The 230,686-nt window shown below is 48.4% G+C and carries 173 protein-coding genes (1 of these 173 only partly in view); 64 read left to right on the top strand and 109 right to left on the bottom strand.

Annotated features, from left to right (window positions below; genetic code table 11):
• The 12 genes from KTO58_RS27800 to KTO58_RS27745 all read right to left on the bottom strand — a co-directional run.
• Nucleotides 1-441, bottom strand: the 5' portion of a protein-coding gene (locus KTO58_RS27800) for a fasciclin domain-containing protein (protein ID WP_198315084.1). Its footprint begins 555 nt before the window's first position; only the first 441 of its 996 coding nucleotides appear in the window; it begins with the start codon at nucleotides 439-441; the stop codon falls past the left edge of the window.
• A 1-nt stretch (nucleotide 442) separates the two neighbouring features.
• Entirely contained in the window at nucleotides 443-1,747 is a 1,305-nt protein-coding gene (locus KTO58_RS27795) for a fasciclin domain-containing protein (RefSeq protein WP_095836279.1), read from the bottom strand.
• 29 nt (nucleotides 1,748-1,776) lie between these two features.
• Nucleotides 1,777-2,871: a fasciclin domain-containing protein gene (locus KTO58_RS27790; protein ID WP_095836280.1), complete on the bottom strand. Its 1,095-nt coding sequence runs from the start codon at nucleotides 2,869-2,871 to the stop codon at nucleotides 1,777-1,779.
• A gap of 39 nt (nucleotides 2,872-2,910) precedes the next feature.
• On the bottom strand, nucleotides 2,911-4,113 hold the full coding sequence (locus tag KTO58_RS27785; RefSeq protein ID WP_198315085.1) for a hypothetical protein: 1,203 nt from the start codon (nucleotides 4,111-4,113) through the stop codon (nucleotides 2,911-2,913).
• On the bottom strand, nucleotides 4,110-5,807 hold the full coding sequence (locus KTO58_RS27780; protein ID WP_095836281.1) for a DUF4397 domain-containing protein: 1,698 nt from the start codon (nucleotides 5,805-5,807) through the stop codon (nucleotides 4,110-4,112). The genes KTO58_RS27785 and KTO58_RS27780 overlap by 4 nt, the downstream gene beginning before the upstream one ends.
• Before the next feature lie 27 nt (nucleotides 5,808-5,834).
• Nucleotides 5,835-9,296, bottom strand: a complete 3,462-nt coding sequence (locus KTO58_RS27775; protein ID WP_225859949.1) for a TonB-dependent receptor — start codon at nucleotides 9,294-9,296, stop codon at nucleotides 5,835-5,837.
• Nucleotides 9,297-9,507: 211 nt separating this feature from the next.
• Nucleotides 9,508-10,587, bottom strand: coding sequence for a FecR family protein (locus tag KTO58_RS27770; RefSeq protein WP_157752702.1), 1,080 nt, complete (start codon nucleotides 10,585-10,587; stop codon nucleotides 9,508-9,510).
• Nucleotides 10,588-10,688: 101 nt separating this feature from the next.
• Complete coding sequence (locus tag KTO58_RS27765) at nucleotides 10,689-11,255, bottom strand: RNA polymerase sigma factor (RefSeq protein WP_095836283.1); 567 nt, start codon at nucleotides 11,253-11,255, stop codon at nucleotides 10,689-10,691.
• Nucleotides 11,256-11,337: 82 nt separating this feature from the next.
• Nucleotides 11,338-11,511, bottom strand: a complete 174-nt coding sequence (locus KTO58_RS27760; protein WP_157752703.1) for a hypothetical protein — start codon at nucleotides 11,509-11,511, stop codon at nucleotides 11,338-11,340.
• A gap of 170 nt (nucleotides 11,512-11,681) precedes the next feature.
• Nucleotides 11,682-12,071 carry a RidA family protein gene (locus KTO58_RS27755; RefSeq protein WP_095836284.1) on the bottom strand — a complete coding sequence of 130 codons (390 nt, stop codon included), beginning with the start codon at nucleotides 12,069-12,071 and terminating at the stop codon, nucleotides 11,682-11,684.
• A gap of 3 nt (nucleotides 12,072-12,074) precedes the next feature.
• Nucleotides 12,075-12,773, bottom strand: coding sequence for a Crp/Fnr family transcriptional regulator (locus KTO58_RS27750; RefSeq protein ID WP_198315088.1), 699 nt, complete (start codon nucleotides 12,771-12,773; stop codon nucleotides 12,075-12,077).
• A gap of 45 nt (nucleotides 12,774-12,818) precedes the next feature.
• On the bottom strand, nucleotides 12,819-14,234 hold the full coding sequence (locus KTO58_RS27745) for an aldehyde dehydrogenase family protein (protein WP_095836285.1): 1,416 nt from the start codon (nucleotides 14,232-14,234) through the stop codon (nucleotides 12,819-12,821).
• 468 nt (nucleotides 14,235-14,702) lie between these two features.
• Here KTO58_RS27745 and KTO58_RS27740 point away from each other — a divergent pair, with 468 nt between their 5' ends.
• The 3 genes from KTO58_RS27740 (at nucleotide 14,703) to KTO58_RS27730 (ending at nucleotide 17,492) form a co-directional block, all read left to right on the top strand.
• Nucleotides 14,703-16,394: a hypothetical protein gene (locus KTO58_RS27740; protein WP_157752704.1), complete on the top strand. Its 1,692-nt coding sequence runs from the start codon at nucleotides 14,703-14,705 to the stop codon at nucleotides 16,392-16,394.
• 319 nt (nucleotides 16,395-16,713) lie between these two features.
• Nucleotides 16,714-16,869, top strand: a complete 156-nt coding sequence (locus KTO58_RS27735; protein ID WP_157752705.1) for a hypothetical protein — start codon at nucleotides 16,714-16,716, stop codon at nucleotides 16,867-16,869.
• A 170-nt stretch (nucleotides 16,870-17,039) separates the two neighbouring features.
• Nucleotides 17,040-17,492, top strand: a complete 453-nt coding sequence (locus KTO58_RS27730) for a DinB family protein (protein WP_095836287.1) — start codon at nucleotides 17,040-17,042, stop codon at nucleotides 17,490-17,492.
• A gap of 52 nt (nucleotides 17,493-17,544) precedes the next feature.
• On the opposite strand, the gene KTO58_RS27725 is transcribed toward KTO58_RS27730, so the two are convergent.
• Together KTO58_RS27725 and KTO58_RS27720 are read right to left on the bottom strand one after the other, a co-directional pair.
• The gene (locus KTO58_RS27725; protein ID WP_095836288.1) at nucleotides 17,545-17,742 is read right to left on the bottom strand and encodes a Rossmann-fold NAD(P)-binding domain-containing protein; all 198 of its coding nucleotides are present in this window, start codon (nucleotides 17,740-17,742) and stop codon (nucleotides 17,545-17,547) included.
• 50 nt (nucleotides 17,743-17,792) lie between these two features.
• Nucleotides 17,793-21,101 (bottom strand): RHS repeat domain-containing protein, encoded by a 3,309-nt coding sequence (locus tag KTO58_RS27720; RefSeq protein WP_157752706.1) that lies wholly within the window; start codon nucleotides 21,099-21,101, stop codon nucleotides 17,793-17,795.
• 347 nt (nucleotides 21,102-21,448) lie between these two features.
• Between KTO58_RS27720 and KTO58_RS27715 the strand changes: the two genes are divergently transcribed.
• Nucleotides 21,449-22,462 (top strand): oxidoreductase, encoded by a 1,014-nt coding sequence (locus tag KTO58_RS27715; RefSeq protein ID WP_095841368.1) that lies wholly within the window; start codon nucleotides 21,449-21,451, stop codon nucleotides 22,460-22,462.
• Nucleotides 22,463-22,647: 185 nt separating this feature from the next.
• Entirely contained in the window at nucleotides 22,648-23,424 is a 777-nt protein-coding gene (locus tag KTO58_RS27710) for a helix-turn-helix domain-containing protein (protein ID WP_225859948.1), read from the top strand.
• A gap of 220 nt (nucleotides 23,425-23,644) precedes the next feature.
• On the opposite strand, the gene KTO58_RS27705 is transcribed toward KTO58_RS27710, so the two are convergent.
• The 3 genes from KTO58_RS27705 to KTO58_RS27695 all read right to left on the bottom strand — a co-directional run bounded on the left by KTO58_RS27705 (nucleotide 23,645) and on the right by KTO58_RS27695 (nucleotide 25,600).
• On the bottom strand, nucleotides 23,645-24,133 hold the full coding sequence (locus KTO58_RS27705) for a hypothetical protein (protein ID WP_095836291.1): 489 nt from the start codon (nucleotides 24,131-24,133) through the stop codon (nucleotides 23,645-23,647).
• A 21-nt stretch (nucleotides 24,134-24,154) separates the two neighbouring features.
• Nucleotides 24,155-24,619, bottom strand: coding sequence for a hypothetical protein (locus KTO58_RS27700; protein WP_095836292.1), 465 nt, complete (start codon nucleotides 24,617-24,619; stop codon nucleotides 24,155-24,157).
• Between the two features lie 183 nt (nucleotides 24,620-24,802).
• Nucleotides 24,803-25,600, bottom strand: coding sequence for a hypothetical protein (locus KTO58_RS27695; protein ID WP_095836293.1), 798 nt, complete (start codon nucleotides 25,598-25,600; stop codon nucleotides 24,803-24,805).
• A 569-nt stretch (nucleotides 25,601-26,169) separates the two neighbouring features.
• Between KTO58_RS27695 and KTO58_RS27690 the strand changes: the two genes are divergently transcribed.
• Entirely contained in the window at nucleotides 26,170-26,352 is a 183-nt protein-coding gene (locus KTO58_RS27690) for a hypothetical protein (protein WP_157752707.1), read from the top strand.
• A gap of 71 nt (nucleotides 26,353-26,423) precedes the next feature.
• On the opposite strand, the gene KTO58_RS27685 is transcribed toward KTO58_RS27690, so the two are convergent.
• The 5 genes from KTO58_RS27685 to KTO58_RS27665 all read right to left on the bottom strand — a co-directional run bounded on the left by KTO58_RS27685 (nucleotide 26,424) and on the right by KTO58_RS27665 (nucleotide 29,956).
• Complete coding sequence (locus KTO58_RS27685; protein ID WP_095836295.1) at nucleotides 26,424-26,816, bottom strand: ACT domain-containing protein; 393 nt, start codon at nucleotides 26,814-26,816, stop codon at nucleotides 26,424-26,426.
• A 166-nt stretch (nucleotides 26,817-26,982) separates the two neighbouring features.
• Entirely contained in the window at nucleotides 26,983-27,753 is a 771-nt protein-coding gene (locus KTO58_RS27680; RefSeq protein WP_157752708.1) for an SOS response-associated peptidase, read from the bottom strand.
• Nucleotides 27,754-27,757: 4 nt separating this feature from the next.
• Entirely contained in the window at nucleotides 27,758-28,249 is a 492-nt protein-coding gene (locus KTO58_RS27675) for a hypothetical protein (RefSeq protein WP_095836297.1), read from the bottom strand.
• Between the two features lie 92 nt (nucleotides 28,250-28,341).
• Nucleotides 28,342-29,217 (bottom strand): DUF72 domain-containing protein, encoded by an 876-nt coding sequence (locus tag KTO58_RS27670; protein ID WP_095836298.1) that lies wholly within the window; start codon nucleotides 29,215-29,217, stop codon nucleotides 28,342-28,344.
• Between the two features lie 565 nt (nucleotides 29,218-29,782).
• Nucleotides 29,783-29,956 carry a hypothetical protein gene (locus KTO58_RS27665; RefSeq protein WP_157752709.1) on the bottom strand — a complete coding sequence of 58 codons (174 nt, stop codon included), beginning with the start codon at nucleotides 29,954-29,956 and terminating at the stop codon, nucleotides 29,783-29,785.
• 128 nt (nucleotides 29,957-30,084) lie between these two features.
• Between KTO58_RS27665 and KTO58_RS27660 the strand changes: the two genes are divergently transcribed.
• Nucleotides 30,085-30,666 carry an acyltransferase gene (locus KTO58_RS27660; RefSeq protein WP_095836299.1) on the top strand — a complete coding sequence of 194 codons (582 nt, stop codon included), beginning with the start codon at nucleotides 30,085-30,087 and terminating at the stop codon, nucleotides 30,664-30,666.
• Nucleotides 30,667-30,835: 169 nt separating this feature from the next.
• On the opposite strand, the gene KTO58_RS27655 is transcribed toward KTO58_RS27660, so the two are convergent.
• Nucleotides 30,836-31,378 carry an SRPBCC family protein gene (locus tag KTO58_RS27655; protein ID WP_095836300.1) on the bottom strand — a complete coding sequence of 181 codons (543 nt, stop codon included), beginning with the start codon at nucleotides 31,376-31,378 and terminating at the stop codon, nucleotides 30,836-30,838.
• Nucleotides 31,379-31,594: 216 nt separating this feature from the next.
• Here KTO58_RS27655 and KTO58_RS27650 point away from each other — a divergent pair, with 216 nt between their 5' ends.
• Nucleotides 31,595-31,963 carry a winged helix-turn-helix transcriptional regulator gene (locus tag KTO58_RS27650; RefSeq protein WP_095836301.1) on the top strand — a complete coding sequence of 123 codons (369 nt, stop codon included), beginning with the start codon at nucleotides 31,595-31,597 and terminating at the stop codon, nucleotides 31,961-31,963.
• Between the two features lie 53 nt (nucleotides 31,964-32,016).
• Here KTO58_RS27650 and KTO58_RS27645 read toward each other — a convergent pair whose 3' ends face one another.
• Nucleotides 32,017-33,012, bottom strand: a complete 996-nt coding sequence (locus KTO58_RS27645) for a hypothetical protein (protein WP_095836302.1) — start codon at nucleotides 33,010-33,012, stop codon at nucleotides 32,017-32,019.
• Between the two features lie 120 nt (nucleotides 33,013-33,132).
• Between KTO58_RS27645 and KTO58_RS27640 the strand changes: the two genes are divergently transcribed.
• The 3 genes from KTO58_RS27640 to KTO58_RS27630 all read left to right on the top strand — a co-directional run bounded on the left by KTO58_RS27640 (nucleotide 33,133) and on the right by KTO58_RS27630 (nucleotide 35,425).
• Nucleotides 33,133-33,525 (top strand): hypothetical protein, encoded by a 393-nt coding sequence (locus KTO58_RS27640; protein ID WP_095836303.1) that lies wholly within the window; start codon nucleotides 33,133-33,135, stop codon nucleotides 33,523-33,525.
• Between the two features lie 159 nt (nucleotides 33,526-33,684).
• Complete coding sequence (locus KTO58_RS27635; protein WP_157752710.1) at nucleotides 33,685-34,731, top strand: sensor histidine kinase; 1,047 nt, start codon at nucleotides 33,685-33,687, stop codon at nucleotides 34,729-34,731.
• Nucleotides 34,718-35,425, top strand: coding sequence for a LytR/AlgR family response regulator transcription factor (locus KTO58_RS27630; RefSeq protein ID WP_095836305.1), 708 nt, complete (start codon nucleotides 34,718-34,720; stop codon nucleotides 35,423-35,425). The genes KTO58_RS27635 and KTO58_RS27630 overlap by 14 nt, the downstream gene beginning before the upstream one ends.
• A 196-nt stretch (nucleotides 35,426-35,621) precedes the next feature.
• On the opposite strand, the gene KTO58_RS27625 is transcribed toward KTO58_RS27630, so the two are convergent.
• From KTO58_RS27625 to KTO58_RS27605, 5 genes are all read right to left on the bottom strand, one after another.
• Complete coding sequence (locus tag KTO58_RS27625; RefSeq protein ID WP_095836306.1) at nucleotides 35,622-35,984, bottom strand: sugar 3,4-ketoisomerase; 363 nt, start codon at nucleotides 35,982-35,984, stop codon at nucleotides 35,622-35,624.
• Between the two features lie 497 nt (nucleotides 35,985-36,481).
• Entirely contained in the window at nucleotides 36,482-37,624 is a 1,143-nt protein-coding gene (locus tag KTO58_RS27620) for a PepSY-associated TM helix domain-containing protein (protein ID WP_095836307.1), read from the bottom strand.
• A gap of 21 nt (nucleotides 37,625-37,645) precedes the next feature.
• Nucleotides 37,646-40,105, bottom strand: a complete 2,460-nt coding sequence (locus tag KTO58_RS27615; RefSeq protein WP_095836308.1) for a TonB-dependent receptor — start codon at nucleotides 40,103-40,105, stop codon at nucleotides 37,646-37,648.
• A 172-nt stretch (nucleotides 40,106-40,277) separates the two neighbouring features.
• On the bottom strand, nucleotides 40,278-41,840 hold the full coding sequence (locus tag KTO58_RS27610; RefSeq protein ID WP_095836309.1) for a glycoside hydrolase family 28 protein: 1,563 nt from the start codon (nucleotides 41,838-41,840) through the stop codon (nucleotides 40,278-40,280).
• Between the two features lie 23 nt (nucleotides 41,841-41,863).
• Nucleotides 41,864-43,372, bottom strand: a complete 1,509-nt coding sequence (locus KTO58_RS27605; protein ID WP_095836310.1) for a glycoside hydrolase family 28 protein — start codon at nucleotides 43,370-43,372, stop codon at nucleotides 41,864-41,866.
• A gap of 156 nt (nucleotides 43,373-43,528) precedes the next feature.
• Between KTO58_RS27605 and KTO58_RS27600 the strand changes: the two genes are divergently transcribed.
• A complete protein-coding gene (locus KTO58_RS27600) occupies nucleotides 43,529-44,299 on the top strand; it encodes an isocitrate lyase/PEP mutase family protein (RefSeq protein ID WP_095836311.1) in 771 nt (256 codons plus the stop codon).
• Between the two features lie 6 nt (nucleotides 44,300-44,305).
• Here KTO58_RS27600 and KTO58_RS27595 read toward each other — a convergent pair whose 3' ends face one another.
• The 5 genes from KTO58_RS27595 to KTO58_RS27575 all read right to left on the bottom strand — a co-directional run bounded on the left by KTO58_RS27595 (nucleotide 44,306) and on the right by KTO58_RS27575 (nucleotide 49,088).
• Nucleotides 44,306-44,842, bottom strand: coding sequence for a DUF1349 domain-containing protein (locus tag KTO58_RS27595; RefSeq protein ID WP_095836312.1), 537 nt, complete (start codon nucleotides 44,840-44,842; stop codon nucleotides 44,306-44,308).
• A 13-nt stretch (nucleotides 44,843-44,855) separates the two neighbouring features.
• On the bottom strand, nucleotides 44,856-46,004 hold the full coding sequence (locus KTO58_RS27590; protein WP_095836313.1) for an MFS transporter: 1,149 nt from the start codon (nucleotides 46,002-46,004) through the stop codon (nucleotides 44,856-44,858).
• A gap of 110 nt (nucleotides 46,005-46,114) precedes the next feature.
• Nucleotides 46,115-46,795: an HAD family hydrolase gene (locus KTO58_RS27585; protein WP_095836314.1), complete on the bottom strand. Its 681-nt coding sequence runs from the start codon at nucleotides 46,793-46,795 to the stop codon at nucleotides 46,115-46,117.
• 17 nt (nucleotides 46,796-46,812) lie between these two features.
• Nucleotides 46,813-47,838: a zinc-dependent alcohol dehydrogenase gene (locus tag KTO58_RS27580; RefSeq protein ID WP_095836315.1), complete on the bottom strand. Its 1,026-nt coding sequence runs from the start codon at nucleotides 47,836-47,838 to the stop codon at nucleotides 46,813-46,815.
• A gap of 14 nt (nucleotides 47,839-47,852) precedes the next feature.
• Complete coding sequence (locus KTO58_RS27575) at nucleotides 47,853-49,088, bottom strand: aspartate aminotransferase family protein (RefSeq protein ID WP_095836316.1); 1,236 nt, start codon at nucleotides 49,086-49,088, stop codon at nucleotides 47,853-47,855.
• 498 nt (nucleotides 49,089-49,586) lie between these two features.
• Here KTO58_RS27575 and KTO58_RS27570 point away from each other — a divergent pair, with 498 nt between their 5' ends.
• Nucleotides 49,587-50,192: a pseudouridine synthase gene (locus tag KTO58_RS27570; RefSeq protein ID WP_095836317.1), complete on the top strand. Its 606-nt coding sequence runs from the start codon at nucleotides 49,587-49,589 to the stop codon at nucleotides 50,190-50,192.
• Between the two features lie 57 nt (nucleotides 50,193-50,249).
• Here KTO58_RS27570 and KTO58_RS27565 read toward each other — a convergent pair whose 3' ends face one another.
• A complete protein-coding gene (locus KTO58_RS27565) occupies nucleotides 50,250-50,798 on the bottom strand; it encodes a hypothetical protein (RefSeq protein ID WP_095836318.1) in 549 nt (182 codons plus the stop codon).
• A 232-nt stretch (nucleotides 50,799-51,030) separates the two neighbouring features.
• Here KTO58_RS27565 and susR point away from each other — a divergent pair, with 232 nt between their 5' ends.
• The 5 genes from susR to KTO58_RS27540 all read left to right on the top strand — a co-directional run bounded on the left by susR (nucleotide 51,031) and on the right by KTO58_RS27540 (nucleotide 64,797).
• Nucleotides 51,031-52,713, top strand: coding sequence for a SusR family glycan utilization regulator (gene susR, locus KTO58_RS27560; RefSeq protein WP_198315089.1), 1,683 nt, complete (start codon nucleotides 51,031-51,033; stop codon nucleotides 52,711-52,713).
• A 468-nt stretch (nucleotides 52,714-53,181) separates the two neighbouring features.
• The gene (locus KTO58_RS27555) at nucleotides 53,182-56,217 is read left to right on the top strand and encodes a SusC/RagA family TonB-linked outer membrane protein (RefSeq protein ID WP_095836319.1); all 3,036 of its coding nucleotides are present in this window, start codon (nucleotides 53,182-53,184) and stop codon (nucleotides 56,215-56,217) included.
• Between the two features lie 27 nt (nucleotides 56,218-56,244).
• Entirely contained in the window at nucleotides 56,245-58,050 is a 1,806-nt protein-coding gene (locus KTO58_RS27550; protein WP_225859947.1) for a RagB/SusD family nutrient uptake outer membrane protein, read from the top strand.
• Nucleotides 58,051-58,077: 27 nt separating this feature from the next.
• Entirely contained in the window at nucleotides 58,078-60,201 is a 2,124-nt protein-coding gene (locus tag KTO58_RS27545) for a glycoside hydrolase family 97 protein (RefSeq protein ID WP_225859946.1), read from the top strand.
• A gap of 282 nt (nucleotides 60,202-60,483) precedes the next feature.
• Nucleotides 60,484-64,797, top strand: coding sequence for a sugar-binding protein (locus KTO58_RS27540; protein ID WP_095836322.1), 4,314 nt, complete (start codon nucleotides 60,484-60,486; stop codon nucleotides 64,795-64,797).
• Between the two features lie 90 nt (nucleotides 64,798-64,887).
• Here the strand turns inward: KTO58_RS27540 and KTO58_RS27535 are convergent, their stop codons facing one another.
• The 7 genes from KTO58_RS27535 to KTO58_RS27505 all read right to left on the bottom strand — a co-directional run bounded on the left by KTO58_RS27535 (nucleotide 64,888) and on the right by KTO58_RS27505 (nucleotide 73,740).
• Nucleotides 64,888-66,027 (bottom strand): peptide-N-glycosidase F-related protein, encoded by a 1,140-nt coding sequence (locus KTO58_RS27535; protein WP_095836323.1) that lies wholly within the window; start codon nucleotides 66,025-66,027, stop codon nucleotides 64,888-64,890.
• A gap of 174 nt (nucleotides 66,028-66,201) precedes the next feature.
• Nucleotides 66,202-67,539: a class I adenylate-forming enzyme family protein gene (locus KTO58_RS27530; RefSeq protein WP_095836324.1), complete on the bottom strand. Its 1,338-nt coding sequence runs from the start codon at nucleotides 67,537-67,539 to the stop codon at nucleotides 66,202-66,204.
• Nucleotides 67,523-68,695, bottom strand: a complete 1,173-nt coding sequence (locus tag KTO58_RS27525; RefSeq protein WP_095836325.1) for a radical SAM/SPASM domain-containing protein — start codon at nucleotides 68,693-68,695, stop codon at nucleotides 67,523-67,525. The genes KTO58_RS27530 and KTO58_RS27525 overlap by 17 nt, the downstream gene beginning before the upstream one ends.
• 20 nt (nucleotides 68,696-68,715) lie before the next feature.
• The gene (locus KTO58_RS27520; RefSeq protein ID WP_095836326.1) at nucleotides 68,716-69,792 is read right to left on the bottom strand and encodes a hypothetical protein; all 1,077 of its coding nucleotides are present in this window, start codon (nucleotides 69,790-69,792) and stop codon (nucleotides 68,716-68,718) included.
• Nucleotides 69,785-70,033, bottom strand: a complete 249-nt coding sequence (locus KTO58_RS27515) for an acyl carrier protein (protein ID WP_095836327.1) — start codon at nucleotides 70,031-70,033, stop codon at nucleotides 69,785-69,787. Before KTO58_RS27515 ends, KTO58_RS27520 begins: the two co-directional genes overlap by 8 nt.
• 36 nt (nucleotides 70,034-70,069) lie before the next feature.
• Nucleotides 70,070-72,520, bottom strand: a complete 2,451-nt coding sequence (locus tag KTO58_RS27510) for an outer membrane beta-barrel family protein (protein ID WP_095836328.1) — start codon at nucleotides 72,518-72,520, stop codon at nucleotides 70,070-70,072.
• Complete coding sequence (locus KTO58_RS27505; RefSeq protein ID WP_095836329.1) at nucleotides 72,517-73,740, bottom strand: glycosyltransferase family 2 protein; 1,224 nt, start codon at nucleotides 73,738-73,740, stop codon at nucleotides 72,517-72,519. The genes KTO58_RS27510 and KTO58_RS27505 overlap by 4 nt, the downstream gene beginning before the upstream one ends.
• Before the next feature lie 599 nt (nucleotides 73,741-74,339).
• On the opposite strand from KTO58_RS27505, the gene KTO58_RS27500 reads away from it, so the two are divergent.
• Nucleotides 74,340-75,680, top strand: a complete 1,341-nt coding sequence (locus tag KTO58_RS27500) for a condensation domain-containing protein (RefSeq protein ID WP_095836330.1) — start codon at nucleotides 74,340-74,342, stop codon at nucleotides 75,678-75,680.
• Nucleotides 75,681-75,801: 121 nt separating this feature from the next.
• Here KTO58_RS27500 and KTO58_RS27495 read toward each other — a convergent pair whose 3' ends face one another.
• The 4 genes from KTO58_RS27495 to pepE are packed head-to-tail and all read right to left on the bottom strand — an operon-like array spanning nucleotide 75,802 to nucleotide 78,090.
• The gene (locus KTO58_RS27495) at nucleotides 75,802-76,584 is read right to left on the bottom strand and encodes a hypothetical protein (RefSeq protein WP_225859945.1); all 783 of its coding nucleotides are present in this window, start codon (nucleotides 76,582-76,584) and stop codon (nucleotides 75,802-75,804) included.
• A 38-nt stretch (nucleotides 76,585-76,622) separates the two neighbouring features.
• Nucleotides 76,623-76,817, bottom strand: a complete 195-nt coding sequence (locus KTO58_RS27490) for a hypothetical protein (RefSeq protein WP_225859944.1) — start codon at nucleotides 76,815-76,817, stop codon at nucleotides 76,623-76,625.
• A gap of 24 nt (nucleotides 76,818-76,841) precedes the next feature.
• Nucleotides 76,842-77,369: a class I SAM-dependent methyltransferase gene (locus KTO58_RS27485; protein ID WP_198315090.1), complete on the bottom strand. Its 528-nt coding sequence runs from the start codon at nucleotides 77,367-77,369 to the stop codon at nucleotides 76,842-76,844.
• A gap of 13 nt (nucleotides 77,370-77,382) precedes the next feature.
• Nucleotides 77,383-78,090, bottom strand: coding sequence for a dipeptidase PepE (pepE, locus tag KTO58_RS27480; RefSeq protein WP_095836332.1), 708 nt, complete (start codon nucleotides 78,088-78,090; stop codon nucleotides 77,383-77,385).
• A gap of 184 nt (nucleotides 78,091-78,274) precedes the next feature.
• Here pepE and KTO58_RS27475 point away from each other — a divergent pair, with 184 nt between their 5' ends.
• The 9 genes from KTO58_RS27475 (at nucleotide 78,275) to KTO58_RS27435 (ending at nucleotide 90,485) form a co-directional block, all read left to right on the top strand.
• Complete coding sequence (locus tag KTO58_RS27475) at nucleotides 78,275-78,892, top strand: RNA polymerase sigma factor (RefSeq protein ID WP_095836333.1); 618 nt, start codon at nucleotides 78,275-78,277, stop codon at nucleotides 78,890-78,892.
• 284 nt (nucleotides 78,893-79,176) lie between these two features.
• Complete coding sequence (locus tag KTO58_RS27470; protein WP_157752711.1) at nucleotides 79,177-80,109, top strand: Omp28-related outer membrane protein; 933 nt, start codon at nucleotides 79,177-79,179, stop codon at nucleotides 80,107-80,109.
• Nucleotides 80,110-80,242: 133 nt separating this feature from the next.
• Nucleotides 80,243-80,767, top strand: coding sequence for a TlpA family protein disulfide reductase (locus KTO58_RS27465; protein ID WP_095836335.1), 525 nt, complete (start codon nucleotides 80,243-80,245; stop codon nucleotides 80,765-80,767).
• 94 nt (nucleotides 80,768-80,861) lie between these two features.
• Nucleotides 80,862-82,457, top strand: a complete 1,596-nt coding sequence (locus tag KTO58_RS27460) for a DUF6029 family protein (RefSeq protein WP_095836336.1) — start codon at nucleotides 80,862-80,864, stop codon at nucleotides 82,455-82,457.
• 231 nt (nucleotides 82,458-82,688) lie between these two features.
• A complete protein-coding gene (locus KTO58_RS27455; protein ID WP_198315091.1) occupies nucleotides 82,689-83,726 on the top strand; it encodes a FecR family protein in 1,038 nt (345 codons plus the stop codon).
• Between the two features lie 92 nt (nucleotides 83,727-83,818).
• Nucleotides 83,819-84,004, top strand: a complete 186-nt coding sequence (locus KTO58_RS27450; RefSeq protein ID WP_095836338.1) for a hypothetical protein — start codon at nucleotides 83,819-83,821, stop codon at nucleotides 84,002-84,004.
• 410 nt (nucleotides 84,005-84,414) lie between these two features.
• Nucleotides 84,415-88,062, top strand: a complete 3,648-nt coding sequence (locus KTO58_RS27445; protein WP_095836339.1) for a SusC/RagA family TonB-linked outer membrane protein — start codon at nucleotides 84,415-84,417, stop codon at nucleotides 88,060-88,062.
• 40 nt (nucleotides 88,063-88,102) lie between these two features.
• Nucleotides 88,103-89,575 (top strand): RagB/SusD family nutrient uptake outer membrane protein, encoded by a 1,473-nt coding sequence (locus tag KTO58_RS27440; RefSeq protein ID WP_095836340.1) that lies wholly within the window; start codon nucleotides 88,103-88,105, stop codon nucleotides 89,573-89,575.
• Nucleotides 89,576-89,597: 22 nt separating this feature from the next.
• The gene (locus KTO58_RS27435; RefSeq protein WP_095836341.1) at nucleotides 89,598-90,485 is read left to right on the top strand and encodes a hypothetical protein; all 888 of its coding nucleotides are present in this window, start codon (nucleotides 89,598-89,600) and stop codon (nucleotides 90,483-90,485) included.
• A gap of 25 nt (nucleotides 90,486-90,510) precedes the next feature.
• Here the strand turns inward: KTO58_RS27435 and KTO58_RS27430 are convergent, their stop codons facing one another.
• The 3 genes from KTO58_RS27430 to KTO58_RS27415 form a co-directional block, all read right to left on the bottom strand.
• Nucleotides 90,511-91,776, bottom strand: coding sequence for an aminopeptidase P family protein (locus KTO58_RS27430; RefSeq protein WP_095836342.1), 1,266 nt, complete (start codon nucleotides 91,774-91,776; stop codon nucleotides 90,511-90,513).
• Between the two features lie 69 nt (nucleotides 91,777-91,845).
• A complete protein-coding gene (locus KTO58_RS27425; RefSeq protein WP_095836343.1) occupies nucleotides 91,846-92,691 on the bottom strand; it encodes a DUF6597 domain-containing transcriptional factor in 846 nt (281 codons plus the stop codon).
• A 36-nt stretch (nucleotides 92,692-92,727) separates the two neighbouring features.
• A complete protein-coding gene (locus KTO58_RS27415; RefSeq protein WP_095841371.1) occupies nucleotides 92,728-93,273 on the bottom strand; it encodes an NAD(P)H-dependent oxidoreductase in 546 nt (181 codons plus the stop codon).
• Nucleotides 93,274-93,437: 164 nt separating this feature from the next.
• Here KTO58_RS27415 and KTO58_RS27410 point away from each other — a divergent pair, with 164 nt between their 5' ends.
• The gene (locus tag KTO58_RS27410) at nucleotides 93,438-93,893 is read left to right on the top strand and encodes an Lrp/AsnC family transcriptional regulator (RefSeq protein WP_095836344.1); all 456 of its coding nucleotides are present in this window, start codon (nucleotides 93,438-93,440) and stop codon (nucleotides 93,891-93,893) included.
• Nucleotides 93,894-93,956: 63 nt separating this feature from the next.
• Here KTO58_RS27410 and KTO58_RS27405 read toward each other — a convergent pair whose 3' ends face one another.
• Nucleotides 93,957-95,291, bottom strand: coding sequence for a DEAD/DEAH box helicase (locus KTO58_RS27405; RefSeq protein WP_095836345.1), 1,335 nt, complete (start codon nucleotides 95,289-95,291; stop codon nucleotides 93,957-93,959).
• 459 nt (nucleotides 95,292-95,750) lie between these two features.
• On the opposite strand from KTO58_RS27405, the gene KTO58_RS27400 reads away from it, so the two are divergent.
• From KTO58_RS27400 to KTO58_RS27390, 3 genes are all read left to right on the top strand, one after another.
• Nucleotides 95,751-97,127 (top strand): alpha-L-fucosidase, encoded by a 1,377-nt coding sequence (locus tag KTO58_RS27400; RefSeq protein WP_095836346.1) that lies wholly within the window; start codon nucleotides 95,751-95,753, stop codon nucleotides 97,125-97,127.
• 326 nt (nucleotides 97,128-97,453) lie between these two features.
• Complete coding sequence (locus KTO58_RS27395) at nucleotides 97,454-100,588, top strand: SusC/RagA family TonB-linked outer membrane protein (RefSeq protein ID WP_198315092.1); 3,135 nt, start codon at nucleotides 97,454-97,456, stop codon at nucleotides 100,586-100,588.
• 19 nt (nucleotides 100,589-100,607) lie between these two features.
• On the top strand, nucleotides 100,608-102,317 hold the full coding sequence (locus KTO58_RS27390) for a RagB/SusD family nutrient uptake outer membrane protein (protein ID WP_095836347.1): 1,710 nt from the start codon (nucleotides 100,608-100,610) through the stop codon (nucleotides 102,315-102,317).
• Between the two features lie 53 nt (nucleotides 102,318-102,370).
• On the opposite strand, the gene KTO58_RS27385 is transcribed toward KTO58_RS27390, so the two are convergent.
• Entirely contained in the window at nucleotides 102,371-103,699 is a 1,329-nt protein-coding gene (locus KTO58_RS27385) for a GntP family permease (protein ID WP_095836348.1), read from the bottom strand.
• Between the two features lie 275 nt (nucleotides 103,700-103,974).
• Entirely contained in the window at nucleotides 103,975-105,264 is a 1,290-nt protein-coding gene (locus tag KTO58_RS27380; RefSeq protein WP_095836349.1) for a hemolysin family protein, read from the bottom strand.
• Between the two features lie 223 nt (nucleotides 105,265-105,487).
• On the opposite strand from KTO58_RS27380, the gene KTO58_RS27375 reads away from it, so the two are divergent.
• The gene (locus tag KTO58_RS27375; protein ID WP_095836350.1) at nucleotides 105,488-105,700 is read left to right on the top strand and encodes a hypothetical protein; all 213 of its coding nucleotides are present in this window, start codon (nucleotides 105,488-105,490) and stop codon (nucleotides 105,698-105,700) included.
• 59 nt (nucleotides 105,701-105,759) lie between these two features.
• Here KTO58_RS27375 and KTO58_RS27370 read toward each other — a convergent pair whose 3' ends face one another.
• The 6 genes from KTO58_RS27370 to KTO58_RS27345 all read right to left on the bottom strand — a co-directional run bounded on the left by KTO58_RS27370 (nucleotide 105,760) and on the right by KTO58_RS27345 (nucleotide 114,683).
• Nucleotides 105,760-107,181, bottom strand: a complete 1,422-nt coding sequence (locus tag KTO58_RS27370) for a DHA2 family efflux MFS transporter permease subunit (RefSeq protein WP_095836351.1) — start codon at nucleotides 107,179-107,181, stop codon at nucleotides 105,760-105,762.
• A 37-nt stretch (nucleotides 107,182-107,218) separates the two neighbouring features.
• Nucleotides 107,219-108,139 carry a DnaJ C-terminal domain-containing protein gene (locus KTO58_RS27365; RefSeq protein WP_095836352.1) on the bottom strand — a complete coding sequence of 307 codons (921 nt, stop codon included), beginning with the start codon at nucleotides 108,137-108,139 and terminating at the stop codon, nucleotides 107,219-107,221.
• Nucleotides 108,140-108,576: 437 nt separating this feature from the next.
• Complete coding sequence (locus KTO58_RS27360; RefSeq protein ID WP_095836353.1) at nucleotides 108,577-109,638, bottom strand: HmuY family protein; 1,062 nt, start codon at nucleotides 109,636-109,638, stop codon at nucleotides 108,577-108,579.
• A gap of 59 nt (nucleotides 109,639-109,697) precedes the next feature.
• A complete protein-coding gene (locus tag KTO58_RS27355; RefSeq protein WP_157752712.1) occupies nucleotides 109,698-111,995 on the bottom strand; it encodes a TonB-dependent receptor in 2,298 nt (765 codons plus the stop codon).
• 699 nt (nucleotides 111,996-112,694) lie between these two features.
• Nucleotides 112,695-113,060, bottom strand: coding sequence for a DUF779 domain-containing protein (locus KTO58_RS27350; RefSeq protein ID WP_095836356.1), 366 nt, complete (start codon nucleotides 113,058-113,060; stop codon nucleotides 112,695-112,697).
• 90 nt (nucleotides 113,061-113,150) lie between these two features.
• Nucleotides 113,151-114,683, bottom strand: a complete 1,533-nt coding sequence (locus tag KTO58_RS27345; protein WP_095836357.1) for an aldehyde dehydrogenase family protein — start codon at nucleotides 114,681-114,683, stop codon at nucleotides 113,151-113,153.
• Between the two features lie 154 nt (nucleotides 114,684-114,837).
• Between KTO58_RS27345 and KTO58_RS27340 the strand changes: the two genes are divergently transcribed.
• Nucleotides 114,838-115,773, top strand: coding sequence for an AraC family transcriptional regulator (locus tag KTO58_RS27340; protein ID WP_225859943.1), 936 nt, complete (start codon nucleotides 114,838-114,840; stop codon nucleotides 115,771-115,773).
• A 64-nt stretch (nucleotides 115,774-115,837) separates the two neighbouring features.
• On the opposite strand, the gene KTO58_RS27335 is transcribed toward KTO58_RS27340, so the two are convergent.
• The 5 genes from KTO58_RS27335 to KTO58_RS27315 all read right to left on the bottom strand — a co-directional run bounded on the left by KTO58_RS27335 (nucleotide 115,838) and on the right by KTO58_RS27315 (nucleotide 120,178).
• Nucleotides 115,838-116,143 (bottom strand): hypothetical protein, encoded by a 306-nt coding sequence (locus KTO58_RS27335; RefSeq protein WP_157752713.1) that lies wholly within the window; start codon nucleotides 116,141-116,143, stop codon nucleotides 115,838-115,840.
• Nucleotides 116,144-116,400: 257 nt separating this feature from the next.
• The gene (locus KTO58_RS27330) at nucleotides 116,401-117,432 is read right to left on the bottom strand and encodes a hemin-degrading factor (protein WP_095836360.1); all 1,032 of its coding nucleotides are present in this window, start codon (nucleotides 117,430-117,432) and stop codon (nucleotides 116,401-116,403) included.
• Nucleotides 117,433-117,436: 4 nt separating this feature from the next.
• Nucleotides 117,437-118,282, bottom strand: a complete 846-nt coding sequence (locus tag KTO58_RS27325) for a heme ABC transporter ATP-binding protein (RefSeq protein ID WP_095836361.1) — start codon at nucleotides 118,280-118,282, stop codon at nucleotides 117,437-117,439.
• Between the two features lies 1 nt (nucleotide 118,283).
• Complete coding sequence (locus tag KTO58_RS27320) at nucleotides 118,284-119,339, bottom strand: FecCD family ABC transporter permease (protein ID WP_095836362.1); 1,056 nt, start codon at nucleotides 119,337-119,339, stop codon at nucleotides 118,284-118,286.
• Nucleotides 119,339-120,178, bottom strand: coding sequence for a heme/hemin ABC transporter substrate-binding protein (locus KTO58_RS27315; RefSeq protein WP_095836363.1), 840 nt, complete (start codon nucleotides 120,176-120,178; stop codon nucleotides 119,339-119,341). The genes KTO58_RS27320 and KTO58_RS27315 overlap by 1 nt, the downstream gene beginning before the upstream one ends.
• 595 nt (nucleotides 120,179-120,773) lie before the next feature.
• On the opposite strand from KTO58_RS27315, the gene KTO58_RS27310 reads away from it, so the two are divergent.
• Entirely contained in the window at nucleotides 120,774-121,022 is a 249-nt protein-coding gene (locus tag KTO58_RS27310; RefSeq protein WP_095836364.1) for a hypothetical protein, read from the top strand.
• A gap of 47 nt (nucleotides 121,023-121,069) precedes the next feature.
• Here the strand turns inward: KTO58_RS27310 and KTO58_RS27305 are convergent, their stop codons facing one another.
• Both KTO58_RS27305 and KTO58_RS27300 read right to left on the bottom strand, forming a co-directional pair.
• Entirely contained in the window at nucleotides 121,070-121,939 is an 870-nt protein-coding gene (locus tag KTO58_RS27305) for a DUF4249 domain-containing protein (RefSeq protein ID WP_157752714.1), read from the bottom strand.
• A gap of 10 nt (nucleotides 121,940-121,949) precedes the next feature.
• Nucleotides 121,950-124,589: a TonB-dependent receptor gene (locus KTO58_RS27300; RefSeq protein ID WP_095836366.1), complete on the bottom strand. Its 2,640-nt coding sequence runs from the start codon at nucleotides 124,587-124,589 to the stop codon at nucleotides 121,950-121,952.
• 597 nt (nucleotides 124,590-125,186) lie between these two features.
• Here KTO58_RS27300 and KTO58_RS27295 point away from each other — a divergent pair.
• Entirely contained in the window at nucleotides 125,187-126,218 is a 1,032-nt protein-coding gene (locus tag KTO58_RS27295; RefSeq protein WP_095836367.1) for a quinone-dependent dihydroorotate dehydrogenase, read from the top strand.
• 100 nt (nucleotides 126,219-126,318) lie between these two features.
• On the top strand, nucleotides 126,319-127,104 hold the full coding sequence (locus tag KTO58_RS27290; protein WP_095836368.1) for a TerC family protein: 786 nt from the start codon (nucleotides 126,319-126,321) through the stop codon (nucleotides 127,102-127,104).
• Nucleotides 127,105-127,346: 242 nt separating this feature from the next.
• Here KTO58_RS27290 and KTO58_RS27285 read toward each other — a convergent pair whose 3' ends face one another.
• From KTO58_RS27285 to dnaB, 3 genes are all read right to left on the bottom strand, one after another.
• On the bottom strand, nucleotides 127,347-128,045 hold the full coding sequence (locus tag KTO58_RS27285) for an RsmE family RNA methyltransferase (RefSeq protein WP_095836369.1): 699 nt from the start codon (nucleotides 128,043-128,045) through the stop codon (nucleotides 127,347-127,349).
• A gap of 57 nt (nucleotides 128,046-128,102) precedes the next feature.
• A complete protein-coding gene (locus KTO58_RS27280) occupies nucleotides 128,103-129,455 on the bottom strand; it encodes an MATE family efflux transporter (RefSeq protein ID WP_095836370.1) in 1,353 nt (450 codons plus the stop codon).
• Nucleotides 129,456-129,570: 115 nt separating this feature from the next.
• Entirely contained in the window at nucleotides 129,571-131,151 is a 1,581-nt protein-coding gene (gene dnaB, locus KTO58_RS27275; protein WP_095836371.1) for a replicative DNA helicase, read from the bottom strand.
• 596 nt (nucleotides 131,152-131,747) lie between these two features.
• Between dnaB and pheT the strand changes: the two genes are divergently transcribed.
• The 3 genes from pheT to KTO58_RS27260 are packed head-to-tail and all read left to right on the top strand — an operon-like array spanning nucleotide 131,748 to nucleotide 134,856.
• Nucleotides 131,748-134,174, top strand: a complete 2,427-nt coding sequence (gene pheT / locus KTO58_RS27270; RefSeq protein ID WP_095836372.1) for a phenylalanine--tRNA ligase subunit beta — start codon at nucleotides 131,748-131,750, stop codon at nucleotides 134,172-134,174.
• A gap of 46 nt (nucleotides 134,175-134,220) precedes the next feature.
• The gene (locus tag KTO58_RS27265) at nucleotides 134,221-134,529 is read left to right on the top strand and encodes a hypothetical protein (protein ID WP_095836373.1); all 309 of its coding nucleotides are present in this window, start codon (nucleotides 134,221-134,223) and stop codon (nucleotides 134,527-134,529) included.
• A gap of 33 nt (nucleotides 134,530-134,562) precedes the next feature.
• Nucleotides 134,563-134,856, top strand: coding sequence for a cell division protein ZapA (locus KTO58_RS27260; RefSeq protein WP_095836374.1), 294 nt, complete (start codon nucleotides 134,563-134,565; stop codon nucleotides 134,854-134,856).
• A gap of 65 nt (nucleotides 134,857-134,921) precedes the next feature.
• Here the strand turns inward: KTO58_RS27260 and KTO58_RS27255 are convergent, their stop codons facing one another.
• From KTO58_RS27255 to KTO58_RS27240, 4 genes are all read right to left on the bottom strand, one after another.
• Nucleotides 134,922-135,590: a hypothetical protein gene (locus KTO58_RS27255; protein WP_157752715.1), complete on the bottom strand. Its 669-nt coding sequence runs from the start codon at nucleotides 135,588-135,590 to the stop codon at nucleotides 134,922-134,924.
• Nucleotides 135,591-135,610: 20 nt separating this feature from the next.
• Nucleotides 135,611-138,409, bottom strand: coding sequence for a TonB-dependent receptor (locus tag KTO58_RS27250; RefSeq protein WP_095836376.1), 2,799 nt, complete (start codon nucleotides 138,407-138,409; stop codon nucleotides 135,611-135,613).
• A 99-nt stretch (nucleotides 138,410-138,508) separates the two neighbouring features.
• Complete coding sequence (locus KTO58_RS27245) at nucleotides 138,509-139,201, bottom strand: response regulator transcription factor (protein ID WP_095836377.1); 693 nt, start codon at nucleotides 139,199-139,201, stop codon at nucleotides 138,509-138,511.
• The gene (locus KTO58_RS27240; protein ID WP_198315093.1) at nucleotides 139,198-140,748 is read right to left on the bottom strand and encodes a sensor histidine kinase; all 1,551 of its coding nucleotides are present in this window, start codon (nucleotides 140,746-140,748) and stop codon (nucleotides 139,198-139,200) included. The genes KTO58_RS27245 and KTO58_RS27240 overlap by 4 nt, the downstream gene beginning before the upstream one ends.
• Nucleotides 140,749-141,029: 281 nt before the next feature.
• On the opposite strand from KTO58_RS27240, the gene rny reads away from it, so the two are divergent.
• Nucleotides 141,030-142,592: a ribonuclease Y gene (rny, locus tag KTO58_RS27235; protein WP_095836379.1), complete on the top strand. Its 1,563-nt coding sequence runs from the start codon at nucleotides 141,030-141,032 to the stop codon at nucleotides 142,590-142,592.
• Nucleotides 142,593-142,677: 85 nt separating this feature from the next.
• Here the strand turns inward: rny and KTO58_RS27230 are convergent, their stop codons facing one another.
• Nucleotides 142,678-144,024, bottom strand: coding sequence for a M60 family metallopeptidase (locus tag KTO58_RS27230; protein ID WP_095836380.1), 1,347 nt, complete (start codon nucleotides 144,022-144,024; stop codon nucleotides 142,678-142,680).
• Nucleotides 144,025-144,363: 339 nt separating this feature from the next.
• On the opposite strand from KTO58_RS27230, the gene KTO58_RS27225 reads away from it, so the two are divergent.
• Both KTO58_RS27225 and KTO58_RS27220 read left to right on the top strand, forming a co-directional pair.
• Nucleotides 144,364-144,987, top strand: a complete 624-nt coding sequence (locus KTO58_RS27225; RefSeq protein WP_095836381.1) for a 3-keto-disaccharide hydrolase — start codon at nucleotides 144,364-144,366, stop codon at nucleotides 144,985-144,987.
• Between the two features lie 73 nt (nucleotides 144,988-145,060).
• A complete protein-coding gene (locus KTO58_RS27220) occupies nucleotides 145,061-145,885 on the top strand; it encodes a purine-nucleoside phosphorylase (RefSeq protein ID WP_095836382.1) in 825 nt (274 codons plus the stop codon).
• A 46-nt stretch (nucleotides 145,886-145,931) separates the two neighbouring features.
• On the opposite strand, the gene scpB is transcribed toward KTO58_RS27220, so the two are convergent.
• The 4 genes from scpB to KTO58_RS27200 form a co-directional block, all read right to left on the bottom strand.
• A complete protein-coding gene (gene scpB / locus KTO58_RS27215) occupies nucleotides 145,932-147,620 on the bottom strand; it encodes an SMC-Scp complex subunit ScpB (RefSeq protein ID WP_225859942.1) in 1,689 nt (562 codons plus the stop codon).
• Between the two features lie 134 nt (nucleotides 147,621-147,754).
• Nucleotides 147,755-148,648 (bottom strand): ATP synthase F1 subunit gamma, encoded by an 894-nt coding sequence (gene atpG, locus KTO58_RS27210; protein WP_095836383.1) that lies wholly within the window; start codon nucleotides 148,646-148,648, stop codon nucleotides 147,755-147,757.
• Between the two features lie 169 nt (nucleotides 148,649-148,817).
• Nucleotides 148,818-149,561 (bottom strand): LytR/AlgR family response regulator transcription factor, encoded by a 744-nt coding sequence (locus tag KTO58_RS27205; RefSeq protein ID WP_095836384.1) that lies wholly within the window; start codon nucleotides 149,559-149,561, stop codon nucleotides 148,818-148,820.
• A 7-nt stretch (nucleotides 149,562-149,568) separates the two neighbouring features.
• The gene (locus KTO58_RS27200) at nucleotides 149,569-150,573 is read right to left on the bottom strand and encodes a sensor histidine kinase (RefSeq protein ID WP_095836385.1); all 1,005 of its coding nucleotides are present in this window, start codon (nucleotides 150,571-150,573) and stop codon (nucleotides 149,569-149,571) included.
• 202 nt (nucleotides 150,574-150,775) lie between these two features.
• Here KTO58_RS27200 and KTO58_RS27195 point away from each other — a divergent pair, with 202 nt between their 5' ends.
• Nucleotides 150,776-151,687 carry an ABC transporter ATP-binding protein gene (locus KTO58_RS27195; RefSeq protein WP_095836387.1) on the top strand — a complete coding sequence of 304 codons (912 nt, stop codon included), beginning with the start codon at nucleotides 150,776-150,778 and terminating at the stop codon, nucleotides 151,685-151,687.
• Between the two features lie 2 nt (nucleotides 151,688-151,689).
• The gene (locus KTO58_RS27190) at nucleotides 151,690-152,463 is read left to right on the top strand and encodes an ABC transporter permease (protein WP_095836388.1); all 774 of its coding nucleotides are present in this window, start codon (nucleotides 151,690-151,692) and stop codon (nucleotides 152,461-152,463) included.
• A 64-nt stretch (nucleotides 152,464-152,527) separates the two neighbouring features.
• Here the strand turns inward: KTO58_RS27190 and KTO58_RS27185 are convergent, their stop codons facing one another.
• The 5 genes from KTO58_RS27185 to KTO58_RS27165 all read right to left on the bottom strand — a co-directional run bounded on the left by KTO58_RS27185 (nucleotide 152,528) and on the right by KTO58_RS27165 (nucleotide 162,779).
• On the bottom strand, nucleotides 152,528-153,103 hold the full coding sequence (locus tag KTO58_RS27185; RefSeq protein ID WP_095836389.1) for a DJ-1/PfpI family protein: 576 nt from the start codon (nucleotides 153,101-153,103) through the stop codon (nucleotides 152,528-152,530).
• A 159-nt stretch (nucleotides 153,104-153,262) separates the two neighbouring features.
• Nucleotides 153,263-154,879 carry a RagB/SusD family nutrient uptake outer membrane protein gene (locus KTO58_RS27180; RefSeq protein WP_095836390.1) on the bottom strand — a complete coding sequence of 539 codons (1,617 nt, stop codon included), beginning with the start codon at nucleotides 154,877-154,879 and terminating at the stop codon, nucleotides 153,263-153,265.
• Between the two features lie 33 nt (nucleotides 154,880-154,912).
• On the bottom strand, nucleotides 154,913-157,897 hold the full coding sequence (locus KTO58_RS27175; protein WP_095836391.1) for a SusC/RagA family TonB-linked outer membrane protein: 2,985 nt from the start codon (nucleotides 157,895-157,897) through the stop codon (nucleotides 154,913-154,915).
• A 351-nt stretch (nucleotides 157,898-158,248) separates the two neighbouring features.
• Entirely contained in the window at nucleotides 158,249-159,709 is a 1,461-nt protein-coding gene (locus KTO58_RS27170) for a RagB/SusD family nutrient uptake outer membrane protein (RefSeq protein WP_095836392.1), read from the bottom strand.
• A gap of 19 nt (nucleotides 159,710-159,728) precedes the next feature.
• Nucleotides 159,729-162,779 carry a SusC/RagA family TonB-linked outer membrane protein gene (locus KTO58_RS27165; protein WP_225859941.1) on the bottom strand — a complete coding sequence of 1,017 codons (3,051 nt, stop codon included), beginning with the start codon at nucleotides 162,777-162,779 and terminating at the stop codon, nucleotides 159,729-159,731.
• A gap of 446 nt (nucleotides 162,780-163,225) precedes the next feature.
• Here KTO58_RS27165 and KTO58_RS27160 point away from each other — a divergent pair, with 446 nt between their 5' ends.
• From KTO58_RS27160 to KTO58_RS27150, 3 genes are all read left to right on the top strand, one after another.
• Nucleotides 163,226-164,602 (top strand): 3-keto-disaccharide hydrolase, encoded by a 1,377-nt coding sequence (locus KTO58_RS27160; RefSeq protein ID WP_095836394.1) that lies wholly within the window; start codon nucleotides 163,226-163,228, stop codon nucleotides 164,600-164,602.
• A 207-nt stretch (nucleotides 164,603-164,809) separates the two neighbouring features.
• Nucleotides 164,810-166,579 carry a DUF885 domain-containing protein gene (locus KTO58_RS27155; RefSeq protein ID WP_095836395.1) on the top strand — a complete coding sequence of 590 codons (1,770 nt, stop codon included), beginning with the start codon at nucleotides 164,810-164,812 and terminating at the stop codon, nucleotides 166,577-166,579.
• 367 nt (nucleotides 166,580-166,946) lie between these two features.
• Nucleotides 166,947-167,297, top strand: coding sequence for an MmcQ/YjbR family DNA-binding protein (locus tag KTO58_RS27150; RefSeq protein ID WP_095836396.1), 351 nt, complete (start codon nucleotides 166,947-166,949; stop codon nucleotides 167,295-167,297).
• A 69-nt stretch (nucleotides 167,298-167,366) separates the two neighbouring features.
• Here KTO58_RS27150 and KTO58_RS27145 read toward each other — a convergent pair whose 3' ends face one another.
• The 11 genes from KTO58_RS27145 to KTO58_RS27095 all read right to left on the bottom strand — a co-directional run bounded on the left by KTO58_RS27145 (nucleotide 167,367) and on the right by KTO58_RS27095 (nucleotide 182,750).
• A complete protein-coding gene (locus KTO58_RS27145; protein ID WP_095836397.1) occupies nucleotides 167,367-168,152 on the bottom strand; it encodes a sulfite exporter TauE/SafE family protein in 786 nt (261 codons plus the stop codon).
• Between the two features lie 128 nt (nucleotides 168,153-168,280).
• Nucleotides 168,281-169,648 carry an alkaline phosphatase family protein gene (locus KTO58_RS27140; RefSeq protein ID WP_095836398.1) on the bottom strand — a complete coding sequence of 456 codons (1,368 nt, stop codon included), beginning with the start codon at nucleotides 169,646-169,648 and terminating at the stop codon, nucleotides 168,281-168,283.
• A gap of 46 nt (nucleotides 169,649-169,694) precedes the next feature.
• A complete protein-coding gene (gene eboE, locus KTO58_RS27135; protein WP_095836399.1) occupies nucleotides 169,695-170,900 on the bottom strand; it encodes a metabolite traffic protein EboE in 1,206 nt (401 codons plus the stop codon).
• A 13-nt stretch (nucleotides 170,901-170,913) separates the two neighbouring features.
• Nucleotides 170,914-172,086 carry a 3-dehydroquinate synthase gene (locus tag KTO58_RS27130; RefSeq protein WP_095836400.1) on the bottom strand — a complete coding sequence of 391 codons (1,173 nt, stop codon included), beginning with the start codon at nucleotides 172,084-172,086 and terminating at the stop codon, nucleotides 170,914-170,916.
• A gap of 122 nt (nucleotides 172,087-172,208) precedes the next feature.
• Entirely contained in the window at nucleotides 172,209-173,072 is an 864-nt protein-coding gene (eboC, locus tag KTO58_RS27125; RefSeq protein ID WP_095836401.1) for a UbiA-like protein EboC, read from the bottom strand.
• Nucleotides 173,073-173,170: 98 nt separating this feature from the next.
• Nucleotides 173,171-174,139 (bottom strand): TatD family hydrolase, encoded by a 969-nt coding sequence (locus KTO58_RS27120; protein WP_225859940.1) that lies wholly within the window; start codon nucleotides 174,137-174,139, stop codon nucleotides 173,171-173,173.
• A 77-nt stretch (nucleotides 174,140-174,216) separates the two neighbouring features.
• Nucleotides 174,217-175,107 (bottom strand): EboA domain-containing protein, encoded by an 891-nt coding sequence (locus tag KTO58_RS27115; RefSeq protein WP_095836403.1) that lies wholly within the window; start codon nucleotides 175,105-175,107, stop codon nucleotides 174,217-174,219.
• Between the two features lie 406 nt (nucleotides 175,108-175,513).
• On the bottom strand, nucleotides 175,514-177,052 hold the full coding sequence (locus KTO58_RS27110; RefSeq protein ID WP_157752716.1) for an FG-GAP repeat domain-containing protein: 1,539 nt from the start codon (nucleotides 177,050-177,052) through the stop codon (nucleotides 175,514-175,516).
• Between the two features lie 35 nt (nucleotides 177,053-177,087).
• Complete coding sequence (locus KTO58_RS27105; RefSeq protein WP_095836405.1) at nucleotides 177,088-177,498, bottom strand: hypothetical protein; 411 nt, start codon at nucleotides 177,496-177,498, stop codon at nucleotides 177,088-177,090.
• A 121-nt stretch (nucleotides 177,499-177,619) separates the two neighbouring features.
• On the bottom strand, nucleotides 177,620-179,419 hold the full coding sequence (locus KTO58_RS27100; RefSeq protein ID WP_095836406.1) for a RagB/SusD family nutrient uptake outer membrane protein: 1,800 nt from the start codon (nucleotides 179,417-179,419) through the stop codon (nucleotides 177,620-177,622).
• Between the two features lie 88 nt (nucleotides 179,420-179,507).
• The gene (locus tag KTO58_RS27095) at nucleotides 179,508-182,750 is read right to left on the bottom strand and encodes a SusC/RagA family TonB-linked outer membrane protein (protein ID WP_095836407.1); all 3,243 of its coding nucleotides are present in this window, start codon (nucleotides 182,748-182,750) and stop codon (nucleotides 179,508-179,510) included.
• Nucleotides 182,751-183,359: 609 nt separating this feature from the next.
• Here KTO58_RS27095 and KTO58_RS27090 point away from each other — a divergent pair.
• Entirely contained in the window at nucleotides 183,360-183,740 is a 381-nt protein-coding gene (locus tag KTO58_RS27090; protein ID WP_095836408.1) for a transmembrane 220 family protein, read from the top strand.
• Nucleotides 183,741-183,824: 84 nt separating this feature from the next.
• Here the strand turns inward: KTO58_RS27090 and KTO58_RS27085 are convergent, their stop codons facing one another.
• From KTO58_RS27085 to KTO58_RS27055, 7 genes are all read right to left on the bottom strand, one after another.
• Nucleotides 183,825-187,232, bottom strand: a complete 3,408-nt coding sequence (locus KTO58_RS27085; RefSeq protein WP_095841373.1) for a ThuA domain-containing protein — start codon at nucleotides 187,230-187,232, stop codon at nucleotides 183,825-183,827.
• A 518-nt stretch (nucleotides 187,233-187,750) separates the two neighbouring features.
• Nucleotides 187,751-191,158, bottom strand: a complete 3,408-nt coding sequence (locus tag KTO58_RS27080; RefSeq protein ID WP_198315096.1) for a ThuA domain-containing protein — start codon at nucleotides 191,156-191,158, stop codon at nucleotides 187,751-187,753.
• 75 nt (nucleotides 191,159-191,233) lie between these two features.
• The gene (locus tag KTO58_RS27075; RefSeq protein ID WP_095836410.1) at nucleotides 191,234-192,037 is read right to left on the bottom strand and encodes a ThuA domain-containing protein; all 804 of its coding nucleotides are present in this window, start codon (nucleotides 192,035-192,037) and stop codon (nucleotides 191,234-191,236) included.
• 73 nt (nucleotides 192,038-192,110) lie between these two features.
• Nucleotides 192,111-192,836: a 3-keto-disaccharide hydrolase gene (locus tag KTO58_RS27070; RefSeq protein WP_225859939.1), complete on the bottom strand. Its 726-nt coding sequence runs from the start codon at nucleotides 192,834-192,836 to the stop codon at nucleotides 192,111-192,113.
• A 68-nt stretch (nucleotides 192,837-192,904) separates the two neighbouring features.
• On the bottom strand, nucleotides 192,905-193,312 hold the full coding sequence (locus KTO58_RS27065; RefSeq protein ID WP_095836411.1) for a c-type cytochrome: 408 nt from the start codon (nucleotides 193,310-193,312) through the stop codon (nucleotides 192,905-192,907).
• A gap of 113 nt (nucleotides 193,313-193,425) precedes the next feature.
• The gene (locus tag KTO58_RS27060) at nucleotides 193,426-194,478 is read right to left on the bottom strand and encodes a sugar phosphate isomerase/epimerase family protein (protein WP_095836412.1); all 1,053 of its coding nucleotides are present in this window, start codon (nucleotides 194,476-194,478) and stop codon (nucleotides 193,426-193,428) included.
• Between the two features lie 70 nt (nucleotides 194,479-194,548).
• The gene (locus KTO58_RS27055) at nucleotides 194,549-195,715 is read right to left on the bottom strand and encodes a Gfo/Idh/MocA family protein (RefSeq protein WP_095836413.1); all 1,167 of its coding nucleotides are present in this window, start codon (nucleotides 195,713-195,715) and stop codon (nucleotides 194,549-194,551) included.
• An 800-nt stretch (nucleotides 195,716-196,515) separates the two neighbouring features.
• On the opposite strand from KTO58_RS27055, the gene secA reads away from it, so the two are divergent.
• On the top strand, nucleotides 196,516-199,863 hold the full coding sequence (gene secA, locus KTO58_RS27050) for a preprotein translocase subunit SecA (protein WP_095836414.1): 3,348 nt from the start codon (nucleotides 196,516-196,518) through the stop codon (nucleotides 199,861-199,863).
• 72 nt (nucleotides 199,864-199,935) lie between these two features.
• On the opposite strand, the gene fabF is transcribed toward secA, so the two are convergent.
• Both fabF and KTO58_RS27040 read right to left on the bottom strand, forming a co-directional pair.
• On the bottom strand, nucleotides 199,936-201,177 hold the full coding sequence (gene fabF, locus KTO58_RS27045) for a beta-ketoacyl-ACP synthase II (RefSeq protein WP_095836415.1): 1,242 nt from the start codon (nucleotides 201,175-201,177) through the stop codon (nucleotides 199,936-199,938).
• Nucleotides 201,178-201,215: 38 nt separating this feature from the next.
• Nucleotides 201,216-201,770, bottom strand: coding sequence for a TetR/AcrR family transcriptional regulator (locus KTO58_RS27040; protein WP_157752717.1), 555 nt, complete (start codon nucleotides 201,768-201,770; stop codon nucleotides 201,216-201,218).
• Between the two features lie 98 nt (nucleotides 201,771-201,868).
• Between KTO58_RS27040 and deoC the strand changes: the two genes are divergently transcribed.
• Genes deoC through KTO58_RS27025 form a run of 3 tightly spaced genes read left to right on the top strand, consistent with a single transcriptional unit; the run spans nucleotide 201,869 to nucleotide 204,178 of the window.
• Nucleotides 201,869-202,567, top strand: coding sequence for a deoxyribose-phosphate aldolase (gene deoC, locus KTO58_RS27035; RefSeq protein WP_095836417.1), 699 nt, complete (start codon nucleotides 201,869-201,871; stop codon nucleotides 202,565-202,567).
• An 8-nt stretch (nucleotides 202,568-202,575) separates the two neighbouring features.
• Nucleotides 202,576-203,019, top strand: coding sequence for an SPOR domain-containing protein (locus KTO58_RS27030; protein ID WP_095836418.1), 444 nt, complete (start codon nucleotides 202,576-202,578; stop codon nucleotides 203,017-203,019).
• A complete protein-coding gene (locus KTO58_RS27025; RefSeq protein WP_095836419.1) occupies nucleotides 203,003-204,178 on the top strand; it encodes a M20 metallopeptidase family protein in 1,176 nt (391 codons plus the stop codon). The genes KTO58_RS27030 and KTO58_RS27025 overlap by 17 nt, the downstream gene beginning before the upstream one ends.
• A gap of 86 nt (nucleotides 204,179-204,264) precedes the next feature.
• Here KTO58_RS27025 and glyA read toward each other — a convergent pair whose 3' ends face one another.
• Nucleotides 204,265-205,548, bottom strand: a complete 1,284-nt coding sequence (gene glyA / locus KTO58_RS27020; protein WP_095836420.1) for a serine hydroxymethyltransferase — start codon at nucleotides 205,546-205,548, stop codon at nucleotides 204,265-204,267.
• Nucleotides 205,549-205,828: 280 nt separating this feature from the next.
• On the opposite strand from glyA, the gene KTO58_RS27015 reads away from it, so the two are divergent.
• On the top strand, nucleotides 205,829-206,821 hold the full coding sequence (locus tag KTO58_RS27015; RefSeq protein ID WP_095836421.1) for a sugar phosphate nucleotidyltransferase: 993 nt from the start codon (nucleotides 205,829-205,831) through the stop codon (nucleotides 206,819-206,821).
• A gap of 102 nt (nucleotides 206,822-206,923) precedes the next feature.
• Here the strand turns inward: KTO58_RS27015 and KTO58_RS27010 are convergent, their stop codons facing one another.
• The 4 genes from KTO58_RS27010 to KTO58_RS26995 form a co-directional block, all read right to left on the bottom strand.
• Nucleotides 206,924-208,240 carry an ABC transporter permease gene (locus KTO58_RS27010; RefSeq protein WP_095836422.1) on the bottom strand — a complete coding sequence of 439 codons (1,317 nt, stop codon included), beginning with the start codon at nucleotides 208,238-208,240 and terminating at the stop codon, nucleotides 206,924-206,926.
• A 49-nt stretch (nucleotides 208,241-208,289) separates the two neighbouring features.
• Nucleotides 208,290-209,222, bottom strand: coding sequence for an ABC transporter ATP-binding protein (locus tag KTO58_RS27005; RefSeq protein WP_095836423.1), 933 nt, complete (start codon nucleotides 209,220-209,222; stop codon nucleotides 208,290-208,292).
• 85 nt (nucleotides 209,223-209,307) lie between these two features.
• The gene (locus tag KTO58_RS27000) at nucleotides 209,308-210,861 is read right to left on the bottom strand and encodes an NAD(P)/FAD-dependent oxidoreductase (protein ID WP_095836424.1); all 1,554 of its coding nucleotides are present in this window, start codon (nucleotides 210,859-210,861) and stop codon (nucleotides 209,308-209,310) included.
• A gap of 134 nt (nucleotides 210,862-210,995) precedes the next feature.
• Nucleotides 210,996-211,385, bottom strand: coding sequence for a DUF3127 domain-containing protein (locus KTO58_RS26995; protein ID WP_095836425.1), 390 nt, complete (start codon nucleotides 211,383-211,385; stop codon nucleotides 210,996-210,998).
• Nucleotides 211,386-211,935: 550 nt separating this feature from the next.
• Here KTO58_RS26995 and dnaA point away from each other — a divergent pair.
• The 10 genes from dnaA (at nucleotide 211,936) to KTO58_RS26945 (ending at nucleotide 227,031) form a co-directional block, all read left to right on the top strand.
• On the top strand, nucleotides 211,936-213,369 hold the full coding sequence (gene dnaA / locus KTO58_RS26990) for a chromosomal replication initiator protein DnaA (RefSeq protein WP_095836426.1): 1,434 nt from the start codon (nucleotides 211,936-211,938) through the stop codon (nucleotides 213,367-213,369).
• A gap of 291 nt (nucleotides 213,370-213,660) precedes the next feature.
• Nucleotides 213,661-215,298 (top strand): S41 family peptidase, encoded by a 1,638-nt coding sequence (locus tag KTO58_RS26985; protein WP_095836427.1) that lies wholly within the window; start codon nucleotides 213,661-213,663, stop codon nucleotides 215,296-215,298.
• 298 nt (nucleotides 215,299-215,596) lie between these two features.
• Complete coding sequence (locus tag KTO58_RS26980) at nucleotides 215,597-216,712, top strand: thiol-activated cytolysin family protein (protein ID WP_095836428.1); 1,116 nt, start codon at nucleotides 215,597-215,599, stop codon at nucleotides 216,710-216,712.
• A gap of 146 nt (nucleotides 216,713-216,858) precedes the next feature.
• Complete coding sequence (locus KTO58_RS26975; protein WP_157752719.1) at nucleotides 216,859-218,514, top strand: thiol-activated cytolysin family protein; 1,656 nt, start codon at nucleotides 216,859-216,861, stop codon at nucleotides 218,512-218,514.
• A gap of 19 nt (nucleotides 218,515-218,533) precedes the next feature.
• Nucleotides 218,534-220,069, top strand: a complete 1,536-nt coding sequence (locus tag KTO58_RS26970) for a thiol-activated cytolysin family protein (RefSeq protein WP_095836430.1) — start codon at nucleotides 218,534-218,536, stop codon at nucleotides 220,067-220,069.
• Nucleotides 220,070-220,097: 28 nt separating this feature from the next.
• On the top strand, nucleotides 220,098-221,702 hold the full coding sequence (locus KTO58_RS26965) for a thiol-activated cytolysin family protein (RefSeq protein ID WP_095836431.1): 1,605 nt from the start codon (nucleotides 220,098-220,100) through the stop codon (nucleotides 221,700-221,702).
• Nucleotides 221,703-221,736: 34 nt separating this feature from the next.
• Nucleotides 221,737-223,332, top strand: coding sequence for a thiol-activated cytolysin family protein (locus KTO58_RS26960; RefSeq protein WP_095836432.1), 1,596 nt, complete (start codon nucleotides 221,737-221,739; stop codon nucleotides 223,330-223,332).
• 41 nt (nucleotides 223,333-223,373) lie between these two features.
• Nucleotides 223,374-224,501 (top strand): thiol-activated cytolysin family protein, encoded by a 1,128-nt coding sequence (locus KTO58_RS26955; RefSeq protein WP_095836433.1) that lies wholly within the window; start codon nucleotides 223,374-223,376, stop codon nucleotides 224,499-224,501.
• A 90-nt stretch (nucleotides 224,502-224,591) separates the two neighbouring features.
• Entirely contained in the window at nucleotides 224,592-226,427 is a 1,836-nt protein-coding gene (locus KTO58_RS26950; protein WP_095836434.1) for an alkaline phosphatase, read from the top strand.
• Between the two features lie 169 nt (nucleotides 226,428-226,596).
• Entirely contained in the window at nucleotides 226,597-227,031 is a 435-nt protein-coding gene (locus KTO58_RS26945) for a hypothetical protein (protein WP_095836435.1), read from the top strand.
• A gap of 14 nt (nucleotides 227,032-227,045) precedes the next feature.
• On the opposite strand, the gene KTO58_RS26940 is transcribed toward KTO58_RS26945, so the two are convergent.
• The gene (locus tag KTO58_RS26940; RefSeq protein ID WP_095836436.1) at nucleotides 227,046-228,098 is read right to left on the bottom strand and encodes a formylglycine-generating enzyme family protein; all 1,053 of its coding nucleotides are present in this window, start codon (nucleotides 228,096-228,098) and stop codon (nucleotides 227,046-227,048) included.
• Between the two features lie 174 nt (nucleotides 228,099-228,272).
• On the bottom strand, nucleotides 228,273-230,645 hold the full coding sequence (locus tag KTO58_RS26935) for a mechanosensitive ion channel family protein (RefSeq protein WP_095836437.1): 2,373 nt from the start codon (nucleotides 230,643-230,645) through the stop codon (nucleotides 228,273-228,275).
• Nucleotides 230,646-230,686 lie beyond the last annotated feature (41 nt).

Below are 230,686 nucleotides of genomic sequence, written 5' to 3'. Positions count from 1 at the left end.
GATCGTTAGTATGGTATCGGTGCCTTTGATCCAGTGGGTCGCGAACATTTTGCCCCCCCGGGAACGGAGTTCCTGGTTGAACAGGTAGGGTAGCTTATTGAGTTCGTACCGGCCATCGAGTGTATGATAATTAGCTATGCGGACAATAGTAGTGGCATCGGCACTCAGTACTGCCAGCCGGCTATTATAGCCGGCCCTAACCAATGCTTGATCAGAGGGTGCCAACAGTGTATAAGGACCGATCCCCTGTTGCAGTACTTTGTCAAGGGTGCTACGACGCAGTACTGCATTGAATATTGAGAGGTTAAAATTATCTGCGACCACCAGATTGATACGGTTATTGTCGAATTCGGACATTTGTAAGTCATCCTCCTTTACACAAGCGCTTAAACCCAACAAGCTCAATAGGAAAAGAGCTGGTAATGTTTTCTTCATCTTCATGTCATTTCATTTTATAGTTGTTGGGAATGAGTAACCGGTCTACTACGTGAATAGGCCCCATGATGGTATTGATTGTTTCGATTACGGTGGCAGGTGCTGCATTGGATCCTTTTATCTTTACCGTTGGTTTACCATCGGGTGTGCGGCCAAAGGAGAAGGGCATGATATACGAGGTCGCTTGCGGATCACTGTTCACTGTGTAATTGGCCAGATAATCATCCCGGAGATCATTGGCGTAGAATACGGTAGGTCTGGCACCATAATTTTTACCATACAGGTAGGATGCTGGTACATTATCACGGCCAAAATCCCAATGATAAGCCAGTACAGTATCAGCAGGGAATCCGAAAGGCAGGATATCGTACAGGTCATAGTCGAATATAGTAGGTGTAGCATATTTTTCGTTCCAGGCCATCACGTCCTCTACCGTATTGAACCCTGCGCGGTGAAAGGCTTCATTGGTGGGTGCAAACATGGTAGTGATCTCCAGGTGTCTGTCTCCTCCAAAAACAGGTTCCATAATGAAACGAGGTTTGTAATTGGTTCTTTTCGAATCAAGCCAGCCGAATTCGCCCGGATCAAAGTCTATCGCTTCTATTAATTTATCCCGGTATCGTTTATTGAACATTTTGTCTGTTTCCTGCTGTACCTGTATAAACATGCTGAAGCGTGGATCTTCTTCTAATGCATCCCAGAAGGATTTTTCCAGGGGTCTGGGTAATAGCTTATCCAGGGGATAGATATATCCGTTCGCTGCGGGCAGGGCATTTTTCAATGCACCTACCGGCACTGCGTTGATCAAGAGACTGTCTTCTGAGGCGATGAGATAATGTCTATAGTAGACGCGATCCAGGCCATATAAGCGAACGGGCCATACTTTAAAGCTGGGATCGGGATTAGCCAGCAGGGAAATACATTCCCGGTTCGCGATTGACATCTTTAGCTGTTCTTTTGAGAGGCTTCCACGAAGTGTATAAAATGCGACCAGTGTGTCCGCATTCTCTCTTGTCATAGCTGCAATTTTGGCAGCTGTATAACCGGCAGCTTGCATAGTGGCATCAGTTGGCACGAGCAAGGTATACAGCGATTTCACTTTTAACACTGAGTCCATATTACTTCGCTGGTATACTTTCAGGAACAGTTGGTAAGGTGAAGCTTTTAACACTTCTTCCAGGGTCTTATAATTAGGATCCACATAAGGGATCTTTGCTCCTTCGGGAGGGAGTGTAAATTCCACTTTTTTGCAACCGATGATGCCACTCAGTAACAACCATGTCATCAGTCCATATTGTAAATAATATTTCATTCGTCTGATACTTTAGTGATAATGCGTTTTTATTTCAATACATCGGCAGGTGTTGCCAATGCGCCATGTAACTGGTGTACGATCCCGTTTTCACAGCGGTGATCATACCAGACTGGTGGTTTAACATCATCTGATCGCTGTATTACCTCGCCTATCCTATCAGGGTTAGCGGGATTTTTGCCAGGATTAAACAAACCTAATATGGGGAGAGATACGGTGAAATTATCTGCAGGGTCAGCTTTCATATCGACAGTGGCCAACCTTAATATCCAGTTGTCATTTCTCAGTGAAGTATTATAAATGTTTTCTCCTGTAATAGCGCCGAAAATAGCCATGTCAGATATAAAAAAATGTTTGCCATACAGGATGTAAGCGCCGAAAAGGCGGTTGCCATAATAAGCGGCTGTTGTGAGGGTATCGATCGTTTCCATGGTGATACCCTTACTGGTGAGCGCCTCGTTGTTGGGCGCAAAGATGGTAAAGGGTCCTTTATTCGCCAGTTCATCCAGCAGACCGAACTTTTTCAGTCCGGCTACGTAGATGCTGTACTCCGGTAACCTGCTGAGGTAATTTTTTATTGTCTCGCCTTTATGATACTGTAGCGGTTTACTTACGACATGCAATATTCCATTGGATAACGGAATGTTTTTGCGGACGATGGTTACACCGTCGATATAAACTTCATCTGCGCGTGACAGGATGGATGTATAGACACTGTCTCCACTGAGTGTCTCATATCGTATGTCTATCCCATTAGTAGGTACATCACTGCTTAGTAGCCGTCTATTTTTGAGTACATGGTATCGAAGGGCACGCTGCAGGCTGTCTTTATTCAGGCGACGTACCTGGTCTTCTGTGAGCACTCCCAATAGTTTAAATGCCTTATCGGGTATTGCCAGTATGGTGAACGGACCTTTTCCATTTAGTTCGTTGACGAGTCCTGTATAGTCCAGGGCGGCATAAAATAGCCGGAAATCATAATTGTTCCTGATGAAGTCTGCGGCCGGGCGTATGTTCTCATTTGGTTTTGGGACCAGGAGATTGTCGTGCTTACAAGCTATTGTGATAATAGTCAGTAGAGCTACTACCCACCAATAACGCTGTGCTTTAAAATCTTTGTACATAGAAAGGATTATAGTTCCTATTTAGTAATCATGTTAGGATCAGTATATCGGTTTTGGATATTTCCGTTGTATGGTCATCAGGTAAACTCCGCCATTTATTACCTCCACGGTATTGATGGTTGCAAACGAGCGAGGATTATCTTTACCAGCATGGATATTGACGAGCATATTGGGCAGGGTTGCGCCGCGAGACAGCCATGGTCTTTGAATACCGTTATTAACGCAGTCCAGGGTTGCCCAGTTACCCAGTGTATTTTCATCCAAATAGGTATTATTAACCGGATTCATTCCCGGGACAAAGAACTCGAAGGTTTGCCAGCTATAAGTAACGACGCCATTATCTGCCCGGTTGGCAAACAAGGGAAAATTGAAGTAAGGGGCTACTGCGTCGCTGCTGTTATTCCGCTCTACGGAGGCCAGGTATCTGCCGTTATATCCGGGTAGTGGATTACTTCTGTAGTCTGAGCTTTGCGTTATCGCACGCTGGTCGGGATACAGGAAGAGGAAGATGTCCATCTTGTCCCTGACACCATTGTTAAAACTGGCCATCCTGGCAATTTTTGGTTTAATATTATCGGGTGATTCCAGGAAACCTTTAGCGCTGTAGTTGTAAAAATTAACGTACACCAGCGAGTCTGAGAAAGACTGTTTATGAAAAGTTTCCTGGCGTAGCAGTACGCCATTTTCTTTGGTGACATAGTCTTTCTGCAGCAGGTGCATGGTATATACCTCGTGACTGGTCAATGTGACGGTCGTATCCAGCATTACCTCTCCCTGCAGCGCTTTTTCCAGCTGGAAGTAAGGCACGCTGTTTTTGGGTCTGTACAGAAAAAGGAAACGGTGTGTACCCGACGGTATCTGTGCCCAGCTGCTCAGGTCGTAGCCATTTAGAATAGGGCCTACGAGTACATCTTCTTTACCCGGATATTCCGGATTATTCACCGAAGTACTGGTACCGATGTGAGAAGGATAGGGTGGTGCGTAATAATCCCGTATATCCAAGAAATCACCCACGATTTTTCCGCCGGTTGGTTTTCCATCCTTATCGAATACGGGATCTATCAACATACAGAGGAAGGGTAACTTTTTATCCTTTTCATCCAGGCTAAATCCATAATTAAAGTCATTGAATACACGGAGATAGGCGGGATCATCGACCGTGGTGTAGTCTACTTTAGTACAACCGGTCATTAATACCAGCAGTAGTGCGAACCAGTAAATAGTATTTATCCGTTGCATCATTTATTATGTTTTAGGATCATGATTGTAGCCTTGGGAGTAGCGTTGCCGGTACGGCCTATGAGTGCTACGGTGTATATACCCGGCTCATGAGTGGGTAATGGTCTGTTGATATTTGTATATAAGGTCTTATTGGCGATGAAATCTTCTGAGCCACGTACCGGGATATCATCTGCCCATATGCCCGGCACTACATCTGGTAAAGAGCGGTAAGCCATCATATTGAACCTGGGCATATCGTAGCCCATTGTTATATAGGGTTTTTGTTCCAGCGGTATTCCCGGCTGCAGGTTAATGGATGCATTCAGGCTCAAGGCTATACCATTGTCTTTTGTAAACGAGACATAAGGATTGTCGGGTGACAGGTTGAGGAATCGCTGGTTGAAGATATAATCGTACTGGAAGCGATCGTAAGTAGCATCTTCTGAGCTACCATTGTATGACATACCGCTGAGATCATTAGCGACGATAAGTAGTTTTGCGTCACCCTCCTTCGTTGGATATAACCAGGCAGTATAGTTCTGTGCTGGTCGTAGTAGTTGTTCTGTTGTTGCGATCACTTTTCCGTTCGCATCTATTGCTTCTATCTTGTGATGGCCGTTTACCAGGTTAGCGTATGCTCCTGCTTTGCCAAATGTGAGGCCGGTGGCGATCTCTCTTCCATTGGTCCTGATAGTGACAGGCTGATCCTTCCATGCATTTACGGTCTGTAACCTGCAGTAAGTAGTGTTTGGAGTAAGGCTGTTGTCGTTGATTATCTGGAAGCCATTCTGATAGGTGGTAGCATCCTGGTCTCTCTCGTTGGTGTAGTACCTGAAGTTTTGCGGTGTCACGATCACGGTATAGATACCACCAGGCTGATAGGTCTTTATCGGTGCGTATATTTGGTTTATTGGCTTGTTATACCTTACCAGCACACTGGAATTGACAGGTTCGATGATGGAATACTTTGCGTCCTGGCTGATTGCCGGTAAGGTGCGTCCATCTTCCGTCAGTACTTTGAACTGGTAGGTACCATAAGGCACTTCTACGTATCCGGACACGGGGTTTGCGGAGGCTATGTGGCTGGTCTTTGTGTCGACAGGTGTGCCATCTGCGTAAGAGAGTGTAACCGGTCCTTGCAGATCCTCTATCGGGCCGTTTACATTGGAGCCCGGTGAGTTGATGGCACCGGTCAGGTTGATGATACGGATCTTAAAATGATCCGGTTTAGAAGGCGCTGATACATCGCGGGGAACCGGTACTACTTCTGGTTGTCCTTTGAAGGCGAATGCCGGAGGCAGTATGTAGTCCAGCGGTCTGCTGTAGCTATTTTCCGTTGTAAATCTTACCATATTGATCACTCCACTCAAAGTCCAGTTGCAGATTGTAAGATTTGCTTTTTCTCTTGCATCAAACACATCCTGGGGGACTTCCCATATTTTGCTTAACCGCCCATTGGTGGGGAAGTAGGTGGTACCCGGATAATCGTTTTCATTAGGGGTACCAGCCCTCCGTACTACGAAATTCGTGAGGGTATCTCCGTTAGCGACTACTTGATTATAGTCTGCCAGGTTGATGATACGCACGTTTGATTTCTTCCGGGGTTCTTTTAGCGGCCGGTTGTCGTACTCATAGTTGAGTTTATCTTTTTTACAGGCACCCAGCAGGAGCAATATGGCAATAAGGCAGAGGCTGTATTTGGATTGTATTGTCATTCGTAATGCGTTTGAAATCAGTGATCCTCAGAATAGGTTATAGGTAAATCCGAGCATGAGTTCCGAACCTCGCTGGTAACTGCGGTTGATGTATTCATTACCATACCATTTACCACCTGTTTTCGGATTGGCGTATACTGTTTTGATCGCTGGGTTGAGGATATTTTTGGCATACCCTTTAAACGAGATGCGTTTGCTCAGTTTCTGGCTAAAAACGAAATCCAGTACAGGCACCGGTTGTGTATATAGATCGGGTTCACCGGTGAGATTGATCTGTATGAGGCGTTCGCCCACCATATTGAAGGTGAGGGTGAGATCGGTACCGGATTTCTTGTTGTCATAATTGAGCCAGGCGTTGATCGAGTAGGGAGCCTGTTCAAACAGTGGGCTGTTTTTAGGCGAATACCTGTCGATTGATCTGTTGGCTTTATAGCGTTCTGGTGTTTTTTGTATCTCACTTTGTGCGATGAGGAGGTTGGTGCCGAGGAAGAACTTATTAAGCGGTTGCCATACCTTTCCCAGGTTTTGTACGATCTCGAATTCCAGTCCCCAGACTTTACCGATATTAGGATCGTTCTGGAACTGGATCACGGGGAACTCGGGGTAGGTGGCAGCGAGTCCATCTGTTTTCAGGCTGAACACTTTTACCAGCTGGTTCTGTATGCGTTTACCAAATGCGGATACTGCGATCACTTCTCCTTTGCCGGTGAACCATTCCCAGCGAAAATCCAGGTTTTCGGTGTGTTGGTTTACGAGATTGGGGTTGCCTACGACGAGCCCCATCTGGAAGGCGTCGAACTCGAAGATGTTGGTGATCTCGCGCAGTTCGGGTCTTGCGAGGGTGGTATTATACGCTGCCCGGAAGTTCATATTATCATTCAGCGTATAGGTAGCATTGGCTGAGTAATAAGGTTTATATACGGCTTTATAGACGGTGTTAGGATTGATCGGGTTTAGCGGAATACCGGAGCCATCGGGTGCTTTGACGGTAAGGGAAGGGTCCAGGAATACGCCGGCGGTATCTACGGCGGAACCGATATCTGTCATTTCGAAACGGACACCTCCTGCGAGGCGGAATTTTTCTGTCAGTCTCAGGTCGAGCATACCATACCAGGCATTTGTGGCATAGTAGCCTTTATAGTTGTTGGGGGATTTCTGGCTGTTGTACATAAAGCCATTGACTGGCATCATTCCTTCACCGTTGGTGGCGGATGGCATCGCCAGACCAATCACCTCGTTGCCCACCAGTTTATTCAGGTTACCATATACGGCATATAGCGGCAATGTCTTATTGGGTGAGAAGTTGGACCCAGGCAGGAACAGTTGATTTTCTGTAAAGCTACGATCACGAAAGAGGTAATTAACTCCTGCTTTGAGTTCCTGGTGCTGGCCCAATACTTTAAACGGGATGGCTAAGTCTGCTTTATAATTATAGTTTTTCTCCAGGAGGTTACGCCAACGTCTGCCATTCGGTTCTGCCTGCATAACGCCGAGGCTACCGAATCCATTTACATATCCGGAGGTGAGGGCATACAGATGATCGGTGTAAACGAATTGGCCATTACTTGCCGGGCCGGTGGAAGGTTTTAAATAATAGGCTCCATTTGTAGGTCGATAGTCGGCCAGGCTAATGAAACGAAAATCGGGATCGTTCTGCCTGGAGGTGGAGGAGGCTACGTTATAGCTGAGGCGGGGTGAGTATTCTTTGTTGAAGAATTTATGTTCTCCTTGCAGGTTAAATGTATTCAGGTTCCTGAAGGTCTGTTTTAGGGAGTAGGTGGTGCTGCGTACGTCGCCGGGTAAGCCGGTGTATTCATAATGTCCATAGAGGTTGGAAGCGGTATTTTCGCCTCCCCAGCTACCTAGGTATTGCATGCTGATCTCATGGAGGCGGCTAAAGCGGTATGTAACGCCTATGAGGGTACCATAATTCAGGGTTTCTACGCCTGTATTTTCTTTATAGGTTTGGTACTTGCCCATGAACAGGCTGTTGGGTGTGATGTAGTTGGGGATATTACGCGGGCTGTATACGGCGGGGTTGCCGGTTACTACGCCCTGATAAATACTGTATTGGGTAACTTCTCCTCCGCTGATGTCGGTAAAGCGGCGATAGTAGTTACCACCCAGGATGAGGCCAAGTTTATGTTTTTTGAAAACATCGAAGCTATTGCCATATGTTACGGCATATAGCTGGTTCAAGGGTGCTTTTTTGTATTGGGTAGTCATCACGGGATCGAAGCCACGCATGATGTTATTAATGCGGTTTACTTCTTTATGGGCCTCCATGCTATAGTTGCTGTTGGCTACCATTTGCTGGATGGATTTTAATCCCCCCGGGTATTGCGTTGCGAGGTTTTTGAAGTCGTCTGAGAGATTTTTTTTACTGATGCGGTTACCGAAGGCGCCCATTTCGCTATTCCAGAAGCTATTGTATTGGCCACCGGTGCCAATGTTAGCATTCAGGCCTGTCTGGGCGATGAATTCGAGGGTTTGGCGGTCTGGTACTGATTTGGTTTTCAGTTCTACGATACCGGCTGCTGCATCGGCGGGTTTATCGGGGGTGACTGTTTTATAGATGGTGATGTTATCCAACAGGGAAGCGGGTACGAGATCGAGTGGGATGGAGCTGCGATCGGGGTCTGAGGAGGCGAGTCTAACGCCATTCAGTTGGCCGATCACGCTACGGTCGCCCAGTCCACGGACGGCGACATACTTGTCGTCGGTAATGGTAACACCCGATACTTTGGACAATGCCTGGGTGGTGGTGATGCTTCCTGTTTTCACTATTTGTTCTGCGGAGATGGCATCCTGTACAATGGCGGCGCGGCGGCGTTCGGTGAGTACGGATGCTTCGGTGTTGGTGCGGCGCCTTGCTTGTACCATTACTGATTCCAGCATGATGGAATTAGACTCCATTATTACTTTGATATTTTGAGAAGCAGGCGTTACATGTATTTCTTTCTTTTTATAGCCTATGTAGGAGAATACCAATGTGGCGCCATCGCTTGGTACGATGATGGAGAAGAATCCATTTTCATCTGTGGCATTTCCGATGGCGGTGCCTTTAATATTGACTGTTACGCCGCTCAGGGAGCGATTGCCATCACTATCGAAAACGCGGCCGGTTACGGCTCCTCTTACGGGTGTTGTTTCGATCACTACATACCCTTCCAGGAGGCGATAACGCAGTCCGGTGCCTGACAGTACTAAAGTCAGTGCATCATTGACAGTGATTGTCTGTGCAGGTACTGATACGCGTGTTGTGTGGCCTGCAAGCAATTTTTCACGTACGGATAGACGAAGATTGGCTTTACGGGTGATCTCATTGAGTCCTTGTTCCAGGCTGGCGCTATCGAGGCGCAAGGTGATCTTTTTGGTAAGATCCTGTGCATATGTACGGCCGGCACTCAGGAGCATTACCAATAGGAAGGGCATCCAGCTTCCTCTCTTAAACTCTTTTACAAAAAATAATGTTGTACAATTTCGCATACCATTTTACGGTTGTTGGTTTACTGTTGTTGAATACCTTTTGGTAAGGGCATAGGGATTCCTTTTCAATTGTTCCATTTGCTTTTCGGGCCAGTTGGATACTATTGATAGTGCATAGCGATGTCTGCTGCCTTACCAGCAGGTCGCATTGTTCCCTTCTTATTGATTGATTTTGATTATTGCATGACGCTAACTATTCATTGCATGACTACTATTTAATGATAACAGTCCTGGATAGGGAATCTATTGCATGTTCGAATCCGGCTGTACCCGCCAATACATTCATTGCTTTCTCCAGGGGCATCTTTTCATCCATTGAGAGTGAGATCCGCTCGGTCAAAAATCCCTTATTAATTACTGATATATGTACACCATAATGTCTTTGGAAGACATCCAGGATATTTTTCAATGTTTGTTTTCTGAATACCATCTGTTCATTTTTCCAGGCCAGCACATCACGCGGATCGAACTTCAACCTGGCAAGCTGATTGTGTTCCCAGGTAATCTTTTCGCCAGGCAGCATGGTAGCCAGGTTATTGTCTGTATTACCGTTATGATAGCTCACCTGTACTTTTCCGGTCACGACAGCTACTTCTACCGATGTGTTAGGTAAGGCAGATACTTTGAAGGAGGTACCTAGTACGAGGGTACGTACATTGCCTGTATATACGACAAATGGTTTAGCGGCATCTTTTGTCACTTCGAAGAAAGCCTCGCCCTCCAGGTATACATCCCTTTTATTTACTGCGAATGTTGCCGGGTATTTCAGCCGGCTTTTGCTGCCGAGCGTTATGCTTGAGCCATCGGGTAATTTTACTCTCAGCCGGCGTGATTTCGGATTATAGTGTTCTGTATATTGAACGGCAGGTGCTGCTGCTACGAGCTGTTCGTTTTTTTTATTTAGCTCCTGTGCAGCCATTAAGCGCTGCTTTTCGTTTGCTCCTGACCACCACACCAGGAGTCCGCCGATCGCTACCATTATGGCGGCGGCATAAGGCAACAGGCGTTTCCACGGGGATAATTTCACTACCGGGATATCCTCTACAGGGCTTTCCATTACTATATCGGAAGACGCTTGATGGGTCAGCTGATGGAATACCTGCAGTTTTTCGCTGGTAAACGCCAGGGATTGATCATTTACGGTCATGTCCAGTTCGCCCCCCTGTTGATCGAGGACGGCATCGAACAGTTCACGGAAATCAGGATCATCCATCATATGGCTGATCTGTTGCTGTTCTTCGGCATTCAAAGTGCCTGACAGCATTTTCCTTATTAGCTCCTTCTCTTTCAAATTAGTTTTTGTTGAAGCGGATGTAAAAAAAGAGATCCTTTACAGGCACTCATAGAGAGAAACACTGTTTTGAGAAGATACCACCCTATGATTTTCGGGCTTTACAATTTGTTAACATTCATCTTCTCTCTCATGTGGGCGAGGGAAGCGGCTATATAGTTTTCTACGGTATTGACGGAGATATTGAGTTGATGGGCGATCTCTTTGTAGGTGAGGCGTTCGTCGCGGCTGAGGATAAAGACTTCTCTTTTTTTAGCAGACAGCGAGGAGAGTGCGGCGAGGTATAGTTCGCGGGTTTCGTCATGTATTAATTTGTGATCCGGGGAGTTGTAGGTGGGAATATCCTGGCCGGCAGGTAGTTCTTCCCATGATATGATAGCCGGACTGGATGATCTGAAATGGTTGAAGATGGCATTTTTTAAGGCACGTAATATATATGGTTTGAATCCGGCGGGGCAGTGAATGGCGCCATTTGTGTTCCAGATGCGGAGCATTACATCCATGACGATTTCTTCGGCCAGCATGGCATTCCGCAGGTTTTTGACAGCATATTGATGGAGGGGTTGGAAATAGCGTCTAAACAATTCATCGAATGCCTGGAGATCACCGTTCCTCCAAAGCACCAACAGTTCATCATCCGGCGAGTTATAATTTATTGCCATTTGCATGCAGAGATCAAAGCGCTTTACAGCTTAAGTACCAGCCCCGCAAAAGTATACAAAAGCCTGCTTGATGAAAGTTACGGAATTGTTACGTGGGGGCATAACCGATGACGAGGTCATTAAAATGGACGGCAGCAGGTACAGCCTGTGTGCTGCGAATTCCTGACTGATGCTTATGCAGCAACCGGCTACCTCTTCCACCGTCAGGGGAGGAACTGGCTAGCTGTTGGGGATGCCGCGTTTGTTTATGATCTGATATCATGCGGATGCATGCGGATCAATATGCGCTGGAGCGGCGATGGCCTGGAGCTGTATGCTGGGAGAGAAGGAGACGTATTGTCCCGGAAATATGAAGAGACAAAAGGGTTAAAAAAGTAATCGGCCTTAGTTTAACAACCAAGGCCGATTACAGATATATTCTATCAGATCAGATCACTTCACTACTATTGCTTCCAGCTCTACTTTCAGTGTTTCAAACAATTTGGGTACTTCAAAGAAGGTACTTACCTGTTTGATGCCATGTTGGGCGATCCATTCCTGAAAGGTATCAAAGCAGGAGAAGAATTCTTCTGATGAGGAGGACAGGATATTGAGGCGTATGATATTTTTACACTCATATCCTGCTTCGGAGATCACCTTTTCCAGGTTTTCGATGGCCAATAGTAGCTGCGTTCTCATGTCGGCGTTACTGGAGGTTCCATCGGCATGCACGGCTGCCTGTCCGGCACAATAGAGGGTACCTGTGACTTCTTTCACTTCAACGGCCTGGACATAGCTACGTTGATCCTGCCATTGCCAGGGATTGATTATTCGCTTTTCCATTACTTATTCTTTTAGGATGTGCCAGTGCGCGCGCAATGGATAATTTGTACGATGCAAAGATGGGTACAATAGAGCGTTTTGACGTGTGACAAATCTCACAATTATGTTGATCGGCTTATGCAGAGCGTCCGAAGCGACTAAGGGTTTCTCTGGATACGCCGAGATAGGATGCGAGCAATGTCTTCGGTACTCGCTGGAAAAGAGAAGGATATCGCCTGAGGAGTTGCTCATAGCGATCTTTTGCGTTGGCAGTAATAAAGGACAGTATTCTTTGTTGTGAGCCGATATGCCATAGTTTGCTTTGATGAGGAAAAAGTGTTCCATTTTACGTGAACCGGCGCACAATTGCTGATAGCCTTCCCATGTAAGGCAGTACATGGAAGTTTCTTCAATACACTGCAGGGACATCGTTGCTTTGGTACGCGAATAGAAAGCCAGGAAATCGCTTTCCCACCAGTCTTCCATGGCAAAGGCAACGATATGCTGTTTACCGGACTCTTCTTCTTCAAACACCAGTTTCAGCAGGCCAGCCACTACGAAGTAGGTATATTCCACGGCATCTCCCTGTTTAAAGACAAACTCGCGTTTCTTAGCATGCCGGATACTGAAGTGAGTCACAATAAATTCGAACTCATCATCTGTCAATGGCACTATCTTCTCTATGTGTTGTCTTAGCTGTTGACGCATGATTGTTTCCTGCATGTTCAAGGAGACGTAGTTGAGCCTTAAAGTTAGTTGTTATTGTTCTTATGCTATCAGTGTTTTTATTTCCAGGTATTCTTCCAGACCATATACTCCATTTTCTCTTCCTATTCCGGACTCTTTATATCCGCCAAAAGGTGCGAAGGGGTCGTGTTTCAAGGTATTGATAAGTACTCTACCAGCTTTCAACCCGGCGGCTATTTTTTGTGCCTTTTCCATATTTGTTGAGCTGATATATGCCATGAGGCCGTAAGGTGATTCGTTGGCGATGGCCACGGCTTCGGCTTCGTTGTGATAGGCTATTACGCTAAGTACGGGGCCGAATATTTCTTCCTGGGCGATCTGCATATCCTTATGTACATTAAAAAAGATGGTTGGTTGCACATAGTATCCTTCTGACAATCCGTCGGGGCGGCCAGGGCCACCATAAATGAGTTCGGCGCCCGCTGCGATGCCGGCGGCGATGTAGTGCTGGACGCGATCGAATTGTTTCTGGCTGGCGAGTGGTCCTATATTGACATCTGCATATTCCGGATTGCCCACGACGAATGCGGGCGCCGCGGCTATCAGCGCGGCTTTTACGGCCGCCATTTTTGTTGCTGGCACCAGCAGGCGGGAGCCTGCTATACAAGCTTGTCCGTTGTTCATAAATGCCGCTTGCAGCGCCATAGGAATTGCTTGGTTCAGGTCAGCATCATCCAGGATGATATTCGCTGATTTGCCGCCTAGTTCCAGTGTGACTCTTTTCATCGTATCCACTGCCTGGCGTGCGAGTGTTTTTCCTACTACGGTAGATCCAGTAAAGGATATTTTGTTGACAATGGGGCTCTCCATGATCGCGCTGCCGATGACATCTCCTCTTCCATTGACCATATTGACTACGCCGGTGGGCAAGGCTGCGGTATGAATAGCTTCCATCACAATCTGTGCCTGCCAGGGGGTGAATTCGCTGGGTTTCAGGATCACGGTGCAGCCGGCGGCCAGGGCAGGGGCTAACTTCACGGCGATGGAGCCTGCAGTGGCATTCCACGGTGTAAACAAGGCCGCTACGCCTACCGGCTCCATGATCACCGTAGATTCGTTGACCTGGCGTTCAAAGGGATAGTCTTTCAGCACGGCAATGTAATTAGTAAATGTAGTGGCAGCCAGTATGTTAGCCCACCTGGCACGGTCCCTCGGGGCACCGTATTCCAGGATGGTTGCTTCTATGAGATCATCCATCCTATCCATGATGGCATCGTGTATGCTTTGGAGGTAGGTGATCCTTTCGGGGATGCTACTTTGCGCATAGGATTTTAATGCTTCATCTGCTGCGCAGATAGCGGCCCTGGTATCTTCTTCATTAGCATAGGTCAATGAAGCTATTGCTTTGCCATTGAGCGGACTCAAGATGCTAGCTGTTTCTTGTCCATAAGCAGGCAGGAACTGTCCGTTGATATAAACACTGTTGATGATTTTCATACTTAGATTTTACAGCAAAATTAGCGGTCGGACAGCCACCGTGTTTTGCTACACGGCTCAATTATATTTTGCTGTATGGCTCATTGATATGTTGTCTGCGGCCGGGCGACATGCCCGTTTTATCTTTAAATAGTTTATTGAAGGACTGTGGGTATCCGAATCCCAACTCATAGGCGATCTATGCGGCGGAGGCATTGGATTGCAGCAGTTTACCTTGGCCGGTTCTATGATATGCTGGTGAATGCAGGCTGTTATTGTCTGTGAAGTATGCTACCAGGGAGGCTTCGAATTTCGTCAGGATATCGTTGCTGAAAGATGACCGGTTGCTGACGATGTAAAATTGCTAAGAAGCGGGGGCCCAGGAGTATCCAAAATAAGTATTGTTGTATCTAAAATACGGGGGAGGGGGGGAAATATTTAGTATCTTGTATAAGGCTATGAAATCGTTAACGCCCTATCCTCCGTGTTATGTCCCAAGTTTACTCCAATGATCGATCTACAAGATCTGATTCCCAGGCAGTTGCCAATAATATTCCAGCTACGCGTTCATCCGGAGCCGGCATCTTATCAACGGCAGCATTCCGTGAGCAGTTACCCTACTATACCGGGGTATTGCAGGAACGTATGGCAGGAAAGGCATTATCTCTTCAGCGACATGTTGATACTGGCGAAAAAGGACCTCTTAAGATGGTAGCCCCAGGTAACGCTTCCATTCAGTTTAAAAGAGAACATGCTGTTAACTATGTACGTCAGCATGATGATGTATGGCGTTGGCTTAAAGATTATGGAGTTGAAAACAGAACAAGTATTAGCAAGGAGGATGTCAAAAACTATTTGATGAGCGATGAATCGATAGAACATAGAATGGCACTATTGAATGAATGGAATAGAGGGCATGACTCCGAGAGTGCCTATTTTATTGAACATACATTTACTCCTGGGCCGTCTTCAACTGGAACTACGCCAGCGGTTGTCGCCCCTCAGGTTGCTACTTCAGTCTCTGCGCGCCCCGCCCGGGTAATGGCTGCGCCTCCAGCGGCGGTACTATCGACACCCAAAAAGAAGGCACCACTATCGTTATTTCATCCTACATCTCCTGCAGGGCAGGGCTTTGATGATGTCCAAAAAGTTCCGGGAGGACATGCTTTGAGTTTGCCACTTGACAATGGTGAAATAATAAAAATACCGGGTATGACGCTGGCGTATCGTTCGCAATTGCATGCTGAGCAATTTATGCAGTCGGCACTTTATTCTCCCCTTAAAAGTGAGGCTCCTACGAAGCTTCGCAAAGAACATCCGAAGAGTGTAATGCCTCCTCGAGTACATGTTATTGAAAGCGGGAGAGACATTGTAAAGCTTGCGAACCAGCAGCTTCGATATTCAAGTGCGCCGCAAATCTCGGTGACTACAACAGTAGCTAATGCAGCAAGTTACAGGATGCTGAAGCGATTTCATATGACCAATATGCTTGTTTCGGTTTTTGGTAGCAGCGATGCGCCTGCCTATGATGAGATCGCAGCTACGGTGGGAGATGAGGAGGCATTTGCCGACGGTATATTACAGGTACTACAAGGCCAGGGCACAGATGATATTATCTTATCAGAGGAGGAGCGTACAGCGATGTTACACCTGATCGGCATATTACAAAGTGAGACCAACCGTGGGTTGGCGGCGCCTGTGGAGTTATATAAGGCAATGACTCTTCTAAAAGCGGGTAGTATAGATATTAATGAGGTGATAGGTTCCAATCAACAATCGTTGTTTTGGGCAGCAGCGAAAAAGGGAGGTGCGAAGGCTATCAGGGATATTTTACAGGCGATGCGATCCATTAAGCTGGCGGCGGCACAGGTAAATGTTGCCTATTTTGAGCACCAGTTGGCGGGGCGCACCTTTAAAACTAAAAAGGAAGCGCTGGATGCTGTTCGTATTGAAGAAGCCAGGGCCAGAGATCCATTTACCGTTGAGGGGAAGATATCGGAATTGGTACGTCTTCAAATTATCAAAGCACTAAAGCAATTGCGTTATCAAAAGACATCAGATGAAAACGATCGAGAAGAATTATGTGCACAGGTAGCGGAGGAAGGTTTTAAGGACAAAACCGGACAAGATGTAAATGCCAAGGATATCCGGATGCTTGCTGACAAGTATCTCTCTGAATAAGGGGTAGGGGGTCTTGGCTATGTGGCATGGTGGGGTTGTGGCATACATTCACCAGGGCGCATCTACTTTTTCTTTGCGGAAGATGGCGAAGAGTGCTGAGAGGTAGTCTGTCTGTGTTTTCGCCTTTTAGTTTTTCGAACATAGACAAGCTGGTGTTGCAAGTAGATGAGAAACAACAAGATAAATTCAAGGTCATTTCAGTAGGGTATTTACCGGTCAATTAATCTTTGCCAGCTCGTTTTTATTACATATATTCAGTACGTTAATCTGTAACCCATAACCCTAAGTCAACAATTCTCACCTTCAAAAGCAAACTGTTATGAAAAAGATCAGTCAAAAAAAACTCAACCTGGGCAAAGTAAAAATCGCTGACCTGAGCAAAGGCAAAGCCGAAGGACGTATCTGCGTAACTTCTATCGAAGATACCAGCTGTACTACTTCTTCCCGTCTTATCACCCGTTGTGATTGCCTGTAAAATTTTCAATGACGGCATTTAAGCCTGTATTTCACGAAGAGGGCTGGTCAATTTAATTGGTCAGCCCTTTCTATATTTCCCGGTAGCTGCCTGTATAGCGGGCGTTTGTTTTATAAGGGTTAATGCGTACTTTAGGCTTTCCGCCTATTGCGTGTATAATAGCTTGTTATATGAATGCGTTTTTCTCTCCTTTATTTGATTACAATTATCATTACAATCAACAGCTGACTACGCTGTTTGCTACGCATGGCGATACTTTGCCGGAGAAATGTGTGTTGTTATTCAGTCATATCCTCAACAGTCACCAGATATGGAATGCCAGGATAGAAAGCCGTGAACCGGGAGTGGGTGTATGGGACCTGCATCCCCGGGAACAGCTCCGAGAGATAGACCAACAAAACTATGAGGATTCTTTACGTATACTCCGCGAACGTCGGCTGGAAGCTATCATTCATTACCGGACCTTTAAAGGCGACCCCTTCAGTAATAGTGTGCAGGATCTATTATTCCAGGTTATCAATCACTCTACCTATCACCGGGGACAAATCGCTACGGCATTGAGAGTGGCAGACATCCCTCCTATCAATACGGATTATATTTTTTACAAGATGACGGTTATTTAGCGTCAACGCCCGGTGTAAGTGTCTACCGGGAATTGTTGTACGCTGCAAATACCTATGGAATAAAGGCTCCGCCGGAGGTAACATTGACTATCATGGCGGGTTGGTCCTGCTGCAGCAATACCGGTATCAGCAAATGGTTCAAGTGTATGAGTGCAGACAGCAACACTTCGATCTCCTGCTGCCGTTCACTCCACGGCGCTTCTCCTGTTGCCAGTGCGATCCTGCGTTGTATACCGGCATTGTGAATCACTATATTCAGCTTGTCTGCTATCCATTGATAGAATTTAAGTATTTAAACAGTTATTGCTGTACCGGCACCTGGTACTGATAATCTATTTGTTTCAATATCTTACCATTATGATCCTTTATCAGGCTCAAACGGCCAAATGCATCATATTCATAGTAGCGGGTACGGCCGTCGGGTGTTGTTTCGCTTGTCATTCCTACCAGCGGTAAATAGGTATAGGTAGACACCATCGCCTGTGTATTTGCCAAGGCGGTACGGATTTTTGCCAATTCATTCCGTAATGTCTGGTCACTCGGCGGCTGTTGCAGGATATTATCATTTACTAATGCAATCACCGTATTATAGTCACTACCCAATATTTTGGCTACCGGATATTGACGATCATACCCCCACAGATATATTTCTGAAGCGTCGCCGGACTTTGACTGCTGTTGTATGTTTCCTAACGCGTCATACTGCTGGTATTCTATCCTTTTTTCAGGGTTGGTTGTATTCTGGCCATAGGCCTTGCTGCCGAGTACTGGCAATGTTGCATTACGGGGGTTGATCAGATACTGATCGCGTTGTATTTCAAAATTGCTCCCGTTAGAGGTCAGTTGTTCTATCACTGCATTATTCATATGCAGGGTATTCATTTGCTGATATACATTCTCTGACAGGAAATCAGTAATGTATTTGTTACGCTGCCGGATCACGCTACCATTGCTTGCGAATGTTTGCTGTTCGGTCACCTTCAGGTTATCCAGGTTATTATAGCTGTAGATAGTAGTATTAGTGAGCACGCCGGTTCCTTGCTGGTCATAAATCTTTTCATAGACGGTATCCAGGTGTATCCAGTATTTATACCGGGGATAGGCAACGATATCGAAGAGGTCGAGGTTTTTAAGTTCTACCTGAGGGCCATAGGACAGGAAGTTAACTGCCTTTCTTTGTAACACATAATTATCAAACCAGGAGAAAACACGGGCATCAGAACTATAAATATTCTGCCGTTCACCCACTAGTTTAAATGAGTTATTGTCATTGCGATATTGCCTTACTGCTGTTTCAAGACCATTCAAAAATCCGTTGTTAGCATATGGGGCGTTATAAATAACGCTACCATTCAGCCAGTTTCCTGGTTTATTCCTTACTATTTTGAACTCATGTTCTTGCAAGCCATTTTTTGCTTTTTCGCCATATCCTATGGTTACATGTTTATAATTTACCAGCGCTTGTCCGCTAATATACATCGGCATCAGGCTATAGCTGCTTAGTTTTCCAAATAGAAAGGATTGTTGCCTGCCTTCTAGTCCGCCACCACCCAATACATTTTTGCAGGTCATATATTTTGTAACGCTATAATTGGGTTGATAAAACCTTACTTGTTCTGCTTCTCCCGAAGATATAGCCAGTTCTGACGATTTAGCGTAGTAAAACTCTTTTACTTCAGGAGCGGTATTGGGAATAGCGGTGGCTCTTAATTGTTTTACCCGGAGGCCAGGTATAATTACATTACTATCAATCTGTGATATATTTCCGACGCGGGCAGTTACAGACCCTAATCCTCCCATGGCGGCTCCGTAAGCGGTTACCTTTATTGTATAGGTACCTATTTCGCTTAGCGACATGTATTTCTCGACAGCAGGTAAATTTCTACCTAGTAACTGAGACGATATTACCGTACCCGAGGGGGCTGTCAATTCGACTTCTGCCATATTATGTATGGGATCATATTCATCGGGGGATAAGATATTAGCACGTTGTCTGAATCTGACAGTTTGTGGATAACTGATAGTAAAATTTTTGGTGATGCTTTTTGCTCCTTTCAGGCCTTCTCCTGAGACAGTAGCGCTTGTTGTTTGTTCCGAAGGATATACTGTTACCTTCTTTCTTACAGTGTTACCTTCCCATACAATTTCTTCTTTTCCACCAGTTGGATAAGTGATAGTACGTAATACACCCATTTTAGCGGCTACGGTATCTGGTTCTTTATTATTTCCATAGCCGTTAAACAGGTTATAATCTTTTTCAGATGCGGATATTTCAATCAGGGATGCGTCATTATCTTTCTGGACTACAGCGGGCGAATAATATCCGTCTGCACGTCCATGAAAATATCCGCCATAATCCTGGGCACAAGAAAGTCGAGGCGGCAGGTTATTCATATTATAATATTCAAACCGGTAACTAAGAGGAGCCCCCGATCCCACTATATTCTTTTCTAAAATACCTGTAAGGAACAGCCGTTTGTATCCATAGGGTACTGGTATATTTTGAACATTTCCGGTAAATCCATTATTTAAAGCATAGGTATATTGCAGTTCGTAATCTTTTTTCAGGCTACCATTGTAGAATACTTTGATAGTATTGATACATTTATCTTCCAAGTCTTCTCTATCTGTGGAACCAAAGAGCAGCTGTGTTTTACCAGCGACAATTGATTTCAGAACGACTCCCCTGCTGGTAACATATTGCACACATAGGCTTTGCATATTAGGTACGATTGGAGTCTGTTCGCATTGAGTATTTCCTCCGCTACCATTCCATTGATAATCTCCTTGCCCTGGATACATGAACACATAGCTTTCGCTGATAGAAGTGGCATAATTGCTCAGGGTTAACGGATCATAGTTCAATATAACTTCGTCACCTCCGGGATATGTAATCTTGTTCAAGTACCAGGCCACGTCTACATAAGAGGTATATTCATAACCACAGCTACCTGTTGTCTTAGAAGATTCTCTAGCCTGATCGCCACCAAACCAATACGTAATACCATCCCCATCAACAATCCTGAAATCCCATGAACTTCGTTGTGACAGGGTGGCTCTTTCAATCTTTACGTTGGCTATACTTATCTGCTGTACGGTTTTATTGTCGTCCAGGAAAAACTTTCCAGATAATCCATTCACATTGTAGGAGAACTCATCTGACTGTGTATCATAGATATCATCCTGCTGTACAAATGGTTCCACATATTTTGCCAGCTCTTCTCTACTATTATTAACAGGATTAGGCCTACGTGTGCTGGTAAGGTCATCCTTATGCATTACCGTCCTCGTGATCACTCCGCCAGCATTTAGTACCCAATCGACTCCTACTCTCGATGCGATCTGATCTACTTTTACGCCATTAGAACTATAGCTAAGTCCAATGGGTACATTTACATTGCGATAACGGATCGTATATAATGGGATATCAAACTGGGCGGTACCGGTGAACAATCCTGTGGTGATGCGGGTATCTTTCACCAGTTCTGCCGCATTGGGGGTAGGAGGTAAGATTTTAGGTAATTCAGGAGTTTGTGCCTTTTGACTCCGGGCCGACACTGTGATTACCAGCAACATTTTTAATAACAAAAGTCTAATGACTGTCTTCATAAGGTAAGCGATTGATGACTATGCTACAGACATTTTTGCCGATTTGGGGAGGTCCAGATAATAGCAACATCGGTAGCTACTGTACAGTTTGAAATACTAAAAATATACGGGTCAACTACCAGCAAACCGGTAGGGGGCTGACCCCAAACAACATTAACAAATAAAAAAAAATTTATCCAGATGGCAAAATTCTCAGCCGGTTGCTTTTGCGTTAGTGGAAAACTCAGGTAAAATCCTAATCGGGGAAAATGGCCCTATAAACAAAGCATAATAGGACTTTTAAACAAAATGAGATGGTTTAACCTATGGTAAGTTTGCATTATCAAATCACATTAAACCATATCAAGATGATATCAAATGAAGTTTTACAGCAACCGGTAGGTTCACCGTTCGAAGCGGCTTCGACTGCGGAAGAGGTGATAGCCGGTATAGATCTGACTGGTAAAGTAGCCATTGTAACGGGGGGATATTCCGGTATAGGTCTGGAGAATGTAAGGGTATTCCGCCAGGCGGGTGCGCAGGTGATTGTTCCTACCCGGGATCATGCCAGGGCGGTAAAAGCGTTGGAAGGGATTGACGGTGTGGAGATAAGGCAGATGGATCTGCTGGACCCGGCCTCTATCGATGAATTTGCTACCTGGTTCCTTTCTACTAATCGTCCGTTGCACCTATTGGTGAACAGTGCAGGTATTATGGCCAATCCTTTCACGCTCGATGGGAGGGGGTACGAAATTCAGTTTGCGACCAACCACCTGGGGCATTTCCAGCTGACTGCCCGTCTCTGGCCGGCATTAAAACAAGCTAATGGCGCCAGGGTTGTGTCTGTATCTTCGCGTGGGCACCGCCGGTCTGCTGTGATCTTTGAAGATCTGCATTTCGAACACCGGGCATATGACGGTTGGGCAGCCTATGGACAATCCAAAACGGCCAATGTTCTTTTTGCGCTGGCGTTGGATCAACGTGGCCGGGAGTATGGTATACGTGCCTTTTCTTTACATCCGGGGGCTATCGTTGGGACCGGGTTGGGTAAACACCTCTCCGCCGAAGATATCCGCAGGCTGGGTGTTGTCGATGCACAGGGTCGTCCGATCATTGATCCGCAGCGCCAGCTGAAGACACTGGAGCAAGGTGCTTCCACCCAGGTATGGTGTGCAGTAAGTCCTTTGCTGAATGGATTGGGGGGCGCCTATTGTGAGAACAACGAGATATCCCCGGTAGTAACGCCTGAGGAAGTGAGTGCCTGGTCGCAGGATATATTGGCACAGCGTCCGGGGGTGATGAGTTTCGCGGTAGACCCGGAAGCTGCCGAGCGTTTATGGCAGGTGAGCGAACAACTGACCGGCGTAATCCTTGATAAGTAACTGCCAACATACCACCAACAACCTGATAACCAGACATTATTCCAGGAAGATGCCTGGTTATTAGTTGTGCCAGGCAACGCAAATACGCCGACATACGTATGTATATCTGCAAACGTTTGTTTTATATTTATATAAGTATAGTTGACATGGCGAAACCGAGTACATTTTCAAAGGCTGACATATTTATGTCCTGTATAAGTGAGCGGTATTACAGTAGCGAGATATTGATCCGCAAACATTCCCTGATACGGATGATATCCGGGGAAATGAGGGTGACCTTTGCAGAGGGCTCCTATACATTTAAGGGGGGAGATACTATATTATTCCCCTTTAATCAATTGGTGAAGATTGCTAAATACCCTGCTGGCGGGCAGCCTTACAAGTCTGTAGCTATCTATTTCACTACAGAAATGTTAAAAAGACACTATATCCACGCTACCCCGGGTAATGAGGTACCGGAGATCCCGACGATGAAAATGATGGATCAGCATCCGTTGTTAGACAGCCTGTTTGATTCTTTATCTCCTTACTTCCGGTTGTCGGATGAGTTGCCGGCAGAAATTGCTAATGGCAAGGTGGTGGAAGCGTTGACCATCCTTCGTTCTATAGACCAGGATGCCAATCATATATTAGGTAGTTTTGACGATCCGGGGAAGATAGACCTGGCGACGTTCATGACCAAAAACTATATGTTCAACCTACCTATGGAGCAATTTGGCTTTCTGACGGGTCGTAGTCTGACTACTTTTAAAAGGGATTTTAAAAAGGCGTTTAACACCACTCCTCAACGTTGGCTGACACAAAAGCGGCTGGAGCTGGCCCATAAACAGATATTTGAGCAAAAGCGGCGGCCTTCCGATGTATACTTTGAGGTCGGCTTTGAGAATCTCTCCCATTTCTCCTTTGCCTTTAAAAAACAATTCGGCTACCCGCCAGGGGGCGCTGCACATCTTTCTGCTTAACATCTGACATCCTGCTTAACATCTGACCGATAAAACGGCCGCCGGTCTGGGGGGACCGGCGGCTTCCTTTTCATTATCTTTTCGAATTACCAGGCAAAACGTCTTGATCTGCTAACACCGAATGGTACACATGCGCATGTGAGCAAATGACCGGGGTCATCGCGGTTTGTTTCTTATGAGCTACTACAACTTATTGCTATGAACAGGCATCCTATTTCCCTTAATTTTTCAGGAAGTCCTCTATTACAACCAATACTTCCTGCTCATATTGTTGCTGCCGGCTACGGCCTCTCTTTGTATCCGGGAAATAGTCGCTGATCTCGTAATTCCTACCGTACTTGTTCTTCTTATTGGAGATACCATAATAAATATCGCCGGTAACCTCTGTAGCGATGATAAACACTTCGTCAAACCGCATCAGCTTGCGTGTGTAGATACCGGGTACTTTCTGGTAAACGGTATGTTGTGTCTTATCGAATATATATGTCAGGTTCACATTAAACAGGAAGTCGTAGCAGGCGTATCCCATAAATATCACTCCCAACATGTAGAGCACGGTATTGATATCGCTGCTCAAATCGACGACACGAGGTGCGACGAATGCAATAATGGCTCCTATTATGCAACCAATGATCTTGTTCTTGTAACTTTTTTTGGGTTGCAGGCTGAGCCGGCCATCCATTATTATGAGATTGTATTTTTCTACCATTGTACATCAATATAGGGTCTGTTAAGTCGGAATGCCCATAATTTTGCTTGTTTCTTCGATTACCACCTGTAGTGGTTTGGTTACAAACACGCTCTGGTGCAGCATAATCATCTTTTTCTTCCCATTTTTATACAGGATAATGGAAGCGGTTGCATTCATGGTAATGAGGAAGGATTGTTTTGAGATCAGGAAGTTTTCGAAGTCGTCGAAGCTGAATACCTGTTCACCGCTAAAGAAAAACGGCTGATAACGGAGGGTCCGGTCGCCGGTACTGATCCGGAGCTTACCTGATGTACGTAAAAACAGGATCACACCAAGGAAGGCGACGAAGCCGGCGATCACTTTGTTGCTGGTGGTAGGGGCGCCTTTGATCAGGATCAAGGCAACGATGAGGAAAAGGAATAAGGCCAGTGTTATTATGAATACTGTTTGCGGCTTCTTTGTATAGACGTTGCCTTCCTGGGTGAAGTACTTTAATGATTGCATATGGTTTACCTGGTAATGGTTTACAAATTTTCAACAGCTGCAAATTTGTGAAAGGGCATCTACAATGACAAATATCCGGATACTACAAAACATCTATATTGTAAGGAACTATATCTACAGCGCGACTACAAAAATATTAAATTATTGGTAATTAAATCATTAGATACCATACATTGACTACAATTACGAACCATCTATTAACGGTAAGGGGGTATTGATCTGTAAGGCGGGCGGGCGGGCAGGTACCCTGTTGTGATGGAGATATGGCAGGTGACGGCTGATCCTGGGGCGGGGTTGTTGCCGGTGCGGGTATTGTACCCGGGGATGTGAGGAGGAGAGCTGGGGTGGTAATACAGCAATGACATCGGCTACGGTGGCGGCCCTATGCGTCTTTATCCTCCCCGCAGTCATCGCTTGCACCTGTAAGGTGAGTATCAGTGTGCCTTTGCCGGGCGGTGTGCTATCCAGCGTCAGGCCGGCAAATGGCGTGTGCATATCTATTATATGCGTCAGGGTGGAGGATTCACCTATCCGCCGGGTGCTAAAATCTATCCGGGAAGCGACCAGGGTAAGCCGGAGCTGTGTGATCCCTGTTACCTGCCGGAGGGATTGAGGAGGGATATGTAGGGTACCATTCCTGGTAAGTTGGGGTGTTATCGTAAGGTATTGTTGCAGCCCTGCATGTCTATTGAATGAAAAGCCCTGCAACCCGGCAGTTCTTTCTCTCAGGCCGGCCAGGGTACTATTCAAGCGGTTGACGAGGGCGCCATCGTAGGGGAGGTGAAGGTGCGGGAGGATGGTTTGCCTGATGAGGCGACCATATGTACTAGTGATGCCGAAGCGATATGCTGCTTTGCGGGTGGCGGGTGTCTGCCGGACTTTTTCGGGCAAGGTACGTATGAAGTAATCGCCATGCCGACAATACCCGACCATATTACCCAGTTTGCCTGTGAATGTAATGAACCCTGTTTGCCGAGCCATTGAATATAGGTTTTCACGGAAGTTACGTAAAGGATCTGAATTGGTATGTTGACGGGATTTGACGTTATTCGACGTTGCTTTAAGAACTATTGTCCATTTTGCAAGCGGTTTTGTGTATACATTAAAAGATATCGAACATCGCTATAACGGGAGTTGATTGTTGACAAAAAAAATATTTATGTTATAATAATAAGGGATGGGATGTAGTGGAGATAGCGGCGGGGCTACCTGGCTTAAGGGAATGATAAGCTTTGGTTATACTAAAGGTGGACCTGGCGCAGCTTTATGACAGAGAGGTGCGTTAGCAGTTAAGCATTGGTGTATCCTGCAGCAGTGATAATGCCTGCTATTTATCCTGTTATATCAGATTTTATCGCAAAGGCGCGAGCAGTATCAGCGGTCAATGCTATTGCACTGTGTGATGTGATTTGTATAATGGTGCCGGGCATTCATCCGGCATCATTGCAATGATCCGGCATTGTTGTGCATTCTAATGTGGAGGGGGATATCTTAACTTAAAGTATGGAATGTGCATAGCGTCCTTCTATAACCCTCAAAATGTACAGCACATGAAAAAATTAAACAGCATCAAACAACACCTTACGAGGGAAGAGCTAAAACATGTTAAAGGAGGCGGCGGTCCTGTTGTGATAGGGCAATGTTTCCTGATGGTCGGCTGCCTGGTACAATGCCTGGTGAACGGGTATGGCAAGGCTAAATGTGAAGCCGCACTATGTATCTGTTTTGATTAATCACCCAGCCCGGGCTTCTTTTCTTTGTTTCGTTTACGCTTGGCCGGATGCCATATCCGGCTGAGCTATTTTCAGCCGGCGAAGTTATTGAGTACTTTTAATGCTTTTTCTGCGTCTTTATTGTCGACGAAGATATGATCGTGGTAATAGCCGGCGACTACGTTACAGCTGATATTTTCCTGTGCGAGTGCTTTTGAGAATGCGGCAGTGAGGCCTACCGCTTCCAGGGAGGAATGGATGGTGAGGGTGATCCAGGCGGCGATATAGGTATAGGATAATTGCAGGCGGTCTGCTACTTCTTTACGTAGGATCAGTGTAAAGCCTTCTTCTTCTTTCAGGAACATCACGGTATCTGTGATGGCTATTCCTTCCAGCGACCTTACGGAGCAGAATACGTACTCACCCGGTTGGTGGGTGGGGCGCATTTCTTTTAATAGTTTGTCCAGATTTGTCTCTCCTGCCATTATATGTGGAATTTGTTCGAAGATACGGCAGCTGGCTGATTTTCGCTATGCTCAATTTTATAAAAAGCGTCAACATCTGCTGACATGCTGCTGTTAGCTTTACGGTAATAGCAGGAGGTGGTCGCTGGTACGAGTGCTGGATGGGGCGGTGGACCGGGAGGTGGTATTACACCGCGAGGGCTGGCAGGCCTTCGTAAGCGGCGGGTGTGATCACGGAGGCGTCGTCTGGTTTTGTTTTGCGTACGGAGTTGACGGGCCAGTGTTCCAGTTGTTCTGAGGGGATGGCATAGTCGAGGATGTGTTTGATATCCAGGTCGGTGAGGTTAGGGTTGAGCCATTCTTTTTCCAGTTCTACGGGCAGTATAAGGGGCATTCGGCCACCGTTTTCGCCACCGTTGTGTATTTGTTTCATGACGGTGTTGGCTTCGCGGGTGATGACGGTGAAGGTGCCTGGTAGTTCGCCGGTTTCGACGTTAGGGAAGTGGGAGTATTGATAGAGGCCGGCGAGGAAGAACATTTCGCGGTCTTTGACGCGGATGAAGTAGGGTACTTTATTTTTCCAGCCTGGTATTTCGCGATGTTCGAAGAAGCCGGTGGTGGCTACGAGGCAGCGATTTTTGCGGATGCGATTCCAGAAGGTGTTAGGTTCCAGTACTTTTTCTGCGCGGGCGTTGACCATCCATTTGCGTCCTTTTTTCACTTCTTCCGGTGTCTTCATATAGGGAGCAATGACGCCCCATTCGAACTTATGTAATTGGAATTTGCCATCTTTAGCGGTGACTACCGGCCATTTAGGATATCCCTGTCCTACTTTATGCCAGGTAGGTTCGAAGTTGGCGAACAGTTCGCCGCCGGCTTCTTCGCGGGCGGTTTTCAATTCGGGCAGTAATTCGTAGATGGTGGTGATCTCTGTAGAGAAAGCGAGGTCGTAACACATAAGGTTAGTTTCTTTCGATTTCGGATAATGACGCTTCAATTTTGGCGGCGCCGCTTCTGAGTCGGACATATAGTTCTCCGAAGGAGAGGTATAATTCGACGCGGACAGTTTCGCCTTTTGCTGGTCGCCAGCTGGTATTATACCGGATATACTGCCTGATCTTAGGCCCTAATTGCGGGTTTGGTTCCCATTGTTGTGTCTGCAGTATGGCAGCATAGATGTGGTATCCTGCGGGTTGGCCGGCGGCAATATACAAATTCTGTTTTTGAGTATCGTCGGCGATATCATATACACGGGCGTGGATGTCGTTCAATTGGGCGATGTGGGTCTCAGCGGTTGTTCTGTCTTTATAGTGAGTGAACAAGAATACGCCTTTGACCTGGGAGTCGAAGTGATCGATTCCCCTGGAGTAGGATTGCCTGACGAAATAGGTGTGTCCTTCCGCGATGATAGCGTCCAAGATGTCTTTACTGAGCAGTGCCAACGGATTGTGCATAGGTCCTTTTTATCATTTCAATTCGTCAGCAATATTATGCTAAATATTTTAGTATTTTGAAAAATATTGCCCATTGTCTTTACGCTATTATTTTAAAAAAGGGACATCTGCGTGCCGGTATTGGTGAGTCCGAAGAGGGATTGTGTTTCGCGATAGAAGGGTATATCATAGCGGCCATCGTGTACATGGAGGAAGAGGTATGTTTCGGAGAGGCCTTGTTGCTGCCAGGTATCGAAGCGTTGTTGCCATTGGCGGAGGCGGATAATGTCTAAGGGATCGTTGCCATGTACGACGAACCGCAGGAATAACTTGGGAGTGGTGAGTGCCATATGGAGGCAATCACGGCGGCCGGGGGTGTCGGTGATGACGGCGCCGATACCCAGTTCATACAGGGTATCGAAATATTCTCTGCGAGTGTGTTCCTGGCTGAACCAGTCGGGATGCCTTACTTCGACAAAAAACTCCACATCTGCGGGGAGGGATCGCAGATAGGCGTAAAGGTTATCCTTACGGTTGGGCGCGAAATATTCGCTCAGTTGGAGGAAGACGGGTCCTAGCTGGTCGCCGAAGGCGCGTATCCCTTCCAGGAAGGCATATGTTTCGACGCCGGCGTTGATCAGGGAACTTTGGTGACTTATTTCCTGTGGTACCTTGGGGCAATATTTAAAATCACGGCCTTTGGATTTCTCGGCCCATTTAGCGATCGCCTCGGGGCTATAGATCTTATAATGTGTAGCGTTGAGTTCGACACAATTGAATTGCCGGGCGTATTCTGTGAGGAAGCCGGTATCTTTTAATCCTTTGGGGTATAGGGAGCCGATGTATTCTTTGCGGGTCCAGCCTGAGGTACCGATCCGCAAGGTGTGGGGTTGCGGAGTGCCTATCAGCACTTTCGCGTTGATATATTCATCCGGGGGGAGGTGTATGTCCACCTGATCGTAGTTCTGCCAGTTTGCGCCAAAATCCATGGTGTAAAGATATTACGAAGCGCATAAAAAAGGTGCATTCCTGTTAGTAAATGCACCTTTTCTGTATGACGATATTTTTATTTCCGGAGGCCGGAAAGTAATAGTATCTGACGGCTGCTATGACGGGTATGATAAGTGCTATCCAACATGATCTTATTGCATCTTTCTGATCCCAAAAGATATAGCGTACGAATTCAAAGAAGGGGTGATTTGTAAAAAAAGGCGCACTCCCTGTGGAATGCGCCAAGTGTGACATGGTTTCCGATTACGAAAAGATTTCGCGGATGGTACAAAACTACTATGCCTGTCATTCACCGAAAGGGGGTCAATGTGGCAAATATTGGGGTGTTTGTGCCAGTCTGTTATAAGGATTGTGTTTTTTTTTACGCCACCCGGACAGTTGATCGTAGTCGACCGATTGACCTACGGTGATAGTGGCTGTCGAGGGCGGAGGCGTTGAATATCATGAAAGATATGTGCTCCCGGGATGGGTTTGTGTATCAAGGGGTTAACCGGGACAATGTTTTTGGTGACCGGGCAGGATCGCTGCCCGGTATAGTAATCATTAAAGGAAGATGCAGGAGCCGGTTGCAGGTTCGCAAAAGCAGGTACCTTCTACGCATCCACCGGAGCCGCTGCAGCGAGCAAAACAGCTAGCGTTAACTGTTTTTTTGTTACCACCGCCAACTATGCTGCGTAGTTCGTTGCGGCGGATGGTTTCGAATGACATTTTCTTCATAAGGTTGTTTTTAATATGAATTAAATTATGTGCCGTGGTTGCAGGAGTATTGCAGCGAATTTTCTTATATTCTTTGTGGGAGAATTATTAATACTTTTGGGGGACGACGTATATTTTATTATTTTCTTATGAATAACACAACGTATTTTATTCATCCTACGGCGGTTATTGATGAGGGGTGTATTATTGGTGCAGGGACGAAGATCTGGCATTTCTGTCACCTCATGAGTGGTTGTAAAATTGGTGAGCAATGTAACCTGGGCCAAAATGTGGTGGTATCTCCGGGAGTAGTATTGGGCAATCAGGTAAAGGTGCAAAATAATGTCTCGTTGTATACGGGTGTAATTTGTGAAGACGATGTTTTTATAGGCCCTTCTGCAGTTTTCACTAATGTAATCAATCCACGCAGTGCTATAAACCGTAGCGCTCAGTTCCTTCCTACAAAAGTAGGTAAAGGAGCTACTATCGGCGCCAACGCGACCATCGTCTGCGGGCATACGATAGGTGCTTATGCGTTTATCGGTGCCGGGGCAGTAGTGACGAAGGATGTTGCGCCTTATGCGATGATAATGGGTAACCCTGCTGTGCAACGGGGTTGGGTAAGTGAGTACGGGCATCGTCTTCATTTTGATGCAGCCGGAAAAGCACATTGCTCAGAAAGCGGGCAGCTATATGCATTAGATGGCGGAGTTGTACAACGTATATTGTAATGTATGGGAGTAAACTATTTGCATGGCGGCGATCGATCCTATTCACTGTCATAGTCAGCGGCCGGAAGGTTTGTTGTCTCAATTTGTGGAGCACTTCTATGCCTTAACTATTTTTGTTATCTGCCTGCCTTATTGCTGAGATGAGGCAGGCAGATATCTTTTTTATAGTTTATTGTTTTTCGAGTAAGGCTTTGAGGTTGTCGAGGCCTGTCTGCAGATCGGCGCCGATCATTTCGCTCATATTCATGCCGAGCAACATGATGTTCATCGGGTAGGCCATATGTCCTTTGAATCCCCATTTTACCTTTGTTTGTTCCGGAGAAACGGATTCGGTGGTAAGATATGCCTGGGAGGTAGATGTGAAAGGTTCTATGAAACGTATTTCGTAGTCGATCCTCTCTCCTTCTTTAATATTTTTGATCTCCTGTTCTCCTTTGCCAACATCCTTCTTGTCGCTGCTCCAAGCGAATACGAACCCTACGGTAGCGTCTGTACCGCGATAGTCTTTTTTCATCTGAGGGTCCATTGTAGCCCATTTGCTGAAGTTGTCCTGATTTTTAAGATACCTGATATAATCGAACACTGCCTCTTTGGATTTGTTGATGGTGACTTCTCTTTCAACTGCGTAATCCTTTTTTACAAATAAAGCGATGATGAGAGGAATAGCGATGAGCACCACTATTACGATGAGTATCCATTTTAAGATTTTCATTGTAAGAACGATTTATATGAATGGTTGTGTGACGACATATATCAAATATAACATTTTAGACATTACATCATGCTATTATGTAATTATTAGCATGCTGATATGACCAGGTGGGTGCTAAAAAATATGTAATTTGCCGGGGAGTGAACAACAGGTGTTATACCTGGTAAGGAAGCGCTGTGGGGGCCAGCCCTTTTAAACGTTAAAATCAGATCATCCATGTACGAAAAGAAAATACCAGAGAACTTAGATTGTGGCATTAGTGTAGCCTTGAAGATATTGGGCGGGAAGTGGAAATCCTGGATCATAGGATGTATACAAGAGGGCATCAAGCGGCCCAGCGAGTTGCACCGGGAGATGAATGCGGCACCTTCGCGGGTGTTAAATATGCATTTAAAAGAACTGGAAGATTACGGCATCATTTACAAGACGGTGTATCCCGGATTACCGTTAAAGGTGGAATATAATCTTACGGAAGTGGGTAAGAGCATCCTACCTGTAATTGACGTGATGGACAAGTGGGGAACGGAGAACAGGGATTACCTGGCACAGATGATGGATCGTTTTAATCTCAACGGGAATAATTGATCTCACGATGATATGCAGTCGCCGCAACATCTCTATTGTTGCGGCGACTTTTTTTATAGTTTCCGGATGCGGATCATATTTCCATGTTTCGCCTCTTTCAGCCAAGTGAATTCTGCTTCCATGCGATCACCGGGAGCGGCCATATTTTTATCGTAAGCTTCTATGGCGGCAGCGCCTATACGATACCAGGGATGCCGGGAGGAAGTATTTTTGCCCACCCTGACCAGGGCGATGAACTTTTCTGTGACTACACCGGAGATCACCACTTTATCCCTGGCGGCAGCGCCTCTTTTCCACATCCACCAGTACAGGATGCCCGAGACGGGTACTAACAGCAGGGTAAGCACACCAAATACGGGAAGCAGGAACTGGACGCGAAAACCTCCAATACAGAATAGCAGAAAGGTAGCTACGAAGAGGATACCTGCCATGATCTTCAGGAAGAGGATCGGTTCTTTCATTACTGCTTTTTTGTCTTCGGGTGTCATTGGCAATATGATAGTAGTCGTGGGGAACTGTTCATAGTCTACCTGCAACAGTAACCAGGTATCGGGAGCGGGTGCGGGTACGACATGCAGGCTGACATGTCTGAACTGCAGGCTATCTGCTTCGAACATCCTTCGGGACAATTGAGGGCTTCCTCCGGAGAGTGTCTGCGCTAGCAGTACCTTTACTTCAACCGGTTCTCCCTGTTCGAATATATAACGGATGGTGTCTTTCTTTGTTAGTTCGATCCGGATGACCCATCCGCTGATGATGGTCTTTGTATTTTTTGACCGGACGGTAGCGAAGGTATTACCGGCACCTTTGAGGCGGAAGGCCCAACGTATACAAAAACATCCCAGCAGCAGCAGCAATATGCCTATCCACAGGGCTCCTGTATCCTGGGGAAAACCGATGTCAATAATAAAGCCGGCACCGACGCAGAGGAGTGTACCACCTATTATAGCGGCTACGACATCTGCCCTGTTTTTCATGCCAAGTTTTTGCAGGAAAGCGGATTCTTCGTCAGTCAGGAAGACCTCTTGTCTGTTGTTGTTATTCATCATTTTTTCTACCGGAATAAATAATTGCCGCTGTAAAATAAAGTATTGATAACAGTATTTCGTTGTTTATCCGGTATATATATTTTACCTTACTTATACTGATCACCCTAAAAAATTAGCACCATGAAAAAAATGATCCTGTTAACCTTGTTGTCCGGTTCTCTTATTGCCAGCAGCTATGCCAGCAGCGACTTAGGGACGGCAGCATCTACGGAAACCCAAGACAAAATTGCCGCCACTTACAATGTACGTATCGAATTGAAGGACTGGTATTCCGGTGCGCCTGTAAGTGCCGGTACATTACGTGGTTACAAGGCAACCAACCAGCAGACCGGCGAGGTGTATGAGTCTTCCCGCGATGGCAGTACCTTCGAGGGGTTACCTGCGGGTACTTACCGTTTTACGGCAGACCCTGGTCCCTGGGATGGCGCGGTACCTGCTACTGTGACTTTAAGCCAGGGAGCTGTAGGACCTGACGGTTATATCGTGGTAACGTTAGGTTATTGGAAAGAGTAGTAATCCGGTGCTCCCATGGTACAGATGGGAGCACCGTCATCTGTTGACAGTTGTTACATTTGCACGTTGTCAAAGAAAATATGCCTGTTGTCAAAAGGGGGTGATCAGGGACTTCAGGATGTCTTTTCTTTACATATAGGAACGAGCAAAACAACTGCCATGCGATTCTTCAAGCGATATATATTTCCGGCGTTATATGGTCTGTTGATTTACCTGACCATTCGGCTGTTACAGGATTCCCAGATACATCTTGCGTTCTGGCGCCGTTCGTGGCGGCTGAACCTTTTGGAGATGAGCGTATGCATTGCGATCTCTTATATCTGGGTCTATCTTTTCCGTCAGCTATTGCGTTATTTTGACCAGACACAAGGCCCCTTACAGCTAGGTTACCGGCGGGTAGCCAGGGAATTGCTTATCCTGGTATCTTCCACCCTGTTATTGTTTAACCTGACGGCTACTCCTCTGGTAGCATTTACGGACGATGGGCTATCGATCGGGGACCTGGCGGCAGTGAATGTAGTGCCTACAATGTTCGCACTTATTTACTACGGCATTGTTCGGAGTGGGCAGTTCCTGCAAGCCTATGTAGACAACCGGTTGCAGCTGGAGCGGGTCATGAATGAACAACTGGATACGGAGTTAAAATTCCTCAAAGCACAATACCATCCTCACTTTCTATTTAACGCGATCAACACTGTGTATTTTCAGATGGATGAGGATCTCCCTGGTGCAAAAGCGACATTGGAGAAATTCTCCGAGCTGTTACGTTATCAATTATATGACCAACAACAGCAGGTACCCGTATTACAGGAGATCGAATACCTGCACAACTACATAGGTATACAAAAGATCAGGAGCAGCAACCGGTTGTCGTTACAAGTGGATATAGATCCGAGATTACGGGATCAGCTGGTGTATCCGTTACTATTTTTACCTTTGGTGGAGAATGCATTCAAATATACAGGAGGCGACTATCAGCTGCACATTACTTTATTACTGTTACAACCGACCATCCTTATATTTACCGTCAGTAATTCGGTATCTGATACTCCTCCCGTAAAAGAGGATGCAGGTGGCATAGGCCTGGAGAATCTGCGGCGGCGGCTTGCATTATTATATCCCGGCAGACACCAGTTCAGTATCGAGGAACAGGACGGTTTATTTATTGCATCACTTCAACTGGTATTAACAGATGAGCAGCACTAAGATCTCGTGTATTATCACCGATGATGAACCATTTGCGAGGAAAGGACTACAAGGTTATGTGGAGAAAGTTGACTTCCTGGAATTAAAGGGCGTGTGTGAAGATGGGCTGCAACTGAGCCAGTTATTGCAACGGGAGCCAGTAGATCTATTATTCCTGGACATACAGATGCCGCAGCTCACTGGTATTGAGCTGTTAAGTACTTTAAGAGAGCCGCCTGAGGTAATCTTTACAACGGCTTATGAGCAGTATGCCATCAAGGGATTTGAGCTGAATGTACTGGATTATCTGCTCAAACCGATCTCTTTTGAACGCTTTATGAAATCGGTCAATAGGGCCTATGAGCACTTTCAACGCAGGCAAGTGGCAGCACCGGTTGTGCCGGCAGCTCGCTACCTGTTCCTCAAGGTAGATGGCAAGCTGGAAAAGATCCTGTTTTCCAGGATACTTTATATAGAAGCGCTGGAGAATTACATGGTCATCTATATGGAAGACCGGAAGGTGATCACCCATACTACACTCAAAGCATTACTGGAGAAGCTGCCTGCGGGGCAGTTCTTACAGATACATAAATCATTTATTGCTGCCCTGGACAAGGTGGACCGCATAGACGGTAACCTACTACATATTGGCAAGCACCAGATCCCGGTAAGCAGGAACTTCCGGGATGGCGTCATTGCCGCCTTAGTACGATGACCTTTGATATCAGAACTGATTGACCACTTCGACCACCCGCTCTATATCTGTAGTCTGGTGACAGTATGAAATAGGCAGGCTTAATACGGTAGCATGAATTTCTTCGGCCAGCGGTGTTGATTTCTGGTCCAGTGCTGGTATTCTTCTATAAAGGAGTGGTTCAGTTGATATAGATTTTCGTAGTCTATCATGCGTTTTAGTATTTTGTAAAGATGTAATCTTCTCTGTCGAAGTATTCTGATGCCAGCACCAGGAGTACGGCATCTTCGGAGAAGGTGTGCATGGTATGCCAGTCGCGGGTTTCGAGTATCAGGCATTTTTCGGGATGATCCAGTATGAAGTCTTCTTCTTTTTCTCCATCGTGACTGGAGATGGTACAACTGCCGCTGATACAGATAGCAGCTTGTACGGTACGTTGGTGTCTATGGCCTCCCCGAAGGGATTTGTCAACGCTATAGATGTAGTACACTCTTTTAATGTCGAAGGGTAGTATTTTTTCTATTACGGTCAGGTTACCACGATCATCGACAAAGGTCTGCAGGTTAAGTAAATGCGCCATTGCAAGTGTTTGGGGTTATGGGCTTCTCAAATAAATGGCATCCGGGTCTTTTCATTAGTTTACGAGGGCTAAGGTTCGTCTAACAGATGGTCAACATGGCCAGCGGACCATGCAATCAGGGTACAGCATTTTTTTCTAATAAATTGAATGGCAGGCAAGTCCTGCTTCACTTACGCTCATAGCCATATTAATGGCACGTGTTATACTCGCTCACTACGCACAATAGTTTTCATTTTGTTGCGATTTTCACTTATGCTTTACTGTAATGTTGTACGAATTTTCTTTACAGAATGGGTTATCATTTTGTTTTGCCAGGTGGCATATAATATCAGTTTTCAAGGTACACTGACCCACCTGAAAAATGGCGGCACTCCTTCGCTTAGTATGGTTCAGTGCTGTTTTTTATCAAAGGAGTATCGGTATTCCGTATCCGGGTGCCCCCAGCAGTTCGTTGGGATTATGGCGTCTGGAATACGGCATTGATAACGCGGACAAGGCTATACGTTCATGACTATCTTTTCCCCTTTTACGGCGGTACTTTTTTTGCCCGTTCCTTTTTTCTTTCTGCCTAGCCAGATGATAGTACCGGTAACTGGTAGCGAAGCAGCAAATAATGCTACCAGCATCGCGAGTAATTTAGTCGGCCATCCATAGGCGCTGCCTGTGTGGACGGGGTAAAAAAGACGGCGTATTTTCATGCCGCGGGATTCGCTTTCGTAAGGTTTCACTTTCAATACCTGACCACTATACCGGTCGAAGTACATATTGCTGACGATATTATCAAGGCGGATATCGCGACGTTCGATAGATGCATTGACAGCCCCTTCTTTTTTGGCTGGAAGGGTGATCTGTACATCTCCCTGGAAGGGATATTGTCTTGTAATGTTTGTGAACACATGTTCCAGCAGTCCGGTCTGTTGTACGGCACCTGCTACCTTCCTGCTCTTAAATTCTTCTTTTTTCTGCGGCTTACCGTCTGCGAGTAAAAAGACCATTTTGTTTACCCAGGAAAAGCTCCATACAAGTCCCGTGAAGGCGATGGCCAGCAGAAAAATGAGTGCGTAAAATCCTCCAACGGCGTGAATATCCCAGTTCAGCCTTTTGGGAGCACCATTCCACTTAATGCGGAAACGTTGTTTGACAGCAGCTTTCACGCGCGGCCACCAGATAACCAGGCCGCTGATAAGCATGATAAGGAATATAAGACAATTGATCCCAGTGATAACCTTCCCCGTTTCCCCCATGAGCAGGTACCGATGCAGCTTGAGCACGATGGTAAAGAAGCGTTTTTCATAGTCAAAAACGCCCAGTACCTGACCGGTATATGGATTCAGCGCGATGACGGTACGGCCTTCCTGCTTGTCGCCGGTTAGAAACAATATGCTACGGTCAGCATCATGGAAGATCTGTACGCGTTGGATCGGAGCACCAGCTACCTGCCGGGTAGCAATTCCCTGCAGTTCATCCAGGCTTTTGCGATGAGGAGATATGGTGTCCACTACCAGCAGATGGCGGTTGAACAGAAGATCCAGTTCTTCTTCAAATGCCAGTATGCTCCCGGTCAATGCGACTATAAACACGACCAGGCCTGATGTCAGGCCCAGCCAAAGGTGTAATTTCCCCATGAATTGTCGTACCATACGATATGTTTTAGGCCATCCCTAAAAAGTATAGGTCGCAGTAGCCAGCCAGTTGCGGGGTGTACCCGGGAATAGCCGAAGATAGTCATATCCTCCCACCCAGTATACCTGATTGGTCAGGTTATTCAGGTTCACCTGGAAGGATACTTTATTAATCCGGTAGTAAATACCTGCATTGAGTATCTGGTATGCAGGCAGCTTTTGTACTTGGCTGATAGATACAAAACGTTCTGTCACGAAGTTACCACCGATACCAAAGCCGAGTCCTTTCAATGGGCCCTGAGGAAGTGTGTATTTAGTCCAGAAGCTACCCTGATGACGGGGAGCATTGGGTTTTTGTCTATCCAGCAAGGCTTGCTCGAGCTTACCGGCAGAAAGTATTTTAGCGTCATTGAATGCATAGGTCACGATCACATTCCAGTTCGGTTGTATTTGGCCCACGAGATCGAGTTCCACCCCTTTGGCTTCTTCATTACCGGTTATCCTGAGGTCGGGTTGGCCTGCCACCCCCGGATCATAAAGAGCGTTTTTCTGACGGATACGATATACCGACAGATTAGCCGTCAACCTGCCACCTAACCACTCTGTCTTCAACCCACCTTCTATCAGATCACTTTCAACCGGGCTGAATGGTCCGCCTGAGAGGGGATTAGATTGTACGGTAGGATCCTGGGGATTGTATCCTTGGGTGTATGTACCGTATATGTTGATATTGGGGGCCGCTGTAAATACAAGCCCTACTCTCGGGAGGAGTTTATACTGACGTACGTTCATCTCTTTATCGGTTTTGTAGTTTGTTTTATCGAGATAGGTTTCATACCGGATGCCTGCCAACAGCTGAAAAGCACCCAGCTTTATCTGGTCCTGCAGGTAAAAACCGGAGAGTGCACTGTATACAGGTTTGGTAGCACTGTTAGTGGCTGCGCCGAAGGTATATTTAGCAACGTCGAGTGCATCATTGTTAGGATGCAGGAGATCGAAAGAAGGAACGTTAGGTTTAGGGATACTGATGGTTTGTTTCCCATCAAAGTAATCGTAGAATACATAGTCTGCTGCCTTTTTAGGATCGTAGGCTTTTGAGCCACCCGCTTTCAGGAGATAACCACTAGCGGTGTTCTGAAAGGACCCCGGAGGAAGTATGCTCAGTATATAATCGGCGCCACCGAGCAGTTTATGTGCAGCGCGACCTGTTTTGAAATCATAGGTTAAGTAGGCGGTGATATTGTCAAGGTGCTGTTTTGTCTCCCGGATGAATACCTGTCTTTCTACCAGGTTAGGTATGGCCACTCCTTTTGCATCTTTCGCATAGGCGTTGGCACTACGATGTTCCTGGAGGCTCTGGGAGTATCCGGTACGCATATATCCTACATTCAATGCCAGCCTGGAGGTGAACTGGTGATTGACAGAGGTGAGGATGGTATATGTCTTTTCTTTCAGGTAGTCGTTTTTGGTATTCAACGCGGTTGATATCGGTGTAGCGTGAATATTGATGCTGTCGGTAGACTGCCCTCTATCGAGCCGGCTATCGGAGCTATTGTATACTACATCAAGATTTATGCGGGTCTTTTTACCGGGGAGGTAGGAGATAGACGGTGCGATGATAAGATTTTTGTCAAACTGTACATCACGGAAAGACCTGGAGTTCTCATAGCCTACGTTGAGGCGGTAGAGCAGGTTTTTCTTTTTATTGACAGGACCGGTGAGATCGGTAAGAAAACGATAGGTATCGAAACTACCTGCGCTTACGCTTACGGAGCGGCGAGCCTCTTCCAATGGCTTTTTGGTCACCCGGTTGATAGTGCCACCCGGAGAAGCATTTCCGAATAAAGCGGAAGCAGGTCCTTTGATCACCTCTACTCTTTCCAGGTAGTTTACAGCGGGTTGTTTCCAGAAGCCGGAGAAGGTACGCATACCGTTAACCAGCTGTGTGGTATTACCACCATTGATACGGAAACCGCGAATGGTCAGGTCATCGTAAAAGGTGAACTGGTTAACGCCGCTCATGTTTTTCACGACATCTCCCATTCGGTTAGCACCCTGGTCCTGCATTACTTCTTTGGTAACATAGGATACTGCTTGCGGTACATCTTTGAGTGCTGTCGCTGTTTTGGTAGCGATAAAGGAAGCGGTGTTTTTGTACCCTTTCTCTTTACGACCGGTGATCTCAATATGCTGTAATTCCTTCACGGCGCTGGCCAGCAGGAACTTAACAGTGGTAGTTCCGCTGACACGCACTTTCTGGCGGGCTGGTTCAAAACCGACCATAGAGGCTTGTATGACATATTCTCCATTGGCTAATCCGGTAATCTCAAATTGACCATCTCCCCCGGCGAGTACCCCCTTTTTCTGGCCGGCAATCGTGATGGTAGCAGATGGTATTGGCTGCCCTTCTGCATCATGAATGATTCCTTTAATGGTGCTTTGTTGTGCGAACAGTGTAGCTGTAATCAGCAGTAATAGAATGGTAAATGTAACTCTCATTGGTATTGACCCCCTTAATATAATAGGATGCAAAGCTACCAGTGAGTCAATCAGTCCATTTACGAGATCGGGAAATTGATTTACGCATTCGGGAAAGTCTTTGCTCCAAGGCCATTACAACGACGCTTTGTCAAGACAGTGTCACCAAAACAATTATTGCTGACAAATATTTTTATTTCTTTTTGTTTAGCAGCTCATTCGTTACGCCTGTCATTTTGTTATTTGTTATGCGAACCTTTTCACTATTTTCTGCCAGTACCAGCGTAGTTGCTTTTCCCGAAGCGGAGATATGGGAGACCTGGGCCGTATCTACCTGTTCGAGTCGAATGAGCGCTTCTACGCCTTGTGTTGTAGGCAGCTGCCACTTGTGGACGATAATATTCGTACCATCTTCGCAGACCAATGCGGGTCGCAGGTCGTTGGCTGCAAGGCGGAAGGTAATATCTTCCAGCCGCAGCCCTTTGACATGGCGGGCCCATATGCCATATGCCGGCACTAAAGGACCGAACGTCTTTACTTCCGGGTATTTATCGATGGCCTCCGGTACCTGCTGACGGGCATGTTCGGCCGTTCCGCCGCCAGCCAGGTCTATTTCAATGTGTTGCAGGGTAAGTCCGCTAATACGGTGCCCCGGGATACCTGTAATGAGGATACCGGAAGGCGGCATCAATTGCGCGTTAGCTGCAGCCTGGGCTTTTACATTTCGTACCACCACATTTTCGAAAGAGCCGACGGGCTGCTGTGTGTCACGCCCCTTACGGAATACATTGAGCCGCGCCCCCAGGCGGAACAGCATGGGCGTTTTTACATTGACCATCGTGATATCGCTGATCTCTACATCGCGGAGGTGTGCGCCATCTACAGTCAGGAGTTTAATACCTCCGTTATTGGTGTCGTAGATATAGCAGTCTGAAATGCGGATCTGTTCAAATGGCGCCATCGACTCGGTCCCCATTTTGATCGCTCCGTGGCCGCTTTTGAGGCGCATACCGTTGACGATAATATCCCGGCAAGCCATGGTGCTGGAGGTGGTCTTAAAACAAAGCGCATCGTCGCCGCTATCGATATCACAGTTGCTGATACGTACCTGCTGGCAGCCGTCGATGTCGATGCCATCATTGTGAGGTACACCATAGCTGCGTATCTGCACCTTTTCAATACGGACCTTTTTACATTGGAAATAGTGAGAGGTCCAGGCTGCCGCAAAGTGAAGAGAGACACCCGTTACTTCCACATGCTCGCAACGGACAATACGCAGCAGGAAAGGCCGCCGGCCCCAGCGTTCTGCTTCCGGGCGTGTATCTGTCAGTATATGCTGTGCCTTAAGTTGCGTTCCCTGTCCATCGATCGTACCCTGTCCGGTGATACGGATGTTTTGCTGATCTACTGCAACGATCAGTGCCCATCCTACATCTACGCCTAGTCCATCGGTAAATGGATCAAGATTTTCATAGTCTTCTATGTGGGTGCTGCCGAGGATGACGGCATCTTTTTCCAATTGCAGGGTAATGTTACTTTTGAGTGCGATAGTACCAGTCAGGTATCTTCCTGCGGGTACGATCACCTTGCCGCCACCGCCGTCCACACATGCCTGGATGGCATTGCGGATAGCGATCGTATTCAGCGTAGCGCCGTCGCCGATAGCGCCGTAATCTTTTATGTTCACATCATTTGCTGCTACCTGTATAGCGTAGCAACATCCTAAGAGAAGGAAGCAGAGCCATTTCATTTTCATATGTGGATATTGTCTGTCGGTGGTCAATCGTTATAACCAGGCGAGTTACGCACTTGCAGGCCGGTAACCTCTTTTTTGCTGATCAGGGGTACGCCTGCCTGCCTGGGCGAATGGAAGCCGTCCAGGGTAACACCCTGCGCATCCCAGATGACCAGCGGAGGTCTGAAGTCGGGCGCCTCATAGTCTACCTGGATATTCCGGAAAGTAAGATCCTTGACATGACGGACTAACCAAGCTGCCGCCGGACGTGTTTTCAGCGCATTGGGAGAATAATTGTGCGTATAGGGAGGGATGGCAGCTGCATCTTCTTTTGTACCGCCACCTGCATAGGTGATCTTAATATTTTCGAATGTGAGATTGTCCACTGTAAAGCCAGGCATGCCAGAGATGGTAGCCGTACTTACCGGGCCGTGATGGGGGCCGGCCCTATGCTCGGAGATCGTCACATTTTCGATCTTCACATTCCTGATCTTGCCGGTCTTCACACCTGGCTCGCCGGTACGCAGACGATCCGTAATAAGGATATAAATAGGGTTGGCTGCATTCGTGATAACAATATCTTTATAATGCACATCTTCGATGATACCGCTGTCGTTGCAGGTAATGCCCAGCCCTGCTTTCATGCCCAGTGCAATACGCACACTCCATACACGGATGTTCCTGAAATCACCGGCCGTCTCAGAACCAAACTGTATACCGTTACAACCACTTTCGAAATAACAATCCCATATATAAAAGTTCTCACTCAGGATACGACGTCCCAGTACATAATCACTTTTTATACCGATGGTATCGTCACCACAACCGGTGAAGTTACAGCCGAACACATGAACATTGCGACACCCCATGAAATCAACGGCATCACGGGATTTTTTTATCACAATATGGTCCAGGGTAATGTTCTCACAATCGTTGAGCAGGTATACAAAGTGACCGCCGGTATCGTGGGTCACCTCTTTGAACTGCAGATTCTTTCCTCTTACGATTACGATGACCTTGTCCCCGATATCACGGCCTTTAGGATCTCCGGTAATGATAGGCCCACCGGTGACTTTCCCGCCAATGATGGCAAAGTTTTCAATGTCCTCTCCCCACATCAGCGCATTATGAAAATGACTATGGCCGTAGTCCTGATATTCTTCATAAGGCACATGCGACTCGGGCGCATCATACCCACTGTCTGCCCCATATATCTCTGCCTTCGCGTCGAGCAGGAACCTCACATTGCTTTTCAGGTGTATAGAGGCTGCAATATAACGCCCGGCAGGAAAGCGGATAGAGCCGCCGCCGGCTGCATTACATTTCTCAATAGCCAGGTTAATGGCTTTGGTATCGTTGGTAACACTATCCCCTTTGGCGCCAAAGTCTTTGACATTGAACTCTTTACTGGAAAATACCGGTAATTTGATCGGTGGGGCCTGGAAGGGGTGCTCAGAACGGACACCCGAAACTTTTCCTATAAATGGCTGTGCAGCAGTATTCATGGCGATACAAGATAGGATACCTAACAGTAATACGGCAGATCTTTTCATAACATGTTGTTTTTCATAACTAAAGTGATGGAGTAGTGGTATAGTTATTATAAATTGCAATCGATAGCAATACTAGTGATTTAAGTTTATTTTCTATAGCGTACGGAGGCGAAAAAATTAATGTTATCTTACCAATTACCAATATAATTCCACCTTATGAATCGTTATAAGTTATTCAAGCAATTACATCAGCAGCCAGAACCCCTTATAATCGGCAATGTATGGAATGTATCCAGTGCACGGTTATTCGAAAGAAATGCCTTTAAAGCTATTGCTACCTCCAGCTGGGCGCTGGCAGCCTCGCTGGGATATGCAGACGGAGAAGAAATGCCCTTCGCAGAACTGCTGTACATGGTAGAACGTATCAGCAAATCTGTGATGTTACCCCTGTCGGTGGATATTGAAGCTGGTTTTAGCAGGGATGCCGATGTAGTGGCAGATCACCTGACCCAATTATATAAGTTAGGTGTAGTGGGTGTTAACCTGGAAGATTCAGTAGTAGCAGCTGAACGGCAGCTGCAGCCGGTACAGGCATTTGCGGAGAAGTTGGCACATATACGGCGCCGGCTGAACGAACGCAATGTACAGCTGTTTATCAATGCACGCACAGATGCATTCCTGATGCAGGTAGCCAATCCCCTGCAGGAGACATTGGAACGCGTAGCCGCCTATCAGGCAGCAGGTGCCGATGGCATCTTCGTTCCCTGCGTAACACAGGAACAGGATATTACTACCCTGGTTAAAGCCACTCCCCTCCCGATACATGTAATGAGCGTACCCGGGTTGCCAGCCTTTAAAGAGCTGACCCGGCTCGGTGTGAAACGTATCAGTATGGGTTCAGCTTTTTACAAACTGGTAGAAAAGCAGGCAGAACATGCGCTTATCCACCTGCAACAGGAACAATCGGTTAATTCCTTATTTCAATAATAGCGCTTACAGCGGCAGCACTTTGAAATCTTCAAAAACAGCCTCGAAGGGAAGTGCTCCGGGTGCTGCCGCTACCACACCTATCTGCACCGGTACCTCCGGCGGGAAGTACGCCAATCTTAACATCACATATGTTTCCCCGTCGAAGGAGTAAGAGATCTGTACATAATCCCCTTTACGTAATAACTTCAGCCAGATAGCCGCCGGATTGTCCTTACAAGGCGCTACGGACCAGTCAGATACTTCCCGGGTCACGACCGCGCTCACCTGCTGCACATCATCTACATATTCGATACCGGTTTTGATCCAGTTATGTTCATCCAATCGGATCATCAACCCTGCCTGGTGATACAGCTCCACATAGGCACCGCTCACTTTTACTGATGCTTCAAATTCGGGACCTGCCTCTACAAAGAAAAAGGGGCCGGAGTCGCGGATGAAATCATAGTGTGTCACACGCCAGTAGTCCGTATGCGGATCTACCGTGATCTTCAGCTGTTGATGATCTCCTGACCAGGAAGAAGGTTCATTATACCATTTCATGTTGTATATATTTCTATTCTGATGATTTTACTCTTGATGCCAATAAGGTGGTACCCAATCCGAGTACCGCGATGAGTGCAAATGACCAGCGCAGATCAGTTGCTTCCGCGATAAATCCTATAAGCGGAGGCCCTATGAGGAAGCCCAGGAAGCCGACAGTAGATACCGCTGCAATAGCCACACCAGGTGGCAGCGTTTTGGATTTGCCTGCCAGCGCAAGTACTAACGGCACAATGGAGGATACACCGATGCCCACCAACAGAAAGCCCAGTGTTGCCGTGATGATATGTGGTAACAATATGGCGAGCAGTAATCCGCAAGTGCTGATAATACCGCTGCACTGCAACACCCGTTTGATACCGAAACGGGTGACCATACTGTCAGATACAAAACGGCCACCGGCCATCGTGCCCATGAAAGCAATATAACCCAGCGTCGTATACGCTTCCGGCACGGCTACCACCTTCTGAAAATATATCCCACTCCAGTCAAACATAGTACCTTCTGTAACCAGGCTGGCGAAGGCGATGATACCCAACTTGAGAATGTGGCTATCCGGCTTGGCAAAAAGTGGTTGCGAATCGGAAGGCGCATCTTCGGGGAGGAGGTTTTTCCATGATAACGTTACTAATAGCCAGCACAATACGCCGATGAGCAGGAAATGTATCCATACCGGCCATTCCAGGCCAATAGCCAGGGTACCGATCGCAACACCGGCGAAGCCGGCTAGGCTCCAGAGTCCATGGAAAGATGCCATAATGGAACGCTTATACAACCCTTCAATACCTACTGCCTGCGTGTTCATAGCAATCTCGAATACATTATTAAGAAAACCGAACAGGAACAATACGATCACCAATTGCCACACCTGCGTAGCAAGTCCTATCATACACAGCATGAATGGAAATAATAACCCGGCAGCGATCAATACTTTCCGGCTGCCTACCTTTGTCACCATCCATCCGGATATCGGCAAGCTGATCATCAGACCCACCGGTAGCGAAAAAAGGATACTACCTAATTCAGCATTATTAAATCCGAATTGCGCTTTGATATCATGAATACGACAAGCCCAACTGGAGTACGTTAACCCGGCTATAAAGAAGAAAATGCAGGTAGCTATTCTATAGGATCGTTTCATATCGATGGTCAGAGAGAACATATATCGGCTATTTGGGCTATTACAACTATTTACTTGGGTATGAATACCTTTCCCCACTGCTATTCCTTCCGTGCGGGAATAACAGCGGGGAAGAGGAAAGTGTCAGGTTATCAGCTCGTAGCCAGCAGGCCGATGTGCTGATATAGTTCATCGTAGTCGGCAATCTTGATGATATCGGTCAGATGCGCCAGTTTTTTATTGGCAATACCGATGAATCCGATTCCCAATTGCCGGGTTGCCTGGTAATCCCAGTTGCCATCGCCCACATAAATGATACCTGCGGGTGTCATCTGCTGCTGGTGATGTTCGTCCATTTTGCGAATGGTATGTCCGATAATATCACGGCGGGCCATCGCATCCTGGGCAAAAGAAGCGGCCGTACATCCATCAATATTGATGCCGGCACTGCGCAACTTAAACGTCGCAGATTCCCGCCATCCGCCGGTCGCCAGCCCGATACTCAGATCCTCCTGTTGACAGAGCACATCCAGTATCTTGCCGGCCTTATTGATCTCCCGGAAATGTTGCTGATCCTTCGCATGCGCTTCTTCCAACAAGTTACAAAAATGACTGATAAACTTATCCCGCTCTTCGGTGGTATAAGAACGGCCTTCCCTTTCGCGGAAAAGCTGGTCTATGATCCCTGAGTCGGTGGTATTCTCATAGTGACCATAGTTGGTTTCGAAGCTACGGAAGCCGAAGATATCTTCTATAGCCTGGGTGAAGCAACGATCATCGATCTCCGTGGTATCGGTGAGCGTGCCGTCTATATCGAATATGATGTATTTCATAATGACAATGTTAATGGTTAATTAATCCGGATAACAGATTTCAGACTGGAGATATTATTCGTACGCTGACGGGTATGCAGGTCACAACCCAAGTCTTTCAGAGCATGATTGAACTCGTGCAGGCCATACTCTTTGGTGATGATCTTCTCCAGGTGCAAACGGCCACTGTTGATCAGGTCTACCGCATGTTTGAAGGTATCCTGCGAATCGATAGACCCGATGATGGAAATGCTACGGTCTGCGATCTCACGGGGGTTAATGGTCTGCGCACCATTACGCAATCCCATCAGGTTGATCTTACCTCCATCAGCAATTGCCTGCATCGACTTCTCCAGGAGACCGCCCGTAGTATCGACGATCAGGTCGAACTGGTTTTTCTGTGGTACGAAGTCCGGCAATACTTTCCAACCGGGGGCAAGCACATTATTCTCCTCTATCAGTTTGATGCGGTGAGGAGAGGCTTCATACACCTCCCCTTCGCTAATACCGTGCTGCTGTAATGCCAGGTAGAACAGCAAGCCGATAGGGCCACCGCCCAATATTGCTGTACGCATAAAGGGCGTAACAGCCAGCTTTTTAACGGCAGTCAACACACAACTAAGCGGCTCCGACATGGCGCCTTGTTCGAAGGGAATGTTATCGTGCAACGGATATATGAATCGTTTGGTCGTCTTAAAATAACGGGTAAAGGTACCGTCTATAGATACACCAGCCTCGGTCGTCGCCTTATGCAGGCAATGGTTACGCAGTCCCTTGCGGCAGTGCTCACAATAACCACAATAATAGGTAGGGTCTATGATCACACGATCACCTACCTGGCAGGTCTCCACATCACTGCCCTTTGCTACCACCACACCGGCAGATTCATGACCGATGATCACCTGCGGCCGTGCATTATACTCTCCGGAGATAATACTCAGATCCGTACCACAGATACCGGTAGCCTTGATCTCTACGATCACCTCATCCGGCTGGGTGATCGCCGGTTCTTCCTTTTCCTCCAGTTTAATATCCCACGCACTGTTATATACGATTGCTTTCATAATGCTATGCTGTTTTAAAGTTTGGCAAATAGTTTATCCAGGCGGCTGTATATCTCTTCAATGTCGTCGAGCGTTGCCGTAAGCGCCGGCCTTACCTTTACGACATTACCGAATCCATACCGGGAACCTCTCAATATCATCTTATGATCATCAAGGGCAATATCGATGATACGGTTCGTGAGCGGCACATCAGGAGCACCGTCCTTATCGATGATCTCCAGCCCCCACATATATCCGATACCTCTTACATCACCGATGATATGTCCGTAATGCTCTTTTAGCTTGTTCAGCAGCTCTCCCAGCACCTTTCCGTTGTTACGTACATTCTCCAGGAAACCTTCTCTGGATACTACTTCCATGGTCTTCTGCGTAGCAGTCAGCGACAGCAGGTTACCACCGGAAGTATAAGAGTGTTCAAACTTCTCCAGCACATTGAGTTCGGAACGATAGAGGATAGCCGCGGCTGGTATACCGATACCACCAAGACCTTTCGCGAGTGTGATAATATCCGGCTGGATATCATAATGTTCGCTGGCAAACATATAGCCGGTACGACCGATCCCGGTCTGTACTTCATCGGCGATCAGCACCAGGTCCAGCTCTTCACAGATCTTTTTGATCCTTTGGAAGTAGCCTTCCGGTGGAACGATATTCCCGCCGTTGCCCAAGATAGGTTCCAGGATAATACAGGATACGTTACCGGAGCTGCCATACTGTACATAGTCATAGATCGCTTCTGTACACATAAATCCACAATCAGGTACTCCTTTGGCAGAGAATGGGCATCGATAGCAGTAAGGCGCGGGTACAATGGCGTTGTTCGTTGATAACGTGTTGGCAAATGATTTACGGCGGAAGGCATTACCTGATATGTTAGTCGCGAACAAGGTCTGTCCGTGATGCGACATAGCAAGGCTGATGACTTCATTTTTACCGTTGTACTTGTTGGCAATTTTCACCGCACCTTCGTTAGCTGTAGAGCCGATAATATCGCGCATCCAGCCGTCGTTGATGTGTGCAGGGGCATGTTCGAGGATACCGTCCAGTACGGATTGCGCCAGGTCCGCAGTAAATGAGGACGACACGTGGATGAGGTCTTCCACTTGGGTTTTGAGGGCATCTACCAGCTCGGGGTGACTATATCCCAAAGCAATGTTGAATGTTCCGGAAACGGCATCGATGTATTCCTCATCTTGAGCAGTGTAGAGGCGAATACCTTTCCCTTTGGTGAAGTGAACGTTAGTGGACATGAGTGTGTGTTTTTGCGTACATGAATTATGAGTTGTGGAATTCTGAGCAAATGGCTATAAGTGTTGTAATGATAGCCGCGTAACGGCAATAGCATTCCATCCACGAAAGCTGTGGGTTTCACAATGATCGGGCTTACAATAATTTTATTTAATACACTGAGCTTACATCCATGACGCTTGTCACGGGCTGGTTTTTCGTTTGTTGGCAAGGGCAACTGTTCCTTGCTGTTATTATGTGATTAAAAAAATGATGAAGCTGGCATAACCGGGCCTGGCATGTTAGTACAGGCTTTTAAGGTATTGCAATCGGCTCCACAAGATAGTGTTGAATTCGGGTCATACAATCCATTTTGCCACGTAGTGGATTAACGGCATGGCTAACAGGCAAGCAAATTAGAAATCGATTCTGAATTTTTTATTTTTTTTGTTTTCCAAAAATAAGCTACATTATTTCGCAACACAATGCCTGTGTAAAACTATTCTTACCTTCGCTCCGTTATGAACCACTCAGCGCATCGGTACTTTGCCATACACAAGCCCTACGATATGGTATCCCAATTTGTAAGCTCAGTAAATGTTCCGCTGCTGGGAGAATTAGACTTCGACTTCCCCGAAGGCACACATGCCATAGGACGCCTCGACATCAATTCAGAAGGCTTGCTGCTGTTGACAACCAACAAAAAAGTAACGCAACTACTGTTTCAAGGTAATGTACCACACGACAGAACTTACCTCGTTATGGTAAAAGATATCGTAAGCACGGAAAGCCTGGAACACTTACGCAATGGTGTACGTATCCGCATCAAAGGCGGTAGCTATTACACCACCCCACCTTGCAAGGTAATGATCGCACAAGCCCCCCATACACTATGGCCACTACCTATCCCACACAGGACCGATATCCCGCATACCTGGCTGCTCATCACCTTAACAGAAGGCAAGTTCCACCAGGTACGTAAAATGGTAGCTGCCGTCAAACACAAATGCCAACGGCTGATACGCATATCCATAGAAGATCTCCAACTGGGCGACCTGCCTCCCGGCGGCGTAAGGGAAATGGATGAAGCAACCTTCTTCCAACAACTGAGGATCACAGATTATTAATGCCTATCACCTTGTACCGCCAGGCAGCACAAGGTGATACAGCTACGATACAGGTTGTCATACGAGCGGTGTTATCATACGATGGTTAACAACATGCATAAAAAGTGTCAGCCAGACAGTATTACCAGCCACCGGATTCACCAATGATGTCCGGTGTTTATCCACCAGGTGTAAAGCAACTAACATATAAGGCCGCAGCATCTGATCAGCCGTATAGAAAATATGCAGGTCGTTACCGGCATAACTTTTTTCCAGCTGCTGCAACTCCCCTATTGGTATCGTCATCCCACTCGCACCGTCTTTGAACTTCCACTGCTTTAACACTGCGCCCTTTTCATCCCTCACCGTAATACTCCGGTTAGTACCCGTTCTGGGCTCATGACAATGGCGATAGTGAATAATGAGCTGATCCTGCGGACTCGCATTATGCAGCTGCAGCTGATCGAACTGCAAGGGCTGATTGACATACTGTTGCAGGATCATTTTCTTGTTGATGTAGATCTCATAACTATCCAGCCCCGCACGGGCTGAAAAAGACATCAGGGTAATGCATACCGTGAATATGACGGTACAAGCAGTCAGTAAATGTTTGAATGGCTGTAGCATAAGACAAGATTTTTGGGTAAATAATTAATACAAGAAGATCATTTACCACAAAGCAACAGCAAGGCAGAAGCTCCGCATAATTTATCTGACGATCTGCATCCGGCACTTGATAAGGTGCATAACAGGACGTATGGGACAGGCGCTATTACTCCCACCCGGGTAGGACCCTGCAAATTCATGGGCTTTTTAGTACCTTCAGGCATTTACTTATAATAAGTAGCGCTACATACACATGTGCCAAGGATTCCACCTCATCAACCAAAGTTCATATACCGCTGGCCGGCGAATACCGGCTGCTATCAGTTTCCTGTTGTTACTGCTGCTCACCCATACCGCTGCTTATGGCCAACCGGCTGCTACAGCTGATCTCGGTAAGATTGCCACTACCATCCAGCTGATCCCCCGGTTCGACATCCAGAAACAACAGCGTATAGACCAGCTCAAACATCAGCTGGCACAACTGCCCGGCAGCGACTACCGCGCACAGTATGACGGGTGCGCTGCCTTGTATGAAGAATACAAAGTCTTTAAATATGACTCTGCCTATCACTATGCCCGGCGACTACAGGAAAGTGCCGGCATGCTGCAGGCACCAGACCGTATCATGATGGCTAAGATCAAGTTGTGCTTTACCTTGCTGTCCTCCGGTATGTACAAAGAAACCTACGATTCACTGTCTAACATTCAGGCTATACTGCTGGCCGATAGCGTACGGGCAGAATACTATACCTTGATGGGACGGTATTATTACGACCTGGGCGATTTTGACAATGATAAATACCACACACCTTATTATAATAACCTCGCCAGACGGTACCTCGACTCTGCCTTATCCCTGCTGCCCGCCAGTTCCTATGAACATGCCTACTTCAGCGGGCTAAAGGAACTGAAGGCAGGCAACAAACCTACCGCACTGGTCATCCTCAAAGCACTACTGGAACGTAAAGACCTGACCGCACATCAGATAGCAGTAGCCACCTCCACCCTCAGCGACCTCTATATACAACAACGGGATAACGATAAAGCCATCCGCTTACTGACAACAGCAGTGATCGCCGACATACAATCATCCACAAAAGAAACCTCCGCAGCATTCATCCTGGCCAGCCTGCTCTATAAAAAAGGAGATGTTAAAAACGCCTCCCTTTGTATCAACCAGGCCATCGCCGACGCCGTATTCTATGGCGCCCGCCAACGCAAAGTACAGGTAAGCGCCATCCTCCCGCTCATAGAAGCACAAAAACTGAGTATCGTAGAAAGCCAGAAAAGGAACCTGATCTTTTATGCCATCACCGTCACCTTCCTGCTACTACTGATCATCGTATCCGTAGTCGTGATCCTGCGACAGGTCAAAAAACTAAAAGCAGCACAGGTACTTATTACCACCGCTCACAATAACGAATTGAGGATCAATACCCAATTAGCAGAAGCGAACGAACGCCTGCAGGACGCCAACAAGATCAAAGAAAAATATATCGGCTATTTCTTCAACTTCAACTCCGAGTTCTATGACAAAATGGACAAACTCAAAAAAGCCATGGAACAAAAGATCGCCGACCGCAAACTGGACGAATTGAAAACCCTGGTCACCCGTATCAACCTCCGGAAAGAAAAAGAAGAACTGCTACGGAACTTTGACCAGGCATTCCTGAAACTGTTCCCCAATTTTGTAACAGTATTTAATACACTTTTTAAAGAAGAGGATCAACAGCAACTAAAAGAAGGCGAACTGCTGAACGTAGACCTTCGCATCTTTGCCCTCATCCGGATGGGGATACATGAAAATGAAAAGATCGCCCACATTATGCAGTACTCCGTCAACACCATTAATACCTATAAAACTAAAATCAAGAATAAATCCATCGTCCCCAACGAAGAATTCGAAAAGCGGGTCATGGAAATCAAAGCTGTCTAGTCAGGAATAATTACCGCCACTTATCTCATTTATAAAGGCTGCTCTTACCCGCAGCCTTTATCGTTTCCTTAATTCACGTCCACCTTTCCTGTATCATTCGTATATCATTCGTATACCGATGGCATAGCGCCCGCCTTCCTCCAGCCCCATTTTCTCACCCGTTTTTCAGGCATTTTACGGCTCCAAAACCATTATATATAATATTATATAATATATTAACAACTAATTAATTAACAACACCTTAGCACTCTTACTACCGCTATATTAACCGCTATTTCTTATATTTTACCAATATAATTTGCCCACCGCTGTACTGCTTTTTTTCTTTGGGTTAAATAAACTGATACAAGGAATTCCGGCTTTCACATTCCCGGCCATCAACCAAAAACTGATCGCTCATTTTCAGCGACCGTACCTGACGTCTAGTTCCACAACATTATCCCTGATCAATATAAATACTTGTCTAGTATGTACAAAAAAAGCACACTCTCCACGTTCTTATTATGCCTATTCATCCTGATTTCCATACATAAAGCCAGGGCACAGGAACGGGTCATTACAGGCACGGTCACAGACGAGACCGGGGTATTATTACCCGGGGCCTCCGTAACCGTCAAAGGCAGCAAGACGGGTACGAGCACAGGCACCAATGGCCGCTTCAGCCTGTCGGTACCCGCCGGAGCAACAGACCTGTCGATCTCCTTTGTCGGATTCGAGACCCAGGAATTAAATATCCGCAACAAAAAGGAGGTAGCCGTACAACTCCACCCGCAGCAGACGGGGTTGAACGCAGTAGTAGTGGTAGGTTATGGCACCCAGAAACGTAAGGATGTAACGGGAGCGGTAGCCTCTGTAAGGGGGGAAGAGATCAAAAGCCTGCCCGTCACCAACGCAGCAGAGGCATTGCAAGGGCGTATGGCCGGGGTGGAAGTGATCAAAAGTTCCGGCGCACCGGATGCACCCGCCAGCATTATCATCCGTGGGGTATCCTCCCTGAATAATGCCGCCCCCTTATATATCGTAGATGGCGTTCGCCAGTCGGGCGACAATATCAACGTACAGGATATCGCCACCTTCGACGTACTGAAAGATGCCAGCGCCGCCTCCATCTACGGCTCGGCCGCTGCCGGCGGGGTGATCATCATCACCACCAAACGAGGACAGAGCAGTCAGCCCACCGTCAACTTCTCAGCCCGCTACGGCGTTACCAAACCACTCACGCTATCCTTATTAAAACGGGATGACTTCGTACGGATGCGCCGCCTGCTCGACCCTACCTTTCTCTCCAATATCAAAGCAGATACCCTGCCTGATACCGACTGGGTAAAAGAACTGTTCCGCAATTCAACAGAACAGAACTATAACCTGTCCGTATCCGGCTCCACCCCCAATTCTAACTACCTGGTATCCGCCTTTTATAATGGACAGGATGGTATCTACCTGGACAACTCCTCCTATCTGTCCGGCGCCCGCGTCAACTCAGAATTCAAAATAGGCTCCCGCTTCAAGGTAGGCGAGCAGATCTATGTATGGAGCCGCAATACCGCACCGGCCATCGTCACACCGATCAATCCGCCCTTCCGCTCTATTCCTATCATGTCCATATACGACAGCCGCGATCCTAAAAGCCCCTGGGGTAAGTCGCCCGTAGGTTTCGGTGGCCCCAACCTGGTAGGGCAGATCCGGACCGCCAATGCACAAAATATCAAGTTCAACCTTCAGGCCAATGCATTTGCAGAAGTAAAACTACCGTTGCACCTGACATTCCGGACCACCTTCGGCTATACCTATTACAACGAAAACCAGCAATACTTCCAGGATGCCTACAACTTCGGCTCCGTATCCACTGCCATCAACCAGCTACAGAAGTTTAACATTAACACGCCTACGATCCTTTCCAACTATACATTGTCCTTCGACCATACAATCGGCAAACATACCATTGGCGCACTCGCCGGTTACGAACAGATCGCTACCCGGTACAATGCACAGTATGCCACACAAACATCAGTAGGAGGTCGCTCCTGGAGTTTCATCCAGACATCGGCATCGCAACAAACCGTATCAGGGGCTTTCGATCCCAACGGCCTGATCAAGTCAGCCTTCGGACGGATCAACTATAACTATGGCAGCAAGTACTACCTATCCGGCGCGATACGCCGCGATGGTAACTTCACCGTATTCGGCCCAGGCAACCAATATGGTGTATTCCCCTCCGCCTCCGCCGGCTGGCGCATCAGCGAAGAACCCTTCTTCCGCCAGGCACTACCCATGTTCAGCCAGCTGAAATTAAGAGGAAGCTATGGCGTACTGGGTAACAGTAACATCCCCACGTACCTGTTCCAGCCTACCTACGAAGTGCTCAATGCACAGAACTTCACCCCTGGCGGATCACCGTATGTAGGAACAGGCCAGGCATACATCCCCAACCCGAACATCCAATGGGAAAGCGTATACGAAGCCAATATTGGTTTGGATGCCGAGTTGCTCGACAGTAAACTCACCTTCACCGCCGAATGGTATAACAAAACGACCAAAGACATGCTGTACGGATTGCCCATCCCCGGCAGCACCGGTATCACCACCCCATTTTACACCAACATCGGTTCGGTGCGTAACCAGGGCCTGGAACTCTCTGTAGGCTATCATGATAAGGCCGGCGACTTTAGCTACAGCCTAAACCTCAACGGTGCTTTTAATAAGAACAAAGTGTTGAACCTGGATAATATAAATAACAATCCTATCCTGGATGGTAACAACAACTACGGCAACCCTTCTTTTGGTATCATGGTCAATCAACCTATTACCATCACCAAAGCAGGTCTGCCCTTCGGCCAGTTCTACGGATATAAAGTAGAAGGTATCTACCAAAGCCAGGCGGAGATCGACAAACATCCACAGCAACCTGGCTACAAAGCCAGACCGGGCGACCTGATCTTCGCAGACGTCAATGGCGATGGTATCATCAATGACCAGGACCGCACCGTATTGGGTAATCCCAATCCGAAGTTCGTATATGGCGCCGCCATCAACCTGAGCTGGAAAGGCTTCGACCTCGCCCTGCTCTTTAATGGCGTAGCCGGTGTAGACCTCTTCAATGGTGTGAAGGCTTATGCCTCCTATCCCTTTGCCGATGGCAATACCACCTCCAAAGTATTCGGTGCGTCCTTCTTCGGCAGCAACCAGGTTACCAACCAACCAAGAATCGACAACAACGATCCTAATGGCAACTATTCCAAGTCGAACAGTTATTTCGTAGAGAAAGGCGATTACCTCAAACTCAAAAACCTGCAGTTAGGTTATACCTTCTCTGACACCTGGCTCAGAAAGATCAGCATGAAGAAAGCCCGCATCTATGTGATGGGCAACAACCTGTTCACCATCACTAAATATTCCGGTATTGATCCTGAACTGGCCGGTGGGGTTACGACCCGTGGTATCGATGCCGTATGGCAATATCCACATGCCCGTATCTACACTGCCGGTATTGATCTTACTTTTTAATTCCACTATCTACCAGAAACTGATCTTATGCGTAAACATATTATAACCTTTTCTTTATTTATCACTGCTGCATTTGCGGGTTGCCGTAAAGACCCCAAGCAGGTACTCCGTACAGATGTGTACAGCAGTGCCGATTATCCCTCTACCTTACCCAATCTCTTCAGCACGCTGGTCCCCGCTTATTCCAACCTGCGTTCCGAAGACCTGTTAGGCTTCCAGCTACTATGTAAGACCTTCGCCGGTTCAGAACACGTAGCAGAACTGACCTACGGCGGCGACCTCTCCTGGACAGAGATCACGGTCAATAACATGAGCACTTCCAACAGCTACGCCAACCAGCTATGGGTAGGTCTGTACAGGGGTATCAAAAACGTAAACCTCTTCCTCGACCGCGCAGAATTCTACAAAAAGAACTATGCCTCCCCTGATGAGCTGAAACAGGTAGAACGCATGACCGGTGAGGCCTATTTCCTACGCGCACTCTACTACTTCTACCTGGAGAGCTTCTTTGGTGAAAGCTACCTGAGCACCGCTGGCGGTGGCGACAAGATGGGGGTACCTATCATTACTAAACTCCCCGACGGATTAGGCGCTATGCAGGTAAAACGTAACACCGTAAAAGAAGTATGGGACTTCATCATCAAAGATCTCCAACAATCCGCCACCTTGCTCAAAGGTGTACAGTGGAGCGCAGGCGATAAAGGACGCGTCACCGAGTGGGCGCCCAAAGCCTTATTGGGAAAGGTGTATGTATTCACCCAGGATTGGGCCAATGCAAAGACCACCTTACAGGACGTGATCAACAACAGCGGAAAGTCGCTGATGCCCTTCGTCAAATATGCCGCAGCATTCAATGGCATCGATGCCAACGAATTCAATGAAGAATCCTTGTTCGAGATCAACGTGGACCGTAACTCCAACGGTGGCTACGGCATCTTCGATTTCAGGATCAACCTCACCACCAGCCAGGGTCTCATATGGTCGCCCTGTATACTGGGAGATAATGGCACAGAGCAGGATGGCAAAGGCCTCGGCTATTGCAATGAATTCTTCAACGATAAAAATCTGCAACGATTCGGATTCAACCTGCCTATCTATACGCTGAAAGACAATCCAGCCTTTGATCAGAGCAAACCCGAAACCTGGCAGAATCCCAAACAGGTACTGGACCCGGCATACCGGCAACAGTCACAGGCCGTACGTACCAACAAGACCGCCGATCCGCGCTTATTCATCTCCGCCCTGCAGCCCTGGCTGGATAGTGGCAGCAACGATGGTGTCAACTGGCGTCCCATCTGTAAGTTCATCGCGCTCAACGCAGCGCAGAAGCCCATCTACCACGGATGGAGCCTGAAGAAATTCGTGACCTATGACAACTCCATCTTCAACCGGCAAGCGGCAGCAGATGCAGCCAACTACTACCTGCTACGCTTGGCAGATATCTACCTGCTATACGCAGAAGCAGCCGTCAATACCGGCGACAACGCTACCGCACTGGCATATATTAACAAAGTAAAACGCCGCGCTTACGACTACCCCGTAGATGTACCTTCGCCGGTAGATTATAAAACACTGTCGGATAAGACTAACGCCAGCGATCCCGTACTGGCTAATAATCCGCTGCGCTATGAACGTTGGGCAGAATTGTTCGGAGAAGGACATTGGTGGTTCGATGTATGCCGCTGGCGTATAGGCAGTCAGGAAGCTACTTATTATGCTAATTCCCTGGCAGGCGGACCGATCAAATGGCTGGACAGCAAATCCTATATCTGGCCCATACCGGTCAATGAGATCAATACAAACACACAAATGCGACAAAACCCGGGATATTAACGCCAGCTTCCATAAAGACAGATCAACATGATGAGTAGTAATAAATCGATCAGCAAATTATTCCTGATACTATGTGGCGCCTGCACCATCAGCAGCGCTCATAGTCAACAAAAAGATACAGCGGAAGCATCGCTGGCACAGGTCAAATTACAATTCGCGCTTGATGCCGCCGGTCGCCCCACCTACACCGTCTCTTACCAGCGCACCCCCCTAATAGTACCCTCAGCCATGGGTTTCGTACTGGCAGAAGATAGTACCTTTTATAAAGGATTTGTATTGACCGGTACAGATCGCCGGTCCGTAGATGAACGCTGGCAACCGGTATGGGGAGAGGTTAAAGACATCCGTAATCACTATGAACAGCTAACCATCCACCTCCGCCAAGCCAGCAGCGGCCGCTTACTGGACATCGTATTCCGTGTATTCGAGGATGGTGTGGGCTTCAGATACGAATTCCCCACACAGGAACAGCTGAAATATTTCATCGTACGGGACGAGCTCACACAGTTCAACCAGACAGGCGATCATACCGCCTGGTGGATACCTGGCGACTACGACACTAACGAATACCCTTATACGACCAACACACTCAGTCAGGTAGACAACCGGGAACTGGTGAAGAACAGCACCGACATAGCCGTCAGAACAGCTCCTGATCCTCATGCCGTACAGACACCGCTGTTGTTAAAGACCCGGCAGCCACTTTATATCAATATCCATGAGGCAGCATTGATCAACTATCCTGCTATGCAGCTACATGTAGATGGTGCATCCTATGGCCTGAGTGCGCGCCTGGTACCCGATGCTACCGGCAATAAAGCATACCTGCATGCTCCTTGCCATACCCCCTGGCGAACCGTCCTGGTCAGCAACAAGGCCGTTGATCTGCTGGCTTCCAAAACCATCCTGAACCTGAACGAACCACCGGCAGAACAGGACTTCAGCTGGATCAAACCGATGAAGTTCGTAGGCGTATGGTGGGAAATGCAGACGGGCAAAAGCACCTGGAACTATACCGACGATGCTGCGGCCTTCGCTACCGGGAAAGCCCAGCCTAACGGCCGGCATGGCGCTACCACCACCAATGTAAAACGTTATATCGACTTCGCAGCGGCCAACGGTATCCATGCGGTACTGGCAGAAGGTTGGAATATCGGCTGGGAAGACTGGTTCGGCAACTGGAAAGAAGAAGTGTTCGACTTCGTGACACCCTATCCCGACTTCGATGTAGCAGGCCTGCAAAATTATGCCCACAGCAAAGGTGTACAGCTGATCATGCACAACGAGACTTCCGGCGCTGTCACCAACTACGAACGGCAGTTGGATACCGCCTTCCGTTTCATGCAGGCCTATGGCTATCCCGCCGTCAAAACAGGTTACGTAGGCCGGATCATCCCCAGAGGAGAACACCATGACGGACAGTGGATGGTTAATCACTACGAGCGCGTCGCTAAGAAGGGATTACAATACCACGTAGCCATCGACGCACACGAACCACCACGCCCCACCGGACTACACCGGACCTATCCTAACTGGATGGCCTCGGAAGCCGGAAGAGGTAATGAATACAATGCTTTCAGCAACGGCAACGCGCCGGAACATGAAACGATCCTGCCCTTTACCCGGCTGATGGGTGGCCCGATGGATTACACCCCCGGTATCTTCAAACTACGCCAGTACGCACCACATGCACCCGAGCGGCAAGTACATACTACGCTGGCAAAACAGCTGGCATTATATGTTACCATCTACAGTCCGATACAGATGGTGGCCGACCTGCCGGAACACTATGCCGCTCATCCGGATGCATTCCAGTTCATCCGTGACGTACCCGTAGACTGGGACGATACCAGGATCATTGCCGCCGAACCTGGCGACTACATTACCATTGCCCGTAAAGGAAAAGGTAGCACTAACTGGTATATCGGCGCCATTACAGACGAGCAAAGCCGTACCGTTAGTATTCCATTAAACTTCCTTGACAAAGGGAAAAAGTATGAGGCGACGATCTATGCCGACGCACCAGATGCAGACTGGAAAAGCAACCCCGAAGCATATAAGATCAGCCGTAGTACCGTCACCGCCGCTACAATACTATCTGTACGGCTGGCGGCCGGTGGTGGTGCCGCCATCACGATCCGGCCATTATAATATGCTCAGTGCCTTTGTGATATAAAAAACAGCAATCATCATCCACGTATGGCTCCAAGACACCTGTCCGCGAGGGAACAGCCTTTGTGCTGTTCCCGGGCAGGAGTTACCGCAACGATTAGTGAACCCATCCCATAAACCAGTAGCAGGCATACCACGAGCCTGCATACCATATTTGAAAGCCCGATCCACGAAGCACAGCGCGATCCAGTAACCCGACACCTGTAACCCAGGAGAGTGATCACCGACAGCCCTCTATTTATTATTTCACAAACAAATGTTATGAAAAACATCTGGTTTACACAGCCACGAGGTATACCCCAGGTATGCCTAGCCCTTCGCTACAGCAAAACGGTGACCAGGTACCTCCTGACCAGTACCTTGCTTTTGCTGTGTTTCTTTTCGCCTCCCGCTTACGCACAAAGTGACGGCCTTCCACGGGGCGCCAACCTCCTGCCTTACACCCGCTATGAATCAGAAGATGGTGTACGTGGCGGCGGCGCTTCCCTCCAGCAATCCCCACAGTTTGTACAAACAGACATCGCCTCAGAAGCTTCTCATCAAAAGTATGTAAGCCTGAGCGGCAATGGCGCCTTCGTCGAATGGACGCTGACAGCGGCAGCACAAGGCGTGAATCTGCGTTTCACCATGCCGGACAACAGCACCGGCACCGGCCTCACCGGCTCTCTCGGCCTGTATGTGAATGATACGAAAGTGCAGAACATTGCCCTCTCCTCCTATTGGGCATATCAGTACTTCCCCGGCGCCGATCCGCAACAGATACCCTCCAGCAGCGGTAAGATCCTCATGCGTTTCGACGAGGTACACTTCCGGCTGAATACCCCCTTGAATGCAGGCGACAAGCTGACCATCAAAAAAGATAATGGCGACAACATCACCTACGGTGTCGACTTCGTAGAGCTGGAACCCGTTCCCGCAGCGTTGCCCATCCCCGCCAACTACCTGTCTGTTACCGCCTACGGCGCGGTACCCGACGATAACAACGACGACTTTGCAGCCTTCACACAATGTATCGCTGCCGCCGCCGCTCAAGGCAAACATGTATACATCCCCGCCGGCCGCTTCCTACTTAGCAATAAACTATTGCTGAATGTCAGCAACGTCAAAATACAGGGCGCCGGCATCTGGTACACTTACATCTACTTCTCTACCAACCAGCAATTTGCCGGTGGCATACTGGCCAGGGCCAGCAATGTAGAGATCTCCCACCTGTCGATGAACACCGCCAACAATGCCCGCCTGGTATATGGTGGCGAACCTAATCCGCTGGGTCAGATGTACAAGGTGTACAAAGGGTTCATGGGTACCTACGGCGCTAACTCCTCCGTACATCACGTATGGGTAGAACACTTTGAATGCGGATTCTGGATAGGTGGCTACGATCCCCCGTACCCGATAGACCGCACCACCAACATGATGATCTCCCAATGCCGTATCCGCAACAACTATGCAGATGGGGTCAACTTCTGCCAGGGTACTTCCAACTCCACAGTAGAACAAAGCAGTGTGCGTAACAACGGCGATGACGGCCTGGCCGTATGGCCGGCTAAAGATGCCGGCAATAACCAGAACGCCATCAATAACACCTTCCGCAACAATACGATCGAGAACAACTGGAGAGCCGGCAGTATTGCCCTCTTCGGTGGTACCGGCCATGAAGTGCATCACAATATCATACGGGATGGCGTTGGCGGCTCGGCGATCCGTTTCACCAACGACTTCAGCGGCTTCACCTTCCAGTATCCCGGCGACGTGATCAAGGTAGCAGAGAACACCATCGATGGCTGTGGCACTAGCTATGACCTGTGGGACCAGAAACGGGGCGCTATCGAAATCTATTCGCAGACAGGGGTATTGAATATGCAGTTTGACAATAACACCATATTAAATTCTCAACGTGATGCAATACAGATTTACGGCAACAACCTGCACCACATGGTGTTTAACAACACACTAATAGACGGTACGGGATTAGACCCTGTGGTACGCGATATCCCCCGGGATATCTATGGCGGCTTCGGCATTTATGCAGAAGCCAACTCCGACTCTGTGGTCTTCAACAACCTGACCATCCGGAATACAGAATCAGGCCCCTACCTGAACCGCAACAACAGCTTCAAGCTGATCATACGCGATATCAACATCCCGGTAACGGGCGTAATATTGCAACCAGCCACGGATACCACGGTCGCACAGGGCATCTCCTTTACCCAGAAAGCACAGGTAGTACCTGTAGATGCCACCAACAAAAATCTGCGTTGGAGCAGCTCTAATACCGCCGTGGCAACAGTGGACTCTACTGGCAAGGTTACTACCGTAGGGCTGGGTACAGCTACCATCACGGTGACTACGCAAAGTGGCAATTTCAGCGCGACCAGGCGTATCACCGTAGCGCCTGCCGTTAACATCACGGCAACGGATGCCGCTGCCGGAGAAGGCGGTAATACAGGCACCTTCCGTATCAGCGCTGCTGCACTTACACAAAACGTCACCGTAAGTTATGTGATCAGCGGTACTGCCAGCCCCAATGACTATACTGCACAACCGCCACTGACCGGCAGTATACAACTGACACCTACACAACCCGCACAGGTCATCACTATCACACCGGTGGATGACAACATATTTGAAGGGCCGGAAACCTTACGGCTGGCATTACGTCCCGGTACAGGTTACCAGGTAGGCAATGACTCCGCAGCCGTGATCACCATTGCCGACAATGACCTGCCACCTTGCACTGCTCCTGTGATCGCCCAGGTGAATGGCACTGCCCCTGTGATCGATCAGCAGATAGAAGGCGCCTGGTCTATTGCCCCCATAAAGACGATCACCAACCGGCTGATCGGTGGTACACCTGCCGGCTATGGCGGCCAGTGGCGTGCTTTGTATGACAATAACAACCTGTATCTGCTGGTACAGGTAAATGATGCCAACAAGATCAACGACTCGGGCGCCAGCTGGTGGGAAGATGATGTGATCGAAGTATTCATCGACGGCGACAATAGCAAGACCGCCACCTATGACGGCACCAATGACTTCCAGCTGGGCTTCCGCTGGAACGACAACACCATCCGTGTCGGCTCCAACTCCGTAACCAGGACCACCGGCATCAACTATCGCCTGTATGCTACCGGCAGCGGTTACAACCTGGAGGTCGCTATCCCCTGGTCTACTATCGGCACTACGCCGGCAGCGGGCAAGCCCATAGGGCTGGACATACAGCTGGATAACGACGACGATGGTGGCACACGCGATGCCCAACTGGCCACCTTCGCTACCACCACCATGGCCTGGTCTGATCCCCGTGTATTCGGTACCGTATACCTGACCTCCTGTACCGGTACCCCGGTAAATCAACCACCCGTTGCCGATGCAGGTGCAGATCGCACATTGGCAGCAGGCACCACCACCGTTACAATCAATGGCACCGGCACCGATCCCGAAGGCAGCGCCGTTACCTACCAGTGGACACAGGTAAGTGGCCCCACCGTTACCATCGGCGGCGCTAATACCGCCAATGCCAACATCAGCGGTTTAAGTAATGGTAACACCTACGTATTCCAGCTCACCGTCAGCGATGGCACTCTCACTGCTGCCGACCAGGTACAGGTGACCATAGGTGGTGGTACTACCAATGTACCCGTGACCGGCGTCACCGTTGCTCCTACAACGGTGAACCTATCTGTAGGCGGCAGCCAGCAGCTCAGTGCTACCGTAGCTCCGGCCAATGCCACCAACAAATCCGTGAGCTGGCAGTCGAACAATACAGCAGTCGCTACGGTCAACAGCAATGGTATCGTCAATGCTATTGCAGCCGGTACAGCTACCATTACCGTTACGACTACAGACCAGGGTAAAACGGCGACCGCTTCCGTAACTGTTACAGGCAGCAGCAGCGGCACCAAATACTACCGCATCAAAAACCGCTGGCAGCCGGTGTATCTCTATGATGGCGGCACCCAGGTAAACTATGGCAATACGCCTAACAATAATAACTATCAATGGTCACTGGAAGATGTGGGCGGCGGTTACTACGAGATCAAAAACCGTGGTACCGGCGATTACATGCATATCGAACAGTTGCAGGACTATGTAGCGGCAACCACCCGCACACCAGGATGGCAGAGCTCCCGCTGGGCAACAGAAAGCACCGGTGATGGCTATGTACGATTCAGGAATGCCTGGCAGTCCGCTAACTATATCCATATCGAAGGACAGAAAGGTTATGCACAGCAGGGAACGATCTTCCCGGTATGGCAAAGCGCGCATTGGCTGCTGGAAGAAGTAAGCGGCGCATCCGCCAGGACCAATACCATCCAGCCTTCCGGTACGACCGAAGCAACAGCAGACCTGCTGCTGTATCCTAACCCGGTATCCCGGGAGCTGAAGCTGCAATCCAAGCTGGTACTCAGTGGCGGCAACATCCGTATACTGAATAGCAACGGCAACCTGGTATTATATACTATGGCTAATGAGCGAAATATAGACGTATCCCGTCTGGCACCTGGTGTATACACACTCGTGTATACCAAAGGGGCTGTTCAGATCGTCAAACGTTTTGTGAAAGCAGAGTAGTGTTTTTTTGTATCGTGAAATGAGCACACCCCGGTTGTTTTTACACCGGGGTGTTTCTTTTTAAGCAGTTGTCTGATAGTTATCTGATAATTATCTGTTGGTAACAACCGGATCGGTCAAGGGGGTATTACTTTGGATCACCACATAAGAAGATACGGCATAATACGCCCCGTCGGGGTTAGCGCCGTTATCTCTCCATTTCTCTGCCATATTTTGTGTATTCCACTGATCTTCCTGCAGCGCGTAGTTGAAGTTAAAGGTCTGTCCGGCATTGGGATTAGAGAGGACATTGCTTCTTACCGGCACCTCCATACCAGGGCACCATCCGGCTCTGTTACCGGTCCAGTTGCCACCCTGGTTCTTCACTACTTTAGGGTTGGTGCTACAGCCGAGGCTACCCATATCATGCTGGAAGGTATTGACATCATTGATCTTGATCTGATGTGTGCGGAAGGCCCACTCCGCGAATCCGCGGCTACCTGGTGCATAGGGCTGCGCATGTCCCCAGCCGGAGATGATGGTCCGGAAGGCTGTCTTCTTCACATTGTCCGGCAGTTTGATAGAGAAGCCTGTCTGTTTGCCGTTGTAGGCATTGGCGGTGACAGACCCTTTGCCGAAAGTGATCGTGCTGCTGCCGGTGGACCAGTCGCAGTATTGCATGATAGGCGCTACGGCGGAATACGCATACTCCGGTGTTCCCGCTTTGAACTCAAAGTCGATGGTCACGAGCCAGGTACCACTCCATACTTCGGCGCGTGTTTGCAGCTCTACGCCCCCTACCAGGAGAGAGCGGAAGTCCGTCACGTCGATAACCCAGCCACCCGGAATGGTGCTGTTATTTTTTCCATAAGGAGTGATCCAGCGCCCCAGCTCATAGTTGTATTTCTTGTTGGGGTTACTGTTGGCGGAGACCAGCTTGATGTTGGCAAATACATCCCAGGCAGGGCAACCACCTGAGGGGCAGTCGAGGTACACGTGCATGAGGATCTGTTTGGTGTTGCTGTAATCTGCCGGAAACTGGAAGGTTTTAGTGGAGGTACCACCATTGGCGATCTGTTCTTTGTCGAAGGTCCTGATGGTCTGATCCTGCGTGATGGCTGCCTGGGCCAGCAGCTTGCCAGTAGCGTTTTTAGCATCAGGGAGAGTGTCTTTTGCTGTCTTCTGGCAAGCATATATTACACACGATAGCGCTGCCACAGCAATGGCATGGGTAAGAAACCTGGTTTTCATAAACGTTTCATTTTAGATTAAACAATAGCATTACTATCAACGCTGATGGCCAGCGTGCGGATAAAGACTCAGTATGGAACACTGGTTACCTGTTCACTGTTTTTGGGTTACACCAGTGTGGGTTTGTACAGCGGAGACCTAATATACCTTTTTTTCAGGATACCGGATATGGTGTTAATAAATATGCCGGATGATCTTTCCGGAGGCGGTGCGGGGGATATTATCGACGCGGGTCAGTTCGTCGGGGAGCATATAATCTGGTAATGTGGCTGCCAGGAAAGCTTTCAACGCAGGCACGGCAACGTCCGAATCCGCCTCAAATTCGGCCTTTAAACGGGCTTGTGCCGTAAGAAACACCTTCGCCTCTTTCACGCCGTTAAAAGCCTTTATTACGCTTTCTATACGCAGCGGGTTTATCTTAAATCCTTTGTATTTGAAAAATGATTTACGGCGTCCTTCCAGCCGGAAGTGGTCGCCTGTTGCCATCGCGATATCACCGGTGGGGACTGTGATCTTTTCCCCGCTGGCAGTGAGATAGTCCACATATAGTTCGCCGGTGCCCGTAGCCTCATCGCCCGGCTCGTGCTGCAGATAAATGTTATAGATGGATAGCCAATGTTGTATGCGGGCGGTGTCAGCCTCCATGATATCGGTGAACTCTTGTAGGCATACGACAGAGGGTATTTCTGTCACGCCATAGCGAACGGAATAGGACACTGCGGGAAATTTTGCCTGCCAGGTATGCAGCAGGGCATCGGGCACTGCATCGCCGCCGAAACCGACATGTTGTAATGCCGGCAGCTGCAATCGCGGCAGGATAGTATTCAGCTGCGTATAAAAGTAAGGCACTCCTTCTATGCTGTCGACGATAGCTGCGATATCTTTCCGGAACAGCCCTTTTACCGGTCCTACCGTACCCCGTTCGGGCGGCAGGATAATGGTTGCGCCCATCATGGTGTATTCCAGCATAGCACTGAGACCATAAGAGTGAAACAACGGCGGAGTGAGATATACCTGCCGGCAGGTCCGGAGGTAAGCAGGCGGCTGTGCGTACAATGCCTGCAAAGCGGAGACCAGCTGATGGCTGGTATTACCGATCAGTTTAGGCATGCCGGTGGTGCCGCTGGAGTAAAAGTAGATATCGGACGGTCTGACGGCGGCAGGCAGCCCGGTGAGCGACACTTCCTGCAGCGCGCCGAGTGCCACCTCGTCGAGCAACCAGGCATGGGGCTGGTCTGACGGGAGGATATCGGGCGGCAGGATCACGTCGAGGCCGGCCCGTATGCAAGCCCACCAGCAAAGCAGCCACTGCTGGTGGCACCGTATGTGCAGGATCACGGGGTGATGGTCCGTGTTCCTGCACAGCAATGCCGTAGCCAGTCGGGTGATCTGATCGTGCGCCTCCTGATAGGTGATTGTATGTTCTTTGATACAGTACGGTCTTTCCGGGAACAGTATAACCTGTTGCCGGAAGATGCCGTAGAGATCGTGCCGATCAAATACCATTGGCATATAAGATTTCGCATTTGGCACAGATGGCCATCAGTTCGTTGTTGTGTACTTCCCTGAACTTCTTATAGTCGCCACCTTGCCACACCTCTTCGAGGGAGCCGTTATTCAGGTTACCTACTACGAATTCGGGGAACTTCTTACAAGGGGTCACCTCTCCGCTGGGCAGCAGGTCGATACGGTTGGAGATACCCAGGCAGCGGGACTTCTTCTGCGCCGGTTTGGTGCCACCGAGGATATAGTCATCGATATCATCGCTCAGCTCAGGATGGAAACGGATACGGATATCCCAGGTCTTCTTCATGATCTTGTCGATCTGCACTTTAAGTACATCGATCATTTCAGGGCTGATGCGGAAGTCGAAGGAGTGCCACGAATTATGCTGTCCTCTGCTGGTGTTCATCCAGCCATATCGCTCTTCGAAATATTCATCCATCTGGTTGGCCACCTGTTCAGGGATGTACCAGGGAAAATTGAGGAAGAGAGAATCGATCCCTTTTTTCTCATAGAATTCACAGAAGTCGTATAGCTGTGGGATAAGACCATCGCTGATCACGGCTTCCACGGAGATCGTGCCTTTGTATTCGCCGTTGGCTTGACGAGCCATCAGGAGGTCGAGATTGTCCAGTATCTTTTTGTAGGTATTCTTACCCCGGATCTTGTCGTGGATATCCTCTGGTCCTTCTATGCTGAAGAGGATGTTGATACATTCGGATACACTGACGAGGGAGTCCATCTGGTTTTGCAGGTTGACGCCATTGGTACACATTACCGTGTCGCGGGGGTCTTCCTTGAGGAGGGCGATGAGTTCGTCCCAGTGGGCATAAAGTGTTGGTTCTCCTCCCCAGAGATAGAGCGAGGATTTTTTCTCCCTTGTCTTTTCAAAGAGTTCACGGACTACTTCTATGCGCAAGTCTCCATCTTTTTTCAAGGCTGCTTTATCGAGGTTATGGTGATATCCGCCGATATCCCATTGGAAGCAGTGTGTACAACGGAGGTTGCAGCGATTGGTGAGTTTGAGGCCAATTTCGTCCGGCAGGTCTTGTGCATAGGAAGCATCTTCTGCTCTGTTTTTGGCACATTCCCGGATGGCCTGCACTTTTCTTTTCATCTTCTGCAGTCCCAGGGCGGTATAATGCAGGGTGGTCTTGGGTTGCATCGTTTTTGGGTTTTAAAGGGTCAATGATGTTGTTTAAGCCGTTGTATGAGCATCGGCACGAGGTCTGGTGTCTTTTTATATATATCCCGCAGGATATGATGCATTTGTAACAATGGTGTAAGCGCGTAGCCGGTAGCGGCCCAATCTTCCCAGTCCATGCCTATTCCCAGTTGCAGGCATAAGGAACGGTTGGCCTGTTCATGTGTACCGATGCTTTGCAGGAATATCAGCGGGGTGGCAGTGAGCAGGGCATCGATAACGGTCATACCGCCAGGTTTGCTGATGACGGCGCGGGAGGCTGCCATCCGGTCGAGGACGGGATGATGGTCGGCAGCGGTGAACCGGGTATGGTCCTGCAGGCTTTGTAGAGCAGGAAACTTGTGTTCCCCGGCTTCGGGCGGTAAGTTCAGCAGGTAGTGTATCTCTGGCGATGTGGCATCTTTGGCGTCGTTGACGATACAGTGTACCTGCAGGCCGGCAGACAGCATAGCAGTCAGCTGTACCGGCTGGAAGATGCCCCATCCGCCACCATGGGCTAATACCTGTGGTGGTCGCTGTTCCAATGGCAGCACCGGTAGCGGCTGCGGTATGTCCAGTTTATAATGGAACTGCGCGGTGGCCAGGTCGAAGAGCGGATACCGGTGCAGCTGGATATGGGTATCCTTAAAGAGCGGTTCCCATACCGGCGAAGGGGTTGCATCCATCAGGATACAGCTGATATCGATATCACGAATACGAGCATACGCCATTAGCACTTCGGCCCAGTAGCCGGAGAAGCAGAGGAAGGTAGTACACTGCGCTGCCTGCCAGCCTGCCAGCCATGAAGCTTTAGCGGCAGGGTCGATCAGTCCTGCTTTGTTCAGCTGTAGTCTGGCGGCTACCTTCGCCAGGTGGGGGTTGCCATTGAAGGCGGCCTTTGTCTGTTCGAAGGTGGCTTTTTTGTCGATAGCATATCCATCTTCTACAAAAGAAAGGGTGGCGTTGAGACCGGCGGCTTGCAGCTTTTGCTGCAGCAGCAGTGATGGGATGTATTGCCCGAATCCCAGCCGGGAAGACAAGATGGCACATGTGCCATTATGTATGTCCTGCTCAGGCATGCTTCTGCTGATTTTCTGCGACGAAAGCGCCGATGGCATCCAGGCTATCAAAGGTAGCGAGGTCGAGGGCGCCTATATCGAGTTCGATATCGAAAGCCTTTTCGAGTTCCACGATGAACTGCATAAGGTTAAGTGAGTTGAGGCCGAGGTCGACGAGCAGGTTGGTAGAGCTGTTAGCCAGTTCAAGGTTAACGGGCTCTCCTGTTACATTTTCGATGGCCTGGATGATTTTGTCTTTCATAATGGACTTGCTTTTTATGAGATGAAATCGATGCGTTTATTTGATACGTTCTGTTTCGTTGTCCAATGCCTGTTGCCGTTCGCGATGCGCTTTGATGGTATTGCTGCCGAAGCGATAGGAGAAGGAAGCTCTTATCTGCCGGGACTCGCCTCTGCCATAGCTATGGACTGTAAAGTCATTGAATCCGCTTGTGATATCCCAGCGGTTGGTGAGGAACAGGTCGGTGACGGCCAATTTAAGTGCCCCTTTATCTCCCATGATCTTTTTCTGCACGCCGATATCGACCTGTCCGTTGGCTTTGATCCGTTCGTTGGCACCTATCAAAGTCCGGGAGTTGTATAAGGCACTTAATTCTGCTTCCATCTTCAGCGGCAGCTGGAAGGTCTGCTGTAAATTCAGTGTCCAGGCAGTAGCATTGAGATTAAAGGCACGGTATTGGTCGAAGGCCATTTTATTCTGCACATAGTAGGCGAGCCCGTTAACAGACAGCTGCCACCATGATAACAGTTGCTGCGTATGTGTGATACCCAGCGACAGGTGATGTTGCAGCCCCAGGTTACGCGGTATCATCACGATCTTGTTGGTTTCCAGGGTATCGGTGACCAGCGCGCTGAAGTCACTGGTACGTGTATAGGCTAACGTTACAAATGTGCGGCCTTTATAGCCATATTCTGCTGAAAATCGATTGGCGAATTGGGGTTGCAGGAAGGGGTTGCCCTGCCAGAACGACAATTCATCCAGCAGATATACAAAAGGGTTCAGGTATTGATACGCCGGGCGATCGATACGTCTGCTGTATGACAGTGAAAAGGAATGGTGTTCATTAGGCGTATAGGTAACAGCGGCGGAGGGGAAGACGCTGAAATAGTTGTTATTCACCTGTTCCTGCTGGCTGCTGCTGTTACTACCTTTAAATCGTAAGATACCTTTTGACACGGTATTTTCCACACGCACGCCGGCCTGTAGCCTGATTTTACCGACGAGCCGGTCATATTGCGTATACGCAGCCCATACCTGTTCGCGATAGGTAAAGGCATTGGAACGTTGCGGGTCTTCTACTTCGGCGGATGGCGTCACGTGATAAAAGTTAAAATCGTTGGCGGAGCGTACGGACGACCATTTAGCACCCGCTTGTAATTTTCCTTTCCACCAGGGAGTATGATAATCCGCTTTGAGGGCATACAGGTTGATACCGGTACCGTTGAGCGTCCGGTACAGGTTACTGCTGGTGACCTGCCCTGACTGTGCATTATAATAAGTGTTAGGCTGCAGGTTTTTGGCGCTGCCATCAAAGTAGCCATAGTCGGCATCCAGGCTGAGCAGGTGCCCGGTGGTATCTTCCCATTTATAATTGATGCTGGAAGTGTATCGGGCATTGCCCTGGTGATAGTAGTCATTACCGGCCATGAGCATCTGTTCTACCAGCTGATGATTACGGCTCATGATCTTGGTCTCTGTATTGGTGATGCCCGGTCCGAAGCGGAAATTGCCACCCAGTATAACACCTACGGTCTGGTGTTCATCCAACTGGTAATCCAGGCCGAGGGTAGCATTTACTTTATTCCGTTTGTCGGTATCGACGGTATTGGAATAATATTGTTGTCCACCTATTTTTCTATCGAGGCTGTATCGATAACCGTAATGTCCGAAGAGATGGCTGTAGTTACCGAAAATGTTCAGTCGCTGCTTGCGGTAGTTGAAGTTGAAGTCAGCATTTTGTTTGACGGTATATCCATAAGCTAGACCTGCGGCGAAGTTGCCATTGTAGCCATATTGTTTGTTGCGGATGGTGCGGATGTTGATGATACCGGCGCTGCCGGCGGCATCGTATTGGGCGCCCGGCTGATGGATGATCTCGATAGACCGGATGGAGGAAGCGGTCATACCTTTCAGCAGGACGATCAGGTCGGCTGTTTCGAGATAGAGCGGTTTATCATCTATCAATACGCGCACGCCGCCTTTGCCATTGAGTGCGATATCATTGTTCCTGCTGATGGCGACACCCGGTGTTTTCTGTAAGAGTTCGAATGCGGAGGCTCCCTGGGCATTGATGCTGTTGCTGACGTTGACGATCAGTTTTCCGGCTTCCTGAGTGATCAGCGGTTTACGGCCTTTGACGGTAAATGCTGACAGTGCAGAGATGGCGGCCTGCAAGCGAATGGTATCGAGACGGGTATTTTCTGCGGCGAAGGGAGCGGACCACCACGGTTGAAAGCCGATGGCAGTAATGTGGAGCCGGAAATTTCCTTGCTGCGGTAGCGGTATCCAGAAATAGCCATCTGGTGTGGTCAGTGTATGCCGTATATGCTGGCTGTCGGCAGTGTTGACCAGCGATACGGAGACCTGTGGCAGGGCATTGCCAGTAAGATCGAGCACACGTCCTTTTGCATGTGGTTGTGTTGTTTGTGCATATCCCTGCCTGCATACCCAGGCAAGCTGGATAAGGAAGAAGGGGACGAAAATGATATATCCTTTTTTTCGATTCATATACTATCAGCTTCCTGAAGGGTGAAATTGCCGGTACGGGCCAATTTATTCCACTTTTGTTTTCCATTGAGCAGCAATGTAATCATGCCATCGATCATGGTAATGGTGGTCAGACCTCTGAATACCAGGCGTTGTGGCAGCAGCCATATATAATTACGTAAAGCGGCATGATGGCGGTACAATATATATAGCGGCAGCAGGCTATCGATAAGCAGGTAGGCGCCATAATATACGGGCAAGCTAAATGTGCTTACCAGGGATACGATCGCCGTAATATCGAGCAGGCAGCCGGAGGCGAACATCAGTTTATTATACACGAGGTCCAGGAGCAAGGCCATGCGGTTGGTGCTATGATATTGTTTGCTGTAAAAGCATTTGCGGTGCAGTAACATGGACTGGAGGTTACCGTATATCCAGCGGCGACGTTGTTTGTATAAGGCTTTCCAGGAGGCAGGCACTTCTGTCTGTCCTTTGGCCATGTGGAGATATTTCACTTTATATCCCTGTTGGATGATGCGGACGGTGAGATCATAGTCTTCTGTCAGGGCATGTTCGTGGAAGCCGCCGGCACGGTATAGTGCGCTGGTGCGGAAGATGCCCAAGGCGCCGGGTATTACGGCGATCCAGTTGGGTTGCTGGAGGATGTATTTTTCGTAGTTGAGGGTGAGGTATTCTATCTTCTGCCATCTTACGGGCAGGGTTTCTGTGGCGTTACCCACGAGGATGTTGCCGGATACTGCGCCTACCAGCGGGTCGTCGAAGACGGAGAGGCTGCGGAAGAGTACCCCGGGCCGTACGACGGTATCTGCATCTATGATGCTGACGAATGGGGTGGTCACCTGCTGCAGACCATAGTTGAGGGCTGCAGATTTGCCACCGTTAGGCCGGGAAAGTATGGTAACCCTGGGGTGGCCGGCGAAGTGCGTCTGGAGTATGTCGAGTGTACGATCGGAGGAGCCGTCGTCGATAATAATGATGCGGAGCGCGCCTCTTTCGTCGTGTAGTAGTGCATTGACCACTTCGGCTACCGTGACTTCTTCATTGTAAGCAGGTATCAGTACCGTGAGGGTATCGTTATAAAAAGAGATGGGCGGGACAATGGGGGTTGTCTGCAATCTTTTTCTGCCGGCGTTTACTTTTGCGATGAGCAAATAGATACAATACTTGAGTGATAGCAAGCCGATCATGCTCCAGGCTAACCAACTAAGTGATCCTCCCATGGTCGTTGTCTTTAGGGTAAATAAAACAAAGGCATGAGCCAATGATCAGCGCGATAGTGGTATCATGGCAGCATATGGCGGCCAGGATACGGATGTGTTCCGATCAAAGGCAATATTTAACAAGTTGGCATTCCAGTATGATTGATGTATTGGATAGTGTCTGGTTCAATGCTGAAATGCGATACTACTATGAATCTGGTGGTTTCCATAAGGACTGCTTTTCCGTACGTTCACCTGGATAACATTCTTGTCCACTCCTGTTACGCTGGCATCCTCATCAATATTGTGATTAATTAAAACGTGCACCTCTGTAGGTGCGGTTGTGAAATAATATCGTTCAAAATACGTGTTACTAAGCGCGGAGGCCGGGGCCTGTTTACGTTATCTGTCGCAATTAATGTTGTTACCGGGTCTACTACAAACACAGGGGGCCATTAAAAATAGAACCTTTTCTTATAAAAAGCAAGCGGCCTTTAATTTTTGCGGAATAAGTTTTCAACGGAGGGTGTGGTTTTGGTTATGCGTAAAAATTTGTATCATTAAGTGAGCATCCGGGCTACCGGAAAGCGCATATCCATTACCGTTTAAAACCCAACACTATGAGCCAGGACCTACATGAATCGTTTGTTAAGCAGCAGGAAGACTGGAAGATCCACCAACAATATGACATTGAGGTATTGATAGGCAAGGTCACCTTTACCGACTTTGATGCTATTGCTTTTGAGCATGCGTACCGGACCGTGCTGGAGCAGCATGAGAGCTTGCGGACCGTATTTATGATGCAGGAGGAAGTACTTTTCCAGCGGGTGCTGGCGGGGACTGTAGCGGAAGGTTTCGAGGTGACGTACCTGGACAGTCGTCCGGAGCCTTATACGATCGACGGTCTTTCTCCCTATATGATGGAAGCGATGCGTGACCTGACGCGGGGACCTTTATTCCGGGTGCTGGTAGCTATTTATGTGGACCATACAGCCGTGTTCCTGGCCATGCACCATATTATATCCGATGAATGGTCCATGAAGGTGCTGATACAGGACCTCACCCGCTCTTATGATGCATGGCTGCAGGGTACCGTACCTGCCTTGCCGGTGCTGCCATTACAGCTGAAGGACTATTCCAGGGTCAAAAATGAGGAATGGTATGGCAAACAGGCCGAGCGGATCAGGTATTGGGAGCAGCAACTATCACCGCTGTTATTATCGCAGCTGCAGGAGCGGCTGATCCGGCGATTGGCCGGGCAGGGCGTAACTGTTCCTTCCGACCCGGCGGTCTATGATGACTTCATCAAAACGACCCTTCATCAACCCGGTGGGGCCATGCAGTATGTAGCACGGCTGACGGCGGATGCGTATACACAATTACAGCAGCTGGCAGTGCAACTACGTGTAAGCCGGCTGGGTGTACTGATCGCCAATGCTGCACTATTATTTCACCAGGAGTTCGGATTATCCGATCTGATGATCTCTACGCTCGCAGGCGACCGTTTCCGCAAGCAAACGGAACACCTGATCGGTCACCTGATGGGTGGGGTTTTCCTGCGGATACAACTGGCAGGGCACGAAACGGTCAGCCAGCTTGTGCGGCAAGTATATCTATCATTTATCCAGTCTTTAAAGCACCTGATCTTCAGCTATGACGATTACCGGGATCTGCCATTACAGTCCGGATCCATGTTGCACCTGAACTATATGAATGAGGCGTTTGAGAACCGTTCCTGGGAGCTACCTGCTGAGGGACATCACCCCCTGGACCTGGTATATTATCCGCTGTCGATCATCCTTATTGACGATGGCGAGGGAGGCACCCTACTGTGGAATTACCATCAAAGCTTTTATACGCCTGCGCAGGTGGCACATTTACATGATCGGTTCTGTGCATTGCTGGTGGTGGCAGGAACGACGCCGGAAGTAGTAATCGCAGCGCCTGGAACGGTGTCATGACGGGAGGAAGCAGGGAAAGATATACCTCAACTATAGGAAAGATAAGGGAAAGGTGGACCTGAGCTATAGTCATGTTATCAGGAAGGGATCGGGCGGACCGTTATTGGTCCGCCCGATCTGGTTATTTGCTGAGCTTTTGCAATTGCTGCCGGATTGCTTCGTTTTCCCGTTGCAATTTTTCCACAACCTGTTGTTGCTGAATAAGATGTAAGGTCATTTCTTCTATTTTCTGTAGCAGCCGGGCATTCATGTCGCCTACTTCGATACCGTCATTGGCTATTTCGGCGGCGGAAGGTATTCCCGGGAGGTGTCCGTTTTTATCTATAAATGTAGCCACTTCTTTCAGGGAAGGTAGCTGATAGTCTTTTTTAAAGACATAGTCCGGCCAGTTAGTGACCTGCTTTACCTTGATACGTTCGGCAATCATGGGGCCGGCGACGGCCAGCCGGTATCCATAGGTGGCATTGGTACCGATGCCGACACTATTATCGTTAGCATTGGCAAAGATGGCAGGTTGATCTCTATAACTTAATTTACTGTAATCGTTAGTAGATGCAGCTGTCGCAATATATAACCCACCGCCGTACCTGTCAATATTGGTACCTACTTTAATACCGTAGGAGACATTAGCGTCGGAGTGGTTTACGAACTCCAGAGAGGAATTCCCGTTGCCATCCTGTCCAAGGGCTACCCGCTCAATGTTGTATACTCCCGGCATCACTATCTTCTGGGCATTCGTTCCCGTTGCAAAGTCGCCTATCTGTAGTGCAGCAGTGGGATCAATGGTGCCGATGCCTACTTTATTATCCCTTTCGAGCAATACGCGCGACCAGGGTGTGGTCGCACTGTTGTTGGTCTTACGGAAGTATAGGTGCTGATCGAAGAAACCACCGGCAAACTGCATAGCATGATTATAAGCTGTGTTGGAATGTCGTATATCCATCAGGAGCCACCAACTGCTATACACCGGGGGAAGTTGACAGGATTTTGCGATTCATAGAATCCGGATTTAGTCCCGACACCGGCATTGTCACGATATTCCGTACGGGTATTGCCGATACCCCAATCCTGGGCGGACAGACGAGTAGTGTTTATCGTGAGGAAAGCTATAATAGAAAATAAAATTGGCTTGAACATATATGTAAGTCTATAGGTGACTGGTTATTTCCGGCTAATATATGCGGCATACATCATGGGACGGCCATATACGGAAGGGCGGGTGCCCAGGCGTTGTATATGTTGATATCCCTGGCTGGTGAATAATTGTTGCAGGGCCGGGTAACTCAACGGGTAAGGGACCCAGGGATTCGCGATGGAGGTATCATATTCTACGATGAGGAATCCTGCCGCAGGTTGCATATGTTGAAGCAGACGTTGAAGGAAGGCCGGCTGGTCGCTTACATAATGGAGGGAGTTAGCCATTAGTATACCATCCAGGCGTTCTCCTTCCCAGGTATCGGCGGTAAAATCGGCGACTACCTTTTGGAGGTGTATACCCGGTATACGAGGAATCGCGTTCAATGCGTTCTTATCCTTATCGACGGCATATAAGGTACTATCGGGAGGCAGTAGCTGTGACAGCGCCCGGGTGAAGAGTCCAGTTCCGCAACCAAGATCAGCCCAGGTTTCCGGCATCAGCAATTGCTGCCGCGGATATTGTATTAACGCTACCGCCTCATTCAATTCCATATCTGTGGTATTATTATTTAAAGGAGAGGAGAGCACCTGCCGGTATTTCGTAAGGCGTTTTCCCCTGTTCGAATATGCGGGTGGTATGAATGCCCTCTACTACGATCGTATCGTTATTGACCCGGATCCAGTTGCCTTCGCGGAGGCCTACCACGGGTATGTCGTTCTGTGTATGGAATTCACGGATACGCGTCTCCCGGGTTTCGCCCATATGCTGAGAGCCTTCGATAGGATCGAGATAATGAGGGTTCAGGTTAAAAGGTACAAGCCCCATAGTCGCAAAGCTGGGAGGGTATACGATAGGCATATCGTTAGTGGTTTGCATATTGATGCCACCGATGTTGCTACCAGCACTGGTACCCAGATAGGGCGCTCCATTTTCCACGGCTTGTTTCAACACCTGCATGCAATTGTTTTCATGCAATTGCCTGACAAGCAGAAAGGTGTTGCCTCCGCCGGTAAAGAAGCCTTTGGCATTACGGATAGCCTCTACCGGGTCAGAGAAGGTATGTAGCCCTTGTACCTGTATACCTTGTGTAGCAAAATAGGCAGTGGCACGTGCCGTATAGTCATCATGAGAGATACCACCCGGACGGGCATAGGGTATGAATATGATTTCTTTTACGCCTTCGAACAAGGTCGTTACAGTGGGTGTGAGGTAGTCCAGGTAAGCGCCTCCGAATAAGGTGGAGGTACTGGCTAAAACGATCTTCTTTTCCATAGTGGTAACAAAAGTACATATATTAATAAGCTGGAGCGGATAGGTAGTATATTTTTTCTGTATAGGTATCTATTTTTTTAACACCTGTTGCTGTTGCGATGTAGGATAACTTTCTTGACAGCATGTTGCATTTTTATTATTAATTTTAGTTGTGTAACCTTATCCATTCGTTAATCACATAGACATGCCCAACAGCGAGGAGCAGGAACATTGGAGCGCCTTCCAGTCAGGCAATAAAGACGCGCTGGCATCCTTGTATAACACCTACGTGCGGACCCTTTTTAATTACGGATATAAGTTCACCCGCGATGAGACACTTATAGAAGATTGTATACAGGATATGTTTGTCCGTATATGGGATACGCGTGCGAAATTGTCAGTACCTGTCTCTGTAAAACATTATCTGTTAAAAGCTTTTCGTAGTATATTATTCCGGAAGATGGAGCAACAATCCCGCCGCCAGTATGATACACTGGATGAGACCTATAGCTTCGAGGCGGAGTTATCCTGGGAGAGTAAGTTCATTACGGATGAGACGCAATTCTTAGCGTATAAAAAGTTGCAACAGGCATTGGCTCAGCTTCCACCCCGGCAAAAGGAGGCTTTATTCCTGCGTTATTATGAAGATGCCTCTTACGAAGACATAGCTAAGATTATGCAGACTTCTGTGAATGCGACTTATAAAGCGGTCTGTAAGGCACTCGGAAAGTTAAAAGAGTTCTATATTCCTGCCTTGTTGTGTATGTTATACAGTTATAAGCACTTATCTACATTTCTGCACTTGTTATCTGTTTCCCGCTGACCGTTGCGGTAGCGAGCGAAAAAAAAATTTCAAAAAAAACTATTCCCGGAAGGGAAGAAAAATGGGACTGCTGTATATGATTATATAGAGAGTCACGCCCCCTGTATGTTGCCAACCATTCATACAGTATAAGAGACTATCCGGACCCGATCTATATAGACCATATTATACAATCCATTAGCCGGCACTTACACCACAGTGCGGGCAGGGACGCTGTATGCTGTACTGTAGCTCACATTACAGCAATGCCTTTGAGAACCTTTTATAACCAAAAACTAGAAAGTATGTATTCAAAAACCAACATCCCCTACAAAAAATTTGCGTTAGCCTTTAGTCTGTTACTTGCTGTGGCCTGTTCCAGTAAGAAAGACGACAATCCTGGTCCTGGTCCCGGCCCTGGCCCTGGTCCCAATGGTGTAGAGATGGGCGCACCTGCCAAGTATACCAAAAAGACGATTGCAGAAGAGTTTACCGGGCTGTGGTGCGGCTGGTGTCCGCGTATGCCGATCCTGCTGGAGGAGCTGGCAAAGAAGCAACCTAACCTAATTATTACTGCCATGCACTATGGTGATGCATTTGCGATCGACAAGACGGTTACACAAGCTATCATGGATAAGTTAGGTGTAACGGGATTTCCGACCACAGTGATCGGCCGTAAGGCAGAAGCTGATTTCGACTATGCCGGTAACAGTATCAAACCAACTTTTGCTGCAGCAGAATCTGCCACTACTGAAGCGCTGAAAGGCGATGCTCCTCTGGGCATTTCACTTGCTACTACCGTAACGGGTACTAACCTGGAAGTGGTAGCGAAAGTAGGTTCGGGTACTGCTGTAAATGATCAGAAACGTAAACTGGTGATCTATGTGCTGGAAAGCGGATTGAAAGGCAAACAGGAAAACTACTATGCCGGTAACGCTGCTTATAAAGGTATTCCTTTATTGTCTAAGTTGCCTGACCTGCCTAAGAGCATCGACAATTATGTGCTGGATCATGTGATCAGGAAAGTAGCTACTGATGCGAATGGTGATGAGATTCCCGGCGATTACAAAGTGAAAGGCGCCATCTTCACTAAAAAGTATACGATCGACATCAGCAATTATACTGCGGCTAACGTACAGGTAGTTGCTTTTGTGTATGGACAGGATGATGAAGGTAAACTTATTGCCGTGTATAATGCACAGGTAGTAGGCGCTGGCAAAACACAAGCATTTGATTGATCCTACATTCCAATCATAAATATGCCAACCATCTCGGGTCTGGTGGCCAGTGCTGTGAAGGGCACATAGAAGGTACGCTGACTATGCGGTTACTGGCGCCAGACCTATTTTTTCACATTATCAGCATATTACCATGAACAAATTGTCTGCACATCTGCTTATAATGTTTGGTATCGCCGTGTTGACACTGCTTTGCCATTCTACTACCTATGCTCAGTTGAAGGAGCAAAAACTACCCAGTGTACAAGTGAAAGATATGGAAGGTAAACTGGTGTCGGTATCGAACATTGAAAACGACGGCAAGCCGGTTGTGATCAGTTTCTGGGCGACCTGGTGCAAACCCTGTATTTCGGAGCTGGAGGCTATTGCTGACAATTATCCGGACTGGAAGCGGGAATCTGGTGTCAAGCTGGTAGCGATCTCCATAGATGATGCCAGGACAAGTGCCGGTATCAAATCGCTGGTAGCCTCCAGGGGTTGGGAGTATACTGTATACAACGACTACAACCAGGAGTTGCGCCGTGCGCTGGGTATTGCCAATATTCCCTATACGCTGGTGCTGGATGGCCAGGGCCGGATCGTAGAGCGGCATGCCGGCTACAATCCCGGCGACGAGCATACGTTGTACGACAGCGTCAAAAAGCTCGCGCAGCCATAAACCCAACGTTACGAGACGATTGGCCGGATCACTTGCTGTGTCCGGTCATGGCTGCTTACGGCCATATTATTGAACAATACCATTATCAGCTTACATGAAAAAACTATGGCTATTACTGCTGGCCGGGTACAGTGCTCCTGCCTTTGCGCAGGAGATACCCGGCAAGCTAAGCGGAGGGCTGGAGACGACGCATCAGTATTATGTGGATGACAAGGTAACGGCAGCGCAAGCCCCTAATGACCATTTTGGTTCCAACACTTATTTCACCCTCAACTATACGCTGAAGAATTTTTATGCCGGCGTACAACTGGAAGGTTACTTACCTGCATTACAAGGATATGTGAACGGCCTGAAGGGGACGAAGATCACGCATCGGTTTGCCGGTTACCGTACGGACAAGATCGATATTACTGCCGGGCATTTTTATGAGCAGTACGGAAACGGTTTGATCTTCCGGACTTATGAAGAGCGGCAGCTAGGGCTTGACAACGTGCTGGATGGGGTGAATGTAAGGTTTACGCCAATCGGTGGCATACGATTTAAGGCATCTTACGGATTGCAGCGTATCCTGATGGATAACGGTAATGGGCGTATACGCGGTGCTGACCTGGAACTCGACCTGTTGCAGCTACTAGGCAAAAAACGCAGCTGGGAATTAACAGTAGGCGGTAGCTATATAAACCGTTACCAGGACTATACGGGTCCGGATGAACATTTTCCGCCGGCGGTGAATGCTTACTCGGGCCGGTTAGGTATCTCAAGCGCCCACTACCAGTTGAATACGGAGTATGTATACAAAAGTGCTGACCCGATGGACCTGAACAAGAACATCCAGAAGCCCGGCAGTGCATTGTACATTGGCCAGGTGATCACCACCAATAAAGGACTGGGCATCGATCTGGCATTCCGGCGGCTGGAGAGCATGGATTTCAGATCGGACAGGGGAGCGACAGATAACATCGGTACTGTCAACTATCTGCCTGCGATGACGAAGTTGTACACTTATGCGCTGCCTAATATCTATCCTTATGCGACACAGACGCTGGGTGAGATGGGCGGCAAAGCAGACATCTACTACCAGTTCAAGCGGGGTACGGCATTGGGCGGTAAATACGGCACTAAATTGTCGCTGACAGCCTCTCTTTATCATAACCTGGACACATTCCAGACAAGAGGTAAGGAAGGTTTTACTGCTGATTTCTGGCGGGTAGGACCGACCTTATTGTACCGGGACCTGAACGTGACACTGGAGAAGAAGTGGTCGCCGGCATTGAAAACGATCCTGTCGTATATGAACCTTCATTACAACAAAGAGTATATACAAGGCGGTAAATATGGTGTGGTACATGCCAATACGGCGATAGCAGATATACAGTATACCATCAACCGGAAGAATACGATCAGGGCTGAGTTACAACATCTGTGGACCAAAGACGATGAGGGTAACTGGGGAGCTTTGCTAGTAGAGTACAGTAAAGTACCTGGCTGGTCGGTATTTGCCGGAGATATGGTGAACTATCAGACTAAAAAGATACATTATTATAATTTCGGCAGTGCGTTTACATACAAGGCCGCGCGGGTGTCGCTCAGTTATGGACGGCAGCGGGCCGGGCTATTGTGCGTGGGAGGTATCTGCCGGATGGTACCGGCTTATACAGGTGCCAGTTTGTCTTTTACTTACAATTTTTAACCTGTATATACAGGGGCGGTGAAGGTATTTTCGGATACTAACATCGCCCACTATACGAATATATCTGTATTTGTCGTTATACACAAGTGATATTACTGATCTGCCCTTCCGTTTCAGGAGGTTGGTTGAAGGAACTAGTATTCCGGCCATGCCGACTGGAAAATAATTCGTAACTTTTACGGGAAGAGGCAATTCCTTATTGTTGATAATGGGATTGGACAGATGCACACTATGAGACGTCATCCTACTTACGAGACTTATGCACGTTATGCGGTTGCTGATTACCTGGCAGATGAATGTTTTCTGGAATGGGTAAAGCACAATCCGGCAGAGCTACAGGCTTTCTGGCGACAGTTTTTGCAGTTACACCCTGAGAAGGAGTCAGAAGTGCAGGCTGCCCGGGATATGATCACCAAATTACGTTTTCTTGAACAATCGCCCAGCGATGAGCAGATAGAGCGGCTTTGGCAGCATATAGAGGCAGGTACCGACACGCCTGCCCGTAAGGTGACGAAGCAGCGTCGCCTTTACTGGCAGCATACCCGGATGTGGGCAGCTGCGGTTATCCTCTTTTTATTGTCTTTTGGTATCTGGTGGTGGTTCGGCGATCGTCATACGACCATCCGCACGGCAGATGCCCTGCGCCGGCAGGTCACATTGCCAGACGCGTCCGTCATTACGCTCAATGCTAATTCCGTTCTGCGTTATCCTACTCATTTCCGGGGCAGCACCCGGGAAGTATGGATAGCGGGGGAGGCATTTTTTGATATTACGCGGCAGATTACAGACAAAGATCAGCACTTGCAACCTTTTATCGTCCATACGCCGACACTGGATGTGATCGTAACGGGTACCAGCTTTAATGTACATACCCGACGGCAGACGGCGCAGGTAGTGCTTAACAGCGGCCGGATCACTGTCCGCTATAAAGATGCAGTGTATCCGGAACAACGTCTCTTACCCGGCCAGGCGATCACTTATATCGATGGGCAGGCCCCTCAATTGCTGGCTGCCGACACATCCCGTGCCAGCAGCTGGAAGAAGGGCAAATTCACCTTTACAGATACACCGCTGCGTGAGGTGATACAACAAATAGAAGACTATTACGGTTACCGTGTGATCCTGAAAGATAGCACTATGAACAGTTATCTGATCAATGCGGCACTTGACATACCCGATATCTCTACCCTGGAAGCCGTACTTTCTGATGTATTACATGTAGATGTCAAAAAGCAAGACCATACGCTGATCTTTTCGGATCACCCATAACTTCCGGTTAACCATATTCCTGCTAAATCTGCTTAACTTAGCTTTTATCCCTGATAGGGCATGAGCATTTTGAACCCCAATACCTCAAACTTATGAGATATCGTATCCCTTTCTATATCCTGTTATGTCTGGCTATTATTTTCCTGACTGTAGCCGTTTTACCCTTTTTCGATCTTCCTGATACGTCGGCCATCCTGATGATTTGTCTGGCTATTATACATATGGCTGCGGCATTTTTACTGGTGGTTATCTGTCTTACCCTCTTCAGAAAGCTGTAGTGTTGCTGTAAGCGGAATGCAGTAGAGTGCCGTCAGTAAGGGATTAGCATGCCTATCTGTTTAGGAATGAGGGAGAAACAGTTTCTTACGGTCAATCATATACTAATATGATGTTTGTGAGGTAAAAACACTACCTAGTTTTGAAATTATAGTTTAACTTTAGATACAAGAATAGGTATGCTGACTTGAGAAAGGCTATATCTCTAATTGGACAAACACCATCAGTATTTCCTTGTTTTTTAATAACAGCTTTATTGGAGTATTTGTACACAACCAATCGTCTGCTATACCGGAGTATAAGCTGCAAAACCATTTAGGACACAGACACAGGTAATCCGGCGCACTATGCCCGCAATATCCCTGTTCACGAAGAACGCTTTTGCTATCAACTAAAAATCAGGCATCTCCGAATGAGAACCCGTATCCTGGCCAACCGGCTTTGCTTTCGTCTATGGAAGCAACTAATATACTGCGCGATCTTGTACGCAGCCGGTTTCTTTTATGGCCAGCCTCTGTACGCCCAGCAACACAATGAAATACTCTCTCAGCCGGTAACGGTGAAAGCCCACCAGGTATCTTTGAGTGAGTTATTGCAGCTGCTGCGCAAACAGGTGAACGTACAATTTATATATACTGCCGGGAAGGCTACCTTGCAGCACCGGATCACCCTGGATATGACTGGCGAGCCATTATCAAGGGTGCTGGACCGTGCATTGCAAGGTACCTCACAGGAATATGTGGTGACACGCGGTATTGTGATTATCCGCCAGGCGATGACAGCCGGTGAGGATGACAGCCAGGATAGTCTGCTCAACATTACCGGTACCGTCATTGACGATCATGGGGAGCCTTTGCCCAGGGCCAGTGTGGTATTACCCAACAGTAGCGCCGGCACCTATACGAATGAGCAGGGACGTTATACCATTACGGCGCCGTTCCAGGGCACCTTACGCTTTTCCTGCCTGGGCTACGAGCCGATACAGGTGCCTATAGCAGGACGCAGCCAGATCAGGGTACAGTTGAAAAGCCAGGTGCAGGATATGGGAGAGGTATATATTACCGGATACCAGCAGATGCAGCCCTGGGAGATGACGGGTGCTGCATCAAAAGTGAAAGGTAGCCTGTTGGACCAGCCCGGCGTACACCGGGTGGATCAGCTGTTGCAAGGCCGTATCCCCGGGGTGAATGTGATGATCAATTCCGGCGGGGTGGGCGCGAACCCCCAGATACGGATACGGGGAACAGCAACGCTGGTAGGTAACCGGGAGCCGATATGGGTAGTAGATGGTATCGTTCGGGAAGATCCTGCTCCCTACCAGGGGCAGCAACTGACAGGTTTGTTAAGCCGGGAAGAGCTGGCATCACTTGATGCCGGTTTAAGTATACGCGGCAATAGCATTTCCGGTTTGAACCCTGCAGATATTGAAGATATCACCTTCCTGAAAGACGCCGCTGCCACTGCTATTTATGGTTCGAGAGCCGCCAACGGCGTGATCGTCGTGACTACTAAAAAGGGCAAACCAGGCCCTCCGCAACTGTATTATCGCACCGATATTACCGTTACCAGCCAGCCGACTTACCGTCACCGGGGTTTAATGAACTCGGCAGACCGTGTTGCCTTTTCCAGGGAGATCTATGAAAAAGGTATCATATTCCCTGACGAAAACCTGTTGCTGACAGGCTATGAAGGCGCTATGTACCGGCTGTTGCATAAAGAGATCGACCAGGCCACCTTCAACCAGCAGATCGCCCGTATGGAGCAAAATAATACGGACTGGTTTGATGTGTTATTCCGGAACGGAGTGTCCAACAACCATTATCTCAGCATCAGCGGAGGAAGTGACAAATTAAGTTACCGGGCTTCCGGTGGTTATACTAACGAGAAAGGCAGTGCTATCGGCAATGAGATGGAGCGTGTCAACGCACTGTTGCGTGTGGATGCCCGTCCGCACAAATCATTTACCCTTGGGCTGATCGTCAATGCGTCATCAAGGACCACAAAAGGATTTTATGAAGGGTTGAACCCTTATGAATATGCTTATATGACCAACCGTGCATTGGGGGTGAATGAACATTATTATGCCAGTATGGGCGAGTTGTATGAGCCGGATGACCTGTTATTGGGTCGGCCCAACCTGCCGTTTAACTTCCTGCATGAGTTGCAGCATACCGGGAACACCAGCCGGAATCATTCGATCAACGCTGCGTTGACGGTAGGTGTGCAGGTATTACCCGCGCTCAAGATAGAATCCATGTTTGCTCCCAGTTACGAACGTACGCTCGAACAGCGGAGGGCAGATGATCAATCTTATGCGGTTGCTCTCTTAAGAAAAGGGCCTTATATACCGGAATTGTTTCCTCCCGGCCTGCAGTCCCCCGGAGTACCTGCTCCAAGGCCCGGGATTTCGGACGAAGACCAGCTATTGAAGAAAGCTTATACATGGCGTAATATCGCTACCTACACGCCAGCCTTCGGTGCCAGAAAACAGCACGAGTTCAATGTTATGGCAGGCACCGAGGTACGTAGCACTATTTATACGCGGGTCACCTCACGGGACCGGAACATTCCGCATTACAAATTGCTCCCATCCAAAGATATCCCTGAAGATTACAGCACCGGTCGTTTGCTGACCAATTACGTTTCCCTGCTGGGAAGTGCGGCATATGTATATGACCGTAAGTATACGGTCAGCGTTAATGCACGGTACGATGCATCCAACCGGTTCACCATGGGTTCAAAACAACGCTTTAACCCGGTATGGTCTGCCGGTGTACGCTGGGATGTATTACAGGAACATTGGGCCTCCCAATGGCGATGCCCGCATGCGTTGGTATTGAAGGCTTCGTACGGGCATCAGGGTAATACTGTAGAGACGATCTCTCCTTATATCAGCACGCACCCGGTCAACTTAGGCAGGGATCCGCTGACCGGCAATTTCTTCCTGGGTATCAGACAGCTATCTAATCCGATGTTGGGATGGGAGAAGACACGGACCTGGAATACGGGTATGGAACTGGCCCTGGCCGGTGGCAAGGTCCAGTTCAACTTTGACTATTATCACCGGTTGTCTACAGATATTATCAGCCGGAAAGCCTTACCGCAGGAGTATGGCATCAAAGAGATGTATATTAACGAAAGCAGTATCAGTAATACTGGCTGGGAGGCATCTGTTGTCTATACGGCGCTGGATAATAAACACTGGCATTGGATACTGCAGCTGCAGGCATCGCGGAATAAGAACCGGGTTTCGAACATACGGTATACTCCTAATCAGCTGGCATTGGTAAGCGGAGATGGTCTGATCAATGATATGCCGGTAGGCGGAATATGGTCTTTTCCATATGCGGGGCTTTCCGGCAAGGACGGTCAGCCGCAGTTCCAATACCTGGATGTTGACAAAGACCCATCACTGTTAAAAGGGGATCAGCCGATGCGGTATATGCGTTATTCCGGCGCTACAGAGCCTATTATGAACGGAGGATTTTATACCCAGTTACAATACAGACAATTCTCTTTTACTACCAGTTTCAACGTACAGCTGGAGTATTACCGGCGGCTCGACCCGTTGGCGCCGGCGGGAGGCTCGGGCTATTTCCGGCCGCCGGCGCCGGACAGGAACGTCAGCCAGGAGCTGGTACATCGCTGGCAGCAACCAGGGGATGAGCGATACACTAACATCCCGTCTATTTATTCCTTCAACTTTTATCCTAACCATTACTCTATTGGCGATCAGTTCAGGGATCTGTCACTCAGCCGGGATGGCAGTACGCTTTACCGGTATACTCTGTATAATTACAGCGACCTGCGTACGGTCAATGCCAGCCATATCCGCTGTAATTTCCTGTCGCTGGGGTATAATTTGGCCAGCAAGCGCCTGCCTTTACTCAGAAATGTGAAACAAGTTGCGTTATCTATCAGTGTAAATAATGCATTTGTGATCGCTGACAAGCGGCTGAAAGGGCAGGATCCGGAGATGGCAGGGATATCAGCCTCTGAGAACTCGACCTTGTTACCCCGGACGAGGTCTTATGCTTTTAGCCTGGGAGTTACCTTATAACTTGAAATGATGTTATTGCGCCCACTATAATATTAAGTGTATGATGAGCCGGAAACGAAATACCTACAGCCGCTACCTGCTGTTAATACTTTTACTCAGCAGCACCGGCAGCTGCCGAAAATTCTTAGATGCCCCGGCAGGGGATGATATAGTACCCAAAACGGCTACTGAGCTTAGTTCATTGTTCAACTGGGAAGGATATCCCCGGGAGGATAAACATTTTTATTCCTATCTGAACATGCTGGATGATGATGTCAAATGTGATGCGAGGAACGGGGATAAACAATTGTTGAAGTATGGTAAGTCTGCCTTTAGCTGGAGCAGCAGCCTGTATAAAGACATGAAGGCAGCGACCGGGGAGGAAAGTATCTATAGCAGGTACTATGATCGTATCAAGGGTTGCAACGTTGTGCTGGACCTGTTGCCGGAAGTAAAGGGCAGTCCACGGGAAAAAGCAACCTTGGAAGGCGAAGCAAAGGTACTCCGCGCGTATTACTATTTTATGCTGGTCAACTTGTATGGCCGTCCCTATAACGACAATACCGGCCATCCCGACCGGAGCCTGGGAGTGCCGTTGGTCATCACCAGTAAGCTGTCGGGTGCCCCTTTGCAACGTAACACAGTAGGCGCGGTATACCGGCAGGTAAGTAAGGATATTACCCAGGGCTGCGACCTGCTGGAGCAGGGTGATGCGCCCTTTTCCCTGTTCCGGATCAACAAATACATGGCCTGGCTGCTGGCCAGCAGGATATTCCTTTATACGGAAGAATGGGATAAGGTCGTGTATTACAGCAGTAAGTTATTGGCGGAGCGGTATGAGTTGTCCGATCTGAGCCGTATGGCAGACGGTACGGGGATTCCCGGTTCACTGCCGCCGGCATGCCTGGATGAGGTGAATAAGGAATTACTGTTCCTTTTTGGTTCTCCCCAGGATGATTACCTGATCACCCGGCCAGTGAGTGCCGCACCTACGGGCTTTGTACCATCTGATGAGCTGATGGCCCTATACGAAAGGGAAGATCTCCGTGTACGCTATTATATGCAGGAAAAGAGTGGTCTTCGCAAGTCAGCCAAGTTGAGTGCAAAGGCCAAATACGGCAGAAGTTTTCGTTTGCCGGAGGCTTTCCTCAACCGGGCAGAAGCCAATATCCACTTAGCCATCTACGATGGCAAGGCAGGTGCATTGGCGGGCGCGTTGGCAGACCTCAACTTCCTACGTGCGAACCGCCTGTCGATCAACTCCTATCGTCCTAAAACGATGGCAGACTTCCAGGGTAGTGCCTGGGCATTGAAAGTATTTTGCCTGGAAGAGCGCAGGCGGGAACTCTGCTTTGAAGAACAGCGCTGGTTCGATTTACGCCGAAATGGTATGCCAGCTCTCTTACATGTCTATTATATAGATCCTACAGGACCAGCAGAGCCCTTTATGCTGGATGTCCATAGCAATCGCTACGTATTACCTATTCCGGAGGATGCGATCGCCCAGAATCCTGCCTTGATACAGAACCCCTGATCCATGACTAAACGTTTTGCCCATGATCACAACTTTACGCCATCATTTTCATCCGATTGTAGTCATTCCCTTCTTCGCACTGTTGCTGGCTTTGTTTGCCTGTAAAAAGGAGATGCCGGTGACACCCGCACCGGGGCCTGCCACCTTCTATCCTATGCCACAAGGAAATGCTCCTTATGACGAGATCATTTTCAACTGGTACAAACGCTACGGTAGTTACATATTATACAAATATGAAGAGCGGGATTACCGTTATGGGCTCACCGGTTATTATACCTATGTGGCACGTCCTATAGAACCGGAGATGTTACCTGCCGCTGTGGACCTGCTGGGTGAATACTGGTTCGGCTTTTATAGCGATTCTTTTCTGAAGAAATACCTGCCCTTTAAGATACTGTTAGCCGACAGAGCCTGGGATGAAGATTCTGAAGATACGGTTTACAATGCATTCGAGGTTCCTATACGCGGGCATGACTTCCTCCTGCTGCCTAAACTGGACAGGAGTATCCTGAAGATGACACCTGCAGAACGGAATACCTTCAAGATCGACCTTAACATGGCATTTGCCTATTGGCTGATCTTTTCGACGAATGGGGAGTTCATGAAAGACCTGCCGGTAGATTTCTTTAACAGCAGCCCTTATCATCGAACGGATATCACTTCTGCCAATAAATATGATTACGGATTCCTGTTGTCGCCGGGCTTCCAGCAAGCTCCCACACCGCAGTATGACCTATTGTCTTATCTGACATTGATCTTTACCTACCGGAAAGCGGATATTGAAACCATTTTTTTCAACAGGCAGACAGATAAGAATGGATTAGTGCGGAAAAAGTATATGCTGTTGGCCACCTACTTTAAAGACAAGTATGGCATGAATATACAGGCAATCGGTGACAAGCGCAACTGATAAGTTCACCTGTCACCGAATTCCATTATTTGCCACTGTTCATAATATCTTCTATTTCTTCTACGGTAACCGGTATATTAGCCATAAGGTCCTGGCAGCCAGTATCTGTTACAGCCAGTACGTTTTCGATACGTACTCCGATACCCTCTGCTTCGCAATAGATACCCGGTTCATTGCTGATAACGGCACCTGTGGGTAACGGTTCATGAAAGTAACCGACATCATGCACATCGAGGCCTATGAAATGTGAGCAATTATGATAACAATGTTTGTTGAGATAATATTTCTCCCCCCTGTCCTTTATGTCTGTTGTACTACATAATCCGAGTCTTATCAATGATTCCAGCAGTAACGCATTGGAGAAAGCGAATATTTCCGGTAAGGTGAGTCCGGGGCGTACATACTCCCGGATCCGGGTGTGTACCTGTAATACTTCGTTATATATCTCTTTCTGACGAGGGGAATAGCGTCCATTAACAGGGATGGTACGGGTCATGTCGGCATTATAATATTGCCATCCGGCAGCCGCATCGATGAGCAGCATATCTCCGTCCTGGCAGCATTTATTGTTATCTACATAATGCAGGATACAGGTATCTGCTCCGGCAGCGACTATCGGCGTATAGTCGGCCCAGGTAGCGCCATATTGCATGTATTCATGTATCATCTCTGCTTCTACCTGTTTTTCTATTACGCCCGGGCGTACGAATTGCAACACTCTGCGGAAGCCGGCGCCGGTGATATCACAAGCCTTCTGTAATTGTTCTAGCTCTGCCGGCGTTTTTGCGGACCGTTGCCGGGCCAGAAGCGGGTATAGCCGCTGATACTGGTGTAAGGGATACATGCTTTTTACCTTTTCCAGCAAACGATCTTCCTTAGTAGCGATAAACGGTGTCGCCCGGCTATGTTCATTAGAGTACAGGTAGAGCTGGTCACTTACAGCGGCGACCTTTCGCAATACGCTTTCGAAGGCAGGGATATCATACACGGTAGCAATACCAGAGATCTCGCTGGCTTGTGCGGTGGTAAGCCGACGGCCGTGCCACTTGAGAAATAGCTCGTCGGCAGGGCGGGTGAATAGTACTTCCCGAAGTGCCGGTTCCGGATGATCGGGGCATAGTATCAGCATCGTATCATCCTGTGTGATACCTGTGAGATAAAACAAACTGGTAGATGGTACAAAACGTAAGGTACCATCTTCATTGCTGGGTAGTTGATCGTTGGTAGTGAGGATTACAGCGGATCGTGCAGGCAATTGTTGCTGCAGGCGCTGACGTTGTGCGGCATACATAGTGAAATGCGATTTGTTCACAACAAACTTAACGGACCGCTATAGATGATCTGGTGTAAAAAGGCGACATTATCCGGCTAGCCCAGAAGGGCGAACAGGCATTCCCGGAGCGCCATCAGCCAGCTCATGCCATTCTTTACAGAAATGAGAGAAGTCATGATAGCCCAGTAATTCCCAATCGGCTTTATAGCCTTCTTTGAGGTAGGCATCCAGCGCATGCCGGAAGCGTAATATTTTCATACATTTTTTGGGAGCAATATCCAGGGATTGCGCAAAATATCGCTCTAGTGTACGAGGGGTCAGGTACAATAGCGAAGCCAGTTTCCTGAGTTGATATTTAGCTTGTACCAATACAGGCTCCTGGAAGGAGCGCCGTACAAAATCGAAAGGTTTGTCAGGATATGCTTTTCTGAGATAATGACGTATCAACTGTTCGAGTACGACTTTCATAGCAGGCAGGTTGCCGGCGTCGTACAAGCGGGATTCTGTGGAGGTAATATGATCGATCACGTGCCCTGCTGGTATCGCTTGTTTTATCATATCGGCTCCTTTAACGCCGAACAGATAGTTCAGTGCACCGGGCTTAAACTTCACGCCGACCAGGTAGTTACTGTAGAGGTGACGATAGGATACTGTAGCTGCGTGATAGCCTATGAGTAGACTTTTATTACAGGAGTGCAGCAGTTGTCCGTTGGTATTATATAATTCAAAAGGATTACCGAGGTTGATGACCAGCGAGGAGTACATATTGGCCAGCAGCACTTCATTGTAGGAAGTTTGTCTGAATCCTGGTTCTCGCATGTCCAGTAGCCAGTAGCATATGACATAATCCGCCAGATCTGCGGAGGGCGCCAGGAAGTGATAGCTATCCTGAAAGTGCTGCCGGTCAATTATTTCTACGGCCTGATTTTGCATACCTAAATGTACGTATTACCAGGCGAAAAGCATGTCTTAGCATGCTGTGCCAGCGGCACAAGGAATTTCCAGAAATGCGGTATATTCCTGGCTGATGCGTGCCAGGTCTTGTCCGGTCTGGTTGTCGGTATCATATACTACAAACGGGGTTTTATAGATCATATCCGTATAAAGTGCTGTCAGTTCGAATGGCCGCAGCAGTTCTTTCATCGTGTACAGGTATTTCCCACCCTGTTTATAATCATCCTGTTCAATACCTGCGGACACTGCCAGCAGCAGTTGTTTGTTCTTGACTTTGTCGCCGGTCCTTCCGTATGCCCATCCATAGGTGAGTACGTCGTCCATCCATTTACGCAGCAGCGGCGGGCAGCTGAACCAATAGAAAGGGAACTGGAACAGGATGCGGTCGTGTTGTTCTACCAGCTGCTGTTCTGCTTTGACGTCTATATTCCAATCCGGATACTGGTCATATAGGTGATGTATAGTGACGGTATCCGGGTGGCTACTTAAGGTGTGTACAAGATGTTTATTTATAACAGATTCACTGATATTCGGATGCGCTATAATGGCTAATGTTTTCATTGTCTTATTGTTTAAATGATCTATCAGCAAACTTAGCCACTTCAGCATAATATTCCCATACAGGCAAATTATTTGGGAAAACATTCCCATATTTGTACTTATTGAGAATAAAATGCCATAATCATTCTATTTTCTTCCATTTTTTAGTATTTCATTCTATACGTATGCAATTAGATGATACAGACCGGGCGATCCTGCGTTTATTACAGGAAGACGCCCTGCTATCTTACAAAGAAATAGCTGCCAGGCTGCACCTTTCTTCCACTCCTATATTCGAGCGGGTAAAGAAACTGGAGCAGCAAGGAGTGATCAAGGGATATGTGGCATTAGTGGATCGTCTACAGATGGGCTTGTGTCTGTTGGTGCTCTGCAACGTTTCCTTGCGGGATCATAATACGTCGACGATTGAGAACTTTGAACAGCGGATAGGCGGGATAAACATGGTGCTGGAATGTTTCCAGACTTCGGGGCAATATGATTACCAGATCAAGCTGGCAGTTAGTAGTATGGAGGAGTATCAGCAATTTTTGAAGCAGATCTCTGATCTGGGATATGTATCGGATACCAACAGTACTTTCATCCTGCGCGAAGTGGTCAATCATACCAGGATACCATTATAAAAAGCACTCCCGTTCCTTTATCACCGGGAACGGGAGCAGTCGTTTTATTTATAGCCGAAGGGATCAGGCGTTTCCCTGCCGGTTATGTTGTCCTTTATTGTGAGCTCTGTGGGGCTGCTGTGGTTTGCTGTTTCCACCACCGCCGCCATTGTTCGTTTTTTTGCCTCCGCCACCTTGCGGTCCGCGGCCTTTACCTCTGAACCGGTTCCGGTTGCCTCCTTTTCTGCCACCGCCACCATTTGAGGACGGTTTATATGTAGGGGCCTCTCCGAATTGCGGTGGTACGGGTGCTTTCGTCACCTCTTTACCGATCAGCTGTTCTATACGATGGAACTTGTTTTGCTCTTTAGGACTGATGAAGGTATAAGCGGTTCCTTCTGCTGCTGCCCTGGCGGTACGACCGATCCGGTGGACATAGTCTTCACCGTCGTTAGGCACATCGTAATTGATTACCAGGTCAATATCTTCTATATCGATCCCACGGCTGAGTATGTCTGTTGCCACGAGGATACGTAGTTTCTTATTTTTGAAATCGATCAGCACCTGCTCTCTTTGTTCCTGTTCCAGGTCGGAATGGATCTGCTCCACCTTGAAGCGCGCTCTTTTGAGTTCGGCACACAGCTCTTTCACATTTTGTTTGCGTGAGCAGAAGATCAGTACGCTTTCAAAATCCCGCTGTTGTAACAAGTGTTTGATCAGGGGAGCTTTTTGCTCTTCGAAGACAACGAAAGCTTCCTGTATTATCTTTTCAGGAGGTTTAGAGATGGAAATATTTACCTCTACCGGGTCCCGTAATATGTTGTGCGCCAGCTTCCTGATCTTATCAGGCATGGTGGCAGAGAAGAGGAAGTTTTGTCTTTCTTTGGGCAAATAGGAGATGATCTTAATGATGTCATCGTGGAAGCCCATATCCAACATGCGATCTGCCTCATCCAGTACCAGGTATTTCAGGCCATCGAGTTTTACATAGCCCATATTGAGGTGGGCGATCATACGGCCGGGGGTGCAGATAACGATATCTACGCCTGCGGAAAGGGCTTTCTTCTCGATAGCAAAGTTGGCGCCTCCGCTACCACCATAAACGGCGATAGAACTCAGGGAGGTAAAATAGCTGATCCCTTCAAGTGTCTGCGCGATCTGTACTGCCAGTTCCCTAGTAGGGACAATAATCAGGGAATTGATGTGCTGGGCATCATGAGGGGATGTAAGTAACTTATTGATAACGGGCAGCAGGAAGGCTGCAGTTTTGCCTGTACCGGTCTGGGCAGAAGCAATGATATCTTTACCCGCCAGCATCAGGGGGATCACCTGTTGTTGTACCGGGGTAGCGACTTCATAACCCATTGCATCAATGCCATCCAGCAATCTGTCGTCGAATCCGAATTCTGTGAAGTTCAATGTAAATGATCTTATTCAAATAATGTTGTGGGGGAAAAAATACCCCTTACAGGATGAATGTAGCACTTTTTATCGCTTTTTTAAAGAAATGAGGTAAAGTTGCTGTGCAATACATTCGCATTTTATCAATATAATGGCTGCCAATGGGGGTGGCAAAGTTGTTTTCAGAATATGTAATAGCATAAGATAAGATTCTTTATAGTCACCAAAAAAGTACGTGCTTTAGCTAAAATGCCATTATAAGTTATCTTTAATTTTTCTCGATCTTTATGCTACCAAGTATCCCATTTTTTGTAAGCAATTTGGGAGGAAATTTTTCTACGTTTTGAAGAACTGAAGAGCATTGCTCTCTTTTTTTACCAGCAGTCTGCAAACGTTTGCAATACACTTAACTGTTTACAGGATCAATATTATATACCACGTTAGTTTCCGTTTATCAACCACACAATATCATTCAACATGAGAAAGCTCCTTGCTATTGCCATCTTAGTGTTACATACTTGTTATTTGCCGGCTCAGACGAAGAAGATGAGCCGGGATGAGCGTATGCAATGGTGGCGGGAAGCACGTTTCGGGATGTTTATTCATTGGGGGTTATATGCCGTACCTGCCGGTGTGTATAACGGGCAGCCGATAGGTCGTGGAGGGGAATGGATCATGAACAGAGGGAAAATACCGGTAGCCATCTATCAGCAATTCGGACAGCAATTTAATCCAATAAAATATGATCCTGATGCCTGGGTACGCATGGCGAAGGATGCGGGTATGAAGTATATTGTCATCACGGCCAAACACCATGATGGCTTTGCGTTGTTTAAGACTGCTGCCAGCAAGTTCAATGTGGTAGATGCCACTCCTTATGGCAAAGATCTGTTACAGCCACTTGCTGCAGCCTGCAAAAAACACGGTATACGATTGGGTTTCTATTATTCACAGGCACAGGATTGGAATAATCCCGGCGGTGCAGCGGCGAGAAAAGTCACCTCGGAAGGCTGGGCAAACCCCGATTCTGCGCGTATAGATGCATATACGCTGGCGCACGGCGGACATTGGGATCCGGCGCAAACTACAGACAGTATGCGTAACTACGTGCAACAGGTAGCCGTACCACAAGTTAAAGAACTACTTACCAACTACGGAGATGTAGCCGTATTATGGTGGGATACTCCTACTAATATGACGGACGAGTTTGCTGAGCAACTACAGCAGCAATTGGCTTTGCAGCCTGCCATTATTACAAACGACCGGTTAAAACGTCCTAACTATACCGGCGACTACAAGACGCCGGAACAGAAAATACCGAATTTGCAGGAACTCGATGGCAGGGATTGGGAAACCTGTATGACAATGAACGGTACCTGGGGATATAAGCAAACAGACAACAAGTGGAAGTCTACAACTACCATGGTACGTAATCTGATCGATATTGCCTCCAAGGGCGGCAATTACCTGCTCAATGTAGGACCTACCGCTGATGGCTCTTTCCCTGCTGAAAGTGTAACCGCACTGCAGGGCATCGGACAATGGATGCAGGTAAACGGGGACGCCATCTATGGTACAAAAGCCAGCCCATTATCCACACTCCCCTGGGGACGTTGTACTCAGAAAAGTACTAATAACGGTACTACCCTTTACTTATCTGTGTTTGACTGGCCTGCCGATCAACAACTAACAGTGCCGGGTTTGAAAGGACAGATCCGCTCGGTAAAATTGCTTGCAAACGGGAAAAAACTGAAGACCAGCAATAATGATGACGCATTGGTCATCGCAGTACCAAAGCAAGCACCTGATACAATTGCTACTGTCATTAAAGTTGAAATTGCCGCTGCCCGTTAGCAGCAGGTACACCTGATTGGTATATCCAATATGATAGCAGTGGATATTACGACATTGATACGAAAGGGCTCGCAATTATAAGTGAAGATCATTCACTCCCCGCAGGAAAAACCATTTATTCATCCGCATCACCGGACGTAGTAACAATCGCATGTAAATAAGGATCAACAGCAACAGGCCATTTTACTGTCAGCACGTATTTTCTAGTAATCGTTTACAACGCTTTAGTACAAACAAATATCTAATGCTTATGAAAATGACCATTACTTAGTCTGTTCCGTATACGCATCGCTGTTATACGCATTACCTAAACACAAATCACCGTTATGAAACATCTGCATTTTTTACAGATGCGCAATTTGCTGCATCTAAGGCGGCATTTCCGCCCATCGGGCCGACAATGGCTACTATTTTCCCTCTACCTGTTATTCATCACTTCAGCTGTATACGGACAATCTCAAACAGGCAATATCCAGGTAAAAGGCACTGTAGTGACGGCTACCGGAGAACTGCTCCCCGGGGCTGTCATTCTTATCAAAGGGAGTACGAAGGGTACTACCAGCCGGTCAGACGGAGGCTTTGAGCTGACTGTTCCGGCCAACAGCACGATCCGCATTTCTTATACCGGTTATATTACACAGGAATTGACAATAGATGCTGCTATGGCTGCACCATTATCTATCCGGTTATCGCCCAATAACAGTGATCTGAATGAGGTGATCGTGGTTGGATATGGCGTGCAGAAGAAATCAGATATTACCGGTTCTATTGTCTCCATCAACGAAAAGGCACTTAAAGACGTACCTGTAGCCAACATCAGTCAGGCATTACAGGGGCAGGGTGCAGGCATCGATGTACAAAAAAACGGAGGTAACAGCAAGCCGGGCTCTTCTCCCCGGATATTGATACGCGGTACCCGTTCGCTCCGGGCCGACAATGATCCGTTATTCGTTGTCGATGGTATTCCGTTCAACGGCAATATCAATGATCTTAACCAGGACGATGTTGTGTCCGTTGAAGTGCTGAAAGATGCTTCATCTACCGCCATTTACGGTTCCAGGGGCGCCAATGGTGTGATCCTCGTCACCACCCGCAGAGGTAAAGCAGGCAAACCTGTCATTTCTTATACCGGCTACGGTGGTTTTAGTGCACCACGTGGAAAATATCCCATCATGAACGGCCAGCAGTTCGCTGATTTCAAAAAGTGGGCGATCATGAATAACAATCCCGGTAAATACAAGGGACTGGATGACCCGCTATGGCTTTCTGATCAGGATAATACCTTCCTCGCAGTGGAAAAGGAATCCATTCGTACCGGACGTGGTACAGACTGGCAGGATCTCATCTATAAAAACGGCATGACGACCAATCATCAGCTAAGCGTTGCCGGTGGCACTGAGCAGACACAATATGCCTTCTCCGGCGGATATTTCAGGGAGACGGGTATCTACCCCGGTCAGTCATTTGACCGGTATACCGTGAAAATAAGCGTTGATCAACAATTCGGTAAACGATTTAAGATAGGGATCAACTCGCTCAATACACTTAGTCAGACGAACGGGGAGAACGCTAATCCGATGGGACAAGTATTGAGAGCGAATCCATTGGCCACTCCCTACAATCCGGATGGCAGCCTGGTAGGTTTTATTCCGGGTAATGCGGCACAGGTATGGAACCCCTTATCCAACCTGGTACCCGGTGCAGTCGTAGAAAAGCGGAAACGGTTTGGTACCTTTAGTACCATTTACGGAGAAGTGTTAATAGCCAACGGATTAAAATATCGTATCAACGCCGGTGCAGAGATACGCTCTAATCAATATGGCAATTTTACGGCCAGCAACACGACCAATAACCTGGGAGGTCCTTCCAGGGCGAGGAATGAGAACACCTACTCTACTAACTATACCGTAGAGAACCTGTTGACATACGACAAGACCTTCGCACAAAAACATAAGATCAACTTCACCGGACTATATAGTTTCCAGCAATACCAGATGGAGAGAACAGGTTTTGGCAACAGTAATGTGGCTATTGATGACCTGCAGTATTTCAATCCACAATATGGCGCCTTTATGACAGGCGACGGTGATCAGGAGAAATGGACGATCCTCTCCTATATGGGACGTCTGAACTACTCGTTCAAAGACCGGTATCTCCTGTCCTTCACCATGCGATCTGACGGTTCTTCCCGGCTGGCGCCCGGCAGCAAATATGATATCTTCCCATCTGGCGCCGTAGCATGGAATATTATCCAGGAACCATTTATGCGGTCCGTCAAAAATGTCTCCAACCTGAAACTGAGAGCAACCTATGGAAAGGTCGGCAATACGGCTATCCAAGCCTACCAGACCCTGGGGGCATTGTCTCCTATGACCTACAACTACGGTAACCTCACAGTAGTGGGTGCCTATCAGACTACTATCCCTAACCCTAACCTAACCTGGGAATATACAGCTACGTTCAACCTGGGATTAGATTTCGGTTTATTCGACAACCGTATCAGTGGTAATATCGAATTCTACAAGGCATCTACCAGCTCTCTGCTGTTACAACAGAACCTTCCCGCTACATCGGGTATCCCTACTGCTATATTGAGAAATGTAGGCAAGACTGAAAACAAAGGGATAGAAATACAATTGTCTACTATCAACATACAAGGCAAGGGACGGAACGACTTTAACTGGAGTACTGACCTGAACTTTTTCATCAACCGTGGCAAGATCAAACAACTGGCAGACGGTGTACAGAACGATATCAGCAATAGTTGGTTTGTAGGGCAGCCTATCGGCACTATTTACGGATATAAAAGAGTAGGCGTATGGCAGGCTACTCCCGGAGACAGTGCGCTGGCAAAAGCCTTAGGGTTGACTGTCAATAAAGTAGACGGAGTAATTGGTACAATCCGGGTGGACGATGTAAACGGAGATAAAAAAATCAACGGTAACGACCGTATCTTTCTGGGATCCGGCCAACCCAAATGGGAAGGAGGGATGACCAACCGTTTCTCCTATCGTGGGTTTGATCTGACCGTTGTAGCATTTGCCCGTATAGGTAGCACTTTGGTAAGCCGTATGCACCAGAGTGGTAGCTTTATCAATACTTTCCAAAGTAACTACAACAATCTGAACATACACTACTGGACACCTACCAATGGAGAGAACTACTACCCACGTCCATTTGCCGGCTCTACCAATACGCCTTATTCAGAGCTACTGAGTTACTTTAACGGCAGCTTCCTGAAAATACGCAGTCTGAGCCTGGCTTATAGTTTACCCCCATCCTGGCTGCGCAATATGGGTGCTAAATCATTCCGTATCTACGCAACAGCAGAAGAACCATTTATCCTGTTCTCTGAATATGTCAATAAATATGGCGGCCTTGATCCGGAATCTGCCGGTACACTGGGAGTAGACACCCCTCCGATGCGCTCTTATGTATTCGGTGTCAATATGACATTTTAAAATGATTAAATACTGATATATGCAAAAGAGATTTGCTTATTTAATACAGTTCACAATATGTTGCTGCCTGGCCTTTGGCTGTCAGCAGGAATTGCAGGAACGCCCATTCGCGATACTGACTCCTGAATTGCTCAAAACACCGCAAGGGCTGCAGATGGCATTGGACGCTGCTTACGGTGGTACAAGGATGTTCTGGGGCACACAAGATCTGTTCACCCTGACGGACCTGGGTACAGATGAATTCATATCCGGTATCGATGGTAATGGCGACATTGTAAAGTATAACAGTAAGTATAATACGGAAAATGGTACAGTGAATAATATCTGGCGTTCCTGCTATACACATATCAACACGGTTAATGGTATTATCCAGATGGCGCCTGAAGTGAATGGGATCACGGCGGAAAAGAGAGCGATGTATATAGCAGAAGCGAAATTCCTGCGTGCTAATTTCTATTTTATACTAGTACAATTCTGGGGGGATGTTACACTCAACACACGATTCCAGGACCAGGCACTTACTGCTGCCAAGCGTGATCCTATGTCGGAAGTATATAAGCTGATCATCCAGGACCTGAAAGATGCCATTGCTGTATTGCCGGCAGGTCCCCGCTCCGTAAATGTACTGCCAGGGAAAGCCAATAGCGCCGCGGCTATGCATGTACTTGCCAAAGTATATCTTACAAGGGCAACTTCTTCCATCAGGCAGGCGGACGATTTTCAGCAGGCCTATACTATCGCCCAGGACCTTATCGAGCGTGTTGCTCCATCTGCTGGTCTGCAATTGCTACAGGACTTCAAAAGTGTATTTGAAGAAGGGAATGAGTCCAATACAGAAGTATTGTGGACGGTGCAACATACCGCCAACCTGCCTTTTAACGGGCCTGGCAACAGCAGCGGGGCGGACAATGTACTAAATCATATGTGGGTACCTCGCTATGAATATGAAGGAGGCATGACAAGGGATATCGCCTATGGCCGACCTTATATACGATGTGCACCGACTCAATGGCTTATCCAGACAGCGTTTCGGGACAAAACGCTGGATACGCGTTTTAATAAGAGCTTCCAGACCGTGTGGATATCTAACTCTTCGGATAACATTCCCACCTGGCCCAACCCAGTGCCGCCAGGTGCTCCCATCGGCGCTCAGCCAGGTGCACCTAAATTTAAAAAGGGGGATACGGCTATCGTGATCCGGACCCTGAGTAATCCTACCTATGAGGTCAATGCAGCGCCCTATAAACTAATCAATCTGGCCACCTTCGGCAATGCGATGTGTCCTGCAATGACCAAATACTTTGATACCAAACGCCTGGATATGAATATGCCTTCTATAAGACCGGTGATCGTTTATCGACTGGCAGAGACTTACCTGATAGCGGCAGAAGCATTATATAAAGCTGGCCGTGCGAGTGACGCTCTAAAATATATTAATGCAGTACGTGAGCGTGCAGCCTATCCCAATCCTAACCCTCAGCGAATGGATATCACCGTAGGAGATCTTAATATGGATTTCATCCTTGAAGAACGCAGCAGGGAGTTGTGTGGCGAAATGGTACGGTGGTGGGATCTCGTAAGAACGGGTACATTACTGGACAGGGTACGTAAGTATAACACAGACGTGGGTGATATTATCTTACCCAAGCATACATTGCGTCCTATCCCTCAACAACAGATAGATGCGGTGGTAACCGGACCTGCTTATACACAGAATCCCGGTTGGTAACTGATGATTTAAATAACCAGTTGAAGGGCGATTGTCCTTCAACTGGCATCACTTTATCTAAGTAATAAAGAAAGCAGGTAAATGCATGCAAAAGATACCACTCCCATCCAGATAGTGGCGATAGAATAGACTCTTAACATCGGTTTCATGTCCTGCGACGAGAATTTAGCGATCACCCAGAAGTAAGCATCGTTAGCATGCGAGATCATCATAGAACCGGCTCCCATAGACAATACGCATAACATACGGCCGGTATCATCCTGTAATCCCAGTGCCGGTAGTAATGGATGTATAATAGAAGCAGCCGTGATGATTGCAACGGTAGAAGAGCCCTGTGCGGTCTTCAGTATAAAGGTCAATAAAAAGGGGAAAAATATCCCGAGGGAGCCTAGCGGCAATGCATCACCGAAGTGTTTACCGATATCTGTGGCTGCCAGTACTGCCCCGAAGGCCCCCCCTGCTCCGATGATCACCAGAATTCCTCCCGCTTTTTCTGCTCCATCCTGTAATAGTTTGCCCACCACATCCTTGGTCCAGGATATATTTCCCCAAAAGGCCAGTACCACACCGGTCGTGAGTGCGAGTATCGGGTCTCCCATTATGCGGCATACCGTAGCTGCGGTGGAAGTATCTTTTCCGAAGGCGGCCCCTGCTGCGATCAGCAGGATAGGTATTATCACCGGGAGAAAAGCCTGCCAGACGGTCGGCTCCTGCCGATGCCCGGCCGCTATAGTATCCTCCGCTGCGACGGAGGGTACATGTTCAAATTTACGTCCGGCAAAGTGTGCCCACCAGCTACCTACAACGGCTGCGGGGATGGCGACAAGGGTGCCTACTAATATAAGCCTACCAAAATCCACCTGCAGTAGTCCAGCAGCAGCGGCGGCGCCGGGATGGGGAGGGATAAGGCAATGTACTGCATAAAGGCCGGTAGCCAGGGAGGCAGACATGATAGCGGTAGCGATACCTGTGCGTGCCGACAAGGATTTGCTAAGGCCGCTCAATACGATGTACCCGGAGTCACAAAAGATGGGCATTCCTACTATAAAGCCTGTAATACTCATCGCTGCGGCAGCATACCGTTCACCTACCCGTTTCAGGATAAACCGGGCCATTACCTGGGTGCTACCTGTATACTCAAGCAGCACCCCTAACGTTGTGCCCAGTACGATAATAAACCCCAATGACTTCATAATATGTCCGAAACCATCTTTCATAGCTGTCAGGATAGCCGGTACGGGCATCTGTACACATATACCTACAAAAAACGAGGCCGCAAACAATGCAAAGAAAGCGTGCATACGATAACGAGCGGTAAGCAGTACGATCAGACCCACGCCAGCTACCAAACTGATGAGCAGTGCTATGAAAGTATTGTTCATGCGTTCCGGGTTTATCTACACAATATAAGGAAAGATGCAGGGAAGTTAGCGCCCGAAAACAGTCTTTACTTTCAGGCAGAACGTGTGAAGTTATTGTTAAGCAACCAATACTTAACACTGCTTTAACTTCAAATTGGGGATAAATGAATAGTATTGGGGAGCAATACGTTTTATAGTTTTTGTTTGAAAGATTTTTTTCATAACGTGGAATTACAAGGAATAAGTAACCGCCTTTTAAGGCGGTTTTTCTTTTATATCCCGTAAATACGTTATGGCTATTTGAGCAGTCGTAGTCTGACCTTTTCCACAGAGCTGCGGAACATTTTCAGGATCAGTATTTCGTAATCATCAATGACCAATACCTCTCCTTCCTGCGGTATACTACCATGGCGATAATTGATGAGACCGGAAAGTGTTTCATAATCTTCACTTTCGGGTAGTTCTACCGGTAATAACCTATTTATATCTACCAGGTATTCGTGCGCATCAACCAGGAAGTTTTTTTCATCTTTTTGTTCTACGACAGGTGCTTCCTGATCGTGTTCATCCTGTATATCCCCCACTAACTCTTCCAGGATATCTTCCATCGTCACTATACCGGTGGTATCTCCAAATTCATTGGTCACAACAGCAATCTGTATACGTTTACTCTGGAAAGTACGCAGCAGGTCTTTGATCTTCATATTATCCGGTACATAGAACACAGGCTTGAGGATATCTTTTATATTAGCCAGTGTCTTTTCATGCACGCTTTTGATCAGGTCTTTCGTATAGATAATACCTGCCAGTTCATCCAGCGAGTTACGTGTAACGGGATATCGTGAGTATCCTTCTTTGATCGCCTCATCCAGCAGCTTCTCTACCGGCCAGGATATATCCAGCACCACAATCTCTTTGCGATGGGTGAGTATTTCTTTTACCCTGCGATCATCGAAGTCAAATACATTCTGGATCAATTCTCTTTCCGTCTCTTCGATGGCACCACCTTCATGGCTTTCTGAGATGATGAGTTTAAGTTCTTCCTCTGAGTGGATATCCTGTTCACCTGCCGGCGTAATTCCGAATATGCGCAGGATGGCATTCGCGAGGCCATTCAACATCCAGATAAAAGGACGGAATATAAAATAGAATGCACGCAGCGGGAAAGCAACTGCAAAGGTAGTAGGCAGCGGTTTACGGATAGCCAGCGACTTAGGGGCCAGTTCACCGAATACTATATGTAGTATGGTAATGCAAAGGAATGCTATCGGAATAGCGATGGTATGTGCCGTCTTGTCGGGAATGTTCAGTCCCAGCGTATTGAACAGATTGATGATAAGAGTGGTCATCAGCTCTTCACCCACCCAACCCAGGCCAAGTGAAGCCAGGGTGATACCCAGCTGTGTGGCAGCCAGGTAGCCGTCCAGGTTACTGATAATATGCCGGGATACATTAGAGAGCCTTTGTCCGACACCGCCGGAGCTTTTGATCTGAGAGGAACGTACTTTTACGATTGCAAATTCTGCAGCAACAAAAAAACCATTTAAGAGTACCAGAAAGATAGTCAGGAAAACATCAAGGACCATGAAGTAACTATTGGTTCGCAACGCCAAATATAGTCAATGCCTTGTTAAGATTAGTACTTTACTGAATATTTTAATATTAATATTAATGCACGGATATTAATCAGAAGCTTGCTATTTGATAAGGGATTATTGCAAAATATATTCCACCACGCACTATCACACAAAAGTGTTATCTTTAATATTCTTAACCCTCTTTTGACCATTTTTAACTGTGTTGATACCCATGAAGAAAACAGCATTAATTGCCGCCGCGGGGGGTATACTAATCGCATTATTGGCTTATTCTGCGCATTCGGCGGGATTACTCGGTGTAAAAGCATTTTTCAAATTAGGCATTGCGGGCCTCCTTCTCATGATTGCCGCTGCTGCTTATTTTATCGTATCTGCCTTGGCCGAATGGGCCAGGGAAACTGATTTTTTCAGGAAGATCCTGTAACGCTATCCAGTACTTCGCATATTTCCTCACGCTGTCCTGCTTAGTTTTCTGAAGCGCCATCAGGTATGTATACGTTGATCGTCGTCGGGAACGGCTGTGTTTTTCCTGGGCAGGAACCAAGCAGGAATTAGTGTGACCAGCAATATTCCCATGGAAACCCGAAAGCCGGTCTGCAGGGCTAGGTGTTGTGCCAGCGGTTCACTCATGCCTGCAGCCATATGTGTCCTGATGGCGGATTGGCTGATGATCGCCAATACGGCTATCCCCAATGCACCTCCTACCTGTTGCAATAAACTGCTGACGGCAGAGGCCATCGTTACTTCGGCAGGCCTTACAGCACTGATAGTAGCGGCGCTCAGTGGAGCTACCAGCAATCCCATGCCAATGCCCCGGATAGACATGGCGGTTAATATGAGTGCTATCGGACTTCCCTGATCCAGGAGAGAGAACATCCACATGGACAATGCCAGCAATGCCAGTCCAACCATCGATATCTTCCGGGAACCATGTTTGTCTGACCATTTACCCGCAAATGGCATGAGTGCCGCCATTAGCAATGCATTAGGCAGGATCAGCAAACCCGAAGCGGACTCTGAGTATCCTAACAGTCCCTGCAGCAGAAAAGGCAATAGGAACAATCCTCCGAATAGTGCTGCGGAGCGAGAAATAGTAACAAGGATGCAGCTGACGAAAGCATAGTTGCGAAACAATTGCAGATCGATAAGCGGAAATTCTTTTTTTCTTTCGATAAAAATGAAGCAAACCAGCGCGACGATGGCCACTGCCAATGAGATCAGTATCTGCGGGCCGGTCCATCCGATACGTTCTGCCTTTGCAATCCCATATTGTAAGGTGATCAGGAATATCGTAAAAGCGACAAAGCCGGAAAGATCAAATGGTATTTTGACCATTACCTGCTGCCGGAGGAAACCTAGATAACGGAAAGACAATGCAATCGCAATGATGCCAATGGGTAAATTGATAAAGAAGATAGAAGGCCAGCCGAAATGTTCTGTCAGGAATCCCCCTAATGTTGGGCCCATAGCAGGGCCCATCAGGTTGCCCAACCCCCACCATCCCAATACAGAACCGCGCACCCGGGCAGGAAACACATAAGACACGATCGCCATAGAGACAGGGGCAATGGCGCCTCCTCCCAATGCCTGTATCACACGTGCTATCAATAAAGTCTCCAAGCTACCGGACAATGCGCACAGCACAGAGCCCAAGGTGAACAAACCGATAGCGGCAATATAGAGGTTAAAGAATCCCAACTTACTCTTCAGCCAGTTGGTCATAGGCATGAGTAATGAAAAACTCAGCATATACACTGTGATCACCCATTCTATATCATCCAGGCTACAATCAAACTGCCGGCTCATCACCGGCAGCGAAATATTAACTATACTCGAGTCCAGGCCAGCCATCATCGTGCCTAGTACCATTACCCATAAAACACCGGATCTGTTTTGGTTCCGCATAGCAGGTCATATGAGTGATCAATATATAATCAGTCCTTTATGCTTCCTTTTTCCTGAGCCGTGCCAGTTCTGTAAAGAGTTCTTTTTCTTTATCAGAGAGCTGTTGTGGTATATGTACGAGTAATTCGACGTAGAGATCACCATGTTCCTCCGGTTTATCATAGTACGGCATTCCTTTTCCTTTAAGGCGGAATACTTTACCGGTGTCCGTTCCTGCGGGTATGTTCATCGCCACAGGTCCACCCAGCGCAGGTATCGTGATCTTACCACCTAACACCGCTGTATAGAGATCTACCGGCAACTTGGTATACAGGTCCTTCCCTTTCAGTTCAAATTGTGTATTGCCCGTAAGTTGAATGGCAATAAGCAGGTCCCCGTTGGCACCTCCTTTGCGACCGGACATCCCTTTTCCTTTGAGCCGGATCACCTGGCCATCCTGCAGGCCAGGCTTGAGTTTAATATTGAGTCGGGCGCCGTTTACTTCTACCTGGCGTGTACCTCCGTTAAAGGCATCATCGAGTGACACTTCCATCCTGGCCTGTACATCATTGCCACGAGCCGGCTGCTGTTGACGGTTGCTGAAGCGCCCACCGAAAAGCCGCTCAAAAAAGTCAGAGAACTGCTCATCCCCACCAAACATCTCGTCCATATTACCCTGGTAGCCATAACCACCTCCGCCACCACCATACCGGGACCAATCGAAGTCTTCAGCGCGGCCACCATGTTGTTCGTAGCTTCTCCAATTTTCACCAAATTGGTCATATTTCTTTCTTTTATCAGGATCATTCAGGACCTCATACGCTTCGCTGATCTCTTTAAACTTCTCCTCTGCCGCTTTGTCACCCGGATTCTTATCCGGATGATATTTCACCGCCAGCTTACGGTAGGCTTTCTTCAATTCATCCGCTGTAGCGGATTTACTGACGCCTAGTATTTTGTAATAGTCTTTTATATCCATAGCAGCCTAAAACAACAAAAAATGTGCTAAATGCCGCCATAAAAACTTAGTCCCTCCGTAAAGCAGGTCCTATATCAGAGCAGCACTGTGATTCCCTGTCCAGACGGCAATTCCTGCACGAAAGGCGCAGACAGTGCTTTAGAACTGAGCCCTATCGCACCATATACACCAGCAGACAAATTGTCAGCAATTGATAACGAGTTTGAGGCTGCGGAACAAAACAGCTACAACAATGCACTCCCTTTGGGGTATTGCATACTAACCGGGCGGAGTAATGATGACGGTGCGAAGTATTGCGGATAGCGGCGTGTTGTATCTCGAAACAGGAATTCAATTTACACAATCGGAAAAAGCAATGCACGGGCAGATGTGTTATATAAAAAAATCCCGCAGGTCTTCACCTGCGGGATGCATATTACATCGATTCACCTAAAAACTTATGCTTTCTTAACTAGTTTATACTCGATCTCAGGCTTACCTCTAACACCACCATCCTGGCCGAGACCCATGCTTACAAATTTCAGCTTGTAGTAGTTACCTGCCGCATCTTTTACTACGTAAAAGCGATCACGTTTGATACCCGTAGCACCACCATTCGGGCCGCCAGTAGTTCTCCATTTGCTGCCGATTGCATCACGTTTACCACTGAATACCAGTTTAGTATTCGTAACATCAGCCGCTGTAAAAGTATCGTACTTGAAACCATTTGCTTCGGTAGCTTCCGCAGCTGTTACACCTGCCAGGTTATTGATGAACACCAGGTCAGAGAATGTATAAGGAATATTGCCGTTAGTATCAGGATTGAATGTGAAATACATTGCCAGTCCCCATTGGATATCCCAATCTGCTTTTTTAGGCTCTACCACTACCAGTTTAGCACCGATAAAAGAGAAGAAGGAGAAGTTGAAAGCAGCATCTTTGCTGATGTCTGCTGTCTGGATCGTCGTTTCACTCAATTTGGCATACTGTAATTTATACCCGTTGCCATTGCGTACTACACGTACTTTATACCAGTCTTCTTTTTTTGTTGCCCCATCAGGTTTTATCAGGTACACTTTGTTATCTGCATCAGTAGCAGATACGGCAGCGATCACCGTTTTGGAAATATCGCCGGTAGCATCATCTACATACTCCAGTTTACCTTCACCTAGTGCAATTTCCAGGTTTATTGCCGCTGCGTCATCTACCGTTACTTTGGTAATATCATTTTTAGTAGTGGCAGTAGCTGCTGTGCTGGTATTATAGTTCAGTATCACACGATAATCATTGCCGCCGAAGAAACCGAGGTTCCAGCTGTTGCGCGCTACGCTGGCAGTACTATTACTGCTAAAATCTACATATACAGTATTGGTAGCAGAAGCACCACCGGTGCCGCCATCCAGGGTTATTTTAGAACCATCGGAAGGTGGAGGGATCACGGGTTTATTATCGTCGCTTTTAGAACAGGCACTAAATACGCTCACTGCTGCAAACAGCATCATTGCATTTCTGATCATCATTTGCTTATATTTTTTATAGGTTTTATTGTTATTGATTTATGTATTGCCGGACGTCACTACTAGCGATTCCAGCTAAAGTTGAGCCCCAGGAAATAAGACCTGCCATATGCCAGCGGCACAGGACCATTGGTGTTATGCCCACCGCGATTATCCATAACTGTATTGCGGAGGGTATTTATGTCAAACAGGTTCTTCACCCCTAAATTGAGCGTCACCAGTTTGTTGATCTTTTTGGTAGCAGTGAGGTCCATCCAGTGGAAGGCTTGCACTTCTGAAAGCAACACAGCAGCAGGGCCATTGGGGGTAGTACTGGCCAATACATACTCCGGACGTTTGCCAGTGAATTTATAGAAGGCGCTAAGGGTACCGCCCAGTTTGGGAAACTTCCAGGTAGCTCCTGTATTGATCTCCGCACTCCAGACAAACTGAGGAAGCGAACGGCCTTTTTCAACCTGTGTGGTGTCCTTGAAGAACTCATTATATCTGCCGATGTAGGAAAATCCGGCTGACAATTGCAGGTTATTCCAGTTCAGGGTACCCTCCAGCATACCGCCGGTCGTCTTGAATTTATTGACGTTGATATATGTAAATATCCTGGGATCTTCTGCGCTTTTTGCCGTAGCGATCAGGTTATCGAAATTGTTGTAAAAGCCACTCAACGTTATACTTAACCGGGTCCTTTCCTGATGGACAGGACGCCAGGTCAACGAGCCGGTAAAGCTGTTGGAATGTTCTGCTTTCAGATTGGGATTACCTTTGATAGAGTGGCTGGCATCGAAGAAATAAAAGTACAACTCGCGCAATGCCGGCGCCCGGAAGCCGCGTGCATATCCCAGCCGCAGGTCAATATCTTTGGTAATAGCAAGCCTTGCATTCAGTGAAGGTATCACCGGTGGTGCATCATAAGCGGAGTTTTTGCTGAATCGCAGTCCCGGCCGTATATTCAGAATAGATAACGGTTTGATCTCAGAAGAAATGAAGAAAGCATAGTCAGCGATAACTGGCGTACCTTCTATACGTTCGCCTCCTGCAGCATCACGTTTATATTCTATACCGGGCTGAAAGGACACGGCAGAGGAAAAACGATATTGGGCAGTGCCGCGGAAGAACCAGGTATTGAAAGTAGAAAGCGCCTGCGCCCCAGGTTGAGGGTCTGGCTGCGAAGTCCCATCCACAAAATTGATGATATCGGATTTGGTACGGCGTTTATAGTCCTGGTAAGATACTATGCCGTTGAAACTCCAGGCATCATTCAACTTATACTCGGCTTGTCCCTGATGGGTATAACGATTGGTGATATAATGCTGATCTGTCGTTTTTCCATTTGCCGGGTTGATGTTGCCTCCGCTCCAGATATCTTCATTCAGGTAATCCAGGCGATACCAGGCTTTCCAGTTCTTCTTGCCATAGCCGAAGGAAACATTCCCCAGCCATTGGTCTTTGGGGCTCCATTCTTTCTTACGGCCTGAATTGCCACCTTGCCATCCCCCAAAGTTATTGCGGGTTACGCCGGCGCCGGCATACCATCCCTTACGTTCCCAGTTGACCTGCAGGTTTTCGTTATGCACCCCTTTTTTAGTAAAGGCATTGTATTCGTTGCCTACGGTTTCCTCCTGTACACGGGCGGAAACAGACAACCGGTCTTCTCCGCTGCTTTTACGGGTAATAATGTTGATCACCCCAGCCAGACCGTCGGTACCATATACCACGGACATAGGCCCTTCGATGATCTCAATCCTTTCTACTGTATTGATATCTATCTGCCCGAGGCTCTGTTTGATGTCGCCACGGTCAACGACCGGAACGCCATCGAGTAATATTTTGACGTTGGCGCCCCCCATGCCCATCAGTTCGATGCGTGTTTCGCCCAGCGCGAGATCATTGGAAAGGCGCACACCCAGTTCGTTATTGATCACCCCTATGATATCGGTACCACCCCGTAGTTTAATACGTTCATTGCTGATAGTACGTACCCGCTGTACAGCATTACGCATGGATTGCGGTTCGAACTGGCCGGTCACTACCACATCATCCAAGTGATATTGTGCGACTGTCAGGTGGGTTTGTGGTACATCGGTTGTATCTCCGGCAGTTAACACAACAGGGATTCGTTGTTCCTGCTGGCCTACAGCCCGTACGATCAGTGTTTGTTTGCCGGCAGGTGCTTTAAACCGATAACGCCCTTCTTCGTCGGTGCTGGCACCTTTTGCAATACCACTCACGTGCACGGTTACCCCGGCAGCGGGAGTATTTCCTGCTGTAAAGACACGCCCTCTTAATACGGCGGTAGGCTGTTGGGCCTGTGCGAACAGGCAATTGGTTATACAACTAACAAGGAGTAAAATATACAGTTTCATGCACTTGCGAAAACGCTCTTTATCGCCCAGCAAATGGCAGGCTTTTATCATCCGGAATTGTCATCAACAGTGCTGCTTTTACAAGCGGCACAGCTGTACACAGACAGGTCAGTCCAAAGGATCTGCCTGAACCATCTTATTGCTGAGAGCAGGGATAAAAAATAACAAGCATCACCGTTATAACGGCGTGCATATCTTGCGGCGGAGCAGGATTTAACAATGCAAAGGAAACTATTTACCATGGCCGGCCGTGGTCCAATCAGGAAAATGATTTACGCAAAAGGGAAAATTAGTCCATGACACAACGGCCATGGACCTATAGGAATAGAAGGGACGTTGATAGCATAAACCGGGCTATCGCCTGCAAACAACATTGTAGCTATGGCTTTAACAAGCAAATAGCACCGGTCCAATACAGTGGTTCTCTAGGTAGGATAGTTATAATTTCATCTGTAAGGTTTTGCTGATTTTCTTAAACGTACAGAGGCGAGACATGCAATACTGTCCGGTCAGGGCGCTGCCGGGATCAGTAATTACATTGATAAATACCTGGCGGAGTACCCGGTATCGTATTGCTAACCAGATAGAACCGGTTAACAATACAAAAGTAAACAGCTGTTCATTTATCGGATACGCAGATCGGGAAAACTATTTACGCAAAAAGGTAAAAGACAATGGGAAATAACCCGTTGGTTATTATTATTCAATGGAAGTAAGTTGTACCAGTTCTGCTGCAGTAAATACCCGCGACCGGGTTAGAAAACGAACACCCAAGGGTATTTCAAGCGAGAAACTACTACCCCGGCCGGGAGTTACATCTAATATCAGCTGTGTATGTTTCCAGTATTCAAATTGGTCCCTGCTCATATAGAAGGGATAGCCGGCCACTTCGCCCAGCAACACATCACTATTACCTGTTTTAAATTCCCCGGCTGTAAAACACATCGGCTGAGAGCCATCGCAGCAGCCCCCGCTCTGATGGAACATCAGTGCACCGTGTTGTTCTGTCAATCGTTCTATCAGGGATAGCGCTTTATCCGTGGCTACTATGCGTGCTACTTTCATGAGACACCTGGTTTGATTAAAAACATAGGGAACGGCAGTATCCATGCTGCCGCTCCCCCTCATAAGTCATCCACATCAAGTCCTAATCAGTTAGAAGAATCCCAGCTTCTGCTTGCTGTAAGATATTAGCATATTTTTCGTCTGTCGATAGTGGTTCAACATCATCTTGTGCGTCTCCCTGCCAAAACCTGATTTCTTATATCCTCCGAAAGGTGCATGTGCAGGGTACGCATGGTAACAGTTCACCCATACACGACCTGCCTGTATCGCTCTCGGTACCTGGTACATTTCATGGGCATCACGCGTCCATACACCGGCACCAAGTCCATAAAGTGTATCGTTAGCGATCTGTATCGCTTCTTCTGTAGTTTTGAAGGTAGTTACACAGGTTACCGGTCCGAAGATCTCCTCCTGGAATACCCGCATCTTATTGTTGCCTTTCAGGATAGTCGGCTGTACATAATAGCCGTGTTCCAGGCCACTGTTTTGATGGTATGCTTCACCTCCTGTCAATACCTGTGCACCTTCCTGCTTACCGATCTCCAGATAGCTCAATATCTTATTGTATTGGTCTTCCGAAGCCTGTGCCCCCATCATCACGGTACCATCCAGCGGATTACCCATACGGATGGCTTTTGTACGCTGCACTACCTTGTCCATAAATTTGGAATAGATATTTTCATGTACCAGTATCCTGCTGGGACAAGTACATACTTCTCCCTGGTTCAGGGCGAACATTACTGCACCTTCTACGGCTTTGTCAAAAAACTCATCATCGGCGGCCGCTACGGATTCGAAGAAGATATTAGGGCTTTTACCACCCAGCTCCATAGTTACCGGGATCAGGTTCTCCGAGGCATATTGCATGATGAGCCGCCCAGTGGTTGTCTCACCAGTAAACGCGACTTTCTGCACGCGGGGAGATTGTGCCAGTGGCTTGCCCGCTTCCGGACCGAAGCCGGTCACCACATTGAGTACACCGGGAGGCAGCAGGTGACCGATCAGTTCCATCAGGCACATGATACTGGTAGGCGTCTGCTCCGCGGGTTTCACCACAACGCAGCAACCGGCAGCCAGCGCCGGGGCTACTTTCCAGGTAGCCATGAGCAAGGGAAAATTCCATGGAATGATCTGTCCTACCACACCGATTGGCTCATGCAGGTTGATGCTGACGGTAGTGTCGTCTAACTCGCTGATATGTCCTTCTTCACTACGGATCACACCCGCAAAATAGCGGAAGTGATCTACCACCAATGGCAGGTCAGCAGCGCGGGTCTCACGGATCGCCTTACCATTATCGATGGTCTCTATGGTTGCCAGCAGCTCCAGATTGTCTTCTACCACCTGGGCTATTTTCAGCAGGATATTGCTACGATGTGCAGCGGCAGTACGGCTCCATTCCGGAAATGCCTTATGCGCAGCATCTACCGCTTTTTCTATATCTTTTTCATTACCTCTGGCTGCCTGGGTAAATACTTTCCCATCGATAGGGGAGACATTGTCAAAGTATTGCCCTCCCGCAGGAGCCACCCATTGTCCACCTATATAATGATCATATTTTTCCTTAAAAGAGGGGCGTGCTGCAATGTTTGTTTGAGGTGCAGTTGCAGTGGAATTACTCATAACGGCAGGAATTTTAAATGGTGAATAGATACCCTCAATTTTCACCAAAAAAAAACATTACCGCCCCACAATTGTATCTTTTTATAGCACGATTGTACCCCGATTTTAGTAACTTATGGATGGTAGTCCTAACTTGTAACAAATCATTATCGTCATGCCGGTCAATAATCCATTGCAACATGTAGCACTCACTGCTCCCAGACAGCTGCAGACACTGGTAGAGAACAGGCGGATATTCAACCTCCAACACTGTGAGCTCAACATTTTCGAGAGCTATGAACAGGCTTACCAGGTTCCCCTGCTGTTCAACGACTTTGTCATTACCAGTATGGTGAGGGGCAAAAAGGTCATGCACCTGTTTGACGACGCCGGTTTTGACTACCTGCCCGGCGAAACCGTCATCGTACCCGCCAAAGAACAAATGCGGATCGATTTCCCTGAAGCCGCTTCCGACAATCCCACACAATGTATTGCCCTGGCCATCGATGCCAGCTATGTCCATAATACGGTCGACTACCTCAATAACTATTACAATAGTGCTAAAGATGAACGGGTAGACTGGCAGCTGCAGTTCTCCCGTTATCACTTCGGTAATGATACCGAAATAGCAGACCTACTGAATAAACTGATCCGTATCTGCAGCAGTGCCAACAAATCCAAAAATATACTGGCAGACCTGTCAATGAAAGAACTGCTGATACGGCTGATACAAAGTCAGCATGTAGAGAATGTAGCGATCGCCAGCGAAAAGGAAAACAATAGTAGCCGTGCACATCACGTATTACACTATATACATCAGCATCTGTCTGAAAAGATTGCTATCGATGCTTTATGCAGCAAGGCTTACATGAGCCGGAACATGTTCTTCAAATGGTTCCGTGAACAGTTTGGCATTACGCCACTGGAGTATATCAATGCCGCCCGTATCAGGATGGCGAAAACCTTACTGGCAAACCTCCAGCAGGATATTAAGTCCGTCAGCGCACATTGCGGGTTTAGCGATGTCAATTATTTCACCCGGGTATTTAAAAAGATAGAAGGTATTACACCAGGTGCTTATCTGACTTGTGTCATGGGGGAAAAAGAGTAATGCTATACTCCTAGGCGTTCCAAAATATATTGATCTACCCAAAGTGGTATTTCATCACATTCTTTTAGTCTTTTTTTCCGACATAGAGCACAGTTCCTTTCTTTAGTTTCCTTACTTTTTCCTTTCCTATCACTTCTATCACCCTTGTTATTTTTCCTCCAGGCATTTCCCTTACTACCCAGCCGTCCTCCATGTAGGTTACCAGGATCCTCATTGCCCTATTTTCATTGATGACATTTAAACCCGGCCAATCTCTCCAGTTCCATAATAAACTGGCGATTACCGACCTCTTCAACATCCCCCAAGTCTTCAATTTGGGTCCAATTTTTCTGACTGCCATGTTGATGACGTACAGATCTATTTGCTGCATTACGCCAATTTGAGCAAAGGAAAAAAACGCTACAATCAATAATAATGAAGTAATTATATGAAAAACAAAAGGCCTGAATCGTATCTGACAGATACCATTCAGGCCCTTGGTGTAAAAACCAGTCATCAACTATCAAAGGGCAACAGCCACTCCGGCCAACCTGGCTTTCCCGCTTTTAAATAAAACCGGCTGTTACCATCCTGGCTATCACTGCTTTGATAATGATGTATGTCAATATGTACAAGCAAAGCTACTTACTATGCCAGCGTCGCCAGCAGGTCTCTCCAGGCTTGCAGCTCCGGAATACCGGGCTTACGTTTACCGAAGAACTGTACGATCATCTCCCCTGCCGCATCAAATACTTCGAGGGAAGTCACCCCGCCTTCCGCAGGTTTATCCACTACCCAGCAACCGGCGATATCCGTTAATTTCAGGTGCAGGTTGAATGCAGGGTCCATCACATTGATCCATCCAGGGATCTCTACGATCTTCTCTACCGGACCGGTATGTATCTCGATGTTACCGGCATTGCCAACAAATACCATGATCTCCAGACCACTGGCAGCCGCTTTCTCCAGCAAAGGCTTTACACTGTCGTTAGCCACTTTACGGGCAAAACGGCCGGTAGCGATCTCCAGTGCATGCTGACGGGCTACCTTGTATTTCATCAGCAGCGGGAAGAAGTCATGTGTATCTTTCAACTGTGCCCATTCTTCCAGGAATGCTGCTTCGTCAATAGTTGTTTCATATACCTTCGGTGCAGGGGCGGGTGTTACTGCTATGGCCGCCGGTTGCTCCGCAGCCGGAAAAGCTGCCACCAGGCGATCCCAGGCAGCCAGGTCCGTCTGTGCTACACTGTATATCTTGATCACCGCGTTGCCCTGCCCGTCAAATATTTGGATCGAACGTTTGAAGCCAATGCTCTCATCGTCCATAACTGCGAAGCCAAATATCCAACGGGAGAAGAACATACGTAGATCTATATCGGGCCCTACTACTACACCCACATGAGCATTGTCTACCTGTACATCTTCAAACACACCTTTACGCTCTATCACACAGCTTTCGTTACGGGTGAGTACCATCACCTTGCCTATCTGCGGTAGCTGACGCAGCAGCTCCCGGAAATCGTTACGCAGGTGTACCACGGAAGCACCGGTGCAAGCCGCTACCAGCTCGCCTTCGCTTACCTGTAACTGACGCGCCGCATCGCGGATACGTGTCTTTGGATGCTCCTGACGGAAAGCAATCCATTGTTCTTTGAGTGTGGGGAGGGTCGTTGTCTCCATTGTATTAAACTATTTTAATAGCCTCCTGGGCTGATGAATAATGATGAGTGCCGTTGCCGGCAGTGACGATAAGTGGGTATTCGCACAATGGATGTTGCAATACGGAGACGGCAATACCAAAACAACTTTCAATATTGTCGGCAGTCAATACCTTGGCGACATTGCCGTCGGCATATACATGGCCCTGGTGTAGTAATACGATCCGCTGCGCGTAGGCCGCTGCCAGCTGAAAATCGTGTAGCACGGCCACCACCAATACGCCTCTGGCCGCTAACTGGGACGATAATTGCAGCGCTATCTGCTGATGAAGTATGTCCATACCCGTTACTGGTTCATCCAGCAGCAGCATTTTACGACCGGCGTAATCTACTGCATCGATATCTGGTGCCTCCAGCAACTGTGCCAATACACGCGCCATCTGCACTCGTTGCTTCTGTCCGCCGGACAGGGTAAGGAAAGAGCGATGCCGCAGATCGTATACCTGTAAGGTCTTTAATGCGTAGTCAATGATCTCCTGATCCAGTGAAGCAGCCTGGTAGCCGTATACAAACCGGCCCATACGGACCACTTCTGTAACGGTAAAAGGCAACGTGAGGCTCTGCTGCTGAGACAAAACAGCCCGCATAGTAGCCTGCCCCTCCACAGGAATATCCTTTAATGCTTTCTTGTTAAACCGGATCGTCCCTTTGTAATGTGAGTATTCTCCGGCCAGCGTTTTCAACAGCGTAGATTTACCCGCTCCGTTGGCGCCCATCAGCACACATAACTCACCCGCGGGTGCGTCAAAACTCACCTGCCGCAATATGGGCATATGCCCGAGGGATAATGATATGTTATCTACTTGCAGCATCTTATATCGCCGTTGTACGTTTTTCTTTAATGATCAGCCAGATGAAGAAGGGTGCTCCTATGATAGCTGTAACAATCCCTACCGGCAATTCGGCAGGCGCTACAACCGTTCTGCACAGCAGGTCTGCTCCTGTCAGCAGGATCGCGCCGGTAATCGCCGAACAAGGGATGAGTAGCCGGTGGTCTGCACCTGTGAACTGCCGTACGATATGAGGTACGACCAGCCCTATAAAGCTAATGATACCTGCTACCGCTACGCCGGCTGCTACTGCCATTGTGGAGTAAATGACCAGCTGCGTTTTCAGTCGCCCGACTTTTACGCCACTATGCATCGCCTCTCTTTCTCCCAGCGCGAATACATTCAGCGCCTGTCCCATCCGGGGTAACATAACAGCCGGTATCAATATGAATGGCAATACCGCCAGCACCGTCTGCCAGCTGGCGCCTCCCAGGCTCCCCATTGTCCAGAAAGCAATGCTACGCAACTGCTCGTTGGAAGAGAGATAGGTCATCATACTGGTGATAGCATTACACAACGCATTTACAGCAATACCGGCCAGCAGCATCGTCGTCATCTGCGTCGTACGGCCATAGGCAGAGATGCGGAATACAAAGAGCACAGCTAGTGCCGCCCCTATAAATGTCGCGATATTCAGGGCATAAAAACCCAGGACACCGTTGAATTGCAAAAAAGGAATGGCACTCTGCAATACGATCATCATGACAGTGGTCAGCGATGCACCAGAGCTTACACCGATAAGACTGGGATCTGCCAGCGGATTCCGGAATAATCCTTGTAAAGCAGCCCCTGCCAGCGCCAGCCCCGCGCCTACCAGCACCGCCAGCACTACCCGAGGCAACCGGATGCTCCATAATACACCTTCCATACTCTCATCATAGGTTACCGGCAAAGAGATCCCCACTTGCTTCAGGAGGATCGCTACCACCTGCCCCGGCGATACCTGCATAGCGCCCGTACCCGTGGCAATGATCACCATGGCCAGCAATGCTAGGGAGAGTAACCCCGTACTACCAATACTTCTTATCTTCTTATTCACTAGGCGTTGATCTTCTGAGACAGCTCACGAATAGCGGCCACCACACGTGGGCCGAAACCGGTCAACAACTGACCATCCATTACCACCACTTTTTTTTGTTTGCCAGCAGTCGTCTGAGATACACCTTGTACTTTCAACAGGCCATCCACACCGCCCATGCTCTCCAAACCAGAGTCGAACATCAGTATCACATCCGGATTGGCAGCTACCAGTGCTTCCGCCGTCAGCGGCTTAAAATCTTTAAAACTACTTGCCGCATTGGTTCCTCCTGCCAGGGCAATGATCTTATCTACCGGTGTTTCCGTACCAGCGACCATCATCGTACCAGCGCCGCGGGCATATATGAATAATACTTTCTTTCCTTGTTTGGCAATCTTCAAAGCCGACTGCTGCTGATCCAGCTGTTTATTGAGCACCACTCCCTTTTCAGGTACACCTAATGTAGCCGCCACCGTAGTAATCAATTGTTTGGTACCGTTGATGGAATAATCCTGTTGCAGGATCACCGTCTTTACGTTCACACGCTTAAACTGTTCGATCACACCAGGCGACAGGAAAGCAGCTGTAGAGATGATCAGGTCTGGTTTTAACGCCAGCACCGGCTCCGCAGAAATAGTACGGTTGTGCCCTACGTTAGACAACTGCTTTACACTGGCGGGATAGGTGCTCGTTACATCTACCCCTGCTAGGCTTTTTTCAAATCCCAGCGCACAGATGATCTCGGTAATAGTCCCGTTGAGCGAAACGATCCTTTTATATGATTGAGCTTGTGTATTTACCGCGATAAAAATACCAGCCAGCAGCAGGCATACGGCAAACAAACTTGATTTGCGTAACATGTCAGTTAGTTTGTTATTGTTTTTTTAAGATGAGTGACGTACACGCCTGCTTTAAAAAAAGATAGTTGACCCTACCCGGGGTTCGGGCCAACCACCACCTACCGAAACAACTACTCCGCCGTGCTTCGGCAAGTTTCTTTGATGCGCACACAGCATACCTCATCAGGCAGTGATCAACGATCATCAGCCAAATGATATATCACGGTGTTATACCAAAATTGCAGGCAAAAAATAAGCAACGTAACAACTGCTGCAGGCAGCTTTTACTATTGTACAGGTGGCGGAGTAGTAGCGTGAGACAAAGCTAGGTCATAGAAATGTAAAAGTTTGATCAAATCGGGAAAATTAAAGCCGCTTTTTACGCAAAACGAAAAACAAGGGGTCTGACAGAAAAGTTATCACCATTTAAAGCACAACCTTGACAAGAATTATGTATAAGAATCTACAGATTAACTATTTATAATGAGGTTTACGGATTGCAGCATAAATAGCGCGAGGCAATAATGAACTAAATCGACGGCAGGTTGTTCCCTAATTAATACGACCGTTTGCATTCAATTAATATTTGTGTTCTACCATTCAAACCTATTTTGCCATGGATTGGGATGAAATATTGGATCCATTTTCTCACCTCTATCAGGAAACATTACGGGAGCAACAGCAGATCGTCAATGTACAGGATGGCCTTATCGCAGCTGCCAGACAGCTCGCCGAGGAACACTATCCTGAGATCTATCACCTGGAGGCAGAAGGATACAAAGCTTTAGAAACAGTGATTATCAGCGCCTGCGTGCGGCTGTCCTGTCAGATCAACGATGTGATTCTTAAAAATCAAAGCGTCTGAACCGATCTGTTCATGGAGGGGACGTTATAGTAATAAAAAAGACACTGTCACTCTACCTTCAGTAGTAATTGCCGTGTATTAATACCGGCAACAATTCCATAGCCGTTTTGCACATTGGAGAATACACGCGTAGGCTCCGAAACGACCAGTCCGGTAATACCTCCCTGGGAACCGGCCGTCTGTAGATAATGATACGCTGATTCTGATAACGCACTGATCTCTGCAATGATGTACTTATCATTGATGACGTCCTGTGTCTGTAATACAAACTGTATCTTCCTGCCGTCAAATCGACTGTCGCCGATCAACAGCGTATTGTAATAACTACTGGTCAACTCTGCCAGAAAAACAGTATTATAAGTAGGGTCCAGCCGATAAGCCACCGTAGCTTTAGGACGTATAATACCCAACGCAGCAGCATCCTCATCTGCCTTGAACAACCGTATACGATAGTAATTATCAACTCCTTCCCAGTCTTCCAAAAGGAAACTCACCCGGTTCGCATTACGCTGCGCATAAGCATTGGTGATCGTAGCTACCGCAGGAATCGTATCAGATGCCTCCACCGGCGTCAATCCCTCATTGGCTACCTTGATGGTATACCGGTTACCGCGTGCAGCCGGCCTTTTTGAAACAAAATATCCCTTCCCCTTGATCTCCTGCCATTGCAACACCCCTACATCATTGCCGTTTTCCAACAAATGCACCTGCGCGGAAGACAGTGTAGGAAACTGATCCTCACTGTATACCGTTACCGGCACACTCTTGGTCACCCGTATATACACCGGACTGTCCGGTTGTATAAAACTGTTCACCACGATACGATCACCTTCATACGGAACATTCAGCTCCGCTTTCTTCTCACAGGCACTGAGTGTCATATATAACGTTATCCCACCAACGAAAAAGCGTTTCATGTACATAGCTTTAGAATTTTATGGAATAGGTAACACTAGGTAATATCGGTAGTATACTGAACTGTGTCAAATAACGCTGCTTCTTCTCCTCATCCTTTTTCATATAAAGGAAAAAGGGATTCCGCCGGTTATAAGCGTTGAACAAGCTGAAGTTCCAGCTCTTTACCCACCACTTCTTTTGTTTCGTATAAGTAAAACTGATATCCAGCCGGTGAATATCCTGCGTACGGAAACTGTTCCGCTCACCCATGTAATCCACCCGCCCGGGCGTTTCCACCGGCGTATGAGGAGAGGGCTCCGAAATACCTTCATAACTGCCTATCGCCAGTGTCACCGGTAGTCCCGTACTGTAACTCCAGGAAGCAGAAGCCTCCCAATGCTTCCCGAGACGCTGTATCAACACCAGCTCCAACTCGTGACGCCGGTCATATTTGTATGGGAACTTCCTCCCTTTATTTACATCGTTAAACTGACGCTCCGACCAGGCCAGTGTATATCCTATCCATCCCCGGAAATTGCCTTTCTTCTTACGTAATAACAACTCACCACCATATGCCCAGCCATGACCAATCGCTACCCGCTCATCCCAACGCTTGGCTCCGGAACCACTACCGGTGGAAAAGAAAGAAAGGTCATCCCGGTATTCGATCACATGATCCATCGTTTTGTAATACCCTTCCAGCGAATATTCAAACATGCCATTCGTACTGGTCTTCGCCGCACCAATCGCCAGCTGCCGGGAAAACATAGGCATGACCCTCGGCGTCGAAGGCACCCACAGGTCCGTGGGCAACATAGTCCCATTGTTTGTCAGCAAGTGTATATACTGGTTCATATGTGTATATGCCAACTTCAAGGCCCAGTTGGCCGGCATCTGAAAACGGGCTCCCAACCTCGGCTGCAGAGAACTGTAGAAACGACCTTCCACCAGGAACGACGACAAATGCAATCCCAGATTCACATGCAGGTGCTTCAACAATTCCCAGTCATCTTCTGCATAAACACTCATCTCCACCCCCACCGTCTTCGCATTGCTCATCATCGTATCCTGGGGATAGTTGGCTTGCTGCTGACTTTTGAACAATGATACCCCGGGCGTAAAGATGTGCGTGATCACCCCGCCGCCAAACCGGATAGAGTGCTTCGGATGCGGCCGGTAATCAAAATCAATCTTGGCCAGCGCATTCTGTATCTGGGAATAATACTGCCCATACTGGTTGGAGATCTCATTGAGATCCACAGAGCTGTACTTATACTCGTAATCTGTCTGGAAATAATATTGGGAATAGTTAAGCGTCACATTGGAGAACAATTTGGGATGAAATACGTGATTCCAGCGCAAAGCAGCCGTCACATTCCCCCACTTCAGCCGGATCCCGGCATTCTCTTTATAACCAGAACCACCGGGCAAATTATTACCACGCTCGGCCGTATTCAGCTTCAGCTTGTCCTGTCCGCCATAAGCACTGAAATACAACCGGTCCTTGGGGGAAAAGATATGATTGACCTTGATATTAGCATCAAAAAAATAAGCCCCAATATAGCCGTCATCAGTATTCGTGTTATTCCACACCAGCTGATTCATCAGCAGGTCAGTGTACGAACGACGGGCCGAGACCATAAAAGAGGTCTTCTCTTTTTTAATAGGTCCTTCTACCATCATCTTGGCAGCGATCAAACCCAATGCCACCTCTCCGTGATACTCCTTCATGTCGCCATCTTTCATGGCAATATCAATCACAGAAGACAACCGGCCACCAAACCGGGCAGGAAATGCCCCTTTATAGAGGTCCGTATTTTTTACCGCATCCGCATTGAATACCGAAAATATCCCCAGCAGGTGCGTGGAATTAAATACCGGCGTTCCATCCAGCAGGATCAGGTTCTGATCCGGGCTGCCCCCTCTCACGTTGATCCCCCCGACACCATCCATCCCACCAGACACGCCGGGCAGGCTCTGTATCGTCCGTAATATGTCCGCCTCTCCCAGGAATTTAGGCATGGACTTCACTTCGGCCGTAGGGATACCGATCTTACTCATCTGCGTCTGCTGCTGCAAATGTGGCTGCAACGCCTCCGATATCACTATTTCCTTCAGGCTTGCCAGCGGCCCCAGCGACACAATGATACCTTGTTTGGTCTTGGTAATCAGTTCCACCGGCTGATAACCGATATAAGAAGCCCATACCCGGGCCGTATCGGCCGGCAGGGTCAGACTGAAAAAGCCAAATGCATTACTGGTAGTGCCCAATTGCAACGATGGGCAATAAATAGTGGCCCCGATCAGTTTCTCTCCACTGTTCACATCCTCCACATATCCGCTGTAAGTCACCCCCTGCGACTTACGCAGCGTCAATACGATCTGATCGCCTATACGTTTGAACGCTATATTATTGGGCACAAACACGCTTTCCAGCACCTGTCGCAGGGGCCGGTCATATGCTTCTATACTTACTTTCCGGGAGAGGTTCACAATTTCACGGCTGTAAGAAAATGGAATACCATAGCCTTTTTCCAGCAACCGACAAATCTCCAACAACGGCTGATCCTTCAATACTACAGTAACCCTGGTGTGCCAGTCCCATCCCATCACCTGTAAGGGAAGACACAATAACAGCGTCCCCACCAACAGTTTTCCGGCAATTGACATATAACGGTAATCTAATTTATAGGGTAAATAAATACAGTGAGCATCCTCCGGATGTACAGGAATTTTGTGACAGGTGCCATATTTTTATCTTCAAGTTACTGTCAGATTGCACATCCCGGTATCAGATACTGCTGTATGGTTGCTTAATACTTCCTTTTTTGCACCGGGTATTGGTCATAAACGAAACGGCAAATGATTTATTACGCACATTACTCATAAAGACACCGATGGTGTGGTTAACCCCTATGACTAAAATGATAAATATTAACAGAATTAATGCCTCCGCATGTCCATTCCTCTTCCAATAAGCGAACCCACCTGTTGACAGCGGCACAAAAATAACCGCTCCAATGCTAAGAACAATAACTAACAAAAAGTTTAATATGAGCCGGATAAGTCACACACGCTCCTACCCGCGCTGGGGCCCTGCCGCTATATTCCGCGTACGTTTGTTGGGGCTAGGGTCAACAAATATACCTAATTCCCCTCAGACCCCCTACAGTAAAGCAACTCCAGCCAATCTCACTGCAGTCTGCCATACAGTATATATACACATTACTATCATCACATCTCGCTCTTTATTATATTTGCACCACCATGTACGGGTTAATCAAGAAAATACTGTTCCGCGTCTCGCCGGAAAAGATCCATCATCAAGTAATGCACGGTTTAAAGTGGGCACATAGCCTGCCGCTGGGAAAACAGCTGATCGGCAAATTTTGTAGCAGCAATACGCCAGGCCTGGAGCGCGAACTCTGGGGGCTGCGCTTTAAAAACCCGGTAGGACTGGCCGCTGGCTTTGACAAAGACGGTAAATATACCGACGAACTGGCCAGCCTCGGATTCGGATTCGTAGAAATAGGCACCGTCACCCCACTGCCACAACCTGGCAATGAACTGCCTCGCCTGTTCCGCCTCCCCACAGACCAGGCCCTGATCAACCGCATGGGCTTCAACAACGAAGGCGCCACCGCCGCAGCCAAAAGACTCCGTAAAAGAAAATCCGATATCATTATCGGCGGCAATATTGGCAAAAACAAAGTAACCCCCAACGAAGACGCAATAAGCGACTACGAAAAATGTTTCCATGCCCTCTTCGATGTAGTGGACTACTTCGTTGTGAACGTGAGCTCTCCCAACACTCCCAACCTGCGCGCCCTGCAGGAAAAAGAACCGCTGAAACAGCTGCTGCATCACCTGCAGACACTCAACACGGTAAAAACCAAACCCAAACCCATCCTGCTCAAAATAGCGCCCGACCTGACCAACGAACAACTGGACGACATCATAGAGATCGTTCAGGAAACGGGGCTGGCCGGACTCGTTGCCACTAACACCACCATTAGCCGGGAAGGACTGGCAACACCTGCCGATACCGTCGCCGCTATCGGCGCCGGCGGCCTCAGCGGACTTCCCGTCAAAGACCGGGCTACCGCCGTAATCCGCTACATACACCAACGGAGTGGGGGCAGCTTTCCTATCATAGCAGTAGGTGGCATCTTCACCGCAGCAGATGCCCGGGAAAAACTGGAGGCAGGTGCCTCCCTGGTACAGGTCTATACTGGATTTATCTATGAAGGCCCTACCATCGCCAAAAAGATATGTGAAGGACTGGCCAACAATCAATAAAGTATATGCCGCCCCGGCGGCCGCGAACTAAAACTATGGCACCGTCATTGCTGTCACAACGACCGGTGGCTGTATTCAGCTGTACAATCATCAATCTATCATGGAATATTTACTGACCGCAGAATCGCTTATCAGTTTACTCACCTTGATCATTATGGAAGTGGTACTGGGTATCGACAACGTTATCTTCGTATCTATCGTAATGAACCGCCTGCCAGACGCTAAACGCCTCCAGGCACGCCGGATATGGATGTTCACCGGCATCGGCGTCCGCATCATCCTGCTGCTCTTCATCGGCCGAATCGTAGCAGCCACCGGCGCCCTCTTCCACATCGGCGACCACGGCTTCAGCCTCCGCGACCTCATCATGCTCGCCGGCGGCCTCTTCCTCCTGGTAAAAACCACCATGGAGATCCACCACAAACTGGAAGGCGAAGAAGAACAAAACCTCCAATCCGGCAACAAACCGGGTAAAGGCGTAACCCTCCTCAACGTAGTAGGACAGATCATCGTGATCGATATCGTCTTCTCCTTCGATAGCATCATCACCGCTGTCGGACTGGCCAAACACGTCCCCATCATGATCATCGCCGTTATCATCGCCATGATCATCATGTTCCTGTTCGCCCCCCGTATCAGCAACTTCATTCACAAACATCCCACCCTCAAAATGCTGGCACTGTCCTTCCTCGTCATGGTCGGCGCCATCCTGATCGTAGAAGGCTGGGATGCCGAAAAAGCACACGATCTGCACCTTAAAAACTATGTGTACTTCGCCATGGCCTTCTCTTTCATCGTCGAACTGCTCAACATGCGTATGCGCAAACAACCGGCTAATCCCGTTCAATTGCGCGAACCTACCATCAAAGACGAAGACAATAAATAATCACCTTCTTATAAACACAAAAAGCGGGTCGCAGGACCCGCTTTTTTTATACCTACTTACTGGTATTATTCGTACATATTACACTACTTTCTGGTACTATTCACACATTAAAAGCACCCAACGCGCTGATTATCAAATAGCAAATACTGTAAAAAATGCTCAGGTCCACCTATCCCATATCATTCCCTTAGTTCTCCTGTATCATTTGTATAAGCAACCCTCACCCACAGCACCTTTCCCCGCTACTGATGATTAAATAGTACACAGGCCACCATCCCGGCCGTCTCCGTACGTAACCGGGTATCCCCCAGCGATACCGGCGTAAATCCTTTATCCAAAGCCAGTGCGATCTCCGCTGGCGTAAAATCACCTTCCGGTCCTATCAGGATCAACGCCCCTTTACCGCGCTGTAACTGCTGTTGCAAAGGTTGCTTCTGCTCCGGCAGACAGTGAGCGATCAACCGCTGTTCATCCTCCGCACTGCCGACCAGCTGATCGAATGCTATAGGCGCCGTCAGCTCCGGCAGATAATATTGCTGCGATTGCAACATCGCCGATACCAGGATATTCTCCAGGCGCTCCGCCTTAAAACGTTCCTTCTCCCCACGCTGCGTCAGCAAAGGAATGATACTTTGTACCCCTATCTCTGCCGCCTTCTCCAGGAACCACTCTATGCGGGAGGCATTTTTAGTAAAGGCGATCGCTATCCGCAGCGGATGCGACACCGCCGCCGCCTGCTCGTACCGGCTCACCTGCACCACCGTCTTCTTACGGTTATCATCGGTGATGACCGCCGTATATCTCCCACCCCGGCCGTCCGCCAGCATGATCTCATCGCCGGTAGCATGCCGCAGCACCTGTATGCAGTGTTTGGACGCCGCCTCATCGAGGGTGAAAGTTTTACTATCCGGTGTAATATCTTTTGTATAAAAGGTAGCCATAAACTTAACTATGAAAAAACAGGCTGCAAAAATACGACTTACCCGTCGCCAACAAGATTATAACTCCAGGTTCAGCTGCCGGCTTTTATAATGGAAACGGAAGAATAACAGGATAGAAGCGGTCAGCAGCCCTATCAGCAAGCCCCACCAAACACCCTGCACGCCCAGCCCCTGGTGGATACCCACCCAGTAACCGATCGGCAGCCCCAGCCCCCAGTAGGCAAACAACGTAATGACAGTAGGGATCTTCACATCCCCCATACCGCGCAATATTCCCAATCCTACCACCTGCGTACCATCAAACAGCTGGAAGAACGCCGCAATGATCAACAGGCCGGCAGCAATGCTGATCACCGTCGTATCCTGTATATACATGGCCGGCAGCAGATGCCGCCCCAACATGAACACCAACGCAGCCACCCCCATCAGTACCAGCACCATATGGTAACTGGCTATCGCGGAAAGACGTAGCTCCTTAAAGTTGCCGCTTCCCATCAGGTTGCCGCTTTTAATACCCGCCGCAGCCGATACGCCACTGGCCATCATATACGTAATAGAAGCCAGGCTGATGGCAATCTGGTGCGCCGCCAGTTCTTTAGCACCTATCCAGCCGATCATGATTGCCGCACCACTGAAAGCACTCAGCTCAAATATATATTGCAAGGCTACGGGAGTACCGATCCCCAATATCTTACGGAAAGTAGCGCCGGTCAGCTCCTTAAATCCAAAGGAACTGAGATAAACCTTGAAACGAGGCGCCCTCAACACATAGATGGCCATAGTGATCCCCATCAACAAACGGTCTACGAAAGTGGCGATACCTACCCCCACCACGCCCATACGGGGAGCACCGAAAAGCCCATATACCAAAGTTACCCCGATCAGGATATTAATAATATTACCGATGATACTGATATTCATCGCCTGCCGGGTGAAGCCCAACCCTTCGGCAAATTGTTTAAAGGTCAGGAAGATCATTAGCGGCAGAAAGGAAAAACCCAGGAAACGCAAAAAGGGCTTCGCCTGTGCAGCCACTTCAGCAGATTGCCCCATATGGGTGATGTAATTACTGCCGATAAAGATGACAGAGAAAAGTAGTACCGCTACGATACTGTTGATAATAAGGCTATGGCTGAGCAGGCAGCCGATGTTGTGCCGGTTGCCACGCCCGTTTTCCTGGGCGATCAATGGCGTAAGCCCATAGGACATGCCGATACCAGTTACCATGAAGATGGTGAACATACTGTTGCCCAGCGATACGGCCGCCAGGGGCACAGGGCCGGTATGACCAATGATGATACTGTCTGATAATGCGACCAGGGTATGTCCCAGTTGGGAAATGACTACCGGGTAGGCTAAACGAAAATTACTCCTGTACTGTTGCTCATACTTTTTTAGCAGTGGTTTCATTGGATGAAGCTATTTATGTGGAGAATATAGGTACTAAAGCGGACATAAAAAAGAAACGGAGAAGGGGCACTCGCCCCTTCTCCGTTTCGTGTTAGCTGGTAACTATATTTACCGGTTAAAAAGGTGCATCTTCAAATCCTTCGTCAAAGTCCATGTCATTCATCTTGGAGCCTTTCTGTATATACAGTTTGGCTTCATCCTGACCGCCGCCGCCATGATTGCGCATGCCGGCAAATGGACTGTCTCCGCCGAAGGAAGGACCGCCGCCCGGGTTCTCCAGGCTGCCATCGTCTTCAAAACGCTGGAACTCCAGTACGGCCCTCAGCTTGATGGTATCCAGCTGACCGTTACGGTGTTTCGCAATACGTACGTGGGTTTCTCCCTTGTTGGACTCCCCCATTTCATTGGCGGTGATCTCGTAGTATTCAGGGCGGTAAAGGAACATTACCATGTCGGCATCCTGCTCGATCGCACCAGATTCACGAAGGTCACTCAGCTGTGGCATCTTGTTGCCGTCTTTTCTTTTCTCCACATCACGACTCAGCTGCGACAACGCGATCACGGGTACGTGCAGCTCCTTCGCCAATCCCTTCAGATCCCGGGAGATCTTACTGATCTCCTGCTCACGGTTGGTATTCCGCCCGTCGCCACCGCCACTCATCAGCTGCAGGTAGTCGATGATGATCACCCCTACGCCATGGTTGTGTACCAGCCTCCGGCATTTGGCACGGAGTTCGAAGATATTGAGGGCCGGCGTATCATCGATAAAGATCGGCGCTTTAGCCAGGCGTTCAATACCGTGGGTCATCAGCTTCTTCATCTCATACTCCTCCAGCTTACCACGGGATATCTTCTCCAGTTTTATTTCTGACTCGGCAGACAGGATACGTTGTACGATCTGCCCCGAGGACATCTCCAAGGAAAACACCGCCGCACCTTTGGCAAAACGGGGGTGCAAAGCGGCATTACGTGCCAGGTTCAGCGCGAAAGCGGTCTTACCCACAGAAGGACGCGCCGCAATGATGATAAGGTCGGTAGGCTGCCAGCCATAGGTCACCTTGTCCAGCGACGGGAACCCGGAAGGTACGCCCGTGATATCATCGCCTTTATTACGCAGGTCCTCTATCCGCTTCATCGTATTCACCAACACCCTGTCGATGGAATCATAGTTCTTACGCAGGTGATTATTGGTGATCTCGAACAATTTAGACTCAGCCGTATCCAGGAGATCGAACACATCCGCCGTATCCTCATACGATTCAGACAGTATCTCTCCGGAAATACGGATCAGCTCGCGTTGTATGAATTTCTGCAATACGATACGGGCATGCGCCTCGATGTTGGCAGAAGATACCACCGAGTTCGTCAGCCGGGTCACAAAGAAAGGACCGCCCACCGCTTCAAGGTCTCCACCAGATTTCAGTTCTTCTACTACCGTCAGGATATCCACCGGCATCGACTTGGCAGCGAGCCGGGTCATAGCGATAAATATCTTCTGATGTGCTTCTACATAGAAACATTCGGCTTTCAACACCTCAATAACGGTATCAAAGGCGCCTTTTTCCAGCATAATGGCTCCCAACACAGCCTCTTCCAGCTCTTTTGCCTGCGGAGGTATTTTACCGTATACCATGGAAGAAACGTCTACAGACGGCTTCCGCCGCATATTTCGGTCTTTCTTAAGATTGAGATCCATTTATGGTATGTAAATTAAATGAGTTATTGAAAATAGTTACTGTCAATGGTGTACCGGCTATTACAGGGTCTCCCCGTCGGATAAAAACTGGTTGGTTAATCCTTGCTCTTTAATGCTGTTCCCGTTAAAGTTGAGCTACCTCAGATATGAACCTTTTACCATCTTTTACATTCCCGAATATTATCACAACTTTAAATAATTGTAAACTTTTTGGAGCCGTAAAAACTAAGGTAAAGGCATTTTTTCATTTAATCCTGTTTAAAGCAGTATTAATTTTATTCATGCTTTTCAACACCTTATTAACACGCAAAATGACAGTTATACACTGACTACATATCGGTTATTCACTTCTCCTTTCGGAAATCAAGAACAAAGGTCACAATTATTCACATACTTTGTGCAAAAAGATTTCCAGGCCGTTTGTGTAAAAAATCCCAAAAAGTTCTCCGGAATTTTCAATACCTCCTCCCCACTTGACACCACCGTTTTTAAACCTTATAATACCCGCAAACCAAGGCCAAAATCCCGAAATCTCTAAATCATATATTAACTTTACGCCCCCGGCCCATGCCGGAAATGACTAATTCTAGCTGCAAATGACAATCTCGTACAACTGGCTCTGTGACTATCTGCCGGTAAAACCGGCCCCTGAACAATTATCTGTGATCCTCACCAGCGTAGGTCTGGAAGTGGAAAGCCTGGAACGGTTTGAAGCCGTAAAAGGTAGCCTCCTGGGCCTGGTGATCGGAGAAGTACTGACGGTAGTACCACATCCTAACGCAGACAAACTGAGACTAACAACTGTAAATACCGGCGGCACCGAGCCCTTGCATATCGTATGCGGCGCTCCCAACGTAGCAGTAGGCCAAAAAGTGGTAGTAGCCCCTATCGGTGCCACCATCTATCCTGCTGAAGGTGAACCCCTTACGATGAAAAAGGCCAAGATCCGTGGCGAAGAAAGCCATGGCATGATCTGCGCCGAAGACGAAATCGGACTGGGTAGCAGCCACGACGGTATTCTAGTACTCGACCCTGCCCTGCAACCCGGTACTCCCGCCAGCGAAGTATTCCATCCCCAACAGGACTGGATATTCGAAATAGGCCTCACCCCCAACCATATGGATGCCATGAGCCACATCGGCGTGGCAAGGGATATCTGTGCCTACCTCAACAACGTAGAACAAACACAACAATACCAGGTACAGCTCCCGGCAATACCAGCGCTGACACCAGCGGCAACACCCGCTCCGGTTACTGTCAAGGTCGAAAATACAGATGCCTGCCCCCGCTATTGCGGCGTAAGCATCTCCGGCATCACCGTAGGCCCTTCCCCCGAATGGCTGCAACAGCAACTCCAGAGCATCGGCGTACGCGCCATCAATAATATCGTAGATATCACCAACTTCATCCTGCATGAGACCGGTCAGCCACTGCACGCCTTCGATCGCCAGGTCACCGGCGGACAGGTGCTGGTTAAAAACCTGCCCCAGGATACGCTCTTCACCACCCTCGATGGCAAAGAGCGTAAACTGGATGCCCGCGACCTGCTGATCTGCAATGGCAACAGCGAGCCGATGTGCCTGGCCGGCGTATTCGGCGGTCTGCAATCCGGCGTAACAGATGCCACTAAAGATATCTTTCTGGAAAGCGCCTGGTTCGACCCTATCACCACCCGCGCCACCTCCATGCGTCATGGCTTGCGTACCGATGCAGCCACCCGCTTCGAAAAAGGGGTCGACATCTCCGGTACCCTCTACGTATTGCAGCGCGCCACCGCCCTGATCTGCGAACTCGCAGGCGGCCAGATCGCCTCCGACTGGATCGATAGCTACCCCCAACCCAAACAAAAAGCCACCATCTCTACCACCTGGCAATACCTCACCCGCCTGAGCGGTAAAGACTATGGCCAGGAAAAGATACTCAGCATACTGCGCAGCCTGCGTTTCGACATCCTTGACAGCAATGCAGAAGGACTAACCGTAGCCGCTCCGTTCAGCAAACCGGATATCACATTACCTGCCGACGTATTGGAAGAGATCATGCGTATCGATGGCTATGATAACGTCGAATTCCCGGGCGAAATGCGCATTGCGCCCACCATCTCCGAACAGCCCGACAGAGAAAAGATCTATGAAAAGATCGCCGACTACCTGGCTGCCAACGGCTTCAACGAGATCTTCAACAACTCCATCACCAACAGCAAATACTTCACACCGGAAGTGCTGGAGCATACCGTGAAGATGTTGAACAACCTCAGCGCAGAACTGGATATCATGCGCCCTTCCATGCTGGAAACCGGCCTGGAAAGTATTGCCTACAACCTGAACAGAAGAAATGAACACCTGCTGTTCTTCGAATTTGGCAAGACTTATGCAGTAGGCACCAACGGTTACGAAGAAACACCACATCTCTGTCTGTACCTTACCGGTAACAAAACCACAGAGACTTGGCTGCATAAATCCAGCCCCGTAGATTTCTACTTCCTGAAAGGATACGTGATCAACATACTGACACAACTCGCACTGAAAGGACTGCAATGGGCAGAAGCCGATAGCAGCGACCTGCAACATGGTTGGCAGATCAAGGTGCAGAACAAACCCGTAGTAACATTGGGTGCAGTAGCTGCCACCAAATTGAAACAGTTCGACATCAAACAACCGGTATGGTACGCAGATATCAACTGGCAGGTGCTCCTAGGACTGTTGCAGAAGAAAGACAGCTTCTATAAAGAGATCCCCAAGTACCCGTCCGTTCGTCGCGACCTCGCACTGGTACTGGATCGCCAGGTGAAATTTGCCGCAGTAGAAGCTGCCGCCAAAGGCGTAAAATCAGCTTTGCTGCAACAAATCAACCTGTTCGACGTTTTTGAAAGTGAGAAGCTGGGCAATAACAAGAAGTCTTACGCGGTCAGCTTTACCTTCCAGGACACGCAAAAGACGCTCACCGATAAGGAGATCGATACCGTCATGGAGAAGCTCGTGAAAGCATTCGAAAGCCAGCTGCAAGCTGAGATAAGAAAATAGATCATCGTCTGCAGGCTACGGCCTGCAGACCGTAAACTATTCGCAAATGGCACTGGAACAATACATACAAAGCATAGAGGATAAGGTACAACTGTTGCTGAAGAAACTACAGCAGATACAGTCAGAGAACGTATTGTTGAAAGAGCAGCTGCAAACACGCGACCAGGACATACAGTCGCAACAAGTGACCATTGCAGCACTGGAAGACAAACTACGGCTGGTAAAAATAGCCGGCGCCGCACAAGGCCATCCTGCCTCTGCTACAGAAGATGAAGAGTTTAAGAAAGAAATGCGCAGCAAGATCAACGACTATATCAAAGAGATCGATAAATGCATGGCAATGCTGAACGCTTAAAAGGAATTTTCTGACTGATTAATTGTGATTATTATGGATCCGCTTATTCCTGTTAACATTGTAGTGGCTGACCGGTCATACCGTATCAAAATAAAGCCGGAAGAAGAAGAAGAAGTACGCCGCATTATGAAGGAAGTGAATGAAAAGATCATTGAATTCAAAACCGCGTATGCCGGTAAGGACCTGCAAGACTACATCGCCATGGCCCTTATCATGTATGCCACCCACCCCGTGACAAGCGGCGGTAAAGCACAAGCCGGCATGGCTCCCTTCCTCCAGGAAAAACTACAACACCTGGAACAACTACTAGAAGAACATCTGAAATAATTGACAACTGACTAAAAAGAGCCGGTACAATAAGTACCGGCCCTTTACTATTTCCAACACCCTGCTTATTTCCCCTGCACCGGTACACCAGCTGGTAACGTTACTTCTTCCCGTGCTACAGGAACAAAATCTATCTTTTTAGCAACAACGGACATACCCTTTGCATCCATTCCCAGGATAGCTTTATCATTATAAGCCCCCAATGGTCCTCCCTGGAATGGCAGCTCATCCGTTACCCACAGTGTCATATTGTCCCCTTTTCGTTTGGTGCCTACATCATAACAGGTATATCCCAGTATCACTTTAGTCTTACTGCCTTTCACTTCTTTTCCTCCCGCCTTATCGTCCCCTTTTTTCTTATCCGATTTATCTCTGTCCACCAATATTTTTTTTCCTTCTTTTTGTTGCAAAGAGTATTGCTTATCGGTGGCGCCATCTGTATATATTGCTATTTCATCCTCATCGCCGGTCTGTATCTTGATCTTTGCACCCTCTTCAGAGGTCATCTCTTCCATAGATTTACGATCCAGCCGGCTTTTGTCACCATTAAAGTACAGCACCTCTTTCTGCACAGCCGTCTCCGGTATCATTTCCTTAAACTGCTGCTGATCGGGTTTCAGGTTGGCATGCAGGTTCAATACGATCTCATATTCGATCCGGCCCTGGGTCTTGTCTTGCGCAGTAACAGCGTAAGCAGTGCTCATCATTCCCAGTAATAATATCAACTGTTTCATGTGTGTGGTTTTATATGCGTTCAACTTTTAGCTTTTGGAAAATGTCTGAATTTGTAAATAGCACTCAGCATAAAATACCGGCCTAGTGCATTGGAACGTTTATCCTCGATATACCCGGTACCGAGTATACGGTTAACAGACTGGTTACGGTTGAGCAGGTCCCTCGCCTCCGCACGTAAAGAGAAATGTTTGCCCAGCTCTTTTGTGAAGGCTGTATTCAACAGCAGGATCGTATTGTTGTATCCTGCCGCCAGGCCCAATGTGCTCAAGCCGTCTACGCTGGCTTCCAGGGAGCATTTCCAGGGCAGCGTGGCCATCGCTTCCAGCCCATAGTTCAGCAGCCAGTTCTTGTCAGGCATATTGGTAGGTACAGAGAACTTACGTTTGTTCCAGGCGGCATTACCTCTTGCATTCAGGCTCAGGTTATTACCTAAGTAATAGTTGAAGTTGACATCCGGTGTGATGGTAACCGTCTTGTATATATTGGCCAACCCATTTACAAAGGTCTTATTGCGGCTATAGGAAGCATTCAGTCCTATCGTCAGCGAAGACCCATTATCGTCTATAGCAAATCCGTTGCCTACGGTCAGAGTACCTGTATAGTTACCACTTACATTGACCGGCATAATAAACTGTCTGCCACTATTACGATCTATACTGGTACTATCCGTAATCTTACTGTCAAACCATTGCCAGTTGGCATTTACATAGAAGGAATTTCCTTTCTCTTTGAAGATGTTATAGCCTACACGTATCTGCTGGCTTTTCTCCTGGCTGAGTGCAGGATTTCCTTTACGCACGTACAGGGGATCACTGTTATCTTCCAGTGGCTGCAGGTTATTGACAGAAGGCGCATTAGCATTCACTTTATACTGGAAGGTCAACTTCTTTCCCTTGCTGGGTTTCCACTCTGCCAATGCCTCGGGCAACAATGCCTGGTAAGACCCATCGATACGATAGCCTTTCACATCAGAAGTACCACGTATCATACTTTGCTGCCAGCCGGCGCCGATCGTGTATATCAATTTCTTGTAGCTGCCGGACAGTAACAGCTTGCTGGTATACTGATCTTTACCGGTATTGTAGTTATCACTGAGTTGTGCGGACAACTGATCATATTTCCCCGTGGTGGTGTTCCTGTTATATACACTACGATCATAGTTTGCCTGGCTGAAGTACAAAGACTGACCCAACTGCAGGCTGTAACGTTTGCCGACAGGCGCTGTATATAAAATATTGGTATTAATACTGGATACATGGCCACGGTCGGCTGTCTGCTGATCTACATTAGTAGTTTGTTTACCACCAGGCAGATTGTAAAAATCACTTACGGACTGGTTGTTCAGGTGACTGTTATTACGGTAATATTGCGGTGTCACTTCGACCATCAGTGTACGTCCGGCTTTGCCCAACCGCTGTTTCAGCTGCATATTAAAATCGGCAAACAGGTTATCGCCGGTAGTGCTGGTCTGCTGAGTACCTTGGTTTAATAGCCGGGTATTATCGCTGCTAAAGGAACTGAAGCTACGTTGCTGACTGTTATTAAAATTCGTCAGATTCAGATTGGGTGTTAGTTTAATGGAGGTGTTATTACTCAGTTTGATATCCGTTATGATGTTGATACGCTGGTTGAGGTTACCGTCTGTATTTTCCGATGCCTGTTGCGTGTTGTAAGCGGTATCCGGTAAGTTGTACTGACGATTGTAATCGTAAGTATTACGTGTATTGTAGTTATTGAAAAAATAACTGCTGCGTAGTTTAAAACGATCACTCCAGTCGTTATTAAAGTTGGCGCCACCGTACTTGACATCCGTCAGGCCGGAAGGTCTGGCCAGTTCTGCCATCTCCCCCGGATCGGTCTCTATCCTTACGCCCTTCATACGCATAAGTTCTGACAGCGCTGCCGGCGGCAGGTTATTGAGCATATTCTGATCCTGGGATATCTTCTTCAGCAGTTCTGCGGCACTGAAACCAGATTTATTGACGTTGTTGGCTTTGAACAGCGCGGACATTTGTTTATCCCCGGTAAAACTGTTCACATTGAATCCTCCTTCGTAGCGATTATCGGTACCGATACCGGCGCTGGCATTGCCGAAGTACCCTTTCTTACGGTTCTTTTTGGTAACCAGGTTGATCGTCTTGGCCCTGTTACCATCGGCGACACCGGTGAACTCTTCCTGATCGCTTTTTTTATCCAGCACTTCTACTTTGTCGATCATATCTGCCGGCAGGTTGCGGGTGGCAATACTGGGATCGCTCCCGAAAAATTCCTTCCCGTCTACCAGCACCCGCTCTACAGTTTCTCCTTGTGCTTTGATGCTCCCATCCCGGTCTACATTTACACCAGGCAGTTTGCGCAACAGGTCTTCCACCACCGCATTCTCTTTCGTTTTGAACTTGCTGGCGTTATACTGAATGGTGTCTCCTTTCATACTGACAGGAGGCGTATTATCCTTCACAGTCACCTCCTTTAGTTGTACCCCTGCACCCATCTTCATGCGAATCGTATCCGGCAGGGCGGGAAAGCGGCCGGTGCCGATACTGAAAGCCAAAGAACGGAGAGGATATCCCAGGCTCTGCACCTGCAAAGCGTAATCGCCTGCGGGCATGTTAGCAAAGGATACTTCTCCCCGTTGACTTGTATATCCGGTTTTTAGAATGGCGGTATCTCCGGATTTATTGAGCTTAATGAATGCGCCCGGTAAAGGCTGATGCGTATCGGCATCTGCAACAACCGTTTGCATGTGTTGTGCATATGCTATTGCATAGATCCCTATAAAGTGCAACAGTAAAATGACGGTTTTAAATATCTTGTACATACCTTGTTATAATTGACAAGGCAAAGCTACCAACGGGTATGTCGGGAATGGGTTAACCAGTATGTATATAGTCTTAATGAATGTTAAAAAAAGCGGAGGTCAGATCAGCAGCTTATACCCTCTGCCCCGGACGTTCACGATCTGGATACGTTCGTCATGACGAAGGTACTTACGCATACGGGTAATATATACGTCCATATTACGGGCGTTGAAGAAGTTATCATCTCCCCAGAGGGTAATCAGCATTTCTTTGCGGGAAGTGATGTTATTAGCATTGTCGGCCAGCATTTTGAGTATCTCCGTTTCCCGTTGTGAGAGCCGTTGTACTTCGCCACCATGATGCAGCTCCTGGCGCTGGTGATCGAATACATAGGCGCCGAGGTAGAGATAGTCTGCCGGTGGTGGTGGCGGAGTGACTACACGGGAGCGTTTAAGCAGGGCATGAATACGAAGGATCAGCTCTTCCATGCTGAACGGCTTTTTGATATAGTCGTCGGCCCCTACATGGAATCCTTTGAGCACATCTTTCGTCTCGCTTTTGGCCGTCAGAAAGATGAGTGGGGTAGTGGTATCTATAGCGCGTATCTCTTCCACGAGGGTAAGGCCATCTTTTTTAGGCATCATGATATCAACGACACAAACATCCGGTTTAAAGGAGCGGTACAGATCCCAGCCTTCCTGTCCATTGGCGGCATAGGCTACTTCAAACCCTTTCATTTCCAGCGTCTCGCGGACTACGCCCGCCAGTATGCTTTCGTCTTCTATCAATAGCAATTTGATGTTTTCGCTCATGAATGCTTCAGTTGAACAGTAAATGTAGTACCCTGTCCCAGGCGGCTTTCGGCTTTGATACTACCTCCCAGTCGTTGCAGGAGGCTTTTCACATGACTTAATCCCAGTCCGTATCCTTTTACTTCATGCACATTGCCTTGGGGTACCCGGTAGAACTTATCGAATATATACGGCAGATAGGCCCGGTCGATACCGATCCCGTTGTCCTGTACGATAACAGTATAATACTGATCCTGTTCACGGACTTTGATATGAATATGTTTTTCGGTTGCAGCGGTGTACTTAATGGCATTGTCCAAAAGATTGGACAGGATGGTACGTACGGCAGCCGGGCGGGTACGAAGGCGCTCATGCTGCAGCTGGATATCGGGATGTATATGTACGCCGGGCAGGCCGGTATACCGGGCGATGACCGATTTGAGGAGGGCAGGTATATTGACGTCCTCCACCGGTTCGGGGATATCTTCGCCATGTTCCATACGTGTCAGCGACATGATATTGTCTACCAGCCCCTGTAACTTATGGATCTCATCCTGGCTCAGCCGAAGATAGCGGGCCGTCTTTTCGGTATCATGCATTCCCCCGAAGGTGAGTAATGCCTCGTTGGTAGCGCTGAGGATGGCCACCGGTGTTTTGAGTTCATGAGTGATATTGCTGATAAAGTCATTTTTCATGACCTCCAGCTTTTTCTGCCGCTGGATGATACGTCCCAGTATCCATATACAGCTGGCGATCAGTAGTACCAGCAGGAAGGAGAGTACGATAGGCCATAATATTTTCAGGAGGAGCATTTTGCTCAGTCCGTCAAAGGTGGCTGCTAAAGTTTTACCGGTATCCATTGACATAATCTTTATAGCGATCGTCTCCGGTCTGCTGGCCAGCAGTGTATCTTTCTTGTATAGATGCAGCTGAAAAGGCAGGTAGATCTGTTTATCCGCCAGTTCTTTAAGAAAATTCTTCCGGAGCAGCGCCGTATCCATATCTACCAGGTTGCCATACGCGAACATATTGGCCACAAAACGGTTAGCCATTTCTTTAATGGCTTTGGAATTGCCATCGTAATGTTTTGATATGGAGGAATCTTTACCGGAAAGGGTTTGGGTAGTAGTATATATACTCACCCGGCTGGTATCCTTTATGCTTACGGTGTTGGGGTCATCTTTCTTCTTTTGACGGAGCGGGCTTTTAGAGCTGGGATCCTTCTGGATGACATCGTTCATCTTCTGGATAGACCGGTTGATGGTCATAGGGGAATCTGTATCGGTGTCCATGATCATGGACAATGACATGGACGTGGAGGAGCTGGTGTCCATTTTGTTGTCATGCAGACCAAACTTCTTGGCCATCTTGGACTTATCTTTTTCCATCTGCTTCATACCCAGCACCATCACCTGCTCGTGAGCACGTTGTAAGGCATCGGCGGCCAACTGGCGGAAACTGGCCTGCTGACTGATGTAGGTGCCCCTGAGCCAATAAAGCTGGAAGGCCAGTACTGCCAGGGCGATGGGGATGGTAATCCACCAGATGCGTTTGACGATGAAGTCCATATTACAAATGTACGTTAGACAAGTGGCTGTTAGACCGGGCATTAACGTTCATTAACACTATTGCAGTGTCCGTTAACAGTAGCGGGCGGCAAGGCATATAGGCCGGGTTTTGCAGGCGCCATTTGGTGGTAATGGATTAATAATCATAGCCATATTCCTATAAACTCGCATTCCCTCATTATTTTTTGTATTTTCGCGGGTCAGTTCCAGCCCCTCCCTTTTCATATTGACTGAAAAGAGGCTATGGAATTCAATATAAATATCAAGTTTAAATTGTTTGTATGGATGTTTTAATCACGACAATAGCTGCAGTAGCGGCATTGATCATTGGAATTTTGTTGGGTAAGGTGATCTTTGCCAAGAATACGCAGCAAAAGATACTCGACGCCGAGCAGCAGGCACAAAAGATCATAGCAGACGGGCAGCTTACAGCAGAAAACCTCAAAAAGGATAAGTTACTTGAGGCAAAAGAGAAATTTTTGCAGTTGAAGAGTGAGCATGAGAAAGAAGTACTACAGCGGAATCAGAAGTTAGCAGATGCGGAGAACAGGATCAAACAGAAAGAACAGAGTTTAAATCAGAAGACCGAACACCTGCAGAAACAGGTACAGGAAAATGAAGCAATAAAAGAGAATCTGAACCGTCAGATGGAGTTGGTGGCGATCAAACGGAACGACCTGGAGAAACACCAGGAAGAGCATATCCGTCGCCTGGAAAAAGTGGCAGGGTTGACTGCAGAAGAAGCTAAACACCAGTTGGTAGAGAGCCTGAAAGAAGAAGCACGTAGCCAGGCATTGGCGCATATCCAGGAGATCATCGAGGATGCCAAATCCAAAGCTAACAAAGAAGCTAAAAAGATCATCATCCAGTCTATACAGCGTACAGCAGCGGAGCAGACTATTGAGAATGCGATCACTGTATTCAACCTGGAGAGCGATGAGATCAAGGGTCAGATCATTGGCCGTGAGGGGCGTAACATCCGTGCGATTGAAGCAGCTACCGGTGTAGACCTGATCGTGGATGATACTCCGGAGGCGATCGTACTGTCTTCATTCGATCCATTACGTCGCGAGATCGCGCGTTTGTCCCTGCAAAGGCTGGTACAGGATGGACGTATCCACCCCGCCCGTATCGAGGAAGTAGTAGAAAAGACAAAGAAACAACTGGAAGAGCAGGTAATGGATATCGGGGAGAGAACAGTGATAGAACTGGGTATCCACGGGCTGCATAAAGAGCTGGTACGCCTGGTAGGTAAGATGCGTTTCCGTTCTTCTTACGGCCAGAACCTGCTGATGCACTCTAAGGAAACGGCTAACCTTTGTGGCGTAATGGCTGCTGAGCTGGGCCTCAATCCTAAACTGGCAAAACGCGCTGGTCTGTTGCACGACATTGGTAAAGTACCTGATGAAGAAACGGAGCTGAGCCATGCTTTGCTGGGTGCTAAACTGGCAGAGAAATACGGAGAGCATGCAGCGGTAGTGAACGCTATCGGTGCCCACCACGATGAGATGGAAATGCAATATGTGATCTCTCCGATCGTACAGGCTTGTGATGCCATCAGCGGTGCCCGTCCTGGTGCCCGTCGTGAGATCATGCAGAGCTACCTGCAACGTATCAAGGACCTGGAAAACCTGGCCCTGGCGCATGACGGCGTGGAAAAAGCATATGCTATCCAAGCTGGCCGTGAGCTGCGTGTGATCGTAGAAAGCGATAAAGTAACCGACAACGATGCAGATCGCCTGTCCTTCGAAATTGCCACCAAGATCCAGACAGAGATGCAATATCCCGGTCAGATCAAGGTAACCGTGATCCGCGAGAAGAGAGCGGTGAACGTAGCGAGATAAGCGAAGGTTATAACAAAAATATTACACCCGGATTTCTGCCAGCTGGCCATGAAATCCGGGTGTTTTGTTTGTCAGCAGATCTGGGTTAGTCTTCCAGTGTGGTCAGGTCAGTCGTAGGTGCCGGCAGGTTGAGGTTATTCACCTCGGTATATACCGATTCCGGAACTTTAAAGCCCCATTTGCGGAAAAAACCACCTAGGTTCCTGCCAGACAGCTGGCTGGCAGCGAGCATGAAATAGCGCATCTTGTCGTTATCGGAGCTGGCAGTAGGTTTCTCCTGCCGGATACGCTGGTGCATCTGCTGATAGAAACTGTCGCCATAGGCCAGCCATAGCTGGTGAAACATCGCCAGCCTTACCCATACATCTGCTTTGCTGCCATTGAAGTCCCTTTCTGCATCCGCCAGTGCCAGGAAGGTCTTTACCTTGGGCCATACCCCATCAGCCCGCAGGCGGGAAGGGGTGATGCCGAAGGCACGTTCTACGGCGAGGCTGTAGATATTAACGGTCACCTCTCCCAGGGTGCTCCATCTCATCGGGCCCTGTTGGTGCATATGTCCCAGTTCATGCCAGGGTCCCCAGGAGCGGATACCATTTACAGTCAGCAATACATTGACCACATCTTTATGATACCAGGTACGGTACCAGGTAGCGGCCATATAGGTATCTGCCTTATCGGTTTCTGTCATGAGGTATTTATGGGCGTTTACGCGGTCGCGTTCGCTACTACCCCATAAGCCGCTGAGGGAGTCTTCTATATTGATGATACGGTCTGCGAGGGTCACTACCTGTCCCTGGTCTTCATCTTTATAGGTAAGCGCTTTGGCGCGGGAGGCGACGATAATCACCCTTTTGCCCACCAGTTGTACATCGGGTACATCGGTGTACAGGTTGAGCATACTAAGCCATTCGGCGTGGGTGGTTTTGCCTAATACAAAATAGGGTACCGGCTTTTTGCCTTCTTTAAACGTGAGGCGGGCACTGGCGCCTGGTGTACCATCGGTGATATACCGGATATAGATCAGGCCTCCCAGCGGATCAGTAATAGTATTTTCTCCTGCCTGCAACTGGTAGGAGGTAGGATCCCATTTGTTTTCGTAACGGGAGTAAGTGCCGATCAGTATACGCGGCAGCCGGGAACCGGAGAGTTGCTGTACCTGCACTTTAAGGGTCCCGTTGGGTGGCAAGTAGAAGCCCGTAGGGGTGAAGTCGGAAGCGGGGTTGCCCTGCTGGAGCCGGGTAGCTTCTTTGCTACCGGAAGGTTGTTCACTGATGGTGATGACGCTGTCTGTCAACAGTTCTGTGGAGGCGTCACGGGAAGAGGCAGCCGGATCTCCGGGAGGCTCCGCCGCTGGTTTACGACAGCTGGTGTTCACTAATAGCAAACAGGAGAAGGCGCCTGTCATGCAGGCAAACAGGATTTTGGATTTCATGCGTTCGGAATTTTAAAATGGTTAATGAAACGTTGGTTGATGTGAGGATTGAATGGAATTACTAAATAAGCGGATTAACACATCCTGGCGATCCTGATGCTTAGGTTCATTGTTCACTGATATACGTCCGTGCTAACGGGCTATCCCAATATATTATAATTCAGAGAGAGGGCGAAAAGGAGGGAGGGTAAATGACAGAGCAGGTATAAAAAGCGGCGGGAGGGCATCGATATATCGTCATAGAATTGTCATCCTGTATGACCGGTAAGTGCTGCTATTATTCTGGCAGAAAAAACAAAAAATATATCTCTATTTTGGCTCCGTTGTAAAAAAACATGTATGAAAAAAAGTACGTTGAAAGTAAATACGCTGAAATCCTGGGTATTGGGAATGTTATTGGCAGCAGCATTGCCCGTGTCTGCACAAAAGAGCCAATCTCTTTTTAACGGTAAGAACCTGGATGGCTGGAAGATCCATGGTACGGAGAAATGGTATGTAGAGAAGGGTAACCTGATCTGCGAGAGTGGTCCTGACAAGGAATATGGTTACCTGGCTACTGATAAGCAATACAAGGACTTTGAGCTGACGCTGGAGTTCAAGCAGGAAGCTGACGGTAACAGTGGTGTGTTTTTCCACTCTTCACTGGAAGGCACCAAGATTGCTGGCTGGCAGGCAGAGGTAGCACCTCCGGGACAACATAGTGGCGGTATTTACGAGTCCTATGGTCGTGGATGGCTGATCCAACCCGAAGCAGAGAAAGAGAAAGCGCTGAAGATGGGTGAGTGGAACAAGATGCGTATCCGTGTGGTAGGCGATGAAGTGACCACCTGGCTGAATGGTGAGCAGATGATCACGCTGAAAGATGATAAGATCGGTGAAAAAAACGGGCAGATCGCATTACAGATACACTCCGGCGGAGGTATCAAAGTAAGATGGAGAAACATCGCCGTGAAAGAATTATAGTACTGATTACAAGGATCGTCAATAATCAAAGGGATGCGGTGTAGACTGCTTCCCTTTTTTATATCTTACACGCATGGAAACAACTTTTTTGGAACAAATAGCAGCATCGGCGGAATACCTGCAACAGCAAGGTTTTAAGCAGCCCAGGGTAGGTATTGTATTGGGTACCGGCCTGGGAGAGCTGGTACAACATATCCGGATCGAACATAGTATCCCTTATCAGCATATCCCGCATTTCCCGGAGTCGACGGTAGAGTCGCACAAGGGGCAGCTGATATATGGACATATCGGCGATACACCGGTAGTGGCGATGCAGGGCCGCTTTCATTATTATGAAGGATATACGATGCAGCAGATCACCTTCCCTATACGGGTGATGAAAGCGTTGGGCGTACAACAGCTATTATTGAGCAATGCAGCGGGCGGCATGAATCCGGCCTTTAAGAAAGGCGACCTGGTATTGCTGGATGATCATATCAACCTGCAACCGGAAAGTCCGTTACGGGGATTAAATGCGCCAGCTTATGGCACCCGTTTCCCGGATATGAGCTGCCCTTACGACCCGCAACTGGGCCGCCAGTTATCCGAAGCAGCGGGTGCACTGCAACTGCCCCTTCATAAAGGCGTGTATGTATCGGTGATGGGACCTAACCTGGAGACCCGGGCAGAATACCGGTTCCTGCGAATGATAGGTGCTGATATGGTAGGTATGAGCACCGTACCGGAAGTGATCGTTGCCAACCAGTTACAATTGCCTTGTGCAGCCATTTCCGTCATCACGGACGAATGTGATCCGGATAACCTACACCCTGTATCCATTGCCGAGATCATCGCAGTAGCCAATGCAGCAGACAAACAACTCAGCAGCTTATTTGCTACAGTTATAGCGGCTTTATAACATATCAAAAGGGCTGATCCGGATAGGATCAACCCTTTTTTAGTGTTTATCTTTTATTATCTTTTTTGTCGTCGTCATTATCTTCATCGTCTTCTTCCTCCTCCTCATCATCGTCATCCTCTTCTTCTTCTTCTTCTTCTTCTTCTTCTATATCATCATCTTCCTCCTCATCATCTCCTTCTTCCTCCTCATCATCATTGTCTCCGTCTTCACCGTTATCTTCATTGTCCTCTTCTTCCTCCTCATCGTCTTCATATTCCTCTTCGCTATTGCTATCTTCGTCTTCCTCATCTTCCTCCCCATCGTCTTCACCATCTTCTTCCTCCTCATCATCGTCATCACTATCTTCGTCTTCCTCGTCATCGTCATCCTCTTCTTCTTCCTCATACTCCTCATCTTCTTCGTCTTCCTCATCTTCCTCCCCATCGTCTTCACCATCTTCTTCCTCCTCCTCATCATTGTCATCACTATCTTCGTCTTCCTCTTCTTCCTCTTCTTCCTCTTCTTCATCTCCATCTTCCTCCTCATCGTCTCCGTCTTCACCGTTACCTTCCTCTTCATTCTCCTCTTCATCTTCAACATCTTCTTCCTCATCCTCCTCATCTTCAACATCTTCCTCTTCGTCCGCGGCATCATCTGTTGCCGCTTCATCGCTATCGCTTTCCGCAGCTTCTTCCGCCCCGGCTGTTACTTCCGGAGTCTCGTTGTCTTTGATATTTTCTTCCGGGGTTGAGAGGGTATCTTCCGGAGGGTTGCCGGACAGATCGTCCTCTTCGGTGCCGGCAGGTGCCTGTTCTTCTCCTTCCAGCGTTTCTGTATCGGTGGCGGTAGTCGTTTGCCCCTCGTCTGTGGCTGGTACATCCAGGTTCAGGAATACGGTTTCGATCGCTTCTTCGTCCTGGTCTTCCCGTTCCTTTTCTGCTTCGGCTTCTTCCTGCTCGACTACCTGCTGCAAGTCTTCCAGGGGAGGTAATTGTACTATTTCGGTGATCTGCTGTGGAGGAATGTCGCTGTAGGCGATGTCTTCCAGTATCTCTTCTCCGCTGTCCTTATCGGCTTGTTCGACCAGTTCGCCGGATTCGGAGACGATCAGGTTACCATTACCGGGGGCGGCGAGCGGGCGTTCCCGTTCATGCTCCTGTGCCTGTAGCAGTTCATCGCTGATGAGGGTAGGCTGGATGATCTCTTCGTCGAATACCTCTCTGAGTTTAGGCAGATCGGCAGGAGAGTTGAGACCAAAGTAATCCATGAAGGATTTGGAAGTAGCGTAGAGAAGGGGTTTTCCCGGGAGGTCTTCGCTACGACCGGATATGACGATCAGTTCTTTTTCGAGTAGTTTCTGAATGGAGTAGTCGGTGCTGACACCTCTGATGTGTTCGATCTCGCCTTTGGAGATGGGCTGGCGGTATGCGATGATAGCCAATGTCTCCAGGGCGGCGGTAGACAGTCGTTTGAGGAATTTCTCTCCGTTGAGCTGTGCTACGGTCTGGTAGTAGTCTTTTTTGGTGAGGAACTGGAATCCTCCACCGCTTTCTCTTACTTCGAAGGCATAGAATTCGGACTGGTATTTTTCGTGGATGGCCTCGAGGGCGGCGGATACCTGGTCCAGTGTAGCTCTGTCTTCGAGAAATGCGAGTGCATTATTGAGCAGTTCCACTATCTCCATGGCGGGGAGTGGTCGATCTGCGGCAAAGATCAGTGCTTCGACATGCGGAATAATCTGAGATATTTCCATAGTGCCATTCAGATTTGAGAGGAAAGCAGGCTCTGGATGAGTTGATCGGCATCCTAGCCTTTTTACATAAAAAGGTCAAAGACCGAAAATACAGTCTTTGACCCTATTATAGAAATATAAATATACACTATTTATCATCCTGCCAGTGCGGCGGCGCCACTTACGATCTCTGTCAGCTCGGTAGTGATGGCGGCCTGACGGGCACGGTTGTAGGAGATCTTCAGGGAGCGGATGATTTCCGCAGCGTTCTCAGATGCTTTATCCATGGCGGTCATACGGGCGCCGTGTTCGGAAGCATGTGCATCGAGGATAGCTTTGAAGAACTGGGTATTGAGGATCTTAGGCATCAGCTCGGCGATCAGCGTTTCTTTCTCCGGTTCGAAGATGAAGTCGGCTTTGATCGCTTTTTTGTTGTCGGCAGCAGTAGGCTCCACTTTAGCGATAGGAAGGAATTGCTCTGATACAAAGAATTGAGTAGCAGCGTTTTTGAATTGGCTGTATACGATCTCTACCGCATCATACTGGCCTTTTACGAAGCCTTCGAGTGCTACTGCGGCAGCTTCTTTTACATGTTCGAAATTGAGGTTACCGAACAGCTGCCAGAATTTATCGTTGATCTTGTAACCGTTCTTCACAAAATGTTCATATCCTTTTTTACCGATAGGCATGATATCTACCTTGCCCTGGGCAAATTGCTCGGCATATTTCTCACGGATCAGTTGTTTGGACAGCTTGATCAGGTTGGAGTTATAAGCGCCGCAGAGTCCTCTGTCGGAAGTGATTACCACCACCAGTACTTTATCCACCTGGCGTTGTGCTGCCAGAGCCATATCGATGTCACCTTCGCTGTTGGAAACAATATTTTGCAGCATTTCCTGCAGTTTCAGTGCATAGGGGCGCATGAGGAGGATGGCTTCCTGGGCGCGCCTTAACTTGGCAGCGCTCACCATTTTCATTGCCTTTGTGATCTGCTGGCTGGACTGAACTGATTTTATTCGGTTACGGACTTCTTTAAGCTGACCGGACATATGATAATAAAGGATTACAAATTTTATTAATAATAAAAAGGGAATGCCTTTTTATTTCGGCTGCAAAGGTAAGCAAAGCGGGTATAATTCTGAAATCCGGGGGAAAGATAATTTAAAAGAACGGCCAGTGGCTGCGCCGTTATCGCAGAAGTTCGATTTAGCAACTGATTTACAACAACTTAGTACGGTTGAGGTGCGCCAGGAAGGCTGCCTTATAGGTATCGCCGATGGGGATATATTCTTTTCCGATGATGACCCGGTTGCCTTCGACCATATCGATCCTGCTAAGGGCGATGAGGTAGGACTTATGTATACGGATGAACTGGCCGGGGGGCAATACGTCTTCCATCCGTTTGAGGCTCTGGAGGGTCATAGTTTTACCCTGGAGGGTGTGGATCATCACATATTCTTTCAGGCTTTGGATGAAGAGGATATCGTCGAGGCCGATACGAACGATGCGGTGGTCGGTCTTTACAAAGATGGAGCCATCGGCGACGGGTGTATTTTCCAGCGGAGGCGGGACCGCGGCGGGCGGCGTTGCCGGCAGCGCCGGCTGGGAAGAGGCCAGCACTTTACTGACTGCTTTGAGGAATCGTTCGTAGCGGATGGGCTTGAGGAGGTAGTCTGCCACATCCAGCTCGAAGCCATCGAGGGCATATTCCGGGTAAGCGGTGGTCAATATGACGTGTGGACGGTGCGGTAATATCCGCAGGAACTGTAGTCCGTTGATGGCTGGCATCTGTACATCGAGGAAGACGAGCTGTACCTGTTGCTGTTGCAGCAGGGGTAGTGCATCAGGGGCATGGGTGAATCCGCCTTTGTATTCGAGAAAGGGTGTACGGGCGACGTAATCGGAGAGCAGGTCTAATGCCAGCGGTTCGTCGTCGATGATGATGCAGGATAATTTCTCCATACCTGGGTCAGTTCAATTGCAAATGTAAATCTACCGAATAATGTTCGCCATCCTGCCTGATATCCAGCTGATACCGCTTGGGATAGATCAGTTCCAGGCGGCGGCGTACATTCTGCAGGCCGACACCTCCCATAGGGTCTTTTTGTTGCTGGCTGATACGGTTACTGGAGGAAAAATGTAAGGTATTGCCTTCCACGCTGATATGTAATACCATCGGATCGTCAGGGTCGTTGATGATGCCATGTTTGAAGGCATTTTCGACAAACGGTATCAGGATGAGGGGGGCAATATATACGTTGCCGCTGCTATGGCTGATATGTTGCTGCAAGGCCATCGGTCCCTGTATCCGTAACTCCTGTAAGGCGATCAGCTGTTCGAGGTAGTGGAGTTCTTTTTCCAGTGGTACGAAGGGGTGCCCGCTGTCGTATAGCATATACCGCATGATCTCCGCCAGGTGCATTACCGCATCCGGTGTGTTTTCGGAACGGCGATAGGCCATGGTATAGATGTTATTCAGGCTGTTGAACAGGAAATGCGGGTTGATCTGAGAGCGGAGAAAGTCGAGTTCTGCTTTCAGGCGTTCGTTTTCCAGTTGCTGGCGGGTACGTTCATGGAGGAACCAGTCTTTGGCCAGTTTATAAGCAGAGCTCAGAAAAATAAAGAAGCCGACTAAGACCGCTCCTTTTAATAGGCTGGTCAGCAGGTTACTCCACTCCGGGTAATTCATATTACGGCGTTGGGGCATGCTGTCATACATCGTGAAACGGAAATAGCCGCTATACACCAGTACGATCAATAGCCATCCCAGTATGACTATCCACCACTGCCTGCCCCGGGCATGTGGCAGCAATAGCAGCAGGTTGATATAGAATATCCCGACAAATGACAGGAACATTACTATACCTTCCACATATTTTGTAGAGAAAGGTTTCAGGAACAGATGTTGGAAGAACACAACGAATATGGCGCACCAGACCAATATGTGGATACTTGTTTCGATGTATTTCTTCATTTGTTAAAAGTACGGTTTAGCCGGATGAAAAGGCCATTCCTTTCAGCGAACGGGTCATTCTCTCCTATCAACAGGCTGCCGCAGGTGTTCAACGGTTGTATGGCGGGGAAGCCTGTTGGTATACCCGCAGGCCGTGTATATTGAATAAACGGTTGCTTCTGAGCGGCCGGGACCATATTTGCAGTAATTATTCATTTCTGACATGACAACACCTATCATCAGTACACAACAGTTATCATTTAGCTACGGCAACATCCAGGTGTTGCGGGATATACAGCTGGAAGTACCACGAGGCAGCATATACGGTTTCCTTGGGGTGAACGGAGCAGGTAAGACGACGCTGATCCGCCTATTGCTCGGGTTATTGCGGCAACGCGGCGATCATATCCGTTTGTTTGATCAGTCATTACAAACCAACCGGCTGCCCATCCTCTCCCGTATAGGCAGCCTGATAGAGATGCCTTCCCTGTATAGCCATCTGAATGGGTATGAGAACCTGCTGAGTATTGCCCTACTACGCAAAGTGCCTAAGCGCCGAATCGACGACGTCTTGTCGCTGGTGCGGTTGGAAAAGGATGCGCATCGTAAGGTAAAAGAATATTCGCTGGGGATGAAACAGCGCCTAAGTCTTGCCCTGGCGATGCTGTCGGAGCCGGACCTCCTGATACTGGATGAGCCGACGAACGGCCTTGACCCGAATGGGATCATCGAGATACGGGAGTTGCTGATACGGTTGAATAAAGAAGCTGGTGTGACCGTGTTCCTTTCCAGTCACTTACTATCTGAGATAGAGAAGCTGGTCACACATGTAGGTATTTTACACAAAGGGCAGCTGATGTTCCAGGGTACGCTTTCGGCGTTGCAGACTTTACAGGCGCACCGGTCTACGGTACAACTGAAGGTGGGCCAGCCGGACCTCGCCCTTGCACTGTTACAGGATGTGAAAGATATTGTCTGCCTGAACGGAAATCATCTGCAGTTCCCTTTCCTGTCGGAAGCGCATATTGCCGCTACAGTGCGACAGCTAACGGCGAATGATATCGACATCTTCCAGGTAGCCATCGCCCAACATGACCTTGAAAACTTATTCTTCCAGATCACTGAAAACAAATAACTATGTACCTGATCCATACTGTACGTTCCGAACTTGTGAAGACCCGTCATTCTTTTACCTGGTGGCTGACCTTACTAGGTGCGGGCATTGTTCCTTTTGTCTTTTTCGTCGCGTCGATCATTTACTGGGAAAAGATGATCCCTGCAGCGGGTACCAATCCCTGGGACCGGCTATTCGGGAATGAATGGCAAAGTGTATCGTTCCTGTTACTGCCGATGTACATCATACTGGCAGTGAGCCTTTCGGTACAGCTCGAATATAATGCGAATGCCTGGAAACAGCTGCTGGCACAACCGGTGCCACACTGGTCCATTTACTTCAGTAAGCTGATATTGATGCTGGTGATGATCGTTGGATGTTATATACTCTTTTCTTTGTTCACTCTGGTGGGTGGGGCCATCGCCGGTGTCATTCATCCGGAGCTGGGATTTCTGCGCATTCGACCTAACTATGAGGAGTTATTCCGGACCTGTTACCGGAGTTTTCTGTCGGTGCTGGGGATCGTGGGGATACAATACCTGTTCAGTCTTCGCTGGCGGAACTTCGTGATCCCGGTAGGTATCGGGTTGGCAGGAGTAATTGCCAGTATGATATTGGTCGGCAGGTGGAAGTATGCACATTTCGTACCCTATGCCTCTCCTTCGCTGACGCTGATAAACATTTATAAAAAAGTATCGGGAGAAGTAATTTCAAAAAATGAATTACTGAGCGTATTATATTTCGCGCTGCTGATACCTATAGGTTATTGCTATTTCCGGCGTAAAGAGGATAAATAGGACCTATTGCCGCTGTGCAGCAGCAAGGGCTATAAGGTATATCACCTTATAGCCCTTTTGTATTTTACAAAGTAATGGTGGTGCCCAATACTTTAAGGAATTCGCTGATCCATTCCGGATGGGCGGGCCATGCGGGAGCGGTCACCAGTTGACCATCTACGACGGCTTCATTCACGTTGACAGACACATAGGTACCACCGGCCATGGTTACTTCGGGAGCGACAGCAGGATAAGCGGTCAATTTTTTTCCTCTTACCATATCAGCGGCGGTGAGTATCTGGATGCCGTGGCAGATGGCGGCGATTGGTTTGTGTTCAAATTGTTTTACCAGTTCGATGACCTTTTTATCGAGTCTTAAATATTCAGGGGCGCGGCCACCTGCGATGACGAGGGCATCGTATTCGCCATGCAGTGCATCGGAAAAGGAAGCGTTGAGTACGAAATAGTGGCCTCTTTTTTCACTATAGGTCTGTTCGCCTTCAAAGTCGTGAATAGCGGTGATGACCTTTTCGCCGGCGGCTTTATCGGGGCATACTGCATGTACTTCATGACCTGTCATTTGCAACATCTGAAACGGCACCATTGTTTCATAATCTTCTACGTAATCGCCTGTCAACAGGAGTATTCTTTTTTTTGCCATAGCAATGCAGGGTTAAAGGTTTTTGATATGATCGTTCGAGCAGTAAATTAAGCATTTCCATGGGATACGGGAAGTGCTTGTCTGTGTTGCCTTAAAAAAAGTGGCCCTCCTGTTGTTTTCACGACACAGGAGGGCCATTCAGGTATATATCCGGTCAGATTAATATCCTTCGTTCTGCGGGAATGGGTTGCTGGTACGGTCTATCTGGTCTTGCGGAATAGGGCGCAGCATGTGTTTGGGGGCGATGTTGAGATTTGCGATCGGGTAGTTATGTTTCCTTACTCTTTCCAACAGCTTATTGGTACGTACAAGGTCGAACCAGCGGAGCTGTTCGCCTATCAGCTCACGGCCTCTTTCGTCGAGGATGAAGTCGATATTAAGCTGTGCGGCGGTGATCTTCATAGCTTCGCGGTAGGCGGCGGTTTGCGTGGGATCAGCGGTGACCCTGGCTGCACGCATACGTAAGGTATTGATGTATTGTACGGCCTTTTCGGTCTCCCCGGTCATCATGTAAGCTTCGGCTGCGATCAGGTAGTCTTCGGCCAGGCGGAAGGCGATGAAGGGTCTAACACCGGAAGCCTGGTTGTCGGGACGCAGGGCGTCATTATGTTTATTCAATGAAGGATAGAGCACCAGTGTATATTTCCGGGGCGGTACGACCAGGTATTTTTTACTCGCAATAAAGGCATCTGACACATCATATCCTGGCAGCCAGATAGCGGTATCACCTATTTTCAGGTTGGCAGTAGCTACGTTGGCATACCATACGGAAGTGAAGAACTTTTCATAGCGGGTATCATTGATCCTGTCCTTGTAGAGGGTATCTATCAGGAAGTCGGTGGGTTTATACCGTTTCCAGGGCGTACCGTTGGGCAGGTCGCGTTTCATACCCGGCAGGATGTCGTACTGCATCAGGAAGAAGCGGTTGGCATTGTTATCGGTGCTATTGTATAACGCGTCGGTGGTGTATTGTACTGCCCATACGGTTTCGGGATTGTTCTCTTTACCCTGTGCGAACACCTGGCCTATGTCGGGGAGCAGCTGGAAGCCGTAGTTGCTGATGACGGAGGTAGCATACCTGGCTGCGTTGGCATAGTCGGTACCCTGTTTAGCCGTAGAGCTGGCGCGGGTGAGGTATACTCTTGCCAGCAGTTGTTCGGCAGCCGGCTTGGTTGCTCTGCCCCATTCTGATTGTGTGAGTGGGAGGTTTTGCGCGGCGTATTCGAGGTCTTCTATGATGGCCTTGTAAATGGCATCGATAGGATCACGATTGGCGATGGCGCTGGCTTCTTTGTTCTCCTTCAGTTTTAGCGGTACGGGGCCAAACAGCTGCATGAGTAGAAAATGATATTGTGCTCTGCAGAAGCGTGCTTCTCCTATCCCTACTTTCCGGGCGGCATCGTCGATATCACTCACAATAGGAGCGCGGTCGATAGCGACATTACAGGTATTGAGTGCCTGGTAGAAGGCGTTCCATAGTTCCCTTATATGCGCATATTGCGGATTTAAGGTAGGCGTGTATTGATTGGCGAATTTGAAATCCCCATCCGAACCATTGGTGTAGGTATCTGTACCGAATACGGTGAGGTTCATGCCTCTTTCGGTACTGTAGAAGGCCCTGAAGCCAGCGTAACTACCATTGACGGCTGTCTGAAAACCGGCTTTTGTATTATAGAAATCGTCTGTCACTTTGGATACGACTTCTTCGTCCAGCATTTTATTGCAAGCGGAAGTAAGGACTCCCAGTGTCAGTATTATGGCTGCTATTTTTTTCATACATCTAACATTTTAACTGGTACACAAGTAGGCTCAGAATCTGGCATTGATACCGAACTGTAACATCCAGGTAGCGGGAGCGTCGACACCGATGGTATTGACATCTTCGGGATCGATGCCTTTGTATTTCTGGCGATATGGTGCCAGGATGAGTGGCTGTTTGACATCTACGTTCACCCGCAGGGCCTGCATTCCCCAATTTTTCATGAGGGATTCAGGGAGGGAATATCCCAGGGATATATTACGGATCTTGAAGAAAGAGCCATCGAAGTAACTCAAGGTAGAGTTGTAGTTAGGTCTTTCCTGGAAGCGGTTCGGCCTTGGGAAATCATTGGTATGATTAGTAGGTGTCCAGTAGCTGATGTTCAGGTTATTGTATCTGCCAAAGAGGGTATTATAATCCTGGTAGAAGTCGCTTCTGATCATGCCACCTACGCGGGCGAAGGCAACGATAGAGAGGTCAAAACCTTTATAGCTGAAGCGTTGTGTGAGGCCTGCGGACCATTTAGGCTGTGCGGAGCCGAGGATCACGCGGTCTTTGTCATCTATACGGTTGTTGCCATCGACATCGCGGAGGCGAATTTCTCCCTGGCGTTGTCCGTAGACCTGAGCATCTTTTTCGTCCTGCCAGATGCCGATCTTCTCGAAGTCGTAGTATACCTGCGTAGGGTATCCGATGAACCAGCTATTGCCCGGTACATCTTTTTTGCCATCGATGAGGGTCAGTATTCTTTCGCGATTGAAGAAAAAGTTAGCGTCTGCGCTCCAGCTGAATCCTTTAGGATTGTCGATGATGGCGCCGGAGAGGGCTATTTCGAGACCTCTGTTCTGCGTAGAGCCCAGGTTTTCTAACACGCTGTTGAAGCCATTGCTAAAGGGCAGGAAACGTTGCAACAGGAGGTCGGTGGTACGTTGCTGATAAATGTCGATGCTACCGCTGATGCGATTTTTCAGGAATGCGAAGTCGATACCGGCATTGAAAGAGGTGGTCGTTTCCCAGGTGAGGTTAGGATTACGAGGCTGGTTGGGTTGGAAGCCCAGTACGCCTTTGTTGCCGAAGGAGTAGGGCAGCCGGTTCAGTCCGCCTTGTGTAGCGTAAGGGGGGATACCGGTGTTGCCGATCTTACCATAGCTGACACGCAGTTTGAGGTTATCGATGAAGCGGGCATTGCGGATGAATTGTTCCTGCGAGAGATTCCATCCTAGTGCTACGGAGGGGAAGTATCCCCATTGTTTGCCCGGTGCGAAGCGGGAGGAGCCATCGGCGCGGAGGGTGAGCGTAGCCAGGAAACGATCGTCGAAGGTATAGTTGATACGTCCCATATAGGAGAGGATCGTCCAGCTACCTAACTGGCTGCCGATACCGGTAACGGCCAGTGCCTGGCCCAGGTTGTAATATTCCTGTGATTCTACTGGAATACCTCTTACAGCAGCGGTGGAGGTGTCTTCCCGTTGGCGTTGTACGCTGTACAGGGCGGTTACATTCAGCGCATGTTTTTTATTAAACACTTTGTTGTAGTTCAGGATATTCTCTACTGTATATGCCCATACGAACTGACCATCTTTATTGGCAGTAGCGTCGCCACCACCGATAAGGAGGTCGGTATTGTTTTTACCCTGGAAGCGACCGTAGTTGTTTTGCTGTACGTCGGGGCCTACGTTGAGGCGGTATTTCAGGCCATCTAAGATATCGACCTCTCCGTATAAGCTGGCGAACAGGCGGACGCGGGTACGTTTTTCGATACGGTTGCCCGGTTCATAATCGAGGAGGGCGTTAGGCTGCTGGCTGTCGCCGGTAGGATAGGTGATCAGTTTACCCTGATCATCGTAGGGGGCGGCGATGGGCAGCATTTTGAGCGCGGCGCCCATCCCGTTATAGGTTTCCCCATTGCGGGTGCTATAGGTACCTGTGAGGGAGACACCGGTACGAACGCGCTTACCGATCTGCTGGTCGATACCGATATGCAGGTTGTAGCGTTCGTAGTTCTGTAGTTTAAGTACCCCCTGATCACGGAAGTAGCCGCCGCTGAAGGCATATTTTGTTTTATCGGAACCGCCGGCGACGCTCAGGGCGTGGTTGGTCTGGTATCCTGGTGACAGGAGGAGATCCTGCCAGTTGGTGTTGGTACCTTTCCGGACGTTTGCCAGTTCGACGGGCGTGAAGATGGCTTCATCGGCATCGTTGAGGTTGGCGGCGCGGTAGGCTTCTTTTTTCATGGCGATGTACTGCTGGGCATTCATCATATCAGTATTACTCAACTGCCGGCTGACGCCATAGCTACCGCTGTAGGAAACTACCGGAGGACCAGTCCGGCCTTTTTGCAAGGTAACGAGGATGACACCGTTAGCCCCGCGTGAGCCGTAGATGGCAGTGGCGGAGGCATCTTTGAGCACTTCCATGGAGGCAATATCTCTTGGATTGAGATCATTGAGATTGCCTGCGAAGGGGATACCATCGACTACGTAGAGCGGGTCGTTGCCAGCGGTAAGGGACCTGTTTCCCCTGACACGTACCCGGGGTTCGTCACCCGGTTTGTTACTGTTGTTAAGCACTTCGATACCCGGCGCCCGCCCTTGCAGTGCTTGTTGGGCGTTGGTAACGGGTACTTCCCGGATGGAGGCTGCATTAACGGAGGAGATCGCGCCGGTGACGTCTTTTTTCTTTTGTGCACCATATCCGACCACTACGACTTCTTCCAGCTTCTTCTGATCGTCGCCCAATTTGATATTCAGCATGTTACGACCGCCAACTGGGTGTTCCTGCTGGGCATATCCAATAAAGGAAAAGAGCAATATGGCTTGAGGATCAGGCACTTTTAGCTGATAATGTCCATTGGCATCTGTTTGGGTCCCGATGCTTTTACCTTTTACGGCGACAGTAACACCGACCAATGGCGTACCATCTTTGGCATCTGTGACAGTTCCCTGAATGGTAGGGGATTGTGCCCGGGCTAGCGACCCGCAGCAGAGCAGGCACAGGAGGAGCAACCTGAGCCACTTGCTAAGCAAGACTTTCATAACGGAGGAATTTTGGTTAATAAATGTTGATGTTCACCTGAGGGACCAATATAAGCAAAACTGCAATCGGTTGCAAGCAAACGGAAGTTTAGTTGCATGCCAGCGGGGGTGAAAAGTGGTAACAGCGCGGGTTAGGGGTTGGAAATGTTTTTTTTGGGCCGGTAGGTGCGGGAAAGGTGGACCAAAGGTATAGGAAAGCTATACCTGAACTATGCGAAAGGTGGACTAGAGGTATAGGAATTGGGGGAAAAAGCAGAGAGCGCCCTTTTGGCGCTCTCTTTGTTGACGTTTCCGTCTACTTCAGTAGGAATAGCAGCACCTTCCTGAAGTCAGGTTTGCCAACCGATCCTGTTAATAGCCATCGTTCTGTTTGATATTAGGATTGATGGAGATCTCATTTTCAGGGATCGGGTACAGTTTCTTAAATGATTTATAGGCCGCCTTTGACAGGGGGTCGTTACCCATTACCGGGTCAAGTTGTCCCCAGCGTACCAGGTCAAAGCGGCGGTTATATTCAAATGCCAGTTCATGTTTACGTTCGAAGCGTACGGCCTGGCGGAATTCTTCCTGGGACATTCCCTTTGCTAACTCGGTAAGTCCGGCGCGTGCCCTTACTTCTCCAATTGCTGTATAAGCGGCATCGGTGGGACCGTTGGCTTCATTTTCGGCTTCGGCGAGGTTGAGCAGTACTTCTGCATAGCGGATCACGGGCACGGCTAGGTCGGTACGGCGGTTCTTATCGAGGAATACAGCGCGGCCGGCATCGCTCCATTTGGCCAGGCAAGGTTGTGGGGCAGTAAATTGTTTGTAGTGGAGGCCCCCTAGGGAAGTCAGGAAGGTGGCGGCCTTCCGTTTGTCGTTGTCGGGAAATTCGTTCATAAAAGCTTCGGTGGTAGTCCAGAAGCCCCATCCGGCCTCGTTGCCGGCATTAAGCGGGCGGGATTGAACGGCCATCATGGTACCGCCACTGCTGGCGGTGTAGAACTGTATAGCGAAGAGTACTTCTGTATTATTGTTATTGGCTATTTTCCAGAGGTTACCAAAGTCAGGAAGCAGGCGGAATTTACCATTGGTTACTACGGCCCTGGCTTCTTCCACAGCTTTTATCCATTTGGAGGCATCTTTCAGGGGTTCGCCGGCCATGGTGAGGTATACCCTGGACAGGAGTGCCCTGGCGGCCATTTTCACCGGCCTGCCGGCGCCACCGGACCAGTTTTCGGGTAATTTATCACCCGCATACTGGAGGTCAGCCACGATGACATCGTATACCTCTCTAATGGGAGAGCGTTTCAGGGACAAAGCCTTTTCGGGTTCGGTCACTGGTTCTGTGAGCAGGGGCAGGTCTCCAAAAGCACGCACGAGGTCGAAGTAGGCCATCGCGCGAATGAAGCGGGCTGTACCTACATACTGGGCCTTTTTCTCATCCGTCATTTTGGGTGCTACCGGGATCTTTTTGATCATAGTGTTGGCGCCGTCGATGGCGCTATAGGCTTGCTGCCAAAAGGAAACGGTATTTTCATTACCGGCATTCCAGGTATAGTAGTCGAAGTCAAGACGGGACTGAACGGGGAGGACGGAATTCACCAGCTCTCCTCCTATTTCGGATACGAAATAAAAACCACGGTCGTAATAACCCTGTGCTCTTACTCTGTTGAGGGTACCGGCCAGCATCAGCTCCGCATCTTTATCTGTCTGCGGGAAGTTTTCCGGTGAGAGGAAGTCAAAATCTTCCGGTTTTTCTTCGAGGAACTTATTACAGGAAGCGGTAACAGTGCTTACTAACAGCGATATATAAACGATGATCTTTTTCATGATTGCAATGTTTTTAGGCTTAGAAAGTCACATTTAATCCGGCAGTGTAGGATTTGATCCCCGGGTAGCTACCGAGATCATATCCCCAGAAGAGGGCGCCATCGCCACTGCGGGAGTTCACTTCCGGATCGTAGCCTGTGTATTTGGTAAAGGTCAGGAGGTTCTGGCCACTCACATAGATGCGAAGATGCTGGATGCCCCAGCGTTTGAGCAGGGAGGCAGGCAGCGAATACCCCAGCATGATATTTTTGAGGCGGAGATAGGAGCCATCTTCGATGAAGCGGCTGCTCATTTCACCGGTAGGTTCGTCCAGCGCCTGGATGGTGTTGCTGGTACCTTCTCCATGCCAGTAGTTGAGTACGGTACGGAGGGAATTTTCTTCATAGCCTGCACGTTCCAGTTTGATACGGTTCATGTTAAGGATGTCATTGCCATAGGAACCCTGAAAGAACACGCTCAGATCGAAGTTGCGGTAAGCAAAATCGTTGGTAAAGCCATAGGTGAACTTAGGTACACCCAGGCCGATCACGGTGCGGTCGTCCGGGGTGATCTGGCCATCGCCGTTCACATCTTTGTATTTAATGGAACCAGGTTTAGCGCCGGGGAAAGGCAGGGCCTGTACTTCTTTGTCATGCTGATAGATACCATCGAACACATAGCCATAGAATTCACCGATAGAATGCCCGATGCGCAATACGCCCGTTCTTTTGAAACCATCGCCCAGGGCGTTGCCGGAACCATTCTGATAGATCTCTTTCAGGTCGCCCAGGGCCAGTACTCTGTTTTTGTTGGCGCTGAAGTTGATGTTGGTATTCCAGGTGAAGGCGCCTGTGAGGTTACGGGTATTGAGTTCGAATTCCCAGCCTTTGTTGATCACGGTACCGCTATTGCTCAGTACAGACGTATAGCCGGTGTAGGTAGGTACGGGCTTGCTGTAGAGCAGGTTGGTGGTTTTCTTATGATAATAGTCGATTGCACCGCTGATCCTGTCGGAGAGGATGCTGAAGTCTATACCTGCATTCAGCTGTGCAGTTGTTTCCCAGGTGAGGTTAGGATTAGCGACGCTACCGTTTTGTGCACCTACTACTTCGGTATTGCCGTAGCTATACATGCGGGCGCCGGTGGTGATACGCGCCAGGGACTGGTATCTGCTGATCGCCTGGCTACCGGACTGACCGTAGCTGACGCGGAGTTTCAGGTTGTTGATGGTAGGTATGCTCCTGATAAAGTCTTCTTCACTCATCCGCCAGGCCAATGCTGCGGAGGGGAAGAATGCCCATTTGTTGTTCTTCGCGAATTTGGATGCCCCATCGGACCTGCCGGACAGGGTGAGGAGGTAGCGATCTTTGAAGCTATAGTTGATTCTTCCCAGGAAGGAGGCCAGGGTGTTCCTGCCGCTGCCGGAGTTGATAGCCGGCGTAGCGGCCAGGTTGAGGCCATTGTATTCCAATGCTTCGGTAGACAAGCCACGGCCGGAAGCGGAGAAGTCGTATACGGTTTCCTCTTCAGCGGTAAAGCCCCCCAAAGCGGTCAGGCGATGATCGCCGAACTGTTTGTTGAAGGTGAGTGTATTTTCTATGATCCAGTGATTGTATTTATTGGTTTGTGCTTCTGCGTAGCCGCTGTTTTTCTCTGCCAGCAATTTACCGGAGGTAAAGAATTTATTGAGATCATCTGCATAGTCGTAGGTGAAGCTGCTGCGGAAGTTCAGCCAGGAAGTAACGGCATAGTCGCCGAATACGTTGGCCGTGAGGCGGGTACCGAAGTACTTGCGGGTACGCTCGTTAAGCATGGCCCGGGGATTTTCGAGCTGGCTACCGGAATTGCGCGGGCGGATATAATCGCCATCGGCAGCATATACCGGCAGGGTGGGGTCAAACTTGTTGGCATTCTGGATAACGTCGCCACCTTCAGAGCCACCGGCCTGATTTTCGGCGACCCTGTTCTCTCCTGTTTTGGCCAGTGCGAGGTTGATGCCTATACGGATCTTGTTGCTCAGTTCATGATCCAGGTTGAAGCGGGCCGAAGCTCTCTGGAAGTCGGAGCCGTCGATGACACCTTTTTGTTTCATGTAACCGGCGGAGAACATGAACCTCGTCTTTTCGGAGCCGCCGGCGATGGAGAGCTCATGGTTCATCTGAAAGCCCTGGCGGAATACTTCATCCTGCCAGTCAGTATTGATAGAGCGATCTACTTGGGACAGTTCCTTTTCTAGGGCTACGGCAGCGGGCATGTTCTTGGATTTATAGAATGCCAGCAGGTTTTGTCTCATCTGGTAAAATTCGGCGCCATTAAGCAAGTCGAGTTTTTTGGCGACCTGCTGCACCGTGAAATAGTTGTTGTAGCTCACCCGTGTTTTGCCCGCCTTACCTCTTTTGGTGGTGATCATGATCACGCCGTTAGCGCCACGGGAGCCGTAGATAGCGGTAGCAGAAGCATCTTTCAGTACGTCTACGGAAGCGATATCTCCCGGATTCACATCGTTGAAGTCGCCACCGATCACCCCATCGATTACGATCAGCGGGTCGTTACTGCCATTTACGGAGTTGCTACCACGAATATTGATCCTGGGAGGACCACCCGGGCGGCCGGTATTGTTCATGACCTGTACGCCCGGCATTTTGCCTTGCAGCAGCTGGTCAGCGCGGGGAGCGGGTGTTTTGAGCAAGTCTGCGGAATTGATAGAGGAAACGGCCCCGGTGACATCTTTTCTTTTTTGCTGGCCATATCCGACTACTACTACTTCGTCGAGTTTGCGGTTATCTTCTTCTAAAGTGATGATGACGCTGGCGCGGCCATTCAGGGCTTCTTCTTTGGCGATGAAGCCGATGTAAGTGAATAGGAGTACGGCATTACGGTCAGTGACGTTCAACTGGAACTGCCCCTGTCCGTCGGTTTGGGTACCAGTTTTTCCACCTTTTACGGCGACGGTAACGCCGGTGAGCGGGATCCCTTCTTTAGCAGCCGTCACCTTCCCTTTAACAACAATAGACTGGGCATTTGCTACTGTAAGTTGAGTCAGCAGATATAGGAGTATCCATCTGACCTTCGATGATAACAGTCTCTTCATAACGTTTAATTTTCAATGAGCGGCCAGTACCGGCCCTATTCGCACAATAAGTTGGCCTGTTTATTTGGTTTGGATTGATAAAAGTCTTGTCCTATTTAATTCCTGTCAGTTTGTACCGGCATGGCCGGAAGAGATAACGCGATCAGATCGTGGTTTCAGTTTATGTAAGTTCGACTGTGATGTTGGTTGCCTGCATCAAAATAGCAATCGTTTGCCTAAAATGACATTGGATGATTTATTTTTGACTAAAAGTAATGAAATATTCGATAAATGCAATCGTTTGCAATTATTTTCATTGAAAAGGTATCAGGAGCGATATGGGATGGGAAGAAGGGCATAAGGTGTGGGAATTGCGGTTGGTTGTGGTGAATAAGTTAAATTATTTGCAATCGGTTGTAAAATTTGTTTTCATTTTATAATTTGCCTGTCTTATTCCAGTAAAAGTTATGAAAAAGACACTGTTACTATTTGGAAGTGCTTTATTGCTATGTGGCAGTATTTATGCACAATCCGGTAAAAAGGGTAAATGGCAATCGCTTTTCAACGGCAAGGACCTGAAAGGTTGGAAACAGGTGAATGGTACTGCGTTGTATGCCGCCGAGAATGGGGAGATTGTGGGTACCTCTGTATTGAAGAGTCCTAATTCCTTCCTGGCCACTGAAAAAGACTACGGAGACTTTATTTTGGAGCTGGAGTTGAAGCTGGATGCCGATATGAATTACGGTATACAGTTCCGCAGCGAGAGTAAGCCTTCTTATAAAGAAGGCCGGGTGCACGGGTATCAGATGGAAGTCGATCCCAGTGAGCGAGCCTGGAGTGGTGGTATTTATGATGAGTCCCGTCGTGGCTGGTTATATCCGCTGGAGTTGAATGCAGCGGCGAAGACGGCCTTTAAGGCGAAGGACTGGAACAAATACCGGATCGAATGCCGGGGTGCGGAGATCAGGACCTGGGTGAACGGTGTACCGGCGGCCCATCTGATCGACGATATGACCTTGAAAGGGTTCATAGCCCTGCAGGTACACGGTATTGGCAACAAAGAGGCGGATGCCGGCAAAAAGATACACTGGAAAAATATCCGGATAATAGAAAATCCTTCGGCCGCTGAATATTCGCCTTATGATAATATCTTTGTAGCGAATTACGTTCCTAATGATCTCTCGGGTCAGGAGCGTAAAAACGGATACCAGCTCTTGTGGGACGGTAAAACGGCCAAAGGTTGGAGAAGGGTCAATCAGACACAGTTTCCTGATAAAGGGTGGACAGTAACAGACGGGACATTATCCATTCATCAATCCAACGGAGATGAAATGGGTTCCGGCGGGGACATTGTCACAGAAAAAGAATACGGTGCCTTTGATCTTGAATTCGATTTCAAACTGACGGAAGGAGCTAATAGCGGCGTCAAGTACTTTGTAAAAGAGTCTTACGATACAAAAGGTAAATCAGCGATCGGGCTGGAATACCAGGTACTGGATGATGAAAAACACCCGGATGCCAAGCTGGGACGGGATGGTAACAGGACATTAGCTTCCCTGTACGACCTGATGACCCGCAAGCAGGTAAAGGCCGCCATCAAACCTATTGGAGAGTGGAATAAAGGACGGGTGATCGTTTATCCTAACAATCATGTAGAACACTGGTTGAATGGCTATAAAGTACTGGAATATGAACGTGGTTCCCAGGCCTTTAAGGACCTGGTAGCTATCAGCAAGTACAAAAACTGGGAAAACTTTGGTTTGTGGCCGGAAGGTCATATTCTGTTGCAGGATCACGGTAATGAAGTATCTTTCCGAAGCATTAAGATAAAAGAGCTGAAATAATAAAGTATATTGCCGAAAATTTCGGATTCAGGCCCTGAATCTTTTGCTGAGAAGGCCAAATGACTAAAAAATAGCAGTTGAAGTGGTTTGAACAGTTACTATTTCGACTGTTGATATAAAGATTTTTCATTGTTCACTGTTCTATATAAAACATTCCGATTCTTCGGAGTGTTTTTTTTTGCTTTTTTTTACCCAAAATTCTGCGACATGACCCTTTTTAAGCGACTCATTGCAGTAGTATCCTGTTTGGCAACCCTATCGGCCTGTGACCAGCATGGTCAGGCAACGGGAGCGGGCGCCGACTCTCTGCAACACCTACTCGGCCGTTACTATGATGAAAAGATGGCGCTTTTCCCGCTGGACGCTACCACAAATGGGGAGCATCAGTATGATGACTTATTACAGATCGATATCAGCGAGCATTTCCGGCAACGGCTGGATAGTTTTTACACCCGGTATGCGACGGCCTTGAAGGGGATCGATACAGTGGCATTATCTTCCAATGACCGGATCAGTTACGACATGTTATTACGGGAGGTGCGTATTGGCAAGGAAGGGTTACAGTACCCGGATCATCTGATGCCCATACAGCAATTTTGGGGGCTTACCCTTACGCTGCCTCAGTTAGGTGCTGGTACGGGCGCTCAACCTTTCAAGACCAAGGATGATTATGAACGTTTCATGCAACGTATGAAAACATTTGCGGAGTGGGCAGATACTGCTATTGTCAATATGCGCCGTGGTATAAGCATAGGATATGTGCTACCCAAGGCCCTGGTCGTGAAGGTGCTTCCCCAGATGGCCTCGCTCGCGGCGCGGGATACTTCCAATGTATTTTACCAGCCCCTGCGTCAATTGCCTCCCGGGTTGGACAGTGCTAGCGCCAGCGCCTTGCGTACCTCTTATGAAGCGGTGATCACCAACTATGTACTTCCCTCCTACCGCAAGCTCCATACGTTCTTCCAGGAGGAGTATTTGCCGAAGGCTAGGAGCACCAGCGGCATCGGGTCGTTGCCAAATGGGAAGGCTTATTACGCCTATCTAATCCGTCAATGGACCACTACTGACCAGGCACCCGAGCAGATCTTTACTACCGGAGAGCAAGAAGTAGCGCGCATCCGTCAGGAAATGGAGCAAGTAAAAGAAAGTACTCGTTTTAAGGGCAGTCTGCCGGAGTTTTTCACTTTCATCCGGGAGAACGGGCAATTCCGGATATTCCAGACGCCTAAGGCGGTATTGGATTCTTTCCTGGCCATATCGCATAAGATCATGCCGAAGATCCGGCAGTTGTACGGCAAGTTGCCTAAGGCTGGTTTTGAGGTACGTCAGACGGAGACATTCCGGGCGGCCTCTGCCAGCGCAGAGTATGTACAAGGGAGTGCGGACGGCAGCCGTCCCGGGGTGTTTTATGTTCCGATCCTGGATGCCAGGAAGTATAGCTATACGGGTATGGAAACCTTATTCCTGCATGAAGCGATTCCAGGGCATCATTTCCAGTATTCGCTGCAACAAGAGAACGACAGCTTACCGAAATTCCGTCGGTATTGCTGGATAGGTGCTTTCGGCGAAGGATATGCCCTTTATTGTGAGAGCCTGGGCAAGGAACTGGGATTATATACGAACCCGTATATGTATTTCGGCCGGCTGACGGACGAGATACACCGGGCGATCCGGTTGGTAGTGGATGTGGGGATACATAATAAGGGCTGGACCCGGGAGCAGGCTTTACGGTATATGATGGACAATGAGCCATTGTCGGAGGAAGAAGCGATCGCAGAGATCGAGCGTTATATGGCCATTCCGGGGCAGGCTTTGTCGTACAAGACCGGGGAGTTGAAGATCAAAGCACTGCGGGCAGAATATGCACCGGCCGCAGCTGGTATAGAACGATTAAAAGCATTTCATGACGAACTGTTAAAAGACGGGGGTGTGCCATTGTCGATCCTGGAGGTAAAAATGAGAAGGCGATTTAAGTAAGCATCAGCTGTAAGGATACTATTCTCAGGGAGTAAAGATATTAGTATAAGTTCTATATTAATTCTTTCTCCCTGTTCTATTTTGGCAGTACTGTTAAACCCTTGCCTATTAACAATTTGGTTAAATGTGTTTGAGAATTTATCCTTAATTTTATAGTGGTGGCGACACCATGGAAACCTTTCAGTGTGAGCATTGGGTTTGACAGATCCTAACTTATCAACAAGCTTTATTATCATCATTCAGAACACGGATTACGGCGTGTTGACTGGAACAGGTCATCGGACTTCCGGCTCTCAGGTTTCCGGCATATCAATAAGGGCGCAAGGATATGCTTCTGAAATTTATGAACTGCTAAAAATGCTGTTTTATGTTTGAGATTACCCATCAGCATTGCCTTTCTTTTCCGTCGGTAGTATCGGAAGAGAAATGGGATAATGATTTGCGCTTTTCCGTTGGTGGCAAGATATTTTGCATGCTTAACACTCAACCGCCCTTCCAGATCTCCTTTAAATGTGAGCCTGAACAATTTCACCAGCTGATCGCCCGTAGCGGGATCGAGCCGACACCTTACCTGGCGAGATATCACTGGGTACAGGTAAGACAAGCCGACCTGTTGGATTGGCCGGAATTACAGTCGTTGATCCAACATGCTTATGAGATGGTCGTAAAGAGCCTGCCGCCGGAAGAGCAGGATGCTATTTTGAAGCAGCACGCTTAAAATGCCTGTTTTCTCCCCTTTTTAGCCTTACTGTTACCATATCGCCTACATGGCCTGAGTTGTTTATGCCTAATGGCGGAGCAAGGTAAATATCATATCATATGCCCCAAAAAGGATCAGTGTACAGGCAAACAGCTTCTCTAATACCGGTGATTTCATGCGTACTGCTGTTTTAGCCCCCAGGTAAGACGCCGGTATGGAAGTAAATGCCAGCAACATGGCTATATTCCAGTCTATATGCCCCAGCCACCAATGTGCCAGTGCTCCCGGAACAGATAGTAGCGCCGACAATACGATAGAGCAGGCCAGTGCCTGTTTTACCGGCATTCTCATCCGTTTGATAAAGAAGGAACTAAACAGGACCCCGCCAGCATTGGCCAGCAGGCCGGACAGGCATCCTATACCTATTGCAGCCCATATCACAATGGGGCTATCGATCGCAATGGCAGGAGCTGCTGTAGTATCTGTCCGGTTCTTTTTCAGGAAAGAATACAGTAATGAGCAGCCGATGCTCATGATGAATACGGCGGTAAAGATCATCAGCAGGTGTCCGGGCAGGTATTTGCTAAACCAGGCGCCGGCCAGGGTGGCGGGTACGCCATACAGTGCGCAGAGGATGATCAGCCGTTTGTTGAAGAGTTTTTCCCGGTTGTAAACGGTAGTAGCGGCAACGGTACTGGTGATAGCAGCGGGTAAAGGGGAGGCTAAGGCGAAGAACGGGTTGACGCCTGCGAAGATCTGGAGTGCGGGGGTACTGATCGCGCTGCCTCCTTTTCCCAGGAGTCCGGACAGATAGCCTACGACGATCCCTATAAATGCAATCACCCAATAATTGTATTGGTGTAGTATATCCATAACATTATATGCCGGCCTGAGTGACCGGATGGTTGGTTATAAAGAATTACAGGTTGGTTCCGGGCACGAAGGTACGCCGAAGCACAAGCGCCACGTGATAACTAAAAGTTATGGAAGATAACAAGGGGTTATTGCATAAGGGCATTCCAGATGACATCGTATACGGCGGTGGCCGGTATGCTCTTGTCGCCGGGAGCCCGGGGGGTGATAATTACAGGTTGTAAGGCAGGATCTTCTGTCAGGCGGCCATGCGACCCTTTGATGAGGGAGGCATCGAGCGGAATGACATCCATGAGATAGCGGAAACCGAGTTTCTTTTTCAACAGTTTACCGATCACTTTCAGTTTAACAAGCGGATCGGCAGGGTTCATAAACATTTCTACCGGGTCGTAGCCGGGTTTACGATGTATATCGACGATACGGGCGAAATCGGGTGCTTTGGTATCATCCATCCAGTAATAGTAGGTGAACCAGCTTTTTTCGTCAGCCACTACTACAAGGTCACCGCTACGTTCATGATGGATATGATGTTGCCGTTTGCCTTCGCGGTCGAGGATCAGTTGTACACCAGGTGTTTGTTCGAGTATTGCTCTTACCTGTCTGAGGCAGGAGGGATCATTCAGGTAGATATGAGCGATCTGGTGATCGGCTACGGCGAATGCCCTGGAGGCCCCCGGATCGAGCAGCTCCAGTCCTCTTTCTACCCTTACCTGCAGCAAACCGGCTTGTCTGAGCAAGCGGTTGAGGTGAACAGGCTGGGACACATTGGTGATACCATATTCTGACAGGATGATGATCTCGGCGCCCTGCTGTTCGTAATAGGTGACCAACTGACGACACAGGTCATCTATCTCTTTCAGTTCCTTGCTGATGCGCGGGATATCCTGCCCGAACTTTTGCAAGCAGTAGTCGAGATGCGGGAGGTATATGAGTGTGAGCGTAGGATGATATAGTCCGTCTGTGAGAATGGATGCATCGGCGATCCATTGGGAAGATTTGATGTTAGCGCCTGGCCCCCAGAACTGGAATAACGGGAACTGACCCAGTTCTTTCTGCAGATGGTCCCTGAGAGAAGCGGGGTGTGCGTAACAATCCGGCATTTTCCTGCCATCGGAGAGATATTGCGGGCGTGGTGTAACGGAGTAGTCTACACTGGCGTACATATTGTACCACCAGAACATTTTCGAAGTTGTAAAAGAGGGATTGAGCTGTTTGGCCTTGTCCCATATTTTGGAGGACTGAACCAGTTTATTGGACTGTTTCCAGAACTTGACCTCTGCATCTGTTCTGTCATACCAACCGTTGCCGACGATACCATGTTCACTGGGCCATTGTCCGGTGACATAAGTACTTTGTGCTGCAGTTGTTACGGCAGGCAACATAGGTTGAATATTGGAAAGGTGGTGCTTTTGCACATACTGTTGCAGGAAGGGAGTATGTGGGCCAATCAGTGAGGAAGAAAGCCCCACTACATCAATGACAACTGTTTTTCTCATGATTCTTCTCCGTTACTAATTCCAGCATAAAGCTAGGATTGGATTATTACAATTCCAACTGCTGCTTTACCCAGTTCAATTCCCGGGCGATACTTTCCCCTATGGGTAACTTCAGATCAGCGGGTAATACGTCCCAAGTGTAGGTTTCTACTTCCAGGTGAGCGGTAAATGGTTGTTGCCGCTGTAAGGTCAGCACGGTCTCGATATCCTGCCGGGTGGAACCTAACAGGCCGTATTGGTCCAGGAAGACAGGCACATGAAAATGGGAGCGCCATTCCGTTGCCGGGGCGGCGGCTTCCAGTGCCTGCGGAAGATCGGGGTAATGGGTCTGCCCTTCAGGTTGCCGGGCAATAACCTGGTGAAGATATACTGGCTCGTTGAATAGGGCGAAGGCGTCCAGCACTTGCTGGCGGGCGGTGGTATCGCCCGGTATTTCAGCGCGGAGGGCTGCACTGATCTGTAATTTGCCGACTTTCAGATCATACTGTACCAGCTGATCCAACACATGTTGAGGCGTCTCATATTCCAATGCGAAATGGCATACATCGTAACACAGCTGTACGTGTGTACGTATGAGGGTAGCAGCGGTAGCTGCATCTACTTCGAATTTATCCTGCAGGAAGGGAATACCGGCCGGCAGCAAGGCCCCGGTATACCAATCTATGTATTCCTGTGTGTTTTCCAGCAGTCCATCTGGTTCCGGTTCAATATCGAGGTGCATTACGGGGCCGCCGGCACGCTGGATGCGTACCAGTTGTTCGACGACAGACAGTATATTTAGTGTGGCTGTTTCGGTCGCCGAATTGCGTTCTTCTTCACAGCGGCTGAACCAGGGTTTATAGGTAAGCGGAGAGGTGGAGATCCCACCTTCTATTCCTTCGGGCAGCAAAGCTGCCAGCAGGCGGAACAACCGTATGGTATATGCTACCCGGTCGGCCTGTGTCCAGTCGGGGGTATGCACCTGGTCTTTGACGACGGTATCATGGAAGCTACCGTAGGGGAAGCCATTCATGGTGAAGACGTAACAATCCTGTTGTTTCAGCCAGTGTTTGAAGTCCAGCAGTTGGTCTTCTTTACTGAGCTCCAGGGAGGCTTTGTTGGCTACCCTGAGTCCTATGCCCATAGGTTTGTCGGGCGACACTGCGGCTTTGATGGCTGGTAGGTGCAGTTGTAACTGCCGGAAGTGGTCGTCCCAGTTTTCGCCACTATGGATATTGGTGCAATAAGTCAGGTGTCCGTATGTTGTCAACATAGTATGGTAATCGTTAGTGGGTGAGCTGTGCGTCGCTCACCAGTTGTAACATGGCGGCCGCTTTAGCGACCAGTGCGAGATCCATCTGGTGTACTTCTTCTCCTTTACCGACGGCTCTGAGCAAGCTAATGGTGAGGCGACCGCCCAGGTGTTCGCGAAACTCTTCCAGTCCTTTGATCACCGGGGAAGGCTGATCGCCGGCACTGGCGAGGAGCGGATGATATACGGGCAGGTGCAGTTGCTGCAGCAGCCGGACGATCCGGTGCATATCTGCTTCGGGCAGCCATCCTATCAGTGAGGAGTACACGCTATCGAGCGCGATGCCGATAGCGACAGCTTCTCCGTGACGTAATGCAAAGTCCGTGAGCGGTTCGAGTTTATGAGCGCTCCAGTGACCGAAGTCCAGGGGGCGGGACGAGCCGCTTTCAAAGGGGTCGCCGCCTCTGCCGATATGCTCCATATGCAAGGCGGCACAGCGATGCACGAGTACCTGCATGGCTTCCTGATTACGGGTAGCCAATGCAGCAGCGTTGTCTTCGAGCCAGTCAAAGAAAGCGCTGTCTCTTATGAGGGCTACCTTTACAGCTTCGGATATGCCTGCATTCCAGTCCCGGTCTTCGAGGGTCAGGAGGAAGTTGCTATCGTTGAACACTGCTGCCGGCGGGGCGAAGGTACCCAGGAAGTTCTTCTTTCCTTTATAGTTAATCCCATTTTTCACTCCTACACCGGAATCATTCTGAGAGAGTACGGTGGTGGGGATGCGGATATGTTTGACACCGCGATGGGATATAGCAGCCACGTATCCGACGAGGTCGAGGAGGGAGCCCCCACCGATGGCGACCACATAGGAGTGCCTGTCGATGGCATATTTGTCGATCGCTGCGATCAGGCTATTGAAGAGTGGTTCATCATTTTTTACGGATTCGCCACCCGGTACGGTAATGATATCGGGCACTAATTCGAAATGAGGTACTGTTGCGCAATAAGCATGTATCTGTGCGGATAATGCGGGATGGTATTGCAGGAAGCCATTATCGATTACAAACAATAATTTCTTACGATATTGTTTGCTGGCGACCTGCTCCAGGTAATCAGCGAAGCACCGGTTAGCCGGGTCGAATAATTCCTGCGTAAAGAAAACACGGTATTCGTAGCTGATATTAAAAGACTGTTGTAAATACTCCATAACTCAAAGCAAACGATTTCAAAAACTAGGTCAAGATAGGGCTATATTCTGATATGGTACGACATGTTAATTGTGTACCTATAGTTGTTCATAATGTATTAATCCCTGATGGATGATACGGATCAGGTAACGGCGAAGACTTTTGCCAGCCAGAGGGACAGTGGCAATAACAAGAGTACACACAATGCAAACGGAATACTGACGAAGGCAGCACCCCAGGCGGCATTCATGGCTATGAGGGCGATTATTCCACCTTTTACGGCTTTGCCGATGTTAGGCCCGGAAGGGTCTTTCATAGCATTGGCCAATGGTTTATTGATCATAAATGCAAAGAGGAGGATAAATGGTAATGCCTGCCAGATGCGTCCGTTCAGGGCTGCCAATATAGCGATGGAGGTATATACCACTGCGTATCCTACGGCTGCTATACGCAGTACCCGTTTATTTCCACCATATACTTCTCCGCGGCTGATCGCTGTAACAGCAGCGATATATACTACGGGTAACAAGCCGATCCACCAGTATTGTAACAAGGCGGGCTCCCAGATGGAGACGCCGAGGAGCAGGTTCAGTCCGCGGCATAATCCCATATTAAAGGGGCCCAGCACTTGGTTGTGTTTTCCCCATCGATTGTATACCAGGGCTGAAACAGCGGTGGCGATGGCGATGTAGCCAGCGGTACTACCGACGGTAAAAGCCGCCAGGATACCTACCAATAGCAGGTAACTTGCCAGTATGATGGCTTGCCCTACGGTGATCACTCCGCTAGGTATGGGACGTTCCGGACGTTCTATTTTGTCCAGTTTGGCGTCCATGATATCGTTGAACATGACACCGCCGCCATACAGGCCGATAGTGGCGAGGCAGAGGCAGGCGATCCTTAACCGGGCATCGAGGCAGTACATATCTGCTCTGAACCAGTATCCGGATATAGCTATACCGGCCAATATATCAGCTATTGCTGTCAATATATTGGCCGGTCGCATTAAACGTAAATATCCTATTAATTTGCTTCCAATATAACTCACCAGTCTACGCGTTTTCCCTAACTGTTAACAAACATAACACTGTAAGATGTTATGGATTAACGAATGATCGTTGAATTTTTATTTACGCGCGGCTGTTGTCCACCTCTCAGCACGGTACTTCCATTAAACTTCAGGCTTTGGTCGATATCCCTGACAGTGTCGAAGTCGGCTTCGTTGATTTGTCCGCTTTGCGCAAATGCAGTTATTGCATTGCGGTAAGTTACCAAATGAATATCATTCGTGTCAATACCACTTTCGTGCATGAGGGCAGCTGTTTTGGGAACGGCGAGGGGATCGCTGATGCCCCAGTCGGCGGCGGAGTTGACCATAATACGTTCGCTTCCATATTGTTTTACAACGGCCACCATACGTTCGTTGCCCATTTTGGTAAACGGGTATATAGTGAAGGCGGCCCAGAAACCTCTGTCGAGGACTTCTTTAACGGTCTCTTCGTTATTATGATCTACGATCACCATGTGGGGGTCGAGGCCATGTTCGATAGCGATGTCCATACTTCTCTGGGTCCCTTTTTTCTTATCGCGGTGGGGGGTATGTATCTGTACGGGCAGGCCGGCTTCTTTGGCCAGTTCCAGTTGTGCGCGGTAATATTTTTCTTCGGCGGCTGTTTGGTCGTCGAAGCCGATCTCACCGATACCTACTACTCCTTCTTTATAGATAAAGAGCGGTAACATTTCCATGACGGCTTCGGCGAGGCGTTCGTTGTTGGCCTCTTTGGAGTTGAGGCCGATGGTACAGTAGTGTTTGATACCGAACTGGGAAGAGCGGAAGCGTTCCCATCCTATGAGGCTGCTGAAGTAATCGCGGAAGGTATCTACACCTGTGCGGGGCTGGCCCAACCAGAAGGAAGGTTCTATGATGGCTACAATCCCTGCATCTGCCATTGCCTGGTAGTCGTCGGTGGTACGGGAGGTCATATGAACATGCGGATCGAAGAATCGCATGCCTTTGATCTTGTCGAGGTAGGCCGGACTATAGGACAGTGGTTGTAAGTCTTTCTCTGTCAAATTGTGGCTGCAACACATAATAATTAATAGTTATCCTGCCGGTGTTAACTGGCAGGGGTGTTTAATACGTGAATATTTTAGCATCTGGGCGCCAGGGCGTCCCAGGTAAGTGTTCCATCTTTGATTTCCTGCTGCAGGGCTTTGTCCTGATGCAGCAAGGTATGAGCTGGTTCATATGGAGACATGGCGCAGGCCAGGGCGGCGGCTTCTTTCTCGATACTGTTTTCGGATTGCCAGATACGTTGTATATCCGGCCAGTTATTATCGTTAATGAAAGGTGCTACCAGTCGCCAGAGTTGTGGATGTACAGGGCGTCCTGCGGCCCATCTTTCATGGGCATAATCGGTGAGGGTAGCCGCCAGTGGCTGGTTAGCCCGTTTATCGAGCCCGGAGATCTGGTGTATAGGTTTTTCTGTGAAAAATGCCTTCATGACCAGCTGGTTCCAGGCTGGTTCTTCCAGGTATCGGGCGGGATAGGGATTGTCTGTCATAATAGCCTGTAGTACGATACCGATGTTGGAGCGAATCCCTTCAGCGGTACGGAGGCGCCAGGCTTCCGGCCATGCCAGCAGGGGGAGGGCGCCATATAAGGCGACCAGCTCGTTCATTTCAGCAGCGTCAAACAGGTTTTCGATCGTTTGTGTATAAGTTTTGCGATCATCAGCAGGTAATTGTAACAACCACCATACTCTTGCCAGGCGATCGAGTGTATAGCCATGAATGGTATATCCATCGATTAGATGGCGGAGAGCGGTTGCTGTTTCTGGTGAAACAGTGATTTCATTTTTGCTTAGAAAGCGAGGTATAGCGGTGAAAGTCAGGTTAAACTGTTGTACAGCGGCTGTGGTTTTCCAGTTAGCCGTGCGTTGTTGTAACCAGGCAAGTCCATTGTCGGTACTTTGCTGTTGAATGACGTCCCATAATAGCGCTTCTACCTTTTCCTTGTCATAGTGATATGCGTTTTCCATTGCGCCTATTGATTATTCCGTTACTGGCTATTTAGCGAATAAAGTTACAGATTCTGCTATAACAACGGGGAAAATTATCCTTTTGGGGGGTAATCCGGGGTTATTTATCTTATTGTTGATCAAAAATAAAAGAGAGGCAACTTGTGCCTCTCCTTCCGCCATTCTAAAAACCTGATTAGTTCATCAGGAGTATCTTTATATACGATATGTAAGTCTCTATGGTTGCCTGCTAAACACTTCTTCAGCGCTTTAGCTTTCTCTGCTATTCGGCAGGATCTTACTGCAATATAAGTAATAAAACCCTTTTTTTCCTAGCGAATGTATGTTAAAACATTCAAGTTAGCCAGAATATTTACCATATAATGATATAGGTAGGGTTACTTTTTTTTATTTATTCCCCGGTAGGTTATCTAGTTGTATTTTGTAGCCAGCATACGGGCCGGAATTTATTCCAGTAAGGTGTCAGGCCATCCTGGATCATGAAACCCTGGGAAAAGTTCCCTAGTACGACATCGGGGTCTCCATCGCCGTCTATGTCATTAACGTCCATGGTGATCCAGCGACCTTCCCGTTGTCCGGGGAGTGTGTAAGGTACAAAGCGCCACTGCGATTGGTGTTCAAAATACAATAATTTCTCTCCCGGCCGGTTTTTCAGGTCGGAGAAGAAAGCGATCGTGACAATATCCAGGTCTCCATCTCCGTCAAAATCTGCTGCGACCGCTTTGGTACAGCCATTTACCGGGTAAAAGAACGCCTGTTCGTATTTAAAATCTCCCTTATTCTCAAAAAGGTAAACTCCATGATAAGGCTTTAAGACCATGGAATAGTCGCTATTATCGCCGCAGGTGTATAGCATATCCAGGCGGCCATCGTGGTTGAAGTCTATAAGTTGGAAGCTGGTTGATCCGTATACGGGTGGGAACTGCAATATTTCTTTTGTATTGTATCCGCCTTTGCCATCATTCAGGAACATCCAAATTCCTTCTTGGGCATGTGCGAATAGGGCCATGATATCGGGCCAGCCATCTCCGTTGAAATCGCCTGTTACCACCTGGGTAGCTCCTGGTACTTCGCGGAGATCAATGCGGGAAAATTCTTCATCTTCTTCATGTCGTTGCAGGATGTACAAACCACCTGCATTATGCCCGAAACCGCATACGATATAGTCTGTGAGGCCATCTTTATTTCCGTCAAAGGGAACAGTCTGCAGGGGACGGGGCATAGCGAGGGCCATCGACTGTAATGGTTTTGCGGTATCGGCGCTGACCTGCATTTTCAATATTTCTCCCTGCGGCAGATCAGTGGCCCGCATATCACCGATGAGTGTGAGTATCAGTGCGGAAGAGTCTATGGCATCCGGTGCCGGGAGGATATTCACTACGGGCGAGCGTAGCTGAGCGACCTGTTTGCTTTCCATGGCGGCATTCCAGCGAAACAGGCGACCGGTGTTATCTGCGGACCAGGTATATCTTCTTATCGTATCGATCCATACCATGGTTGTCCCGGCTACCTGCGTGGTATCTGTCCATTGCGGGGCTTTCATGACGAAAGGTTGTCCTTCTTCGTGGTAGGGTACCGGCAAAGGTGCCGGCAACAAAGAATCCGGTGCTTCTGATTCGAAGTATTTAACGATCGCCATCCATTCTCCATAACTGACAACGGCTTTACTGCCAGCCTTAATATCCTGGAAATATTGGTTCTGTCCCCATACCTGTATACCGACATGAGGCGCCATAGCGGGTAACACATGTTCTGTCCATGTCTTCTTGTCCAGCATATCCGGTGAAACCGGCAGATGGCAGCTGCTACACACTTGTGCTGCCAGCTGTTCTCCTCTAAGCACCTCTTTACTTTTCTTTCGGCCACTATTACAACCCACACCCGTTGTAATACTAAAGCTGACAATGATGAAGCATAGCAGAATAATAAATTGGTTGCGCTTCAAAATGATCTGGATTTAATGAATTTAAGTGGGTGAAGTTACGGAAACGTGGGAAGTAAAAAACTTATATCGAAGTAATATTCTTCTGTATTTACAGGATTAATATAAATTGAAATTTCTTTCTGCGCCAACAGTTTGAAGGACAATGTTGCATGATCCATTCCGATATATGGACTTACCAGTTTTTTGACGGCACCGGCGGAATCTTTGTATGCGTATACCAGGTAACAACCCTCTCTTCTGATCTCCTGTGAATGTTCTTTGCCAGCCAATGCATCCAACATTTGTACCCTCGTAGTATCTTCAATCGGCAACGTTATCTGTTCTTCCGATGGTATGATCTGTAAATCGTCAAATCTTGCCAGCAGTTGTTTGCCATTCTTCTTAAGACCGGCATACTTATCGTCCTGTTTATTATGGGAAAAATACTTCCTGATGAAATCAAACATGATAATAGGGATTTGGCTTTGCAAAGGTAATGGATCGCGCCGGTGTTCATGATACACAAACAGCCGGGATACTTATCCCGGCTGTTTGTGTATTTCAAGTTCTTATGTAGCGACTGATTATTTAGTATCCTTTGTTCTGTGTCAGGGTTGCTTTACCATCTTTCAGGCTCAAGTCGATCTGACGTTGTGGAACGGGATAGTACTCGTTTCTGTTTGCTACAAATGCGCCACCTCTTACATCGGAGGAAATGGTAGATTCGTAGGTGAAGTATTTGGTCATCACATCCTGTGCGATACCCCAGCGGGTGATATCGAAGTAGCGCTGACCTTCCATGCCCAATTCCAGTTTACGTTCGAAACGGATGGCTTTCAATGCGAAGTCTTTTCCACCGCCGGTGAAGGCACCAGCCGGATAAGGAGACACGACGTAATTGGCAGCGGGTACGTTAGAAAATCCATTGAGTGGTTTGGTAGGGTCATTGTATTTGTACACCCAACCTGTAGGATTAGCTGCACGTTGTCTTACCCTGTTTACATAGATCTGTGCCTGGTCCAGATTATTCAATTCGGCTTCTGTTTCGGCGGCCAGCAATAGTACGTCAGCAAAGCGGATCAATACTACGTTGATTGCGGAACCCGGCGCCCAGGCGTTAGCATCTTTGTATTTATCCTGGTTATACTGCCAGTATACGTTTTTCTTGGGACCATAAGGACCTGCATAGGCCTGATCTCTGATCCAGCTGGCTCCGGGGTGGTTACCCCAATCCAGGTAGGGAAGACCACGACGACCTACGGTCCAATCGAGGCGAGGATCTACTGGTCCGGCATCTGGCGTGAATGGATCGGAAGAGCCGAGGCCCTGGTCGTTTTTCACCTGGTTTGCACCCTGGTTGTAGGTATCCAGGAAAGGTAAACCTGCCGCAGAGGTGCGGAAGGAGTTCACGAGGTCCTGGCTGGGTTGGAAGAATCCGCAGCAACCGAATGGGCTGTTGTACGGGAAGTTCAGCATTTCGCCCTGGTTAGAGCTGGTGATCTGGTTAGTTCCGTTGTTGGCAGTCATCTGAATGGCAAATACAGACTCTGCGTTATTCTTGGTAACCGGATCAAAGTTGTCGGAGTATTTAGGCAGCAGATCGTATGGTTTGTTACCGGTTGTTTTACCCTTGGTGATGATCTGGTCGAAGAGGGGTTTAGCATCTGTATATTTACGTTGATACACGTATGTTTTTGCAAGATAGCTGGCGGCTGCCCATTTGTTGGCCCTACCTACTTCTGGTTGTGTTTCGGGCAGGTTATCGTAAGCAAATTTGAAATCGGCTTCGATCTTAGGCCAGATATCGTCTGTATTGGGTTGTTTATAGTTACCGGTAGCGAAGTCGGTCATTGTTTCATCTACCCAGGGTACTTTACCAAACATCTTTTTGAGTTCGAAGTAGTAGTGTCCGCGCAGGAAGCGGGCTTGTGCAGTGATGTTAGTAACATCGGCTGCGGGGATGTTTTTTACTTTCGATAAGATATTCAGTACTACATTGGCTCTTACGACGCCATCAAATGTAGCTTTCCATTTGGTGTTAAAGAAACCGTTGGTGGGGTCGAACTGCCCTTTCATGATCTGGTTGATGGGGGCTTGGTCTACGGCATCACTTCCTTTGTGTGCGTCGCCTGCGGCTACGCTACCATATACCCAGTTGCTCGGAGAGGCTTCCCAGGGGCCACCGCCGCCGATTGCCGCTACGTCCTGCTGTTGTCCGTTCAATGCGGCGTATGTACCGATGAGCAGGTTTTGTACGCCATCGCGTGTGTAGAGATCTTCTTCTTTCAATACGCCCAGTGGTTCTCTTTCCAGGAAACTTTTGCCACAGGAAAAGAGGACTCCGCTAACAGCGACGGCTCCTATAATCAGATATTTTGAAGTTTTCATCTTTCGCATTTTTAGTTTGAATAATGGGCCGGTACTCTGTGTTAATAGTAGTAGCCGGGCACTATCACTACCTTGTTGTCACTATTTATTAGAAGGATACGTTTACACCTACCAGGAATTGACGTTGGTTAGGATAAGTACCTTCATCTATACCGAAGTTCGTGTTACCACCGGTGATTTCAGGATCGATGCCTTTGTATTTGGTAATGGTGAACAAGTTGCTGGCCTGTACGTACAGTCTCACTTTTTCGATACCGATACGTTGGAGCACTGGTTTGGGGAAGGTATATCCGAGCATCATATTTTTTGCTCTCAGGTAGGAACCGTTTTCTACGAAGTAGGAGTTAGGAATACCGTTGGTGCTGAAGTTACCATCGTTTTCCTGGATGGGAGCTTTGGCGTTCATATGATCTGGTCTCCAGGAATCATACAAAGCGGTTTTGCTTTTTGCCCCAGCGAAGGAAGCGTAGAAGTCGGTCCACCAGCGTACGTTATTCCAGATATCATTGCCTTGAGAGCCATACAGGAATATGCTGAAGTCGAAGTTTTTGTAATTCAGTTCGAGGTTCAGGCCGTAGGTGAAGTCAGGGTTGGGGTTACCGATAACGGTTCTGTCTTCCGGTGTGATACGACCGTCGCCGTTAGTATCTGCGTAGCGGAAGCGGCCGATGCCTGCTGCTGTCTGATAGATGGCGTTAGGATCTCCACCTTTTCTGGCTTCTGCATTTGCTGCATCGATCTCGGCCTGGCTGTTCCAGAAGCCGATGATCTTATAACCGAAGAAGGAGGAAACGGGGCTACCTACCTGATTACGGATGATATTATTACCATTGAAGCGTCTTGCTTCCTGATCGAAGTAAGGGGCATCATCTGATACTTTTACGATCTCGTTTTTATAGGTAGTGAAGGTAGCGGTTGCTCTGAAGTGCAGATCTTTTGCCAGGTCGACGTTACCGGAGATCAAGAGGTCCAGACCGGAATTTCTCATTTTAGCGATGTTCACGTCAGGAGCTGTGGGGCGACCGAGGGTAGCTGACAGTTCCGGTTTGAATATCAGGTCGGTGATGTCTTTGCGGTAGTAATCGGCGCTCACTTCGAGTTTGCCTTTGAAGAAGGTCGCATCGAAGCCGATGTTGGCGTTGATGTTGTTTTCCCATTTAGCATTAGCGTTGCCGATATATACTTTGTAGAAACCTTCTGTGAGGGAGTTTGATGCACCCAGGATGTCGTAGAAGGAACCATTTCTGTTCAGGCCATATTGCGTGAAGGCATTGGATGCGTTTACGTTGATCTGGTTACCCATGATACCGTAGCCACCTCTCAGTTTCAGGTCGGAGATCCAGGCTACTCCTTTCATGAAATTTTCCTGGGAAACGCGCCAACCGGCACTTACTGCGGGGAACCAACCAGCGCGGTTATTAGCACCGAAGCGGGAGGATGCATCCCGGCGGATGAGGGCACCCAGCAGGTATTTATCGCGGTATACGTAGTCGAGTCTACCGAACAGGGAGAACAGACCATCTGTATAGCGGCTGCTGCTGTTATCGCGGGTACCGGAACCGGTGGAGAGGGTGGTAAAGTCTGGGTTGAAGGTGAAGTAGCCTTGTGTGGTACCGCCCATTGTACTACCCTGGTTATCGAATGCTTCGGTACCTACCAATACTTTGATATCATGTTGTTGATTGAAGTTCTGGTGATAGGACAAGGTGTTGGTCCAGGTCCAGTTGAAGCCGGTGGAGGTACTTTCTGAGTAGGAGTTCACCTTATTATTCTCTGCGTTCTCATACTCGGGGAATGTGAAGGTGCGGCTCTTTGAGTAGAATATTTCACCACCGAAGCTGGTACGGGCGGTGAAGTGTTTGAGAAAGTCTACTTCTGCGTAGAGGTTACCTAATACACGGTTGCCGGTACCTTTGTTATTCCTGGTACGATCCAGCAGTGCAACGGGGTTACGGGCGTTACCGAGTTGTGCTTTGTTGGTGCTGAAAGAACCAGCGAAGTTGCCCATGATATCACGTACGGGGATGATGGGTTGTTGACGGAACGCCATACCGATGGCGCTCCCCTCTTCCAGTGCGTTGATGCGTGGGTTATCTATTACAGAGAACTCGATATTTTCACCTATACGGATGTGTTTGCGTACATTATACGAGCTGTTGGCACGCACGGTGTAACGTTTCATGTAGGTATTTCTGAGTGTACCCTGTTGGTTGAAATAGTTGAAGGACAAGAAGTAGTTACCCTGGTCTCCGCCGCCACCTACAGAGATGTTGTGGCTGGTGATGGGAGCCGGGCGGAATATTTCGTGGAACCAGTCGGTGCCCCCTTTATTGGCTTTGGAGATACGGTAGAACTGGTCCAGATCGCCGGATTTTCTATAGTTGGGATCTACATAATAGAGAGAGGGGTTTACAGCCGGATCTCCTTCCATGAGACCACCCGGAGCGATATAGTCTGGCAGTCTGGGCCTGTCGCCGCTACCATACAGCCCATCTACGATAGGTTTGGTAGGGTCTGTATTCTTCAGTGCCATCCATTTAAGGTCTGCCATTTCCTGCGGTGTGAGGATATCCCAAACGTTGCCACCTTTAGGGCGTTGTGTGCCGTAGTAGGCATCGTAGTTTACTTTTACTTTTCCGCTACCTTTTTTGGTACTGATCACGATCACACCGTTGGCAGCGCGGGCACCGTATATGGAGGCGGCACCTGCATCTTTGAGGACCTGCATGTTGGCGATATCGTTCGGGTTGATATCGACAATGTTCTGTGTAGGTACTCCATCCACTACATAGAGGGGTGTGTTGTTACCGAAGGTATTGAGACCGCGGATACGTACCTGAGGTTCCTGCCCTGGCTGGCCGGATCCCAGTACGGTGATACCTGACACCTGTCCTTGCAGCATATTATTTACCTGCGCGGTAGGTTGTCTTGCCACCTGCTCCATATTCACTACGGATACGGCGCCGGTGAGGTCTTTCTTTTTCTGTGTCGCGTAACCTGTTACTACGACTTCTTCGAGGGAACCTACTTTTTCTCTCAATTTAACATTGAGTGTGCTTCCTGACACTGTTACTTCTTGTGTTGCGAAGCCAACGAAAGAGAAGACCAGTACATCTCCCTGTGCGGCGGGGAGGGAGAAAACGCCTTCGGGATTGGTAGAAGTACCTTTGTTGGTGCCTTTAATGGCCACCGTTACACCAGGTAAGGGATTGCCACCAACGTCATCGGTCACCTTTCCGGTGATCTTCGCCTGTGCCATAACATTTGTGGTGGAGCATAGCAGCAGCAAACAGCAGCATACTGCCAGCGCATAATAGATGTGTTTCTTCATAACGTGGAGTTTAAAAAGCTAAACTAACGTGTTGAGATTTTTGTGATGTTAACGATATGTGTGATATAAGTGTCTACAAGACAACCAATGGTTGTTGTATTAATTCAGATTTTGGTTTGTTTCGAAATTTAGATTCTGGTTTGTTTGTCCATTAATAAGTTCAATAGTGAGATACTGGGTACTGTCGTGAAATAGTAGTCTTCATTCGTCCATCTGATAACGTTAAAATACCAAGCTAATCGTCTTTACGTGGAAATCACTTACGCTAAAAATTGGTCAACGATTTTTTACAATAGGGCATAATTGTACACCCTTTGTTTTATACTAAACGCGGAACTTTTTTTTTTAAAATTGATTGGTTGAAACGCTCTCTCTTCATCAGACCTGGTAAAGGTCTGTTTAGTGTCAACTCCCTCTAAAACACAGTTAAAACACGCTATACAATGTAAAATCGGGCTTTGCGCTCAATTAACATTAAGCAATTTATAACATTAAATTAACTAATGCAAGTGAAGTTTTAACATTTTTTTATGAACGGTATCTAAACGGTTGACTTTTAGTAGTGCTGCATCTTTTTCTGTATGTTTATAGCCTCTTAAAAAACCAGACATGAAAATATTCAATCTGATCTTTTGTGTGTTGTTTGTATTGTTTGCTGCTTTACAATATAATGATCCGGATCCGTATGTATGGATGCCTATTTATATATACGGTGCTTTGTTTTGTTACCTGGCGGCGCGGGGTCGTTTTTTCAAGACCGCTTATATTGTTGGGATTGTGGTCTACCTGGCTTATGCGGTATATTTATTTTTCACCAAGGACGGTGTCGTTGACTGGGCGACGCAGCATCATGCGGAGAATATTGCGCAGACGATGAAAGCGCAGAAGCCCTGGATAGAAGATACGAGGGAGTTTTTTGGCCTGGCGATCCTGATCGTGGTATTGGGTATCAATTATATCTATGCGGGCAGGCGGTTACGCGCCAGGTAAACCAATTGCTGATATTGCGATAGCCGCAGCGGGGAGGTCTGATAGACATGGACCTCTCCGCTGCGGTTTGTTTTTTTTAGTTCCTCAGGGCGTTAGTAGCTGTACGTACTTCAGGCCGAGGGGATATATTTCGTTAGGGTTGGCGGCATGTATGCGTAGGTAGAGGGAGTGCAGCCTGCGATCACTGCGTAGGGGGAAGGTGATGGTTTTAATGTTTGCGGCCTGGGGTCTGGCATCCGGACCGATCAGCACTTCTCCCAGTTTGGTACCTTCCGGGTGGTCGAGGCGGGCTTCTACTATATAGCCGTACTGCAATACGTCCAGTATGTAGTAGATGAGGCTGATACCATTTACGTCGGTAAGATCGAGATCTTTGTACATGACCCATCCTTGTGCGGTAGGGATGACATATTTGACGCCATCCACTTCCATGGCGGAGGCGCCATCTGCCTTATCGAAACTTTCTGCTGGTATCCTGGCATTTATCAGCTGCACGGAGGCGTTGCTGGTGATGGGTTTGATACCGGGTCCTCCTTTATCGGTGTAGCTAGCCAGCAGGTAGAACACACCGTTATTTTTGATGGGCTGTCCGAGGGTGGGATCGATCTCGCCGGAGAGCGGCAATGATGGTTGCCGCTGGGCGGTTTGCATCAGGGAGAAGATATAGTGTATGATATTATAAGCCTCTGTTTCGGAAAGGGCGGTATAAGCGGCCATGGTATTTTCGCCCCATGTACCGCCGGCGCCGTGGAGGATCTTACCAGCGAGATATTTTATTGCTTTCGGGTCTTTTTTATACCGTTTGGCGATCTGCAGGAATGAGGGGCCGACGGATTTTTCTTCCTGTTTGTGGCAGGACCTGCAATCGTAGGACTCCATGATATTTTTGCCAGCGATAGCGTCGGAGATGATCTCGTGTCGCTGTGGGATAGCCGCTTTATCCAATCCGCCTACGTATTCTGCCTTGATATAGCTATTGGACATATCCAGGTTGCCTGCTGCGGAGCTCCCATCTTCTTTATCACTTACCGTCACGGCATAGTGTATACGTTTGTCCGGGAAGTAGAACATTTTATTGCCCTGTAACCGGATGCTGACCTGCGGGGTTTCATTGCCGGCGTATAGGGTCAGTACATTGCTGCAATTATGGGCACCTTTGTCGTCGATAACGGCGACGGATACCTGGTATTCACCCGCTGTTTTGCAGGTGAAGGTAAATTCGGGGGTATTGGTCTCTATGATACGACCGTTCCCTAGCTGCCAGCGATACTTTAGCGGGTCGCCATCGGGGTCGTTGGCAATGGCTTTAAACGTGGCGGTGAACGGCAGGCCGCCGGTGAGCTTATCGGTCTTTATCTCTACCATAGGAGCGCGATTACCACTGTTGTAATCCAGTCGGGAAAGGCAGGCATTGGGGTTCTTGCTAAACCATCCGCTACCATACTCGAGGAGATATATCCTGCCATCCGGTCCCAATTCCATATCTATCGGGCTATTGAAGCAGGTATGTTCCATGAAGGGTTCCATTTTGAGATAGTTGCTATTCTTGTCCATGGTTACTGCTTTTATCCAGCCACGTACCCAGTCATAGACGAATAGTTTGCCACTGTAATAGTCCGGATAGCGGGACGCTGCCGGGTAGTATTCCGGATAGTATACGGGACCTGCCATGGCATTACGGCCACCGCTGCCCAGCTGTGGGAAGTCGGTGGACCTGGCATATGGATACCAGATGAATGCGGAGTGGGCGGCGGGCAGTTCTTTCAGGCCGGTATTGTTCCTTGAATTATTTATGGGTTTGAGGGGATTAAATGACGGGCCGCTTTCTCCTGTTGCGTAATTGTATTCCCGGTAGGCGTAGTTATTGCCTATGAACATGGGGTAGCCGTAATTCCCCGGTCCTTTGGCCTGGTTGATCTCGTCGTATCCCATTGGCCCCCGTTTGGGATGATCATTGTTGGCATCCGGTCCTACATCGCCCCAGTACAGGAAGTTTGTTTTACGGTCTACGGCGATGCGGTACGGATTTCTGTTGCCCATGACGTAGATCTCCGGACGGGTGTGAGGGGTACCCGGTGCGTACAGGTTTCCTTCGGGGATGGCATAGCTACCATCGGCATTTATTTTTATGCGGAGGATCTTACCCCGCAGGTCGTTGGTATTGGCGGCGGTGCGGCGGGCGTCATACAAGGTATGGCCGGGGCGGTCGTCGAGGGGGGTGAAGCCGCAGTTGCCGTATGTCTGTGCTGGCTCATCGAAGGGGGATGTATTATCTCCTGTGGACAGGTAGAGCAATCCGGTAGGATCGAATGCTAGGGAGCCACCGGTGTGGCAGCACGTTTCGCGTTGTGCATCGACTTCGAGTACTACTTTTTCTGACTGGGTATCTATGTGATGATGTTCGTACCGGAAGCGGGAGAGCCGGTTAACGGAGACATCGGCCGGCGAGTAGTAGATATATACGTAATGGTTCTTTTCGAAGGCGGGGTCGGCGGTGATACCCAGTACGCCTTCATCGGAGACGGCGTCTGGCTTGTCTGACTTATAGTATACTTTCAGGAAGCCTACCTGCGATATTTTTTGGGTTTTGTTGTCGAAGTACATGATCTCGCCGCGGCGTTGGGTGATCAGGACGCTACGATCCGGGAGTATAGCCATCTCCGTTGGTTCGAACAGTTGTCCGGCGGACAGGGTGGTTTTGGTGAAGCGATTTTCTGCCGGTACGCGGGGGGTGGTGGCATGTTTATAATCTGGCTGTATGTTTTTCCCGATTGCATATCTGATCCCGTAGAGCAGGTGTTGGAGGAAGTAGGTTTCGGTATAACTTTCTTCTGTGTGTCCGAGGGCGGTATAGAATGCGCGGCCGCCATTAAATTCATGGCACCAGCAGACGGGATGTTCGGCCCCCATGACGCCGCCCTGGTAGGTCTTTTCGTCGGCGCATATCGCTACCCGGATGTCTTTAGACAGATTTGTGAAGTTGTACCATTCATCGTTATGTTCCCAAGTACGAGGGAGGTTATATTCATTGCGGAGTACGTTACAATGTACTTTGAGGGATGCTTTATCGAGGGGGGCGGGATATTCATCCACATAAGCGCCCAGCAGTTGTCCGTACCAGTCCCAGTCATATGCGGTGCTGGCAGCGGCGTGGATACCAACATATCCTCCACCCGCCTGTATATATCTTTCGAAGTCGGCTTTTTGCGTATGATCGAGTAAGTTGCCGGAGGTGTTAAGGAAGATCACGGCGGCGTATCGCGTCAAGGTGTCTTCATCGAACAGGGAGGCGTCGCGGGTGGTATCTACCTCGAATCCATATTCGATTCCCATCTCCTGTATGGCATTGATGGCAGCGGGTATAACTGCCTGGTGTTGATCTTTGTAGTGGGCAAATATCAATACTTTGGGTTTTCCCGGCCGGCATTTTTCACAGCTGCTGACGACAGTGCTGATGACCAGTAACAAAATAATGGTAACCAAACGATTCATAATGACGATTAGTTTTTGTTGTATGGCATGGGCATCCCTATCACTATAGGTGAGTATAGAGTGACCTGGCAAGACTTTTTACTATCCGCACAATGCGGTGTTGCTACTATTGCATATTACTTGTATGCCTAAAAAAGGATTGTTGATGAGCAGGTCCCGGGTGTGTAGGTATCACCAGGGCTTTAGTCTTGTTTTTACATCACATCTGAGCATTGCTACTTAACGTACCGGGGTACCAGTTATGTATACAGCATAAAAATATTTTCCTAGTTGTTAACTGAGCTATTCTAAAAATCAACCTTTTCCTCTGGCTGCAAGTTATTAAAACTTTTGCTAACTAAACCGTTTTAGCGTTGCCTTTTTTAGTAGCGCTAATCATTTGGCATTCTCAACAGAATTTATACGGGTACTTATATATCTTTGCTTTAATAGTATCAGTGACACTTATAAAGTAAACAGGGATGAACGATTGATTCGTTCATCCCTGTTTATGTTTTATTATTTGTATACTAATTCGACTATTTCGCCAGTAGTTGCAGGTATTTGAGACCTACGGGATGTTTTTCTTCCGGGTTGGCGGCATGTATTTTCAGGTACAGGTTGTGTGGCTTACCATCGGTCAGCGGTGTAAAGCTGATGGTTTTGGTATTGGGCACCTGTTGTTTGGCGCCGGGGCCGATGAGGGCTTCACCCAGTTTAGGGCCATCGGGTTGATCGAGGCGTGCTTCTACTATGTATCCAAACTTAGGTTCTTCGAGTATGAAGTAGATGATGTTGATGCCATTTACTTCTGTGAGGTCGAGGTCTTTGTACATTACCCATCCTTGTGCGGTGGGTATAACGTATTTCTCTCCTTCTACTTCTACAGCGGAGGCGCCATCGGCTTTATCGAAGTTTTCTGCATGGAGTTTAGCGTTGATAAGCTGAGCGGAAGCTGCGCCGGTGATTGGTTTGATGCCGGGGCCACCTTTGTCGGTGTAGCTGGCCAGGAGGTAGAATACGCCATTGTCTTTGAGTGGGTTGCCAACGGTGGGATCTATCTCTCCGGTGAGTGGCAGGGACGGTTGCCGTTGTTTGTCGCCGGTGAGGGAGAAGATATATTCTACGATCTGGTGCGCTTCGCCTTTGGATATGGTGGGGTGAGCGGCCATGGCGGTTTCGCCCCATACGCCGCCGCCACCTTGGATGATCTTATTGGCCAGGAAGTCGGGGGCTTTAGGGTCTTGTTTGTATCGTTCGGCTACCTGTACGAATGAGGGGCCGATGGATTTTTCGTTGAGTTTGTGACAGGTTTTACAGTCGCTGGATTCCATGATGTTTTTACCCGCGATGGCGCCGGAGATGATCTGGTGGCCTTGTGGCATGGCGGCTTTGTCGCGGCCTTCCACATATTCTGCTTTGATGTAGACGTTGGCCGGGTCGAGGTTACCAGCGGAGGAGGTACCATCTTCTTTATCATTGATATTTACGGTATAGTGAACACGTTTGCCCGGGAAGTAGAACATTTTATTGCCCTGGATATTGACGTTCACCTGAGGTGTTTCGTTGCCGGCGTAGATGGTGATGACGTTACTGCGGGTGCGGGCACCTTTATCATCGACCACTTCTACGGACACCTGGTATTCACCTGCGGTGGAGTAGGCGTATTCTATTTCGGGGGTATTGGTTTCTTTTTTGTTGCCATTGCCGAAGTACCAGAGGTATTTCAGTTTATCGCCATCGGGATCAGTGCCTTCGGCTTTGAGTTTGGCGGTGAAGGGCAGGCTACCGGTGAGCTTGTCTACGCTGATGGTGGCTATGGGGGGGCGGTTGCCGCCATTGTAGTCGATGCGGGACAGGCCGGCGTCGGCGTTTTTGCTGAACCATCCGCTACCATATTCGAGTACGTAGATACGGCCATCGGGGCCCATTTCCATATCGATGGGTGCGTTGAACTTGGTATGTTCCATGAACGGTTCCATTTTGGCGAAGTTGCCATCTTTGTCCATGGTTACGGCTTTGATCCATCCACGTACCCAATCGTAGATAAAGAATTTACCATTATAATAATCCGGGAAGCGGGTGGCTTGCGGATAGAATTCGGGGTAGTAGATGGGGCCTGCCATGGCATTACGGCCACCGCTGCCTACCTGAGGGAATTCTTTGGATTTGCCGTAGGGGTACCAGATGAATGCCGGTTGTGCGGGCGGCAGTTCTTTGAGGCCGGTGTTGTTACGGGAGCTATTAATAGGTTTGGCGGCATCGTAGGGGGGGCCGCTTTCGCCTGTTTCGTAGTTGTATTGGTGGTAGGCGTAGTTGTTACCAACGAACATGGGGTATCCGTAGTTACCTGGCTTTTTAGCCTGGTTTATTTCGTCGTATCCCATGGGTCCACGTTGTGGGTTGTCGTTGTTGGCATCGGGGCCTACTTCGCCCCAGTAGATGTAATTGGTCTTACGATCGACGGAGATGCGGTATGGGTTCCTGGTACCCATTACATAGATCTCGGGGCGGGTGTTGGGAGTGCCTGGTTTGAAGAGGTTACCTTCAGGGATGCTGTAGGAGCCATCTTCTTTCACGCGTATGCGGAGGATCTTACCACGGAGGTCGTTGGTATTGGCGGAGGAGCGGCGGCCATCGTACTGGAGGTGTCCGGGACGATCATCGGAGGGGCCGAAGCCGTTGCTACCATATTTCTGGCCAGGTTCGTCGAAAGGCGTGGAGTTATCTCCGGTGGTGAGATATAGCAATCCATCCTGGCCGAAGGCGATAGAGCCGCCGGTGTGGCAGCATATCTGGCGTTGGGAGTAGAGTTGCAATATCATCTGTTCGGACTTCAGATCGATCTGGTTGTTTTCGAATTTGAAGCGGGAGAGTCTGTTAACGGAGGTATCTACCGGAGAGTAATAGATGTATACGTAATGATTTTTGTCGAAGGCGGGATCGGCGGCGATGCCCAGTACGCCTTCTTCTGCATTGACGTTAGGGATATCTGTCTTGTAGTATACGTTGAGGAATCCTACTTGAGACAGGGCTTTGGTTTTGTTGTTGAAGAACATGATCTCACCGCGGCGTTGTGCAACGAGGACGCTGAGATCGGGCAGGATGGTCATTTCGGTGGGTTCGAAGAATTCGCCTGCTGTGAGTACGGTTTTGGTGAAACGGTTTTCGTCGGGTACGCGTTGAGTGGTTGCTTTGGCGTAGTCGAGTACTGCATTTTCGCCCATGGCGTATTTGATACCACCGAGGAGGTGTTTGATGAAGTTGGCTTCTGTGTAGCTTTCATCGGTGTGCCCAAGTTCGGTGTAGAAGGCGCGGCCGCCATCGAAGTCGTGGTACCAGCTGATGGGGTGGTTATCGCCCATGGAGCCGCCCTGGTAGGTTTTTTCATCTACGGAGAGGATGACCTTTGTGTCTTTGTTCAGGTTTCTGAAGTTGTACCATTCGTCGACATGTTCCCATTTTTCGGGGAGGCCGCTGGTGGCGGGGAACGTTTTATCCTTTATGATGAGGGATGCTTTGTGTACGCCTTCGGGGTGGTTGGCGAAGTAGGCACCTGCCAGTTGGCCGTACCAGGGCCAGTCGTATTCGGTGTCGGTGGCGGAGTGTACGCCTACGTACCCACCGCCGGCCTGGATATAGCGTTCGAAGTCGGCTTCCTGTACGTGGTTGAGTACATCGCCGGTGGTATTGAGGAATATTACGGCGGCGTAGTGTTGTAATGAGTCTTCGTTGAAGTAGGCGGCATTTTCGGTGGTATCTACTTCGAAGCCATTTTCGGCGCCCAGTTTCTGGACGGCTTTTATACCTGCGGGTATAGACGCGTGGCGGAAACCGGTGGTTTTGGAGAACACCAGAACTTTGGGTTTGCCTGGCCGGGTTTTGTTGCAGCTGCTGATGACAGTGCCCATTCCCAGCAATAACATCATCGTGATTAGATATCTCATGCTATCAGTTGGATTTACTGGTGGAATCTTTTTATTGGTGAATAATATTTCATGGTGTGATAAGTGCATAGTGTGTTAGCGTGCCAGTACTGTTTTTCCTGGTTTGCTCTGTTTGCGTTCTTTTCTGTCTTTATTTTTTTCGGTGCCCATGGCATAGCGGAGGCCACCGAGGATGTGTTGGAGGAAAGCAGGGTCTTTGTATGACTCTTGGGTATGGCCGAGGGCGGTATAGAAGGCGCGGCCGCCATCGAACTGGTGGTACCAGGCCATGGGGTGGTTATCGCCGTTTTTGCCACCCTGATAGGAACGTTCATCTATTTTGATGAGGACATGTGTATCGGCGTTGATGTCTTTAAAATTGTACCATTCGTCCCAACGTATCCAGCTGTTAGGCAGGTGTTGGGTAGCGGGATGGTTGTGGTCGATGACGAGGAGGGAGGCTTCTTGTTGTTTGGGATGGCTGGCGAACCAGGCGCCGGCCAGTTGGTTGTACCAAGGCCAGTCGTATTCTGTATCGGCGGCAGCATGGATGCCCATGTATCCCCCACCCTTCTGAATATATGACTGCATGGCCAGTTGTTGTGTGCTGTCGAGTACATCGCCGGTGGTATTAAAGAATAGTATGGCAGCGTATTGGGACAAGTTGGCGGAGGTGAATGCAGTAGCGTCTTCTGTGGTATCGACGGTGAAGTTATTTTCATTTCCCAGTTTGATGAGTGCTTCTTTACCTGAGGGAATGCAATCGTGCCGGAAGCCTGTTGTTTTGGAGAACACCAATACTTTGGGTTGGGATTTGGATTGCGCCATTGTGGTGAATGGGGACAGGGAGCAAGCTACCAGGAAGGAGAGTGTGTATTTTTTGATCCGGGAGAACATCATGTTGAGGATAAGCTGTTTTAAAGCGAAAAGCACCGTTTGTTTGCGGTGCTTTTCAAGAAGTTACTATAGCTCATTAGAGGGTACGTATCTTGATATTGCGATACGATACTTTATCTCCATGGTCCTGGAGGGCGATATGTCCTTTAGGGAAGGTGCCGAATCCAGACCAGGTTTTGAATTTGCTGTTAGTTACGAGTTCTTTCCATTCGTCAGTGCCTATGGTTGTTTCTACTGTTTTCACGCCATTGAGCCAGAAGGTAAGGTGGCCATCTTTTTTCTGAATTTTGGCTACGTTCCATTCGCCGACGGGTTTGGCGGCGGCTTGGGTAGATTTTTTCAGGTCGTAGAGGTCGCCGGAGTTATGTTTAGTGATTTTACCATCGGGATGTTTGGCATCGTCGAGCACCTGCATTTCAGGGCCGGTGAGGTAAGTAGCTTTATACTTAGGGTCTTCGCTTACGCCGAAGATGATACCGCTGTTACCACCTTCTGATATTTTCCATTCGAGGGAGAGTTCGTAGTTTTCGTATTCGCCATCGGTTACGAGGTCGCCGCCCGGGGCGCCATTTTTCTTTTGTTCCGGATCGAGTACGAGGGCGCCATCGATGATTTGCCAGGCGGGGCTGGCTTCAGACTTTTGGAAGGTATGCCAGCCTTTGGTGGTTTTGCCATCGAACAGCAGTTGCCAGCCCGCTTTTTTTTCTTTAGCGGAGAGGGTATTAGCCTGTTGGGCGGATGCGGTGCCCGAAGCGAGCAATGTGCCGATAGCCATTGCTGAGAATATAAAACGCTTCATCATGGTTATAATTTTAGCATTAGTGTCAATGTTACGTCGCTGCTGTGTTGGTGGATGCGCTGTTACGGTGATTATTTACCGACGGACAGGATGTATTTCACCATTTCTTTTGCGTCGTCTTTGGAGATATCCGGATGAGGCAGCATGGCTACTTCTCCCCAGTTACCGCTACCACCTTTGATCACTTTATCGGCGAGCATGTCGATATTTTTGTCGTTGGTTTCGTACTTGGCGGCTACGTCTTTATAGGCGGGACCTACGAGTTTCATTTCTTCTTTGTGGCAGGTTTTGCAATCTTTTTGGGAGATGAGTTCTTCTCCTTTTGATTTGGTGGCGCCACCGCCGCTTACCATGGAATTATCAGCAGCAGGCGTTGTTTCTGTTTCGCTTTTAGCCTGTTCTGCTTTTTTGTCACCGCCACCACAAGCGGCGAAGAATACAGCACTTACCATCACCGGCATCAAGAATCGCTTTCTCATTTTGTTTGTTATTGGTTTGTGTTAAATTTAAGTTGATCCCCGAAAATGTCAAGATATAAAAAGTATCTGATAAAACGTTTTAGTAAAGGATAGACGGTGATAAACTGTCTGGTTTACAATCCTAACACTTTTTTATTAAAAGTTTGGTCTGCGCCGGTTCCGGCGAAGTCATCAAAAGCTTTATCGGTAACGCGGATGATATGGTCTTTGATGAAGGGGGCGCCTTCGCGTGCGCCATCTTCGGGATGTTTCATGCAGCATTCCCATTCGAGTACGGCCCATCCATCGAAGCCATATTGTGTGAGTTTGCTGAATACGCCTTTGAAGTTCACCTGTCCATCGCCGAGGGATCTGAATCTACCGGGGCGATCTATCCAGGACTGATAACCGCCGTAGACGCCGGAGCGGCCTGTTGGGTTGAATTCGGCATCTTTCACGTGGAAAGCTTTGATTCTTTCGTGGTAGATATCGATATATGCCAGGTAGTCGATGCATTGCAGGACGAGGTGGCTTGGATCGTAGAGGAGGTTGGCTCTTTTGTGGTTGTTGGTAGCTTCGAGGAATCGTTCGTAGGAGACGCCATCGTGGAGGTCTTCTCCGGGGTGGATTTCGTAGCAGAGGTCAACGCCTTGTTCGTCGAATTCGTTGAGGATGGGGAGCCAGCGGTTGGCCAGTTCTTTGAAACCTGTTTCGACGAGGCCTGCCGGGCGTTGGGGCCAGGGGTATACGGTATGCCAGAGGAGGGAGCCGGAGAAGGTAGCGTGGGCGTTGAGGCCCAGGTTTCTGCTGGCTTTGGCGGCGTATTTAAGTTGGTTAACGGCCCATTCCTGGCGGGCGGCGGTGTTACCTCTTTTATCGGCGGGGGCGAAACCATCGAAGAGGTCGTTGTAGGCTGGGTGAACGGCTACTAGTTGTCCCTGGAGGTGGGTGGAGAGTTCGGTGATCTCCAGTCCTGCTTCGTTAACGATCCCTTTTATTTCGTCGGCATATGTTTTACTTTCTGCTGCTTTTTGGAGGTCGATGAAGCTGCTGATCCAGGTGGGTATTTGCACGCCTTTGAATCCCAGGGTGGCTGCCCATTGGCAGATGCTTTTCAGGCTATTGAAGGGGGCGTTATCGCCGGCGAATTGTGCCAGGAATATGCCCGGTCCTTTGATTGTTTTCATGATCTTACGCTCTTGTTTATGCGCAGGCCATCTTTTGTGGGGATTTGCCTGCGGCGCTACACAAATAATCCTAGATGGTGAAGGCGGTCCACTTTTGTTCGCTCTGGGAGGATTTCACGACGTTGTCGATGAAAGCCATTCCTCTGATGCCTTCTTCTACGCCCGGGAAGTCGAGCATTTCGGGGGTAGGTTGCTGGCCATCGATTTTGGCCATGAGGGTGAGGGCGAAGTTGCGGTAGAGGTTACCGAAAGCTTCGAGGTAGCCTTCGGGGTGGCCTCCGGGGGTGCGGGTGTTGTGAACGGCGAAGCTGGATTGGTATCCGCCGTAGTTGCCACCGGCGCGATATATTTCGGTGGGTTTATCGAGCCATTTTACCAGGAGGGTATTGGGTTCGTGTTGTGCCCATTCGAGTCCACCTTTTTCTCCATATACTCTTATTTTGAGTGCATTTTCTTCGCCGGCGGCTACCTGTGATGCCATGAGGACGCCAGCGGCGCCGTTGTCGAATCGGAGGAGGACGGCCCCATCATCATCGAGGGCGCGGCCGGGGACGAGGATATTGAGGTCGGCGCACATTTTTTCTATTTTGGCGCCGGAGATGTATTCTGCGAGGTTAGCGGCATGGGTACCGATGTCGCCCATTGCGCCGCTTTTGCCGGAGCGTTTGGGATCGGTTCTCCAGGCGGCCTGGGCGTTTCCTTCTTTTTCGCTCAGTTTGCTCAGCCAACCCTGGGGGTATTCTACCCATACTTTGCGGATCTGGCCGAGGGCACCCTCTTTTACCATCTGGCGGGCCTGTTTTACCAGGGGATAGCCGGTATATGTGTGTGTGAGCAGGAGGGTTTTGCCTGTCTGTTCTACTTTTTCTTTGAGTTGTTTGGCTTCATCGAGGGTGAAGGTGATGGGTTTTTCGATCACGATATTAAACCCTTTATCGAGGGCCATCATAGCCGGTTCGAAGTGAGCGAAGTTGGGTGTAACGATGGTGATGAAGTCGAGTCTTTCCGATTCGGGCATTGCGGCTTCTTTTTCCAGCATGGTTTTGAAGTCGGTGTAGGTGCGATTTGGATCGAGGAACAGTGCTTCGCCGGAAGCGACAGCGACTTCGGGGTTGATGCTTAATGCGCCCGCTTTCAATTCAACCAGGCCGTCCATATTGGCGGCGATGCGATGGATGGCACCGATGAAGGCATCTTTGCCGCCACCGATCATTCCCATTCTTAACTTACGATTCATATGGCTATCAATTTATGCTTGACTTACTATTTATATTTTTTTTCGCAGCCATTGTCTGTGGAACTACCAGACGGCCTAATAACGTGGAATTATACTTGTTATGTTAGTGAAACTTACTCACCGCGATTCAAACCTTTAAATTTATAAAAAGTATTTTCATATTTCCCTCTTTTTGTGCAAGGAAGCTGGATTTTTATTAAAAAAATCACGTAAACGTATACGCAGGTATCCGATTATGCGGGTGGCGGTACGAATGGTAAAATAGCATCATTTTGAGTGATATTGTGTGAGCTACGCCTATGGGCGGCAATTTACTAAGTAATTGGTTAACATCCACTTGCAAAGGAATGGATTAATTGCCAATAGGGCTAGCTTATAGGCTGGTTATACGAATGCTATAGGAATGTTATAGGAGAACTATAGGAGGAAAAACGGCAAGTTGTCGAGCACTGATATTATTTAATCCGGCGGGGTTGCCGTGGGATTGCATGGAGGCGGTATTAAATTAGTTCTTTTTTTGCCAGTAGGAATTGAGTGGTGGAATATGTAATTATAATGGGTGGTTAAATTGTTTTTAATGCCCGGAAATGCTTTCTTTGCCTGCACATTGGCAATATTCAGTTAAATTTGCTATTCCCGGACTGCCAGCTTGGCACCTGATCATAAAAATGCATAATATTTGACCGTATAGCTTATGCTGTCCGGGGATCGGGTCCGGGTGTTATAGTTATCACCGCTACACCAAATTGTTGTGCGGTTTCAGCAAACCGTAATTCGTAATTGATAATACATAATTGAACATGTTAGGTTTTTTAACAAAGCTTTTCGGAGGGCATAAGTCCGACAGAGATATCAGGACGATCCAGCCCATGGTGAAGCAGATAAACGAGGAGTACAGTAAACTGCAGTCCCTGCCTATCGATACGCTCCGCAACAAAACCCAGGAATTTCGTCAGCGTATACAAGCGCATCTTGCTGCTATTGATGCGGAGATAGCTACGCAGCAGCAGCAGGCGGATGATACGGAAGATGTGGCGGTGAAGGAGTCTGTATACCAGGAGATTGATAAGCTAAAGAAAGACCGAGACAAACAAACTGAAGATATTCTTGAGCAGCTGTTACCGGAGGCATTTGCGGTGGTGAAGGAGACGGCTCGCCGGTTGTCGGAGTCGTCGCAGATTACGGCGACGGCTACGGAGCTGGATCGTCAGCTGGCAGTTCGCAAGCCTTACCTGCGTATAGAAGGTGACAAAGTGACGTGGAACAATCGCTGGCAAGCGGCTGGCAATGAGGTGACCTGGAACATGGTGCATTATGATGTGCAGTTGATCGGTGGTACGGTATTGCACCAGGGTAAGATTGCGGAGATGGCAACGGGTGAGGGTAAGACGCTGGTGTCTACCTTACCTGCTTATTTGAACGCGTTGGCCGGGCAGGGTGTTCACATTGTAACGGTGAATGATTACCTGGCTCGACGTGACTCTGAGTGGAACGGACCTTTGTTTGAGTTCCTGGGTATTACGGTGGATTGTATTGATAAGCATCAGCCTAACTCTGCGGAGCGTCGCAATGCTTATTTAGCGGATATCACTTACGGGACGAATAACGAATTTGGTTTTGACTACCTGCGTGACAACATGGTGCATAATCCGGAGGAGATGGTGCAACGTAAGCATCACTATGCGATGGTGGATGAGGTGGACAGTGTGTTGATCGATGATGCGCGTACGCCGTTGATCATTTCGGGTCCTATCCCCCGTGGTGAGGAGCAGGAGTTCCATATTCTGAAGCCGCGTATACAGCGCCTGGTGGATGCGCAGAAGAAGGTGACGCATCAGTACCTGCTGGAAGCTAAGAAGCTGATTGGCGAGGGGAAGGATGATCCGAAGACGGGTGGATTGGCTTTGATGCGTGCATGGCGAGGTCTTCCCAAGAGCAGTGCGTTGATCAAATACCTAAGTGAGCCAGGTATCAAGGTATTGTTACAGAAAGCAGAAAACTACTACCTCGCTGACCAGCAGCGTGAGATGCCGAAGGTGGACGAGGAGTTGTATTTCCATATTGACGAGAAGAATAACAGTGTAGACCTGACTGAAAAGGGTATTGCGCTGATCACACAAGCGGGTGAGGATCCTAACTTCTTCATCATGCCGGATGTGGGTAGCGAGATCGCGGAGATCGAGCGTCAGGTGGGTACTCCGGAGGAGAAGCTACACCGGAAGGATCAGTTATTGCAGGAATTTGCGATCAAGTCGGACCGTATTCACTCTGTGCAGCAGTTGTTGAAAGCGTATACATTGTTTGAGAATGATGTGGAGTATGTGGTGATGGATGGTAAGGTGAAGATCGTGGATGAGCAGACTGGTCGTATTTTGGAGGGCCGTCGTTATTCTGACGGGTTGCACCAGGCGATCGAGGCGAAGGAGAATGTGAAGGTAGAGGCGGCTACGCAGACTTTTGCTACGGTGACTTTGCAGAACTACTTCCGTATGTATCATAAGCTGGCTGGTATGACTGGTACGGCGGTAACGGAAGCCGGTGAGTTCTGGGAGATCTATAAGCTGGATGTGGTGACGATCCCGACCAACCTGCCTATTACGCGTAAGGATGCGGAGGACCTGGTGTACAAGACCAAGCGTGATAAATATAAGGCGGTGATCGAAGAGGTGAAGCAATTGCAGGCACAAGGGCGTCCGGTACTGGTGGGTACTACCTCTGTAGAGGTGTCTGAGTTACTCGGTAAGATGCTGACTTTTGAGAAGATCCCTCACAATGTATTGAATGCGAAGCAGCACGCCCGTGAGGCGCAGATCGTTGCGGAAGCGGGTATGAGCGGTGCGGTGACCATTGCTACCAACATGGCGGGTCGTGGTACGGATATCAAACTCGGGCCTGGTGTGAAAGAAGCGGGTGGTCTTGCGATCATTGGTACGGAGCGTCACGAAAGCCGTCGTGTAGACCGGCAGTTGCGAGGTCGTGCGGGACGTCAGGGAGACCCCGGTAGTTCCCAGTTCTTTGTATCCCTGGAGGATGATCTGATGCGTATGTTCGGTTCTGACCGTATTGCATCGCTGATGGACCGTATGGGTTATAAGGAGGGCGAGGTGATACAGCACAGTATGATCACCCGTTCTATTGAGCGTGCGCAGAAGAAGGTAGAGGAAAATAACTTTGGTATCCGTAAGCGGCTGCTAGAGTATGATGATGTGATGAACAAGCAGCGTACGGTGATCTACAGTAAACGTAACCATGCTTTGTTCGGCGATCGTCTGGCGATCGATATTGACAATGCCTTTTATGATGTAGCGGAGAGTATCATTACTACGCACCGTGAGTCTGGCGATTATGAGGCATTCAAGATGGATGTGATCATGCATTTCTCTGTGGATTCAGATATTGCTCCGGAGGAGCTGGCGAAAGGTGATCTTTCTGCGATGTCTACCCGTCTGTATCACCAGGCGAAGTCGGCTTACGAGCGTAAGGGTGCTGATCTGACGGCTAATACCCTTCCTGTGATCAAACAGATCCAGCAGGAGCAGGGCCATCATATAGAGAACATCTCTATTCCATTTACTGACGGTAAGAAGGGTATCAATGTACTGGCTAACCTGCAGAAGGTGGTAGCGACAGAAGGTAAGGAGACATTACATGCGCTGGAGCGCAGCATTACGCTGGCGTTGATCGATGAGTCCTGGAAGGAGCATCTGCGTGCGATGGATGATCTGAAACAGTCTGTACAGAGTGCGGTATATGAACAAAAAGATCCGTTGTTGATCTATAAGTTCGAGGCCTTCAACCTGTTCAAGCAGATGGACGGTGATACCAGTCGTGAGATCGTATCGTTCCTATGTAAGTCGGGTATACCGGTGAGCCAGGATGAGCGTCAGCAGGAGGAGCAGTTACAGATCCGGGAGGGGCATGAGGAGAAGACGGACATGAGCGGTATGCGTGCCAGTCACCAGGAGTTTGACACAGCGCCTGTAGTGAATAACGGTCATGTTGTACCTGAGGAGGAGCTGGACTTTGGTGCGCAGGCGGAAGCGGTGCGTCAGGACCCGGTACGTGTAGGCCCTAAGGTGGGACGTAACGATCCTTGTCCTTGTGGTAGTGGTAAGAAGTACAAACAATGTCACGGTAAGGACTTATAGTCTTTACGTGTAAGGATAAAAAAAGCGCGGTATCGGATGATACCGCGCTTTTTTATTGGTGAATGTCTGTGATTATATTTTTTTGAACACGACGATGCCGTTGTGTCCACCGAATCCGAAGGTATTGCTCATGGCTACTTTCACTTCTTTTTCGATGGCCTGGCCGGTGAGTATTTGCAAGCCGGCGGGTATTTGCGGATCGAGGTTGGTGGTGTTAATGGTGGGCGGGATGATATTGTTTTCCACAGCTTTTATGCAGGCGATGGCCTCTATGGCGCCGGCGGCGCCGAGGAGGTGTCCTGTCATGGATTTGGTGGCGCTGATGGTGAGGTGTGCAGGAGCGTTGCCGAACAGTTTGGTAACGGCAGCGACTTCGCTCAGGTCGCCAACTGGCGTGGAGGTAGCATGTGTGTTGAGGTAGTCTACTTCTTCTTTGTTGATACCTGCATCTTTAAGCGCGAACACCATGGCCTGATAGGCGCCGAGGCCTTCGGGGTGGGTGGCGGTCATGTGGTAAGCGTCGGCGGTCATGGCGGCGCCTACTACTTCTGCGTAGATGTGGGCGCCTCTGGCTTTGGCATGTTCGTATTCTTCGAGTACGAGTGCGCCGGCGCCTTCCCCCATTACGAAGCCATCTCTATCTACGTCGAAGGGACGGGAAGCGGAGGCGGGGTCATCGTTGCGGGTGGACATGGCTTTCATGGCGCAGAATCCGCCTACGGAGGCTTCTGTGATGGGAGCTTCGGAGCCACCGGTGATGATCACTTTGGCTTTACCCCAGCGGATGTAGTTAAAGGCATCCATGATGGCGGTATTGGAAGTTGCGCAAGCGGAGACGGTAGTATAGTTGATGCCCATGAGGCCGTACCTCATGGAGATCATTCCGGAGGCCATGTTGGCGATGAGTTTTGGTACGAAGAAGGGGCTGAACCTGGGGTTATAGTTGCCCAGGGTATATTCTTTCACTTGTTCTTCAAAGGTTTGCATGCCACCCTGGCCGGTGCCCCAGATGACGCCGGTATCGAATGGGTCCATAGCTTTGAAGTCGAGTCCAGCGTCCTTTACGGCCTGGTCGGTGACAACGAGGGCGTATTGAGTGAATGGATCAGTCCTTTTCAGGTCGTTCCTATCCAGCAAGGTGGTGGCGTCGTATCCTTTCAGTTCGCAGGCGAACTGAGTACGGAACCGGCTTGCATCGAAGCGAGTGATGGTGGCGGCACCGCTTTTGCCTGCTTTCAAGGCATCCCAGTAGGTAGCGACCTCATTGCCGATAGGCGTGAGTGCTCCCATACCGGTTACAACTACTCTTTTCATAGAACTTGTTTACTGTTGATAACTAATGCAGTGAATAATTAAGTCAGATCTTTTATAAGCTGTTGTTTCACCCGGGAGAAGATGTGTTTGCCTACTACTCGTGACAGCTGCAGTGCTGCCAGGAGGTTAGACATGACCATGTAGGCGCGGTCCTGAGCGTCTCCTTGGAAGTGAAAGTAATTGTTTTTCCGGCCATTTTCCAGGCAGTTCGCGACCCAGTCAATGATAATATTACCCATTTCCTTCAGTTTGAGCTGCATTTCCGGGGAAAGGGTGATATAATCCGGGGAGAGGGCGCCCATGAGGCATAAGAGCCCTTCTTCTTTATTCCGGCGGCCGTAGGCATCGATGAACAATCGAAGTTGTTGATCTTCTGGTAATTTAGCCCATTTGCGGCGATTTTCCTCTTGTGCTGCGATGGTTTGATCGATGACGCTGATGCCGAGGGCATCTTTGGTTTGGAAATGATAATGGATGGCGGCATTTTTAACCTGGAGTGGGTCCGCTATATCTTTATAGCTGAACGCATTGTATCCTCTTGAGCGGATCAGTTGGTCGGCCAGTACTATTATCTTATCCTTGGTATCGCTCATCTGCAAACATTCAGGCATCAAAAGTACTTACTTACCAGTAAGTAACCAAATATGATATGATTTGGTGTACTTTCGTTTTTTGAAAAAACCATTCAGAAATGGCAATCAACAGATATATAGATCATACGATATTAAAGCCGACGAGTACCCTGGAGGATATCAAGCAACTCTGTATGGAGGCGGTGGAATACGAATTTGCGGCGGTGTGTGTGCCCCCACCTTTTGTAAAGATGGCAAAGAATTTTCTGCATGCGACGACGACGAAGGTGGCGACGGTGATCGGGTTTCCGTTTGGTTATTCGGCGATAGAGGCGAAGGTAGCGGAGGCGGTGCTGGCGATCGTGGACGGTGCGGACGAGATAGATATGGTGGCGAGCCTGCTCGCTATCCGTAATAATGACTGGGCTTACCTGGAGAAGGAGATTGCGACGATATTACCGATCATCCGGAATAAGCAGAAGGTATTGAAGGTGATCATTGAAAGTGGCATATTATTGGAGGAAGAGATTATTCAGTGTTGTGCGTTGTATGGCAGGTATGGGGTAGATTTTGTAAAGACCTCTACTGGCTATGCGGAGCACGGGGCTACAGTGGAGGCGGTGCGGTTGATGCGGCGGGAGTTGCCGGCGAATATACAGATCAAAGCGTCCGGTGGTATTCGTACCTTTGCTTTTGCGAGTGAGCTGCTGGCGGCCGGGGCGACCAGATTGGGATGCAGTGCGAGTGTAAAGATCATGCAAGAGGCCGGGGTGCAGGGCAATACACCTGCGAAGGAAGGAGATATTTCTAACTATTAAACATACCAATGAAGAAATTATTCGGTCTGTTAGCCTGTCTGCTAATAGGAGGGCTGGCGATGGCACAGGAGCACACGATGGCGATGAATACCAATACGGTGCGGGTTGTCAAGGACAGCCGTATTGATATCCTGATCAAGAAACAGATCTACATCAATACGCTGGCGATTCGTAACCAGCAGGGGTTCCGTGTGCAGGTGATTACGACGAACAAGCGTAATGAAGCTAACGAGGTGAAGGCCCGTGTAATGCAATTGTATCCTGATTACCGTACATACATTGATTATCAGGCGCCTTATTTCAAGGTGCGGGTAGGTGATTTCAAGACGAGGGAAGAAGCGGGCGAGTTGCGTGAGCGGCTGACGGGCTTGTTTCCCGGCGGCGTGTTTGTAGTGCCTGCCATTATCAATGTTTCCCTGAGTAAAGAATCAACGAATGAAGACTCGTATTAAAGACCTGGCGGTGCAATATGCGCCGGAATCTATTGCCATCAGACACCACATACATTCCCATCCCGAATTATCTTTCCAGGAACATGAGACATCGGCATTCATACAGCGTAAGCTGGATGAATACGGTATCCCCTATACGGCTGGTGTGGCCGGTACGGGCATCGTAGCCCTTATCAAGGGTAACCACCCGGATAGCCGGGTGGTAGCGATCCGTGCGGACATTGATGCGTTGCCTATTACGGAGGCCAACGAGGTACCCTATAAATCGCAGCATGCCGGTGTGATGCATGCCTGCGGGCATGATGTACATACGACCTGTGTGCTGGGAGCTGCCCGCATCTTACAGGAGTTAAAAGCGGAGTGGGAAGGTACGGTGAAGGTTATTTTTCAGCCTGGGGAGGAAAAACATCCTGGGGGAGCGAGCCTGATGATACAGGAAGGCGTACTGGATAATCCGCGGCCGGAGAAGATATTGGGTTTGCATGTGCAACCGAATATGGAGACGGGACTGGTCGGTTTCCGTGCCGGGCAGTATATGGCTAGTGCGGATGAGATCTATATTACGATCAGGGGTAAGGGAGGCCATGCTGCGGCGCCCCACCTGACGGTAGATACGATACTGGTGGCCTCTCACCTGGTGGTGAGCTTACAGCAGATCATCAGCCGTAACAACAATCCGTTTACGCCATCGGTATTATCTATCTGTGCATTCAACGGCGGCTATACGACGAATGTGATTCCCAGCGAGGTGAAGTTGATGGGTACGTTCAGAGCGATGGACGAGACCTGGCGGTTCAAGGCGCATGCGTTGATCAAAAAGCAGGCGACGGAGCTGGTGCATGCGATGGGTGCGGATATTGACATTGAGATATTGGTAGGATATCCTTGTTTGTATAATAATGAGACGGTGACGGCGGAAGCGCGTAGTTTGGCAACGGAGTATATGGGAGAAGCTCATGTGGTGGATACGGAGGTGCGTATGGGAGCGGAGGATTTTGCATTTTACAGCCAGATCATCCCGGCATGTTTCTTCCGTTTGGGTACTGGCAATGTGGAGAAGGGTATTACTTCCGGTGTACATACGCCGACCTTTGATGTAGATGAAGGTGCGATTGCGCACGGTATAGGTACGATGGCTTACCTGGCGATGCATATTTGATTCTGGCCTTATAAAAAGATTAAGGGCTGTCTTCCTGTGGGAGACAGCCCTTTTTATATGTAGCCGAATCATCTGTATGCGGGGGATTAAGCGCCCATTTCCGGATAGAGTTCGAACTGGTTCATGAAGGTGTTTACTTCGCCACGGATCCTGGTGATGTTGGTATCGTTGTCTGCATCCATGAGCAGTTCGTCGATCCATTCTACGATCTGGGCCATTTGGTTTTCCTGGAGGCCGCGGGTGGTGATGGCGGGAACACCGATACGTATACCGGAGGTAACGAAAGCGGATTTATCGTCGAAGGGCACCATGTTTTTGTTAACGGTGATGTCTGCTTTAACGAGCGTTTGTTCTGCTTTTTTACCGGAGATATTTTTATTGCGCAGGTCGATGAGCATGAGGTGGTTTTCGGTACCGCCCGATACGATTTGGTATCCTTTGTCGATGAAGGCTTTGGCCATTGCCTGAGCGTTGGTCTGTACTTGTTTGGCGTACTGGGTATATTCGTCGGAGAGGATCTCGAAGAAGGAGATGGCTTTGGCGGCGATCACGTGTTCGAGGGGTCCGCCCTGGATACCTGGGAATACGGCGGTATCGATGAGGGAGCTCATCATGCGGATTTCGCCTTTAGGGGTTTTGAGGCCGAAAGGATTTTCGAAATCTTTGTGCATGAGGATGAGGCCACCACGTGGGCCGCGGAGTGTTTTGTGGGTGGTAGTGGTTACGAAGTGGCAATGTTCGAATGGTGAGTTGAGCAATCCTTTGGCGATGAGGCCGGCGGGGTGAGCGATATCAGCCATTACGAAGGCGCCGATCTGGTCGGCGATGGCGCGGATGCGTTTATAGTCCCAGTCGCGGCTGTAGGCGGAAGCACCACAAATGATTACTTTGGGTTTTTCCTGCAGGGCGATCTGTTCCATTTTATCATATTCGATGAGGCCGGTCTCTTTGTTTACGCCATAGAAGTGGGGTTCATAGAGTTTACCGGAGTAGTTTACAGCAGCGCCATGTGTGAGGTGTCCACCCATGCTGAGATCGAGGCCCAGTATTTTGTCTCCTGGCTGCAGGATAGCAAGCATTACTGCGGCGTTAGCTTGTGCGCCGGAGTGGGGTTGTACGTTGGCATATTCTACACCAAAGATCTCTTTAGCACGATCTATGGCTAATTGTTCACTGAGGTCGACAACTTCACAGCCACCATAATATCTTCTGCCCGGGTATCCTTCTGCGTATTTGTTGGTCATCACATTTCCCATCGCTTGCATTACCTGATAGCTGGTAAAGTTTTCGGAGGCGATCAATTCAATGCCATGGCGCTGACGCTGCAATTCCTGGCGGATAATATCGAATATTTGCTGATCTCTTTGCATGTGCTGTAAAAATTTGACGCAAAAATAAAGGAAAGCGGTATGAAATGCAATGCAGGGATGATTACAATTTTGTGAGGAATAGTAAAAAATCGGTTGCAATGGTCGGTTTATAATTTTGTGTTACCTTCACGCCTCGGGTTTTGTGCCCGGGAATTCGATCTGATATGCGAATCCGTCGTGCAGCGCGGTGACAATAAGCAATCGGCCATTCGGCCAAGCAACACCAAGGGATGGTGTACGAAGTAAGGACGGGATTCTATTTTAAAACAGCAATTACTTCATGAAAGCAATTATACCAGTAGCCGGTGCGGGCACCAAGCTACGACCACATACATATACACAACCGAAAGCGCTCATACCATTAGCCGGCAGAACGATACTAAGTATTATTATTGATCAGTTAGTAGAAGCGGGTATTAAGGAGTTTGTGTTTGTGGTAGGCTACCTGGGAGAGAAGATCCAGCATTATGTGGAGCAAAAGTATCCGGGACTGACCTGTCATTTTGTGCATCAGAACAGTCGGGAAGGTACGGGACATGCGATATTGTTAACGCGTGATATAGTGCAGGAGGATGAGATATTGATCGTATTGGGGGATACTATTTGTGAGTGTAACTTCCGGGAGCTGATCGATTCGCCGGTGTCGTTGTTGGGGGTTAAGAAGGTGGATGATCCCCGTAATTTCGGGGTAGCGGAGCTGAATGGTAACGGGGAGATCACGCGGGTGGTGGAGAAGCCACAGATACCGAAATCTAACCTGGCGCTGGTAGGGTTGTACAAGGTGAAGGAGTCGAAGCAGTTGTATGAATGTCTGCAGCGTAATATAGATCAGCGAATTAAGTCGCATGATGAGTTTCAGCTGACGGATGCGTTGGAGTGTATGATAGAGCACGGGGTGCGGTTCAATTCGTTCAAGGTGAGCAACTGGTTTGATTGCGGTCGTAAGGATACTTTGCTGGAGACGAATGCTATTTTACTGAAGAAGTATAAGTTGGCCAACAATCCGGTGTTGCCCTATGAAAATACGATCATCATCCCGCCGGTAAGTATAGGGGAAGGTTGTAATATTAAGAATTCGATCATAGGACCTAATGTGGCGATCGGCGATAATACGGTGGTGAATTATTCGATTGTGAAGGATTCTATCATTGGTTCGTTCAGTAACTTGTACGAGGTGGTATTGAAGTCGTCGCTGATCGGTAGTGATGCGAATATACGCGGGCTTAGTCAGAGCCTGAATATAGGTGATAATACGGAGATAGACCTGGGATAGACCTAGGATAGTCCGGGGATAGTCCGGGGATAGTCCGGGGATAGTCCGGGGATAGGATATTTTAAAAAGGCACGCCGATCAGAACGGCGTGCCTTTTTAAATTTAGTTCTTTTTAACGGCCCAGCGGAGGGCTTCTTTGAAGGTGATCTTTTTACCATACATGAGGATACCGGTGCGATAGATCTTACCAGCCAGCCAGGTGGTGAGCAGGAATCCGGCTACCAGCAGCAGCATAGACAGTCCCAGTTGCCAGTAGGTGACGGTACCCGGTACGCCGTACGGGAGCCTGGCCATCATGACCATTGGGGAGGTGAACGGGATGATGCTACCCCATACGGCCAGGGGGCTATCCGGATTCTGAACGGAAGTGATCATGATCATGATACCTATGATGATCGGCAATGTGATGGGGAATGTAAGTCCCTGTACGTCGCTGGCATCTTCATTTACGAGGCTGCCTACGGCGGCGAACAATGCGGAGTAAAAGAGATATCCACCCAGGAAATAGAAGATAAAGCAGCTAATGATGAGGGTCCAGTTGACGCTGTCTATGAGGTAGGATACTTTTTCTATGGCTTCTACCATGGCGGAGTTGTTGGCAGCGGCGGTCTGGGCGACATTAGCCTGGCTGGCTGCCTGTAGTACTTCGGGAGAAATAAACAACGGCAGTAGTAGTTGCAATGCAACAATCAGGATGCCCCATATCATGAATTGCAATAGTCCTACGGCAGCGATACCGACGATCTTACCCATCATGAGTTGGAAAGGTTTGACGCTGGACATTACGACCTCTGCGATGCGGCTGACTTTTTCTTCCATGACACCTCTCATTACGGACATACCGAAGATCATGAGGATGATATAGATGATAAAGCCGGATATATATCCTACGATATAGGCGATGGCGGAGTTCCCCTTCTTTTTTTCTTCGCCGCCGGCGCGGAAGTCGATATTTACTTCGGCGCGGGTCTGTTCGAGTTTGTCGTGATCGATGCCGGCTTTTTCCATACGTCTGTCGCGGATGACATCGTTGACGCCGCGGGTGAGTACGCCTTCGATGGTGATGCTTACCTGTCCGCTGCTATAGTAGGCAATACCACTGGGGCGCTCTATGTTAATGCCGGGGATATATAGTACGCCGGCGTAACCATATTCGGGATAATTTGTTTTGAAGGTATCTATACCGGCATGTACGAATTTGAAGTAGAGGCCTTTTTTATCGGCGAGATGGCCGGCGAACAGGCCACTGTCGTCGATGACGGCGATGCGTTTATTTTCTTCGCCTTTGGAGGCGATCAGTATGGGAACGATGATTAAGCCAGCGAAGAAGATAGGGATGAGTATTGTGAGTATGAGAAAGCTTTTTTTTCTGACGCGGGTCAGGAACTCTCGTTTTATAATAAGCCAGATCTTGTCCATGTAAATGATTTTGTAACTACTGTTGAATGATAATGCAACCGGATATTCACTACGCGGTTTGTTGCGTTAGTGTGCTATTCATTTTTTGCACCTGGGTGATGAATACTTCGTTGATGGTAGGGAGTATTTCTTCGAAGAAGGTAATAGGAATATCGTGGTGGATGAAGTGGGCGAGTACATCGTTGGTACGGCTGTCTTCATTGAGTTTTACGGTATAGGAGAGGCCTTCCTGTTTGACGATAGAGAAGTGGTGGGTGGCCATTTGCGCGAAGTTGGGCAAGGTCCCAACATCTATGCGATAGAGATGTTGTTTAAAGCTTTGGCGGATTTCTTTTACGGAGCCATCGAGTATTTTATGGCCCTGATTGACCAGTATGATGTGATCGCATATTTCTTCTACCTGTTCCATGCGGTGGGTGGAGAAGATGATGGTGGTTCCTTTGCGGCACAGGTCGAATATTTCCTCTTTGATGAGGTTGGAATTGATTGGGTCGAGGCCGGAGAAGGGTTCGTCGAGGATGAGCAGTTTGGGTTCGTGGAGGACGGTGGCGATGAACTGTACTTTTTGTTGCATGCCTTTGCTTAGTTCTTCGATCTTTTTGTTGGTCCAGCTACCGATTTCCATTTTATCGAACCAGTATTTTACTTTTTTCTTAGCTTCTATAGAGGAGAGGCCTTTGAGTTGGGCGAGGTAGCGTACTTGTTCGCCTACTTTCATCTTTTTGTACAATCCTCTTTCTTCGGGCATGTATCCGATGTTGCGGGTATCGTTGAGGGCATTGAATGGTCTGCCATCGAACAATATTTCGCCTTCATCGGGATAGAATATGCCGGTGATCATACGTAGCAAGGTGGTTTTGCCGGCGCCATTGGGGCCGAGCAGACCGAATATGCTACCAGCAGGGATGGAGAAGCTGATATCATCCACAGCTTTATGGGTAGCATAATACTTTTTAAGATGTTTGATGTCCAGTAAGTTCATACGCTTAAATTATAAAAACTTAGCGGATGTCTGTTATTGTTTAACAGGAAAGAGGGCTTCTTACGGATGAGTGGTGAGGGCTGGCCTATTGGCGGATAATGGCGGCCGCTATTTTTTCGCCATCCATTGCTGCGGATACGATACCGCCGGCGTATCCGGCGCCTTCGGCGCAGGGGTATAGACCTGTGACCTGGGGGTGCATGAAGGTCTCGGGATGCCTGGGAATGCGTACGGGAGAGGAGGTACGTGATTCTGTGGCGACGAGGACGGCATCTTCGGTATAATATCCTTTCATTTTACGGCCGAAAGCTTTGAATGCGGGAGCCAGCCGTTCGTATACGGCGGGGGGCAGTGCGGTACGCAGGTCTACGCTATTGAGTCCGGGTACGTAGGAGCATTCGGGGAGGGAGTTGGATATTTTACCATTGACGAAGTCGGTCATGCGTTGTGCGGGGGCGACGAAGTGGCCACCACCCACCTGGAAGCACTGTTGTTCTACAGCCTGCTGGAAGTACATGCCGGCGAGGGGTCCATGGTGTGCAAAAGGTGCAAAGTCTGATTCGTCTACGGTTACCACCATGCCGGAATTGGCGAAGGGGTTATTCCGTTTGGAAGGTGACCATCCGTTAACGACCAGTTCTCCCGGGGATGTTGCAGCCGGGGCGATGATGCCGCCGGGGCACATGCAGAAGGAGAAAACGCCGCGACCGTTGACTTGTTCGACGAGGCTGTAGCTGGCGGGCGGGAGGTATTCCCCTCTCAGGGCGCAATGGTATTGTGCGCTATCGATGAGTTGCTGCGGGTGTTCTACTCTGACGCCCAATGCGAACGGTTTAGCTGCTATGGCGATGCCTTTGAGATGCAGGAGCTGGAAGATATCGCGGGCGGAGTGTCCGGTGGCGAGTATTACATGATTGGCCTCGAAGGTGTCTCCTTTTTCGGTGGTTACGCCGGTGACCTTTCCATGCTGGAGGTTGAGATCGGTCATTTTCTGTTCGAAGTGTACTTCACCACCGGCGGCGATGATCTGTTCACGCATGGCGGTGATGATATGCGGTAGTTTGTTGGTACCGATATGCGGGTGTGCTTCGTACAATATTTTTTCGTCGGCGCCGAAGTGAACAAAAATGCTGAGTATACGTTGTATATCTCCTCTTTTACCGGAGCGGGTGTAAAGTTTACCATCGGAGTAGGTGCCTGCGCCACCTTCACCGAAGCAGTAGTTGGAATCGGGGTGTACGATGCCTGTTTTATTGAGGGCGGCGAGGTCACGGCGTCGGGCGCGGACATCTTTACCTCTTTCGAGTACGATAGGTTTGTAGCCATGTTCGATGAGATAAAGTGCGGCAAAGAGGCCGGCGGGGCCGGCGCCGATGATGAGTATTTGTGGTGCTCCGGCTGGGAGGCTATTGTATTGGGGGGAGAGGAGCGTCCGGTGTTGGAAGGGTTCGTTGACGAATACTTCTACGGTGAGGATGAAATAGACTTGTCTTGAACGGGCGTCTATGGACTTTTTGATCAGGTTGTAGCCGGTGATGGCTGTTGGTTTGACACTCAAAGACTGAGCGGCGGCCTTTGTGATGGCGGTATTGCTGGCGGCGTCTGCCGGTAATAATTTGAGCGATATCTGTTGTATCATACAGGTTAGGTATTTATCCTAAAGCCGGGAGATGGAGCGGTGGACCTGACGGTCGAGTCTGTTATTATGTGCTAATGAAAGCGGGTACCTGATTGACACAGGTACCCGCGATAAGCTATGAATATGCTTAGTGATTAGAAAGGGAGGTCGTCGCCGCCGTCCTGGCCACCCATGGGGGCCTGGGAGGTGTTGTAGTCAGGCATACGATCAGTGGTTGCGGCAGCGCCAGCAGCCATTACAGATTCCATGCGCCATGCGTCGAGGTTGGTGATGTAGTTTACTTTACCATCTTTTTCCCAGCGGGTACCTTTGATATTGAAGTATACTTTCACCATTTCGCCTTCGTTGAATTTGTCAACGATGCTGGTGCGATCCTGCACAGATTGGAATTTTATATAGTTATTGATAACCCGACCATTAATATCATCAGATTTTTCAATAACGAACTCCCTGGTCTTAAAGGTTTCGCTACGTTGTACCGTATTGTACTTCACAACCAGCTTTCCGGTAATTTCAAAACTCATATAAACAAATTTAGCAGTTTCAGACCGCCAAAGATAGGGTATTAATGGGACTGGGCGGCAATAAAATTTTTTGTGGTGCTCATAAGAAAAAAGAAGTGAATTTCATCGTGCTCTAACATTTTTTTAAGTGCAGTTACTAACATAGTTTTGCACACGCATTCGGAATTGTTAACATCAGGAAAGTGACACCACCTGTATTTATGGGGTACATCTAACCGTGCAATATTATTTTATCTCTTATGAACACATTTATGGTAAAAGCGTTAATAGTAAACGGAAGGAACTGTGAATCAGAGCTGTTTATTTTACCATTATTGTTTTAGTAAAATGATAATAAAATCAGTCTACTAAACTGGTGTTAATAAGTAGAAAAAAGGTAGAAAAGGACTGTTATCAATAGCATATAAACAAGGGGAGATAAATTTTTTTTTTCAACATTTTCTACAGATATTCGTCGTCCTGTCTGAAAATTTTCTTGCATCCTGCGCTAGAAGATTTAGAATTCGAGAAACAATCCTTAATTCATAAACAACTAATTTTTTTTCACTCAATGAATAAAACTTGCGAACAAGTTTGGGAAAGGTGTCTTAATATAATTAGGGATATTGTGGAATGGCAGCCATTTAAGACCTGGTTTGAACCAATTAAGCCCATAAAACTTGAAAACAATGTTTTAACCATACAAGTTCCCAGTCAATTTTTTTACGAGTACCTGGAGGAGCATTATGTAGGATTATTGGGTAAGACGATCAAGCGTGAATTAGGCAAGGAAGCGCGCTTAGAGTACAGGATAGTAGTGGAGAATGGCACTCCGCATCAACATCCGAAGACAGTGAACATGCCGACACAATTCACCAAGCAGCAAAAGGGCAGTGAAGTAGATTTTCCGCTTACGATACAGAATCCTGTAAAGAATCCGTTTGTTATACCTGGTATAAAGCGTGTACAGATTGATTCGCAGCTGAACCCGAATTACACCTTTGATTCTTACATAGAGGGTGATTCCAACCGAGTAGCGCGAAGAGCTGGTAAAACGGTATCGGAAAAACCCGGAGGTACTTCTTTTAATCCGCTGGTAATATATGGTAGTGTGGGATTGGGTAAAACCCACCTGGCACAGGCTATTGGTAATGAAGTAAAGCGCATACATCAGAACAAGGTGGTGTTGTATGTAAGTGCGGAGAAGTTCATCAATCAGTTTATCGATCACTCGAAGAATAGTATCATTAATGACTTTATACATTTCTATCAGTTGATAGACGTGTTGATTGTAGATGATATACAGTTCTTTGCGCGTGCGGAGAAAACACAGGATGCTTTTTTTGCGATCTTCAACCATTTACATCAATCCGGCAAGCAGCTCATATTAACATCTGATAAACCGCCAAAAGATCTGGACGGTGTACAGGAGCGTTTGCTGAGCAGGTTCCGTTGGGGATTAAGTGCGGACATACAGGTGCCCGACTTTGAGACCCGTATGGAGATACTGGAGATGAAGATGCGGAATGACGGGTTGGAGATGCCTAAAGAGGTGGTGAAGTATGTAGCCTATAATATACAGACCAATGTGCGTGAGTTGGAAGGTGCGTTGATCTCTTTACTGGCGCAATCGTCACTCAACAGAAAAGAGATTGACCTGGAGTTAGCGAAACGTGTATTAAAATCTTTTGTAAAAACTTCTTCGAAAGAGATTACAATCGAGAGCATACAAAAAATGGTGTGTGAGTATTTTGATGTGCCGTATGACAAGTTACTGCAGAAGACGCGTAAGCGTGAGATCGTGCAGGCCAGGCAGATCACGATGTATCTGGCGAAATCATTTACAAAAAATTCCTTGAAGACCATCGGCGAACATTTTGGCGGACGGGATCATACTACGGTGATCCATTCCTGTCAGACGGTAAAAGACCTGATGGATACTGATATCACTTTCAGAGACAGCGTTATTGAGCTGCAACAAAAAGTGCAGTTAGCTGCTATGTAATACTATCCGAACTCCCTATTGCAACCTTATTGAATGCCGGATCGATGATCCGGCATTTTTATTTATTGTCGTTCTGCCCTTTAAAACTTTCTAGTGGTGCTTCTAATGCATTGAGTTTGTGTGATAACAATTTCCTTGAACTTATCAACGCAGTCCCGTTAACATCTCATTAACAAAAACATAACACAGCGATTGCCGGCTAATAGAAAAATACACGCTACCTTGATCTTCGTATAGTCGAAAAACGAGCACAAAAAAGAACAAAGTTTAATAACCCGGCGAACCTGTGAAATGAAAACCCATCATCCACAGCTAAGTTCTTGCCTCCTGTACTTTTATATGTTTGATATCTTTATTGCGAGCAGGCACCTATGTCGACGCAATGTGGTACCGTTAGCCTTCGTGTTACTGAGCACTGCATGCAAAAAAAACGAAACTGTCAACCCTGCACCACCCGGACCCGATCAGTCACGCACCGCATTAACGCTTGACTCATTGTATTTTTACGCGAAGGAGCTGTATCTATGGAACAATCAGTTGCCTACCCAGCAACAATTTAATCCACGGCAGTACTTAGGCGACGGCACTTCAGAGATGGACCAGGTAAAGAAAACCTTGTTTGTACTCAGTCAATTTGCTATTAATCCGGTTACCAGTCAACCGTATGAGCGGCATCCGTCGCAAACCGGTGTAGCGAAGTATTCCACGGTATTAGATTATCTGCAGTCCGGTGGTACGCCTGTGGCTGTGAATACATTAAAAGGCGCCGGAGAATCTTTTGGGTTGGGGCTTGTAGCCATTGGCAGCAATGATATACGTATACAGTATGCGATACGCGGATCGTCGGCGGATAATGCCGGTGTCAGGCGAGGCTTACGTGTTACGAAGGTGAATAGCCGGCCTGTGAGCACTACGGAGAGTTATTATGATTTTGTACAATCTGCCTTTCAGAACAGTGCCGTCGAGTTGATGATAAAGGATGAAGACAGTGGTACGGAGCGTTTGGCTACTTTATATCAAAGTAACTACAGTGCTGATCCGGTACATAAGGATAGCATATTTCGTCTGGGGCAGCGTAACATCGGGTATTTCTCCTTTCACTATTTCAGTCCGGCATCCAATGCCAGGACAGCGCTCTCTCCGATATTCCAGCGTTTTATCAATGCGCAGATCACTGACCTGATCATCGACCTGAGATATAACGGTGGCGGATATCTGAATACCTGTAAGTATATCGCCAATGTGATAGGGCCTGCTGCTTCTGACCGGCGGGTTATGTTCAGCGAGCATTATAATGCGGTGATGCAGCGGGGAGAATCTCCGTTGCTGGCGAAACAGTATATCTATGACGGCAATAATCAGCCGGTGATGCTGGGAGACCGCCTTGCGACGCTGGCTGACATCGATTTCAGTGTAGCCAGCAATACCACTTTTTTTGATCATGAATACGGTTTGCATCAGTTGCGGAAGATATACTTCATTGTAAGTGATAAAACGGCGAGTGCCGCCGAGTTACTGATCAATGTATTAAAGCCCTACATGCCGGTTACCCTGATAGGTGTATCATCCGCAGGTAATACACCGGTGCGTACTTATGGTAAGCCGGTAGGATTCTTTGATATCAGGATAGATCATTACAAGGTATACATGTCGATGTTTCAGGATAAGAATGCGAACAATGAAGGCGATTATTTTGATGGCATGCCAACAGACATATCAAGGCCTGATGATGCGAGATATAATTTCGGAGACACCAGAGATCCTGCATTACGTGCGGCCATTGACGCTATAGCGCCCGGCGCACTGCCTCGTATTGCCAGCCAGGAGCGGTTATCCAGTACTGACAATAATTTTCATGTGAAAGAAATCCCTGTATCTGCTCCTATGTTTAATGGATTAATAAAAGATAATTGGAGATTTTTAAAATAATTGTCAAAAAAACACGTTATATAATCAGCACGTCGATCACTATATGCACCAAGTTTCTATAACAAGATAAAAAGTTATTCCAATTAATGATTCTGTGACGATAAAGCCTGCTAACAAGCATCCCAAGGTGTTATTATTGCATTACAATTAAAACAAACTGTTAGTTTCCCTATTGCGATTGATATCCCAGTATGTAAAATCTGTCGAGATGCGTGAGAGAGCCAGTTTACCCTGAGTGTCTATGAGCATTGTTGTCCCGTTTTTTTTATAACCATCTCATATATTAAACTAGATCTGTATGAACACTAAGGTCCTATTAGCGCTCGGACTGACCGCGAGCGTGCTGTACTCCTGTAAGAAGAATGACAAGGAGACTACCCCTGTTGACCAAGGAAAGCCATTGTCTGCTTTCAGCCATTTGCCCAAGTACCCTAACAAGGTAATTTACTTAACCTCTGGTTCTGATTTCCTGAAGGATCTGAAGAATGCAGACAAGGAGAGTGCCAGCATTATTGGTTCTGAGACGCTTCCTGGTGGTACAAGATGGATTGTTGAGACCAGAGAGCAGGTAGTATTGCCTGACTTTGAGGAGATCATTTATCCTGGTTCTATCATCAAGGGTAGCTCTGTACCCGGAGGTACTTTTGATCCTGTTGTAGGTTATGACAGGAAGCCAATTACTGTTGGTCTGTCACTGGTAGGTAAGAATGTAACTGGTACTATTGCCTGGCCAGCCTGGACTTCTACCATTGATTTTGTTAACAACGCATTGTTGTCTGGCGTATCTGGTAAGCAATTGGCCAGCTTCAGTTTTGACATGCAGCAGATCACTAACTACAATGAGATGAAGTTGACCTTTGGCGCTAACGTGAGTGTAGGTAGCGTATTCAGTGTAGGTATCAACGGTACCTCTATGAAGATCAAGAAGAAATTTGGTTTGACTGCCAAGTTCATTCAGAAGAACTTCACTTTGAACATGGACATTCCACGTGATGGTCAGCTGATCAATGGTACTATTGATCCTGCGTTAATCGGTCAATGGTCTCCTGTGTATGTTAACTCTATCACCTACGGCCGTATGGGTGTTGTGTTGATCGAGTCTGACGACAACTATGAGGAGTTGAGCCTGGCGTTCAAAGCAGCCTTTAACATTGGTGTAGTAAAAGGTGATGTAGGTGTTACGCTGGATCAGAAAGCTATCATCAACCGTGCGAGCATCAAGATCTTCCTGGTGGGTGGTCAAGGTGAGACTGGTGTAAAAACCATCAACGGTTATGATGAGTTCAAGGAGCACATCCTGAAAGGCGGTGAGTTCAGTGCTAATGATCCGGGAGTACCTTTATTCTTCCGTTTGCGTTACCTGAGCGATCACACGCTGTACAAAACAAACTTCAATGTTGATGTTGTTAACTGATGACTATCAGGCTTTGATCATTCAACATGTTTGATGCCTATAAGGCCGCGACGTCTATGATCCTACAGATCATGCGTTGTGGCCTTATGGCTTTATGTGATCACACTTTCAGACCATACCTATCTCTCAAGTACTATAATTTGATCATGAGCACTCACTATAAATTGGTGTTGGGTGTGGCGGCGATATTGCTGGCTACGTCCTGCCAAAAGAAGGAAAAGGAGGCGATGCAAGCGACGCTATCCGGTCAGGCGCTGAATGCTTTCCGTCATCTCCCCAAATATCCGCAGCAAACTATTACTATTGACCTGAAGGATCAGGTTCCCCGTGCACCACAGGTAGATTCGGCTGATTATCTGCGACAGCTGCATGAAGCGCAGCAAATGTCCGGAGATCCGCTGCAACCTTTACCAGTGGGTACACTCGGCTATGTGAACCCGATCAAAGAGTTGATCAACTGGGATGCTGGTTCTTACAGTTGGCAATTTGAGGCCAACGAGCACGTGGTATATTCTGATTATGAGGATCAGATATATCCAGGTGCATTAATTAAGGGGAATTCTGTTGCCAATTTCGCTTTCAATCCCGTGATTGGTTATACACCGAAACCTATTAAGGTCTCTGTCTCCCTGCCGGCGCCGGCCAGCAAGGTAGCGGCGACGATCAACGCGCCATCTTATACCTCTATGGTACAGACGGTCAACAATGTGTTGTTGAATAGTGCATTATCCGGCGGAGGTGCTTCCAAGTTTAATTTTAACACGAAGGAGTTTACTTATTATGATGAGCTAAAGGAGTTTTTTGCCTCCAGCGTGAATACGAATGCTATCTTTTTCAATACCAGCAGTTCGGGTACTACCAATATTAGAAAGATCTCCAAGCGTACCGGGTTAATGGCGAAGTTCATTCAAAAGAACTTCACTATTGACATGGATATTCCTAAAGCGGGAGAGCTGATCGATCTGAATGTAGATCAGCAGATACTGGGTAACTATGCGCCGGTGTATGTGAGCTCTGTGACATATGGGCGTTTAGGTATTATCACGGTGGAGTCGGATGCGGATTTTGAGCAACTGAACCAGGCCTTTAAAAAGGCTTTTGGCATATTGGGCATTGTGAACGGTACTAATACCTTGACGCAGGATGAGATCAACCTGATCAATGCTGCGGATATCAAGGTGTACCTGGTAGGTGGCGACGGAGCGAAGGCGGTACAGACGATCAACGGTTATCAGAACTTTCTGCAATACCTGGGAGGCGGGCAAACTTTTACGCCGCAAACACCTGGGGTACCTATTTCATTCAGCCTGCGGTATCTGAGTGATCATTCTGCCTGTAAAGCACAATTCCAGGTTAATTATGGTCCGATTTCCCGTACTTATGCCCGTTTTGAATATCGTAACCAGACTTACCCAATGAAGTGGGGATATGCACCTGAGCAGAACGGTGTGATCGTTGGTACGATGCCTGATCTATATGCGGATGTTCATCTTGCTTTTTACCAGGATGCCTCCTGTACGATGCCTGTGAAGGCTTACAATTTTGTGAAGTACAATTATCAGCTTCATACACTGACGATAGAGATCATACCGGCGCCGGTATCAGGAGGGGTTACCAATACCTATGATAAAGGTACGCGGCAGAATGATCAAAAGGGTACTTCTATATACATGGGTAATATCCTGATCAATTCACTGGATGAGCATGTAACCAGTAAGGGTGTCGTTACAGAACGTACGAAGATATACAGGACCTATTCCTTGTTGCCGGGAGAGGGTTATATCATTGTCAATAATCCTTAGTTATTAAAATTCATTATCTATGAAATCTATTTATAGTGCAGTAGGGCTTTTAGTACTATGCTGCCTTTCCAATTCCTGCCGTAAGCAGGAGATGGACAAACTCATCGACAAATCTGCTGCCGAGCAAGCATTAGACGAGCAGAAAAGGTCTGATCCACCTAATACGATCGCTTATGTGAATCCTATTAAAGAATGGATCAATTGGGATGTGGGTAGTTATGCCTGGGATTTCGAGTCCAATGAGCACGTGGTATATTCTGACTATGAAGATCAGATATATCCTGGAGCTTTGATAAAGGGTAATTCTATTGCTGATTTCAGCTTCAACCCGGTAGTGGGTTATACGCCTAAGCCGATCAAGGTATCGGTATCCTTACCGGCGCCGGCGAGCAAGGTGTCGGCGACGATCAACTCGCCCTCTTACAGTTCGATGGTACAGACGGTCAACAATGTGCTGTTGAACAGCCCGTTGGCCGGAGGAGGTTTTTCCAAGTTCAATTTCAACACGAAGGAGTTCAGTTATTATGATGAGTTGAAAGAATACTTTGCTTCTGGTGTGAATACGAATGCGATCTTTTTCAATACTTCCAGCACGGGTACTACTAATTACAGGAAGATCGCCAAGAAGACGGGGTTGATGGCGAAGTTCATCCAGAAGAACTTTACGCTTGATATGGATATTCCGAAGGCAGGAGAGCTGATCGATCTGAATGTAGATCAGCAGATACTGACTACTTATAATCCAACATATGTGAGTTCTGTGACCTATGGTCGTTTAGGGATTATCTCGGTGGAATCGGATGCGGATTTCGAGCAACTGAATCAAGCCTTTAAAAAGGCTTTTGGCATATTAGGTATTGTGAATGGTACCAATACGTTGACGCAGGATGAGATCAACCTGATCAACGCTGCGGATATCAAGGTATACCTGATTGGCGGAGAAGGTGCGAAGGCGGTGCAGACGATCAATGGTTATCAGAACTTCTTGCAATACATGGGTGGCGGACAAACCTTTTCCCCACAAGCACCGGGTGTTCCTATTGCGTTCAGCATGCGTTATCTGAAGGATCATTCTGCCTGTAAGGCGCAGTTCCAGATCAACTATGGTCCTATCTCGCGTACTTATGCCCGTTTTGAATACCGCAATCAGACCTCTCCTATTTACTGGGGTAATGCACCCGGGCAGCCTGGTGTGATCGTGGGTACGATGCCAAGTACTTTCTCTGATATACATCTTGCCTTCTACCAGGATGCATCTTGTACGATGCCTGTGAAAGCCTACAACTTTGTAAAGTACAACTATGAAGTATGGACGCAAACGACACAGATCGTACCGAATCCGTTCAGTGAAGGATGGAATGGTATTACTGACCGTTACGAACGCAGTACGATCAGAAATGAGCTGAAAGGTACTTCTATCTTCCTGGGAAATGCATTGATCCGTTCGCTGGATCAGCGTGTGAGCAATCAGGGAGTGGTAACGGAAAGCGACAAGCTGACCCGCGAGTACCGGTTATTACCCGGAGAAGGTTATATAGTAGCCCCGACACGCTGATGGTAAGTGTTACCCAAAACCATGATTTATGAAAACTATTATTAGCCCCGTAGTTTTAGTACTACTGTGCTGTCTTTCCAGTTCTTGCCACAAGCAGGAGCTGGAAAAGACAGTTAGCCCCGTAGCGGGGGATGTACTAAGTGCCTTCCAGCATATGAAAAAGTATCCGGAGCAACCGATACAGATCAATGTGAAGGACCGTACTCCTTATTCGCCTGTGAGCACTACGGCAGATGCCGGCAAATCTTTAGATGAGCACAAACGATCTGACCCACCTAACGAGACAACGGTTACTTATGTAAACCCTGTGAAAGAGCTGATCAACTGGGATGCGGGGAGTTATGCCTGGGAATTTGAGGCGAACGAGCATGTGGTTTATTCTGATTATGAGGACCAGATATATCCCGGTGCGCTGATCAAAGGTAATTCTGTAGCCTCCTTTGATTTCAACCCGGTGATCGGTTATACCCCGAAACCTATCAGCCTGTCGGTATCTTTACCAGCTCCGGCGGGGTTGGTGGCCGGCACTATTAACGTTCCATCCTTATCTGCCACTACGCAGCTGGTCAACCATGTATTGCTGAACAGCACTTTTGCGCAAGGAGGTTTTTCGAAGTATAACCTCAACATTAAACAATTCACGTATTATGATGAGCTGAAGGAGTTTTTCGCCTCCAGTAAGAACACGAATCTTATTTTCTTTAACAGTGGCAGTTCCGGCAGTACGGACATTAAAAAGATCTCCAGGAATACTGGTCTGATGGCGAAGTTCATCCAGAAGAACTTTACGGTGGACATGGATATTCCTAAAGCGGGGCAGTTGATAGACCTGAATGTGGATGCTGGTATACTCGGTGCTTATTCGCCCTTGTATGTAAGTTCTGTGACGTATGGCCGCCTGGGCATCATTACGGTAGAGTCGAATGCCAGTTTTGACGAATTAAAGACGGCGTTTCAGAAAGCCTTTGGTATACTCGGTGTGGTAAACAGCAGTAATACGCTGACGCAGGCGGAGATCAATATCATCAACGGTGCGAATATCAAGGTATACCTGGTGGGTGGTCAGGGAGCGATGGCGGTGCAGACAATGAACGGGTATCAGCATTTCATGCAGTACCTGGGTGGCGGGCAGACCTTTTCGCCACAGACGCCCGGGGTGCCTATCTCGTTCAGTATGCGTTACCTGAGTGATCACCGGCCTTATAAGGCGCAGTTCCAGATCAACTATGGTCCTATTGCCAAGGTATATACCCGTATCGAGCTGCGTAATTACAAGACGGAATATGCGACGAGCCCCTTTGGTTACCAGTACCGGGTTGGGGAGTATGCGGATGTGCATATTGCCTTTTACCAGGATGCGAACTGTACGATGCCTACGAGGGCTTACAATTTTGTGCAGTTCAACTTTGAGCAACGTAACCGGTCGGAGCTGAACCTTGTACCGGAGCCACCCCGTATCACTGAAGATATCTCCAATTACAGTATCAAAAATGAGCTGAAGGGTACTAGTGTATTGGTGGGAGCGCATGTACGGTTAGCGTCTTATCCTGATTATGACAGTGAGCAGAACTATGAGCAATTCTTTATCAACTTCAAAATGTTGCCCGGCGAAGGTTACTATATCGCAAAGTAGTCTCTTTCTTCTTTAACCATTCATTCCTTACAACATGCGTAAATATTATTCTTTATCCGCTATACTGTTGCTGATGCTCTTGTTGGGCAATGCCTGCCGCAAGGCATCGAAGGAGGAGCAGACGGCTCCTATCTCTTCGTCAGCGCTTACTGCTTTTAGTCATCTGAAGAAGTATCCGGAGCGGACCATTCAAATTGACCTGAAGGGGGAAGCTCCCCGTTCTCCCTTTAACGGTGTGGCGGTGGATGCCGGGAAGGTGCTGGACGAGCAGAAATTATCTGATCCTGTGCCTGGTACTATCGGTTATGTTAATCCTATACGGGAACTGATCAACTGGGAGACGGGTTCGTATGCCTGGGAGTTTGAGTCTAATGAGCATGCGGTGTATTCCGATTACGAGGACCAGATTTATCCCGGTGCGTTGATCAAAGGTAATTCTGTGGAGTCTTTTGATTTCAATCCCGTGGTCGGTTATACGCCGAAACCTATCAGTGTATCGGTATCCTTACCTGCACCGGCGAGTCTGGTAGCGGCGAATATCGCGGTGCCCTCTCTTACGGCTACCACCCAGATGGTGAACAATGTATTACTGAACAGCGAGTTCTCACAAAGTGGATTTTCGAAGTATAATCTTAACATCAAAGAGTTCACTTACTATGATGAGTTAAAAGAGTTTTTTGCTACCAGCAAGAATACGAACGCTATCTTTTTTAACAGCAGCAGTACGGGTAGTACCGGTATTAAAAAGATCTCCAAGACGACGGGGCTGATGGCGAAATTCATCCAGAAGAACTTCACGGTGGACATGGATATTCCGAAGGCGGGACAGTTGATCGACCTGAATGTAGACGCTGGTATTTTAGGCGCTTATTCGCCTTTGTATGTGAGTTCTGTCACGTATGGCCGTTTAGGTATCATTACGGTGGAGTCCAATGCCAGTTTTGACGAGTTAAAGACGGCTTTTCAGAAGGCCTTTGGTATACTCGGTATTGTGAACGGCAGTAATACGCTGACGCAGGCGGAGATCAACATCATCAACGGGGCGGATATCAAGGTGTACCTGGTAGGTGGCCAAGGTGCGATGGCCGTGCAGACGATGAGTGGTTATCAGCATTTCATGCAGTACCTGGGTGGTGGGCAGACATTTTCTGCGCAGACACCCGGTATGCCGATTGTATTCAGTATGCGGTATCTGAGCGATCACAAGCCTTACAAGGCGAAGTTCCAGATCAACTATGGCAATATCGAAAAGGTGTATGCGCGTATAGAGACTGCCTGGAGTGATAAGAAAGAGCCTTTCCCTCCCCCCTACCGCAAGTTTTATTTCTACAATGTGTTTTTGGCATTTTATTCGGATGCGGCTTGTACCAAACCTATGAAGGCCAGCAACGTGATCAAGTTCTCTTACAACTATACGACGAGGGGTGGTTTGAATCGACCGATGTCGGATGTGTATACGAGTCCTGCTACTGTGATTGACAATGTGCAGAAGGGGACGAAAATATTGCTGGAGCAGGATGCATTGATGGAAGTGGTGATCAGTGGCAGTGCGCCTCCTGACATGCCTACGGGTACGGAATATCAGAAGACCTATACTTTATTACCAGGTAATGGTTATACGGTTAAATAACACTTATTATTTCATTCATCATTAAACACAAACCCGTATTTATGAAAACGAACCTATTAGTGGTACTGAGTGGTGCGGCGTTGTTGTTCGCTTCTTGCGAGAAGAAGCTAAAGGATATCAGTCCTGAGCAGCGGCCATTATCTGCTTTCAGTCATTTGCCCAAGTTTCCGGAGCCATTGATCCGGGTGAAGAACAGCATGTCTTTAAAAGATTACCTGGCGGATATCCAGCTGAGTCCTACGACTTTTATCAAGGACAGTTTCTGGGCGGCGGGTACCGGTAAGAGTGTGATCTATGAATCTACGGAGCAGGCGGTGTTGCCGGACAACGAGATACTGGCATATCCTGGTTCTATTATCCGGGGTAACAGTATCAGTACGATGGATTTTATTCCGATTGCCGGTTATATTCCGCGGCCTATCCGGGTGGGTGTTACTTTCCCGACGACGACGCCTACGGGTACTATTGCCAGTCCGTCCTTATCGGAGACCCGTGTATTCCTGCGTAATTCGCTGCTGAATGCGCCAGGATCGGGCAAACAGATCTCTAGCTTTAGTTTTGAGCTGTCCCGGTTTACTTATTACGAGGAGATCAAACAATCTTTTGGTTCCAATGCGAAGGTGAAAGGTATCTTTTCTTCTTCCAGCAGTTCTTCGAGCTGGGGTCAGAACAAGATCTCCAAGTCTACGGGTGTGGTGTTGAAGTTTACGCAGAAGAACTTTGACATCAGTATGGATATACCCCGTGATGGTCAGTTGATCGATCCGGCGTCGAATCCTAATAATTTCGGTCAGTATTCTCCGGTGTATGTGAGTTCTGTGACTTATGGCCGGATGGGTATTATTGTGATCGAGTCGAATTATTCTTTCAACGATGTGAATTCTGCCTTTAGTAAGGTGACGCGGAAGTTGTTCAAGAGTTCATCTGAGACGCTGACGACCTCTGAGCAGCAGGTGATTGACAATTCGGAGATACAGGTATTTATTGTGGGCGGACACGGGGAGACGGAGGCGCAGGCGATCTCCGGATATGATTCTTTTGTTAATTATGTAGCCGGGGGTGGTGAGTTTTCTGCCGCTGATCCTGGCGTTCCTATTGCGTTTACGCTGAGATACCTCAGTGATCACTCGTTGTTCAAGACGCGGTTCCAGGTGGACTTTGCTAATTAAGCAGCGAAAAGCTATTATTTTTGACGGACAGGACTGTTTATACCCCAATGCGTGGAGGTGTGGACGGTCCTGTCGTCTTAAATATTGTACATGAACAGATTATTCTACGCTGTGCTGCTGTCACTTGCGGCACCTACACTCAGGGCACAAACGCCTCTTTACACTACTGCGAATGCACATGCGCATAATGACTACCTGAACAAGATGCCTTTTTACACTGCTTATTACGAGACTTTCGGGTCTATAGAAGCGGATGTTTTTGAGAGAAAGGGGCAGTTGTATGTGGCGCATACGTCTGGTGAGATAGACAGCAGCCGTACGCTTGAGCGGCTGTACTTGCAACCATTATTGCAGCAGTTGCGGCAGCACAAAGGTTATCCTTATGCGGACAGCAGCCGTAGTCTGCAGCTGATGATCGATTTCAAGACCAGCGGTACGGCTACGATGAAAGCGCTGGTGCAGCAGCTGGAGCGATATCCGGCTATTACGCGGTCGGGTAAGGTGCAGGTAGTGATCAGCGGTGATCAGCCGGCGGTAGCGGAGTGGGCGCAATATCCCGGATATATTCTTTTTGACGGGAAGGTGAAGGAGCCATATACGTCGGCGCAGCTGGCCCGTATTCCTATGTTCAGTGCCAACCTGCGGGATTATACCAGCTGGAATGGTAAGGGTGTGATCATACATAAGGAGAAGGCGCTGGTGGAGCAGGCTATTGCCGATGTGCATGCGAAAGGCAAAAAGATGCGATTCTGGGGAGCACCTGATAATATCAATACCTGGAAGACGATGGTGAATATGGGAGTGGACTATATCGGCACGGATCATATTGCAGCGTTGAGTAGTTTCCTGGGTAGCCGTGCGGCCTCTGAGTACCGGTCGGGGAAGGATACGCACGCGATCTATACTGCCCGTTATGTGAACAATGATCAGCGGACGGAAGTAAAAAATGTGATCCTGCTGATCGGTGACGGTATGGGACTGACGCAGATCTATTCTGGTCTGACGGCTAACCACGGGCAGCTGAACCTGTTGCAGATGATCAATATCGGGTTTTCGAAAACCTATTCTGCTGATAATTACATTACTGACTCGGCGGCGGGAGGTACAGCGATGGCGAGTGGTCAGAAGACCAATAACCGGGCTATCGGTGTGGATGCTACTGGTGTGGCTCATCCGGCTATTCCTGACCTGATCGCCCCTTTCCGTATGAGGAGTGCGCTGATCAGTGCCGGTGATATCACGGATGCTACGCCTGCGGCTTTTTACGGTCATCAGCCAGATCGCGGGATGCAGCAGGCTATTGCCAATGACTTCCTGAAAAGCCCGGTGGATATTATGATAGGCGGAGGTCCGAAGTATTTCACTTCCCTGTCTGGTGCTTTACAAAAGCAAGGGTATACTATTGTGAACCGTTATGCGGATATGGACAGTATCCGTGCGGACAAGTACCTGGTGCTGGACGATCAAAATTCCCGTTCTATGCAGCAGGGGCGCGGTAATTTCCTGACACATGCTATGGAGAAGGCGATTGGTTCTATGCGTCAAAACAAGGAAGGTTTTTTTATGATGGCAGAAGGGGCGCAGATCGATATTGGCGGGCATGCGAACAATGTTAGTTATATGGCCAGTGAGATGGTAGATTTTGATGCTGCTATCGGGGCAGCGATGCGATTTGCGGATGAAGACGGCAAGACGCTGGTGATTGTCACGGCGGATCATGAGACCGGGGGATTAAGTTTGCTGGACGGGGATATCCGCCAGGGGTATATTGACGGTCATTTCAGCACTAATGACCACAGTGCGGTGATGGTACCGGTATTTGCTTACGGGCCTCATTCCCTGGATTTCCGGGGGGTGTATGAGAATACGGATATATTCCGTCGTATTATGGAGGTATTACAACGTTATCACGCCTCTAAAAAATAACTTTAGCGGGATAGGTGTTAGCGAGGTCTTGTATTATTAAATAATATACTATATTTATTATGCTAATACCTATCCCTATATGAATACCCGACGCATAATCTGGGGAGTGCTTCTTGTGCTTACCATTCTTTCTTTTTACAGTTGGATCCCTGTTTCTTTTTACAGTACGATGCCTTTATTGTTAGCCTTTTTGGGGGCCGGTTTATTTTTCTTTTTCCTGGTGCAGCTGGTGGCGGATTTCCGGAGTCTGTCGGAGTTGCGGACGTTGTTACCGTATGACCGTGACTGGCGGCATCATGTGGCGCCGTGGATGGTATTGCCGGCGTTGGCGATGATCTTTGTCTTTGGCATGCATGCGGCGGCCCGGGAGCGGCGGGCGTTGCAGTCGCAGCAGGTGAAGGTGCAAGGGGTTGTTACGGCGGCGGCGGCTTCGACACAGAAGGGAAGTTATGTGACGGTATTGTTTACTACGGTGGGTGGTAAGCAGATGAAGGTGATGACATCGTTGCGGCATGACATTACCGAAGTGATTTGTGTGGGTCAGGCGGTGGACCTGTTATATAATGTGGATGATCCGGCGCAGGTTCGGCTGCTGACGGAGTGATATCCTGTTGGTATTTATTTTTTGGCGACGGTGCTATCTTTTACGCAACGGAAACCCAGGTTGTTGCTACCGCTTTTCACTTCTCCTTTTCCTCTGCTGCCTGGTTTATAGCGATTACAGTATTGGTCGCTGCAGAGGAATGATCCTCCCCGTTGTACTCTTTTAACGGCGCCCGGTTCGTCGGGGTCGAAGCTGTCGGCAGGTCCTTTCGGGTTGTTGGCCGGGCTATGTTGGTAATAGTCGGGGCGGTAGAAGTCGGCGCACCATTCCCAAACGTTGCCATCCATGTCATAGAGTCCGTAGTCGTTGGGCGGGAAACTTTTGACGGGAGCGGCGGCGGCGAATCCATCTTCGAGCAGGTTTTGGTTAGGGAAGTTGCCCTGGTAGATATTGGCGACCCATTTACCCGCTGGTTTGAGTTCATTGCCCCAGTAGTAGGGTCTTCTGCCATGGCCGCCCTGAGCGGCGAATTCCCATTCGGCTTCTGTGGGAAGGCGTTTACCGGCCCATTTGGCGTAGGCGGCGGCATCTTCGTAGGAGACGTGGACGACGGGTTCCTGTTCGTGGCCTGAGATGGAGGTATTGGGGCCACCCGGGTGTTTCCAGCTGGCGCCAGGTACGTATATCCACCACTGCATGGGATCGTCGAGGGATACGGGATGTGATGGCGGGGTGAAGACGGCGGAGCCGGACACCAGTTTATCTATAGGTACGCCCGGATAGTCTTTAGGATCGAGTGGTTGTTCGGCGATGGTGACGTATCCTGTTGCGGCGACGAAGCGGGCGAATTCGGCGTTAGTGACTTCGTGTTCATCCACGAGGAATCCTGGTATGGTTACTTTATGAATGGGCAAGGCATCTTTGAAGTCTTCGGCGCCCATTTCGAAGGTACCGCCCGGTATCCATACCATTTTAGCCGGCGAGGTGTCGGCGGCAGGTATATTATGTGTGGTGGTCTTGGTGGTGTCGGTGCTGCCGGCATGGGTGTTTTTATGGCCCGTGTTGCCACAAGCTGCGAGTGCGGCTATGAGGCCGAGCATCCCGGTCTTTCTTATCCCTACATACATCCTCGGAAATATTAAAGTGAGCAATCTGTATATGCGGATGAAGATATACAATTCTGGTCTTTTTTGCGGCGTATACTACATTAGTGGTGATGTTGAAACAAAGAGCCGGAATAAGACTATTCCGGCTGACTTCGTAAACCTATATATGTTACACTAATCTTTTAATGGGGAGGCTTATTGTACGGTGACGCCGTTTTCTTTCAGCTTGTTGTAGATACGATTGAGCATTTCGCTGCGTACTACCTGTTCGCGGCCGACGGTTTGCAGCCATACCTGCACTTTTATTTCCACGACGGCGGCGGTGATATTGGTGATGAGTATTTCTACTGCAGGGCGGTTGAGTACTTCATCTATTTGTTCTATTTCCTGTATTATGATGGCTTTTGCCTGATCAAGTTGATCGGGGGGTGCCAGTTTAAGGGATAGTTCGGTGCGGATATGGTTATTACGGAGGGTCCAGTTAACGAGTTGACCGGAGAGGAGGTCGCCGTTGGGGACGATGACTTCTGCGCCGGCGGCGGTAACGAGTTTGCTGGACCGGATGCCGATATCTCTTACTCTACCCTGGCGGGCGCCTACTTCTACGAAGTCGCCGACCTGGAGGGGTCGTTCGAAGATGAGGATCATACCGGATACGAGGTTATTGACGATATTCTGGAGGCCGAGACCGATACCGACGCCGAGGGCGCCCAGTACTACGGTTACTTTGTCTACGGGGAGGCCGGAGGCGGCGATAGCGATGAGGAAGCCGACCAGTAATACGATGAGGCGCATGAGTACCAGTTTGGACCCTTTCTTACTTACTTCTCCCACGAAGTCGTCTTCTGTTTCGCCGAAGAAGTATCCGATATATTTCTGTAGGATATTGGCGATAAATATTACGGCGAAGAACAGGAGGATATTACCCAGGGTGAAGGTAGTGGTACCTATTTTCCGGGAGGTGGTGAGCAGGAGGTCGAAGAGGCTATAGAGGTCGTTATAGAAATTGAGGTTGGTGGTGAAGATGATGATCCAGCCGATGAACATTACGACGCTGAGAATGCGGTCGAGGCTGTTCTTTATTTTTTCGTAGTTGAATTTGGCTGTTACGCCGCCGGATATACGGCTTTTTTTCATCTGGAGGTAGAATGCTTCGGTGATGATACTGGTGAAGATAGACATACCGATGATCTGGGTAAAGCCTAGGATGGCGGCGGTACCGTATACACCGGAGAGGCTGAAGCGGCCGAAGAGGTTCATCAGTATGGCCAGTATATTAAAGACGATATAAACGATGGTGACGGTGCGCACGAGCCTGTGTAACTCGATGGCCTTTCTTGCTTTTTTGAGGAAGAAAAATCCGAATACGACGGACAGTGTTTGTATGGCGAGCATCCATACGCGGAGGGTTGCGCTGGGTTCTGTGGTTTTATTGAATACGGGGATTGCCAGGTTGAAGAAAAATATGGGCAACCAGTAGTAGAGGAATACGCGACGGGGCCAGTTTCGCCAGAAGAGGAGTGTTAGTGTTATCAGCAGGAAAAACTGCATGAGTTCTACATATACGGAAGGTGGGTTGAGATCGAAGAAGGGGGCTACGTTCAGCATGACTACGAGGGTAGCGAGGATAGGCCAGGAGCGGAGGTATCTGAAGTGTACGTCTGCGAGTACATCCTGCTGGCCGGAGTCTTTGATGGTACGGAAGCCTTTGAACACCCAGTAGAAGAAGATGAAACCTATGAGGAAGAACCAGAACCAGTAGCCTTTGTGGTGGTTGAAATAATAGGAGATGATCTTTTGTTCGCCTTCATATGATTTGCGGGCCATTTCCAGCATGGCGGCATTTTCTTTGGTATCTCGGGCGTCCCAGAGAGAGGCATATTCTTGTCCGGAGGTTCGTATGCTGAATACGCGTAGTTGTTCGTTGAGTCTATTTTCCAGCTCCATGGATTTGAAGTAGGAGTTGGATACGAGGGCTTGTAGTTTATTTATGCGTTGGAGGTCGTCGTTGATTGCTTTACGGGCTTGGCGGCCTTTGGAGAGGAGTTGTTGCAGTTCGGATATATAGAGTTGCCGGAAGGCGGTATCGCGGAGGACTCTGTGTATGGAGGAGTCGTTGCGGAAGGCGTTCATGTCCGCGGTCATTTTGGTGAGGTCGCGGTTGTATCCGAAGAGGGTTTCTCTCCAGTTGCCCAGCTGGCGGCGCATATCACCGAGCAGGACGCGGTATGTCTGGAGGTTGCGTATGTTGAGGACTTTGCTGTAGAGGGCGATGTTTTGATCGATGGCGCTGAGGCCGCCCTGTATTTCGGGTAGTCCGGTTTCTATGGGTTGGGTATTGAAACCCTGAGCGGTGATGTTGTTGATGCGATTGAGGACATTATGGATGTCTTCGATTTTGAGGACCATGCTGTCTTCTGGGGATAAACCGGCGTGGTTATCCCTGGTTGTGGAGTCGGTTGCAGCGGGTTGCTGCGCGTATAGGGACAGGTGGTTATTGAAGGTTACCAGTAAGGTAATCAACAAGATGGAGCGGAAAAAACATTGGCGGGTAGGTATCTGCAACATGATCTGGTCTTAACGTATATTTTGTTAAGACGACGTTTTTA

This window comes from Chitinophaga pendula (assembly GCF_020386615.1).
Lineage (GTDB): Bacteria > Bacteroidota > Bacteroidia > Chitinophagales > Chitinophagaceae > Chitinophaga > Chitinophaga pendula.
Note: the sequence above shows the minus strand (reverse complement) of the source record. Positions and strands in the feature narration are given on the sequence as shown.

Excerpts from the sequence above, each read along its gene's own strand:
- KTO58_RS27795 (WP_095836279.1), bottom strand. The coding sequence starts at position 1,747 with ATGAAATATTATTTACAATATGGACTGATGACATGGTTGTTACTGAGT.
- KTO58_RS27790 (WP_095836280.1), bottom strand. The coding sequence starts at position 2,871 with ATGTACAAAGATTTTAAAGCACAGCGTTATTGGTGGGTAGTAGCTCTA.
- KTO58_RS27785 (WP_198315085.1), bottom strand. The coding sequence starts at position 4,113 with ATGATGCAACGGATAAATACTATTTACTGGTTCGCACTACTGCTGGTA.
- KTO58_RS27780 (WP_095836281.1), bottom strand. The coding sequence starts at position 5,807 with ATGACAATACAATCCAAATACAGCCTCTGCCTTATTGCCATATTGCTC.
- KTO58_RS27775 (WP_225859949.1), bottom strand. The coding sequence starts at position 9,296 with ATGCGAAATTGTACAACATTATTTTTTGTAAAAGAGTTTAAGAGAGGA.
- KTO58_RS27765 (WP_095836283.1), bottom strand. The coding sequence starts at position 11,255 with ATGCAAATGGCAATAAATTATAACTCGCCGGATGATGAACTGTTGGTG.
- KTO58_RS27760 (WP_157752703.1), bottom strand. The coding sequence starts at position 11,511 with ATGATATCAGATCATAAACAAACGCGGCATCCCCAACAGCTAGCCAGT.
- KTO58_RS27755 (WP_095836284.1), bottom strand. The coding sequence starts at position 12,071 with ATGGAAAAGCGAATAATCAATCCCTGGCAATGGCAGGATCAACGTAGC.
- KTO58_RS27750 (WP_198315088.1), bottom strand. The coding sequence starts at position 12,773 with ATGCAGGAAACAATCATGCGTCAACAGCTAAGACAACACATAGAGAAG.
- KTO58_RS27745 (WP_095836285.1), bottom strand. The coding sequence starts at position 14,234 with ATGAAAATCATCAACAGTGTTTATATCAACGGACAGTTCCTGCCTGCT.
- KTO58_RS27740 (WP_157752704.1), top strand. The coding sequence starts at position 14,703 with ATGTCCCAAGTTTACTCCAATGATCGATCTACAAGATCTGATTCCCAG.
- KTO58_RS27735 (WP_157752705.1), top strand. The coding sequence starts at position 16,714 with ATGAAAAAGATCAGTCAAAAAAAACTCAACCTGGGCAAAGTAAAAATC.
- KTO58_RS27730 (WP_095836287.1), top strand. The coding sequence starts at position 17,040 with ATGAATGCGTTTTTCTCTCCTTTATTTGATTACAATTATCATTACAAT.
- KTO58_RS27720 (WP_157752706.1), bottom strand. The coding sequence starts at position 21,101 with ATGAAGACAGTCATTAGACTTTTGTTATTAAAAATGTTGCTGGTAATC.
- KTO58_RS27715 (WP_095841368.1), top strand. The coding sequence starts at position 21,449 with ATGATATCAAATGAAGTTTTACAGCAACCGGTAGGTTCACCGTTCGAA.
- KTO58_RS27710 (WP_225859948.1), top strand. The coding sequence starts at position 22,648 with ATGTCCTGTATAAGTGAGCGGTATTACAGTAGCGAGATATTGATCCGC.
- KTO58_RS27705 (WP_095836291.1), bottom strand. The coding sequence starts at position 24,133 with ATGGTAGAAAAATACAATCTCATAATAATGGATGGCCGGCTCAGCCTG.
- KTO58_RS27700 (WP_095836292.1), bottom strand. The coding sequence starts at position 24,619 with ATGCAATCATTAAAGTACTTCACCCAGGAAGGCAACGTCTATACAAAG.
- KTO58_RS27695 (WP_095836293.1), bottom strand. The coding sequence starts at position 25,600 with ATGGCTCGGCAAACAGGGTTCATTACATTCACAGGCAAACTGGGTAAT.
- KTO58_RS27690 (WP_157752707.1), top strand. The coding sequence starts at position 26,170 with ATGAAAAAATTAAACAGCATCAAACAACACCTTACGAGGGAAGAGCTA.
- KTO58_RS27685 (WP_095836295.1), bottom strand. The coding sequence starts at position 26,816 with ATGGCAGGAGAGACAAATCTGGACAAACTATTAAAAGAAATGCGCCCC.
- KTO58_RS27680 (WP_157752708.1), bottom strand. The coding sequence starts at position 27,753 with ATGTGTTACGACCTCGCTTTCTCTACAGAGATCACCACCATCTACGAA.
- KTO58_RS27675 (WP_095836297.1), bottom strand. The coding sequence starts at position 28,249 with ATGCACAATCCGTTGGCACTGCTCAGTAAAGACATCTTGGACGCTATC.
- KTO58_RS27670 (WP_095836298.1), bottom strand. The coding sequence starts at position 29,217 with ATGGATTTTGGCGCAAACTGGCAGAACTACGATCAGGTGGACATACAC.
- KTO58_RS27665 (WP_157752709.1), bottom strand. The coding sequence starts at position 29,956 with ATGAAGAAAATGTCATTCGAAACCATCCGCCGCAACGAACTACGCAGC.
- KTO58_RS27660 (WP_095836299.1), top strand. The coding sequence starts at position 30,085 with ATGAATAACACAACGTATTTTATTCATCCTACGGCGGTTATTGATGAG.
- KTO58_RS27655 (WP_095836300.1), bottom strand. The coding sequence starts at position 31,378 with ATGAAAATCTTAAAATGGATACTCATCGTAATAGTGGTGCTCATCGCT.
- KTO58_RS27650 (WP_095836301.1), top strand. The coding sequence starts at position 31,595 with ATGTACGAAAAGAAAATACCAGAGAACTTAGATTGTGGCATTAGTGTA.
- KTO58_RS27645 (WP_095836302.1), bottom strand. The coding sequence starts at position 33,012 with ATGATGAATAACAACAACAGACAAGAGGTCTTCCTGACTGACGAAGAA.
- KTO58_RS27640 (WP_095836303.1), top strand. The coding sequence starts at position 33,133 with ATGAAAAAAATGATCCTGTTAACCTTGTTGTCCGGTTCTCTTATTGCC.
- KTO58_RS27635 (WP_157752710.1), top strand. The coding sequence starts at position 33,685 with ATGCGATTCTTCAAGCGATATATATTTCCGGCGTTATATGGTCTGTTG.
- KTO58_RS27630 (WP_095836305.1), top strand. The coding sequence starts at position 34,718 with ATGAGCAGCACTAAGATCTCGTGTATTATCACCGATGATGAACCATTT.
- KTO58_RS27625 (WP_095836306.1), bottom strand. The coding sequence starts at position 35,984 with ATGGCGCATTTACTTAACCTGCAGACCTTTGTCGATGATCGTGGTAAC.
- KTO58_RS27620 (WP_095836307.1), bottom strand. The coding sequence starts at position 37,624 with ATGGTACGACAATTCATGGGGAAATTACACCTTTGGCTGGGCCTGACA.
- KTO58_RS27615 (WP_095836308.1), bottom strand. The coding sequence starts at position 40,105 with ATGAGAGTTACATTTACCATTCTATTACTGCTGATTACAGCTACACTG.
- KTO58_RS27610 (WP_095836309.1), bottom strand. The coding sequence starts at position 41,840 with ATGAAAATGAAATGGCTCTGCTTCCTTCTCTTAGGATGTTGCTACGCT.
- KTO58_RS27605 (WP_095836310.1), bottom strand. The coding sequence starts at position 43,372 with ATGAAAAGATCTGCCGTATTACTGTTAGGTATCCTATCTTGTATCGCC.
- KTO58_RS27600 (WP_095836311.1), top strand. The coding sequence starts at position 43,529 with ATGAATCGTTATAAGTTATTCAAGCAATTACATCAGCAGCCAGAACCC.
- KTO58_RS27595 (WP_095836312.1), bottom strand. The coding sequence starts at position 44,842 with ATGAAATGGTATAATGAACCTTCTTCCTGGTCAGGAGATCATCAACAG.
- KTO58_RS27590 (WP_095836313.1), bottom strand. The coding sequence starts at position 46,004 with ATGTTCTCTCTGACCATCGATATGAAACGATCCTATAGAATAGCTACC.
- KTO58_RS27585 (WP_095836314.1), bottom strand. The coding sequence starts at position 46,795 with ATGAAATACATCATATTCGATATAGACGGCACGCTCACCGATACCACG.
- KTO58_RS27580 (WP_095836315.1), bottom strand. The coding sequence starts at position 47,838 with ATGAAAGCAATCGTATATAACAGTGCGTGGGATATTAAACTGGAGGAA.
- KTO58_RS27575 (WP_095836316.1), bottom strand. The coding sequence starts at position 49,088 with ATGTCCACTAACGTTCACTTCACCAAAGGGAAAGGTATTCGCCTCTAC.
- KTO58_RS27570 (WP_095836317.1), top strand. The coding sequence starts at position 49,587 with ATGAACCACTCAGCGCATCGGTACTTTGCCATACACAAGCCCTACGAT.
- KTO58_RS27565 (WP_095836318.1), bottom strand. The coding sequence starts at position 50,798 with ATGCTACAGCCATTCAAACATTTACTGACTGCTTGTACCGTCATATTC.
- susR (WP_198315089.1), top strand. The coding sequence starts at position 51,031 with ATGTGCCAAGGATTCCACCTCATCAACCAAAGTTCATATACCGCTGGC.
- KTO58_RS27555 (WP_095836319.1), top strand. The coding sequence starts at position 53,182 with ATGTACAAAAAAAGCACACTCTCCACGTTCTTATTATGCCTATTCATC.
- KTO58_RS27550 (WP_225859947.1), top strand. The coding sequence starts at position 56,245 with ATGCGTAAACATATTATAACCTTTTCTTTATTTATCACTGCTGCATTT.
- KTO58_RS27545 (WP_225859946.1), top strand. The coding sequence starts at position 58,078 with ATGATGAGTAGTAATAAATCGATCAGCAAATTATTCCTGATACTATGT.
- KTO58_RS27540 (WP_095836322.1), top strand. The coding sequence starts at position 60,484 with ATGAAAAACATCTGGTTTACACAGCCACGAGGTATACCCCAGGTATGC.
- KTO58_RS27535 (WP_095836323.1), bottom strand. The coding sequence starts at position 66,027 with ATGAAAACCAGGTTTCTTACCCATGCCATTGCTGTGGCAGCGCTATCG.
- KTO58_RS27530 (WP_095836324.1), bottom strand. The coding sequence starts at position 67,539 with ATGCCAATGGTATTTGATCGGCACGATCTCTACGGCATCTTCCGGCAA.
- KTO58_RS27525 (WP_095836325.1), bottom strand. The coding sequence starts at position 68,695 with ATGCAACCCAAGACCACCCTGCATTATACCGCCCTGGGACTGCAGAAG.
- KTO58_RS27520 (WP_095836326.1), bottom strand. The coding sequence starts at position 69,792 with ATGCCTGAGCAGGACATACATAATGGCACATGTGCCATCTTGTCTTCC.
- KTO58_RS27515 (WP_095836327.1), bottom strand. The coding sequence starts at position 70,033 with ATGAAAGACAAAATCATCCAGGCCATCGAAAATGTAACAGGAGAGCCC.
- KTO58_RS27510 (WP_095836328.1), bottom strand. The coding sequence starts at position 72,520 with ATGAATCGAAAAAAAGGATATATCATTTTCGTCCCCTTCTTCCTTATC.
- KTO58_RS27505 (WP_095836329.1), bottom strand. The coding sequence starts at position 73,740 with ATGGGAGGATCACTTAGTTGGTTAGCCTGGAGCATGATCGGCTTGCTA.
- KTO58_RS27500 (WP_095836330.1), top strand. The coding sequence starts at position 74,340 with ATGAGCCAGGACCTACATGAATCGTTTGTTAAGCAGCAGGAAGACTGG.
- KTO58_RS27495 (WP_225859945.1), bottom strand. The coding sequence starts at position 76,584 with ATGCAGTTTGCCGGTGGTTTCTTCGATCAGCACCTATACTTCCGTAAG.
- KTO58_RS27490 (WP_225859944.1), bottom strand. The coding sequence starts at position 76,817 with ATGTTCAAGCCAATTTTATTTTCTATTATAGCTTTCCTCACGATAAAC.
- KTO58_RS27485 (WP_198315090.1), bottom strand. The coding sequence starts at position 77,369 with ATGGAATTGAATGAGGCGGTAGCGTTAATACAATATCCGCGGCAGCAA.
- pepE (WP_095836332.1), bottom strand. The coding sequence starts at position 78,090 with ATGGAAAAGAAGATCGTTTTAGCCAGTACCTCCACCTTATTCGGAGGC.
- KTO58_RS27475 (WP_095836333.1), top strand. The coding sequence starts at position 78,275 with ATGCCCAACAGCGAGGAGCAGGAACATTGGAGCGCCTTCCAGTCAGGC.
- KTO58_RS27470 (WP_157752711.1), top strand. The coding sequence starts at position 79,177 with ATGTATTCAAAAACCAACATCCCCTACAAAAAATTTGCGTTAGCCTTT.
- KTO58_RS27465 (WP_095836335.1), top strand. The coding sequence starts at position 80,243 with ATGAACAAATTGTCTGCACATCTGCTTATAATGTTTGGTATCGCCGTG.
- KTO58_RS27460 (WP_095836336.1), top strand. The coding sequence starts at position 80,862 with ATGAAAAAACTATGGCTATTACTGCTGGCCGGGTACAGTGCTCCTGCC.
- KTO58_RS27455 (WP_198315091.1), top strand. The coding sequence starts at position 82,689 with ATGAGACGTCATCCTACTTACGAGACTTATGCACGTTATGCGGTTGCT.
- KTO58_RS27450 (WP_095836338.1), top strand. The coding sequence starts at position 83,819 with ATGAGATATCGTATCCCTTTCTATATCCTGTTATGTCTGGCTATTATT.
- KTO58_RS27445 (WP_095836339.1), top strand. The coding sequence starts at position 84,415 with ATGAGAACCCGTATCCTGGCCAACCGGCTTTGCTTTCGTCTATGGAAG.
- KTO58_RS27440 (WP_095836340.1), top strand. The coding sequence starts at position 88,103 with ATGATGAGCCGGAAACGAAATACCTACAGCCGCTACCTGCTGTTAATA.
- KTO58_RS27435 (WP_095836341.1), top strand. The coding sequence starts at position 89,598 with ATGATCACAACTTTACGCCATCATTTTCATCCGATTGTAGTCATTCCC.
- KTO58_RS27430 (WP_095836342.1), bottom strand. The coding sequence starts at position 91,776 with ATGTATGCCGCACAACGTCAGCGCCTGCAGCAACAATTGCCTGCACGA.
- KTO58_RS27425 (WP_095836343.1), bottom strand. The coding sequence starts at position 92,691 with ATGCAAAATCAGGCCGTAGAAATAATTGACCGGCAGCACTTTCAGGAT.
- KTO58_RS27415 (WP_095841371.1), bottom strand. The coding sequence starts at position 93,273 with ATGAAAACATTAGCCATTATAGCGCATCCGAATATCAGTGAATCTGTT.
- KTO58_RS27410 (WP_095836344.1), top strand. The coding sequence starts at position 93,438 with ATGCAATTAGATGATACAGACCGGGCGATCCTGCGTTTATTACAGGAA.
- KTO58_RS27400 (WP_095836346.1), top strand. The coding sequence starts at position 95,751 with ATGAGAAAGCTCCTTGCTATTGCCATCTTAGTGTTACATACTTGTTAT.
- KTO58_RS27395 (WP_198315092.1), top strand. The coding sequence starts at position 97,454 with ATGAAACATCTGCATTTTTTACAGATGCGCAATTTGCTGCATCTAAGG.
- KTO58_RS27390 (WP_095836347.1), top strand. The coding sequence starts at position 100,608 with ATGCAAAAGAGATTTGCTTATTTAATACAGTTCACAATATGTTGCTGC.
- KTO58_RS27385 (WP_095836348.1), bottom strand. The coding sequence starts at position 103,699 with ATGAACAATACTTTCATAGCACTGCTCATCAGTTTGGTAGCTGGCGTG.
- KTO58_RS27380 (WP_095836349.1), bottom strand. The coding sequence starts at position 105,264 with ATGGTCCTTGATGTTTTCCTGACTATCTTTCTGGTACTCTTAAATGGT.
- KTO58_RS27375 (WP_095836350.1), top strand. The coding sequence starts at position 105,488 with ATGAAGAAAACAGCATTAATTGCCGCCGCGGGGGGTATACTAATCGCA.
- KTO58_RS27370 (WP_095836351.1), bottom strand. The coding sequence starts at position 107,181 with ATGCGGAACCAAAACAGATCCGGTGTTTTATGGGTAATGGTACTAGGC.
- KTO58_RS27365 (WP_095836352.1), bottom strand. The coding sequence starts at position 108,139 with ATGGATATAAAAGACTATTACAAAATACTAGGCGTCAGTAAATCCGCT.
- KTO58_RS27360 (WP_095836353.1), bottom strand. The coding sequence starts at position 109,638 with ATGATGATCAGAAATGCAATGATGCTGTTTGCAGCAGTGAGCGTATTT.
- KTO58_RS27355 (WP_157752712.1), bottom strand. The coding sequence starts at position 111,995 with ATGAAACTGTATATTTTACTCCTTGTTAGTTGTATAACCAATTGCCTG.
- KTO58_RS27350 (WP_095836356.1), bottom strand. The coding sequence starts at position 113,060 with ATGAAAGTAGCACGCATAGTAGCCACGGATAAAGCGCTATCCCTGATA.
- KTO58_RS27345 (WP_095836357.1), bottom strand. The coding sequence starts at position 114,683 with ATGAGTAATTCCACTGCAACTGCACCTCAAACAAACATTGCAGCACGC.
- KTO58_RS27340 (WP_225859943.1), top strand. The coding sequence starts at position 114,838 with ATGCCGGTCAATAATCCATTGCAACATGTAGCACTCACTGCTCCCAGA.
- KTO58_RS27335 (WP_157752713.1), bottom strand. The coding sequence starts at position 116,143 with ATGCAGCAAATAGATCTGTACGTCATCAACATGGCAGTCAGAAAAATT.
- KTO58_RS27330 (WP_095836360.1), bottom strand. The coding sequence starts at position 117,432 with ATGGAGACAACGACCCTCCCCACACTCAAAGAACAATGGATTGCTTTC.
- KTO58_RS27325 (WP_095836361.1), bottom strand. The coding sequence starts at position 118,282 with ATGCTGCAAGTAGATAACATATCATTATCCCTCGGGCATATGCCCATA.
- KTO58_RS27315 (WP_095836363.1), bottom strand. The coding sequence starts at position 120,178 with ATGTTACGCAAATCAAGTTTGTTTGCCGTATGCCTGCTGCTGGCTGGT.
- KTO58_RS27310 (WP_095836364.1), top strand. The coding sequence starts at position 120,774 with ATGGATTGGGATGAAATATTGGATCCATTTTCTCACCTCTATCAGGAA.
- KTO58_RS27305 (WP_157752714.1), bottom strand. The coding sequence starts at position 121,939 with ATGAAACGCTTTTTCGTTGGTGGGATAACGTTATATATGACACTCAGT.
- KTO58_RS27300 (WP_095836366.1), bottom strand. The coding sequence starts at position 124,589 with ATGTCAATTGCCGGAAAACTGTTGGTGGGGACGCTGTTATTGTGTCTT.
- KTO58_RS27295 (WP_095836367.1), top strand. The coding sequence starts at position 125,187 with ATGTACGGGTTAATCAAGAAAATACTGTTCCGCGTCTCGCCGGAAAAG.
- KTO58_RS27290 (WP_095836368.1), top strand. The coding sequence starts at position 126,319 with ATGGAATATTTACTGACCGCAGAATCGCTTATCAGTTTACTCACCTTG.
- KTO58_RS27285 (WP_095836369.1), bottom strand. The coding sequence starts at position 128,045 with ATGGCTACCTTTTATACAAAAGATATTACACCGGATAGTAAAACTTTC.
- KTO58_RS27280 (WP_095836370.1), bottom strand. The coding sequence starts at position 129,455 with ATGAAACCACTGCTAAAAAAGTATGAGCAACAGTACAGGAGTAATTTT.
- dnaB (WP_095836371.1), bottom strand. The coding sequence starts at position 131,151 with ATGGATCTCAATCTTAAGAAAGACCGAAATATGCGGCGGAAGCCGTCT.
- pheT (WP_095836372.1), top strand. The coding sequence starts at position 131,748 with ATGACAATCTCGTACAACTGGCTCTGTGACTATCTGCCGGTAAAACCG.
- KTO58_RS27265 (WP_095836373.1), top strand. The coding sequence starts at position 134,221 with ATGGCACTGGAACAATACATACAAAGCATAGAGGATAAGGTACAACTG.
- KTO58_RS27260 (WP_095836374.1), top strand. The coding sequence starts at position 134,563 with ATGGATCCGCTTATTCCTGTTAACATTGTAGTGGCTGACCGGTCATAC.
- KTO58_RS27255 (WP_157752715.1), bottom strand. The coding sequence starts at position 135,590 with ATGAAACAGTTGATATTATTACTGGGAATGATGAGCACTGCTTACGCT.
- KTO58_RS27250 (WP_095836376.1), bottom strand. The coding sequence starts at position 138,409 with ATGTACAAGATATTTAAAACCGTCATTTTACTGTTGCACTTTATAGGG.
- KTO58_RS27245 (WP_095836377.1), bottom strand. The coding sequence starts at position 139,201 with ATGAGCGAAAACATCAAATTGCTATTGATAGAAGACGAAAGCATACTG.
- KTO58_RS27240 (WP_198315093.1), bottom strand. The coding sequence starts at position 140,748 with ATGGACTTCATCGTCAAACGCATCTGGTGGATTACCATCCCCATCGCC.
- rny (WP_095836379.1), top strand. The coding sequence starts at position 141,030 with ATGGATGTTTTAATCACGACAATAGCTGCAGTAGCGGCATTGATCATT.
- KTO58_RS27230 (WP_095836380.1), bottom strand. The coding sequence starts at position 144,024 with ATGAAATCCAAAATCCTGTTTGCCTGCATGACAGGCGCCTTCTCCTGT.
- KTO58_RS27225 (WP_095836381.1), top strand. The coding sequence starts at position 144,364 with ATGAAAAAAAGTACGTTGAAAGTAAATACGCTGAAATCCTGGGTATTG.
- KTO58_RS27220 (WP_095836382.1), top strand. The coding sequence starts at position 145,061 with ATGGAAACAACTTTTTTGGAACAAATAGCAGCATCGGCGGAATACCTG.
- scpB (WP_225859942.1), bottom strand. The coding sequence starts at position 147,620 with ATGGAAATATCTCAGATTATTCCGCATGTCGAAGCACTGATCTTTGCC.
- atpG (WP_095836383.1), bottom strand. The coding sequence starts at position 148,648 with ATGTCCGGTCAGCTTAAAGAAGTCCGTAACCGAATAAAATCAGTTCAG.
- KTO58_RS27205 (WP_095836384.1), bottom strand. The coding sequence starts at position 149,561 with ATGGAGAAATTATCCTGCATCATCATCGACGACGAACCGCTGGCATTA.
- KTO58_RS27200 (WP_095836385.1), bottom strand. The coding sequence starts at position 150,573 with ATGAAGAAATACATCGAAACAAGTATCCACATATTGGTCTGGTGCGCC.
- KTO58_RS27195 (WP_095836387.1), top strand. The coding sequence starts at position 150,776 with ATGACAACACCTATCATCAGTACACAACAGTTATCATTTAGCTACGGC.
- KTO58_RS27190 (WP_095836388.1), top strand. The coding sequence starts at position 151,690 with ATGTACCTGATCCATACTGTACGTTCCGAACTTGTGAAGACCCGTCAT.
- KTO58_RS27185 (WP_095836389.1), bottom strand. The coding sequence starts at position 153,103 with ATGGCAAAAAAAAGAATACTCCTGTTGACAGGCGATTACGTAGAAGAT.
- KTO58_RS27180 (WP_095836390.1), bottom strand. The coding sequence starts at position 154,879 with ATGAAAAAAATAGCAGCCATAATACTGACACTGGGAGTCCTTACTTCC.
- KTO58_RS27175 (WP_095836391.1), bottom strand. The coding sequence starts at position 157,897 with ATGAAAGTCTTGCTTAGCAAGTGGCTCAGGTTGCTCCTCCTGTGCCTG.
- KTO58_RS27170 (WP_095836392.1), bottom strand. The coding sequence starts at position 159,709 with ATGAAAAAGATCATCGTTTATATATCGCTGTTAGTAAGCACTGTTACC.
- KTO58_RS27165 (WP_225859941.1), bottom strand. The coding sequence starts at position 162,779 with ATGAAGAGACTGTTATCATCGAAGGTCAGATGGATACTCCTATATCTG.
- KTO58_RS27160 (WP_095836394.1), top strand. The coding sequence starts at position 163,226 with ATGAAAAAGACACTGTTACTATTTGGAAGTGCTTTATTGCTATGTGGC.
- KTO58_RS27155 (WP_095836395.1), top strand. The coding sequence starts at position 164,810 with ATGACCCTTTTTAAGCGACTCATTGCAGTAGTATCCTGTTTGGCAACC.
- KTO58_RS27150 (WP_095836396.1), top strand. The coding sequence starts at position 166,947 with ATGTTTGAGATTACCCATCAGCATTGCCTTTCTTTTCCGTCGGTAGTA.
- KTO58_RS27145 (WP_095836397.1), bottom strand. The coding sequence starts at position 168,152 with ATGGATATACTACACCAATACAATTATTGGGTGATTGCATTTATAGGG.
- KTO58_RS27140 (WP_095836398.1), bottom strand. The coding sequence starts at position 169,648 with ATGAGAAAAACAGTTGTCATTGATGTAGTGGGGCTTTCTTCCTCACTG.
- eboE (WP_095836399.1), bottom strand. The coding sequence starts at position 170,900 with ATGTTGACAACATACGGACACCTGACTTATTGCACCAATATCCATAGT.
- KTO58_RS27130 (WP_095836400.1), bottom strand. The coding sequence starts at position 172,086 with ATGGAGTATTTACAACAGTCTTTTAATATCAGCTACGAATACCGTGTT.
- eboC (WP_095836401.1), bottom strand. The coding sequence starts at position 173,072 with ATGCGACCGGCCAATATATTGACAGCAATAGCTGATATATTGGCCGGT.
- KTO58_RS27115 (WP_095836403.1), bottom strand. The coding sequence starts at position 175,107 with ATGGAAAACGCATATCACTATGACAAGGAAAAGGTAGAAGCGCTATTA.
- KTO58_RS27105 (WP_095836405.1), bottom strand. The coding sequence starts at position 177,498 with ATGTTTGATTTCATCAGGAAGTATTTTTCCCATAATAAACAGGACGAT.
- KTO58_RS27100 (WP_095836406.1), bottom strand. The coding sequence starts at position 179,419 with ATGAAAACTTCAAAATATCTGATTATAGGAGCCGTCGCTGTTAGCGGA.
- KTO58_RS27095 (WP_095836407.1), bottom strand. The coding sequence starts at position 182,750 with ATGAAGAAACACATCTATTATGCGCTGGCAGTATGCTGCTGTTTGCTG.
- KTO58_RS27090 (WP_095836408.1), top strand. The coding sequence starts at position 183,360 with ATGAAAATATTCAATCTGATCTTTTGTGTGTTGTTTGTATTGTTTGCT.
- KTO58_RS27085 (WP_095841373.1), bottom strand. The coding sequence starts at position 187,232 with ATGAATCGTTTGGTTACCATTATTTTGTTACTGGTCATCAGCACTGTC.
- KTO58_RS27080 (WP_198315096.1), bottom strand. The coding sequence starts at position 191,158 with ATGAGATATCTAATCACGATGATGTTATTGCTGGGAATGGGCACTGTC.
- KTO58_RS27075 (WP_095836410.1), bottom strand. The coding sequence starts at position 192,037 with ATGATGTTCTCCCGGATCAAAAAATACACACTCTCCTTCCTGGTAGCT.
- KTO58_RS27070 (WP_225859939.1), bottom strand. The coding sequence starts at position 192,836 with ATGATGAAGCGTTTTATATTCTCAGCAATGGCTATCGGCACATTGCTC.
- KTO58_RS27065 (WP_095836411.1), bottom strand. The coding sequence starts at position 193,312 with ATGAGAAAGCGATTCTTGATGCCGGTGATGGTAAGTGCTGTATTCTTC.
- KTO58_RS27060 (WP_095836412.1), bottom strand. The coding sequence starts at position 194,478 with ATGAAAACAATCAAAGGACCGGGCATATTCCTGGCACAATTCGCCGGC.
- KTO58_RS27055 (WP_095836413.1), bottom strand. The coding sequence starts at position 195,715 with ATGAATCGTAAGTTAAGAATGGGAATGATCGGTGGCGGCAAAGATGCC.
- secA (WP_095836414.1), top strand. The coding sequence starts at position 196,516 with ATGTTAGGTTTTTTAACAAAGCTTTTCGGAGGGCATAAGTCCGACAGA.
- fabF (WP_095836415.1), bottom strand. The coding sequence starts at position 201,177 with ATGAAAAGAGTAGTTGTAACCGGTATGGGAGCACTCACGCCTATCGGC.
- KTO58_RS27040 (WP_157752717.1), bottom strand. The coding sequence starts at position 201,770 with ATGAGCGATACCAAGGATAAGATAATAGTACTGGCCGACCAACTGATC.
- deoC (WP_095836417.1), top strand. The coding sequence starts at position 201,869 with ATGGCAATCAACAGATATATAGATCATACGATATTAAAGCCGACGAGT.
- KTO58_RS27030 (WP_095836418.1), top strand. The coding sequence starts at position 202,576 with ATGAAGAAATTATTCGGTCTGTTAGCCTGTCTGCTAATAGGAGGGCTG.
- KTO58_RS27025 (WP_095836419.1), top strand. The coding sequence starts at position 203,003 with ATGAAGACTCGTATTAAAGACCTGGCGGTGCAATATGCGCCGGAATCT.
- glyA (WP_095836420.1), bottom strand. The coding sequence starts at position 205,548 with ATGCAAAGAGATCAGCAAATATTCGATATTATCCGCCAGGAATTGCAG.
- KTO58_RS27015 (WP_095836421.1), top strand. The coding sequence starts at position 205,829 with ATGAAAGCAATTATACCAGTAGCCGGTGCGGGCACCAAGCTACGACCA.
- KTO58_RS27010 (WP_095836422.1), bottom strand. The coding sequence starts at position 208,240 with ATGGACAAGATCTGGCTTATTATAAAACGAGAGTTCCTGACCCGCGTC.
- KTO58_RS27005 (WP_095836423.1), bottom strand. The coding sequence starts at position 209,222 with ATGAACTTACTGGACATCAAACATCTTAAAAAGTATTATGCTACCCAT.
- KTO58_RS27000 (WP_095836424.1), bottom strand. The coding sequence starts at position 210,861 with ATGATACAACAGATATCGCTCAAATTATTACCGGCAGACGCCGCCAGC.
- KTO58_RS26995 (WP_095836425.1), bottom strand. The coding sequence starts at position 211,385 with ATGAGTTTTGAAATTACCGGAAAGCTGGTTGTGAAGTACAATACGGTA.
- dnaA (WP_095836426.1), top strand. The coding sequence starts at position 211,936 with ATGAATAAAACTTGCGAACAAGTTTGGGAAAGGTGTCTTAATATAATT.
- KTO58_RS26985 (WP_095836427.1), top strand. The coding sequence starts at position 213,661 with ATGAAAACCCATCATCCACAGCTAAGTTCTTGCCTCCTGTACTTTTAT.
- KTO58_RS26980 (WP_095836428.1), top strand. The coding sequence starts at position 215,597 with ATGAACACTAAGGTCCTATTAGCGCTCGGACTGACCGCGAGCGTGCTG.
- KTO58_RS26975 (WP_157752719.1), top strand. The coding sequence starts at position 216,859 with ATGAGCACTCACTATAAATTGGTGTTGGGTGTGGCGGCGATATTGCTG.
- KTO58_RS26970 (WP_095836430.1), top strand. The coding sequence starts at position 218,534 with ATGAAATCTATTTATAGTGCAGTAGGGCTTTTAGTACTATGCTGCCTT.
- KTO58_RS26965 (WP_095836431.1), top strand. The coding sequence starts at position 220,098 with ATGAAAACTATTATTAGCCCCGTAGTTTTAGTACTACTGTGCTGTCTT.
- KTO58_RS26960 (WP_095836432.1), top strand. The coding sequence starts at position 221,737 with ATGCGTAAATATTATTCTTTATCCGCTATACTGTTGCTGATGCTCTTG.
- KTO58_RS26955 (WP_095836433.1), top strand. The coding sequence starts at position 223,374 with ATGAAAACGAACCTATTAGTGGTACTGAGTGGTGCGGCGTTGTTGTTC.
- KTO58_RS26950 (WP_095836434.1), top strand. The coding sequence starts at position 224,592 with ATGAACAGATTATTCTACGCTGTGCTGCTGTCACTTGCGGCACCTACA.
- KTO58_RS26945 (WP_095836435.1), top strand. The coding sequence starts at position 226,597 with ATGCCTTTATTGTTAGCCTTTTTGGGGGCCGGTTTATTTTTCTTTTTC.
- KTO58_RS26940 (WP_095836436.1), bottom strand. The coding sequence starts at position 228,098 with ATGTATGTAGGGATAAGAAAGACCGGGATGCTCGGCCTCATAGCCGCA.
- KTO58_RS26935 (WP_095836437.1), bottom strand. The coding sequence starts at position 230,645 with ATGTTGCAGATACCTACCCGCCAATGTTTTTTCCGCTCCATCTTGTTG.